General features: G+C 66.0%; 141 protein-coding genes and 3 pseudogenes (1 of these 144 only partly in view). 63 read left to right on the plus strand and 81 right to left on the minus strand.

Features of this window, described 5'->3' with window-relative positions:
* From prpC to prpF, 3 genes are all read left to right on the plus strand, one after another.
* Positions 1-758, plus strand: partial view of a bifunctional 2-methylcitrate synthase/citrate synthase gene (prpC, locus tag PXJ20_RS25600; protein ID WP_126877453.1) — the 3' portion only. It extends 409 nt beyond the left edge of the window; the window shows 758 of its 1,167 coding nt (coding positions 410-1,167); its start codon lies off the left edge, out of view; it ends in the stop codon at positions 756-758.
* A 159-nt stretch (positions 759-917) separates the two neighbouring features.
* Positions 918-3,515 carry a Fe/S-dependent 2-methylisocitrate dehydratase AcnD gene (gene acnD, locus PXJ20_RS25605; RefSeq protein WP_421032412.1) on the plus strand — a complete coding sequence of 866 codons (2,598 nt, stop codon included), beginning with the start codon at positions 918-920 and terminating at the stop codon, positions 3,513-3,515.
* Positions 3,516-3,546: 31 nt separating this feature from the next.
* Complete coding sequence (gene prpF, locus PXJ20_RS25610) at positions 3,547-4,737, plus strand: 2-methylaconitate cis-trans isomerase PrpF (RefSeq protein WP_421032413.1); 1,191 nt, start codon at positions 3,547-3,549, stop codon at positions 4,735-4,737.
* Positions 4,738-4,786: 49 nt separating this feature from the next.
* Here prpF and PXJ20_RS25615 read toward each other — a convergent pair whose 3' ends face one another.
* The gene (locus PXJ20_RS25615; RefSeq protein ID WP_421032414.1) at positions 4,787-5,608 is read right to left on the minus strand and encodes a peptidoglycan DD-metalloendopeptidase family protein; all 822 of its coding nucleotides are present in this window, start codon (positions 5,606-5,608) and stop codon (positions 4,787-4,789) included.
* A gap of 490 nt (positions 5,609-6,098) precedes the next feature.
* Positions 6,099-7,259, minus strand: coding sequence for a porin (locus PXJ20_RS25620; RefSeq protein WP_017776009.1), 1,161 nt, complete (start codon positions 7,257-7,259; stop codon positions 6,099-6,101).
* 538 nt (positions 7,260-7,797) lie between these two features.
* Between PXJ20_RS25620 and PXJ20_RS25625 the strand changes: the two genes are divergently transcribed.
* Both PXJ20_RS25625 and PXJ20_RS25630 read left to right on the plus strand, forming a co-directional pair.
* Positions 7,798-8,898 carry an OpgC domain-containing protein gene (locus tag PXJ20_RS25625; protein ID WP_421032415.1) on the plus strand — a complete coding sequence of 367 codons (1,101 nt, stop codon included), beginning with the start codon at positions 7,798-7,800 and terminating at the stop codon, positions 8,896-8,898.
* Positions 8,899-9,118: 220 nt separating this feature from the next.
* Positions 9,119-9,913 (plus strand): alpha/beta hydrolase, encoded by a 795-nt coding sequence (locus PXJ20_RS25630; protein ID WP_421032416.1) that lies wholly within the window; start codon positions 9,119-9,121, stop codon positions 9,911-9,913.
* A 182-nt stretch (positions 9,914-10,095) separates the two neighbouring features.
* Here PXJ20_RS25630 and PXJ20_RS25635 read toward each other — a convergent pair whose 3' ends face one another.
* Positions 10,096-11,196, minus strand: coding sequence for an AI-2E family transporter (locus tag PXJ20_RS25635; protein ID WP_421032417.1), 1,101 nt, complete (start codon positions 11,194-11,196; stop codon positions 10,096-10,098).
* Positions 11,197-11,558: 362 nt separating this feature from the next.
* Here PXJ20_RS25635 and PXJ20_RS25640 point away from each other — a divergent pair, with 362 nt between their 5' ends.
* The gene (locus PXJ20_RS25640) at positions 11,559-11,852 is read left to right on the plus strand and encodes a DUF3331 domain-containing protein (protein WP_114812497.1); all 294 of its coding nucleotides are present in this window, start codon (positions 11,559-11,561) and stop codon (positions 11,850-11,852) included.
* Between the two features lie 166 nt (positions 11,853-12,018).
* On the opposite strand, the gene flhC is transcribed toward PXJ20_RS25640, so the two are convergent.
* The 8 genes from flhC to PXJ20_RS25680 form a co-directional block, all read right to left on the minus strand.
* Complete coding sequence (gene flhC / locus PXJ20_RS25645; protein ID WP_199543590.1) at positions 12,019-12,612, minus strand: flagellar transcriptional regulator FlhC; 594 nt, start codon at positions 12,610-12,612, stop codon at positions 12,019-12,021.
* Between the two features lie 84 nt (positions 12,613-12,696).
* Positions 12,697-13,014, minus strand: a complete 318-nt coding sequence (flhD, locus tag PXJ20_RS25650; RefSeq protein ID WP_017776003.1) for a flagellar transcriptional regulator FlhD — start codon at positions 13,012-13,014, stop codon at positions 12,697-12,699.
* A gap of 222 nt (positions 13,015-13,236) precedes the next feature.
* Entirely contained in the window at positions 13,237-13,401 is a 165-nt protein-coding gene (locus PXJ20_RS25655; RefSeq protein ID WP_017776002.1) for a hypothetical protein, read from the minus strand.
* Positions 13,402-13,711: 310 nt separating this feature from the next.
* On the minus strand, positions 13,712-14,689 hold the full coding sequence (locus PXJ20_RS25660; RefSeq protein WP_421032418.1) for an alpha/beta hydrolase: 978 nt from the start codon (positions 14,687-14,689) through the stop codon (positions 13,712-13,714).
* Positions 14,690-14,732: 43 nt separating this feature from the next.
* Complete coding sequence (locus tag PXJ20_RS25665; protein WP_017776000.1) at positions 14,733-15,224, minus strand: thioesterase family protein; 492 nt, start codon at positions 15,222-15,224, stop codon at positions 14,733-14,735.
* A gap of 35 nt (positions 15,225-15,259) precedes the next feature.
* Positions 15,260-16,225 (minus strand): L-carnitine dehydrogenase, encoded by a 966-nt coding sequence (locus PXJ20_RS25670; protein WP_421032419.1) that lies wholly within the window; start codon positions 16,223-16,225, stop codon positions 15,260-15,262.
* A gap of 58 nt (positions 16,226-16,283) precedes the next feature.
* On the minus strand, positions 16,284-17,213 hold the full coding sequence (locus PXJ20_RS25675) for a 3-keto-5-aminohexanoate cleavage protein (RefSeq protein WP_421032420.1): 930 nt from the start codon (positions 17,211-17,213) through the stop codon (positions 16,284-16,286).
* Between the two features lie 89 nt (positions 17,214-17,302).
* Positions 17,303-18,262, minus strand: coding sequence for a choline ABC transporter substrate-binding protein (locus PXJ20_RS25680; protein WP_421032421.1), 960 nt, complete (start codon positions 18,260-18,262; stop codon positions 17,303-17,305).
* A 387-nt stretch (positions 18,263-18,649) separates the two neighbouring features.
* Here PXJ20_RS25680 and PXJ20_RS25685 point away from each other — a divergent pair, with 387 nt between their 5' ends.
* On the plus strand, positions 18,650-19,648 hold the full coding sequence (locus tag PXJ20_RS25685) for a GlxA family transcriptional regulator (RefSeq protein ID WP_421032422.1): 999 nt from the start codon (positions 18,650-18,652) through the stop codon (positions 19,646-19,648).
* Between the two features lie 129 nt (positions 19,649-19,777).
* Here the strand turns inward: PXJ20_RS25685 and PXJ20_RS25690 are convergent, their stop codons facing one another.
* Entirely contained in the window at positions 19,778-20,710 is a 933-nt protein-coding gene (locus PXJ20_RS25690) for a LysR family transcriptional regulator (protein ID WP_421032423.1), read from the minus strand.
* Between the two features lie 83 nt (positions 20,711-20,793).
* Between PXJ20_RS25690 and PXJ20_RS25695 the strand changes: the two genes are divergently transcribed.
* Positions 20,794-21,723 carry a carbon-nitrogen hydrolase family protein gene (locus PXJ20_RS25695; RefSeq protein ID WP_421032424.1) on the plus strand — a complete coding sequence of 310 codons (930 nt, stop codon included), beginning with the start codon at positions 20,794-20,796 and terminating at the stop codon, positions 21,721-21,723.
* 129 nt (positions 21,724-21,852) lie between these two features.
* Here PXJ20_RS25695 and PXJ20_RS25700 read toward each other — a convergent pair whose 3' ends face one another.
* From PXJ20_RS25700 to betC, 3 genes are all read right to left on the minus strand, one after another.
* A complete protein-coding gene (locus PXJ20_RS25700; RefSeq protein ID WP_017775993.1) occupies positions 21,853-22,992 on the minus strand; it encodes a porin in 1,140 nt (379 codons plus the stop codon).
* Between the two features lie 309 nt (positions 22,993-23,301).
* Positions 23,302-24,264 (minus strand): choline ABC transporter substrate-binding protein, encoded by a 963-nt coding sequence (locus PXJ20_RS25705; protein ID WP_421032425.1) that lies wholly within the window; start codon positions 24,262-24,264, stop codon positions 23,302-23,304.
* 75 nt (positions 24,265-24,339) lie between these two features.
* Positions 24,340-25,911 (minus strand): choline-sulfatase, encoded by a 1,572-nt coding sequence (gene betC / locus PXJ20_RS25710; RefSeq protein WP_421032426.1) that lies wholly within the window; start codon positions 25,909-25,911, stop codon positions 24,340-24,342.
* 185 nt (positions 25,912-26,096) lie between these two features.
* Here betC and PXJ20_RS25715 point away from each other — a divergent pair, with 185 nt between their 5' ends.
* Positions 26,097-27,011: a choline sulfate utilization transcriptional regulator gene (locus tag PXJ20_RS25715; protein ID WP_421032427.1), complete on the plus strand. Its 915-nt coding sequence runs from the start codon at positions 26,097-26,099 to the stop codon at positions 27,009-27,011.
* Between the two features lie 175 nt (positions 27,012-27,186).
* Positions 27,187-28,086: a formyltetrahydrofolate deformylase gene (locus PXJ20_RS25720; protein WP_421032428.1), complete on the plus strand. Its 900-nt coding sequence runs from the start codon at positions 27,187-27,189 to the stop codon at positions 28,084-28,086.
* Between the two features lie 103 nt (positions 28,087-28,189).
* Here the strand turns inward: PXJ20_RS25720 and PXJ20_RS25725 are convergent, their stop codons facing one another.
* The 10 genes from PXJ20_RS25725 to PXJ20_RS25770 all read right to left on the minus strand — a co-directional run bounded on the left by PXJ20_RS25725 (position 28,190) and on the right by PXJ20_RS25770 (position 40,974).
* Positions 28,190-29,071, minus strand: coding sequence for a glycine betaine ABC transporter substrate-binding protein (locus PXJ20_RS25725; RefSeq protein WP_199543611.1), 882 nt, complete (start codon positions 29,069-29,071; stop codon positions 28,190-28,192).
* A 154-nt stretch (positions 29,072-29,225) separates the two neighbouring features.
* Complete coding sequence (locus tag PXJ20_RS25730; protein WP_421032429.1) at positions 29,226-30,383, minus strand: FAD-binding oxidoreductase; 1,158 nt, start codon at positions 30,381-30,383, stop codon at positions 29,226-29,228.
* A gap of 72 nt (positions 30,384-30,455) precedes the next feature.
* A complete protein-coding gene (locus PXJ20_RS25735) occupies positions 30,456-31,697 on the minus strand; it encodes an aromatic ring-hydroxylating oxygenase subunit alpha (RefSeq protein ID WP_126877476.1) in 1,242 nt (413 codons plus the stop codon).
* 88 nt (positions 31,698-31,785) lie between these two features.
* The gene (locus tag PXJ20_RS25740; protein ID WP_421032430.1) at positions 31,786-32,784 is read right to left on the minus strand and encodes an electron transfer flavoprotein subunit beta/FixA family protein; all 999 of its coding nucleotides are present in this window, start codon (positions 32,782-32,784) and stop codon (positions 31,786-31,788) included.
* A complete protein-coding gene (locus PXJ20_RS25745; RefSeq protein ID WP_421032431.1) occupies positions 32,781-33,959 on the minus strand; it encodes an electron transfer flavoprotein subunit alpha/FixB family protein in 1,179 nt (392 codons plus the stop codon). Before PXJ20_RS25745 ends, PXJ20_RS25740 begins: the two co-directional genes overlap by 4 nt.
* A 13-nt stretch (positions 33,960-33,972) precedes the next feature.
* Positions 33,973-35,916 (minus strand): (Fe-S)-binding protein, encoded by a 1,944-nt coding sequence (locus PXJ20_RS25750; RefSeq protein WP_421032432.1) that lies wholly within the window; start codon positions 35,914-35,916, stop codon positions 33,973-33,975.
* 2 nt (positions 35,917-35,918) lie between these two features.
* Positions 35,919-37,982 carry an NADH:flavin oxidoreductase gene (locus PXJ20_RS25755; protein WP_126877479.1) on the minus strand — a complete coding sequence of 688 codons (2,064 nt, stop codon included), beginning with the start codon at positions 37,980-37,982 and terminating at the stop codon, positions 35,919-35,921.
* A gap of 73 nt (positions 37,983-38,055) precedes the next feature.
* Positions 38,056-38,607, minus strand: a complete 552-nt coding sequence (locus PXJ20_RS25760) for a DUF5943 domain-containing protein (RefSeq protein WP_421032433.1) — start codon at positions 38,605-38,607, stop codon at positions 38,056-38,058.
* Between the two features lie 98 nt (positions 38,608-38,705).
* Positions 38,706-39,677 carry a dipeptidase gene (locus PXJ20_RS25765; RefSeq protein ID WP_017773741.1) on the minus strand — a complete coding sequence of 324 codons (972 nt, stop codon included), beginning with the start codon at positions 39,675-39,677 and terminating at the stop codon, positions 38,706-38,708.
* Between the two features lie 22 nt (positions 39,678-39,699).
* Positions 39,700-40,974: a serine hydroxymethyltransferase gene (locus tag PXJ20_RS25770; protein WP_421032434.1), complete on the minus strand. Its 1,275-nt coding sequence runs from the start codon at positions 40,972-40,974 to the stop codon at positions 39,700-39,702.
* 483 nt (positions 40,975-41,457) lie between these two features.
* On the opposite strand from PXJ20_RS25770, the gene PXJ20_RS25775 reads away from it, so the two are divergent.
* Positions 41,458-42,513, plus strand: a complete 1,056-nt coding sequence (locus PXJ20_RS25775) for a GlxA family transcriptional regulator (protein WP_126877482.1) — start codon at positions 41,458-41,460, stop codon at positions 42,511-42,513.
* Positions 42,514-42,559: 46 nt separating this feature from the next.
* Here PXJ20_RS25775 and ubiT read toward each other — a convergent pair whose 3' ends face one another.
* From ubiT to ubiU, 3 genes are read right to left on the minus strand one after another with little or no spacing between them, the layout of a single operon-like run.
* A complete protein-coding gene (gene ubiT / locus PXJ20_RS25780) occupies positions 42,560-43,030 on the minus strand; it encodes a ubiquinone anaerobic biosynthesis accessory factor UbiT (RefSeq protein WP_199543622.1) in 471 nt (156 codons plus the stop codon).
* Positions 43,027-44,025: a U32 family peptidase gene (locus PXJ20_RS25785; protein WP_126877484.1), complete on the minus strand. Its 999-nt coding sequence runs from the start codon at positions 44,023-44,025 to the stop codon at positions 43,027-43,029. The genes ubiT and PXJ20_RS25785 overlap by 4 nt, the downstream gene beginning before the upstream one ends.
* Positions 44,026-44,030: 5 nt before the next feature.
* Positions 44,031-45,131, minus strand: coding sequence for a ubiquinone anaerobic biosynthesis protein UbiU (ubiU, locus tag PXJ20_RS25790; protein WP_421032435.1), 1,101 nt, complete (start codon positions 45,129-45,131; stop codon positions 44,031-44,033).
* Positions 45,132-45,431: 300 nt separating this feature from the next.
* Between ubiU and PXJ20_RS25795 the strand changes: the two genes are divergently transcribed.
* Positions 45,432-47,969: an adenosylcobalamin-dependent ribonucleoside-diphosphate reductase gene (locus PXJ20_RS25795; protein WP_126877485.1), complete on the plus strand. Its 2,538-nt coding sequence runs from the start codon at positions 45,432-45,434 to the stop codon at positions 47,967-47,969.
* Between the two features lie 68 nt (positions 47,970-48,037).
* Here PXJ20_RS25795 and PXJ20_RS25800 read toward each other — a convergent pair whose 3' ends face one another.
* The 4 genes from PXJ20_RS25800 to fdhA all read right to left on the minus strand — a co-directional run bounded on the left by PXJ20_RS25800 (position 48,038) and on the right by fdhA (position 54,473).
* Positions 48,038-48,817 carry a hypothetical protein gene (locus tag PXJ20_RS25800; RefSeq protein WP_421032436.1) on the minus strand — a complete coding sequence of 260 codons (780 nt, stop codon included), beginning with the start codon at positions 48,815-48,817 and terminating at the stop codon, positions 48,038-48,040.
* Positions 48,818-48,842: 25 nt separating this feature from the next.
* On the minus strand, positions 48,843-50,273 hold the full coding sequence (locus PXJ20_RS25805; RefSeq protein ID WP_126877486.1) for a hypothetical protein: 1,431 nt from the start codon (positions 50,271-50,273) through the stop codon (positions 48,843-48,845).
* Positions 50,274-50,275: 2 nt separating this feature from the next.
* Positions 50,276-52,936 (minus strand): type VI secretion system Vgr family protein, encoded by a 2,661-nt coding sequence (locus tag PXJ20_RS25810; RefSeq protein ID WP_421032437.1) that lies wholly within the window; start codon positions 52,934-52,936, stop codon positions 50,276-50,278.
* A 337-nt stretch (positions 52,937-53,273) separates the two neighbouring features.
* Positions 53,274-54,473 carry a formaldehyde dehydrogenase, glutathione-independent gene (gene fdhA, locus PXJ20_RS25815; protein ID WP_017773732.1) on the minus strand — a complete coding sequence of 400 codons (1,200 nt, stop codon included), beginning with the start codon at positions 54,471-54,473 and terminating at the stop codon, positions 53,274-53,276.
* A 233-nt stretch (positions 54,474-54,706) separates the two neighbouring features.
* Here fdhA and betI point away from each other — a divergent pair, with 233 nt between their 5' ends.
* The 4 genes from betI (at position 54,707) to PXJ20_RS25835 (ending at position 60,306) form a co-directional block, all read left to right on the plus strand.
* The gene (betI, locus tag PXJ20_RS25820) at positions 54,707-55,294 is read left to right on the plus strand and encodes a transcriptional regulator BetI (RefSeq protein ID WP_413214570.1); all 588 of its coding nucleotides are present in this window, start codon (positions 54,707-54,709) and stop codon (positions 55,292-55,294) included.
* 42 nt (positions 55,295-55,336) lie between these two features.
* Positions 55,337-56,806 carry a betaine-aldehyde dehydrogenase gene (gene betB / locus PXJ20_RS25825; protein ID WP_421032438.1) on the plus strand — a complete coding sequence of 490 codons (1,470 nt, stop codon included), beginning with the start codon at positions 55,337-55,339 and terminating at the stop codon, positions 56,804-56,806.
* A gap of 72 nt (positions 56,807-56,878) precedes the next feature.
* Complete coding sequence (betA, locus tag PXJ20_RS25830; RefSeq protein ID WP_421032439.1) at positions 56,879-58,642, plus strand: choline dehydrogenase; 1,764 nt, start codon at positions 56,879-56,881, stop codon at positions 58,640-58,642.
* A 206-nt stretch (positions 58,643-58,848) separates the two neighbouring features.
* Positions 58,849-60,306: an MFS transporter gene (locus PXJ20_RS25835; RefSeq protein ID WP_421032440.1), complete on the plus strand. Its 1,458-nt coding sequence runs from the start codon at positions 58,849-58,851 to the stop codon at positions 60,304-60,306.
* A gap of 93 nt (positions 60,307-60,399) precedes the next feature.
* On the opposite strand, the gene PXJ20_RS25840 is transcribed toward PXJ20_RS25835, so the two are convergent.
* From PXJ20_RS25840 to PXJ20_RS25850, 3 genes are all read right to left on the minus strand, one after another.
* Positions 60,400-61,635 carry a hypothetical protein gene (locus PXJ20_RS25840; RefSeq protein WP_421032441.1) on the minus strand — a complete coding sequence of 412 codons (1,236 nt, stop codon included), beginning with the start codon at positions 61,633-61,635 and terminating at the stop codon, positions 60,400-60,402.
* Positions 61,636-61,972: 337 nt separating this feature from the next.
* Positions 61,973-62,674, minus strand: coding sequence for a YceH family protein (locus tag PXJ20_RS25845; RefSeq protein ID WP_421032442.1), 702 nt, complete (start codon positions 62,672-62,674; stop codon positions 61,973-61,975).
* A gap of 79 nt (positions 62,675-62,753) precedes the next feature.
* Positions 62,754-64,214: a TIGR00366 family protein gene (locus PXJ20_RS25850; RefSeq protein ID WP_421032443.1), complete on the minus strand. Its 1,461-nt coding sequence runs from the start codon at positions 64,212-64,214 to the stop codon at positions 62,754-62,756.
* 495 nt (positions 64,215-64,709) lie between these two features.
* On the opposite strand from PXJ20_RS25850, the gene PXJ20_RS25855 reads away from it, so the two are divergent.
* The 3 genes from PXJ20_RS25855 (at position 64,710) to PXJ20_RS25865 (ending at position 66,743) form a co-directional block, all read left to right on the plus strand.
* Positions 64,710-65,165, plus strand: coding sequence for a CHRD domain-containing protein (locus tag PXJ20_RS25855; RefSeq protein WP_421032444.1), 456 nt, complete (start codon positions 64,710-64,712; stop codon positions 65,163-65,165).
* A gap of 500 nt (positions 65,166-65,665) precedes the next feature.
* The gene (locus tag PXJ20_RS25860) at positions 65,666-66,154 is read left to right on the plus strand and encodes a carboxypeptidase regulatory-like domain-containing protein (RefSeq protein WP_421032445.1); all 489 of its coding nucleotides are present in this window, start codon (positions 65,666-65,668) and stop codon (positions 66,152-66,154) included.
* Between the two features lie 130 nt (positions 66,155-66,284).
* Positions 66,285-66,743 (plus strand): RT0821/Lpp0805 family surface protein, encoded by a 459-nt coding sequence (locus PXJ20_RS25865; RefSeq protein WP_017773721.1) that lies wholly within the window; start codon positions 66,285-66,287, stop codon positions 66,741-66,743.
* An 8-nt stretch (positions 66,744-66,751) separates the two neighbouring features.
* Here the strand turns inward: PXJ20_RS25865 and PXJ20_RS25870 are convergent, their stop codons facing one another.
* Together PXJ20_RS25870 and PXJ20_RS25875 are read right to left on the minus strand one after the other, a co-directional pair.
* Entirely contained in the window at positions 66,752-67,456 is a 705-nt protein-coding gene (locus tag PXJ20_RS25870; protein ID WP_421032446.1) for a cytochrome b/b6 domain-containing protein, read from the minus strand.
* Between the two features lie 162 nt (positions 67,457-67,618).
* A complete protein-coding gene (locus PXJ20_RS25875; RefSeq protein ID WP_421032447.1) occupies positions 67,619-68,440 on the minus strand; it encodes a ProQ/FINO family protein in 822 nt (273 codons plus the stop codon).
* Between the two features lie 134 nt (positions 68,441-68,574).
* Here PXJ20_RS25875 and PXJ20_RS25880 point away from each other — a divergent pair, with 134 nt between their 5' ends.
* Positions 68,575-70,533: a beta-galactosidase gene (locus PXJ20_RS25880; protein ID WP_421032448.1), complete on the plus strand. Its 1,959-nt coding sequence runs from the start codon at positions 68,575-68,577 to the stop codon at positions 70,531-70,533.
* Positions 70,534-70,573: 40 nt separating this feature from the next.
* Here PXJ20_RS25880 and PXJ20_RS25885 read toward each other — a convergent pair whose 3' ends face one another.
* The 4 genes from PXJ20_RS25885 to PXJ20_RS25900 form a co-directional block, all read right to left on the minus strand.
* The gene (locus PXJ20_RS25885) at positions 70,574-72,550 is read right to left on the minus strand and encodes an enterotoxin (RefSeq protein WP_421032449.1); all 1,977 of its coding nucleotides are present in this window, start codon (positions 72,548-72,550) and stop codon (positions 70,574-70,576) included.
* A 131-nt stretch (positions 72,551-72,681) separates the two neighbouring features.
* Positions 72,682-73,308: a glycine-rich domain-containing protein gene (locus PXJ20_RS25890; protein WP_421032450.1), complete on the minus strand. Its 627-nt coding sequence runs from the start codon at positions 73,306-73,308 to the stop codon at positions 72,682-72,684.
* Between the two features lie 43 nt (positions 73,309-73,351).
* Positions 73,352-76,669: a bifunctional diguanylate cyclase/phosphodiesterase gene (locus tag PXJ20_RS25895; protein ID WP_421032451.1), complete on the minus strand. Its 3,318-nt coding sequence runs from the start codon at positions 76,667-76,669 to the stop codon at positions 73,352-73,354.
* 612 nt (positions 76,670-77,281) lie between these two features.
* A complete protein-coding gene (locus PXJ20_RS25900; protein ID WP_421032452.1) occupies positions 77,282-77,896 on the minus strand; it encodes an NUDIX domain-containing protein in 615 nt (204 codons plus the stop codon).
* Between the two features lie 122 nt (positions 77,897-78,018).
* Here PXJ20_RS25900 and PXJ20_RS25905 point away from each other — a divergent pair, with 122 nt between their 5' ends.
* The gene (locus PXJ20_RS25905; protein WP_421032453.1) at positions 78,019-78,774 is read left to right on the plus strand and encodes a DeoR/GlpR family DNA-binding transcription regulator; all 756 of its coding nucleotides are present in this window, start codon (positions 78,019-78,021) and stop codon (positions 78,772-78,774) included.
* 111 nt (positions 78,775-78,885) lie between these two features.
* Here PXJ20_RS25905 and PXJ20_RS25910 read toward each other — a convergent pair whose 3' ends face one another.
* The 4 genes from PXJ20_RS25910 to PXJ20_RS25925 are packed head-to-tail and all read right to left on the minus strand — an operon-like array spanning position 78,886 to position 81,491.
* Complete coding sequence (locus PXJ20_RS25910; protein WP_017773712.1) at positions 78,886-80,208, minus strand: ATP-binding protein; 1,323 nt, start codon at positions 80,206-80,208, stop codon at positions 78,886-78,888.
* Positions 80,209-80,219: 11 nt separating this feature from the next.
* Complete coding sequence (locus tag PXJ20_RS25915; protein WP_126877500.1) at positions 80,220-80,963, minus strand: response regulator; 744 nt, start codon at positions 80,961-80,963, stop codon at positions 80,220-80,222.
* A gap of 10 nt (positions 80,964-80,973) precedes the next feature.
* A complete protein-coding gene (locus tag PXJ20_RS25920) occupies positions 80,974-81,123 on the minus strand; it encodes a hypothetical protein (protein WP_017773710.1) in 150 nt (49 codons plus the stop codon).
* A complete protein-coding gene (locus PXJ20_RS25925; RefSeq protein WP_017773709.1) occupies positions 81,120-81,491 on the minus strand; it encodes a GFA family protein in 372 nt (123 codons plus the stop codon). Before PXJ20_RS25925 ends, PXJ20_RS25920 begins: the two co-directional genes overlap by 4 nt.
* Before the next feature lie 208 nt (positions 81,492-81,699).
* On the opposite strand from PXJ20_RS25925, the gene PXJ20_RS25930 reads away from it, so the two are divergent.
* The 7 genes and pseudogenes from PXJ20_RS25930 (at position 81,700) to PXJ20_RS25960 (ending at position 86,517) form a co-directional block, all read left to right on the plus strand.
* Complete coding sequence (locus tag PXJ20_RS25930; protein WP_421032454.1) at positions 81,700-82,413, plus strand: cytochrome c biogenesis CcdA family protein; 714 nt, start codon at positions 81,700-81,702, stop codon at positions 82,411-82,413.
* Position 82,414: 1 nt separating this feature from the next.
* Positions 82,415-82,825: a hypothetical protein gene (locus PXJ20_RS25935; protein ID WP_421032455.1), complete on the plus strand. Its 411-nt coding sequence runs from the start codon at positions 82,415-82,417 to the stop codon at positions 82,823-82,825.
* The gene (locus PXJ20_RS25940; RefSeq protein ID WP_421032456.1) at positions 82,723-83,829 is read left to right on the plus strand and encodes an IS5 family transposase; all 1,107 of its coding nucleotides are present in this window, start codon (positions 82,723-82,725) and stop codon (positions 83,827-83,829) included. The genes PXJ20_RS25935 and PXJ20_RS25940 overlap by 103 nt, the downstream gene beginning before the upstream one ends.
* A 122-nt stretch (positions 83,830-83,951) precedes the next feature.
* Positions 83,952-84,272 (plus strand): annotated as a pseudogene (locus PXJ20_RS25945) (redoxin family protein); the annotation flags it as partial.
* Between the two features lie 188 nt (positions 84,273-84,460).
* Complete coding sequence (locus tag PXJ20_RS25950) at positions 84,461-85,171, plus strand: SDR family NAD(P)-dependent oxidoreductase (RefSeq protein WP_421032457.1); 711 nt, start codon at positions 84,461-84,463, stop codon at positions 85,169-85,171.
* A 106-nt stretch (positions 85,172-85,277) separates the two neighbouring features.
* Entirely contained in the window at positions 85,278-85,514 is a 237-nt protein-coding gene (locus PXJ20_RS25955; RefSeq protein WP_017773705.1) for a tautomerase family protein, read from the plus strand.
* A gap of 85 nt (positions 85,515-85,599) precedes the next feature.
* Positions 85,600-86,517, plus strand: a complete 918-nt coding sequence (locus PXJ20_RS25960) for a LysR family transcriptional regulator (RefSeq protein WP_421032458.1) — start codon at positions 85,600-85,602, stop codon at positions 86,515-86,517.
* 28 nt (positions 86,518-86,545) lie between these two features.
* On the opposite strand, the gene garD is transcribed toward PXJ20_RS25960, so the two are convergent.
* Positions 86,546-88,135, minus strand: coding sequence for a galactarate dehydratase (garD, locus tag PXJ20_RS25965; protein WP_421032459.1), 1,590 nt, complete (start codon positions 88,133-88,135; stop codon positions 86,546-86,548).
* A 642-nt stretch (positions 88,136-88,777) separates the two neighbouring features.
* On the opposite strand from garD, the gene PXJ20_RS25970 reads away from it, so the two are divergent.
* A complete protein-coding gene (locus PXJ20_RS25970; protein WP_042302198.1) occupies positions 88,778-90,070 on the plus strand; it encodes an MFS transporter in 1,293 nt (430 codons plus the stop codon).
* A gap of 14 nt (positions 90,071-90,084) precedes the next feature.
* On the opposite strand, the gene PXJ20_RS25975 is transcribed toward PXJ20_RS25970, so the two are convergent.
* The 3 genes from PXJ20_RS25975 to PXJ20_RS25985 form a co-directional block, all read right to left on the minus strand.
* The gene (locus tag PXJ20_RS25975) at positions 90,085-90,570 is read right to left on the minus strand and encodes an OsmC family protein (protein ID WP_421032460.1); all 486 of its coding nucleotides are present in this window, start codon (positions 90,568-90,570) and stop codon (positions 90,085-90,087) included.
* A gap of 68 nt (positions 90,571-90,638) precedes the next feature.
* The gene (locus PXJ20_RS25980; protein ID WP_421032461.1) at positions 90,639-91,595 is read right to left on the minus strand and encodes a 2-hydroxyacid dehydrogenase; all 957 of its coding nucleotides are present in this window, start codon (positions 91,593-91,595) and stop codon (positions 90,639-90,641) included.
* Positions 91,596-91,919: 324 nt separating this feature from the next.
* Entirely contained in the window at positions 91,920-93,935 is a 2,016-nt protein-coding gene (locus PXJ20_RS25985) for an alkaline phosphatase family protein (protein WP_421032462.1), read from the minus strand.
* Between the two features lie 310 nt (positions 93,936-94,245).
* On the opposite strand from PXJ20_RS25985, the gene PXJ20_RS25990 reads away from it, so the two are divergent.
* On the plus strand, positions 94,246-94,644 hold the full coding sequence (locus tag PXJ20_RS25990; RefSeq protein ID WP_421032463.1) for a VOC family protein: 399 nt from the start codon (positions 94,246-94,248) through the stop codon (positions 94,642-94,644).
* A gap of 55 nt (positions 94,645-94,699) precedes the next feature.
* On the opposite strand, the gene PXJ20_RS25995 is transcribed toward PXJ20_RS25990, so the two are convergent.
* Positions 94,700-95,137 (minus strand): hypothetical protein, encoded by a 438-nt coding sequence (locus tag PXJ20_RS25995; protein WP_421032464.1) that lies wholly within the window; start codon positions 95,135-95,137, stop codon positions 94,700-94,702.
* A 116-nt stretch (positions 95,138-95,253) separates the two neighbouring features.
* On the minus strand, positions 95,254-96,171 hold the full coding sequence (locus tag PXJ20_RS26000) for an AraC family transcriptional regulator (protein WP_138721038.1): 918 nt from the start codon (positions 96,169-96,171) through the stop codon (positions 95,254-95,256).
* 313 nt (positions 96,172-96,484) lie between these two features.
* Here PXJ20_RS26000 and PXJ20_RS26005 point away from each other — a divergent pair, with 313 nt between their 5' ends.
* Both PXJ20_RS26005 and PXJ20_RS26010 read left to right on the plus strand, forming a co-directional pair.
* On the plus strand, positions 96,485-97,537 hold the full coding sequence (locus PXJ20_RS26005) for an NAD(P)-dependent alcohol dehydrogenase (protein ID WP_199543663.1): 1,053 nt from the start codon (positions 96,485-96,487) through the stop codon (positions 97,535-97,537).
* 342 nt (positions 97,538-97,879) lie between these two features.
* Entirely contained in the window at positions 97,880-98,848 is a 969-nt protein-coding gene (locus tag PXJ20_RS26010; RefSeq protein WP_017773693.1) for a LysR family transcriptional regulator, read from the plus strand.
* A gap of 53 nt (positions 98,849-98,901) precedes the next feature.
* On the opposite strand, the pseudogene PXJ20_RS26015 reads toward PXJ20_RS26010, so the two are convergent.
* The 7 genes and pseudogenes from PXJ20_RS26015 to PXJ20_RS26045 form a co-directional block, all read right to left on the minus strand.
* Positions 98,902-99,147: pseudogene (locus PXJ20_RS26015) on the minus strand (hypothetical protein); the annotation flags it as partial.
* A 24-nt stretch (positions 99,148-99,171) separates the two neighbouring features.
* Positions 99,172-99,720: a dihydroneopterin aldolase gene (locus PXJ20_RS26020; protein WP_421032465.1), complete on the minus strand. Its 549-nt coding sequence runs from the start codon at positions 99,718-99,720 to the stop codon at positions 99,172-99,174.
* Positions 99,717-100,376 (minus strand): sarcosine oxidase subunit gamma, encoded by a 660-nt coding sequence (locus PXJ20_RS26025; RefSeq protein ID WP_421032466.1) that lies wholly within the window; start codon positions 100,374-100,376, stop codon positions 99,717-99,719. The genes PXJ20_RS26020 and PXJ20_RS26025 overlap by 4 nt, the downstream gene beginning before the upstream one ends.
* A complete protein-coding gene (locus PXJ20_RS26030) occupies positions 100,366-103,389 on the minus strand; it encodes a sarcosine oxidase subunit alpha family protein (RefSeq protein WP_421032467.1) in 3,024 nt (1,007 codons plus the stop codon). The genes PXJ20_RS26025 and PXJ20_RS26030 overlap by 11 nt, the downstream gene beginning before the upstream one ends.
* A complete protein-coding gene (locus PXJ20_RS26035; protein ID WP_413214540.1) occupies positions 103,386-103,730 on the minus strand; it encodes a sarcosine oxidase subunit delta in 345 nt (114 codons plus the stop codon). Before PXJ20_RS26035 ends, PXJ20_RS26030 begins: the two co-directional genes overlap by 4 nt.
* 30 nt (positions 103,731-103,760) lie before the next feature.
* On the minus strand, positions 103,761-105,005 hold the full coding sequence (locus tag PXJ20_RS26040) for a sarcosine oxidase subunit beta family protein (protein ID WP_126877517.1): 1,245 nt from the start codon (positions 105,003-105,005) through the stop codon (positions 103,761-103,763).
* A 14-nt stretch (positions 105,006-105,019) separates the two neighbouring features.
* Entirely contained in the window at positions 105,020-106,432 is a 1,413-nt protein-coding gene (locus tag PXJ20_RS26045; RefSeq protein ID WP_413214539.1) for an L-serine ammonia-lyase, read from the minus strand.
* Positions 106,433-106,805: 373 nt separating this feature from the next.
* Between PXJ20_RS26045 and PXJ20_RS26050 the strand changes: the two genes are divergently transcribed.
* Positions 106,806-107,885 carry a GlxA family transcriptional regulator gene (locus PXJ20_RS26050; protein ID WP_421032468.1) on the plus strand — a complete coding sequence of 360 codons (1,080 nt, stop codon included), beginning with the start codon at positions 106,806-106,808 and terminating at the stop codon, positions 107,883-107,885.
* Between the two features lie 271 nt (positions 107,886-108,156).
* On the opposite strand, the gene lhpI is transcribed toward PXJ20_RS26050, so the two are convergent.
* The 7 genes from lhpI to PXJ20_RS26085 form a co-directional block, all read right to left on the minus strand.
* Positions 108,157-109,101 (minus strand): bifunctional Delta(1)-pyrroline-2-carboxylate/Delta(1)-piperideine-2-carboxylate reductase, encoded by a 945-nt coding sequence (gene lhpI / locus PXJ20_RS26055; RefSeq protein WP_233411772.1) that lies wholly within the window; start codon positions 109,099-109,101, stop codon positions 108,157-108,159.
* Between the two features lie 396 nt (positions 109,102-109,497).
* Positions 109,498-110,169, minus strand: a complete 672-nt coding sequence (locus tag PXJ20_RS26060) for a C39 family peptidase (RefSeq protein ID WP_421032469.1) — start codon at positions 110,167-110,169, stop codon at positions 109,498-109,500.
* Positions 110,170-110,252: 83 nt separating this feature from the next.
* Positions 110,253-110,876 carry a uracil-DNA glycosylase family protein gene (locus PXJ20_RS26065; protein ID WP_421032470.1) on the minus strand — a complete coding sequence of 208 codons (624 nt, stop codon included), beginning with the start codon at positions 110,874-110,876 and terminating at the stop codon, positions 110,253-110,255.
* A 72-nt stretch (positions 110,877-110,948) separates the two neighbouring features.
* A complete protein-coding gene (locus PXJ20_RS26070; RefSeq protein WP_421032471.1) occupies positions 110,949-112,289 on the minus strand; it encodes an NAD(P)/FAD-dependent oxidoreductase in 1,341 nt (446 codons plus the stop codon).
* 160 nt (positions 112,290-112,449) lie between these two features.
* A complete protein-coding gene (locus tag PXJ20_RS26075) occupies positions 112,450-112,788 on the minus strand; it encodes a DUF4148 domain-containing protein (protein WP_421032472.1) in 339 nt (112 codons plus the stop codon).
* 214 nt (positions 112,789-113,002) lie between these two features.
* Positions 113,003-114,364, minus strand: a complete 1,362-nt coding sequence (locus tag PXJ20_RS26080; protein ID WP_017773677.1) for an ATP-binding protein — start codon at positions 114,362-114,364, stop codon at positions 113,003-113,005.
* Positions 114,361-115,023 carry a response regulator gene (locus PXJ20_RS26085; protein ID WP_199543679.1) on the minus strand — a complete coding sequence of 221 codons (663 nt, stop codon included), beginning with the start codon at positions 115,021-115,023 and terminating at the stop codon, positions 114,361-114,363. Before PXJ20_RS26085 ends, PXJ20_RS26080 begins: the two co-directional genes overlap by 4 nt.
* A gap of 467 nt (positions 115,024-115,490) precedes the next feature.
* Here PXJ20_RS26085 and PXJ20_RS26090 point away from each other — a divergent pair, with 467 nt between their 5' ends.
* On the plus strand, positions 115,491-116,345 hold the full coding sequence (locus PXJ20_RS26090; protein WP_017773675.1) for a helix-turn-helix domain-containing protein: 855 nt from the start codon (positions 115,491-115,493) through the stop codon (positions 116,343-116,345).
* Between the two features lie 24 nt (positions 116,346-116,369).
* Here the strand turns inward: PXJ20_RS26090 and PXJ20_RS26095 are convergent, their stop codons facing one another.
* Complete coding sequence (locus PXJ20_RS26095) at positions 116,370-118,238, minus strand: ATP-binding protein (protein WP_421032674.1); 1,869 nt, start codon at positions 118,236-118,238, stop codon at positions 116,370-116,372.
* A complete protein-coding gene (locus PXJ20_RS26100; RefSeq protein WP_085970087.1) occupies positions 118,238-118,777 on the minus strand; it encodes a molybdopterin-dependent oxidoreductase in 540 nt (179 codons plus the stop codon). Before PXJ20_RS26100 ends, PXJ20_RS26095 begins: the two co-directional genes overlap by 1 nt.
* A 164-nt stretch (positions 118,778-118,941) precedes the next feature.
* Here PXJ20_RS26100 and PXJ20_RS26105 point away from each other — a divergent pair, with 164 nt between their 5' ends.
* Complete coding sequence (locus tag PXJ20_RS26105) at positions 118,942-119,886, plus strand: phosphoribosyltransferase (RefSeq protein ID WP_421032675.1); 945 nt, start codon at positions 118,942-118,944, stop codon at positions 119,884-119,886.
* Positions 119,887-119,991: 105 nt separating this feature from the next.
* Here PXJ20_RS26105 and PXJ20_RS26110 read toward each other — a convergent pair whose 3' ends face one another.
* Positions 119,992-121,656, minus strand: a complete 1,665-nt coding sequence (locus PXJ20_RS26110; RefSeq protein ID WP_421032473.1) for an ATP-binding domain-containing protein — start codon at positions 121,654-121,656, stop codon at positions 119,992-119,994.
* Positions 121,657-121,937: 281 nt separating this feature from the next.
* Here PXJ20_RS26110 and PXJ20_RS26115 point away from each other — a divergent pair, with 281 nt between their 5' ends.
* The 3 genes from PXJ20_RS26115 to PXJ20_RS26125 all read left to right on the plus strand — a co-directional run bounded on the left by PXJ20_RS26115 (position 121,938) and on the right by PXJ20_RS26125 (position 124,910).
* Complete coding sequence (locus PXJ20_RS26115) at positions 121,938-122,564, plus strand: glutathione S-transferase family protein (RefSeq protein WP_413214530.1); 627 nt, start codon at positions 121,938-121,940, stop codon at positions 122,562-122,564.
* A 31-nt stretch (positions 122,565-122,595) separates the two neighbouring features.
* Positions 122,596-124,188 (plus strand): tetratricopeptide repeat protein, encoded by a 1,593-nt coding sequence (locus tag PXJ20_RS26120; protein WP_421032474.1) that lies wholly within the window; start codon positions 122,596-122,598, stop codon positions 124,186-124,188.
* A gap of 86 nt (positions 124,189-124,274) precedes the next feature.
* Entirely contained in the window at positions 124,275-124,910 is a 636-nt protein-coding gene (locus PXJ20_RS26125; RefSeq protein WP_233411773.1) for a Fur family transcriptional regulator, read from the plus strand.
* Positions 124,911-124,976: 66 nt separating this feature from the next.
* Here the strand turns inward: PXJ20_RS26125 and PXJ20_RS26130 are convergent, their stop codons facing one another.
* A complete protein-coding gene (locus tag PXJ20_RS26130) occupies positions 124,977-125,462 on the minus strand; it encodes a DUF1801 domain-containing protein (RefSeq protein WP_421032475.1) in 486 nt (161 codons plus the stop codon).
* Positions 125,463-125,488: 26 nt separating this feature from the next.
* A complete protein-coding gene (locus PXJ20_RS26135; protein ID WP_017773666.1) occupies positions 125,489-125,893 on the minus strand; it encodes a response regulator in 405 nt (134 codons plus the stop codon).
* Positions 125,894-126,316: 423 nt separating this feature from the next.
* Here PXJ20_RS26135 and PXJ20_RS26140 point away from each other — a divergent pair, with 423 nt between their 5' ends.
* A complete protein-coding gene (locus PXJ20_RS26140; protein ID WP_233411774.1) occupies positions 126,317-127,066 on the plus strand; it encodes a ribonuclease activity regulator RraA in 750 nt (249 codons plus the stop codon).
* 27 nt (positions 127,067-127,093) lie between these two features.
* Here the strand turns inward: PXJ20_RS26140 and PXJ20_RS26145 are convergent, their stop codons facing one another.
* Entirely contained in the window at positions 127,094-127,747 is a 654-nt protein-coding gene (locus tag PXJ20_RS26145) for a TetR/AcrR family transcriptional regulator (protein WP_017773664.1), read from the minus strand.
* A 334-nt stretch (positions 127,748-128,081) separates the two neighbouring features.
* On the opposite strand from PXJ20_RS26145, the gene PXJ20_RS26150 reads away from it, so the two are divergent.
* From PXJ20_RS26150 to PXJ20_RS26185, 8 genes are all read left to right on the plus strand, one after another.
* Positions 128,082-129,638: an MDR family MFS transporter gene (locus tag PXJ20_RS26150; RefSeq protein ID WP_421032476.1), complete on the plus strand. Its 1,557-nt coding sequence runs from the start codon at positions 128,082-128,084 to the stop codon at positions 129,636-129,638.
* A gap of 193 nt (positions 129,639-129,831) precedes the next feature.
* Positions 129,832-130,926 carry a phosphoserine transaminase gene (locus tag PXJ20_RS26155; RefSeq protein WP_421032477.1) on the plus strand — a complete coding sequence of 365 codons (1,095 nt, stop codon included), beginning with the start codon at positions 129,832-129,834 and terminating at the stop codon, positions 130,924-130,926.
* Between the two features lie 86 nt (positions 130,927-131,012).
* Positions 131,013-132,395, plus strand: a complete 1,383-nt coding sequence (locus PXJ20_RS26160) for a hypothetical protein (protein ID WP_421057446.1) — start codon at positions 131,013-131,015, stop codon at positions 132,393-132,395.
* A 201-nt stretch (positions 132,396-132,596) separates the two neighbouring features.
* Positions 132,597-133,157, plus strand: coding sequence for a GNAT family N-acetyltransferase (locus PXJ20_RS26165; RefSeq protein WP_421032479.1), 561 nt, complete (start codon positions 132,597-132,599; stop codon positions 133,155-133,157).
* A gap of 238 nt (positions 133,158-133,395) precedes the next feature.
* A complete protein-coding gene (locus PXJ20_RS26170; RefSeq protein WP_421032480.1) occupies positions 133,396-134,343 on the plus strand; it encodes a MerR family transcriptional regulator in 948 nt (315 codons plus the stop codon).
* 263 nt (positions 134,344-134,606) lie between these two features.
* Complete coding sequence (locus tag PXJ20_RS26175; RefSeq protein WP_421032481.1) at positions 134,607-136,199, plus strand: flavin-containing monooxygenase; 1,593 nt, start codon at positions 134,607-134,609, stop codon at positions 136,197-136,199.
* A 93-nt stretch (positions 136,200-136,292) separates the two neighbouring features.
* Positions 136,293-137,195: an SDR family NAD(P)-dependent oxidoreductase gene (locus PXJ20_RS26180; protein WP_017773657.1), complete on the plus strand. Its 903-nt coding sequence runs from the start codon at positions 136,293-136,295 to the stop codon at positions 137,193-137,195.
* Between the two features lie 74 nt (positions 137,196-137,269).
* Positions 137,270-138,154 (plus strand): metal-dependent hydrolase, encoded by an 885-nt coding sequence (locus tag PXJ20_RS26185; RefSeq protein WP_421032482.1) that lies wholly within the window; start codon positions 137,270-137,272, stop codon positions 138,152-138,154.
* A gap of 98 nt (positions 138,155-138,252) precedes the next feature.
* Here the strand turns inward: PXJ20_RS26185 and PXJ20_RS26190 are convergent, their stop codons facing one another.
* Positions 138,253-138,819 (minus strand): putative glycolipid-binding domain-containing protein, encoded by a 567-nt coding sequence (locus PXJ20_RS26190; protein ID WP_277599652.1) that lies wholly within the window; start codon positions 138,817-138,819, stop codon positions 138,253-138,255.
* Between the two features lie 519 nt (positions 138,820-139,338).
* On the opposite strand from PXJ20_RS26190, the gene PXJ20_RS26195 reads away from it, so the two are divergent.
* The 4 genes from PXJ20_RS26195 to PXJ20_RS26210 all read left to right on the plus strand — a co-directional run bounded on the left by PXJ20_RS26195 (position 139,339) and on the right by PXJ20_RS26210 (position 143,496).
* A complete protein-coding gene (locus PXJ20_RS26195; RefSeq protein ID WP_026121216.1) occupies positions 139,339-140,748 on the plus strand; it encodes a cytochrome ubiquinol oxidase subunit I in 1,410 nt (469 codons plus the stop codon).
* Between the two features lie 61 nt (positions 140,749-140,809).
* Positions 140,810-141,814: a cytochrome d ubiquinol oxidase subunit II gene (gene cydB / locus PXJ20_RS26200; protein ID WP_126877535.1), complete on the plus strand. Its 1,005-nt coding sequence runs from the start codon at positions 140,810-140,812 to the stop codon at positions 141,812-141,814.
* The gene (locus PXJ20_RS26205; protein ID WP_277599939.1) at positions 141,789-142,115 is read left to right on the plus strand and encodes a hypothetical protein; all 327 of its coding nucleotides are present in this window, start codon (positions 141,789-141,791) and stop codon (positions 142,113-142,115) included. The genes cydB and PXJ20_RS26205 overlap by 26 nt, the downstream gene beginning before the upstream one ends.
* Positions 142,116-142,731: 616 nt before the next feature.
* Entirely contained in the window at positions 142,732-143,496 is a 765-nt protein-coding gene (locus PXJ20_RS26210; RefSeq protein ID WP_421032483.1) for a response regulator, read from the plus strand.
* On the opposite strand, the gene PXJ20_RS26215 is transcribed toward PXJ20_RS26210, so the two are convergent.
* Positions 143,462-145,462 (minus strand): hybrid sensor histidine kinase/response regulator, encoded by a 2,001-nt coding sequence (locus PXJ20_RS26215; RefSeq protein WP_421032484.1) that lies wholly within the window; start codon positions 145,460-145,462, stop codon positions 143,462-143,464. The genes PXJ20_RS26210 and PXJ20_RS26215 overlap by 35 nt on opposite strands.
* A gap of 379 nt (positions 145,463-145,841) precedes the next feature.
* Between PXJ20_RS26215 and PXJ20_RS26220 the strand changes: the two genes are divergently transcribed.
* The 3 genes from PXJ20_RS26220 (at position 145,842) to PXJ20_RS26230 (ending at position 151,358) form a co-directional block, all read left to right on the plus strand.
* A complete protein-coding gene (locus tag PXJ20_RS26220) occupies positions 145,842-146,768 on the plus strand; it encodes a hypothetical protein (RefSeq protein WP_421032485.1) in 927 nt (308 codons plus the stop codon).
* Between the two features lie 245 nt (positions 146,769-147,013).
* Positions 147,014-150,448: a GMC family oxidoreductase N-terminal domain-containing protein gene (locus PXJ20_RS26225; RefSeq protein WP_421032676.1), complete on the plus strand. Its 3,435-nt coding sequence runs from the start codon at positions 147,014-147,016 to the stop codon at positions 150,446-150,448.
* Positions 150,449-150,554: 106 nt separating this feature from the next.
* Positions 150,555-151,358, plus strand: coding sequence for a hypothetical protein (locus PXJ20_RS26230; protein ID WP_421032486.1), 804 nt, complete (start codon positions 150,555-150,557; stop codon positions 151,356-151,358).
* 42 nt (positions 151,359-151,400) lie between these two features.
* Here PXJ20_RS26230 and hutC read toward each other — a convergent pair whose 3' ends face one another.
* The 8 genes from hutC to PXJ20_RS26270 form a co-directional block, all read right to left on the minus strand.
* Entirely contained in the window at positions 151,401-152,285 is an 885-nt protein-coding gene (gene hutC, locus PXJ20_RS26235; protein ID WP_421032487.1) for a histidine utilization repressor, read from the minus strand.
* A complete protein-coding gene (locus PXJ20_RS26240; RefSeq protein WP_421032488.1) occupies positions 152,266-153,942 on the minus strand; it encodes an HAL/PAL/TAL family ammonia-lyase in 1,677 nt (558 codons plus the stop codon). Before PXJ20_RS26240 ends, hutC begins: the two co-directional genes overlap by 20 nt.
* A 17-nt stretch (positions 153,943-153,959) precedes the next feature.
* The gene (locus tag PXJ20_RS26245; RefSeq protein ID WP_421032489.1) at positions 153,960-154,751 is read right to left on the minus strand and encodes an ABC transporter ATP-binding protein; all 792 of its coding nucleotides are present in this window, start codon (positions 154,749-154,751) and stop codon (positions 153,960-153,962) included.
* A gap of 70 nt (positions 154,752-154,821) precedes the next feature.
* Positions 154,822-155,568, minus strand: a complete 747-nt coding sequence (locus PXJ20_RS26250) for an ABC transporter permease (RefSeq protein WP_199543716.1) — start codon at positions 155,566-155,568, stop codon at positions 154,822-154,824.
* Positions 155,569-155,582: 14 nt separating this feature from the next.
* Entirely contained in the window at positions 155,583-156,305 is a 723-nt protein-coding gene (locus PXJ20_RS26255; protein WP_277599645.1) for an ABC transporter permease, read from the minus strand.
* Positions 156,306-156,462: 157 nt separating this feature from the next.
* The gene (locus PXJ20_RS26260; RefSeq protein WP_017773640.1) at positions 156,463-157,317 is read right to left on the minus strand and encodes a transporter substrate-binding domain-containing protein; all 855 of its coding nucleotides are present in this window, start codon (positions 157,315-157,317) and stop codon (positions 156,463-156,465) included.
* 454 nt (positions 157,318-157,771) lie between these two features.
* The gene (locus PXJ20_RS26265) at positions 157,772-158,674 is read right to left on the minus strand and encodes an arylamine N-acetyltransferase family protein (RefSeq protein WP_421032490.1); all 903 of its coding nucleotides are present in this window, start codon (positions 158,672-158,674) and stop codon (positions 157,772-157,774) included.
* A 236-nt stretch (positions 158,675-158,910) separates the two neighbouring features.
* Entirely contained in the window at positions 158,911-160,218 is a 1,308-nt protein-coding gene (locus PXJ20_RS26270; protein ID WP_017773638.1) for an MFS transporter, read from the minus strand.
* A 117-nt stretch (positions 160,219-160,335) separates the two neighbouring features.
* Between PXJ20_RS26270 and PXJ20_RS26275 the strand changes: the two genes are divergently transcribed.
* The 9 genes and pseudogenes from PXJ20_RS26275 to PXJ20_RS26315 all read left to right on the plus strand — a co-directional run bounded on the left by PXJ20_RS26275 (position 160,336) and on the right by PXJ20_RS26315 (position 169,248).
* Positions 160,336-161,118 carry a GntR family transcriptional regulator gene (locus PXJ20_RS26275; protein WP_421032491.1) on the plus strand — a complete coding sequence of 261 codons (783 nt, stop codon included), beginning with the start codon at positions 160,336-160,338 and terminating at the stop codon, positions 161,116-161,118.
* Between the two features lie 26 nt (positions 161,119-161,144).
* Positions 161,145-162,833: a malonate decarboxylase subunit alpha gene (mdcA, locus tag PXJ20_RS26280; RefSeq protein WP_017773636.1), complete on the plus strand. Its 1,689-nt coding sequence runs from the start codon at positions 161,145-161,147 to the stop codon at positions 162,831-162,833.
* Positions 162,834-162,838: 5 nt separating this feature from the next.
* Entirely contained in the window at positions 162,839-163,984 is a 1,146-nt protein-coding gene (locus PXJ20_RS26285; RefSeq protein ID WP_421032492.1) for a triphosphoribosyl-dephospho-CoA synthase, read from the plus strand.
* Positions 163,972-164,304, plus strand: a complete 333-nt coding sequence (locus PXJ20_RS26290) for a malonate decarboxylase subunit delta (protein ID WP_421032493.1) — start codon at positions 163,972-163,974, stop codon at positions 164,302-164,304. The genes PXJ20_RS26285 and PXJ20_RS26290 overlap by 13 nt, the downstream gene beginning before the upstream one ends.
* Positions 164,301-165,170, plus strand: a pseudogene (locus PXJ20_RS26295) (biotin-independent malonate decarboxylase subunit beta); the annotation flags it as partial. The gene PXJ20_RS26290 and the pseudogene PXJ20_RS26295, both read left to right, overlap by 4 nt.
* Positions 165,171-165,212: 42 nt before the next feature.
* Positions 165,213-166,043: a biotin-independent malonate decarboxylase subunit gamma gene (gene mdcE / locus PXJ20_RS26300; protein WP_421032677.1), complete on the plus strand. Its 831-nt coding sequence runs from the start codon at positions 165,213-165,215 to the stop codon at positions 166,041-166,043.
* Positions 166,043-166,837 (plus strand): malonate decarboxylase holo-ACP synthase, encoded by a 795-nt coding sequence (locus PXJ20_RS26305; RefSeq protein ID WP_421032494.1) that lies wholly within the window; start codon positions 166,043-166,045, stop codon positions 166,835-166,837. The genes mdcE and PXJ20_RS26305 overlap by 1 nt, the downstream gene beginning before the upstream one ends.
* Positions 166,837-167,775, plus strand: a complete 939-nt coding sequence (gene mdcH, locus PXJ20_RS26310) for a malonate decarboxylase subunit epsilon (RefSeq protein WP_421032678.1) — start codon at positions 166,837-166,839, stop codon at positions 167,773-167,775. Before PXJ20_RS26305 ends, mdcH begins: the two co-directional genes overlap by 1 nt.
* A gap of 1,212 nt (positions 167,776-168,987) precedes the next feature.
* Positions 168,988-169,248 carry a hypothetical protein gene (locus PXJ20_RS26315; protein ID WP_421032495.1) on the plus strand — a complete coding sequence of 87 codons (261 nt, stop codon included), beginning with the start codon at positions 168,988-168,990 and terminating at the stop codon, positions 169,246-169,248.
* Positions 169,249-169,364: the final 116 nt, after the last annotated feature.

Here is a 169,364-nt window from a genome sequence, read left to right on the forward strand (position 1 = left end):
ACCGCCTGATGGCCTCGCTCGGCTCCATGCTGCTGTACTGGTACCACTATTCGCACAACGGCCGGCGCATCGAGGTGGAAACCGACGACGACTCCATCGGCGGCCACTTCCTGCACCTGCTGCACGGCACCGCGCCGCGCAAGTCGTGGGTCGACGCGATGCACGTCTCGCTCAACCTCTATGCCGAGCACGAGTTCAACGCCTCCACGTTCACGGGCCGCGTGATCGCGGGCACGGGCTCGGACCTGTACTCGGCCATCACGGGTGCCATCGGTGCGCTGCGCGGGCCGAAGCACGGCGGCGCCAACGAGGTCGCCTACGAAATCCAGTCGCGCTACCAGACGCCCGACGAGGCCGAAGCCGACATCCGCCAGCGCGTGGCGAACCGCGAAGTGGTGATCGGCTTCGGTCACCCGGTCTACACGATCTCGGACCCGCGCAACAAGGTCATCAAGGACGTCGCGAAAAAGCTCTCGAAGGAAGCCGGCGACATGAAGCTCTTTAACATCGCCGAGCGGCTCGAAAGCGTGATGTGGGACGCCAAGAAGATGTTCCCCAACCTCGACTGGTTCAGCGCGGTCTCGTATCACATGATGGGCGTGCCCACGGCCATGTTCACGCCGCTCTTCGTGATCTCGCGCACCTCGGGCTGGAGCGCCCACATCATCGAGCAGCGCATCGACAACAAGATCATCCGCCCGAGCGCGAATTACACGGGACCGGAGAACCTCAAGTTCGTGCCCATCGAGAAACGCTGAGACGCCTTGCGAGCGGCGGTCTAACGTACTCCGTTACCACGCCGCTCGCCTGGGCGATTGTGCGACGAGGTGGGTTCCGCCGCACCTCGTCCGATCAGCCGATTGACCCGCCGCGCCCCTGCCCCCGATCATGACGATCATTTCCGCCCCCGCAATGCCATGAATACCGCTTATCGCAAACCCCTGCCCGGCACCCGGCTGGACTACTTCGATGCGCGCGCCGCCGTCGAGGCGATCCAGCCCGGCGCGTGGGACACGCTGCCCTATACCTCGCGTGTGCTCGCCGAAAACCTCGTGCGCCGCTGCGACCCCGCCACGCTCACTGAATCGCTGAAACAGTTGATCGAGCGCCGCCGCGATCGCGACTTTCCGTGGTTCCCGGCGCGCGTGGTCTGTCACGACATTCTGGGTCAGACCGCACTCGTCGATCTGGCGGGCCTGCGCGATGCCATCGCCTCGCAGGGCGGCGACCCGGCTCAGGTGAATCCGGTCGTACCGGTGCAGTTGATCGTCGATCACTCGCTGGCCGTGGAATGCGCGGGCTTCGACCCTGACGCGTTCGCGAAAAACCGCGCAATCGAAGATCGCCGCAACGAAGACCGCTTCGACTTCATCAACTGGACGAAACGGGCCTTCCGCAACGTCGACGTGATTCCGCCGGGCAACGGGATCATGCATCAGATCAATCTGGAGAAGATGTCGCCGGTAGTCCAGGTGAGCGACGGCGTGGCCTACCCCGATACCTGCGTGGGCACCGACAGCCACACGCCGCACGTCGATGCGCTGGGTGTGATCGCCATCGGCGTGGGCGGGCTGGAGGCCGAGAACGTGATGCTGGGCCGCGCGTCGTGGATGCGGCTGCCCGACATCGTCGGCGTCGAGCTGACAGGCCGTCGGCAACCCGGCATCACGGCTACTGACATCGTGCTCGCGCTCACCGAATTCCTGCGCAAGGAAAAGGTGGTGGGCGCGTATCTAGAGTTCCGCGGCGAAGGCGCCTCGACGCTCACGCTCGGCGACCGCGCGACCATCTCCAACATGGCACCCGAATACGGCGCCACGGCGGCGATGTTCTTCATCGACAGCCAAACCATCGACTATCTGCGCTTGACGGGCCGCGACGACGCGCAGGTGCAGCTCGTCGAGACCTACGCGAAAGCTGCGGGTCTCTGGGCCGATTCGCTTGCCCACGCGCAATACGAGCGCGTGCTGAAGTTCGATCTTTCGAGCGTGGTGCGCAACATGGCGGGGCCGTCGAACCCGCACCGGCGCCTGCCCACGTCGGCGCTCGCCGAGCGCGGCATCGCGGGCAAATGGGAAGACGTGCCGGGCCAGATGCCCGATGGCGCCGTGATCATCGCCGCGATCACCAGCTGCACGAACACCAGCAATCCGCGCAACGTGATTGCCGCTGCGCTGCTCGCGCGTAACGCGAACGCTCGCGGGCTCACGCGCAAGCCGTGGGTCAAGAGTTCGCTCGCGCCGGGATCGAAGGCGGTCGAGCTTTATCTGGAAGACGCCGGGCTCCTGCCGGACCTCGAAAAACTGGGCTTCGGCATCGTGGCGTTCGCATGCACGACGTGCAACGGCATGTCGGGCGCGCTCGATCCCGTCATCCAGAAAGAGATCGTGGAGCGCGACCTCTACGCCACCGCGGTGCTCTCCGGCAACCGCAACTTCGACGGCCGCATTCATCCGTACGCGAAGCAGGCATTCCTCGCCTCGCCTCCGCTCGTGGTGGCCTACGCGATTGCGGGCACGATCCGCTTCGACATCGAGCGCGACGTGCTCGGCACCGGTCCGCAGGGCGAGCCGGTCTATCTCAAGGACATCTGGCCGTCCGACGAGGAGATCGATGCGATCGTCGCGCAGAGCGTGAAGCCCGAGCAGTTCCGCCGCGTCTACGAACCCATGTTCGCCGCTACCGCCGCAAGCGCCGAGCCGATCAGCCCGCTCTACGACTGGCGTCCGCAAAGCACGTACATCCGCCGGCCGCCGTACTGGGAAGGCGCGCTTGCCGGCGTGCGCACGCTGCAAGGGCTGCGGCCGCTCGCCGTGCTCGGCGACAACATCACGACAGACCACCTGTCGCCTTCGAACGCGATTCTCGCCAACAGCGCCGCGGGCGAATACCTCACGAAAATGGGCCTGCCCGAAGAGGACTTCAATTCGTACGCGACGCATCGCGGCGACCACCTCACAGCGCAGCGCGCGACGTTTGCGAACCCCACGCTCGTCAACGAAATGGCCGTGGTGGACGGCAGTGTGAAAAAGGGATCGCTCGCGCGCATCGAGCCGGAAGGCAAGGTCGTGCGGATGTGGGAAGCCATCGAGACCTACATGGAGCGCCGGCAGCCGCTCATCATCGTGGCGGGCGCGGACTACGGCCAGGGCTCGTCGCGCGACTGGGCGGCGAAAGGCGTGCGCCTCGCGGGCGTGGAAGCGATCGTGGCCGAGGGCTTCGAGCGTATTCACCGCACCAACCTGATCGGCATGGGCGTGCTGCCGCTCGAGTTCAAGGCCGGCGTGAACCGACAAACGCTCGGCATCGACGGCACCGAAACGTTCGACGTGATCGGCGAGCGCAAGCCGCGCGCGGATCTCACGCTCGTCATTCATCGCCGCAATGGCGAACGCGTCGAAGTGCCCGTTACCTGCCGGCTCGATACGGCCGAGGAAGTGTCGATCTACGATGCGGGCGGTGTACTGCAACGCTTTGCGCAAGACTTCCTCGCGCAGTCGAAAGCGGCGGTCTGAACGAGACGGAAAAAAGGGAAACGACATCACCATGGCTCACCTGCCCCAGATCCGCATTCCCGCCACGTACATGCGCGGCGGCACCAGCAAAGGCGTGTTCTTTCGCCTCGAAGACCTGCCCGAAGCCGCACGCGTGCCGGGCGCGGCACGCGACGCGCTGCTGTTGCGCGTGATCGGCAGCCCCGACCCGTACGGCAAGCAGATCGACGGCATGGGCGGCGCGACGTCGAGCACCAGCAAAACCGTGATCGTGGCGAAGAGCAGTCGGCCCGATCACGACGTGGATTACCTGTTCGGCCAGGTTGCCATCGACCGCGCGTTCGTCGACTGGAGCGGCAACTGCGGCAATCTTTCGGCCGCCGTGGGTCCGTTCGCGATTGCGAACGGACTCGTCGATTCGAGCCGCATTCCGCATGACGGCGTGGCGGTCGTGCGCATCTGGCAAGCCAACATCGGCAAGACCATCGTCGCGCACGTGCCCATCACGGCGCGCGCCGTGCAGGAGACCGGCGACTTCGAACTGGACGGCGTGACGTTCCCCGCGGCCGAGGTCCAGCTCGAATTCATGGACCCGGCTGCCGAGGAAGAAGGCGCAGGCGGCGCGATGTTCCCCACCGGCCACCTCGTGGACGACCTCGAGGTGCCGGGCGTCGGCACGCTCAAGGCGACCATGATCAATGCCGGCATTCCGACCATCTTCGTCAATGCCGAGGCGATCGGCTACACGGGCACCGAGTTGCAGGACGCCATCAACGGCGACCCGAAGGCCCTCGCAATGTTCGAGACGATCCGCGCGCACGGCGCGCTGCGCATGGGTCTCATCAAGCAACTGGACGAGATCGCCACGCGTCAGCACACGCCGAAAGTGGCGTTCGTGGCGAAGCCGGCGGACTACGTGGCGTCGAGCGGCAAACGCGTCGCGGCAGGCGACGTCGATCTGCTGGTGCGGGCGCTCTCGATGGGCAAACTGCACCACGCGATGATGGGTACGGCTGCCGTGGCTATCGGCACGGCAGCTGCGATTCCTGGCACGCTCGTGAATCTGGCGGCGGGCGGCGGCCCGCGCGAGGCGGTGCGCTTCGGTCACCCGTCCGGCACCTTGCGCGTTGGAGCGGAAGCAACGCAGATCGACGGCGAGTGGAAGGTCACCAAGGCGGTGATGAGCCGCAGCGCCCGCGTGCTGATGGAGGGTTGGGTGCGGGTGCCGGGAGATACGGTATAGGTGCGTAACCTTCGCGCCGGCGGCGAACTTCCGGCGCTCGCCACCACGCTCACCCGTTCTGACTGCGCAAATACGCCATCGGGTCCACCGGCTTGCCGTCTCGACGCACTTCGAACAGCACGGCGGCGCGTGAGCGGTTGTCGGCCCCCATCTCGGCGATCTGCTGGCCCTGGCGCACGATGTCGCCCGTCTTCACGAGCAGCCGGCGGCTATGGGAGTAAGCCGTCAGAAAGTCCTTATTGTGCTGGACGATGATGAGACTGCCGTATTCGTTGAGACCGGTGCCCGCGAACATCACCTTGCCGTCGGCGGCAGCACGCACGGGATCGCCTTCCTTGCCGCCGATCTCGATGCCCCGGTTCTCGCCGGGCTGGAACGACTCCACCACCTGCCCCTGTGCAGGCCACGCGAGCGACACGGCCGAGGCGTGACGCGAAATCGCTGAAGCAACACCGTGCGTATCCACGCCGCCCTTCGCCTGAACCGGCACGGTCTGGCGCGACACGATACGCAGCGTCTGGCCAGGCTTGATGCGGCTGGACGGCTTCAGCCGGTTCCACGCTGCGAGGTCTTTCACGGGACATCCATGGCTCTGCGCAACACGCTGCAAGGTGTCACCGCGACGCACCTTGTAGAAAACCGTCTTCGTCACAACGGTTGTCGCCCCCGCAGCGGCCGCCCCCTGGTCTGCGTCCGCGGCAGCATCCGACGTCGTCGCACCGGGTGTTGCACCCGTGCCCGATGCCACCGGATCCGGCACCACGGTGGGCTGCTCGGGATTCGCCGCGCACCCTGCCAGCACGACCGCTACCCATACGCCGGCCAGGCCCGCTCTCGTCCTGTAGAAACTGTTGAAACGACTTCTCGCCATCTCTCGCTTGACTCCTGCTCGAAATGTCCGCAGTTGCCACGCCTTCTGGACGCGGCGCCCGCACCCGCTGTCTCGCTATGCAAGAAATGCGGCGCTTCTGCTGTCAAAATTGCACAAAATGGCCTGATATGACCCCAAAGTTACGCAACATTGTAAAATGCACATGACAGTCGACGGGGCGTTTCAAACACTCTGATACAAATGTTTATCGACCCTGATCAAGCTGAATGCGCTTTCGGCACGGCTCGGCCTCGTGGGAAAAGGCGCGCCCTATAACGCGACATAACGGCAAAGGGTGGCGCAACTTGAGGCTGGAGCGTCGTTCGGGAGAGGCGTTTCAAACGACATATGCCGACGGCGGAATTGCTTCCCCCGCGGGAAACGAAAAAACCGCTGCCGCACGGCCTGCAAGGCAAGCCGGCGAACAACGGGCCAGGTACGAACAGGGGCGCGGCGCGCCTACCGCGCGCCGGAACAGCACCCTTTGGATTTAGAACTTGTGGCGGATCGCCGCGCGGAACGCGAACTGATGCTGCGACGACGACACGCCGGCCGAACCCGGAATATAGGCGTCGTCGAGGATCGTGCCGGTCCGGTCGCCAGCCACCTTCTGGTAGGCGCCCTGCAGATAGACGTCGGTGCGCTTCGACAGGTTGTAGTCCGCCATCAGGCCGAACGTGTGGTACTTGGGCTCGGGGTTGCCCGTCGAGGCATCGAACTTCGACAGCGTGTAGACGTACTGCGCGCCCACGAAGAACGACGGCGTCAGCTGGTACTTGCCGTTCACTTCGAAGTTCTGGTACTTGAGCGACGACGGGTTCTCGCCCGACGGCAACGCAATCGAGCCGACGTAGGCCGAACTGACCGGTTGCGTCACGTTGGTGTTCGTGTACGCGAAGCCGACCGTCGCGGGCCCGAACGTGTAGTTGACGCCACCGCCGAAGATGCGCAGGCGCTTCGAGTCGAAGTTCTCGTCGTCGCCGGGGCCGGCAATCGCGCCGCCCGACGTCGTGCCCGGATTGTTGGCCTGCAGGTAGGCGGCCGCAACGAGCAGGCCGCCGTTCGCGTACTGAGCCCCCAGGCTGTACTGGCGATTGTTCGCGAAGTTCGTCGAGTTGCTGAAGCTGTACGTGCCGCCGAACTGGAAGCCTGAGATGTCCGGGCTCGCGTACTTGACGGTGTTGTTGACGCGGAACGAGTTGTCCGTGTTGTCGTTGTCGTACGGGTGCGAGAGCAGGTAGCCGCCCCAGTTGCCGTTTGCCGTGGTCTGCGCAAGGTAATCGACCAGCGAGTCGTACTGGCGGCCCAGCGTGACCGTGCCGTACTGGCTGGAGGTCAGGCCGACGAAGGCCTGGCGCCCGAACATCCGGCCCCCCTGGCCGAGACGGCCCGAGTTCACGTCAAACCCGTTTTCCAGTGTGAAGATCGCCTTGAGGCCACCGCCCAGATCTTCCGCGCCCTTCAGGCCCCATCGGCTGCCCTGGGCATAGCCGCTCTCGAGCTGATATGCCGAGTGGCCGCCCGAGTTGCTCGTGTAATTGAAGCCTTCGTCGATCACCCCGTACAGCGTCACGCTGCTCTGGGCAAATGCGGGCGCCGCGAACGCGGCGAAGGCAGTGGATACGGCAAGCGCGATGACCTGTTTTTTCATGGATATCTCCGTTCCCTTTTGCTATTGGTTCTGACGTACTGCTTTCAGAAACTTGTTGTCTTTATGTCGCCCGCCGGGCCGTCTTGAAGCGGCCGTCAAACCGGGCGAGATAGCGGAAATGATCGTTGCACGCCGAATTGGGCTCGTCTATTAGGGGGCGCTGCCCGTGACGAAATCGTTGCTAAATGCCCACGCCCGGTGCATCAATCCGGCAGATTGACTGTCTGCCCTGTTTCGGCCGCGGTTCGGGCGCATTTCGACCGCGGTTCGGCCGCATGTCGGGCGCAGTTCGGCGGGATGCCGGGCAACCTCAACCATTCGTAACATCAAGACGGCCATTCCTCTCATCTTTTACGGAACTCTGCGCGCACACCAGGGTCATCCCTAATCTTCGGGGCCGTCCCATGCGGATGGCGCCGTCCGTCGCCGTGCCGTCGAACCGCGTTCTTGCATCCCCTTTCGCCGGCATCGCTTCCGCTTTCTCTCGCGTGACGTCCGGCTGTCTGCGTCGCGCACGTCGCTGTTGCCCTGAATGCCCATGCAAGCTTCCGCGTCTTCGCGCCTTGTCGAACTGGATTTTTTCCGCGGGCTCGTGCTGCTCGTGATCGTCGTCGACCATATCGGCGGCAGCATCCTTTCGCGGTTCACGCTGCACGCCTATGCCCTGTGCGATGCCGCCGAAGTGTTCGTGTTTCTCGGCGGCTACGCGACGGCCGTGGCCTATGGCGCGCTTGTGGCGCGCCACACCGAGTCCGCGGCGCGCCAGCGTTTCCTGCGCCGCGCGTTCGAGATCTATCGCGCGTTTCTCGTCACAGCCGCGCTCATGCTGGTGGTCTCGGCCGTGATGCTGATGCGCGGCATCGACGCGCCCAACGTAACCACCGCCGACATCGAGGAACTCGCCGCCACGCCGCTCTCCGCACTGGCCGACATCCTGCTGATGCGCCGTCAACCCTACCTCGCGGGCGTGCTGCCCATGTACGCGCTGTTCGCGCTCGCCGTTCCCGCGATGCTGCCGCTCGCCCGGCGCCGGCCGGTGGTGCTGCTCGTGGGCAGCATCGTGCTGTGGGCCGCAGCGCCTTACGCGGCGGACTGGCTGCCTCACGCCGAAGACGTCCAATGGGACTTCAATCCGCTCGCCTGGCAACTGCTCTTCGTGCTGGGCGTACTCGCGAAGTGCCAGCCCATCTATCAGCGCGTGAGCGCGCATCGTCTGGGCTGGCTCGTCACCGTGGCCGCAGGCGTGGCATTCGTGGTTGCCGCCTGGTACCGGCTCGGCGTGGAGACCGCCCCGCCCGACGGCAGCTTCAAGCAGAACCTGGCGTGGTTCCGCCTCGGCAACTTCATCGCGATTGCCTGGCTCGCGGCAGGGCTTGTCGAAGCCGGCTGGGTCAGGAAGGTGGCGCGGGCGTTACCGTGGATCGGCCTCGTGGGGCGCAAGGGCCTGCTGTGCTTCGTGTGCGGCACGGCGATTTCGCTCGTGGTCGACTCGCTGCTCTTCAAGCTCACGGAGGGCTACCTCAACTACCCGCTGGGCCTTGCCGCCGATGCCATCGCCATCGGCACGCTGCTTCTCGTCGCGAAGAGTTCGGAGCCGATCACGCGTGTGCTCACGGTGCGGGTGAAGACGACGGCATAGCGACGGCTGACGCGAATCATCCGGCGCCGTCGCCGGAATAGCGAACGCCGCAGGCTGGTTACGCGACGGCCTGCCCGCGGCCGCCTGCTAGCATGGAGGCCCACACAGCGCGAGCCCTGCGCGGCTTTTCTTGCCCTTGCCTTCGATGCACCGACTTCTCCGTCCTGTCTTTCGGTCCGTTCTGCTGTCTGTTGTGCTTTCACTGGGCGCCGCTGCGGCCATGCAGGCTACGTCCGCGCAGGCCAGCACAGTATCGACCGCGACCTTCTACTCGCCCGCGCTGGCACGCGACTGGTCGTACGTCGTCTATCTGCCGACGGGGTACCGCAACGACGCGGGCCACTATCCCGTGCTCTATCTGCTGCATGGGAACAACGGCAACGCGACGGACTGGGTCACCCAGGGCCGGCTGCAGGCCACGGCGGACGCGCTGATCGAGCGCCACGCCATTGTGCCGGTGGTGATCGTGATGCCGCAGGGCGGCACGGACTGGTACGTGGACCGCAAGGAAAAAATCGAAAGCGCGTTCTTCGACGACCTGCTGCCCGAGATCGAGCGGCGCTACGCGGTGTCGAACCAGCGCAACGGGCGCGCCATCGGCGGGGTGTCGATGGGCGGCTTCGGCGCGCTGCGCTATACCCTGGAGCAGCCTGAGCGCTTCTGCGGCGCGCTGCTGCTGTCTCCCGCGGTCTATTCGAACGAGCCGCCGCTCTCGTCGGCCGCGCGCTATGTCGGCGTGTTCGGCGACCGGCAGTTCGACCCGCACATCTGGCACGCGCTCAACTACCCGGCGCTGTGGCAGGCCTATATGGCGAAGCCGTGGCGCGTGCCGATGTTCATCGCCTCAGGCGACGGCGATCTCGTGATCCAGGCTGAGGCGTCGCAGTTGTACACGCGGCTGCGGCTCGCGAACAATCCGGCGGCCCTGAGGATCGTCGATGGCGGGCATACCTGGAACGTATGGCGCGATCTGCTGCCGGCGGCGCTCACCTATACGCTCGACTGCGTGCGCTGAAGACGCCGGCCATATCGCGGCGCAGCGGCGCAGCGGCACAGTGGCGCAGCGGCGCAGCGGGTACAGCGGCACAGCAGCCCGGCGAGGGTGAGGCGCGCAGGCGGCCAGTGCCGAAATCCCGGCCGCCCTGCCCGCCCTGCCCGCCCTACCGCTATACCAGCCCTACCCGCCCTACCCGAGCCTCACCGCCTCACCGCCGTCTCGCCGCTGCCCGGCTGCAGCCACTCGTCCCACAGCACCATGAGGATGGTCATGAGCGCCGGCCCGATGAAGATACCCAGCAGCCCGAACGTCCCCGCCCCGCCCAGAATGCCGAACAGCACCAGCAGGAACGGCAGGCGCGAGGAGTTGCCGATCAGGACGGGCCGCACGAAATGGTCGGCCACGAAGGTGATGACGAAACCGGCGGCGGCAAGCGCGAACGCGGCCACCGTCGCACCAGGCACGAGGGCGAGCCACAGCGCCACGCCGCAGAACACGATGGGCGCGCAGAACGGGAGCATCGCGGCGACCGCCGTTACGGCGCCGAGCAGCGCCGCGTGCGGCACCCCGGCCATCGCGTAGCCGGCGCCGAGCAGCACGCCTTCGCCCAGTCCGACGACCACGAGCCCGCTCACCGTCCCGCGCACCGCGGCGCCCATGCGTTGCGCGAGTTCGACGCCGCGCTGGCCGAAAGCGCGTTCGGCGCCGCGCAGGAGCGTGCCCGAGAGGCGCGGCCCCGCCTGGAAGATCACGAACACGGTCAGCAGCGTAAAGACGAAATGCAACAGCGCGTGGGCTGCACGCAGCCCGAAGCGCTGGCCGAACGCCACCACGGCGTTGCCGTGCAGGTCCTTCATGGCGGGCGACGCGCCGAGCGGCTGGGCGAGATTGACCTGCCACCAGTCGGTCAGCTGGCGGGCGCCGAACGGCAGGTGCGTCACGAAATCCGGTACCGGCACGCCCGTTTCCTGCACGCTGCGAACCCAGCCGATCAGGCTATGCGCCTCGCCGGCCGCCTGCGCAATGCCCAACGCCACCGGCAAAAGCACGAGCAGGCCGACGGCGAGCGTCAGCAGCGCCGCGATCAGCGTCGTGCGTCCCTTGAACCAGCGGCGGCTTTCAATGCCGCGAAAGGCCGGCCACAAAGCGATGGCGATGACACCCGCCCAGGCCACGGCGGGAATGAACTCGCGGACCATCCACAGCGCGAGGAGCACCAGCGCCGTATAGAGGACAGCGGCCGCGGCGCGCTGGGTCTGTTGCTGGGTGGTGAGTTTGGGAGCAGGCGAATGCGGGTTCATGTAACCTCGGGCACCGGGCGGCAGAGCGGCGCCTGCACACGCGCGGGCTGCCCGACCGGCAAAAGCCTCAATCTTAAGACAAGGCGCACCGTGCCCCGCCATGAGGCATCCGACGCGGGCGGACAGCCGCAACCGAGCGCAAGACACCGCAAAGATTGGGTCCAGGTCGTCGCGCGTAGGACAACACTGCGTTGCAAAAATGTTAGATATCGCAGCCGACGCCCGCGGAACCCCATTCGTTCGGCCTTCGCGCGATACCTCCGCGCATTGTTGCGTCTCGCGGAATGGTGTTTCAACCGCGACACAATGGCACTTGCTGCGCCGCAGGTCTACATTCGGCACACCTCTTCCTGGAGCCGACAATGAAGACCAGATTGTCCCTGCTTGCTCTTGACGGCGCGAACGGCGAACGGATCGAAATTCTCGAACAGTCCGACACGACGCTGGTGATCCGCTGGGTGGAACCCGGCCGATGTCACTACGGCGAACAGCGCTGGCGCCGCCGCTCGGCACACACCTCGGGGACATGCGCAGTCACGCGCCGCAAGATCCGCCGCGGCGACGCCGTTTTCAAGCCGGCCGAGCGGCCGGCTCCGCTGAATGCATCGGTGATGATCGCCGCCGAGGTATTCGGCAGCCTCGCCACGGCCGAGTAGTGGCGGCAAGAACAGTCGCAGCGAGGCACTCGAATAGTCGGCCGCGCCGGTAGCCCACCGGCCAGCCAACGCTCGAACACGGCGCAGGACGCGCGGTGCGGGCCACCGCCGAACCGGCCTTCCAAGGCGCCCAATGCGCTCAAGGCTGGCCCAAGCCCTCCGGCATCTACGCCGCCAGCGGCGCAGCCACCTCACGGGCCGCTGCGCCCATCGGCAGCGGCATGGCCTGCCCCTCGTCGCGAGCCGGCTTCGCGGGCTTGCCCGCCCGCGACGGCGGCTGGCAGATCGCACAGGCTTTGTTGCGCCGCAGCTCGTATTTGTGGCCGATGAATTTGCCGCTGCAGCGCGAACACTGCGTCATTTCCAGAAGGCCGCCATTGAAGAAGCGCACGAGCGTCCAGGCGCGTGTAAGGTCGAGCTGCGGTTCGAGCCCGGCATGCGTGCAGTGCTCGCGATAGAGCCGGTACCCCTTCGTGAGCGCATCCAGATGCGAGCACTTCGCCTCGTTCTTGAGAAACACGTAGGTGTTGTAGAAGAGCGAGGCGTGGATGTTCGCCATCCATGTCATGTACCAGTCCGCCGACGACGGCAGCATCCCTTTCGGCGGCGACTCGCCCTTCACTTCCCGATACAGCCTGACGAGGCGGTCGCGCGGCAGCGCGAGTTCGCTTTCGAGCACCTGCATGCGCGCGCCCAGCTCGATCAATGCAATGGCGCGCAGGACTTCCTGGGCGTCTTCCGTCAGGCTTCTCGTGGGCATGGTGCTTCCTGGGTTCGGTGAGTGGCGTGAAACGAGCAACGTGAAATGAACGACGTAAAACAGGCAACGCGAAGGGCGCGCCGATCAGGCGAACTGTTCGGCCGGCCGGCCCGACAACAGGACAGCCGTATGGGTTTGCGCAAAGCCGGCGGTCTTGTCCTGCGACATCAGTGCGCCAAGCATCGCGTGGTCGTTGAAACGGAAGAAGCACAACAGCTGGTCGCAGGCCGCGAGCTTCACCGTCTGCGCGAGCGACAGGCCCGAGAGCAGGTCGGCGAGCGGCTCCGAAAGGCCGAGGCGGAACATGCCCGCCGGCCGGTCTTCGCGCAGCAGGCGCTGGGCGAGCATCAGATAAGACAGATTGATTTCGCGGATCGATTCCAGCGCGTCGCAGCTCTTCATGGCCATTCCTGGTGAGGTGGGTCCGGATTGAAACGTGGGTTGAAACGTGGGTTGAAACTTCGGTCCTGACTTCGATTCGCACTGCCTATGCCGCTAAACCGGCGACTAAGCAGCGACTCAGGCAGCAACTAAGCAGCAACTAAGCGGCAACTAAGCGGCAACTCAGGCAGCGACTGCAACCAGCAGTTCAGCCGGCAGCTCAGCCTCAGCCGCCGTGTTGCTTCAAACAGTTGCCGGGAGAGCGATGCAGCGGTCCGCATGGACGCTCGCCACACCCGACGCAATGAGGCTTCGCGCCAGTTCGCGCAGCAGATGCTGCGTCAGGGCGCCTGCGCCACCTTCGGCGAGGCGAAGCAGTTCGATCAGGTCCTGGGCGGTGCGGCTCATGAGCGTCTCCTGGTAGCCTGGCCCCGTCGTAACACCTACCTTGGGGCCGGCTCGTATCCCCGGCAAACGTGAATTTCTTATGACGGAAGTATTGTTCAGCGCTAAGGCGAGCGAAATCAGCGGCGCCTGAAGATGGCGTAGTCACGTCCACCGTGCTGTCAGCGTTTTCCTACGCGTGCGAGGCGAGCGGGCTACAGGTAATGGGTTTCAAACGCAGGTATGGCAAGGGTTGCCGGATGGAGCGCTGCGCAGCGGGGTGAAAAGCAGGCGCTCTGCGTGGGGAAGTGGGGGTCGGGAAGCGGTTCGAAACTCATCCGCCGCGCGCCGAATGGCGAGCGGCAACCACGGATTCAACGAGGAAAGCGCACACCTCCCGGTGCAGACGCCGAACGCCAGGGCTCGTGGCCAGCGCGCGCCAGCAGCCGTGCACGAGACCGTCCAGCACGACGAGGCGGCTGCGTCCGCCCGCCGCCTCGATACGCTGCGCAAACACACCTGCATCGTCGCGCAGCGGATCGTGCTGCACGGCAATCGCGAGCAGGGGTGGCAAACCGTCGAAACACGCCGCGTCGAGCGGCACGGTCCACGCAGGCGCTGGCGCATCGGCCCAGTAATGGCGAGCGAACACGCGAACGTCGGCGAGACTCAGCAGCGGCGCGTGCGCTTCGGTGTCGCGCGCCGGCGGCTGCGGCTCACGGGCCAGCATCGGATAGACGAGCGCCACGCCGTGCAACCGCTCTCGAGTCCGCATGGTTCCGGCCAGCCGCTCGTCGCGCAGCTTCAGCGCGACGCCTGCGGCCAGCGTGCCGCCCGCGCTGTCGCCCGCGAGCAGCACGGGTCCGGCAAGATCGGGAAACGGCAGGCGTGCGGCGAGCGCCGCGCGCGTCACATCGAGGCAATCGTCATGTGCGGCCGGCGCGCGATGTTCCGGTGCGAGCCGGTAATCCACGGCGACGACGTCGAGCCCCGTGTCGGCAGCAAGCCGTGCCGTGATCGCCGCGTGGCTGTCCAGCGAGCCGAGCACGAAACCGCCGCCGTGAAAGAACAGCACGACGCTGCGCAGCCGCCGCGTATCGAGTGCCCGATACCGCCGCAGCGCGATCGCATGCCCCGCCTCGCCTCGCCAGACCGCGTGATCGACCGCCACGTTCGGCGGCAACGCAGGGGCGAACGCCGCCGCATAACGGTCGTAGAGCGCGCGCTGTTGCTGCACAGGAAGCCGTGCGGCGCCGTCGGGATAGAACGCCAGCGTGCGTTCAGCGAAAGCCGCAATCTCTGGCTCCAGCATCGTCTCACCCGCTGCGCGTCATCAAGCCGGGCTCGCGAGGCGCTCAGGCGCCCCGCTTCTCGGGTAGCCCGATTACGCGGCCCACATACGCGGGCCGCGGCACGCCCGCCTCCATCGCCGCGAGTTCCCGCACGCGGTCGAGCACGTCTGCATCGAACGGCGCCGAACGCGGCCCTGTCGTATCGACATGCAGCAGCATCTGCTCGCCCACCGCCACGGGCTCGTCGTGGCCATGAGCGAACAATTCCAGGTAGAGATGCAGCCGCTTCGCGTCGTGCGCGAGCACGCGCATCTCGACGCGCACCGGCGTGCCTTCCTTGATCTCGTGCAGGTAGTGGATATGCGCTTCGAGCGTGTACACCGAGCGATGCCGCGCCTTGCGCGCGGCGTCGTCAAGGCCAATCGCGTCGAGCAGCGCGTCGGTGGCGAAGCTGAAAATCAGCATGTAAAACGCGTCGCGCAGATGGCCGTTGTAGTCCACCCACTCCGCGCGCACGGTATCGCGATACGCCACGCGTTGCACAACCTTCTCCATCGCTCCTCCACTTGTCGTTGCAGCGTCGCTGCGCTTCACTCTTCGAAGCGCAGCCCGTGTTTCGCCTTCGCCTCGCCCACCGCCGCCAGCACGTTCGTGATGCACTCGTCGCGATAGCGTTCGAGCGCCTTGATCGACCGTGGCCCGACCTGTTCCGCGGTGCCTGCCACCACGCGGTCGATCAGTTCGTCGGTGAGCTTCGGGGCCACGAGCTTCGTCCACGGCAATTCGAGCGCGGGGCCGAACTGCTGCATGAAGTGTCGCATGCCGGCGTCGCCGCCCGCGAGCGTGTAGGTCAGAAACGTGCCCATGAACGACCAGCGGATGCCCGCGCCGAAGCGAATGGCGTCGTCGATCTCGCCCGTCGTCGCCACGCCCTCGTTGACGAGGTGCAGCGCCTCGCGCCAGAGCGCCTCGAGCAGCCGGTCCGCGATGAAGCCCGGCACCTCCTTGCGCACCCGCAGCGGCCGCATGCCGAGGCCACGATAGATGGCCATCGCGGCCTCCACGGCGTCGGGCGCGGTGCGCTCGCCGCCCAGCACCTCGACGAGCGGCAGCAGGTAGACCGGATTGAACGGATGTCCCACCACGCAGCGCTCGGGATGCAAGGCGCTCGCATAGAAGTCCGTGGGCAACAGACCCGAAGTCGACGACGCGATGATCGCCTCCGGTTTCGCGGCGCGGCTCACCTGGGCGTGCAGCGAGAGCTTGAGGTCCTCGCGCTCGGGCGCGCTTTCCTGAATGAAGTCCGCTTCGGCCACGCACGCTTGCACGGTGCTCACGAAGCGCAGCCGCTCGGGCGACGCGCCCGGCTTCAGCCCCACGCGTTCCAGCGCCGGCCATGCGTTCGCGACGTTGTCGCGCAACTGCTGTTCGGCGCCTGCACCCGGGTCCCAGGCTACGACGTCGAGCCCGTTCGCGAGCGCGCGCGCCACCCAGCCGCTGCCGATCACCCCGGCGCCGATCGCCGCAAAAGTCTTGATGTCCTCGATCACTGCCATTGCGCCTTGTCCTTTGATAGTCCTTCGAGAGTCCTTTGATTGCTGCTTTGCTGCGTGTTCAGACGAACGCCGCCACCGGCCGCCGTTCGAGCAGCCGCTCGCCGCGCGCGGGCAGGCCGAGCTTCGCGCGGCCTTCGGCCGGCGTGAGCACGCGGCCACCCAGCCGCTCGACGATCTCGCGCGCCCGCTGCACGAGCGAGCCGTTGCTCGCATGCACGCCGCGGTCGAGCCAGAGGTTGTCTTCGAGCCCCACGCGCACGTGGCCGCCCAGCAGCATGGCCTGCGCGACCATCGGCATCTGCATGCGGCCAATGCCGAAGCCCGCCCACTGCGCACCTTGCGGCAGGTTGTCCACCATCGCCTTCATGGTGGTGGTGTCCGCAGGCGCGCCCCACGGAATGCCGAGGCACAGCTGAAAGAGCGGCGGCGCATCGAGCAGCCCTTCCTTCAGCATTTGGTTGGCGAACCACAGGTGGCCCGTGTCGAAGATTTCGAGTTCGGGCTTCACGCCGAGCGCCTGGATGCGCTTCGCCCCCGCGCGCAGTTGCGCGGGCGTCGAAACGTAGATGGCGTCGCCGTCGCCGAAATTGAGCGTGCCGCAGTCGAGCGTGCAGATCTCGGGCAGCAGTTCCTCCACGTGCGCGAGCCGTGTGAGACCGCCCACGAGGTCCGTGCCGGGACCAAAGTGCATGGGCTCCTCGCCGGGCCCGATCTCGAGGTCGCCGCCCATGCCCGCGGTGAGGTTGATGATGACGTCCGTGTCCGCCGAGCGGATGCGGTCCACCACTTCGCGGTAGAGCGCCGGATCGCGGCTGCCGCGGCCGGTCTGCGGGTCGCGCACGTGGCAATGCGCGACCGTGGCGCCAGCCTTCGCGGCCTCAATGGCGGCCTCGGCAATCTGCTTCGGCGTGACGGGAATGGCGGGATGCCTGCCGACCGTGTCGCCGGCGCCCGTGACCGCGCAGGTCACGATCACTTCGTAGTTCATGCGTGCTGTCCTGTCGTTGCGAATGGAATGGTGCGTGCGCGTGGCGCGGGGTTGCGTGGGTTGCGTCGCTCTACCCCGCGCGACAACGCTCAGAGCCCGAGCCAGGCCTTCACCGCGGGCAGGCCGTCCTTGCCGTCGTAGGTCTTCACGCCGGCGAGCCACGCATCGAGCACCTGCGGGTTCTTGCGCAGATACGCCTTCGCGGCATCCGCGGGCTTTTCTTTCGCCATCACGGCCTGCATCACCTGGTTTTCCAGTTGCGTCGTGAAGCGCAGGTTCGAGACGAGCTTGCCCGCGTTCGGACAACGCGTAACGTAGTCCGGCGACGTGAGCGTGTAGACACGCGCCTCGCCATAGTTCGGCCCAAACACGTCATCGCCGCCCGCGAGATAGTTCATGCTCATTTCGATGTTCATGGGATGCGGCTCCCAGCCGAGGAACACCACCCACTTGTGGTCGCGAATGGCGCGCTGCACGGTGACGAGCATGCCGGCCTCGCTGGACTCCACGAGCTTGAAGCCCGCGAGCCCGAACTGGTTGGTGTCGATCATCTTCTGGATCTTCGCGTTCGCGCTGCTGCCGGGCTCGATGCCGTAGATCTTGCCGTCCAGCTGCTCGCGATGCTTCGCGATGTCCGCGAAGGTCTTGAGGCCCGCCTCGTACTCGTAGCCCGGCACCGCGAGCGTCGCCTTCGCGCCTGAGAGGTTGGGCGGTTCCAGCACCTGGATCGACTTCGCCGCCACGAACGGCGCAAGCGCCTTTTCCTGCACGGGCCACCAGTAGCCGAGCGAGACGTCGAGCTGCTTGCTCTTCAGGCCCGCGAACGAAATGGGCACGGAGGCAACCGTCGTGGTGGGCTGATACCCGAGCCCCTCGAACACGGCCGAGGCAAGCGCCGTGGTGGAGGTGATGTCGGTCCAGCCGATGTCGGCGAAATGCACGGCGCGGCAACTGGGCGGGTCTTGCGCCAGCGCGGGCTGCGCGGACGTGATGGCCAGCGCAGCGGCGGTGGCCACGGTCGCGGCAAGGGCGTGGAGGCTTGACTTCATGGCGGTCCCCTTCTTTGGTGTATCCGGTTTATGAGTCGAGGCTGAAACGGTGGGTACGTCCTGATTGCGTGACGCTCTTCGCGTGACGTAAAAGTACAAGTCCATATTGGTCCCAAAGCGACCGGCTGCGACCCGTTCTTGCCCCGCTGCGACCATGAGGGAAAACCAGCAGAGGCGGGCTCGGGGACCGCAGCGCGGAACTGGCTGCGGCAATGGCACCAGCAGCAGCGGCACCACGGCGCTTGCCGACGCGGGCGCTACGCGTTGTCCGCAGGCGCTCCCGGCCGCACCTGGCCGCCTGAATATTGGCGCCTTGTCGGTGTCCATGAGGCTTGCTACGCTCGCCGCAAGCCGGCGGCGCCGTCGTCCGTTTCGTCTGATCGAGCAATGCCTGAAGACATCTCGTTCCTGCTGCTGCCGGGCTTTTCGGCTATCGGCTTCATGTCCGCCGTGGAGCCGCTGCGCGTCGCCAACCGCTTTCGCGGCGAGCTGTACCGCTGGCACATCCTGAGCGTGGACGGCGCGCCCGTCGCGGCGAGCAACGGCATCACGCTGAATGCAGAGGTCGCATGCGGCGACGCCGACGTGGGCAACGTCGGCACGCTCTTCGTCGTGGCCGGCTTCGAGCCGCTTGCCTGCTACACGCGCGCGTTGGGCGACTGGCTCGCGCGGCTCGATCGGGCGGGCGCGACGCTGGGCGGCATCGATACGGGCGGCTTCGTGCTGGCCGAGGCCGGCCTCTTTCGCAAGACCGATCGCCTCACGGTGCATTGGGAGGCGCTGTCGGCATTCCGCGAGCGCTACCCGGCGCTCGACGCGAGCCAGGAACTCTTCGAGATCGGCGAGCGGCGCATCACGTGTGCGGGCGGCACGGCCTCCATCGACATGATGCTGGACCTGATCGGCCGCCGCCACGGTGCGGACCTTGCGGCGCAGGTGTCCGAGCAGTTCGTGCTCTCGCGCATTCGCCAGCGCTCGGACCATCAGCGGCTCGAAATCGCGGCGCGCTACGGCGTGCACAACCGCAAGCTGATTCAGGTGATCGGCGCGATGGAACAGCACATGGAAGACCCGCTCTCGCCCGACGACCTCGCGAGCGAAGTGGGCGTGACGCGCCGGCAGCTGGAGCGGCTGTTCTGCTCCGCGCTGCAGGACACGCCCACGCACTTCTACCTTCAGTTGAGGCTCAACCGCGCGCGCGAATTGCTGCAGCAGACCGATATGTCGATTACGTCCGTGTGCGTGGCGTGCGGCTTCGAATCGCCGTCGCACTTCTCACGCACCTACCGCGCGAGGTTCGGTGCGAGCCCGCGACGCGACCGGCGACCGCACGACGGGGCGCGTCGGAGCCCGAGAGAGGATGAGGAAGCGGTCGGGGCGGCGTGATGAGATGTGATGGAATTGATACGGGACGTGGTACGCGTGACAGCCGACGCGAAGCCGCGTGTTACTGACGCGTGTTACTGACGCATTACTGACGCATTACTGACGCATTACTGACGCATTACTGACGCATCACTGAGGCACGCGCGCTGTGAAGCACGCCGCAAAGCACGCCTCGATCGCGGCCTTCACCTTCACTACCGCCGCGTCGCGCAGCGCGCTGCTGCGCCAGCCCAGTTCGACGGGATAAGCCGGCAGATCCACGGGGCACGGCAGGCGCCGCAGGCCCGTCACGCGCGCAATCGCGTCGGCGGCGTGTGCGGGAATCGTCGCGACGGCGCGCGAGCCTTTGAGTAGCCACGGCAGCGCGGCGAAATGCGTGGTCGAAGCGAGCACCGTGCGCTTCAGCCCGAGCGCCGCGAGCGCTTCGTCCACGATGCCCACCACGCCGCCCGACGAAATCAGCAGGTGCCCCAGCGACACATACTGTTCCAGCGTGAGCGCGTAGCCGACATCGGGCACCGCATCGCCGTCCAGCAGACACGCATAGCCGCCCTGCCCGACCACCTCGTGGCCGAGGCGCGCGCCGAAACCGCCGGCAGCAATCGCGAGATCCACGTCTTGCCGCGCGAGCGCCTCGCTCACAATCTGGCTATGGGTCTGCCGGAAGATCACGCGCAGGCCCGGCGCCTCGCGTGCCACGCGTTCCATGATGGGCCGGCCAAGGGCGAGTTCGAAGTCGTCGGAAAGGCCGATCGATACCGCGCGGCCATGAAATGCGGCCGTATCCGGCGAGGCCATGGCGAGGCTCTGGCGGCAGCGGTCCAGCGCCTCGCTGATCACCGGCTTCAACTCGCGCGCCCGTGCCGTGGGTGACAGGCCGCGCCCCGTCGGCACGAAGAGCCGGTCCGCGTACAAGGTGCGCAGCCGCCCCAACGCCGCGCTCACGGCGGACTGCGTCATGTCGAGCCGGATCGCCGCGCGGCTTGCGCCGCCTTCCTCGAACAGCGCCTCGAAGATCGTGAGCAGATTCAGATCGACGCCGGAGATATCACCGCGGTTCATAGCTGAAAGTTGGAGTGCGCGTGTTGCGGATGCAGCGGCCGCGCCATGATGAGGGCCTTCATTGTTCCCGAGAGGAGTCCGTCATGCCCCGATCCGTTGTTGCCGCATTGCAGATAGGCGCGTCCCCGCGCGGAAAGGCCGACACGTTGCAGCACATTCTCTCGTTCGAAGAACGCATCCGCGCCGCGGGCGCGAAGCTGGTGATTATGCCGGAAGCCCTACTGGGCGGATATCCGAAGGGCGAGATCTTCGGCACGCGGCTCGGCTACCGCCTGCCCGAAGGCCGCGAGGCGTTCGCGCGCTACTACGACAACGCGATCGACGTGCCGGGACCGGAGACCGACGCGCTCGCCGAACTCGCCACGCGCTGCGAGGCCACCCTCGTGATCGGCGTGATCGAGCGCGCGGGTAGTTCGCTCTATTGCACGGCGCTCTTCTTCAATTCAGGCGCAGGGCTCGTGGCAAAGCATCGCAAGCTGATGCCCACGGGAACGGAGCGCCTGATCTGGGCGCAAGGCGACGGCTCCACGCTGCCCGTAGTCGAAACAGCCGCGGGCACGGCGGCCGCGGCAATTTGCTGGGAGAACCACATGCCGCTGCTGCGCACCGCGATGTACGCGAAGGGCGTGCAGGTATGGTGTGCGCCGACGGTGGACGAACGCGATGTCTGGCAGAGCTCGATGCGCCACATCGCGCACGAGGGCCGCTGCTTCGTGGTGAGCGCCTGCCAGGTGCAGCCTTCGCCCGCGGCGCTCGGCATCGAGGTGCCGGGCTGTGACCCGGACCGGCCGCTCATCAACGGCGGCAGCGTGATCGTCGGCCCGTTGGGCGATGTGCTCGCGGGACCGCTGCGCGGCGAGACGGGACTCGTCACCGCCGAAATCGACACTGACGAGCTGGTGCGCGCGCGTTACGACTTCGACGTGGTGGGCCACTACGCGCGGCCCGACGTGTTTTCGCTCGCGGTGGACGAACGCCCGAAGCGGACGGTCGCGTTCCAGCGCGAAGCGTGAATTGCGGTCCGGTCCGCGCGGTGCAGCGCTATGTAGAGCTACGTAGCGCTATGCGACATGAGGCTGCATGACGCCGCGGACCGGACCCGTTCGCTCAAAGGCGAATGCGCTTCAAGCCACGAAGCACGCTCAGAACGAATGCCGCATGCCGATGCGCACGTCCGCCTGCGTCGTGGTGGTGGAAGGCGTGAAGCTGTAGCCGATCACCGCATTCACGCCGCTCGATGCCTTGAGCCAGTCGCCGGAGATGTACACGTCCGTGCGCTTCGAAAGCAGATAGTGGAGCCCTGCGGACAGCTGGTTCCAGTGGTGCCCTTCGAAGTGCGTGTACTGGTAGCCGCCAATCGCACTGAACGCCGGCGTGACCTGCCAGCTCGCACCGCCTTCGGCCACCTGCATGTGCGAGGTGTTGCCGAATGCCTTGATCTGCGTGTACGTGAAATTGCCCATCAGCGTGACGTTGCCGATGGCATAGCTCGACCCGATGCCGAACGTGCCCTGGCGATCCACGGGGAAGGAGTTGCTCGAATAGAGGTCCGTGATCGCGCCCGTTGCCGGATCCACGCTGATGGTCGGACGGCCGAGGAAGGTGCTCGTGCCGATCATCGCGTACGGGTCGAACGCGTAGATGCCGTGCGGATTGTTGAGCTGCGTATACGCGGCGCCCAGCGTGAACGGCCCGTTCGCGTAGTGCGCGCCCACGCTCCATGCGCTGTCCTGATGGAAATTGCCCGCCACGTTGCCGAACGAATACATGCCGCCGAACATGAAGCCCGCGAACTCGTTCGAGAGGAACTTCACCGAATTCGGCAGACGGTCGCCGTTGAAGCGGTCGAAGTCGCCCTGGTGGATCGCGTAGCCGGAGGCCCACGCCGACACGTTGTTGAGGTAGACCATCTCCTCGGTCATGTCGAGCTGATTACCGAACGAGAGCGTGCCCCACTTGTTAGAGAGACCCACGTACGCCTGGCGCCCGAATTCCGCACCGCCGAAACCGGTCTGCCCGTTGCCCAGGTGGAAGCCGTTTTCCAGCACGAAGACGGCGGACAGGCCACCGCCCAGGTCCTCGGTGCCTTTCAAGCCCCAGCGGTTGCCGTACGAAATGCCGTCGTCGAACTTCACGACGTGCGAGCCGCCCGTGTTGTTCACCCACGTAATGCCGGCATCGAGGATGCCGTACAGCGTCACGCTGCTCTGTGCGTGGCTCACGGCCGGCATGCCTGCGAGCGCAAGCGCGACCCCTGAAAGTGCGGCGTTCAGTCTTTTCATCGTTGGCTTCTCTTGTCGGTCTGGACGGATGGAGGGCTTCGGCTACACGGACATCAATACGCGGGTCGTCTTCGCCCGGATCGCACGTGCCGCGTCAAAGCACGGTCGCCGCCGCGTATCCCCATTGCATGACGCGCGCGACGATGAAGGCACAGTACAAGCCCATATTTCGTGCAACGCGACCGAAGGCGACATCGATTGGTCTGATTGCGACACCAGGGGAAAACGAGAATGGGCCCGCATGCACGCTGGGCCCATTCCTGTTCAACTTCCGTTCAATTCCATTCAGGGATGCGATACGTCGGAGACCTAATGCAGTCCGAGCGAGGCATTCACGGCTTGCAGGCCGTCCGCGCCGTTGACGGTGGTGACGCCCTTGAGCCACGGCTGCAGCAGCGCAGGATTGCTCTGCAGCGCGCGGCGCGCCGCGGTGTTCACGTCCACCTTGTCCTGCAGCACGTTCGCGATGATGTGGTTCTCCAGATCGACGTTGAACGTGAGCTGCGTGAAGAGGCGCGCAAGGTTCGTGCACTCGCGGGCAAAGCCCGCACGCGTGACCGTATTGACCGTGGCGCCCCCGTAGTTCGGCCCGAAATACGCGTCGCCGCCGCCCAGATACGTCAGGTGGAACTTCGTGTTCATCAGATGCGGCTCCCACGCGAGGAACACGATCCACTTGTGGTCGCGCACCGCGCGCTCCACCTGCGTGAGCATGCCCGTTTCGCTCGATTCCACGATGGACCAGCTGCCCAGGTCGAATGCCTTGTCGGCAATCATCTTCTTGATGTTCTGGTTGGCGGGTGCGCCGGGCTCGATGCCGTAGATGTGCTTGTCGAACTGGTCCGCGTGCTTCGCGAGGTCGGCGAAGGTATGCACGCCTGCGTTCGCCACGTAGTCGGGCACCGCGAGCGTGAACTTCGCGTTGGTGAGATTGGCATGCAGTACGTCGATGGCGTGTTCGTCCACGAATGGTTTCACGAGCGGCCCCTGGGCCGGCATCCAGTTGCCGAGGAATACGTCGATCTGCCCTTTTTTCAGGCCCTGGTACGTGATGGGCACCGAAATGTTGGAGACGTTCTGCTGATAGCCGAGCGCCTTCAGGATCACGCCCGTTACGGCGTTGGTCGCGTCGATGTCGGTCCAGCCCGGGTCCGCCATACGCACCGTGGTGCAGGCCGGCGGTTCGGCGGCGTTCGCCGTGGACGTCGCCGCGGCGAACGGCATGGCAGTGGCAACGGTGCACAGCAGCACTGCAATCCAGCGGTGTTTCATTGAGGCCTCCATCTTGGATGTTGGTATGGAACGAGATACTGATAACGATTGCACTAACGTGAAACCAACGCGTGGCTAACGTGTGGATGACCCTGCCGGCACGCGCGGAAACCGCGCGAGCGCTTCGAGCGTATCGAGTTCGATGTGATTGCGCATGTAGCGCTGGCTCGCGTCGGTGAATGGCTGCCAGTCCCACGACTGGATACGCCCTTGCGTGGTCGCCTCGAAGTGAAAGCGCCGCCGCCGTTGGCTCGCGAGCACGTCTTCGTGCAGCGCCTTCAGGTTCCAGCGCTGCGCCAGCTCGGCGCGAAACGTTGCCATGAGCGAGGCGAAAGACGCATCCTGCGCAAGGTTGCGCAACTCCTGTGGATCGCGCGCAAGGTCATAGAGCTGGTCAGGATCCGCAGGCGAATGGATGAACTTGTAGTCGCCGCGCCGCATCATCACGATGGGCGCGATGGCGCCTTCGGCAAGGTATTCGCCGATCGCGAGGCCTTCGCTGCGTTCCCCACGTTCACCACGTTCCCCAAGCAGTTGCGGCACGAGGCTCGTGCCGTCGATGGCATCGGGCCATTCCGCGCGCGGCTCGCCTGTGGCGAGTTCAACCAGCGTGGGCAGCAGATCGAGGTGCGAAACCGGCGCCGCCACACGATGCGCCGCGAAACGGCCCGGCGCATGCACGATCAGCGGCACGCGCACGCCGCCTTCGAAGAAGGTCATCTTGTACCAGAGGCCGCGCTCGCCCAGCATGTCGCCGTGGTCGGAGGTGAGCACCACGACGGTGTCTTCGGCGAGGCCCGTCTGCTGGAGTGCATCGAGTATCGCGCCGAACTGTGCATCCACATACGAGAGCGCACCGTAGTAGGCATGGCGTGCACGGCGCACCTGGTCGTCCGTGGGCGGCGTGCGGTCCGTCTCGCAGACGTGGCGCAGGCGCTGCGAATGCGGGTCGCTCTCTTCGAAGGTGAGCGACGTGCGGGGCAGATCGATGTCCTCGTCGCGATAGAGGTCCCAGTACGTCTGTGAAATCGCGTAAGGGTCGTGCGGATGCGTAAGCGACGCCACGAGGCAGAACGGCCGATCGTCGCGGCCCGCAGCCCGCTCGCGCACGATGTCGAAGAGCTTCTGGCGCGAGGTGAACGTGACTTCGTCGTCGAAGTCGAGCTGGTTGGTGCGTACGCACGGCCCCGCGTCGAGGACGGAACTCATGTTGTGATACCAGCTGGGCCGCACTTCGGGATGCGTCCAGTCCGGCACCCAGCCGAAGTCGGCGGGATAGATGTCGGTGGTGAGGCGTTCCTCGAAGCCGTGCAACTGGTCCGCGCCGCAGAAATGCATCTTGCCCGCGAGTATCGTGCGGTAGCCTTCGGCGCGCAGATAGTGCGCGAAGGTCAGCGTTTGCGCGGGAAATTCTGCGGCGTTATCGTAGGCGCCAATCTGCGACGGCAGCTTGCCCGCCAGCATCGAAAAACGCGCGGGCGCACAGAGCGGGCTTGCGCAATAGGCGGCGTCGAACACCACGCCTTCACGTGCGAGCGCATCGATGCGCGGCGTGATGGATAAACGATGACCGTAGGCGCGCAGCGCGAACGGCGTCATCTGGTCCGCCATCAGAACGAGAATGTTAGGCTTCCTGCCAGAGGTCATGTTCAATGGAACCGGGTGGTTGAGAGTTGAAGTGCGGTGCCATCGCATCGATTACGCCAATGAAGCGGCGGATGAGGCGGCGGATGAAGCGGCCGGACGCAGCGCAATGCGGCACCTCTGCACTATTGCCGCTCAATTTCGCCGTGGGAAGCCGGCGCATGCTTATAAGGACATAAGGGGTTGTTATGACCGAGCAGGACCGCTTGCCGCCCATGCAGGCGCTCGCCGTATTCGAGTCGGCCGCGCGCCTCACGAGCTTTTCGGCCGCGGCGCGCGAACTGGGCGCCACGCAGCCCGCGGTGAGCCAGCGCATCGTGCAGCTCGAAAACGACCTGGGTGCGCCGCTCTTCGAGCGCACCCCGCGCGGCGTCACGCTCACGCCCGACGGCGAACGTCTTTACGAGGCCGTGCGCGTGAGTCTCGAATCCATTCGCGTGGCGGCGGCCGACATTCGCGCGCGACGCTCCAATGAAGCCCTCACCCTGCTCACCGACTTCGGTTTCGCCACCTACTGGCTCATGCCGCGCCTCATGCGTCTGAAGGAAAGCCTGCCGGGCTTGAGCGTGAAGATCGTCACCTCGCAGCACGGCTACGATCCGCACCGCGATCACGCCGACATCGCCATTGCGTTCGGCAACGGCGACTGGGCGCCCTGCACGTCTACGCGGCTCTTCCAGGAAGAAGTGACGCCCGTGTGCTCGCCGGCGTTTCTCGCCGCGCATCCCGAAGTCGCCACGCCCGCAGGCCTCGCGCATCTGCCGCTGCTGCACGTGCAACCGACGCAGCCCGAACGCTGGCTCTCGTGGCGCGGCTGGTTTGCGGCGCAGCAACTCGAAGCGCCCGACGAGCGGCACGGCATGATGTTCAACAGCTACGCGCTCGTTATCCACGCCGCGCTGATGAATCAGGGCATTGCGCTCGGCTGGCGGCCGCTCGTCGATGAACTGGTGGCAACAGGGCAACTGGTTCGCCTCTGTGGCGAGCCCGTGAAGACCGCGAGCGGCTACTTTCTGGTCTGCCCGCCCGCGCGGCCCGAAGCGGCAGCCACGCCGCTGTTCCGGCGCTGGCTGCTCGCGGAGGTTGCGCAGCCCGGTATGTAAGCGCCGCCCGCGTTGCGAAGCGCTGACGTGTGGATACCAGCAGCACGGCGCATCGGTTCTATTCGCGGCACACGTCGCGCTGGTTTACTTCGGCTACCTGCGTAATGGTTTGCCGCGCGTGCTGACGCATGCCAGGCACCGCGCGGGTATTTCACGCCAACCGGAGAGAACCCGCATGACCGCCACCGCTCGCTCGCATCAGTACGCCCTGACGCTCGACTGCCCCAGCGCCGCCGGCCAGGTGGCCGCCGTGGTGGGATGTCTGGACCGGCATCGCTGCTACATCGACGAACTCACCGTATTCGACGACGACATCAGCGCACGCTTCTTCGTGCGCTGCGTCTTTCATGGCACAGGCAACGGCACCGGCGACGGTGTGGCCGCTTCGGACACCTCGTTGCAGATCGACACACTCAAGCGCGAATTCGCACCCGTGGCTGCGGATTTCCAGATGCGCTGGGCCATCCACGACATGACCGTGCGGCCCAAGGTGCTCATCATGGTCTCGAAGCTCGAACACTGCCTTGCCGACCTGCTGTTCCGCTGGCGCATGGGCGAGCTTGCGGTGGATATCGTAGGCATCGGCTCGAATCATCCCGACTTCGAACCGCTTGCGGCGCAGCACGGTTTGCCGTTCTGGCATCTGCCTGTGACCGCGGAAACCCGCGCGACGCAGGAAGCTCAACTGCTCGATCTCTTCGAACGCACCGGCGCCGAGCTGATGATTCTCGCGCGCTACATGCAGATACTGTCCGACGCCACGAGCCGCAGCCTCGCGGGCCGCGCCATCAACATCCATCACTCGTTTCTGCCCGGCTTCAAGGGCGCGCGGCCCTATCACCAGGCGCATGCGCGCGGGGTGAAGCTGATCGGCGCAACGGCGCACTTCGTCACCGACGATCTGGACGAAGGCCCGATCATCGAACAGGTGGTGGAGCGCGTGGATCACGCCTACCGGCCCGAGCAGTTGCTCGCCGTGGGACGCGACGTGGAATGCATCACGCTCGCACGCGCCGTGAAGGCGTTCGTGGAGCGGCGCGTGTTCATCAATGGGGAGAGGACGGTGGTGCTTTGACGGCGTAGCGCCGTCAACGAAAAAGCGCGGACCGGAAGGGTCCGCGCTGGAACTTCACTGATACCGCTTCACTACGTTCAAGCCATTCGCGTCAGAAGACGCATTAATGCGCGCCCGCCACCCAGCTATCGACGCGATCGGTGTGTGCCGCGATCCAGGCATCGGCGGCGGCCTCCGGCTTGGTGCCGTTCTGCGCGGCCAGCATCACGCTGTCGATTTCGCCCGGCTTCCACTGGAATTTCTTGAGGAACGAGACCACCGGCGGCGCCTTCGTTTCAAGTGACGGGTTGATCACGTTGTCCACATGCTCGGCCTCGCCGAATACCTTCTTCGGGTCGTCGAGGAATTTGAGCTTCCACTTGGCGAACATCCAGTGCGGCGCCCAGCCCGTCACGATCACGGGCTTGTTGGCCTGGATCTCGCGCGCGAGTTCGGCCGTCATGGCCGCGCCGGAACTCGGCATGAGCTGATAGTCGAGGTTGTAGGCCTTGATGGCGTCCGCGGTCTTCTTCATCACGCCAGCGCCGGCGTCGATACCGACGATACGGCCGCCGAACGCCGCCTTCTGTGCTTCGAGGTCGGCCAGGCTGTTCGCGGGCGCGTTGGCCGGCACGATCAGCCCGATCTTGGCGTCAGGGAAATTCACGCCGAGGTCTTTCACTTGCGTCTTGAACTTGTCCCAGTACGCGCCCTGCGTGACGGGCAGCCATGCGGAGAGCGTCGCGTCCAGGTCGCCGCGCGCCACGCCCTGCCACATCATGCCTGCCGCTACCGGCACCAGTTCCACCTGGTAGCCGAGGCGTTTTTCGATCACGCGTTTGGCCACGTTCGAGGTGGCCACGCTGTCGTCCCAGCCTTCCACATAACCGATCTTGATGGTCGGTTTCGTGTCGGCCACGGCACCCGTGCTGAACGACGCACTCATCGCCACCACGAGCGCGGCGCCCAGCGCGCCGCACAGCATCTTTCTCTTCAAGGGTTTCATCGTCGATCTCCTGTTCGCCGCACGTCCGCGCGGTCCCGAGCCTTCAGAATCACCAGCCAGAAATCGACTCGCTAAAGACATTGCGACACGCGGTTGTCGAATTGCGACGCGTGTAACGACGTGCGCAAACACGCGCGCCATGACACGCCTTTCGCTACTTGTCGACGACGAGATCCGAAAGCGGCTTGCTACAACACAACAACACCATGCCCTGATCGATTTCGCGCTGCCGAATGCCGCCGTTGTGCTTCATGTCGACCTGGCCCGAGACGAGCTTGACCTTGCAGGTGCCGCACATGCCCTGCGTGCACGAGGCGGGCAACCTCACGCCGGCCTCGCGCGCGGCGGTGAGCACCGGTTGATCGGCACCACACGTGATCTCGCGATTGCTGCGCGCGAAGCTCACGGCAAAACGCGCGACACCATGGCCGGTCTGCGACTGCACATCCGCCTCGCTGCCTTCGGTCGCCGCCCCGCTTGCCGCATTTTCGGCAGCCAGCGTCTCGAACGAAAAGCTCTCTTCGTGGTAGTGGCTGCGATCGAAGCCCGCTTCATCCAGCAGATCGCGCACGGCCTTCATATACGGCGCCGGGCCGCACGTGAATACCTCGCGCTCCATGAAGTCCGGCGCAATCAGCTTCAACAGCGGCAGCGTGAGAAAGCCCGTGACGCCAGGCCAGTTCGTGCGCGCGCCCAGCCGCTCGCAAACGAACGAGGTGCGAAAGTTCGCCTGGTTCGACGCAATGAGATCGAGTTCGCGAGCAAAGATGATGTCGTCGGGCGTGCGGGCGCTGTGCACGAACACGATGTCCTGGTCGTCGCCCAGTTCGTGGTGCGCGCGGCTCATCGACATCAGCGGCGTGACGCCCGAACCCGCGGAGAGAAACAGAAACTTGCGCGCCGGGTGCCGCGCGCACGTGAATTCGCCGGCCGGGCCCAGCACGCGCACGCTCATGCCCGCCTGCAGGTTGTCGTGCAGCCAGTTCGACACCTTGCCGCCCGGCACGCGCTTCACGGTAATCGAAATGGTATGAGGCCGCGTAGGCGCCGACGAAATCGTGTAGCAGCGGTTGATGGTCTCGCCGTCTATCTCGAGTTCGAGCGTGATGAATTGCCCCGGCTCGAACACGAACGCGCGGCCCTGCGGCGAGCGGAAGAAAAAGCTCTTCACGTCGTGCGTTTCCTGCCGGACGTGGCAGCACACCAGCGCTTCCTCGTCTTCGCTCGTCCAGCGCGCGGGCAACGCGCGCCAGAATTCCGGCTTCGTCACACGGCTTTCCACGGGCTCAAAGGTGGCCGCATCCCGCATCATTGTCTGCTCCTGTTGCCATGAGGCGTGGGTCTACGCGCTTCATGAGTCCACGTCACGCGCACCCACGAACGCTCACTTTTCGATCTGCGCTTCGAGGCGGCCGATGTACCACTCGCAGAACTTCTCGACCAACCCTTCCGTGAACGGCGAATACGGGCCCGGCTCGTAGGCGCTGCTCGAAGCGCCGCGCTGCGAATACTCCACGAGCGCGCGGTCCTGGTCGTTGGTCGCGTTCCAGACGGCCGTGAGGTTCTTCACGTCGTAATCCACGCCCTCTTTCGCGTCTTTGTGCACGAGCCATTTCGTGCGCACCAGCGTTTCGCCGGCCGACAGCGGAATGACCGAGAACGTCACGATGTGGTCGCTCATGAAGTGGTGCCACGAATTCGGCTGCGTCCAGAACGAGAGGCCGCCCAGGTCCGCCTGCCGGAACTCGCCCAGCAGCTTCTTCGAGGCCACCTTGGCGTCGAGCGTCTGCGACTCGCCGCTGCGGTCGAGCGGCAGGCGCTGCGTGCGAAAGCCCGTGACGTCCGTCAGGCGGTCGATCTCCACCGACGGCAGATCCATCGACTCCCACTGTGCGGCACGTTCCACACAGGTGCGCTCGAACGCGGCCATGCCTTCGGCGTTCGCGGGCGACGGCTGGTAGCCGAAGCCGTATTCGTAGAGCGAGATGGTGAGTTCGGGATGGTTGGCCACGCAGTGATAGCACTCGCGGTTGTTCTCCATCGTGAGCTTCCAGTTGCCCTTTTCGATGATGTCGACTTGCGCCGCGATCTTGCAGTTCGGCAGGTCGTGCGGGAGCATGTACGGCTCCATGGCGGCGCGCATCAGCTCGAAGTCGACGGGCGGCTCGTCGGCAAGGCACACGAAAAGCAGGCCCGCCAGGCTCTGCAGGTGCACAGGCTTCAGGCTGTGCTTGCAGCGGTCGAACTGCTCGCCCATGTGCTCGGCGAACATCAGGTCGCCCGTGAGGTTGTAGGTCCAGCTGTGATACGGGCAGACGATGTTGCCCACCGACCCCTTGTCCTCGTTGCACAGCCGCGCGCCGCGATGGCGGCAGACGTTGTGGAATGCGCGCACCTGCATATCGTCGTCGCGCACGATCAGGATCGAGTCGTGGCCCAGTTCCACCGTGACGTAGTCGCCGGGTTCGGGAACGTCGGGCTCCACGCCGACCTGGATCCAGTGCTGGCGGAAAATGGCCTCCATGTCGAGCGCGAAAATCTCATCGCTCAGATAGAACGGTGCTTCGAGGCTGTAACCCTTTTTGCGCCGTTCGATCAGCGCGCGCACGTCTGCCGATACTTTCATCTTGTGCTCCGGAAAGCGTAATGGGGCGGCTTGAGCCTGTTTCTGGAATCCTGGCCGGGGGCGGGGTCGTTAACCGTTCGCCAGCGGGCTAGTAATCGATGAGTTGATGCTCCCGCAAATAGCCGAGGATCACTTGTGCTTTTTCGACCGAAGTCCCTTCAATTACGACGCTGCCGCCGCGGCTTTCGGTCGTGGTAGCGGAGAGCATGCGGGCATGGCCGGAGCGCTTCTCGGCGGCGGCAAGCCGCACCGGCTTGCGCTCGACAGGGCCGATGGTCCAGGGTTGCCCGTCGGTCGTGGCTGCGGGTTGCGGGTCGGCCGGGCTGGCCTGTTCGCGCCCCGAAAGCGACGCCTGCGGCGAGCCGGGTTGCAATCCTGGCTGCGAGGCTGACGTAGACCCTGGCTTAGACCCAGGCTGTGGCCCCGACTGAGCCGCCGCCTCGGGCCGCCCCGCCACGATTTCCCCGGCACGCAGCCGCGCATACGCATAGCGCGGCGCCACGGCCGCGAGCGGATGCACAGCCACCACAGCGGGCAGCGTCACGGCCACCGCGCGGCGCAGGCCCTTCGGTAGAAACTGCCGGACGCGCACGGCCGCCGTGCCCGAAGTGGCCGAAGTGGCCGAAGTGGCCGAAGTGGCCGACTCAGGCGCAACGTCCACGGCTGCGTTCACGAGCGGATAACCCAGCCGGTCCGCGAGCTGATACGGCAGCAGGCCGCTGTCGAAGGCGCCTTCGGCGCAGGTGCCCGTGAGCACGAGGTCGTAGCCCTGCACGCGGGCCGCCAGCGCGGCTACGGCGGCGCCCTCGTTGTCTTCGTCTGTATTGCCGCACGCCAACACCTCGACGCGCTCGGCACCCAGGGCCAGATACGCTTCCAGCACCGGGTTCCGGGCGTCGCCCGCATGCAGCACGTCGAGCTGCACGCCCCAGCGTCCCGCCAACGTGCGGCCGATTTCCAGCGCCGCCGCATCGTTGCGGCTATAGCGCGCCACCCCGCTCACGGGATGCCGTCCCACCGAAACGAGCACCGCGATGCGCTTCAGGCGCGCTGCCTCGCGCGCTTCCATATTGTCTCGTGCGTTCATGCCGCGACTCCCTCCACGACGGTTGGCGCGCCCGCAGCGCGGCTCGCTTCGCCATGCGCGGCACGGGCGCGCGCGATGGCCTCGGTCAGCGACGCAATGGTTTCCCGCGTGTCGCCCACGATGGTCAGGTCCGCACGTTTGGCAATGGGCGCGCTCGCGTCCAGATTCACGGCAATCACGTGGCGGCAGTCCTTGATGCCCTGCAAATGCTGAACCGCCCCCGAAATGCCGAACGCGATGTAGACGCTCGCCTGCACCGTCTTGCCCGTGGCGCCCACCTGCTTGTCGCGCGTGAAGTGACCGTTGTCCACGGCCACGCGGCTCGCGCCGATGGCTGCGCCCAGCACGCCCGCGAGCGCTTCGAACGCGGCGATGTCCGTCACGCCGTTGCCGGCCGACACGATGAAGTCGGCTTCTTCGAGCGCCACCTGCGAGGCATCCGTTTCCTCGATACCGAGATCGCGATAACGCGCGGCTGCTGAAGCCGCCGTGTCGAAGCTGCCCATCTGCATGGCGTCGCCTGCGCCCACGAACGGCAAGCGCGAATCGACGGCACCCGGCGCGAGCAACACGACCTCGGGCACCGTGCGCTTCGCCACGGCCTTCTTCGCGTGCACGTAGACGCTCACGTGTGCGGCGTCGATCTCCACCACGTGCGCGGCCACACTCGCGCCCGCCTGGGCTGCGTAGCGGCGGCCCAGATCGCCGTCGCCCGCAGCGTTGTCGGGCAGCAAGATATGCACGGGCGCGAACTGCGCTGCGCAGGCCGCAAGCGCCTGCACCTCGCTTTCAGGGGCAAACGCGCGACGGTCGAAGGCCGCGAGTTCGATCACCTTGTCGGCGCCCAGCGCGGCGGCGTCTTCTTTCAGTTCGCCGAATACCATCAGCGCGACCTGCGTCTTCGCGTCGGCCATCAGCGCGGCGGCCGCAACCGTTTCGCGTGCATGCTCGTCGAGCGCGCCGCGGTCGCTGTGCGCAGCCACGAGAATCGTGCGTTGCGCGGGCGCTACGGTGCGGCGCGGCTTCGCGGCTGCGCGCCCGTGCAGCGAGGCCGCGGCAGCACTCGTGTCGAACGAGCCGTCGGCGGTGCCCGCTTCGCCCAGCGTGATGCGTTTGAGACCGGCGGCCGTGATGACGAACGGCCGGCGCGGATCGATACGTTTGATCGTGTTCATGGCGCGGCTCCGTTCAATCCAGCGACGCGGCAACGAGTTCGGCCACGTCGAGCACTTCGGGCCTCGGCCCCACCACGCCCTCCAGCATCGCCGTGCAGTTCGGGCAACCCACCGCGACCACCTCGGCGCCCACGGCGCGTGCGTCGGCCATGCGGATGTCGGGAATGCGCTGCTTGCCCGGAATGTCGGTGAGCGGCGCGCCGCCTCCGCCGCCGCAGCAGCGGCCGCGCGTGCCGTGGCGCTCCATCTCCACCACCTGAATGCCGATGGTCTTCAGGAGCTTGCGCGGTGCGTCCGTTTCGCCGTTGTAGCGGCCGAGATAACAGGGGTCGTGATACGTGATGCGACGGCCGGCCAGCGCCTCGGCCGCCTTCGGCGCGAGCTTGCCCGCGTCCACCAGTTGCGCGAGCAGCGTGGTGTGATGCAGCACTTCGTAGCGGCCGCCGAACGCGCGGTACTCGTTGCGCAGGCTATGCATCACGTGCGGGTCCGCCGTGACGATGCGCCGGAACGTGAGCGTGGAAAGCGTCTGGATCATCGTGGCCGCGAGTTGCTGGAACGTCGCTTCGTCACCGAGGCGCCGAGCCACGTCGCCGGTATCGGTTTCGCCCGCGCCCAGTACAGCGTAGTCCACGCCGGCCTGGTTCAGCACCTTCACGAGCGCGCGCAGCGTGCGCTGGTAGCGCATGTCGAACGCGCCTTCGCCTGCTACGAGCAGCACGTCCACGGGCTTGCCCAGTTGCGCGAGCGGTGCGTTGAGATCCACGGACCAGTCGTAGCGCGCCGCGCGGTCATAGCCGCCCGCCGTGCCCGTCTCGCGCAGGTTCGCGAGCACCTCGGGGCCCTTGCCCGGCACTTCGCCGTGCACGAGCGTCTGGTTGCGGCGCATGTCGACGATGGCGTCCACGTGCTCGATCAGCATGGGGCACTCGTGAACGCAGGCACGGCACGTGGTGCACGACCAGAGGGTGTCCGCTTCGATCAGGCTCGACACGATGGGACGCTGCGGCTCGCCGCCATGACGGCCCACCGGAATGCCCGGCGTCGGGCTGCCCGCGTAGGCCGAATCCGTGCCGCCCACCATACCCGTCACGAGGTCCTGAATCAGCTTCTTCGGATTGAGCGGCTGGCCTGCCGCGAACGCCGGGCACGCGGCTTCGCACTTGCCGCACTGGACGCACGCATCGAAGCTCAGCAACTGGTTCCAGCGGAATTCGACGGGCTTGCCCACGCCGTACTCGTTGTGGTCCAGCGCGGGCGCCTTGAGCGCGGTGGGCGGCACGGCGTCGCGTTGCGTCGCTGTTTGTGCTGCTTTTTCCGCCGTCTTTTTCACGGAGAAACGTTCCTGGCGCGGATGAAACGCGAGATGCAGCAGCCCCGCGATGGCGTGTTTCATCGGACCGCCGCGTGCCGCGCCGAACGTCATCGCGAACGCACCGGCCGCGATGAGCAGCGCGAAGATCACGGCGAGCCCACCCGACATCGCCCCGGCCGGTACCGCCACGTAGAGCGCGAGCCCCAGCGCGAACGAACCGAGCAGCCACGGCAGCGTGTTCCACGGTCCGCGCGACAGCCGCGCGGGTACGCCTTTCGTGTCGTGACGGCGACGCCACACGAACACGGCGCCCACCAGCATCGCAAGCGCGCAGAGCAGGATCAGGCGGTCGAGCCACGGCGAATAAATGGCGAACCCGTAATTGATGAACACCAGCGCGAACGCCGCAATCGCGCCGCCCGCGGTGGCGACGTGGGTCTTCGCGATGTACGGGTCGCGCGCCACGACGTGATGCAGATCGACGAAATAGCGCTTCGGAATGGCGAGCAGGTTCGCGAAGCCGAACGCGCCCGCCGCCGTGGCGCGCCCGAGCTTCCAGTACGACGCGCGCTTCGCGACCGCGAACGCGAGGCCCGCCACCGAAACCCACAGCAGCGCGGTGATGAGGAACGCCGGGCTCATGGCTAGAAGTCCTTGCAAAGACGCAGTGCGTCGTAGATCGCACCGTGAATGTTGTGCATGGAGATGCAGTCGCCCACGCGGAACAGCAGGAAGCGGCCGTTGCCGAGTTCTTCGGCAAGCGACGGCTGCGGCTCCGCGGCGAAGAGCTTGTGCACGTCCACCTGGCCGCGGTTCACGGACTCGGGCTTGAGCTTCCAGTAGAGCGCGTCGTTGGGCGTGACGCCGTTTTCGATCACCACCTGATCGACGGCGCGCTCTTCCTGTTCCTCGGTGTACTCGTTGCGGATCACGGCGATCTTCTTGCCGTTCTCTTCATAGACGCGGTCGAGCCAGTAGTTCGGCGTGTGGATCACGCCCTGCGCGTAGAGCCGGCGATAGAAGATGGGGAACGTGGTGCCGCCCACGTCGTCGGCCACCTTCACGTCGGGCGTCACGATCTCCACCTTCGAGCCGCGGCTCGCGATGAAGTCGGCCACGCCGGCGCCTGCATGCGTGCTCACGCCGTCGTAGACGAGCACGTTCTGCATGGGCTGCACGTTGCCCGAGAGAATGTCCCACGCGCTCACGGCGAGGCCTTCGGCCACGCCCCACGCGGGCACCTGCTGCGTGAAGCTCGAGCCGCCCGTGGCCAGCACCACGATGTCGGGCTTCTCGGCCATGATGGTTTTCTCGTCGGCGGCCACACCGAGGCGCCTGTCTACACCAAGGCGCTTCGTTTCCATGTCGAACCAGCGCACGATGCCGGCCATCTGTTCGCGCTGTGGGGCCTTGGCCGCGAGCAGGATCTGGCCGCCCACCGCATCGCTCTTTTCGAACAGCACCACGTCGTGACCACGCGAACGCGCCACGCGCGCCGCTTCGAGTCCTGCCGGCCCCGCGCCCACCACAACCACCTTGCGTCGCGGCCCGCGCGTTTTTTCGATGACGTGCGGCATGGTGGCTTCGCGCGACGTCGCGGCGTTCTGCACGCAGAGCACGTCGAGGCCGTTGTACTGGCGGTCGATGCAGTAGTTCGCGCCCACGCACTGCTTGATCTCGTCTTCGCGGCCGTCGCGAATCTTGATGACCATGTGCGGATCCGCAATCTGCGCGCGCGTCATGCCCACGAGGTCGATCATGCCCGTGGCGAGCAGGCGTTCGGCCTGACCCGCGTCGCGAATGCTCTGCGCGTGCATGACGGGCAGCTTCACGACCGACTTGATGCCCGCGGCCAGATGCACGAACGGCTCGGGCGGCAACGCCATGGGCGGCATGCAGTTGGCGAGCGTGTTGTGCGTGTCCGCGCCGGAACCGATCACGCCGACGTAGTCGATCAAGCCCGTTTCCGCCATGGCTTGCGCGATCTCTTTCAACTGCTCGTGGTCGAGCCCGTCTTCGTGGAACTCGTCGCCGCACATGCGCAGGCCCACGCAGAAGTCACGGCCCACGGCCTCGCGCACGGCTTTCAGCACTTCGATGCCGAACCGCAGCCGATTCTGCAGGCTGCCGCCCCACTCGTCGGTGCGGAAGTTGGTGCGTGGGCTCCAGAACTGGTCGATAAGGTGCTGGTGGGCCGCAGAAATTTCGATGCCGTCCATGCCGGCCTGCTGCACGCGCTTCGCCGCGGTCGCGAAGTCGCCGATGATGCGGCGGATTTCCTCCACCTCGATGATCTTCGCGTTGCCGCGGTGCACGGGCTCGCGCACGCCCGAAGGCGACATCAGATGCGGCCAGTGCTCGCCGTGAAACGCCGAGCGGCGGCCCATGTGCGTGGCCTGGATCATGATCTTCGCGCCGTGCCGATGCATGGCTTCGGCCAGCCGCCCGAGCGGATCGATCACGCGGTCCGTCGCAAGGTTCACGGACTTCCACCATCCCTGCGGGCTATCGATCGAAACCGGGCTCGAGCCCCCGCACACGGCAAGGCCCACACCGCCCTTCGCCTTTTCCTCGTAGTAACGGATGTAGCGGTCGCCGGGCAGCCCGCCGGGCTCCGCATAGACTTCCGCGTGCGCCGTGCTGACGATGCGGTTGCGCAACGTGAGCTGGTTCAGCGCGAGCGGTTTGAACAGGTTGGGGTAACGCATCGCAGACAACCTCGGGCGTGGGTGTGGGGATTGAGTCGGTGTGGGGCGTGCCCGGCAGACCGGTACAAGTCGTTCAGTTCGCGAGCGGCGACACTTCGAAGATGCAGTGGTCGTGGCCTTCGGCCGCGCACTGCACTTCCTTCGACTGCGCACGCGGTGCGTGTCCGCTGGCGCCGCTCGTGTCGCTGGTGTCGCTGGTGTCATTGACCCAGTCCATCGCGCCGGCGAACCAGCCGGCGAACATGTAGCAGAGCTTGCCCTGTTTGCCCGGCTGCGCGAGCACGAACGACGAGTGGCGCAGTTCGATGCGTGCACGTGCACTGGCGGGGTCCGCCTCGACGATGCGGAACAGACCCCAGCCGCGTTGCGACAAACGCTTCAGGTAATGCTCGAACACGGCCATGCCGCTGATGCCGTGCTGCTTCGCTTCCTTGTCGCACCAGTGGTACGCCGACTTGTAGCCGGCCTGGTACAGAATGCCGGCGTAGGCTTCGCGGCCCAGCGCCTCTTCCACAGCGGTGTGGTTGTTCGTGAAGAAGTGACGCGGCACGTACAGCATGGGCAGCGCGTCAGTGGTCCAGACGCCGGTTTCGGCATCGACGTCGATGGGCAGTTGTGGTTGCATCGCGAAAGCTCCGTGGGGTGAGCGTGAGGTTTCTTCGGTGTGTGGCGTGTCGTTATGGACGAGCGTGGTCGTGTGTCGGGTCGTAAGAGGCTGAAGCCTCACGCGCCCCACACGTCGCGGAACACGCGCACCCAGTTCTCGCCCATGATCTTGCGGATGCGCGTCTCGCTCCAGCCGGCGCGCTCCATCGCCTGCGTCAGGTTCGGAAATTCGCCGATGGTGCGAATGCCTTCGGGGTTCACCACCTTGCCGAAGTTCGTGAGGCGGCGGTAGCGGCCCTTGTCGTGCGTGAGCCAGTCGAAGAAGTCCACGCTGTAGCCCTGCGTGAAGTCCGTGCCGATGCCTACGGCGTCTTCGCCGATCAGGTTCACCACGTAATCGATGGCTTCGATGTAGTCGTCGATAGTGGCGTCGATGCCGCGCTTCAGGAACGGCGCGAACATCGTCACGCCTACGAAACCGCCTGCGTCCGCAATCTCTTTCAACTGCGCGTCGGACTTGTTGCGCGGATGCTCTTTCAGGCCCGAAGGCAGGCAGTGCGAATAGCAGACCGGCTTCTTTGAAAATGCGATGGCTTCCGAAGACGTATTGCTGCCCACGTGCGACAGATCGACCATGATGCCCACGCGGTTCATCTCCGTAATGACTTCGCGGCCGAAGTCGGAGAGCCCGCCGTCGCGCTCGTAGCAGCCGGTGCCCACGAGGTTCTGCGTGTTGTAGCAAAGCTGCACCACGCGCACGCCCATGTCGGCGAATGCTTCGATGTAGCCGATGTTGTCTTCGAACGCATGCGCGTTCTGGAAGCCGAGAATCACGCCCGTGCGGTTCTCCTTCTTCGCACGCGCAATGTCTTCGGTGGTGCGCACGAGCGTGAGCAGTTCGCTGTTCGCGCGAATCTGCTGCTTCATGAGCGCGATGTTGTCCACGGTCTTCGCGAAGCTCTCCCACACCGACACCGTGCAGTTCGCCGCCGTGATGCCGCCTTTTCTCATGTCTTCGAACACCGAACGGTCGAACTTCGAGATGTTCAGACCGTCGATGATGATGCTGTTCTCGTGCAGGGTGCTCATGCCGTAGCTCCGTGGTTCGGGTTCAGTAGATCGGGAAGCGCTCGCACAGCGCGAAGATCTCGCGGCGCACGCGCTGCTCGGTAGGCGCATGGCCTTCGGGGTGCTCGCGCAGCGCATCGAACACATCGAGAATGAGGCGCCCGATCTCGCGGAACTCCGCAACGCCGAAACCGCGCGTGGTGCCGGCCGGCGAGCCGAGGCGAATGCCCGAGGTCACCGTGGGCTTCTCGGTATCGAAGGGAATGCCGTTCTTGTTGCAGGTGATGCCTGCGCGTTCCAGCGCCTGCTCCACCTGCGTACCCTTGAGGCCCTTCGGGCGCAGATCGACGAGCAGCAGATGGTTGTCCGTGCCGCCCGTGACGAGGTCCACGCCGCCTTCTTTCAGCACTTCGCCCAGTGCCTGCGCATTGGCGAGCACGCTGTCGATGTAGCTCTTGAAATCTGCATGCAGCGCTTCGCCGAAGGCCACGGCCTTGCCCGCGATCACGTGCATGAGCGGGCCGCCTTGCAGCCCCGGGAACACCGCGGAGTTGATCTTCTTCGCGATGTCTTCGTCGTTCGTGAGCACGAAGCCGCCGCGCGGGCCGCGCAGCGTCTTGTGCGTGGTCGAAGTCACAACATGCGCGTGGCCTACAGGGCTCGGGTGACGCCCCGCCGCGATGATGCCCGCGATGTGCGCCATATCCACCATCAGCTTCGCGCCCACGCTATCGGCAATCGCGCGAAAGCGTGCGAAGTCGAGCACACGCGGATACGCGGAGAAGCCTGCGATGATGAGCGTCGGCTTGTGCTCGTGCGCGAGCTTTTCCACCTGGTCGTAGTCGATGCGCAGCGTCTCGCGGTCCACGCCGTACTGCACGGCGTTGAACCACTTGCCCGAGAGCGCGGGCTTCGCGCCGTGCGTGAGGTGCCCGCCCGCATCCAGCGACATGCCCAGCACCGTGTCGCCGGGCTTCGCGAGCGCGAGCATCACGGCGCCGTTGGCCTGCGCGCCCGAATGCGGCTGCACGTTCGCATAGCCCGCGTTGAAAAGCGTCTTGATGCGATCGATGGCGAGCGCTTCGACCTCATCCACATATTCGCAACCGCCGTAGTAACGCTTGCCCGGATAACCTTCCGCGTACTTGTTGGTCAGCACCGAGCCCTGCGCTTCCAGCACAGCGCGCGAGACGATGTTTTCCGAGGCGATCAGTTCGACCTGCGACTGCTGCCGCTCGAGTTCCTTCAGCACCGCGCTGCGCACGGGCGCGTCGCGTTCGGCGAGGGTCTGGGTAAAGAAAGGGTTGGCGTTCGACATGGGGCGTCCGTTGGTCAGGAAAAGCAGCGTATTCAGGCATGCGAAGCGCAGCACATAAGGCTCAGGGCTGCCGACGGCTCTATTCTTGTCTTTCGCCTTTTGCGCCAATTGATGAATTCAGACGCGTTCTTTTCCATTTCCGCCATGCGAGTCCGTTTTGGACAAGTCGGCTTTCAAGCGTCGGAAAAAGCAGGCCGCACGGCCAATGCTGCTTTGCAGCGCAAACACCCTTCAGGAGCACCGCTTGCGTGCGGCGCGCGCCCGCCCACGGTGCTCGCGCCGCACAGTGCAGGTGCACAGCACGACCGTGCGAATGCTCGATAAGTGGGACGAATAAGGGTTTGGCCGGGGTTTCGCCAGGGTTTGGCCAGGGTTACAACGTATGGCACGCTTGTTGCCATCAACACGAGAATAAATGCGGCCGCGCCCCACCGGCCGTCAAGCTGTAGAGCCGAAGTCAGAGAGCCGAAGGAACACCGCACCATGTCGCCCGACCGTACCGCGTCGTTGTCCCACTTCGCTTTCATGCCGCTGCCCAACTTCACCATGATCGCGTTCACCAACGCGATCGAAGTGCTGCGCATGGCGAATTACCTGAGTGGGCAGCCGCTCTACCGTTGGTCCGTCATCAGCCCCGACGGCGGCCTCGTCAGCGCGAGCAACGGCCTCTCCGTAGACACGGGGCCGGCCGACTGCGTCGGCAAACCCGACATCGTGTTCGTCTGCGGCGGCATCAACGTGCAGCGCGAAACCACGGCCACGCATCTGGCCACGCTGCGTCGCTTCGCGCGCGAAGGCGTGGCGCTCGGCAGCCTGTGCACCGGCACCTATGCGCTCGCGAAAGCCGGCTTGCTTGCGGGCTACGCATGTGCGATTCACTGGGAAAACATGTCGGCGCTCAAGGAAGAGTTTCCGGACACGCGCTTTTTGAAAGAGCTGTTCGTGATCGACCGCGATCGCGTGACCTGCACGGGCGGCGTCGCGCCGCTCGACATGATGTTGAACCTCATCGCCTCGCGCATCGGCACGGCGCGCGTGACGCAGATTGCCGAACAGTTCATCGTGGAGCACGTGCGCGATACGAGCGCGCAGCAGCGCATGCCGCTCGTGGCGCGTCTTGGCTCAGCGAACAAGTCGCTGTTCGAAGTGATTTCGCTGATGGAGAACAACATCGAAGAGCCGCTCTCGCGCGAAGAACTCGCGCGGCTCGCGAACATGTCGCAACGGCAATTGCAGCGCCTTTTCCGCGAGCATCTGGGCATGACGCCGACGCACTACTACCTCACGCTGCGTCTGCGTCGTGCACGCGAGTTGCTGCTGCAGACCGACATGTCGATCATGCACATCACCATGGCCTGCGGCTTCCAGTCCGCGTGCCATTTCAGCAAGAGCTATCGCGATGCGTTCGGTACGGCGCCCACGCGCGAGCGCCGCAAGCAGGTGGCGCCGCTTGCCGAAGTGGTGGGCGCTCCGGGCGCTCCGGGCACTGTGCCGGCGCCAGCGGCAGCCTCAGCGCACCACGCGTTTCTGTCCGCCTGAAGTTCCCTGATACGTTCGCCGAGACGTTCGCTGATATCCCGCACGTTCACGCGAACCGCGCCGTCACCTGAACCGCGCGGCGCAGCGCGGTCTGCATGAGCGCGCCGCCCGGCATCTTCTCGAAGTCGATAGCTTCCACCGCGTTGCGCACGATCAGCCCGAGTTCCGTGCTGCCCTGCATGATGAGGCGCCGGCTGAAGAACAGCGTGTCGGCATCCACGTCGCGCGCCGCGAGCCGGATGAAGTCGGGGCCGCTCGCTGCGACGATCAGGTCCGGGGCTCGTGCCTCCCCACGCCAGAGTTCGAAACGATCCGCGCCCACGGTGAGGCGCACGGTGAGGCCGATGTCCGTCACGTTCAATTCGTAGAGATACCCGGCCAGCAACGCACGCGTATCGGTGTCGAGCACGGGCAGCACGTGGCGATTGAGCGCCACACAGAGTGCATACGCGAGCGGCGTAGCGGGCAGACGGGCCGCGCAGTAGCGCAGCAGGGGCACAGGGCTCGGTAGTTTCATGCGCGGACTCCGGTCGTGCCTGCTGCGGCGGATGGATCGCCGGTTGGCGTGACACTCGTGAGGTCTGCGATGCCTGCATTAGCGGCCGCCTTTTCAGCCAGGCCCGGCTCCCCGAACCAGAACCCGTTGCAGGACGGTGCGTCGTGCTGCGCGCAGGCCTCGCGATACGCATCCCGCGGCGTGAGTTCGCCGTCGCACACCGCCTTGAAGATATCGAGCACCGCCACCGTGCGATTCGCCTGCGGGCTGATGCGCAGTACCGATACGCCTTCGCTCGCCAGACCGTGTGTGTGGCCGGCCAGGTTCACCACCTGCGCCGTCTGCGTCTGAATGCCGTTGATCGTGACGAACGGTTTGCCATCCTGAGCGAAAGCGGTCATGCCTTCGGGGTCGTCGATACAGCGGCGTTCGCAATGATCCTTCTGCAAATGGTGATGACGCGCGGTGAAGCAGCGTGCCGAAAAGGCGAGCGGCGCACGGCCGTAAGCGAAGTACTCGATCTCGCAGGGCGGCTCGCTCGCGGCGCCGTTCGCCTCCGTAATGCCGCCGCGAATTTCCGCCAACGTGGCACGCGAGCAATCCACGGGCGTCACCCAGCGCCGTGCGCCCAGACTCACGAGCCATTCGAGCATCTGCGCGCTGTAGCAGTTGAGGTGCGGCCCCGCCACGAAAGGCATGCGTCGCGCGACGAGCGCGAGCGCCGACATGTCGTTCACTTCCGGCATGAACTCGCCGTTCTCGGCGAGCTTGCGCGCCTGGCGCAGGTCCGCTTCGGTTTCGGCGAGTGCCAGTGCGGAGAGCACGACCTCTTTGCCGGCCGACGCCAGTTCGCGCGCAATCGCGACCCAATCCGAAAAGCGCAGTTCGTGACGGCGCGAGCACACCACCTCGCCGACGTAGACGACATCTGCCGCGGAAGCCGCCACGTCGGCATAGAACGCCATGACGTGGTTGCGAGGCCAGTAATAAAGAATGGGACCGAGCGCGAGCTTCATGAGGCTTACTTCCATGGACGTGAATAGGCGCCGAGCGTGTCCTGCTGCCCCTCGGCAAGCGAGCCGAGCGCGGCGTGCCATGTCGCCGCGCGCCGCGCCGCGACACCTTCGCGCGTGAGCGCATCGAGCGCTTCGCGCCACACTCGTGTGACAGCTGCGGTGTAGGCAGAACCGCGCTGGCGGCCTTCGATCTTCACCGCCGCCACGCCCATGCGCGCAAGCTCGGGCAAGAGTTCGAGCGCATTGAGGCTCGCGGGCTCTTCCATCGCGTAGTAGCGCTTGCCGGCCACTTCGAAGCGCCCCTTGCAGATGGTCGGATAGCTGGCCTTGTCGTCCTCGCGATAGCTGTCCACGAGCACGCCGCCGAGGCGCGCATCGAGCCGCTTTTGCGTGCCCTCCTGGCGCTCGACCCACTGCACGTGGCGCGCCGGCGAGCACACGCCGTTGAGATTCGGCGATTCGCCCGTGGCGTGCCCCGAGAGCATGCAGCGCCCCTCCACCATCACGCACAGGCTGCCGAACGCGAACACCTCGATCTCCACCGACGTCTGCCGCACCGTCTGTTCGACCTGTTCGAGCGAAAGCACACGCGGCAGCACCGCGCGCTGAATGCCGAACTCGCGCTGCAAAAAGTTGATGCCTTCGTGGTTCGTCACCGACCCTTGCACCGAAAGATGCAGACGCAGCTCAGGATGCTGCCGCGCCGCATACGCCATCACCACCGGGTCGGCCACGATGGCCGCATCCACGCCCACGCGTGCGGCCAGATCGATGGCGGCAGTCCAGCGCGAGAGGTCGTGGCCATGTGCGTAGGTATTGATCGCGAGCAAGACTTTGCGATTCGCGCGATGCGCGTAGTCGACGCCTTGCGCGAGCGTCGCTTCGTCGAAGTTGAGACCGGGAAAAGCGCGTGCGTTGGTGTCGTTGCGCAGGCCGACGTAGACGCAATCGGCACCGCCATCCACGGCAGTGCGCAGTGCAGGCAGATTGCCTGCGGGACAGACCAGTTCGGGAATCCTGATGGGCGGGTGTAGCGCGGCAGACGTGGAAGCAGAAGCAGATAGCGATGCCTGCGCCTCAGCGGCAGGCGGGACGATCGTGCGCATGGGCAACGGCGATCCTCGAAAAATGGATGGGCAATCATGCCACGCCCCCTCTGGCACGCATTGCGGCGAACTGACGCGTGCGCTAAGGTTGGAATGTTGTTTTCCCGATTGCGGCAAATAACGTCGTAATCGGTTGCGTCGACGGATTGCAGCAACCCCGTGCCACCGCATCATGTGGCAACCCGTGCGGCAACTGATGTGCCGACTGATGTGGCAACGCACCGCTCCTGGTTGCCGCAGCGCCGTCGCTATAGTGTCCGGCTTTCCAACCACCTCACTGCGCACCGTTCAGGTCCCTCTATGGCAACTATCGAATCCGAGTTTCAGATCGCGCCGCAAAAGTTCTCGACCGACGTGCTGCTCGAAAAGTACGCCAAAGGCGACGAGCGCACCGCCGACGACATCTACCGCCGCGTCGCGCGCGGTGTCGCGGCGGCCGAGCCGCAGGAACTGCGCGCCGAGATAGAGGCCCGCTTCGTCGACAACCTGCGTCACGGCGCGCTGGGCGCCGGCCGCATCATGAGCGCCGCGGGCAGCGGCATTGCGGCCACGCTCATCAACTGCTTCGTACAGCCGGTGGGCGACTGCATTCAGGGCCTGGACGACCGCGGCCTTCCCGGCATTTATGTTGCACTGCTCCAGGCCGCTGAAACAATGCGGCGCGGCGGCGGGGTCGGCTACAACTTTTCGGCCATTCGCCCGCGCGGCGCCTACGTGCATTCCACGGGTTCGAGTGCATCAGGACCGTGCAGCTACATCGACGTGTTCGACGCCTCGTGCCGCACGGTGGAAAGCGCGGGCTCGCGCCGCGGCGCACAGATGGCCGTGCTCGACTGCGATCACCCCGACCTGCTCGAATTCATCGAAGCGAAACATTCGAAGGGCCGCTGGAACAACTTCAACATTTCCGTGGCCGTGACGGATGCGTTCATGCAGGCCGTTGAAGCCGATCTGCCCTGGCAACTCGTGCACCGCGCCGAACCGTCACCGGCACTGCGCGCCGCGGGCGACCTGCACCAACGCGAAGACGGCCTGTGGGTCTACGCGGAAAAGAGCGCGCGGGCGATCTGGGACATGATCATGCGCTCCACCTACGACGTGGCCGAGCCCGGCGTCGTGTTCATCTCGCGCATGAACGAGGACAACAACCTGCGCGCCATCGAAACGATCCGCGCCACCAACCCGTGCGGCGAGCAACCGCTGCCCGCCTACGGCTGCTGCAACCTCGGGCCGCTCAATCTCACGCGCTTCGTGCTGGACCCGTTCGCGAAGCTGCAAGGCGGCGAAAGCACGTTCGACTGGGACGGGCTCATTGCGCGCACGCGCACGCAGGTGCGCTTTCTCGACGACGTGCTCGACATCACGCTGTGGCCGCTGCCCGAGCAGCGCGCGGAAGCGGACGCGAAACGCCGCATCGGCATCGGCTTCACAGGGCTGGGCGACACGCTCGTGATGCTGGGTCTGCGCTACAACTCGCCCGAAGGCCGCGAGTTCGCCACGCGCGTGGCGCGCGTGATGCGCGACTCGGCGTATCGCGCCTCCGTGGAACTCGCCCGCGAACGCGGCGCGTTCCCGCTCTTCAACGCCGAGCAGTACCTGGCCGAAGGCACCTTTGCCTCGCGCCTGCCCGACGACATCAAGGACGCCATTCGCCGCGACGGCATCCGCAACAGCCACCTGCTTTCCATCGCGCCCACGGGCACGGTGAGCCTCGCGTTCGCGGACAACGCGTCCAACGGCATCGAGCCCGCGTTCTCGTGGACCTATCAGCGCACCAAGGTCATGGCCGACGGCAGCAAGCAGAGCTTCGCCGTGGAAGACTACGCGTACCGCGTGTACCGCGAGCTGGGCGGCGACATGGACGCCCTGCCCGACTACTTCGTGAGCGCGCTGGAAATGTCGGCGCACGACCACCTGCAAATGATGGCCGCGGTGCAACCCTACGTGGACACGTCCATTTCGAAGACGGTCAACGTGCCCGCCGATTACCCGTTCAACGACTTCGAAAGCCTCTACTTCGACGCGTGGCAAAGCGGCCTCAAGGGGCTCGCCACCTATCGCCCGAACGAAACGCTGGGCGCCGTGCTCCACACGACCGAGCCCGAAGACACGCTCGCCGAAGCCGACTTCGACCCGCTGCGTATCGCCATCGATCATCGCCCCAAGGGCGAACTGCCGGCCATCATCGAGAAAGTCGAATACCTCACGCAGTTGGGCAAGAAGTCGCTCTACGTGGCCGTCTCATTCATGGAAGTGACGGGTCGCGTGGGCGGCGAGGAAGTCACCATCGAACGGCCCATCGAGTTCTTCATTCCCGTGGGCCAGCGCGACGAGTCGCAGCAGTGGATTACCGCGACCATGCGTTCGCTCTCGCTCGCCGCGCGGGGCGGGTTCGTGGCGCGCAACCTGCAGGACATGCGCAAGGTTTCGTGGGATCGCGGCCAGGTGCGGCTGGGCGAAACGCAGCGGCTGGACGGTCGCCGCATTCCGCTCTGGCACGACTCCGAAGTGGCGGCGCTCGCTTACGCGATCCAGCAGATCCTGCACCGGCGCGGCTTTCTGGATGCCGAAGGCAACCAGGTGCCATCGCGTCTGCTCGCAAGGCTGCCGCGCGGCGCAATGGCGGGTCACGGCACGACGATGCATGCCGGGGACTTCGATACAGCAGCCCCTAGCGACGCCGGCGCCGCCGACGAAGCAACGGCAGCCAGCGTCAACACGCCCGAACCGCGCACGATGTTCGGCCGCAAGTGCGGATCGTGCGGCGCAAACGCCGTGATCCGCAAGGACGGTTGCGACTTCTGCACGGCGTGCGGGGAGATTGGGTCGTGTGGGTGAAGTAACGGAGCGGGTGCGTCGGTGGGCCTGGTTGGCCATGAGACGCACCCGCGCTCCATCACCTCACTTCAGCGCGCCACCACGACAGGCTTGTTGTGCTCTCGCCGGAGTCGCGCCGGCAGCGCAACCATGATGATGTAGATCCGCACCAGCAAGCCCGCAAACCAGAGCGAAACGGGCATGCCCATGACCGCGAGAAAAAACAGCACGCCAGGCGTTCCAAAGCTGGCTGTCAACACGCGCTGCACGATGAGATAAAGCGGCGCGATGCAGGCCACAACCAGCGCAAAAAGTCTCGGAAAAGGCGACTTTTCCGTACTCAGTCGCTCGAACTGCTGCATGCCGGCCTCCATGCCATACTGGAACTCGGCCGCCTGTTCCTCGAACGCTTTCCCGATAAATGCCGTGTGCTCAACGACGCGCAGCACATTCTTTCTCGACATGTATAGCCAGTAACCCGTTATCGCGATTCCTCCGAGCAAGCCCGGCCACCTGACCTGCGGGGGAAGCGGCGCAAAAAGGAACAGAAAAAAGTAGCCGAAAACGCCGAAGAAAAAGTAAAGAACAAAGAAGCCAATACATTGCGTGAGCCCGAACACCCACAACAGGTTCGATCCTCTTGCACGCGTGAGCAACACGCCCAGCGCGGCAAGCGATACGACCATAACGACTACCGCAATTCGCCAAGGCCATTCAGACACGGCCAGATCATCGGCGTAAGCCGCATACGACACACCGGCAGCCAGCAGCGGAAACAATACGCAAACCCATGCCGCCTTTTTCGCGGCGTCCCGGACCGGGTCGCTGAGGCCGGAAGAAGACTGCCTGATCGTGCGTGCTCTTGACATTGTTATGTGATTCCAGGTGGTGAACTCAGGGCATATACATCAGAGGGTATGAACCGTAGTCCTTAGGCATGGACTTTCCGAGATACTCGGCACCGTCTTTCAGAGATTGGCCAAGGGAGCGTAACCAGGATGTGACGCGCTCGGTGGTGTGCGTTTTCTTGTCGACCCAGTCCAGCCCATACCCAACAGCGGCTGCGACGAAAATAGTCCCGACCACGATGGCCGCGACGGGAACCGCGACAGTTCCCGCGACCAGCGCCACGACCGTACCGACGAGTACCGAAGCGATCGCGGCGCCGAGCCCGGCCTTGACGAGATCGATGCCAATCTTGCCTAACAGGTCGGCGAAATCCTTCTTGCGCTTTCCATCGGGGCCAGTCTGCTCATAGTCATGCAGCCACTCCGCGGTATCGAGCGCTATCGTAAATATCAAAGCGATCAGCCCTGCTTTTTTGAATGCGCCCTTGCTTCCTTCCCACGCTGCGGCGGCGCCCGACTCCACCGTACCGGCACCGCCGGCAATAGTGAACACCTTTTCGTTCTTCACTCCATAGCGCGCAGCAGTGATTAGCTTTCTCAACCGCGGGTTACCAGTAAAAACCACGTACAGTCTTTCACCGACATTTTTGTGAACTACCTTGGTAAGGCGAAATTTTTCTGACCAAAGCTCGCCGATCCATTCTTTGTTGTCGTTAAGAAAGGCCGTGGCACCGGCCAGCTGAGCGATCAACCAGTTACGAGTAGTAATTTTGTTGGTATCGAGCGCAGTCTCGTCGGAACCACCCGATGCTAGCGCGTCGAGGACATCTTGTGGGATTGATTCCTTGTTGACCTGAAGAACATGCGCTTCCTGCAGAGGCTCAACTGTCGTGCTCTGCGCCAGTTTGATCGGCAACGGACATGCCATGGCATCACGCGACAGCGTAGGCGAAAGCAGCGGATCGGACCTGACTCCCCAACGTAAGTAATCAGGAACAGCGGGCTCCGGAAACTGGATCATTGACCGATTACCCGTCGCAGCCACCGGCGCGGAAGAAGATGTTGGGGGAAGATGCGTTGCCGTATTTTCCCTGACCGCGATGATAATGGGCTCCGGCTTGGCCTTTGGATCGGAACCGACATTCGATACGCCGAACTGCTTCATCGAATAACGATACAGAATCTTGCCACCACGCTTGAGCAGCAGTTCTCCCTTGAAATCCCGGCTAATCCAGACGTGATAGCGCTGACCATCGGAAAACTGCCCTTGCTTGGCACGCTTCTTCTTTGCAACGTCGTAAATCCAATCGTCGGTTGCTTCGACAACGTAAGTGGCGCCGCTATTGATGTGTATATCGAAAATCACATCCCGATGTTTGCGAAGTAACACCGTCGTCTCCGTATCAGCCCAGCAATCCACCGGCTCACCGGGCAAGTCGATACAGACTGTGTGCTGCATCAAAGCGCTGTCGCCCATATTTATTCTCCGCTTCTTTTGACCTGGTTAGCTACCAACCTTCCAAAGCTGATACCGTTCAATTCGCCCTTGCCTTCGCCATCAAGCACGACATTGTGTGTTGTGCCATCTTCGGCCATCAGCTTGATCGGCTCGCCGGGCGGCACATTGCCTTCGGCATCGACATACTTGAGGCGCATATCGGCCTTTTTCCCCTGCAGATTGTTTGCCTCGTGCATGCTGGTCGGTCCCGCAAACAAGTGCTGGGCTCCCTTGATATCAACCTTGCCCGGCGCATGTATCTCGATATTGCCGTCCTTGACGCGAATATACGCGCCACCCGACGTCAGCAATATTTCCTGCTTCGCCGCCGCCTCGATACCTTCCGTCGCAGACAATACCTTTACGGTCTTCTGGGCGGTCACTTCGATGTTGTCGGAATGCGCTCGAATCTCCACTTTTCCTTTGGCCGTGAACAACTTCATGCCGGCGTTCTGGACAAATAGACTGAGCTTTTCTGCCACGCTGGCAACCAGCGATTTACCGGTAGCAATATGCGCACTTTGTCCACTAACAAAATTGACTTGCGCGTTAGCGGCAAGATGAACGGATTGCTGTGTGGATAACGCGATTCCCGCAGGACTACCGAAGAGCATGATCGGTTCCTTGAATGCATTCGCGTTGCCGGCCCCGCCACTGCCCGTCTTTGCGCCAGCCGACCCACCGGAGACGCTGCTCTGCACAGCGTCTGCGAATGACTTGAGCGAGTCGTATCCGCTCTTGAGACTTTCGGCTTGATGCGTGGTACTGGCGTCCGACATCGATTCCAGCACGCTCTCCGAATTCAGCAGTTGCGAGACGGAGTCCCGTGCATCCAGCTGTTGAGCGGTCACCGGATGTGTGGTGATATACACCCCCTGGCCGGCACGCACTGCGCCGTAGGCGTCAGACTTCAGGTCGAAACCGCTACCTAGATAGGCGCCCCTGTTGTTGTCAGTCTGGTCGATGAGATAACCCAAATGCAGCAGCGCATTGGTGCTCGACGAATAGAGCTGAACCCGGTTCTGCCCCGTCGAGTCGTCCATCACCATCTGGTTGTAGCCGCTTCCCTGATATTCCTTTGATTTGTAGCCGGACAACAGACCGTTGGTGTGCCAATGCGGTTGCGTCGCGCCGTTATAGACCCTTCCGGTCACCAGAGGCCTGTCGCAATCGCCGTCCACCCAGTCGATCAAGACCTCCTCACCGACTCTCGGCACATGCACGCCCCCGTATCCACCGCCCGTATCGGACATCGCGACGCGCACCCAGCATGACGCTTTCTCGTCACCCTCATTGAGTCGATCCCAGTGGAAGCGCACCTTGATACGATTCAACGAATCTGTGTAGACCTCTTCGTTGGGAGGGCCAGCAACGATCGCAGTCTGCATGTGCATATCCGGCTTGCGATGCTCGAATGGACTGCGATAGGGCACGGCCCTGCGTTGCGCTTCGATCTCGACGAGAAAGAATCCTTCGCTGCCGTCAGAGTGGCTGACCGTCTGGCCTGTCTGACGAGCTTTGGCTCCTGCCAGCACGCCTTTGAGGCCATGCGGAAAATCGGCGGCCTGGGTGGATACCGGTAGATTGTTCTCGATGAACCACGCCGCCTCGACTATAGCGAACTGCCTTTGCGGATCGTTATCTCGCTCGTGATCGGGATGGTTCAGCAATTCAAACCACCGTCCGGCATCTGCCGCTCGCACGCCACCGCAGCCATAGAACCGTTTCGCACGAGACTCCCATTCCTCCACGCGGATTCTTGAAAGCGATTCCCCACGGTCCTGCGGACCATAGGTATAGGCTCCCGTGTACTCGTACACCTCTGCTTGTGCGGGCAGATCGCCCTGATCTGGGACCGTGGGCACGCTTACGCCCTTCGGATGGGAAAACGAACCCGGAGCCTTGTAATCGAAAGTTCGCGTCGAAAGGGATGTGCTTTGCAGCGTACGCGTGCCGGACCACTGCACCAGGGCATTCGCCTCAACACTCGTACCGGCGCGATAGAACTCGACGGTCTGTGGCGAAAGTGGCTCGAGCCGGTAAATATCGTCGACGACGACGAGCGTGTGAGACTTCCCGTCGTCTGCCTGCTCGAAATACGAAAACAACCCTTCGCTTTCCATGAGCCGGTGGACGAAATTCCAGTCGTCGTCGTATTGGACGCAAAAAGAACGGGAAGGCAGCGATCTGCTCAGCTCGAACCGGAAGGCACCTCGTGCCTGCGGATGCATATTGAAGACATCGCTCAGAATGGCATCGACCGGTTTTTCCTGCCAGATACGCGCGTCCTTGCGAAAGCGCAGGAAGTGCATCCACGACGCGAAGCCGATCTGAAAGGTTGTCAATCCACTATCGGACCCCAGGCGCCGAACGGTGTGAACATAACCTTGATGAGGCAAATATGATTTATCGCCCTGCTGAATCCAGAGCGTCACCGACTGCGCAATCAATGTCTTCAGTTCGATGGCTTCGGATGTCGAAACGACATCCACGGTCCAATCGAAATGGCGACCAATTCGCGAATGCCCCGTAGCCCGTTGAGGTAACAGCAGGTTACTGCTGATCGGATTATCCAGTTTGAGCAGGCGGTCATGCTGCAAAAATCCGGCGTGCATCCCCCTTATTAAGTCTTGAGCACCCATACCGCCTCTTCTGGTCGTTACGCTCCCGCGCGTGCGAGCGATTTTACGAAACCTCCGAGGAATCAGCCAGTCAACCGAGGTAAAAAAAACGTTTTCGGTAATTAGTTCTGATGTGGTTATCTATTTAATCAGAAGTGGGAATTTTTTCTGAGTGCGGAATGTGCGTTCGCACAACGAAAGCGCTGGCTGTGACACATTGAGCGAAGAGCGCTCGGCATCGCGCCTCGAGCAACAACACAAGTACGCGAGCCGCTCCGGAAAGCGGCTCGCGTGAACATCCATACCGCGACACCCCGCTAGCGGAGCGACGGCAAAACCAGGCGGCCGTATGTCCCCCTCAAGCCGCCTTCAACAACCCATGCGGGTCGATCACGAACTTGCGTGGCGCCCCGCCATCGAACTGCCGGTAGCCTTCGGGCGCCTCGTCCAGCGACACCACGGTCACGTTGACGATATCCGCGATCGGCAGGCGGTCCCACAGAATGGCCTGCATGAGATTGCGGTTGTACTTCATCACGGGCGTCTGGCCGGTATGGAATGAATGCGACTTCGCCCAGCCAAGGCCAAAGCGGATGCTCAGGCTCCCGCGTTTCGCCGCCGGATCCACGGCGCCGGGGTCGTCCGTCACGTAAAGGCCCGGAATGCCGATGGACCCGGCCACGCGCGTAATGTCCATGAGCGAATTGAGCACCGTGGCGGGCGCCTCTTCGTGGTGGCCGTGCGAACCGTGCCCGCGGGCCTCGAAGCCCACACAGTCCACCGCGCAATCCACTTCGGGCGTGCCGAGTATCTGCGCGATCTGTTCGCCGAGCGACGCGTCACGCGAAAGGTCCACCGTTTCGAAGCCCATCTTGCGAGCGTGCTCGAGACGCTCCGCATTCATGTCGCCGACGATCGTGCATGCCGCGCCGAGGAGGCGCGCCGAGGCCGCCGCCGCCATGCCCACGGGCCCCGCGCCCGCGATGTAGGCCGTGGCGCCCGGCTTCACGCCGGCCATCACGGCGCCGTGGTAGCCGGTGGGCAGAATGTCTGAGAGGCAGGTGAGATCGCGGATCTTCGCCATCGCCTGATCACGGTCGGGGAACTTGAGCAGGTTGAAGTCGGCGTACGGCACGAGCACGTACTCAGCCTGGCCGCCAATCCAGCCGCCCATGTCGACGTAGCCATAAGCGCCGCCCGCGCGCGACGGATTCACGTTCAGGCACACACCCGTGTGCTGTTCCTTGCAGGTGGGGCAGCGCCCGCAGGCCACGTTGAACGGCACTGAAACGAGATCGCCCACGCGCAGCGTTTCCACGTCGCGGCCCACCTCGATCACTTCGCCCGTAATTTCGTGCCCGAGCACGAGGCCCGTGGGCGCGGTGGTGCGTCCGCGCACCATGTGCTGGTCCGAGCCGCAGATGTTGGTGGACACCACTTTCAGGATCACGCCGTGGCCAATGGCCCGGCCGCGGGGATCGACCATCTTCGGGTAGTCGATGGACTGCACTTCGACCTTGCCCGGCCCGGTATACACGACACCGCGATTGCTGCTCATCGTTCTGTCTCCATGTTCGTCTGATGACGTCGTCGTTCGCGGCGGCACGCGCGCGCCTGCCGCTCTCACTGCTATCAGCAGCGTAGTCGCGATGGGCCCGTGCCGATTGTGCAAAAACCGACACGGGTTTGGCCGCCGCCGACACGCGTGTTTCGGTGCGTTTTTTATTGATTGAACGTTCAATAAAAAATAGCTACGATGCGACTTCCTTTAGATGTACCTTCCCGTTCGCCATGCCCAAAGTCGGAATGCGCGAAGTGCGTCGCGCGCAGCTGATCGACGCCACCCTGCTCACCATCGACGAAGCCGGCCTTGCCGGCACCACGCTCGCGTCCGTGGCGCAGCGCGCCAACATCTCGACGGGCATCGTGAGCCACTATTTCGGCGACAAGGACGGTCTGCTCGAAGCCACGATGCGCCACATCCTGCGCGACCTGTGGGCGGCCACGCGGCGCCGTCGCATCGCGGCGAAGCCGCAGGCGCGTGCGCGTCTGCGTGCGGTCGTGGCCGCCAATTTCGACGTGAGCCAGGTGAGCGGCCCTGTCATGAAAACGTGGCTCGCCTTCTGGTCGCAGAGCATGCACGAGCCCGCGCTGCGCCGTTTGCAGCACGTCAACACACGCAGGCTCTATTCGAATCTCTGCGCGGAATTCGCCAAGGCGCTGCCGCGTAGCGCGGCACGGCGCGCGGCAAGCGGCCTCGCCGCGATGATCGACGGGCTCTGGCTGCGCGGCGCGCTCTCGGGCGACCCGTTCGACACGCGCGCGGCGCTGCGCCTCGCCAACGACTACATCGACATGCTGCTCGAAGCGAGCGCATAGCCCATAGCCCTGAGCACCTGGCTTCCTTCACGGAGAAACACGATGCCTTCCTACGGCCTGCAACGTCTCTACATCGGCGGCGAATATGTCGATGCCACCAGCGGCGAAACCTTCGATACGTTCGATCCCGCCACGGGCGAAAAACTCGCCACGGTCCAGCAGGCCAGTGCCGCGGACATCGACCGCGCCGTGGAATCTGCGCGCGAAGGCCAGCGCACGTGGGCCGCGCTCACCGCGATGCAGCGTTCGCGCATCCTGCGCCGTGCCGTCGAATTGCTGCGCGAGCGCAACGACGTGCTCGCGGAACTCGAAATGCACGACACGGGCAAGCCGATTGCCGAAACGCGCGCGGTGGACATCGTGACCGGCGCCGACGTGATCGAGTACTACGCCGGTCTCGCCCCCGCGATCGAAGGCGAGCAGATTCCGCTGCGCGCAGAGTCGTTCGTCTACACGCGGCGCGAGCCGCTCGGCGTGACGGCGGGCATTGGCGCATGGAACTATCCGATCCAGATTGCGTGCTGGAAGTCGGCGCCTGCGCTCGCCGCGGGCAACGCGATGATCTTCAAGCCGAGCGAGGTGACGCCGCTTTCGGCCTCGAAACTCGCGGAGATCTATATCGAAGCCGGCGTGCCGCCTGGCGTGTTCAACGTCGTGCAGGGCGACGGACGCGTGGGGGCATTGCTTACCGCGCATGAAGGCATCGCGAAGGTGTCGTTCACGGGCGGCGTCGAAACGGGCAAGAAAGTGATGTCGATGGCGGGCGCGTCGTCGCTCAAGGAAGTGACGATGGAACTGGGCGGCAAATCGCCGCTCATCGTGTTCGACGACGCCGATCTGGACCGCGCCGCGGACATCGCCGTCACCGCCAACTTCTTCAGCGCGGGCCAGGTCTGCACGAACGGCACGCGCGTATTCGTGCACGCCGCGGTGCAGTCCGCGTTCGAAGCGCGCGTGCTCGAACGCGTGAAACGCATTCGCGTCGGCAAGCCGTCGGATCCGCAGACCAACTTCGGTCCACTCGCGAGCGCGGCACAACTCGACAAGGTGCTCGGCTATATCGATAGCGGCAAGCGCGAAGGCGCACGGCTCGTGGCGGGCGGCACGCGCCTTGTTGACGGCCACTTCGCGTCGGGCCAGTACGTCGCCCCTACCGTGTTCGCCGACTGCCGCGACGACATGCGCATCGTGCGCGAAGAAATCTTCGGGCCCGTGATGAGCCTGCTCACGTTCAGGGACGAAGAAGAGACGATCACCCGCGCCAACGCCACGCACTACGGCCTTGCGGCCGGCGTGGTGACAGAGAGCCTGGCCCGCGCGCATCGCGTGATTCACCGGCTGGAAGCGGGCATCTGCTGGATCAACACGTGGGGCGAGTCGCCCGCTGAAATGCCGGTGGGCGGCTACAAGCAGTCGGGCGTGGGCCGCGAAAATGGCATCGCGACGCTTGGGCATTACACGCGCATCAAGTCGGTCCAGGTGGAACTGGGCCGCTATCAGCCGGTGTTCTGACGCACTGCACAGACAGGGCACAACGCGAACAACGGCACAGGCAGGCGCACGGCTCAAAACAGGGAGCACAGCATGGCAGCGAAGGAATACGACTACATCGTGATCGGCGCGGGCTCCGCGGGCAACGTGCTCGCCACGCGTCTCACCGAAGACGCGGACGTCACGGTACTGCTGCTTGAAGCCGGCGGCCCCGACTACCGCTTCGACTTCCGCACGCAGATGCCGGCCGCGCTCGCGTATCCGCTGCAAGGCCGCCGCTACAACTGGGCCTACGAGACCGACCCGGAGCCGCACATGAACAACCGCCGCATGGAGTGCGGGCGTGGCAAGGGCCTGGGCGGTTCGTCGCTGATCAACGGCATGTGCTATATCCGCGGCAACGCACTCGACTACGACGGCTGGGCCGAACGAAAAGGCCTTGAAAACTGGGCTTATCTGGACTGCCTGCCGTACTTTCGCAAGGCGGAAACACGCGACGTCGGCGCCAACGACTATCACGGCGGCGACGGTCCCGTGCACGTGACCACGAGCAAGCCCGGCGCGAATCCGCTCTTCGAGGCGATGGTGGAAGCCGGTGTGCAGGCAGGCTACCCGCGCACGGAAGACCTCAACGGTTATCGCCAGGAAGGCTTCGGCCCGATGGACCGCACGGTGACGCCGAAGGGCCGCCGCGCCAGCACGGCGCGCGGCTATCTGGACCGTGCCCGCGCGCGCCCCAACCTCACCATCGTCACGCACGCGCTCACGGACCGCATCCTGTTCTCGGGCAAGCGCGCCGTGGGTGTGGATTATCTGCAAGGCAACACGACGGTCACGGCGCACGCGCGTCGTGAAGTGCTGCTCTCGAGCGGCGCCATCGCCTCGCCGCAGATCCTGCAACGCTCGGGCGTGGGTCCCGGCGCGTGGCTAAGCGAAGCGGGTGTGCCCGTCGTGCTCGATTTGCCCGGCGTAGGCCAGAACCTGCAGGACCATCTCGAGATGTACATGCAGTACGCCTGCAAGGAACCTGTCTCGCTGTACCCTGCCCTGCTGCTGCACAACCAGCCGGCTATCGGCATCGAATGGCTGCTGCGCGGCACGGGCATCGGCGCGAGCAATCATTTCGAGGCAGGCGGCTTCATTCGCACCCGCGACGACGACCCGTGGCCGAATATTCAGTACCACTTCCTGCCCGTCGCGATCAACTACAACGGCACCAACGCGATCCGCATGCACGGCTTCCAGGCGCACGTGGGCTCCATGCGTTCGCCCAGCCGCGGCCGCGTGAAGCTGCGTTCGCGCGACCCGCGCGAGCATCCGTCCATCCTCTTCAACTACATGGCCGAGGCGCTGGACTGGCGCGAGTTTCGCGACGCCATCCGCATCACGCGCGAAATCATGCGGCAGCCCGCACTGGACCGCTATCGCGGCGAGGAACTGAATCCGGGCGCACAACTCACGACCGACGCCGAGCTCGATGCGTTCGTACGCGGCCGCGCAGAAACCGCCTACCACCCGTCGTGCTCGTGCGCGATGGGCTACGACGACATGGCGGTGGTGGACAGCGAGGGACGCGTGCATGGCATCGAAGGGCTGCGCGTCGTGGATGCCTCCATCATGCCGCGCATCACCACAGGCAACCTCAACGCGCCCACCATCATGCTCGCCGAGAAGATTGCCGACCGCATTCGCGGCCGCGCGCCGCTCGCGCGTGTGGAGACGCCCTATTACGTCGCCAACGGCGCACCCGCACGCGGCAAGCCGTTGCGTATCGATGGAGCCAGCGACGATGGAACCAGCGACGCCCCATCGCCGGGCACGGCGGGCGCGCACGACGCCGCGTTGCACACGCACTGAGCGCGAAACGCGACGCGCGCGGGGAACGCATCACGCGAAGTACATGGCGAACCCGTTCCATTGCCATGCCGCATCCGTTCTATGTGTGCGAATAATGGCCGCGTCTACTGAATGCCAGGTGGGCCGCAGCACACGTATCTGAACGGACGGCAGCGAAAGCGGTCCGCGCGTGGCGTGCCCTTCCATTCATTCGCTCAGGGGACGCCATGCCGACCGTCGCTGCATCTTCAGCCTCATCCGCCTCCCGTCGCGCCACTGCGGCGGCCCGTCTCGAGCGTCTGCCGTTTTCGGGCTACCACCGCACGCTCTTCATCATCATCGCGATTGCGTTCTTCTTCGATTCGGTCGATTTGGGCACGATGACCTTCGTGCTCGGCTCGATCAAGACGGAGTTCCATCTGTCGACGGCGGCGGCCGGGCTCGTGGCGAGCGCGAGCTTCTTCGGCATGGTGCTGGGCGCCGCGGTCGCGGGACTGCTCGCGGACCGCTTCGGGCGCCGCCCCGTGTTTCAGTGGAGCATGGTGCTGTGGGGCGCGGCATCGTACCTGTGCTCAACGGTGCAGTCGGTAGAGGCGCTGATCGTCTACCGCGTCTTGCTCGGCATCGGCATGGGCATGGAATTCCCCATCGCGCAGACGCTGCTCTCGGAGTTCGTGCCCGCCTCGTCGCGCGGCCGGCTGATCGCGCTGATGGACGGCTTCTGGCCGCTCGGTTTCATTGCGGCGGGATGCGTTTCGTACGTGGTGCTGCCGCATTTCGGCTGGCGCACGGTGTTCGCGCTGCTCGCCATTCCTGCGGTCTTCGTGCTGATCGTGCGCCGCGTGGTGCCGGAATCGCCACGCTGGCTCGAACATCGCGGCCGTCTGGGCGAAGCGGATGCGGTACTGGCTCGGGTCGAGACCAAGGTCATGCGGTCGAAGGGTCTGACGTCACTGCCGGCGCCCTTGCTGGTTGCATCGAGCGTGGATACGGATGCCGCAGTCAACCGCCGCGGCGCCTTCCGCGAAATCTGGAGCGCCGCGTACCGGCAGCGCACCGTCATGGTGTGGCTGCTCTGGTTCTTCGCATTGCTGGGCTTTTACGGCCTCACCTCGTGGCTCGGCGCACTGATGCAGCAAGCGGGGTTCGCGGTGACGAAGTCGGTGCTCTATACCGTGCTGATCTCGCTCGGCGGCATTCCCGGCTTTCTGTGTGCGGCCTGGCTCGTCGAACGCTGGGGACGCAAACCCACCACCATCGCCTCGCTCACGGGCGGCGCCGTGATGGCCTACGTCTATGGACAAACGGCCTTGCACGCGGGCAGCGAAACGCTGCTGATCTGCACGGGACTCGCCATGCAGTTTTTCCTCTTCGGCATGTGGGCCGCGCTCTACACCTACACGCCGGAGCTATACGGCACGGGCGCGCGGGCAACCGGCTCGGGTTTCGCGTCGGCCATTGGACGCATCGGCTCGCTGATCGGCCCGTATGTGGTGGGCGTCGTGTTACCCATGTTCGGCCAGGGCGGTGTGTTCACGCTGGGCGCACTGTCGTTCGCCGTGGCAGCGCTCGCCGTGTGGGTGATGGGCATTGAAACGAAGGGGCTCGTGCTCGAAACGCTGGCATCGCAAACCCAGCCCGGCGACACGGTGGCCTGGCAAGGCGCGGCGGACGAGGTTCGTTGAGCGGCGGCTAGCCGGTGTTGTTGGCGGTTAGTGCTGGCGTAGTGTGGGCATTCAGGCGCCGCCCGTTTGCCTTCACGGTGCCTTCACGGTGCTTCACGGCCCGATGGCAGGGTTCTCGCCTTCGCGAGGCCCTACGTCCGGCGTAAAGATGCCGTTGTTCGCCTGACGGCGCTCGGACTCGCGCATCAGCGCCTGCGAAAGCAGCCAGTGTGCTTCGCCGTTGCTCGAATCGATGGTCAACGCATTGCCGGCGTTATGCCACACGCAGGTCCAGCGCCCCTGCGCCTCGCACCCGCGCGCGCTGGCGAGCATCGAATCGCGCTGCTGCTCGCGGTCCATCAGGTCGCCGCGCATACGCAGCGCTTCCGCGTTGTTCGGGTCTTCGGCCAGCACGTTCATGAGCGCCGCGCGCGCCGAACCCAGATTGTTCTTGTCCAGATTGATGCGCGCGCTCTGCAGACTCGCGGCAACGCGCGAACGGACTTCGTCGCTGCGACGCTGGGCCACCGTCGCCTCGCGTATGCGTCGCGCGGTGTCGGCATCGACGCGGCTCGTCGTGCGCGATTTCTGCATCGCCATACGCGCAGGCTGCGGGGGCGTGCTGACGCTGGGTGCGCTTGCATACGCCGTCGTGGATGAGGGCGCATTGGCCATGCCCGTCTCGCTCGCCGTATTGGGCGTGTTCGCGATGCTGGGCGCCGGCGCTTGTGCCGTGTCTGGTTGCGTCGGCGCGGCCTGCACGTTCGTGTTCGGCTGCATCGGCGGGACAGGTTGCGCGGGCGTGCTGCCTTGATTCGCGACGCCCGCTTGATACCCCGGGTTTCCTTGATAGGTTTGATTCGCCTGATTCGCCTGGTAGGCCTGATCGACCTGTGCGCCGCCGTTGCCGGCGCCTTGCCCCGAATCGGCCACGGCACCGCTTGCCACTTGCGGCGGCAGATCGGGCGAATCGCTCTTACGCGTGAAAAACGCATGCGCGGTGAAGAGCAGCGCCGCGGCGACGAGCACAGGTATGGCGTAGTGGCTGACCTTTGCGTGCCAGCGCGTATCGACCCAGCGCCTTGGCTCCGTATCGCCGAAATAGTCCCGATGCTCGAGTCCGCCTGCACCGGATCCGCTGCCGTAGAGCGCAAAGCGCCCGCCGCTCTCGTCGAGTGGCGGGCGCCATGTCGGCTCTGCTGGACCGCGGGCGCCAGACGACGCAGGCGACGCCGGCCCGCGTGCGCCGGCCGCGGCACGCGCGTCGTGAGGCGCGCGCGTATCAGTATCGGACTGATGGTCGAGCTGATTCGCGCCGCAATGAGGGCAGAACGCAAACGGTGACGCCAATTTGGCATTGCAATGTGCGCACCGCAGCGGAACGTATTGATCCGAGCCGATTTCGCGAGGCATGGGCAGTCTTGCTGGTTCCAGAGAGACGTCGAAAAACTGATCCGACCCGTTGTCAGGTGGAGCGGCGTTGCGCCGGAACGGCCATGGCGAAAGGACGAGAACGAATATGAAAGACGCCTGGCCGGGCGCAATTGCCACATGCAATATGAGCCAGTTTGCGCTGAAGATCAATCGCGAACCTGGAACAAAACGTGACGGCGGGCCTTGTGTGCGAAGCCGCACAGACGCATGTTGCGGCACACGCGCGACATTGCGTGCGCCGCATGCACCGAACCTACGATTCGCGCGCGCCGTCGATCTGAATGCCGAGTTCGGCCGCCATCTGTGCGACCGCAGTCTGCAATCGCGCCAGTTCGCTCGCCATATGCCTGTGTTCCGCCTTCAGCGTTTCGAACTCGGTGCGTGAGACGCTATCCTCGCCACCGGTCGCCGCTTGCGGCATATCCTGGCTCACCTCTCCGCACAGCAGATGCGCCCAGCGGTTCTCGCGCTCGCCTGGCGTGCGTGCGAGCTTCACCACACGCGGCGGCTGGCCTGCTGCGAGTTCGTCGAGAAACGCTTCGACAGACGACGTATCCGCGAAACCATGCAGCCGTGCCGAGTTCAACCGCAACTCGGCTGCGGTCTGCGGCCCGCGCAATATCAACGTGGCGAGCAAAGCTACGCTCTGGCTCGATACGCCGAGCGCGCGATTCATGTTGTGCTCGAAGCGCGGCACGCGGCTGCCGCTGCTTTCGAACACGAGGCTCGGGTGCTTCAGGCTTTCGATCGCTTCCAGCACCTCGGCCTCGGTCGCGTTCATCACGGGCGAGCGCGCGGTCTTCTGGTTGCAGCCGGACGTGAGCGCGTTGAGCGAGAGCGGATAGGTGTCGGGCACCGTGTGCTGCTTTTCCACCAGCACGCCCAACACGCGTGCTTCGAGTGGCGTGAGTTGACGGCTGGACGGACGTTCGATGGATTCGTTGCTCGTGTTCATGGATGACGGTAAGGCTTGACGCCAAAAGCAGCAGCGCGCGGTGAAGACCCGACGACAGAGTTCGTCCGCGCGCGGTGCCTCACGGAATCAGCCACAACGCCGCGGCATAGATCACGAGCGAAACGGCAAACGTGACCGCCGTGTAGCCCATCACGCGCTGGATGCGAATGCCCGCAATCGCGACCACGGGCACCGCCCAGAACGGCTGCAGCATGTTCGAAACGTTCTCTGCCATCGCCACGCCCATCGCCGTGTGCGCGACGCTCGCATGCAGCGCCAGCGCCGCGGGCAGCACGAACGGACCTTGCACGGCCCAGTGTCCGCCTGCACTCGGGATGAGCAGCGTAATGATAAGCGAGCTGAGGTAGCTCCACAGCGCGAGCGTCGTGGGCGTCGCAACCGCGACGAAGGTTTTCGCGATCGCGGGTGCGAGCCCCGTGCCCGTCATGATGCCCATGATGCCGCCATAGACCGGATACTGAAGCAGCATGGAACCGGTCTGACGCGCGGCGCGGCGAATCGCGTCCGCATAGGCAATGGGCGTGCGTTGCAGCGCGAGACCCGCGAGCAGGAAGATCAGGATCGTCGTGTTGATGTCGAGTTCGAAGCCCTTCGCATGCCACGTCATCGCGAGGTAGCCGATGCCGAGTGCGAGCAGCAGCAGCGTGCCGAGCATCGAGCGCTCCATGCGCGCCGCCACCGACGATGTGCCCGCGGCACGCGCATGCGGGTCGCCATTATCGTCGGCGGCATTCGCGCCGGCCTCGCGCGACTCGCTAAACGCGACCACGTGCTCCGCCTTCGGATGCATGCGGATGAAGATCGCTGTCATCACGACGACCACGAGCACCGTCGGGACGAACACGAACGGCGCGAAGACGGTATCGGTGAGCGGCACGACATGTCCGGTCGCTTTCTCCACGAGGTTGAGCGCATTGCCGTGCGATGCCTGCGACAACGCAATGGAGCTCGACAGCCCGCTGTTGCACACGGACCATGCCGAGTAGCTGCCGGCCACGAGCCACGCGAAATCCACCTTCACGCGACGCGCGATTTCGCGCGACAGCAACGCGCCCACGATGAGCCCGAGTCCCCAGTTGAGCCACGCCGCCACGCCAACCACCGGAAACACGAGCAGCGCCGCCCGCGTGGGCGACGTGACCCGCGACGCGAGCGCACGCAAGCCACGCTGCACGATGGGCGCATCCGCGATGGCGTAGCCCGTCGCGAGAATCAGGATCATCTGCAGCGCGAAGCCGAGAATGTGGAACGTGCCGTCATACCAGGAGGTCAGGATGACGGGCAGCGTGCCGTGCGGCGCGAGCAACGCGGCAAGCACGATCACGACGAAGGTGAGGCCGAGCGAAAGGACGAACGGGTCGGGCATGACCTGCTCGAATACATAAACGAGGCCTGCCACAACGCCGCGGCCGCGCGGTTTTTCTGGCCGGTTCTCTGTTACGCCCGGGATTCCCGTTGTGCCGGCGGGATGAACGACGCCCGCCATGCCGGCGTGCGAGCCGGTATCTGTCTTCTCCATGACTTCGATCCGTGTGGTTATGTGGTGCTGAAGGGGTACTGAAAAGCTCGCTCGATGCATCGAAGCGACGACGTGCAAATGTTCTAATTGCGAACGATGCGTCCACTGAACGAACCCCGGAGCATACTCGTCTCATCGGAAATTTGCGCGCAGCCATGCAGGCGGCATGGCTTTCAATATGCCCACAGCCGCGTTGCGATTTGCTGGAACGAAGCGCAACGCGTGCGCGCGTGGCACCACGCGCAAGGCCGTCCACGCGCGCGAGCACGCGCCTGCGCCGCCGCAGACGCTGGGCTAGAATCGCCTCAGGCTTCGCCCCCTTCTTGTTTCGCGCTTGCATGCCGAGCGCACCCCTCGCCGATATCGCGCTGAAGCCCGCATTCGCTGCTGACTCACCGACACGGCGGTTTCAGTTCCCCCACACCGGCTCACAACGGCGCACGTCGTGGTTCGGCCGGCACTCACCGGAAAAGGAGATGGCAGATGAGACAATCAATGAGGCAATCAGTGTGGCAGCGCGCGGTCGCGACCGTGGCGGGCCTCGCCTGCGCGACCGCCATGGCGGCGGCTCACGCGGCTCCCGTGTCACTCACGGTGCCGCTCACAGGCGACCAGCAGGTGCCGCCTGTGCAGACCTCGGGCAACGGCAGCGCGGCGCTGACGTACGACGCGGATACACACGTCGTGACGTGGAAAGTGACGTACAGCGGTCTTTCAAGCGACGCCACGATGGCGCACTTCCACGCGCCCGCCGCGGCTGGCAAGAATGCGCCGCCCGTCATCTGGCTCACGAAAAAAGGCTCGACGACGATATCGAGTCCCATCAGCGGCGAGGCCACGTTGACACCTGAGCAGGCCAGGCAATTCCTCGCCGGCGACATGTACATCAACGTGCACACGAAGGACCATCCTTCGGGGGAAATTCGCGGCCAGGTGCAGCCACCGAAGTGAACCTCGCGCTCAATACCCCGCGATAGCACGCAAAGACGGCAGCCCGGCTTCGGCCGGGCATGATCGCGTGCCCTGTTCTCTCGTGCAGTTCGCCGCGGGCTACCCGGCGCTCCCCCTTCTCTTTGGCCGAATACCGCACCGTCAGGCGTTTCACATCCAGCGCGCGAATGACGTCCATGTTCCTGTTGAACACCGGATCGGCCGATTCGTCGAATACCCCCGCTTATAGCGCGTCATGACGCGCCATAAGGTGCCTTAGGGTGCCTTAAGGTGTCATAAGGCGCTGCCCATGCGCCGCCCCTCTGCCCGCGCCGCGCATTTCGCCTCTCCCGCTCACGCTTGATACACGTCAACACCGCGCCTTGGCCGGCACGTCATTCTGCATTGGCCAATGAGCGGTCCATGCGTTGGGCGGGATATCTGACGCGAGGCGCGACTCCGTCGCGTAACGGTGCCCCGCCTTTTCCTTCGCAGCCGCGAACGCATGTCTGGAGGTCTCTATGTCGAACATCTCTGCCCGCGTACTCGCCGCGCTGCTTCTGTCATGCGCGTTCGCGAACACCTACGCCCTGGCGCAAACGACACAAGCGGTGCCAGCGGCACCCACGCCGGTCGAGCGTAACGGCGTGACGTACATCACGGGAGGCATCGGCGAGGACGAAGTCCGCGCGTTCCGCGAAGTCGCGCCGAAGTACAACCTGCGCGTCACGCTCGCGTCGAAGGCTGGCCACTATCTTTCCGACATCAACGTGAGCATTGCTTCCGGCAAACGGGTGGTACTCGCCGTACACACGGAAGGCCCCTTTCTGTTTGCCCGCGTGCCGCCGGGAAGCTATCGGATCACGGCGCGTGACCGGCACGTAACGATCACGAAACAGGTGGTGGTGCCACGCCAGGGCGGCATCGACGTGCACTTTTACTGGGACGACCCCGACCGCCACGACGTCATGCTGATTTGCCAGCGCTGCCCGACACCGGCACCGAAGTGATCGTCGCACCGTTGCGGATTCGTCCTGTGGATGTTGCAGATTAGATAGTCATGCCAACCATTTTGGCCGTGCCGTCGTGCTCACGCGAGTGCACCGGCGCGCGGTCGTGAACTACCGAAGGAGGCTGGTGATGGAAATGAAGCTTCGTTATGCGTCAGTTGCGTTGATCGCACTTTCGGTGGCGGCCTGCACGCAGCCGCCCACCAAAGAGCAAGGCGGCATGCTGATCGGTGGAGCATTGGGCGGCGTGCTCGGCTCGCAGGTTGGCGGAGGAACCGGCAAGACCGTCGCGACCATCGTCGGCGTGCTGGCGGGCGCCGCGGTTGGCGGTGCCGTGGGACGGTCGATGGACGAAACCGACCGGCTCAAAACGGCGCAGACACTCGAAGGTGTTCGGACCGGTGTCCCCTCTACCTGGCGCAATCCGGACACCGGCAATCAATACACGGTCGTGCCCACGCGCACGTTCGATGCATCGACCGGGCCATGCCGGGAATTCACGGTTGATTCGGTCGTAGGCGGCAAACGCGACAAAGTTTATGGAACAGCGTGCCGTCAATCCGATGGCAGCTGGCGGGTGACCCAATAGGCGACGCGCTAGAGCACGCTCGCGAGTAGCGTCACCCCGCCCGCGGCGACAGCCAGCAGAACGATGGCGAGCCAGAGCGGTGCGCGCCGCGGCTCGCGAACATGCGCGGGCAATGACTTGCGCCCGTCGAGCATGGGGCGCAAGAGATTCTGTCCCCACACGAAGGCATAGAGCGCGACGGCGCAGACGTGCAGCGCAATGGCCACAGCAAGCGCGTCCCACAGTATCGAATGCAGGGCCGCGATGGTGTTGGAGACAACGGCCGGCACGACTTCGGAGAGCGGGCCTTCGTCGGCGACATCGTTGTAGACGTAGAGCCCCGTCAACGTCTCGGCGGCCAGCAGCGCGAGCAGCAGCAACACCATCCAGCCGCCCGCGGGGTTGTGGCCCGCCTGCACATCGGGCTCGCGGCGCGCCACTGAACGCAGATGCCGGAGCGCCGCGGCGGGCGCCGCCACGAAGCTGGTGAACCGCGCGGTCTGGCTTCCCAGAAGGCCCCACAGCAGGCGAAACACCACCAGCACGAGCAGCGCCTCGCCGATGCGCACGTGCCAGTCGATCCAGTTGAGGCGGACGGTCACATAGGCCGCCGCCACGAGCGCCACTGTCAGCCAGTGAAAGAGACGGACGGGCCAGTCCCAGATCAATACGGTGCGGGACGAAGACGCCGCAGCAGGCGAGGCAGCCGACGCATCACGGTGGTCAGGCGCCATGCGGGGCTCCGTGCGGAATACGCTGCGTCGCGAAACCGCTTCGCGCCCCGGGGTTCGCCGCACAGTTCGCCACGCCGTTCGCCACCCGCGACGGCACGCGGCACCCGTATGGGACATGGCGCCCCAACGCCGGCACGCACGCGCTTCGTCGCGCGCCGGAGGTCATTGCGCCGCGGTGCTCGGAGCCGCGGCCGGCTGCTCCGCTTCAGAAGGCGGCTGTTGCGCGGCCGGTTGTTCCGCCGTTGCCGGCTCCTCCGGCTCCTCTTTGGCAGCCGCTTGCTGTGCCGGGCCGTGATTCTGCCCCTGCCTTTGCTTCTGCCGCTCGAGCGCCCGCGTGGCGCGCGTGACGTGCGAGGCTTCCACGCCCGGCCCCGGCGAGGCCGTACCGTCCAGCTCGTAGCGCGGCCCGCCCACGGCCACGTGCTCGTGATAGCGCGGATGATTCACGTGCAGCTTCAGCACGAGCGAAATGAGGGCCTTGTCGAGTTCGGGATGTTGGGCGCAGAGATCGTCGAGCACGCCGATCTTGAGCGGGAGCCAGTCGCGAAACGCAGGATGCTGCTCCCCGAAGCGCTTGCGCACGGCCCGCAATTGCTGATCCCGCTCGATACGCGCAGCCAGCACCGGGTCTGCGGGACGCCGGGGCGCGCCGCGATCCTTCGGTTTCTGTCCCCGCGAGCCCGGCCCCGGGTTCGGATTCGGACCGCGCGGCCCTTTGGCGGCGCTGTCGGGCTTCGGGCCGCCCCGACGCGGATGCGGCGGCTTGCCGGGCTGGCCCGCCCGCCCCTGCGGCCCGCCCGGTCGCGCGTTCTGCACGCTGGGCTTTTTCGTATCGGCTGGCCTCGGCTGGCGAGGCGCTTCGGCCGCAGCGTGTGTGGCCTGCCCCTCGTCCTGCCGTTCGGGGTTCGACGCGAGCGCCTTCTTGATTTCCTGCAGGCCTTCGCGAAAGCTCAGTGCGCGGCGCGGTTGGGTTGCGGTTTTCACGAAATCTCTCTGATCCAATAATCGCCGATATGATAACCAATCGCGTGCGTTGCTCGCTGACGCGCGTATTGCCCGTTTCGGCAAGCCGCGCCGCGTTCGCGAATACCCGAGCCCCATGGAGGCAAACGGAACGTATGGCAACCGGCACGGCAGACGATACTCCGCCCCTCGGCGAACGCCGCGTCCCATGGGTTCCGCGTTCGGATGAACCCGACGGCAGGCCTCACCGCACCTTCGCCTTCAGCGCCGACGGCGCGCATTTCCTGCTCGATGGCGAGCCATTCCAGATTCGCAGCGGCGAATTGCACCCGGCACGCATTCCCGTCGAATATTGGCAGCACCGCATTCGCATGGTCCGCGCGATGGGAATGAACTGTATCGCGCTTTACGTGATGTGGAATTATCACGAGACACAGCCCGGCGTGTTCGATTTCGAAACCGGTAATCGCGACATCGAAGCGTTCATTCGACTGTGTCAGCGCGAGCGCATGTGGGTGCTGCTGCGCCCCGGCCCATATGTCTGCGCCGAGTGGGACCTGGGCGGCCTGCCGTGGTGGCTCCTGCGCTACCCCGACATCGTGCTGAGAACCGGGTCGGCTGGCGACGCACGCTACATGGCTGCCGTGGCACGCTACGTCGCCGAACTGGCCGCGCGCGTGAAGCCGCTCATGATTGCGGCGGGCGGGCCCATCCTCATGGTCCAGATCGAGAACGAGTTCGGCTCTTACGCGCACAACCCGCCGTACCTCGAAGAAATCCGCGCGCTCTGGCTGCAAGGCGGAATCACGGGTCCGTTCTATACCGAAGACGGCCTGATGCAGCTCCAGCAAAATCGCAGCCACGTAGAGGGCGGCGCCATCGCGCTCAGCAACGGCGACGCGGCGCAGATCGCGGCGGCACGCGCGGCGTTTCCCGGCGTGCCTGTCATGGCCGGCGAGGTGTATCCCGGCTGGCTCACGCACTGGGGCGACGCGGCATTCCAGGGCACGGCTGTCGATATCGGCGAGAAGCTCGACGCATTCATGCGCGAGCGGCTCTCGTTCAACCTCTACGTGATCCACGGCGGCACCAGCTTCGCCTTCTACGCCGGCGCCAATATCGACGACCGCACGGGCGCCTACCAGCCCGACATCACCAGCTACGACTACGCGGCACCTATCAACGAGCAAGGCGCGGCCACGCCGAAGTACGCGCAGTATCGCGAGATCATCGCGCGCTACCTGCCCTCGCCGTTACCCGAGGTGCCGCCGCCGCTTCCCACGATCGAGCGGCTGGGCCGCGCCGCGCTGATGCCCGCGGCCTGCGCGTCGATCTGGGACAACCTGCCCGATGCATTGCCTGCAGGCGACACCATCGATCCGCAGCCGTTCGAGATGGATGGCCAGGCGTTCGGCTTCGCGCTCTATCGCACGACGTTGCCCGCCGAAGCGATGCAGGCGGATAGCCGGCTGGAAACAGGCGGCGTCCACGATTACGCCACCGTATTCGTGGACGGCGAGTATGTGGGCGGCATCTCGCGAGCCCGCATGCCCGCGCACTCCGCGAAGCGATACGGCGTGGTGAACGAGACAGACGCCCCGCTTATGCTGCTGGCGACCGCGGGTACGCAAAACGCCACGCGGCAGGCGCAGCGCTCATCGACGCAGCTCGACATCCTCGTTGAAGGCATGGGCCGCGTGAACTACGGTCACGCGATGGTGGATCGCAAGGGGATGCCCGGGCCCGTCACGCTTCGGTATGCCAACGGTAAGGGCGAAACCCTGAGAGGCTGGGAGGTCTTTCTATTGCCCATGGACGATGCGTTCATCGCGGCCTTGCGTCCCGTCTGCACCCATCCCCACCGGCCCGGTGTGTTCTTTAAGGCGACGTTGATGCTCGACGAGATCGGCGACACGTATCTCGACATGCGCCACTGGACCAAGGGCGTGGTGTGGGTCAACGGACACAACCTGGGCCGCTATTGGCATATCGGACCGCAAACGCGGCTCTATTGTCCGGCCCCGTGGCTCGTGCGCGGCGCAAACAACGTGCTGATCTTCGATCTTCATCAGACAGAGGCGAGGCCGGTCGAGCTCGTGCGCACGCTTTCTTAGCGCGCTTTCGTAGCGCAACTTGCCGCGCCTTACAGCGCGCCTACCGGACGACGAACTCGACTGTCAGCACCTCGAAAGGCTCGAGCTCGAACGAGAGCGGGCGGTCGGCATCCACGATGGCCGCCATCGATCGTGTGTGGGAACAGCCCCATGGTGGCTCGTGCAGTTCGAAACGCGTTGCGGCGTCGTCGGGCAAGGCCAACGCTTCGCGCAGATCCAGCACGAAGCGCTGCATACGGCGATCAGGATTGCGTAGCGTCACGACAGCGCGCTGCGGGGACCACGCCGCCCAGCCATAGACTTCGAGCGCGTCGGGCACGCCGCCAATCCAGTGCGAATCGCGCAAGACCTCTGCATTGCCGCGCGCCCATCGGGCGGCTTGCGCGAGCACGTCCCAGTCGCGCCCGGCAAGCAGCGACGGCGTGAGGTAAAGCTCCTGCAATTGCGTGCCGCTCGCGAAAAACGAGCGCACCTCGTGCACGAATGCCTCGCCCTGCGGGGCATCGAGCCCTCTGCAATGCTGCGCGCAGATGATCCCGTGCAACATCAGCGAGTTGAGCGGAAAGAGCGGACTGCGCACAACGACGTGCTGATAGGTCTGCGCGTCCCGATACGTGATCCAGCGCTCCCGGTCGCAGCCTTCGCCCGCGAAGCCGTGGTCCGCGCCGCCGCGCCAGATGGTGTCGGCGAAGCGCAACCAGAACGGCGAGGGATGCGTGCCGGTGGTCAGATTGATGAAGGTCTCGGGCTTCGCCGCGCGAATGTCTTCGATCAAATGAATCGCCGCGTCCCAGTCGCTGTCGAAGCGGCTGCCCGGCACGACGCGATCCGCATTGCCCGTGCCGTCGAACTTGAAGTGATTGACGCCATGCTCGCCGAGCAGCGCCATCGCTACCGCGTAGAAACGCGCGTAGTAATTCGACCCCGATAGCGCAAAGCCGTGATCGACCACCTCGTACCCGCTCGCGGCGCCCCGCTCCACGCGAGCATCGCGCGGCGCGCAGTAGCCGCCCCAGGGCGAGAGCCACACGCCAGGCGCCGCACCGAAGCGCGCGGCGGCATCGCGTAGCGGCACGAAACCTTGCGGAAAATCGCGGCTGAAATGCCAGCTACCGCTCAGGTCATCCCAACCGTCGTCGAACATGAAGGAATCGATGTGGACGCCGCGCTTCGCATGCAGTTCGCGCCCCACCGTTTCAATCCGCTCTACCGCCTGCCCTGCCGTGTACGGCGTCAGGTAGCCGATGTCGTACCAGCTGTTGTAGTGGAGAAACGGACGGGACGGATGCGCCCGCTCGCGTTCGACGTACGTCGCGAAATCACGTCGCATCTGCCCGCGGCGCGCCACGCCGGCAACGGCGCTGTACTCGACGGTCTTGCTCTTGCCGAGCGGCAGCGCACGCGAAACCGTGAGCATCACCGCGCCGTTGCGCACGCGATTTTGCGCGCGCGGCAGTTCGATGCCGAGATAGACGTCACCGGCAATGACGGGCACGCCGTCGAGCCCCTCGCCGGCTTCAGCAGCATCGACCCCATCGATGGCATCGACGCAAAGCATGGCGACGTCCACCACGTGCTCGTCCTGCTTCTCCGCCGTCAGCCACACGCGTTCGCGCAGATACGGTGAACCCTCGCGTTGCTCGATACACCAGCGAATGAGAAAGCGTGCCGCGTCATCGGTGAAAGAAGCCACGACGCGTTTGCCGGCGATTCGCGTGGCGAGGCACGAGGCCGATGCATCCGCTTCAAGCGCCTCTTCGTGCGGCGGCGCGAGCAGCATGAGGTCTCGCATGTGGAGCACGCGACCATCGGCGAGCGTGAGCGCGAACGGCATGCTCACGGACAGCGTGCGTGCATGCAAGCGGTCGGTGAGCACGAAGTCGCACAAGCGCCTACCCGTCACACGCCAACCCATCGCAATCGCGGCGTTGCCGAACGTCTGCCGCTCGCTCTCGGCTTGAAACGCCGGCGTGCCAGCCCATGAAGACGACGGGGACGAGGTGGCGTTCGGTGGCATGGCGTAAGCATCCTCCAGGGCATTGAGGCGTGGCGTAAGACCGCCTGCCGATGATATCGCCCAAGGCCGCCTGAAGTGAGGCTTGCAGCGGATCGCCGGGGTAAATCGTGCGATCCGTGTGCCTCATGCCATCAATGCCGCGTCCGACTCACCTCGCCGCCTTGCCCCTGCGACGGCGTCACGGCGCAGTAAGCCGGTTGCGCAGCCTGTGCTCCGGGCGCGATCGCGCAGTAAGCGGGTTTCGCTTCCACGCTCGGTGTCACCGCGCAATACGCTGCCTGCGCCTCGGCGCCCGGCGCAATCGCACAGTACGCCGGTTGTGCCTGGGCACCCGGTGTCACCGCGCAATACGCGGCAGCCTGCGCCTGTGCCCCAGCGCCAAACGTGCGCTCCATCAGCGCGCCGGTAGCGGACGCGAGTTCGAACAGGCGCGCCTCATCGTCCGCGCCATCGATTCCCACATACGGGTTGTGATGCAGCACGAACCCGAAGATGCGCTCGCAGTCGTCGGCATAGCGCCTCGTGTCCAGAATGTGCGCGTGCCAGAACTGATCCACTTCCTCGTTCGGCACGATCGCCGTGTCCGGGTGCTGCGCCGCGAGCTTCAGGAACTGTCGGTAGCCCGCCTCGGCACGCGCCACTGTTTCGGGCGTCCACTGCCCGTCGCGCCGGTGCAGCAGCTTGGCCTTCATCCGCGCGAAGTCGAGTGCGTCGATCGCGAGCCACATCCGTGCTACGTCTGTCTCTTGCTCATGCATGGTCCCACTCCTTTCGTCAGTAAGACGCGCCTCGGTTTTCGCTTCAGGCGCGCCGGGATTGCAGCGGCCGCACCTCGGCGCGGTCGCGATCCTGCCAGCGTTTGAGGAACAACGTCATTTCGCTCGCGGGAATGGGGCGGCTGTAGAAGTAGCCCTGCACTTCATCGCAGCCTTCCTTGCGCAGGAATTCGACGTGCGCCTCGGTCTCCACGCCTTCGGCCACCACCTCGAGGCCAAGGCCGTGACCAAGCGCGATTACCGCGCTCGTGATCTGCGCGTCGCTCCTGCTTGCGGGTATGTCGTGAATGAACGAGCGGTCGATCTTGACCGTATCGATCGGAAAGCGGTTCAGGTAGGCCAGAGACGAGTAGCCGGTGCCGAAGTCGTCGATAGAGAGGCGCACGCCGGTGCGCTTGAGGTTGGAGAGCCACGCCGCGGCCTGCTCCGCGTGGCGCATCACCATGCTTTCGGTGAGTTCGAGTTCGAGCATTTCGCCCGGCAATTGCGCGTCTGAAAGCGCCGCCATGATCTCGCGATGCAGCTCCTTGTCCGCGAACTGGCGCGCCGAGAGGTTGACCGCGACGCGTACCGGCGCGAGGCCGCTGGCGAGCCACGTGGCGTTCTGCCGGCATGCTTCGCGCAGCACCCACGCGCCGATCTGCACGATCGCGCCCGTCTGCTCGGCGAGCGGAATGAAGGCCATCGGCGCCACGAGTCCGAGCGTGGGATGACGCCAGCGCACGAGCGCTTCAACGCCCGTGCAGCGGTTGGTGCCCAACGAAATGCGCGGCTGGTAATAAAGCACCAGTTCGCCGTTTTCCACCGCGCGGCGCAGGTGCGATTCCATTTCGATGCGCTGCTGCAAAGACGTGCTCATCTGTCGCGCGTACAGCTGCCAGGTGTTGCGGCCCTGCTCTTTCGCGCCGTACATGGCGATGTCGGCGTGCTTGAGCAGCGTTTGCACATCGTCGCCGTCGCCCGGATACGAAGCGATGCCGATACTTGCTGTCACCGCGAGTTGCCGCCCGCTCACGGCGAAGGGCCGTTCGAGCGTGGCGTGAATGGCATCGACCGTGCACCGGATGTCGAACGGTGTGCCGGGCGGCTCTTCCACCAGCATGACGAACTCGTCGCCGCCCAGGCGCGCGATGTCGCCAGGTGCGGCGACCTGCCCGCGCAGACGCTCGGCCACCGCACGCAACAGCAGGTCGCCGGCGTTGTGGCCGAGCAGATCGTTGACGTCCTTGAACTCGTCGAGGTCGATGAACAGCACGTGAAAAGCGGTCCCGTCGTGACGGGCACGCGCGAGCACTTCTTCCAGGCGCTCGCGGAACATCAGGCGGTTCGGCAGTCCGGTGAGGACATCATGCGTGGCGAGAAAACGCAGCGTGTCTTCGGCCTGGCGGCGCTGCAGGAAATGGCTCGTCTGGATCACCACGGAAGCCGCCATGGTCAGCGCATTCGACTCGGCGGGCCGCCGTTCGCGCGCATAGAATTCCGCCACGCCAAGCATGGTGGTGCCCGCGCGGATGCCGAAGGCGAACACCGTCGTCATGCCGCCAGCGGCGAGCCACGCCGCATGCGGCAGCCGCGAAAGCGCCTTCCTGCCGGAGCGCCAGCACGGCTGTCCGCCCTCCCAGGCGCTCTGCCACCGCAAGCCCGCGGGACGCGACAACAGCCACTGCCCGGCTTGCGCCTCGCGTACATGCAAAGCGACTGAAAGCGCGTGCGCTTGCCCCGAGGTGTCCGGCCAGAACGCAGCAGCGTCCCACTCCATGCCCTCGGCCAGGGTATCGACGATCTGCTGGATGATCACGGCTTCACTCGCGGCGGTGGCGAGCATCAACGAAATCGCGTGCTCCAGTTGCCGCGCGCGCTCGGCGAGCTTGCGCGGCGTGATTTCGAGCGCGGTGCCGCGCAGCGCGCGCCGTTCCTGCACCCCGCAAGGCCGGCCGATCAGTTGCAGCCAGCCACGCCGGCCGCGCACGGACCGGTAGCGGCATTCGAGTTCGAAGGGCTCGCCCGTGCGCAGCGTTTTTCTCGCATGCACGACGAGTGCGGCGCGATCGTGCGGGTCGATTGCCGCAAGCAGATCGTCGACGCCCGCGCTGCCGCCGCGCCAACCGATGAGCCGCGCCATTTCGGTGGACAGATGAACGGCCGCGCCGTCAGTATCGACCCGCCAGTCGCCAAGATGGGCGATGCGCTGCGCCTCGGCGCGCGCCATTTCGCTCTCGCGCAGCGTGCCCGTGATGCGTTCGGCGAGCCTCACGGCACGCACGCGCGACGTAGCGAGCGAATACGCGAGGCCAGCCAGCAGCAGACTGATGACGACGCCCGCCAGCGCAGCAAACCGCGGCAGCATCCACTGCGTACCGGCGAGCGCGACGGGATCGGCCGTGACGACGAGCAGCCAGCGGCGGCCGCCAAAAGGTTGCACGACGCTCGTGGACCATTCGTGGTCGATTGCCTCCGGGTTCACACCCGGAATCGGGTTCGTTGCTGAAACCGTCGCGGCGGAAGCCCCAACACTCGTCTCGCCGCGCGCACCTGCATTGGCGCTGTCGAACAGCAGCGTGGCGCTGGACGGCAGCACGGCGGGTTCGTCGAGCCGGCCCGCTTCATAGATGCGCAGACGTATGGCCGCCGACGTGTTGGCCGCCAGCAACCCCGCCATCAGATCGTTGAGCCGGATGCCCGCGCCCACGGAGCCGATGTAGGCGCGCCGCCGCTCAGGCACGGTGTCGTGCGGCATGCCGCGGCGGTACACGGGCAAACGCAATGCAATGCCGATGTGCGGATGCGTACTCTGCGCGAAGATCAGACGCCCACTGCTGACGGGCTCCCCGGTATCACGCCCCCGCGCCAACGCCGCGAGTCGCCCCGGTTCGACGCCGAGATCGAGCCCCACCGACGGCAGATTGGCCTGCAGCGGCTCGACATAGGTCAGCACGAAATACGCGGGACGCCGCCCTGGCGGACGAATCGCAAAATCCATATGAGCTGCGCGCAGCATGGGGTCGATCCGCTGCCCGGCGATGAACTCCGCTGCATCTTCGTCGGGAATGTAGGCGGCGTAATTGAGCGTCTGAAAACCGGGGTAGCGGTCCGGCAAATTCAGGCCATTGACGAAATCACGAAATTCAGTGCGTGAAATATCGTCGCTTGCGCTAAATAGGGCCTGCATCGTAACAAGCACGTCGGAATACAAGCGAACACGCGTACTGATTTTCTGCTGGATATCCGCGGTGTCGGCACTGAAACGCAAATGCGCCTCCCGCTGAATCAGATCGACGCTGATCAGATAAACCACTGCTGTAATGCCAAGGCCGGCGAGCAGCATCCCGATAGAAAGACCCACCGCACCGGCTCGTTGAAGCGGACTAAAGTAACGACCCCATAATTCGCGCACGTCGGCTCCCGCTCTTTCAGCACGAACGGTCGCTTCGCGGCGCGAAGCTGCTTTTCCGCAAGGCGCTTGCGCGGCCATGCGGGAATAGCGCTGAAACAACCGTATGAAATTCCGGCGGAAATGCCTGGATGGGGGTGTGTGCGTATCAGAAGCTGACCGCGGTCCGTCTATCTACTTTCTATTCAGCATGACGGCGACGCGGGCGGATAAAACTCCTGGAGTTCATGAAGCCGCGATCACGAAGCGTAACGGAAAATCATCGATTTACCACTTATCGAGAACCCGTATCAAGAAACGCTTAAAGCGGCCGTAAGGCGAGCGCCCTTTCGTTGGAGGGAGTTTATAACGCGCAGAAGACCCAGCATCATTTGATGTAAATCATAAAACACGGGTTGTATGCGTTATGCCCTGCAATGTCGATTATCCCCTGCGCCGCGTATGGTTTATTCGCATCATTCTTTTTAAGCGGTCGTTAAACGCGGCGGGTTTTGCAGCAACATTTTCCGATTGATTCAAGCCCCGATTATGGACCGCCGCCCTCTGCAGTATTCAACGCATGGCTCATAGGGTCCGGCCTTGCTTCAGCTGCTCCAATGCAAGATGTTGCAGCAACATGATGGTCTTGCCGTCTACGATGCGGCCCCGCTCCACGTGCTCCAGTGCCGTGCGCAGCGGCATTTCCAGCACCTCCACGTCCTCGCCTTCCTGTTCAAGGCCGCCGCCTTCGCTCACGCGCATCGAGGCGTCGTACTCGCCCACGTAGAAGTGCAGCTTTTCCGTCACGGAGCCCGGGCTCATGAACGCTTCAAAAACTTTGCGGATATTGCGGACGCGGTAGCCGGTCTCTTCCTCCGCCTCGGCGCGAATGCGCTCTTCCGGCGTGGCGCTATCGAGCAGACCGGCCGCCGCCTCGATCAGCATGCCGTCATGGCCGCTCACGAATGCGGGCATCCTGAACTGGCGCGTCAGCACGATATTGCCGGTGGCAGGGTTGTGCAGCAGGATCGTCGCGCCGTTGCCGCGATCGTATGTTTCGCGGCTCTGGCGCTGCCATCTACCGTCGCGGCGAAGGAAGTCGAACGTGATTTTCTTCAGCACGTACCAGTCATTCGACAACACGGTGGTCTCGACAATGCGAACCCGGTCATTGCCTGCTCTATCGTTCATCGACGTCATGAGTGCCCCCATTCGACAGCGGATGAGTCTCATGGTAACGTGCAGTTTCGTGCAATATCAAGAAATTTCGTGCATTGCATTATTGTGCCGGCACTTCGCTGCACATCCTTCCGGTTCATCTCATGCTGACGAGTCAACGCAAGAAAGCCATTCTCGACGCGCTCAAACGCGACGGCCAGGTTGTGGCAGGCGAGTTGAGCGCCGCCTTTGGCGTGTCGGAAGACACGGTGCGCCGCGACCTGCGTGAACTGGCCGCTGAAGGGCTGCTCCAGCGTGTGCACGGTGGCGCGCTGCCCGCCTCGCCGGCAACGGCACCGTTTGCCCAGCGCGAGGAAATGGAGTCCGCCGCCAAGCGCCGTATTGCAAAACGCGCCGTGCAGATGATCGCGCCGCGCCAGGTCGTGATCGTGGACGGCGGCACCACGTCCGCGCTGCTGGTCCGTAGTCTTCCCGCAGACCTGGAAGCGACGGTGGTCACGCACAGCCCGAGCGTGGCCGTGGCGTTGGTGGAGCATCCGTCAGTGGAGGTGATCCTGATCGGCGGGCGGCTCTACAAGCATTCGATCGTGAGCGTAGGCGCCGCCGCGGCCGAAGCGATATCGCAGATACAGGCGGACATTTACTTCATGGGCGTGACCGGCGTTCATCCCACCGCCGGACTCACCACCGGAGACTTCGAAGAGGCGGCGATCAAGCGCGCGCTCGCCGCGCGGGCGGCGGAAACGGTCGTACTCGCGTCCGCGGCGAAGCTCAATGCGGCTTCGCCCTACCGGATTGGCGAAATCGGTCTTGCGCAATCGGTCATTGTCGAGGCCGCTACCGACGCGAAGCTCACCGAGCCGATCGAACAGGCCGGCGTGACGGTGATACGCGCCTGACGTCGTCCGGCAGCAGGGGTCGTGCCGCGCGTCGCGGTTAGAAGAAGCGGCTGAAAAGAACCGCGAGGCGGCAAATACCCGTGCACGGCGGCGTCGACCCCCAGCAGGCGCTCAACCCGACGTCTTCAACGTAAGCGTGGCAGCCAGCCCGCCCCCGTCGGAACGATTGCGCAGCGCAAGCGTGGCATCCAGCGCCAACGTGAGCTGCCGCGCAATGGCGAGCCCGAGGCCCGTGCCGCCCGTATGGCGATTGCGCGAGCTTTCCACGCGATAGAACGGCTCGAACACCTGCTCGAGCAGCGCCTCCGGAATACCCGGACCGCGGTCGAGCACCGTGATGCTCACGGCACCCTCCGCGCTTCGCGCCACATCGATCGATGCCGAGCCGCCGAATTTCAGCGCGTTATCGACGAGGTTGCCGATAATGCGCCGCAGCGCCTCCGGACGCGCCACGACCGCTACCGGCAAACGTCGTTCGAGCACGACCGCTTGTCCGGCATCCACGTAGTCGCAGACCAGACTGTCGAGCAACGCATCCAGATCGATACGCCGCGCCGTCTCCGTCGCGCCATGCAGCGTGCGCGCGTAGACCACGCCCTCTTTCACGAGGCTCTCCATTTCGAGCAGGTCCTGGCGCATCTTCGCGGCCTGCTCGCTCTCGTCCATCACGTCCACGCGCAGACGCAGGCGCGTAATCGGCGTCTGCAAATCGTGCGAGATGGCGGCAAGAATCTGCATGCGCTCCGCGGTGTACGTGGCGATGCGTTTTTGCATCGCGTTGAACGCGCGCGCCGCGCGCGCCACTTCCGAGGGACCGTCCTCGGGCACGGGCACGGCCTTGAGGTCGGGGCCGAGCGCGTCGGCCGCCTCCGCCAGCTGCGCGAGCGGACGCGCCGCGTGCCGCACGGCAAACCAGCAACCCGCGCCCAGCACCGCGAACTCCAGCACGAGCACCGCCGGCAGCCACTGCGACAGCGGCGTGCCGTACATGGGATGAAGGTCGATGGTCAACGGGCTGCCGTCGCTCAACCGGAGATGGACCTGCAGGTGTTCGGACTCGCCCGGCAACGCATTGGCCGTGACGTGATACGACTTGCCGATGCCCGCGGTAATGGTCTGCTCGACGCGCGCCGAAAGACGCGCATTCACGGGCGCACCGCTCACGCCCGGGCCCAGCACGAACTGGTAGCTGCGGCGCGCGAGGCGAGGCAGCCATTGCTCGCGTTCTTCGGGCGAAAGATGGTCGAGCAGCGCGACGGAGCTGGCCACCTCGCGCTCGATGTAACCCATCATCATGTTCGTGGTGGACTCGTCGCGCTCGGTCATGGTGAGCCAGAACGAGAGCCCCTGCGCCAGTGCGAGACCCACGCAGAGAATCAGCGCGACGCGCGCGAACAGCGTGCGAGGCCAGTGCAACAAGCGGTCGAACATCATGGCGCCCGATCTCATGAGCGCACTTCGACCACGGTCACCGCCGCGGAGAACACGTAGCCTTCGCTGCGCAGTGTCTTGATGTAGCGCGGCTCGCGCGCCTCGTCGCGCAGACGCTGGCGCAGCCGGCTCACGAGCAGGTCGATGGAACGGTCGAACGCATTGGCCTCGCGGCCCTGCGTGAGATTGAGCAACTGGTCGCGCGTCAGCACGCGCTGCGCATGGTCCAGAAACACGCGCAGCAGACGGTACTCGCCGCCGCTCAGCGCCACCATCGTGCCTTCCGCGTCGAGCAGATGGCGCGCCGTGGTGTCGAGCCGCCAGTCGCCGAACGCGAGCATTTCGGCGGCCTCGGTCACCTGCATGCCTGGCGGCAGCATGCGCGTGCGGCGCAGCACGGAGCGGATGCGCGCGAGCAGTTCGCGCACCGCAAACGGCTTGGGCAGATAGTCGTCGGCGCCCATTTCGAGGCCGATAATCCGGTCCGTTTCCTCGTTGCGCGCGGTCAGCATCAGCACCGGCACCGTACGGAATTTGCCCGCCCGCAGTTCGCGGCACAGCGTAAGCCCGTCCTCGCCCGGCATCATGAGATCGAGCACGATCAGATCCGGCACGCCGTATTCGAGCGCGGCGCGCATTTCGCGTCCGTTCGCGGCGAGCGACACGCGCATGGCGTTCTTCTCGAGGTAGGTGCCAACGAGTTCGCGAATACCGCGGTCGTCGTCCACGATCAGGATGTGGTCGGGCTTTTCGGTCATGGCGTTGTCCTCATGTCCGGCTGTCTGTGTTTTGTTCGCGCTTGCGTTCGCGCGCGGCGCTCTGCATGCTCGGCGCCAGCAGCGAACAGTACACCGGATGCGCAACTTCCGTCGCAAAGCCCCCGGCCACAAAGAGGATCATCGCCATGACGCGTTTCATGCGTCCTCCACCACCGAAAGGCTCGAACCATCGGCGACCGAATATTCGAACGCATACGGATCCACGCCTTCCAGGCACCCCAGATTGACGCGCCAGCGCCGCGGATCGAGCCGCGTCTGATGGAACGGATAAATGCCGCAATGCCGGCAGAAGTAATGCTTCGCGACGCCCGTGTTGAATTCGTAGCGCGTGAGCGCGTCTTCGCCTTGCAGAATCGTCAGCCGATCGGCGTCGAACGGCGGGCTCATCAGCGCGCCCCTGCGGCGGCACAGGCTGCAATTGCAGCGTACCGCCGGCGTAATGGCGGCCCGCACCTCGAATTTCACGGCGCCGCAGTGGCAGGCGCCCTTGTAGAGACGGTCGTTCATGTCGTGCTCCGCGTGGGTGGATAGGTCAATGAGTCAGGCAACGCGTGCTTTATAACGCAACCGCCACGCAAGCACCGGGGCGTTTTGTATCGCACTGTATCTGCGCCCTACACGGACACAAGACATTGCATTCAAGGCCGCCGCGCGACACAAGCGCGATACGCGCAAGCGGTCCAATGGCGCCATGTCATCAACCTGAACGCCGACCATGCACGCCCCACTCGAACCGCTGTTCGCCCTGCTCGCCGGGCTCTTCACCATCGCGTCGCCCTGCGTACTGCCCGTGATGCCCATTCTGCTCGGCACCGCTGTCGAGCGGCCGGCGGGCGCACGGCCGCTCTTCGTAATCGCAGGCTTCGTGCTTAGCTTCGCGTCGTTCGCGCTGCTGCTGGGTGCCGTTTCCAGCACGGTCCACATCGCGCAGCAGGCGCTGCGCGATACCGCCATCGCCTTGCTCGCACTGTTCGGATTCCTGCGGTTGTGGCCTCGCCCGTTCGAATGGCTGATGGCTCGCATGACGTGGCTGCAGAACGTGGGCAACCCCCACCACGCGGCGAGCGAAGCCGGCAGCAGCAACGCCAGCGGCTTCGTGCTCGGCATGTCGCTCGGTGCGGTATGGACGCCCTGCGCCGGCCCCGTGCTCGCCTCCATTCTGGTGCTGGTCGTGAAAGCTCAGAACCTTCAGTGGTCGGCATTACTGCTCACGCTCTACGCCGCAGGCGCCGCCATTCCGATGCTCGGCATTCTCTATGGCGGGCAGTACGCGCTGCGCCAGTCGCGAGCGATCGCGCGTCACGCGCAGCGTCTGCAGCAAGTATTCGGCGTGCTCGTGATCCTCACCGCCGCCGCCATCTATTTCCAGTACGACACCCTCGTCGTGGCTTATCTCTCCAGCTTCTTCCCTTCGTTGAAAGGACTCTGACATGCTCAACCGGATCAAAACTCTCACCGCCGCGGCCGTGCTCGCGACCCTTCCCCTGCTCGGCCATGCCGCCGCGGCCGCACCCACCGCGCCCGAATTCACAGGCCTCGACAAATGGCTCAACAGCCCGCCGCTCACGTTGCAGCAGTTGCGCGGCAAGGTCGTGCTGGTGGACTTCTGGACCTACACCTGCATCAACTGCATTCACACGCTGCCCTATCAGGCTGTTGAAATAGCTTCCGCCATGGTCATCGGACCGGGAGCGGTAAACGTTGAAACAAGGAAGCGGACAACACTGAGACCGAAGCGATGCGCGGAGCGGACGGCTACACCGAGACGATGTTTACGATGGCAAGGCTGGATGACTTCGTGCCGGCCAATCACCCGCTGCGCCCGGTTCGCATTTGGCTGAACGACGCACTCAAGCGCATGGACCCGGTGTTCGCTCGGATGTACGAGAGCGACGCGAAGGGTGGCCGCCCGAGCATTGCCCCGGAGAAATTGATTCGCGCGTTGCTGTTGCAGGTGCTGTATTCGATTCGAAGCGAACGCATGCTGATGGAGCAAATCTCCTACAACATGCTGTTTCGCTGGTTCGTCGGCCTTTCGATGGACGATGCGGTGTGGGACCACTCGACCTTTAGCAAGAACCGTGACCGGCTGCTCGAGCACGACGTCATCGTTGAACTGTTCAACGAGACGGTTGAGGCGGCGCACGCGCGCGGTTATCTGTCGGGCGAGCATTTCAGCGTGGACGGCACGCTGATTCAGGCGTGGGCCGGGCACAAGAGCTTCGTGCGCAAGAACAAATCGGATGACGATACGCCGCCTGATGGCGGTGCGCGTGAGCGCGAGAACTGGCACGGTGAGAAGCGTAGCAACGAGACGCACCAATCGAGCACGGACAGCCAGGCGAAGCTGTTTCGCAAGAGCCAGCGCACTGGTGCGCTGCTTTGCTACATCGGGCATCTGCTTACGGATAACCGGCATGGCCTGGTGGTGAACGCGCAAGTGACACAGGCCAGCGGTACGGCCGAACGCGACGCTGCGGCTCAAATGCTCGCGGATGCAGCGCAGGTAGCCGGCGTCCCCGTTACGGTTGGCGCCGACAAAAATTACGACACGGCAGGCTTCGTGGCGAGTTGCCGTGCCAACCGTGTGACGCCGCACGTGGCGCAAAACGACGGCCGCGTGGGTGGCTCGGCGATTGACGGTCGAACGACACGCTGGGCTGGCTATGCCATCAGCCAGCGCAAACGCAAATGCATCGAACAGGTCTTCGGGTGGGGCAAAACGGTCGGCCGGATTCGTCAGGCGATGTATCGTGGCCGCGAACGGGTTGAGCAGTTGTTCCTCCTGACTCAGGCGGCCTACAACCTCACGCGCATGCGTACGCTCGCAGACAGAGCGGTTTAGAAGCGCAAACCGGCGAGGAGATGACATTGGCTCCGCCTGAATTGAGGAAGCCCTGTATCAAATCGACACGAACCAAACCGATGCGCCGGCTAATTGGAAAGGAATGCTGCGCATCGGTGAGGTGTATTTCAACAGCCTGCTATGTGAAGCAGTGGAACGAGAAGTACCGCAATCAGGGCCTCGCCGTGATCGGTGTGCACACGCCCGAGTATCCGTTCGAGCGCGACACGGGCAACGTGAAGACCGCGATTGCGCGCTTCGGCATTTCGTATCCGGTCGCCCAGGACAACGAGTACGCCACCTGGAACGCCTGGGGCAACCAGTACTGGCCGGCGTTCTATCTGCTCGATCGCAAAGGGCGCATCGTCTATTCGCATTTCGGTGAAGGGAACTACGCGCAGACCGAAGCCGCGATCCAGCACGCGCTGGCGGAAAAGGATTGAGCAGGCGTCCGGGGCACGCAGCCCGGGGCACGCAAGCCCGGGGGGGCATGGCGCCACTTATGACTGCGACGCAAGACTGTTTGTCCATGGCGGGTGTTCGAACTTCGCGGCCATGCGCCTAGATTGAGCACCCATCGGAGCCGCACTCCGATCAGCTTTTCCGAATCCTCATCATTGGAGAACTCATCATGGCAACGCAGCAAAAAGTGGTCGTCGTGACCGGCGCATCGCAAGGCATCGGCTCGGAAATCGTCAAGGCGTTCCGCCAGCTCGACTATCGCGTGGTCGCAACCGCCCGCTCGATCCAACCGACGGACGATCCCAACCTCGCCGCCGTGCAAGGCGACATCGCCGACCCGCAAACGGCGCGCCGCGTGGTGGCCGAAGCGCTGGCCCGGTTCGGCCGCATCGATACGCTCGTGAACAACGCAGGCGTGTTCGTCGCGAAGCCCTTCACGCAATACACGGCGGAAGATTACGCGTCGGTGATGGGTGTGAACGTGGCCGGCTTCTTTCACATCACGCAGCTCGCCGTGGCGGAAATGGAAAAGCAGGGCAGCGGTCACGTGGTGAGCATCACGACGAGCCTCGTGGACCATGCCGTTCAAGGCGTGCCCTCGGTGCTGGCGTCGCTCACGAAGGGCGGCATCAACGCCGCCACGAAGTCGCTCGCCATCGAGTACGCGAAGAAAGGCATTCGCGCCAACGCGGTGTCGCCGGGCATCATCAAGTCGCCGATGCATGCGCCCGAAACGCACGAAGCGTTCGGTGCGCTGCACCCGATGGGCCACATGGGCGAGATGCGCGACATCGTCGACGCGGTGCTGTTCCTCGACGCCGCGCCGTTCGTGACGGGCGAGATCCTGCACGTGGACGGCGGCCAGAGCGCAGGCCACTGAGCCCTTTTCAGCGCCTTTGCAGCATCCCAGCGCGCCGCCGTGCGCGGCGCCTGTGGTTACCTCACCTGTGGTTGCCACATTTGTTCCTACACTTCAGGAGCCCGACATGCCCATCGTCACCATCCAGGTTACGCGCGAAGGCACGAAGCCCGGCCGCGAATCCGTCACCGCGGAAGAAAAAGCCCGCCTGATCCACGGCGTGAGTCACCTGCTGCTCGACGTGCTGAACAAGCCGCTCGAATCCACCTTCGTCGTGATCGAGGAAGTCGATACCGCGAACTGGGGCTGGGGCGGTTTGCCCGTGCAAGCGTATCGCAGGCAGCGTGCCGCGCAGCAGCCGTGACGCGTGCCGGTCCGCATCGTGCGCACCGTCGCCCTCTCGCGTTCGGCCTGATATTCTTGCCCGCACGCACGCCGTGGGAGAGTCGATGCAACGTCAATTCGAAGACCTGCTGCTCGGCAGCATCGAGCTGTTCTGTCTTGCAGCGGAACTGGAGAGCTTCACGTTAGCGGCGACGGCGGCAAGCGTCACGCCTGCCGCCGTGAGCCGGTCGGTGGCGCGGCTGGAGTCGCGCCTCGGCGTGCGGCTCTTCGTGCGCACGACGCGACAGATCCGCCTCACGGACGCGGGACGCCGCTACTTCGAACAATGCCGCGAAGCGCTGGCCCGTCTCGCCGAAGCCGAACGCGAAGTGACGGGCGAGCAGAGCTCGCCTGCCGGCGTGCTGCGCATCAGCATGCCGACGCCTTACGGCCACTACCGCGTGCTGCCGCTGCTCGCCGAATTCCGCGCGCGCTTTCCGGGCGTGACCGTGGAAACGCATCTGAGCAACCGCAACATCGATTTCGCCGACGAAGGTTTCGACCTCGCCATTCGCGGCCGCGCGCCCGACGACTCCGGCCTGATCGCCCGCAAGCTCGAAGACGCGGAACTCGTGGTGGTGGCGTCGCCCGCCTATCTGAAACGCGCAGGCCAACCCGCTACGCCCGACGATCTCGTCCATCACGAATGCATCCAGTACGCGCTGCCCAGCACGGGCCGCAACCTTCCGTGGCTCTTCAGGCGTCAAGACGAAAGCGAAGCCGCGGAGACAATGACGCGCGGCGGCTACAGCACAGCCGGCGACGTGCTCGCGGGCGTCACGCTGGCGCGCCACGGCGCCGGGCTTTTCCAGACTTATCGATTCGTGGCGGCAGAGGGCCTGGCAGACGGCACGCTGCGCGAGGTGCTCAAGGACTACGGCGGCTGCTCGCGGCCGTTCGTGCTGCTCTACCCGCACGCGCGGCATCTCTCGTCGCGCGTGCGGTGTTTCGTGGACTTTCTGATGGAAAAGCTGCGCGCGTAGCGAAGCATGGCAGCTCACAGTCGATGGATCAGGTCACCGGCGCGGGGTTGAACAGCACCAGTGCATTGGCGAGCTTCCACTGCTCGGCCCACGTCTTCTTCCGGCCGCTCGCCACGTCGAGCATGAAGTGGAACAGTTCCCAGCCGAGGTCTTCGATGCTCGCCGCGCCCGTGGCGATGCGGCCCGCGTCGATGTCCATCAGATCGTGCCAGCGTCGCGCCAGGTCGCTGCGCGTGGCCACCTTGACCACCGGCACGGCGGCAAGGCCGTAAGGCGTGCCGCGGCCGGTCGTGAATACGTGCAGGTTCATGCCCGCGGCCAGTTGCAGCGTGCCGCAGACGAAGTCGCTCGCGGGCGTGGCCGCGTAGATCAAGCCCTTCTGGCGAACCTTTTCGCCGGGCGACAGCACGCCGGCAATCGGCGCGCTGCCCGACTTCGCGATGGAGCCCATCGCCTTTTCGACAATGTTCGACAAGCCGCCCTTCTTGTTGCCCGGCGTGGTGTTGGCGCTGCGGTCCACCTGCCCGCGTTGCAGGTAGCTGTCGTACCAGGCCATTTCGCGGACGATGGCCTGCGCCACGTCGGCATTCGCGGCCCGCGCCGTGAGTTGCGCGATGCCGTCGCGCACTTCGGTCACCTCGGAGAACATCACCGTAGCGCCCGCGCGCACCAGCAGGTCGGCTGCGAAGCCCAGTGCCGGATTCGCCGTGAGGCCGGAAAACGCGTCGCTGCCGCCGCATTGCATGCCGACCACGAGTTCCGATGCCGGCACCGTTTCGCGCCGCCGCGCATTGAGCCGTTCCAGATGCGCGACGGCCGTCCGCATGATGGAGTCGATCATCGACTGGAAGCCCACGTGCGCGGGCTCCTGCAGACAGACCACCGAACCGTTCGCGTCCTGCGCCGCACCGTCGCCTTCGCCGTTCGCAGATGAGGCCGCGATGGGAATCGTGCCCCGCGGCATCAGGCGCTCGGGCTGAAGCTTCTCGCAGCCAAGGCTCACCATCATCACTTCGCCGCCGAAGTTCGGGTTCAGGCTGATGTTGCGCAGCGTGCGGATGGGCACCACGGCGTCGGGCGCGTCGATGGCCACGCCGCAGCCATAGGTGTGTTCGAGCCCCACGACGTCGTCCACGTTCGGGTAGCGCGGCAGCAGTTCGGCCTTGATCCGCTGCACCGCGTGTTCGACCACACCGGAAACGCACTGCACCGTGGTCGTGATCGCGAGCACGTTGCGCGTGCCCACCGAGCCATCGGCGTTGCGATAGCCCTCGAAGGTGTAGCCCTCGAGCGGCGGCAGCGCCTCGACTCGGGTAGCGATGGGAAGGTCCGTGAGACCGGGCGGCTCAGGCATGCGCATGGTGCGTTCGTTGACCCAGCTGCCGGCCGCGAGGTCGGTGAGCGCGTAGCCGATCACCGTGTTGTAGCGCAGCACCGGGTCGCCCGCCGCCAGGTCCACGAGCGCCACCTTGTGCCCTTGCGGCACGGCTTCGCGCAACGCGAGGCCGTCGGGGAAGACCGCGCCTTGCGGCAGACCGCCGTCGTCCACCACGACGCCCACGTTGTCGTTCGGATGCACACGGATGTAGCGCCCCGCGAGGTTCAACCGCTGATTCATTGCTGCAAGCTCCCGGCTCAAGTTGTTTGTCATCTTACAACATCGCCGGCAAGATTTGGGACGTTCGTGACGCTTGTGCGACCGCGCTACCACGTCCCGTCGCCCCCCGGCCTGCCGACGGAAAACGGGGACACGAGCGGCTCTACGGCGTCATAAGGCCAAAGCGGACCCGGGCAATGGATCAGGGTAAGCACCAGGTGTCCCGCCCCCATGCCGCGCGGCTAGACTTGCCAACGTTGTTTTACAACATGGGCTGGCTTTCGAAGTCGTCCGATAACCGCTTCACGACCTGCCACTGATTCATGGCAGACGGCCGCGACGGACCGAGACGCCGAGACCCCATGAGCACCAGGCGGCCCCACCGCCTTTCCGGAGACAGACGTGACCCACCCAGACCGTCATGCAGCAGGCGGCCGGCACGACAGCATGTGCCGGCAGGCCGGCAGGCCGACACGCCGGTCGCGGCGGGCCCGGTCACGGCGAGCACGCCAGGCCCCGTCTACGCGTTCAACGTCAACGCATGCTCGCCAACGTGCTGATCGCGGGCACGACGTGGAACACGTCGATCGTCGATACACGCTGACGCCCCTTTTTTTCAAGCCGCATCAATCAAGCCGCAACCACTCAGGAAAGAGTCATCTCATGAAAGCAGTCAAGGGCATGCGCTGGTGGATGATCAGCCTCGTTACCGTGGGGCTCATCGTCAACTATCTCGCGCGCAATACGTTGTCGGTCTCCGCAGCGACCATCATGGAACAGCTGCACGTGACCACCCAGCAGTACTCGTATGTCGTGGTGGCCTGGCAGGTGTGCTACGCGCTTGTGCAGCCGGTGGCGGGCTACGTGCTCGATGCGCTCGGCACCAAGATCGGCTTCGCGATTTTCGCGGCGGCGTGGTCACTCGCCTGTGCGGCCACGGCGCTCGCCACGGGCTGGCAGAGCCTCGCGCTCTTTCGCGGCATTCTCGGCGTGGCCGAAGCGGCCGGCATTCCGGGCGGCGTGAAGGCGTCGTCGGAATGGTTTCCGGCGAAGGAACGGTCGGTCGCGATCGGCTGGTTCAACATCGGCTCGTCGGTGGGCGCGCTGCTCGCGCCGCCGCTTGTCGTATGGGCGATTTTGCGCGGCAGCTGGGAATGGGCGTTCGTGATCGTCGGCGTGCTGGGACTCGTGTGGACGGTGCTCTGGCTCGCGTTCTACAAGCATCCGAAGCAGCAGAAGCGCCTCTCAGCAGCCGAACGAGATTACATCGTCTCCGGCCAGGAAGATCAGGGCACGTCGAACGGCACCGCGAAAAAAGCGAGCTGGAAAGAGATCGTGGTCTCGCGCAATTTCTGGTCCATTGCGATTCCGCGCTTTCTTTCCGAGCCGGCATGGCAGACCTTCAACGCCTGGATTCCGCTCTACATGGCCACCGAGCGGCACATGAACCTCAAGGAGATCGCGCTGTTCGCGTGGCTGCCGTTCCTCGCCGCCGACGTGGGCTGCGTGCTGGGCGGCTACCTGAGTCCGCTCTTCCACAAGTACTGCAACGTGTCGCTCTTCGCCTCGCGCAAGATGGTGATGGTGTTCGGCTCGCTGTGCATGATCGGACCGGCCTGCATCGGGCTGGCAGTGAGCCCGTACACGGCGATTGCGCTCTTCTGCGTGGGCGGGTTCGCGCACCAGACGCTCTCCGGCGCGCTCTACTCGATTACGTCCGACATGTTCGACCGCAACGAAGTGGCCACGGCAACGGGTCTGGGCGGCATGAGCGGTTACCTGGGCGCGACGCTCTTCACGCTGCTGTTCGGCTTCCTCGTGACGCGCATCGGCTACAACCCGCTCTTCGTGCTGCTGGCACTGTTCGACATCGTGGGCGCGCTCGTGCTGTGCTTCGTGGCGAAGGAACGCCGCGAAACGGCGATGCCCGTCGGCCAGCTTCAGACCTCGGTCTGAACGGTCTAAAAGATCTAGGCCGCCTGCCAGGCCCAGCTTCCCTCCACATCGATCACCGTCTTCACCGAGTTCGCGAGGAAGCATTCCTCGTGAGCCCGGTGGTGCAGATGGGCAAGCGCTTCGTCCGTGGGAGCTTTGGCACCGTGAAAAACGACGTGCGGCTTGAGCACCACGCGTGTTACCACTTCCTTGCCCGCCTCGTTCTTCGCCATCGTGCCTTCGGCTTCGTCACGGTACGAGGTGACTGCGTAGCCCTCGCCCGCGGCAATCGAAAGGAACCAGAGCATGTGGCAGCTCGAGAGCGCGGCCACGTAGGCTTCTTCCGGATCGACGCCCGCCGGGTCGGAGAACGGCACGCGCACCACGTGCGGCGAACTCGATGCGCTCACCACAGCGCCGCCGTCGAACGTCCAGTGATGCGCGCGGCTGTAGCGGTTGTCTGTGAATACGCTACCGTTGCCGTTCCATTCGATTGTGGCCGTGTGCGTGTGCGTTGCCATGCATGCTCCTTTTCTTCTGGTCGACGAAAAAGTTTGCGGGCCGGCTGCTGCGAGCAGCGGCCCACGATTCAGATCGGCGTCAGCAGCGCCTCGCCTGCGAAGTGCCGCGCCGCGTTGGCGATGAAATTGCGCACTGATGCCGCGATGGCCTCCGGCGAGCGGCCGCCCACGTGCGGCGTCAGCACCACGTTCTTCAGATGCAGCAGCGCGGCAGGCGGCTGCGGTTCGCCTTCGTAGACGTCGAGCCCCGCGCCTGCGAGGCTGCCCTGCTCCAGCGCTTCGGCCAGCGCCGCCGTATTCACGACGCTGCCGCGCGACACGTTGACGAGATAGCCTTGCGGCCCGAGCGCCTGCATCACGGCGGCGTCGATCATGTGCTTCGTCGCGGCGCCGCCCGGCGTGGCCACCACGAGAAAATCGCTCCATTGCGCAAGCGCGAGCACGCTGTCGAAGTAGCGATACGGCACGCCCTCGCGCGGCTGGCGGTTGTGATAGCCGACTTCGATAGCGAAGCCCTCGGCGCGGCGCGCCACCTTGCGCCCGATATTGCCGAGCCCCACGATGCCGAGCCGTTTGCCCGAGACCGAAGGCGTGAGCGGCAGCGCATCGCGCCATACGCCGGCGCGACACGCGGCGTCGAGTTGAACGACGTCGCGCACGGTAACCAGCAGCAGCGCGAACGCGTGATCGGCCACGCAGTCGTCGTTGGTGCCTGCGCCGTTGACGAGCGTGATGCCGCGCGCGCGGGCATGGTCCAGCGCGATGTTCTCGTAGCCCGCGCCCAGCGCGCTCACGAATTCGAGCGCGGGCATGCGGTCGATCTCAGCGGCGGTGAGGCCCGTGGTGCCATTGGTCAGCACCGCGCGCACGTGGGCCCCGTGCGATTCGATGGCCTGATTGCGCTGTGCATCGTCGGGTGCGTAGAGAACGTCGAGTGGAACGGGAGCGTGTGTGTCGAACGCGGCGGTGATTTCCGCGAGACTGGCTTCGGGGAGGGTAATGAGAACCAGCAGGGAAGGTTTCATGACCTGTTTGCGGGTTGGCCTGGGGTTAGTGCAGGGTGGGCACGGAGTTGGCACCGGGTTGGCGCAAGGTTGGTACGCAATGAACCCGGCGGCACGGGATTGAACGGCAACGAAACAACAGGGAAGCGACAGAGCAACACCAGAGAAGCGGCGAAAGAACGGCAAACAGGCGCCAGTTTAACAAGCCTTTGCCCGCCCCAAACGCAACAGGCTTTCGCGCCTCACGACGCGAAAGCCTGCATGCGGTAATGCGCTTCAATCAAACCGGTGGAGGCCGCGAACGGCTCAACCGGCCCGGGTCACACAAAGCTCAAGACCCGGAACTCAGAACGGCCACCAGCCCTTGCCGCCGCCCGAGCCTTCGTGGCTATCGTCACCGTCGCCATGCTGGCGCGGGAACTGGAACGAATCGAACAGGTCGCCCAGCGCCGGCGCGTTGACCGGCACGTACGGATGCGCGGCCATCTGGACCGGGTTCGGCAGGTTGTCGCGGCTGCGGTCCGTGATCGGCTTCAGGTGCCAGTTACGCTCGATAAACTTCACGATGGACACGTGATCCGAGTACTGGTGCACCACACGGCCGCCGCGCGAGTACGGCGACACGACGATGAGCGGAATGCGCGGACCGTCGCCGAAGAAGTCGACCGGCTGGATGTAGCCCGAATCGTAGTAGCCGCCGCCTTCGTCCGTGGTGATGAAGATCGCCGTGGAGGCCCACAGCGCCGGGTTGCGCTGCACCGCGTCCACGAGCTTGTGCACGAAGGCTTCATACAGGCCGAACTTCGACGACTCCGGGTGCCCGTCCAGCAGACCGCCCGGCTTCACGAACGAGACCGCCGGCAGCGTGCCGTTGGTGATGTCCGAGTAGAGGTCGCTCGTGTCCTGCAGGTGCGCCTTGACGACCGCGGGGTTCGTCATGATCGCCTTCTCGTACAGGAACGGGTTGCAGATATTGCAGTACACGCTCGTCGACGGCGAACTCACGAACGTATTCCACCCTTCGCCGTAGTACTTCCACGAGATGCTCTTCTCGAGCAGCGTGTCGCCGATGGTGCGCACGGGCGACGGCGGAATCGTGAAGGTGCTCGTATTGACCGTGCCGTCCCCGTTGTAGCCCGGGTTGTAGTTGTTCAGCAGGTAATACGTGTTCGGCGCGCACTTCGCATCCGGCTTGTACGAGAGGCTGCTCAGGTAGTGACGCAGCGTGCCCACGCCCGGTTGATGCAGGTCCGAACAGTTGCTGTAGCTGCCGCCCGAGTAGCCGTCCTGCGTGTACCAGTTGTTGGTGCCCGCCATCGGCAGCGGGTTCTCGATCTCGTTGACGGGCGGTTTGGCCGGGTTGCCGTTGCTGTCCGTGTAGTAGATCGCGTCGGCCGTGCCGATCATGATGCTGTTCGCGCCCGTGCCGCCCATCACCGGCTGGTGATAGTTGTCGCTGATCGTGAACTCGCGTGCGAGATGCGTGAAGTACGGCATGTCGCCCGTCGTCGTGTTGTAGTAGCCGAGCGCCGTGGAGCCTTCATGCGTGGTCTGGTCCGTGAACGGCGTGGGCTGGGCCTTGCCGTTCGCGCCCGCGCCCACCGACGTCTCCACCCAGGCGAACAGGTCCATCTTGCAGCCGCTCGGATTGTCGGGCGTGGCGTACGCCGTGCTGCAGTCCGCCTGCTGCCAGTTTTGGTAGAAGCGGTGCACCGGGCTGTTGATGTACTGATCGTAGTCGGGGCCCACGCGCGAGATCTGGTACGGGCCGTTCGGCAGGTTGAACGTGTTGGCGCCGAAGCGCGTGTCGGGCACGTCCTTGGGCAGGCCGCTCGCGCCCGTGGTGAGCTTCACGACGTCTTGCGGCTCGAGCACGCTGCCTTCCGCGGCCTGCGCGGCGGCGAGCGTCGCGAACGGCGGCGGGTTGGTGTCGCTCGGCGCGCTCGTGGTGCCGCCCGTGTTCGGTGCGGGCAGCACGGAATACGGCTGCTTGCCGCCGGGCGCCATCTCGAACAGGTTCGGGTTGGTGGCGCTCGCCGTGTATTGCGCGGCGGCGCTGAAATTCGGACCCGGCTGACCGTCGGCCGTGATGATGCCCTTCGTGAGCAGGTTCGAAACGGTCTGGCCGGCGCGCGGCTGATACGCGCCGAACACGTGATCGAACGTGCGGTTTTCACCGACGATCACGATGACGTGCTTGATGGGCGAAGCCGTCTTCAGCGACGGATCCTGGGCCGCGGCGTTCTGCTGGCTTTCCGCAACGGCGGGCCATACGGCAGACGCCACTGCGAGCGAAACAGCGGCGCATAACAGCGAACCTCGTAACAACGGGCTGCCGACTACCTGGGCAAATCGACTCATTAACGCCTCCATGACGTGATGCGTAAAAGCACGGGTGATGTGGCGTGTGGAATGGGGATGGCCGCGTCTTCGCGTGGAGGCGCAACCTTGTTATCAAGTCTTACGGCGGTAAGAAAGATAAAGATGCGCGGTGAAGATCTCGGGACGGCCGTGTGTCGGATGCGTGTACCGCTGCTGACGGAAGGCTTGCCGTGCGCTTACGTTTCGCGCTGTTGCGTCAGGTGGGCAGATGCATGAGCATGCACAGGTCCGCCCGCACGGCGGCCCGGTCTGAGAATCTCTGCGAATCGTTCAAGGGAGAGACGAAGCGATGTTTTCACACGTGTTCATCGGCATCACGGACTTCGGACGCGCGTTCGCGTTCTACACCGCGCTCATGGACGAGCTGGGCCACGTGCTCAAGTTCAGGGAAGACGACGTGCCATGGGCGGGATGGATGGCAACGGACGCACCACGCCCGCTGCTATTGATCGGCCAGCCCTGGAACGGACTCGCGGCGAGCCCGGGCAACGGGCCGATGACGGCGTTTCTCGCGCCCACGCGTTCGATGGTGGACCGCGTGCATGCCGCGGCGCTCGCGCACGGCGGCACCTGCGAAGGACCGCCTGGGCTCAGGCCGCAATACCACGCGCACTATTACGGCGCGTACTTTCGCGACCCGGACGGCAACAAGCTCTGTGTGTGCTGTCATGAAGACGAGCGGCCCTGAGCGGGAGCGACCCGAAGCGGAGCCACGCTGAGCACCGCCCGGCACGCTCACAAGGTCACTGCTCGCACTGCACGTCCTGCTTGCGCACCACGATGATCGCGGGATACGTGCCGTGCTCCAGTTCCACGCGCGCCACCACGGACATCGTCGTGTTGTCGATGTCGTCGTAGACGCTCACGCGTTCGCGCCGCAGGTTCGTAACGCCGGTGCAGCCCGACGTGCGGCCTTCGTCCGAGACGCGGCACTGAAGCGGGTTGTCCGCGAGGTAGCGGTATTTGTCGCGGTCCGGCGTGGCGAGGTACTCGCGCATGCTGGCCGCCGCCCCGCCGATACCGCTCACCACGCCAATGGCGCAAGGCGGCTGCGACGCGTCGCTGCTGCTGGCGGTCTGGGCTTGGGTTTGAGCTTGCCCCGGCGCACTGGCGGCGATGGCGATAACGGTGGCGGCCGCGCAGACGATGGCCCGGGAAGCGGATGCAGCGAAAACGTTCATGGTGCGAGAGCGATGGCGGTGGCCGGGTCGAAGTGCTGGATTGTAATGGCATCGTCGCGCTTCAGAACACGAGCCGGGCAGCGCACGCGGCGAGCGCCCCATCGCGACTTCAACCCTCAAACCACCGTCACATACTGCGGCCCCGGCGGCGCCACGCGCTGCGGCGGCGCCGCGAAGGCGTCGCGCATGCGCCGCACTTCGTCGATCGGGCTCAAGCCGAAAAGACGCTTGAATTCGCGGCTGAACTGCGACGCGCTCTCGTAACCCACGCGCGCCGCAGCGGCGCTCACATTGAGCCCGTCCTGCGCCATCAGCAAACGCGCGTGATGCAGCCGCGTGGTCTTCACGTACTGCATCGGCGAAGTCGACGTGACCTGCTTGAACTGCGCGTGAAACACGGCGAGGCTCATGCCCGCTTCGCGCGCGAGCGTCTCTACGTCGAGGTCGCCCCGATAGTCGGTGTGAATGCGCCGCAGCGCCTTCGCGATGCGCCCGAAGTGATGCTGATGCGTGAGCGCGGCGCGAATCGCGTCGCCCTGCTCGCCCGTGAGCACGCGATAGCAGATCTCGCGCACGATGGACGGCCCGAGAATGCGCGCGTCGAACGGCGACACGAGCGACTCCAGCAGACGCAGCACCGCGTCGCTGAGCGGCCGGTCGAGCGGCGTGGCGTAGATGCCGCGCGGCTCGCTGTGCACGGCGCCGCGCGTGTCGTTAAGCGCCATCAGCAACTCGGCCACGAGCGTCAGGTCCACGCGAATCGAAATGGCGAGCAACGGCTCGGCCGCGCTCGCCTCGGTCTCGCACTCGAAGGGCAGCGGCACGGAAAGCACGAGGTACTGCTGCGCGTCGTAGACGAACGACTGCTCGGCGAGAAAGCCGCGCTTGCGGCCCTGGCAGACGATCACGATGCACGGCTCGTACATCACGGGCTGACGCGGATGCGGTCGGTTCGCGCGCATGAACTTCACGCCTTCGAGCGTGGACTGGGTCATGCCCTCGGCGGGTGCGAGCGTGGCGAGCAGTTCGACCATGCGCCGCTGGGCCGGGCCGGCGCCCGCGGCAACCTGTGCGACGGCGGTGCCCGGCGCGGCGGGTCGAAGCGAGGTCTCACGCGAGGCCTCAAGCGCGGCGTCAGGCTGCGCCTCAAGCGGATATAAGGGAACGGTAGTCATGACGGATGTATGACGGTTCGAGAGAATCAGGCTCGAAATCTAGCACCAAACCTGGCGTCCCGCTTGCCGCCAGGAGAATCAGGCAAATGTTCCGTAGCTTCAGGTATTCCCTGGGTGGGGCCCGATGCCTAGCATGTGAACCCTGACGTCATACCTTTTTGCAGGAGCGAACATGCCGACTACCTATGCATACGCAGCACGCAGCGCCGACACCCCTCTCACACCGTTCGAATTCCAGCGCCGCGCGCTGCGCGAACTCGACGTGCAGATCGAGGTGATGTACTGCGGCGTGTGCCATTCGGACCTGCACCAGGCGCGCAACGAATGGAAGAACTCGATCTATCCGGTGGTGCCGGGCCACGAAATCGTGGGCCGCGTCACCCACGTGGGGCGCGGCGTCACGCGTTTCAAGGCAGGCGACCTCGTGGGCGTGGGCTGTCTCGTCGATTCGTGCCGCACCTGCCCGAGCTGTGCCGAAGGGCTCGAACAGTATTGCGAGAACGGTTTCGTCGGCACCTATAACGGCGTGGACCGCGTGAGCGGCGAGATCACCTACGGCGGCTACTCGACCAACCTCGTGGTGGACGAAGCCTTCGTGCTGCGCGTGCCCGACAACCTCGACCCCGCCGCCACCGCGCCGCTGCTGTGCGCGGGCATCACCACCTACTCGCCGCTGCGCCAGTGGGGCGCGGGGCCCGGCAAGAAAGTGGGCATCGTGGGCCTTGGCGGTCTGGGCCACATGGGCGTGAAGCTCGCCCGCGCAATGGGCGCGCACGTGGTGCTCTTCACCACCTCGCGTTCCAAGGTGGAGGACGCGAAGCGTCTGGGCGCACACGAAGTGGTGATCTCGAAGAGCCTCGATGAAATGCAGGCGCACGCGAACAGCTTCGATTTCATCCTCAACACCGTGGCCGCGCAGCACGACCTCAATCCGTTCATCGAGTTGCTCAAGCGCGACGGCACGATGACGCTGGTGGGCGCGCCCGAGCACGATCATCCGTCGCCGCAGGTCTTCGGGCTCATCATGAAGCGGCGGCGCCTCGCGGGTTCGCTGATCGGCGGCATCGCCGAAACGCAGGAAATGCTCGATTTCTGCGGCCAGCACGGCATCACGTCGGACATCGAACTGATTCCGATGCAGAAAATCAACGATGCCTATGAACGGATGTTGAAGAGCGACGTGAAGTATCGCTTCGTGGTGGATATCGACTCGCTGCGGCAGTAACGCGGTCAGGACCTTCAGGACTTACCCGCCCTTCGCTGCGCTGAAGGGCATCACGCTCCCCCTGACCCGCCGGGTCGCGCCGGGTTACATCTTCCCGGCCGGCCCCTGCCTCGCAACGCAGCCGGTACCGCTCGCATTCATCGCCCTCGGGTGAGTAGAAGAAGGCTTCCGGCTGCGAGTCCCCCTCGCCCGCCACACGTGCGCCGCCATGCGTCCGACCGCATGACCGGCGCGCCGAAGCCCCGCTGAAGTCCGTATGTCGCGGCGGTTCGCGCTGTTTTTCGCTGTTTTGCTTACACCCGGCTTCGTCCGGATGACTCTCTTTCGCACAGGAGATTGCCCGTGTTCGACCGAATTCAGGCGATGCGCACCTTCATTCGCATCGTCGATACCAACAGCTTCACCAAGGCCGCCGAATCGCTCGAGATTCCCCGCGCGAGCGCGACGACCATCGTGCAGAACCTCGAAGCGCTGCTCGGCACGCAACTGCTCGTGCGCACCACGCGACGCCTGAGCCTCACTGCCGAAGGCGCGGCTTACTACGAGCGCTGCGCGCAGATTCTCGCCGACATCGACGAAATGGAAGCGAGCCTGCGCAACAGCACCGACGCGCTGAGCGGCCGCCTGCGCGTCGAGATGCCGGGCGTGGTGGCCAATGCGATCGTGCTGCCCGCGCTCGCCGACTTCCACGCACGGTATCCGAATCTCGACGTGGCCGTGGGTGTGACGTTGCGCAACGTAGACCTCGTGGGCGAGGCCGTGGACTGCAGCATCCAGTTCGGCGAATTGCCGGACTCGGGGCTTGCGGCACGCCGTCTCGGCGCGCTCGAACACGTGACGTGCGCGAGTCCGGCCTACGTCGAGCGCTACGGCATGCCGGCCAGCCTCGACGACCTCGCACAGCACGTTGCCGTGAATTGCCTCGCGCCCGTTGCGTCGCGTCCGGATGCGCTCGACTTCGAAGTGGACGGCGCCGCCGCCACCGTGAAGATGAACGGCTTCGTGCGCGTGGGCGACGAGCAGGCGTACCTCACGTGCGGGCTGCAAGGCTACGGGCTGATCCAGCCTGCGCGGCTCACGGCGCAGCCTTACCTCGATACGGGACAGCTAGTGGAAGTGCTGCCGCAATGGAAGCCGCTGCCCATGCCGGTTTCGGCGGTGTTCGTGAAGAGCCGGCGCGTGTCGCCGCGCGTGCGCGCCTTCGTGGACTGGCTTGCCGAACTGTTCGAGGGTCACAGCCTGATGGACAGCCTGATGGACAGCGACCTCTCGCACGTGCATCAACTGCTGCGGGGGTTGCAGCCGGCTTGATTGTCGGGCGCGGGGGCATTCGCATCGACAACAGCCAGGCGCGTGCGCTGGGCGCGGGCGCGTGCCTCGCCCGCCACGCGCGCGAGCGCCTTCGCGCTCATGCGCGCGGCCACGTCGCGTACGTAATCGTGGTGGCGCGCTTCGAGCGGCGCCCGAAGGCGCTCCGCCAACAGATAGCGGATCAACGCGATGCGCCGATGACCGAGCGCGATGCTCTGCTCGAGCAGCGCGAGTGCTGCGTCGGGGTCGCCCGCTTCGCAGGCGAGTCTGACAAGACGCGACGTTTCCGGGCGCGGCATGACGGGGGTCCGCTCGCGTGGGGTTCAGACGGCGGCCGCGGCAGGTTCGATGCACGAGGCGTGCGCAGACGCGCCCGCTGGCACGCCTACCGCGTCGGTCACGCCGCGCGCCTGCGGTTGCCCCGCTCGCGTCGCCGTCCGCGCACACCGCGCCTCGTAATCGGCGCGCGTCCAGTCGAGTTCCACGCCGATGCGCCGCGTGCCCTCGCGAATCCTGGGCTTGTGCAACGCGAGCGTGAGCGCGGCCAGCGCGGGCCACTCGCGAAACGACAACTCCGCGAGGTCCAGCGCGAGCGTTTCGAGCAGGCGCGTATGCGGCCGCGTGTCGAGGAACTGCACGACGCGCGCGCAGTAACGCTCGTAGTCGATCATCGCTCCTGCCGCTGCTTCGCTCTCGCACGGTTCGCCCGCGTAGACGAGGCTCGCGTCGATCACCACGGGCTGCGGCTTGCCATGCTCGTGCGCGTGAATGCCAACGTGTGCCGCGACCACGAGTTCGTCGATGAACACGCGCCAGCCGCGGCCCGTCTCGCGCGGTAGGTCGGATGGCAGGTCGGACGACAGGCGCTTCACAGCAAGAGCGGCGCCGCGGCGTCGAGCATGATGCGGCAGAAGTAATCGGCGAAGCTGCGTCGCACGATCACCTCGAACGTATCGGCCGCCGTGGGCACGAGCACGATGGACGCCTTGAAGTAGTGGCTCTGCGCGCACTGCCCCGGCGCGAAGAGGCGCGGATGCAGGTCGAGCGGACAGCCCCGCGCGATCACGTCGCGCACCTTCTCGCCCGCCAGTTCGATCACGGTGTAGCCGCTGCCCACGTCCACGGCGGACGCGAACTGGCCCGCAAGCGCCGCGGCGAGCCGCTTTTCCAGCACCGCGGCCTGCGCTTCGCGCGAACGCACGAGCCATTCGTCGGGCCCGAGCCAGAGCACTTCGGCGCCCTCGCCCTGCGCCACCGTGTTGGGCGTTGTGGGCAGACGGCAGCCCAGCACGCTGGCCACGGCGCTTGCGAATGCAGGGTCGTCGGCGTCGCCGCGCAGGTTCACGAGGTCGATGAACGGCCGCTCCGTGAAGCGGAATTTCTTCTGCACGTTGGCGTGCTGCGCGCGCAGAACATCGGCCGCGCCGACGAGCGGCGATTCCTGCCACGGCCCGCGTGCGGCACCCGATGCACCGCCTGCGTCGCTCGCACTTTTAGCCGCGGTATTGCTTCGTGCCTCATTCCACATTTTGACGGGCTCCTTCGGTGTCGTAGAAAACCGGGCTCGCAATCTTCGCCCCGATCTGCCGGCCGTCCGCCAGCGGAATGTTGACCTTCTCGCCCATGCGCGACAGGCCGCCCCTGATCACGGCAAGCGCAATGGAGCGCTTCAGGATAGGGCTGTAGTAGCTCGACGTGACGTGCCCCAGCATCGGCGCCGTATCGCCCTGCACCGGTCCCGCCGTGATCTGGCTGCCCTCGGGAATCACGAACTGCGCGTCGTCGGAAAGCAGGCCGACGAACTGCTTGCGGCCATCCTTGGCGGTGTCAGAACGCGTGAGCGAACGCTTGCCGAGGAAGTCTTTCGACTTCGCCACGAGCCCGCCCATGCCCAGGTCGTACGGCGTGACGGAGCCGTCCGTGTCCTGGCCCACGATGATGTAGCCCTTCTCCGCCCGCAGCACGTGCATGGTTTCCGTGCCGTACGGCGTGATGTCGAACTCGGCGCCCGCGGCCATCAGTGCTTCCCACACCGAGCGGCCCAGGTTCGCGGGCACGTTGACCTCGTACGCGAGTTCGCCCGAGAAGCTGATGCGCATCACGCGCGCCGCCACGCCCGCCACCGTGCCTTCGCGGTACGTCATGAACGGGAACGCGGCGTTCGCGAAGTCGATGTCGCCGCACACCTTCTGCAACACCTGGCGGCTCTTCGGGCCCACCACGGCGAAGGTCGCCCAGTGGTCCGTGACGGAGGCGAGCCGCACCTTCATGTCGGGCCACTCGGTTTGCAGCCAGCGTTCGAGCCACGTGAGCACGCGTGCGGCGCCGCCCGTCGTCGTGGTCATGACGTAGTGCTGGTCCGCAAGGCGCACGGTCACGCCGTCGTCGAACACCATGCCGTTCTCGTCGAGCATCAGGCCATAGCGGCATTTGCCCACTTCGAGCTTGCTCCACGGGTTCGTGTAGACCCAATTGAGAAGCTTCGCGGCATCGGGACCCTGAATGTCGATCTTGCCGAGCGTGGAGGCGTCGAGAATCCCCACGCTCTGGCGCACCGCGAGGCTCTCGCGCGCCACGGCCGCATGCAGGTCTTCGCCGGGCTTCGGGTAGTACCACGGGCGCTTCCAATTGCCCACGTCCTCGAACGCAGCGCCATGCTCCACGTGCCACTCGTGAATGCAGGTCTTGCGGATGGGGTCGAGCAGATCGCCCAGCTCGCGGCCCGCCACGAGGCCGAAGGTGACCGGCGTGTAGTTGGGCCGGAACGTGGTGGTGCCCGTTTCGGGAATCGACTTGCCGAGCGCGCCGGCCAGAATCGCCATGCCGTTGATGTTGCCGAGCTTGCCCTGGTCCGTGCCGAAGCCCATCGACGTATAGCGCTTCACGTGCTCCACGGACTCGAAGCCTTCGCGCGCAGCGAGCAGGATGTCGGCCGCGGTCACGTCGTTCTGGAAATCGACGAACTGCTTGGCGCCGCGCGAAGCCTGCTCGCGGCTACCCACGAGCCAGAGCGGTTCGAGCGGCTGGCTTGCGACGTCGGCCGCAACCGGCGCCTGCGGACGCGGCGCATCGAAGCCGGCCGCCTTCGCGGCTTCCACGCCAGCATCCACGGCAAGACGCAGCGCGCTCGCAAGGCGAAACTCGCCCGCGGCTGCGCCCACGCTGCATTCCGGCTGCACGGCCTTGCCCGGCACGAAGCACGCCTTCTCGTCGCTCCAGTGCGCCTTGCCGCCCGACTGCGCGAAGAGGTGCAGCACCGGGCTGAAGCCGCCCGACATCGCGACGAGGTCGCAGGGCATGTCGGTCTGTTGCGTGCTCACCTGGCCACTCACCTGGCCCCCCCCCTGGCCGTTGGCATACGACGCCACCTGCACCGAACTCACCTTGAACTTGCCGTGCGCCGCCGTGACCACCGCCTGGTTGAGCACCTTCACGCCCTGACGGCGCGCCGCCGCCGCCAATGCGCCATTGCCCTGCGCACGCGAATCCACCACCGTCACCTTCGCGCCGCACGCCTTGAGGTCGAGCGCGCACTGGTAGCCGTCGTCGTTGTTGGTGAACACCACGGCCTCGCGGCCCGGCAGCACGCCATAGCGATGGATGTAGCCCGATACCGCCGAAGCCATCATCACCCCCGGCAGGTCGTTGTTGCCGAACACGATGGGCCGCTCGTGCGCGCCTGTCGCGAGAATCACGCGCTTCGCGCGGATCTTCCAGAGCAGTTCGCGCGAACCCTTGCGCATCGAGACCGGCAGATGGTCGGTCAGGCGCTGCGCCACCGTCACGAGGTTGTGGTCCTGATAACCAAACGCGGTGCTGCGCGTGAGAATCTTCACGTCGGGCATGTGGGCGAGTTCGGCTTCCACTTTCTCGACCCACTGCATGGCGGGCCGTCCGTCGATTTCCGCGCGGCCCGCCAGCAGGCTGCCGCCCAGTTCGCGCTGGTCGTCCACGAGGATCACGCGCGCCCCGGCCTTCCCGGCCGCATGAGCAGCCGCCAGGCCCGTGGGGCCGCCGCCCACCACGAGCACGTCGCAGTGCGCGAAGCACTTGTCGTAGCGGTCGGCGTCGGGCGTGTCGGGCGCCTTGCCCAGACCCGCGGCTTCGCGAATCTTCTCCTCGTACTTCGGCCACCATTTGCGCGGCCACATGAAGGTCTTGTAGTAGAAGCCCGCGGGCAGGAAGCGCGAGAACTTCTGGTTCACGGCGAGGCGGTCGTGCTCGAGGCTAGGCTCCGCGTTCACGCTCGTGGCCACGAGCCCCTGATACAACTCCACTTCCGTGGCACGCGCGTTGGGCACCGTGTAGGCACCGCGCTCCAGCTGCACGACGGCATTCGGTTCCTCGACGCCCGCCGTGACGATGCCGCGCGGCCGGTGGTACTTGAAGCTGCGCGCGACGAAATGCACGCCGTTGGCGAGCAGCGCCGAGGCGAGCGTGTCGCCCTGGTAGCCCTGATACGTGCGGCCGTTGAAGGTGAAGGTGAGCGGAATGGCGCGATTGATGCGCCCGCCCGTGCCGAGGCGATCTTTCTGGCTCATTGGCTGTTGCCCCCGTTTGCGGTGTTGCCCGTCGTGTTTGCCTCGCTCTGCGCGGCGCTCGCGCCCGACGCCGAGGCCGCCGGCTTGCCGAACTTCTCGAAGCCGAGGAACTGGTACGTCACGGTGTCGCGCGTCGCGATGAACCAGCGCCGGCAGCCCTGCGTATGCACCCATTGCTCGCGGTGCACGCCGCGCGGGTTCTTGCGCATGAACACGTAGTCGCCCCATTCGCGGTCGGACAGTTTTTCAGGTTCGGCTGGGCGCGCGATATCGGCTTCGCCGCCGCAGTTGAATTCGCTTTCGGCGCGCGGTCCGCACCACGGGCATTCGATCAGCAGCATGGGTTTCTCCCGTCAGAAGCGGTGGCTTGTTTAGTGAGCGACGGCGGCAGCGCCGTGCTCGTCGATCAGATGGCCCGTGTAGAAGCGGTCCAGCGCGAACGGCGCGTTGAGCGGATGCGGCTCGTCGCGTGCAATGGTGTGGGCAAACACCCAGCCCGAGCCCGGCGTGGCCTTGAAGCCGCCCGTGCCCCAGCCGCAGTTGAAGTAGAGGCCCTTCACGTCGGTCTTGCTGATGATGGGGCAGGCGTCCGGCGACACGTCCACGATGCCGCCCCACTGCCGGTTCATGCGCACGCGCGAGAACACCGGGAACATCTCCACGATGGCCTCCAGCGTGCCTTCGATCACCTGATAGCTGCCGCGCTGGCCGAAGCCCGAGTACTGGTCGATGCCGGCGCCGATCACGAGGTCGCCCTTGTCGGACTGGCTGATGTACGCGTGCACCGCGTTCGACATCACCACCGTGTTGACCACGGGCTTGATGGGCTCGGACACGAGCGCCTGCAACGGATGGCTTTCCAGCGGCAGCCGCACGCCGGCCATGTCCGCAAGCGTCGTCGTATTGCCCGCCGCCACCACCGCGACCTTCTTCGCCTTGATGAAGCCCTTCACCGTGTCCACGCCGACGACGGCGCCGCCCTCGCGGCGAATGCCCGTGACCTGGCAGTTCTGGATGATGTCCACGCCGGCCTGGTCCGCGCCGCGCGCGAAGCCCCAGGCCACCGCGTCGTGCCGCGCCACGCCGCCGCGCCGCTGGATGGATGCGCCCAGCACGGGATAGCGCGCGTTGAGGTTGATGGTGGGCTCGATTTCCTTGATCTGCGCAGGCGTGAGGAACTCGGCGTCCACACCGTTGAGGCGGTTCGCGTTCACGCGGCGCTGCGTGTCGCGCACGTCCTGCAACGTGTGCGCGAGGTTCATCACGCCGCGCTGGCTGAACATCACGTTGTAGTTGAGGTCCTGCGCGAGCCCTTCCCAGAGCTGCATCGCTTTTTCGTAGAGCGCCGCGGACTCGTCCCACAGATAGTTGGAACGCACGATCGTGGTGTTGCGCGCCGTGTTGCCGCCGCCTATCCAGCCCTTTTCGAGCACGGCCACGTTGCGCACGCCGTGCTCCTTCGCGAGGTAGTACGCGGTGGCGAGGCCGTGGCCCCCGCCGCCCACGATCACGACGTCGTATTCGCGCTTAGGCTCGGGGCTGCGCCACTGGCGCTCCCAGTTCTCGTGATACGACAGGCCGTTGCGGAACAGGCTGAATATCGAATAGCGGCTCATCTCTGCCTCTCGGGTTAGCACTCGATGACGTTCACGGCCAAACCGCCGCGCGACGTCTCCTTGTATTTCGTCTTCATGTCGGCGCCGGTTTCGCGCATGGTCTTGATCACGCTGTCGAGCGACACGTAATGCTGGCCATCGCCCTTGAGCGCCATGCGCGAAGCGTTGAGCGCCTTGATGGCGCCCATCGCGTTGCGTTCGATGCAGGGAATCTGCACGAGCCCGCCCACCGGGTCGCAGGTCATGCCCAGGTTGTGTTCCATGCCGATTTCGGCGGCGTTTTCCACCTGGGTCGCCGTGCCGCCCATCACCGCGGCGAGCGCGGCGGCGGCCATCGAGCAGGCCACGCCCACCTCGCCCTGGCAGCCCACTTCGGCGCCGGAGATGGAGGCGGTTTCCTTGTAGATGATGCCGATGGCCGCAGCCGTCAGAAGGAAGTCGACGATGCCGGCTTCGTTCGAACCGGGCACGAACTTCACGTAGTAATGGAGCACGGCGGGAATCACGCCGGCCGCGCCGTTGGTGGGCGCCGTGACGACGCGCCCGCCCGCGGCGTTCTCTTCGTTGACGGCCATCGCGTAGAGATTGACCCAGTCGAGCATGGAAAGCGGATCGCGCAGCGACTCTTCGGAGCGCGCGCGCAGCTGCGCCGAGAGTTCGGCGGCGCGCCGCTTCACCTTCATGGGGCCGGGCAGTTCGCCGTTCACCTTGCAGCCGCGCTCCACGCAGGCCGCCATCGTGCGCCAGATGGCCGCGAGGCCCTCGCGCACTTCGCGGGCCACGTCGGCGTCGTCCTTGCCCGACGCCGCGCGCAGCGCGCATTCGTTGCGAAACGCGACCTGCGCGACGGAAAGACCGCTTTCGCGGCACACGCGCATCAGGTCTTCGCCCGTGCGAAACGGGTACGGCACCTCGCCGGCCGCACGCACGCCGTTCACGCGGTCGCCGTCGCGGTTCACCACGAAGCCGCCGCCCACGGAGTAATACTCTTTCTCCACGAGCAGCTGGCCGTTCTCGTCGAAGGCCTGAAAGCGCATGCCGTTGGGGTGGACGACACTCGTGCCGCCCATCAGGCGCCGGTAGAACGCGATGTGCTCCTTCTCGTCGAAGCGCACGGTCTGCTTGCCGAGCAGCGCGAGCGCGCGGTCGCCGCGGATCTGCGCGAGACGCGGCTCGATCATGTCGGGATCGATCGAGTCGGGCAGATGCCCTTCGAGGCCGAGCAGCACGGCCTTGTCGGTGCCGTGCCCTTTGCCGGTGGCGCCGAGCGAACCGTAGAGCTCCACCTTCACGCGGCGCACGAAGGCGAGCAGGTTCGCGTCCTCGATGTGCGAGGCAAAGCGGCACGCGGCGATCATCGGGCCGACCGTGTGCGAGCTGGACGGGCCGATGCCGATCTTGAACAGATCGAAGACGCTGACGTTCATGGTGCGCGGGCTTCCGTTCGGGTGGGTGGGATGCCGGTGCCGCAGCGTTTTATACGGACTTCGCGTGCGGTTCACCAGCGTGCCGCCAGTACACCAAAGCGTAAAATCCGGCGATAGAACAAAAACGGCATGGAAATGGGACGCCACCGCCAGCGGCCCCGCAAGACGGGGGATCCGTTCGCTTCTGCGAAGATTGGCGACGGAAAAACGCAAGCCGGGCGCGTGGGGATGGGCGACGCTAGGGTCGGTTCAGTCGCGAACCCCGCCTCGCTCGTGCGCCGCACCATGCCGTCTGCCGAGACAACGCCTGCAAGCGTTCGTGCCCACGCAAACCTGGGTGCCGAACCGCCTGCCCCTACCTGCGCAGCCGACCATGAACACCGCTGAACCGCTTCCGCTCTACTCCGTCGACAGCGCACCGAAGGAACGCATCCGCTTTGCCATCGTGCTGCTGCCGAACTTCACGCTGACGGCGTTCTCCGGTTTCGTGGACATGCTGCGGCTTTCCGCCGACGAAGGCGACTACAGCAAGCCGGTGCGCTGCTCGTGGAGCGTGGTGGGCGACACGCTCGCGCCCGTGCGTGCAAGCTGCGGCATCCAGATCACGCCATGGCAGACCTTCGCCGAGGCCGAACCGTTCGACTACCTCGTGGTGGTGGGCGGCCTGCTCCATTCGGGACCGCAGGCCAACGAGGAAACGCTGCAGTTCATCCGCAGCGCGGCACGCACGAACGCGACGCTCGTGGGCATCTGCACGGGCGTGTTCGCGCTGATGCGCGCGGGCGTGCTGGAGGACCATCGCATCTGCGTGAGCTGGTTTCACTACTGGGACTTCGTGGAGCGCTTTCCGGCGGTGAACGCGGATAGCCTCGTCGCGGACCGCCTGTTCGTGATCGACCGGCGACGCATCACCTGCTCGGGCGGCCGAGCCTCCATCGACGTGGCCGCCGCCATTCTGCTGCGCCACTTCGAGCACGCCACGGTGCAAAAGGCGCTGCGCATCCTGCTGGTGGGCGAGATGCAGAAGGGCAACGCGCCGCAGCCGCATCCACCGGGACTCGCGCCCGCCACGCACCCGAAGGTGAAGCGCGCCATCCTCGTGATGGAACAGCACGTGGGCCGCACGCTGCCGCTCGAAGAGCTGGCGTGCAAGCTCGACCTCTCGCCGCGCCAGCTGGAGCGGCTCTTCAAGGCGGAAACGGGACGCAGCCCGCAGGCGTTCGCCAAGCAGGTGCGCCTGCGCACCGCGGCCTGGCTGCTCACGAGTTCGGACCGTACCGTGGCCGACATCGCATCGAGCTGCGGCTTTTCCGATGCCTCGCACCTGGGGCGCGAGTTTCGCAAGCAGTTCGGCGTGCCGCCCGTCGCGTTTCGCGAGCAGCGCGCGGGCACGCCGGACGCGGGCGCCGCGGCGCTCGACGAGACGTTTCCCGGGCGGGTCGACGTTTATTGATCGTTGTTGACCGAGCGGGCGGTGGGCTGCGTTTCTCGCCACGTTTCTCGCCACGTTTCCCGCCACGTTTTCGGACTGCGCTTCGGACTGCGCTTCTCGCCACGACTGCGCTTCTCGCCACGACCGCGCTTCGGACCGCGCTTTGGACCGCGCTTCGGACCACGCTTCTAGTCACGTCAGACCACATTCGGACTGCGGCGTACCGCAACCAGCCCGCCTGGCTTCAAGACGAGCGCACGATTTGTCGCCTACTCGCCGCCTACCTGCCGCCTCAGATCATGGATCGCGCCACGCGGCACGCCGCCAGGTCCCACGCGGCGCAGCCGACGCTCTTGAGCATGACCGGCTGCCCGCCCTGCACGACGGCGCATGCGCCTGACGCACCGGCCGACTGGATCGCGTCGGCGAGACTCGACACGCTTGTCCAGTCCACGCCCGCCTGGATATAGTCGCCCGCCTCGTGCGCGGCGCCGGCGAGGTCGTCCACGTAACGCACGCTGCCCAGCACGGTACGCGCGCCGATCTCGACGGCGTCGGCGGTGAAGGCCCCCACGCCGATCACAAGCCGCGCGGCGCGCGGTGCTTCGTCGTAGACGGCCGTCTTGCTCGTGGTCGCCGTTATCACGAGGTCCACCGACTCGGGCACACCTGCCTCCAGGAGCGGCACGAGGCCGCCCGGCACGTGGGCCGCATGGGCCTCGCAGAACGCCGCGGCGCGTGCCGGCGAACTGCCCTGCACGCGCACCTTCGCCGCCGGAAAGAGTTCGCCGATCGCCTCGACGTGATTGAGCGCCTGCGTGCCCGTGCCGATCACGAGCACGTCGCGCGGCGCGGCGCGGGCAAAGAGCCGGATGCCCAGCATCGAGACCGCCGCCGTGCGGCGCCCCGTCACCGTGGGACCGTCGAGCATGAAGAGCGGCACGCCGCTGTCCGCATCGCACGCCGTCACCTGGCCGTGAATGGTCGGCCAGCCGCGCGCGCGGTTGCCGGGGCACACGTTGACGAGCTTGTGAATCGCGATGTCCGGCGCCGTGGCCGGCATGGAGAGCATCACGCCGCCGCTGTTGAGCGGCACGACGAGACGCTCGGGGCTCGCGATGCGCCCGTGCGCGTAGTCGACGGCGGCAATCTGGATCGCCTCGACGAGAGCCGCGTAAGGCAGGCGCCGGGCGGTCTCGGCCGCATCGAAAGCCGGTGGCGTGTGACTGGCGGTCATGGTGGTTTCCTGGTTCATGTGGTCGTCTATGTGACAGTAAGGCAGCGGCGCCAGGCGGCACTTCGCCTGCCCTTGTTCTGTACTGGCCCGGAATGTAGACCAGCTTGGAGCCTGCATCAACCTGTCAGGGCGACGGCCGGCAGTTTCGACCGCAGCGTGCGGCGATGAGGGAAACCAACGTGCGTGGTGATGCGGATGCTGCCTGTGTTGATGTCGGGCATGTCGGGCAGCGCATTTTGCGGGTGGGATGAGAGATGGGGCGAGCGTCAGAGGAGCCGCTGAAGGCGGCATTGAAGTCGGTGTCAGGCGACACGCCGGAATGCGCGCCGGTTTCGGATTGCCGATCCCCGGGATATCGGGCGATCGAAACCGGCGTTTCGAATAACACGGCTTGATTCAGCCGGGGGGCCTCAGCCAATCAAATCTCAGCCGGCCACACCTCGCCGGCCGCGCAACCGTCATCCCTCGCCCGGCAAAGAAACGCGTCATCTGGTCGAACCGCAAATACGCGTCGGCCTGATGCGGCGCCACGCCCGACGGGTTGTGGAACCACACGCCCTGCGCATCGCGCCCGTGCAGCAGCACGAGATGCCCGCCCTGCCTTGCGTTGGGCCGCTCCGGGTAGCGAATCTCCGGGCTGACCGAGGCGATGGCAAGCGTGTTCTCGTCGATGCGCGCCGCCAGATCCGCCAGCTGCACGGTGCCCAGCACCTCCACGCGCAGGCCGAATGCGCGCTCCACCCACGTGCCGAAGGGTCGATAGATCAGCCCGTCGACGCCACCGTCGTCGCGCAGACGGTAGACGTCGTGACGCAGTGCTTCGTCGAGCAGATGCGCACGCGAACCATGCGCGATGGCCCAATAGTCGAGCAGCGATTCCAGGCACGTGAGCCCGCACAGGCGTTTGGCCCAGAAGCGGTAGCGCTCGGGGTCGGTAAAGCCGCTGCGCGTCCAGGCGGGATCGGCGCAAGGGTCGGCGCCGTCTTCGACGATCGCCCGCACCCACTCGGGGCTGCCCCACTGCGCGTAGTACGGCACGCGCACATGGCGATAGACGTTCTTGTTCATGTCGTTTGTCTCGAATCTCGAGGAGGGCAAGGCAGGCGCTCGCAGCAACGCCCTCCACTCCCATCAAAGTCCTTCAAAGCCCCTCAACGCCCATCCACACGCCCAAGCGCCGCGGCCACGCGCTCGCGCAACGTGGGCAGCACCTCGGCGTCGAACCACGGATTGCGCTTGAACCACGCGACGTTGCGCGGCGACGGATGCGGCAACGGCATCACCTTCGGGCCGAACTCGCGCCAGCGTAGCAGCGTGTCCGTGAGCGTGGGGCCGAAGGCGTCGCCCAGACCGAAACGCTGCGCGTACTGACCGACGAGCAAGGTCAGCTTCACGTCGCGCAATTGGGCGAGCAGCGCGTCGTGCCAGCGCGCGGCGCATTCGGGACGCGGCGGCAGATCGCCGCTCGCGCCCCGCCCCGGAAAGCAGAAACCCATGGGCACGATCGCGAACTTCGTGGCGTCGTAGAACGTGGCGTCGTCCACACCGAGCCAGGCGCGCAGCCGCGTGCCGCTTGCGTCGCTCCAGGGCACGCCGGACGCATGCACGCGCGCGCCGGGCGCCTGGCCGATCAACAGGATGCGCGCCTCGGCCGCCGCAGCCAGCACCGGACGCGGCGCGTGCGGCAGCACAGGCGCGCAGATCGTGCACGCGCGGATCTCGCGCAGCAACGTATCGAGCGAGCGGGACGGCGGGGACTTCTTCTTGGCGGTCATGGCGTCATGGGGTCAGGCGGGACGGACGCAACGGTGAACGCCACGCCGGCGGATGGCAAGGCGCCCCCGGCATTACAGCATGCTCCGCGGCCGTTGCATCGTGCCGTCGAAGAAGCGTTGCAGCCGGAACGCCGAGAGATCGAGGGAAGGCTGACCGTCGCTAATCCACTCGGCCACCAGCCGCCCCACGATGGGCCCCATCGCGAAACCGTGTCCACAGAAGCCCGTGGCGATGACGAGGCCGGGCGTTTGCGGTGGCGCGTCGATGACGGGAATGCCGTCGGGCAGCACATCGATCAAACCGGCCCATGCCTCAACCACCTGCGCGCCGGCCAGCGCAGGGAACAACGCGCGCAGCTTCGCGAGCGCACGCGGCGCGTGCCGCGCATTCGGCTGCGGCTGCGGATCGCGCGGATGGATCACGCGTTCGCCCGCCTTCACCACGCCGGGCAAACGCTCGTAGAGATCGCGTGCGAACGCGCCGTTCAGGTGAAAACGAAATGCCTCGTGCCGCGCCCAAAGCTCCGGCAAAAACCATTTGAGCGCACGCAGATGGCCGAGCGTGATGTCGACGTCCACCTGCATGTCGTCGGCCAGATTGATGGCGCCGTTGGCGCGCTGACGGATGCCGAGGCCGTGACCCCAGAACGTGGACGCCGACACGGCGGGCAGTGCGTTGGTTCGCATGCAGGTACCGCGCACGGCTTGCTGCGGGAGTTCCAGGCCGAGCGTGGCAAGCAGGCGCCAGCTCGTCGCGCCGGCCGCGCAGACGAAGTGGCGCGTGCGGATCGTGCCGCGCTCCGTCACCACGCCAGCGACGGCGCCCGCCTCGCGCTCCACGGCCACCACGCCGCAGCCTTCGATGAACCGCGCGCCCGCTTCCACCGCGCGTGCGGCGAACGCGGGCGCCGCGCGACGCGGCTCGGCCTGACCGTCGGTCGGCGTGTAGAGGCCGCCGTGTGCGGGGCCGTGCATCCCGCTCACATAGCGGTCGATCTCTTTGCGCGAGAGCACGCGCGTGTCGAGTCCGTACTGGCGGGCGACCTCCGTCCATTGCTGGAACGAGGCCCAGTCTTCGTCATTGCCCGCGACATAGAGGCAGCCGCCCTGGCGCCATTCGAGGTCGAAGCCGAGTTCCGCTTCCAGCTGTTCCCAGAGGCGGATGCCCGCCATCATGAGCGGCACCTCGGCTGCCTCGCGGCCCTGTTGACGCACGAAGCCCCACGCGCGCGTGGACTGCTGGCCCGCGATACGCGACTTGTCGAGCACCACGGCCTTGAGCCCGCGCCGCGCGAGATAGTACGCAGCGGCGCAGCCCATGATGCCCGCACCGGCGATGACGACGTCGGCGTGAGTGGGAAACGGTTCGTTGGAAGGCGAGAGGTTGGCGTGCAGCGGATAGGTGGTCGTCATGGGCGAAGGGGGACGAATAAGCGCAACGTCTTGCGGTCGGACCGTGCATCTTCGCAGGCCCGTCGCCGCATGGCAAATGCGCAGAGTCCCTCTCGCGGCACTACGTCGAGCCTTCTATGCCGCCGTGCATGTCACCTTCGCCGCCCTCGCGGCCCGCCGATCAATGATGCTCGAAGAGCGAATGCGGAACGACGTAGTGCGGCAGTACGCCAGGCTGCCCAGACTGGGACACGCTCGACACGCCCGGGCCATAGCCCGTTGTTTCATTCGACGTCTGAGCCGACGCCATGTTGGCCGCGGGGCCGTTCGCCGCGTTGTACGCGGGGTACTTCGTCTTGTCCTGATGCAGCGTGCCGTTCTGTTCGGCCTGGGCAATCTGTGCCTTCACGTCGCTGCGCATGAGCGGGCCGGTAGTGCCGGTAGTGCCGGTCTGAGCGAAGGACGCGACCGGAGCAATAAGCGCGACGGCGACCGCCAGCGTTGAAATAAAGGTCTTCATGGTGCTCTCCTTGTACCTGCTTCGTGTTTCCGCCCGGCCGATCCGGGCGAAGATGCCTCACGATGCACAAGGTCAGAATAGCCAGTACACCTTAACGGAGCCTTAGCCCTGGCACACCAAAAAGAACGCCAAAAAAACGAAGAGCAATGTGTTGCCCGATGTGGACACTGAGGTGGACACTCAGGTGCCCCCCCAGCGCCACACAGGCACAGGGTCAGGTCGTCGTGACCGGTTCGACCGCCCGCAGGCCGCTCAATTTGACCGACAGTCCGCCTTGCGGCGAAACGTTGCCAAGCGAGAGCGTTGCGTGATGGCGGCCCGCAATGCGCGACACGATGGCAAGGCCCAGTCCGCTGCCCTGCCCCATGGCATGCTCGCCGCGATAGAAGCGGTCCAGCACGCGGCCGCGCTCGCTCTCGGGAATGCCGGGACCGGTATCGGCCACTTCCAGCGTCAGCTTGCCGCCGTCGCGCGTCAACATCACGTCGACTCGCCCGCCTGGGGGCGTATAGCGGATTGCGTTATCCACGAGATTGGAGAGCAGCACCCCGAGCGAATTCGGCTCGGCGAGCGCCATGCAGGCATCGTCGTCTGCGGCGGCGCCGTTGCGCGACACGACGAGCCCCAGATCGATCGATTTCACTTCGGCAAGCAGCGAGAAGTCACCCACCGTCTGCTCGCAGAGCCGCCTCAAGCTCACGGCCTTCATCGGCGCCGGCTGTTGGGCATCTTCGCGCGCGAGCGTGAGCAGTTGATGCACGAGGTGGATGATGCGATTGAGCCGCCCTTCCACGCGTTCGATGGTGGCCGCGTCGCCCTTCAGCGTGCCGTCGCGCACGGCGCCCTGAAGCTGCAGCTTGAGCGCCGTGAGCGGCGAGCGAAGTTCGTGGGCGGCGTCTGCGACGAAGGTGCGCTGCGCCTGCAAAGCAACGTTGAGCCGGTGCAGCAGGTCGTTGACCGCTTCCACGAGCGGCCGGATCTCGACCGGCACGTCGCGCCCGTCGAGTTGCAGCGGTTGAAGCGAATCGATGGAACGCGTGGCGAGCGCGCGCGAGAGCCGGCCGATGGGCGCGAGTCCGCGTGCTACTGCAAACAGCACGAGCGCAATGGTGGGCGGGATCAGCACGCCGAGCGGCCAGAGCGTGCGCAACGCGAGCCGCAAGGCGAGGTCTTCGCGCACGTCGATGGGCTGCGCGACCTGCACGAAGCGCCCCGGCTGCTGCACGCCGAACACACGCCAGTGGTGCTCGGCGTGCTCGACGGTTCGCAGCCCTTCGGGATAGCGCGCGAGCGCCGGCGCGGACGACGAGCGGTAGACGAGTTGGCCCGCAGCGTCCCAGATGCCGATCACGATGCGTTCGTCGCCGATATTGCCGAACGCGGGGCCGCCGCTACGGTTTGTGCTACCGGCAGCGAGATTCGACGGCAGCGAGATCGCCACCACGCGAAGTTCGTAGTCGAAAAGCTCGCTGGCCTCGTGCTTCGCGCTATGGAAGATGCCGGCGCCCGCGGCGAGCGCCGCGACGGCAAGACCGAAGATGAGCCAGCCCAGCAGCCAGCGACGGATGGACCTCATTCGCAGCGCTTCAGCCGGTAGCCCACGCCGCGCACGGTCACGATCTGATCGGCGCCGATCTTGCGGCGCAAGCTGTGCACGTGCACTTCGATCGTATTGCTGCCCACTTCCTCACCCCATCCATAAAGTTTCTCTTCCAGTTCGGCGCGCGTGAACACGCGCGAAGGCTCTTCGATCAGCACCTGCAGCAGCGCAAATTCACGCGGCACGAGGGCCACGGGTTCGCCGTTCCTCGTCGCCTCGTGCGAGGCGGGATCGAGCGCGAGTTCGCCATGCGTGTACACGGGCTGCTTCTGCCCCGTGCGGCGCCTCAGCAGCGCGCGCACGCGGGCGGCCAGTTCGTCGAGATCGAACGGCTTGATGAGATAGTCGTCGGCACCGGCGTCGAGGCCGCGAATGCGGTCGTCCACGGCGTCGCGCGCGGTGAGGATGATGACGGGCGCCGCGCCCCCGTGATTGCGGTAGCCGCGCAGCACGTCGATGCCGTCCTTCTTCGGCAGCCCCAGATCGAGCAGCACCAGATCATAGACGCCGTTGCCGAGCGACAGCTCGGCCGCGCGGCCGTCCTGCGCCCAGTCGATGGCGTAGCCCGCCCGGCGCATCGCTTCCAGCACCGGCTCGGCAATCATGTCGTCGTCTTCGACCAGCAAAAGCCGCATTCCCTTCCCCCTCCCTTTGCGCTGCGGACCAGCAAACACCCATTGTGGCGAGCCGCAGCTTAACGCTTCCTGATGAATTGCTTAAATGCCCGAACTCCGGGCACGCTATTTCATCAGAGGATTAAATGCCTGTTCAGTTAATCGGTTACTTCGTAAAAATGCACGCTTCGTGCAGCATGCGATTCCATCAGCGAAAAATTCCATGCCTCGAAACACTTCATTACACGTTTTTTGCAATTTATGCGTTTAGAATAACGCCCGATCCGGCGCCGTTTAACACGGGGGTACGCGCGCCGGCACGTGAAGACGGCACGCCGCCTGCTGGGCGCACCGCACCTTCGCGTAATCGCTGCTTCGTACTGCGTAGCCGGTCGGCTCGCGGGGCGGGCGCTGCCGAGACAGGCGCCCTTGAGCCGCATGACGTCCATCACCCCGATATAACCTCAATCGACGGACATCCACGCAGTATGGCCAACGTTTCACAATCACCCGACTCGCTTGCGGTCGCGGAACGTGTGCGCGAACTGATGAGCCGCCATGGCATCGGCAAGCGCCATCAAACCACCGAGTTGTGCCGCATTCTCGATCTGAGTTTTTCGCAGGGGCACCGCAAGCTGCGCGGCAATAGTCCCTGGACGCTTTCGCAAATCAAGAAAGTCGCCGAGGCATTCGGCGAGCCGGCGGCGCAGTTGTTCGGCGCGCAGTCGCTCGACCCCGGCATGGTGGGCGCGGTCGCCCACGAGGCCGTGTTCGCCGTGGCCGCCATCGAAATGCCTTGCACGGCGTGGGTGGGCGCGCCCATCGAGCCCGGCAGCCGGCCCGAATTCATCGCGTACTCGAAGCAGGGCCAGTGGCGCGTGGTGCGCCACGACGGCGCGCTCTACCAGAACGCGCACGAGGTTCACAAGATCGAGATCTACCCGCGCCGGCCCGAGAACGACCGGCCGCTCATCGCCGTGGTGGACGACGACCGCACCTCCGCGGACAACCTGCGCGATTACCTCGAACACAACGGCTTTGCGGCGCTCGCGCTGTACGGCCTCACGGCGTTTTCCGAGGCGCTGCAAAGCCAGGTCTTCGACGGCGTGGTGATCGACTGGCTGTTCGGCACGCAGACGTCCGCCGAGGCGATTCGTGCGGTGCGCGCCTCCGAAAACCCCGACGCGCCGATCCTGGTGCTCACGGGCGAACTGCTGACGGGCAAGGCGAGCGAATCGGAGATCGGCGAAATCATTCGCGCCTACGACGTGGCCTGCCACGAGAAGCCCGCGCGCATGGCGATCATCGCGGCGGACCTCTCGAAGCGGCTCAATCGCGGCTGAGGCTGGGCCTTCTGCGCGTCTGGTTCAGCGCTGCGCTTCGGTCAGACCGGAGCGCGGCCGCGAGCGGCCGGCGGCCAGCGCCCGCTGAAGCGCGGCCCGCAGTACGTCGTAATGGACGGGCTTGGTGAGGCTGTCGAAGAACGCTGCCGGGAACGTCTGCCCACCGCCGTCAGGGCCGCTCGCATCGAGGTCGGACATGTACGCGCTCACAGCAATCACGCGCGGCAGGCCGCCCGGGTAACCGCCCGTGCCGACGCGCATGTCGAGATCGGCCATCAGCGAATAGCCGTCCCGGCCAGGCATGTGCAGATCGAGCAGCATCACGTCGCAACGCTCGCTGTCGAGCCAGGCCAGGGCTTCTTCGACATCGGCCGCCGCGTGCACGCTGTAACCCATGTGCGCCACCATCTCGCAGAGCGATTCGCGTACGAGCGGGTTGTCGTCCACTACCAGCACCTGCGGCGGCGCGGCGCTGCGCGCATCCGTCGCGGCATGCGCGGCGGGGTTGCCCGGCACGGACCGCACCGGCACGGTCACCGTGAAGGTCGTGCCCTCGCCCAGGCGGCTGTCGGTCTCGATCGTGCCGCCGAACAAATCCACCAGCCCCTTCACGATGGCGAGCCCCATGCCCGCGCCTTCGAAGCGCCGCGAGCGCGAGGCGTCGAGCTGCGTGAACTCCCTGAAAATCTGCGGAATCTGCGCGTGCGGCACGCCAGGCCCCGTATCACGGACCACGATGGAGAGCAGGTCCGGCAACATCACGAACTCGAGATGAACCGAGCCACGCTCCGTGTAGCGGATCGCGTTGGTGACAAGGTTGTTCGCAATCTGCCGGATGCGATGCGGGTCCGACACCACACGCCCGCCGCCGCGTTCGGCACGCGCCGCGCGCTCGAACACGAGGCCCTTCGCACGGGCGGCGGCTTCATGCTGATCGGCAATGGAAGCGAGCAGTTCGCGCGGATCGAACTCTTCGTCGCGCAACTCCAGCTTGCCGGCGCCGAGCCGCGCGTAGTCGGTCAGGTCCTTCATCTGCGTTTCGAGCTGCCGCGCCGCGATTTCGAGCCGGCGGATCACCTTGCCATCCGCCTCCGAATGTGGCGTGAGCCCAAGCAGTTCGATCGACGACACGATGGCGTGCAGCGGCGTACGCAATTCGTGGCTGATCATGCCGAGAAACGCGTCTTTCGCGAGGCTCGCCTCGCGCGCCGCACGGCTTGCGTCGTGCTCGGCGGCGAGCAACGCCTTTTGCTGGTTGATGAGCCGCGTGCGCCGGAACCCGTTGAACACGAGCAACGCGGTGGCCGCCGCCGAAAGCAGCAGCAAACCGACACCTGCGGCAAACAGCATGCGGCGCTTCGCAAGAAAGTCGCGGCTCATTGCCTCGCGGTCTTCCACGTCGGCAAAGCGCCGGCTGAGCGCGAGTTCGTTGACGGTGTTCCAATGGCTGTGCAGCGCCGCGAAAACCTTGCCGGCGAGGTCGGGATTGGCTTCGAGCGCCGCGATTTGCGGATCGATTTCGGCCACGAGCGCATCGAGCGCCGCAAGCTCCGCTTGCTGGCGCCGCTGCAAGTCCGGCTGCGACGCGAGGTTGCGCGTGGACCCGGCCAGCACATGCAGCTTCGACTGCAGCACCGCGTAACGCAGTTGCAGCTTCGCGTAATCGCGATTGGCGCCGAAGCGGTACTGCAGCAGCTGGTTCTCCAGCCGGGCGTAGGCGATCTGCAACTGCGCGGCGTCCCAGTAATAGCCGTCGTAAGCGCCCGTGATGCGCTGCGTGGCGCGCGAATCGATCAGGTTCGCGTACAGCAGATAGCCCACCGCCGCGACCGGTGGCGCAATCGCCACGAGCCACACGAGGACGAGAACGAAGCGGCGTAACGGACGGCGCATCACTTGACGACGATCGACTTGATCTGCCACGCGAACTTCGAATCGCCGCCGGGGCCGCCCAGTTCGGACGGGAACGTGTCGCGCGGATAGATCAGAAAGAGCGGCCCGAAGTCGCTCATCTTCAGGCGCTGGCCGTTCATGCTGTAGGCGAGCACGACGCCGTAGCGACCGGCATCGGCCATGGGCACGACGCAGGTGTAGTCGTCGAAGGTATGGATTTCGAGTTGCGTGCCATTCGCGCCCACCGTCTTCAGCACGTCGGAGAGCAACGGGCCCGTGAACGTGGAGCGCGGCGTCCAGGTGGTGGACGTCGTGATGGCATGCACGGGCAGCGCGAGCAGTTGCGCTTCGCTGAAGTGATAGACGGTATGCGTTGCGTCGTTCGTGTTGGCGATCTTGCCTTTCACGTCGAGCGACAGCGTGGCCGCAAGCGCGTGCGAAGCGATCAACGATGCCGCGCACACGAGCGCGGCCCCCACTCCCCCTAGCCTGCGCGACCGCCCCGCCCTACGCGAGGCCGAAGCCTGGTCTTCGTGCATTTCTTTCATGCCCCGTTATTCGTCCGCTTTGATCTGGCGCTGCGTTTGCCGCGCCGCCCTTGAGCCGGGGAGCGTGTTCACGCAGGCCCATGCATAATATCGTCAAATTCCAACCTGGCACGACGCCGTGCCCGCAGCCGCCGGGTCTCGCGCTCCGTCACGACATGAACAAGCCGATTCTTCCGCTCACGTACGAACAGCTCGGTCAGTGGATCGAGTCGCTGCAACCGGCGCTGCGCGCAGAAAACTTCGCGGTGATCGTGGGCATTCTGCGGGGCGGCGCGCCGCTCGCACTGATGGCCTCGCATGTGACCGGCGCGCCGGTGGCGTTCCTGCGCTACGACCGCTCCACGCGCGCAGTCACGTGGGACTCCACACTGCCGCTGCCCGAACCGGGTTCGCGCGTGCTGCTGTGCGAAGACATCGCGGGTTTGGGTTTCACGCTGACCGACTGCATCGCGTTCCTGCGCGAGCACGGCCTCACGGTGCGCACCTTGACAGGCGCCTACGACGACCTGAGCCGCCTGCGCCCCGACTATTCGATCGACGCCGACAGCTTCTTCACGCTCTTTCCGCAGGAACGCCAGAGCTACACCCAGCGCTACCGTTCCAGCTGGTCGCGCGAAGGCGCACAAACAGACGCACTGATCGCGACCGACCGCGAATACGCCACCTACGCCATCGACCTGGACGGCATCGTGCCGCCCGACACGCCGCTTGCCGCCGAAGATGATTTCGACGCCACGCTGGAGGAGCGCGAGGCGCTGCAGCCGTTCCGCAAGTTTTCGGGCGTAGAGATCGGACGCGTGCGGGCGGTCGTGACCGACCGTGCTGAAGCCGAGCGGGCGCGCGTGCAGAAGTGGCTCGAACGCCAGGGCTTCAACGGCGTGGAACTCATCATGCGCGAGGCCGGCCCGCACGACGCATCGCCGTCGGCGCAGGCCGCGCGCAAGGCCGAAGCCGCGCAGCGCTGCGGCGTGACGTACTTCGTGGAAGACGACCCGCTCGAAGCCATCCTGATCGCCCAGCAGGCCCCGCTGCTCCACGTGGTCTGGTGGAACGCGCACACGCAGAGCGGCACGCTGATCGGGGCGTCGGCCTGGCGCTAGGCGCTAGGCGCTTAGCGCCGGCCAGGCGGCTGGCGGCTAGCGCAAGCGAGCGCCGCTTCAACCGCTTCATTCAACCGCTTCATTCAACCGCTTCATTCCGCCGCTTCATTCAGGCACGCGCAATTGCCGCGCAGCGCGCTGCGATGCCACGAGAATCAGCTTCATGGTGGCCCGCGTCGCACCGACAAAGAGCTTGCGGGCAACACGCTCGTCGAGCGTTTCAAAATCGATTTCCGTGAAGATCACGCAAGGCGCGGCCTGCCCCTTGAAGCGATAGATCGACTCCAGCAGCACGTCGCCCTCGCGGTATTCGGGGTTGCCGAACAGGTCGTACTTGCCCGTGAAACTGCGCAGCCGGTGCGGGCCGAGATGGTCGAGCGCCGTGAGCGCCGAGCCCTCGCGGCCGCGAAACGACAGCACCACGATGTCCTGCCGGCGAAAGCCGAGCCCGAGCGCCTGCGTGATGGCGCGCTTGGTGGCGTCGCCGATGCCTTCGGTCGCTTGCGGGCCGTCGTGATGTTCGTAGGTGGAGACCGCGACGTCGGACCCGTCGAACGGGCTGCCGGCCACAAGGCGCGCGGCGTCGTGCGACACCGGCCCCGCCACCTCGCGCACGTAGTCGAGGATGTCGCGCGGACTGCGGTAATTCGTCGATTCCCGCAGCACGGTCCAGCCATCGAGCGTCACGCTCTCGCGCATATAGAGGTTCTGCAGCGGGTCTTCGAGCCACCACCACGCGGCACCCGGCCGCAACAGCCGTTCGAGCGCCGCCACCCAGGGCTGCATGAAGTCCTGGCCTTCGTCGACGATCAACACGTCGAACTGCCAGCGCGCGTCGATGGGCGTCTGGGCGAAGGTCTGTTCGAGCTGGTCGAAGACGTCGGAGCGGCCGAAATCCGGCGCGCGTCCCGCGTCGCGTGCAATCCAGTCGCACAGCTGGTGATAGTTGGCCACCTTCACGCCGGGAGGCGCCACGCGCGCGATATGGTCGGCGAGCGGCCGGTTGAAGCACACGTAAAGCACGCGTTGATCGCGCGCCACCGCGTCTTTCATCACCTGCACCGCAAGCTGCGTCTTGCCCGAGCCCGCCGTGCCGATCACGCGCAGCCGGAACGGCGAGAATTCGAGCCGCCGCGCCCAGGTGGCAAGGCCGCCCGCGAGGCGCGTGACGAGCGTGCCGGCCGCGCCCACGAGCGCGCTCGCGTCGGGCGTGAGCGCAAGTTCGTCGGCGAGAAAATGGTGAATCTTCGCGGCGCATGGCAGACGCGGCTCGTCGGCAGGCAGCGCTTCGCGCACGATGGCGGCGAGCCGGTCCTTGCGCGTGGCATCGACGATACGCGCCGGGTTCACGCCGGCAATGGCCGCGTTCCTCACGACGTGATCCGGGCAGTACAGCAGCTCTTCGATGAAATACGTGCCGGCCCCGAACGCCGCGGTAAAGCGCCGATGCAGCCCTTCGATGGTGCGCGCGAGCGCGATGGCCACATTGCGCTCAGTCTGCAGATGGACCTTCACGAGGCCCTTCGGCGTCTCGCGCAGGAAGCCCGTTTTCTGCTCGACGATCATCACGCGGCCCGCCGGACTCACGATCACGAAGTCCGCCTCGCCGAATACCGAGAAGTTCTGGTTGAGCCGCGTCCAGTGCACGCCGTGGTAGACGGTGTAGTCGGCCGGCAGCGCTTCTTCTAGCAGCGTAAGCGTTTCGCGCTCGCGCGCGGCCGCGCCGGTGGCGGCCAGATGCTTCCAGTCGTCGGGGACAATGCGGGCCATGCGGCGCCTCGTCGTGGTCGGTTGGGTGGGTTGCGGGCAGTGGGGTGACTGGCGGAATTGCGGCTGCCGGTATTTTACGCACGCGGCCCCGCACCGCATCCCGCGGCCGTTTGCCGAAGCGCGCGAACCACGCGACGAACGACGGCGGACGATGGCAAACAGCGGCAAGCAGCGGCAAGCCTGCCGGAAGCCGCCTTGCGGATCGTGTATCGTTACTGGTTCATCGCGCGCGCCGTGCGTGCGCAATCTGTCTGCAAGCCTATTGAAGGAGAACCGGCCGGATGATCACGATCTGGGGACGCGCCAACTCGGCGAACGTGCAGAAACTTTTGTGGTGCTGCGACGAACTCGTGCTGCCGTACGACCGCATCGATGCGGGCATGCAGTTCGGCCGCACCCACGACGCCGACTATCTCGCGCTGAATCCGAACGCCCGCGTGCCGACGCTCGTGGACGGCGAGTTCGTGCTGTGGGAATCGAACTCGATCCTGCGCTACCTCGTGATGCAATACGGCGCCTCCAGCCAGCTCTATCCGGCCGATCCGAAGGTGCGCGCGAGCATCGACCGCTGGCTCGACTGGTCGCTTTCCACGCTCGCGCCCACGGAGCGCCCGCTTTTCATGGCGCTCGTGCGCACGCCGCCGGAAAAGCGTGACGCCGCCGCGATCGAGGCCGACCGGCAGGCGGCCGCGGCGCTCTGGACGATCGTCGATCGCCATCTGCAAGGCCGCTTCTTTCTGGAGAACGACAAGTTCACGCTGGCCGACATCGTGATCGGCACGTTCGCGAAGCGCTGGTTCGATCTGGAAGGCATCGAGCGGCCGTCGCTGCCGAATCTCGAACGCTGGTATTCGCGGCTTGCCACCCGCCAGGGCTTCAAGAAGTACATCGATCTGCCGCTGACCTGACGCCGCACGGGCTCACACCGATCTCCACGACATGACGTTGAACATCGCCGCGATGCTCGACGCGGCCCACCGGCACTTCGCCGCCGGTCGCCTCGACGAGGCGCGCCGCCTGCTGGAAGAAGCCGTCGATCAGGCGCCCGACCACGGCGAGGCACTGGAAGGTCTTGCTCACGTTGCCGCCCGGCAAGGCGACTACGCGCGCGCCGCGGACTGCGCCACGCGCTTGCTGCAAAGCCGCGCCGAAGGAGCGGTTTCGCACGAGCAGTATTTTTGGGCCGCGCAGCTCTGCCAGCTCGCGCAGCGGCACGGCGAGGCGATCGGCCTCTTCGAGCGCTGTCTTGCGCGGGCTCCCGATCATCCGGCGCTGCTGCATGGACTCGCGATGTCGCTCGTACAGAACGGCGAGCACGAACGTGCGCTGGCAACCCTCGACCGCCTGAGCGCGCGCCATCCGCAGCTCCACGAAGCGCATTACAACCGGGGCAAGCTCCTCGGCACGCTGGGCCGCTACGACGACGAAATGGCAGCCTACCGGCGCGCCATCGCCATCAAGCCGAACTTCACGCCGGCCTACGTGAACCTGGGCGTCGCGCTGCGCGATCTGCACCGCTTCGACGAAGCCCTCGCCCAGTTTCGCCAGGCGCTCGCTATCGACCCCAACGACGTGGGCGCCCGTACGAATCGCGCGCAGACCAACCTGCTGCTCGGCGAGTTCGAGCACGGCTGGCGCGAATACGAATGGCGCTGGCGCGACGGCACCGACACGCACGGCTTTCCCGACGCCACCTTGTGGAAAGGCCCGAAAGCGCAGCCCCCGGCGGGCCAAACGCTGTTCGTGCATCACGAACAGGGCCTCGGCGACACGCTGCAATTCGTCCGCTACGTCGACCTGCTGGCCGACGCCGGCGCGCGTGTCGTGCTGCGCGCTCAGGACACGTTGCTGCCGCTCCTGCGCGACTACCCGGGAACCGTGGCGGTCATCGGCGAACACGATCCGGTGCCGGCGTTCGACTGGCACTGTCCGTTGCTGAGCCTGCCCTTCGCGTTCGGCACGCGTGCCACCGGCATTCCGGCGAAGACGCCGTACCTTGCGGCCGACGCCGCCCGGCTCGCGCAATGGCACGACGTCATGGCCGCAGCAGGCGAGCGGCCGCGCGTGGGCATTGCATGGTCGGGCAGCCGCACGCACGTGAACGACGCGAACCGTTCGATGCGCTTAGCCCAGCTCGCGCCGCTCTTCGATGCGCCGATGTGCTTCGTCTCGCTGCAGAAAGACGTGCGCGACGAAGATCGGGCGTGCCTTGCCGAAACGCCGGCACTGCTCGACGTTTCGCACCGGCTCGACACGTACGCCGACACGGCAGCGCTTGTGGCCCAGCTCGACCTCGTCATCAGCGTGGATACGTCGGTTGCCCATCTCGCCGGGGCGCTCGGCAAACCCGTATGGATCGCGCTGCCGTTCACGCCCGACTGGCGCTGGCAACTCGGGCGCACGGACAGCCCGTGGTATGGCGAAGCCCGATTGTTCCGCCAGCCCGCGCGAGGCGACTGGGCTTCGGTGGTAGCGAACCTGCGGGCCGCGCTCGACGGTTTCACGCCCGCGAGCGCAGCCCGCGCAGCCTGAGCGGACGCGGCGCCGACAAGCCGCGCCGCCCGGCGCGCCTACAACGCCAGCCAATGCCAGCCGACGCCCGCCCGTATAATCGCCGCATGAAGATCGCAAAATCCTCGCCCGTCGACCGGAAACCGGCTGCTCGCCCAGCCGGTCATGCGCATGACCACGACGGCGGCCAGCACGACTCGCACACAGCAGGCGGTTCCCCAGGCGCTTCGCATGCCGGGACGCCCGCCTCGCAGGAAGAAGCGCTCGCCCTCGCCGATGCCTACTGCCGCGAGCGCGGCGAGAAGCTCACGCCGATTCGCCGCAAGGTGCTCGAACTGCTGCTCGCATCGGGCCGCGCCACCAAGGCGTATTCGCTGCTCGACGAAATGCGCGCGATCCATCCCGGCTCCGCGCCGCCCACGGTTTATCGCGCACTCGACTTCCTGCTCTCCGCGGGGCTCGTGCACCGGATCGAATCGATCAATGCGTTCACGGTCTGCCACGATCTCACGCAGTGCCGGCATGGCGTGCTCGTGGTGTGCCAGCAATGCGGCAACGTAACCGAACTGCATCAGCCCACGCTGCGCGCAGCGCTCGTGGCGCAGATCGAAGAAGCGGGCTACCGGCTCGCGAGCGACGACATCGAACTCAAGGGTGTCTGCGCCAACTGCCAGGCGGCCGAACGCGCGGCCAAAGACGCGCCGGGCGCAAAAACGGTGAAGGCGGCGAAAGCGGAAGCGTAGGCCTACGCGCTGGAATGTTCCGCTGCGGTTGCCTGTCTTTGAATGAGGCGCAGTGGTGGGGCGCGATTAGTCAGTGGGCAGATCTGCGGCGGACGCCGGCGCCTTCGCGGCTTTCACAACCTTCACAGCCTTCACGCGCTGGATCCCCTTCGACGTATTCAGCAGCACGGCAGCACGAATCAGTGCCTTCAGCGCTTCCGCGTCGATTGCGTCGCCCTCGTGAAAATCGATGGCGCGCCGCGTATTTCCTTCGAGACTCGCGTTGAAGAGACCCGCCGGGTCGTCCAGCGATGCGCCTTTTGCGAACGTCATCTTCACGGCGCTCTTGTAGGTCTCGCCCGTACAGATCAGCCCGCCGTGCGACCAAACCGGCACGCCGCGCCACTTCCACTCTTCGACCACGTCCGGGTCGGCTTCCCTGACAAGCGCTCGTAGCCGCGCCAGCATCTCGCCGCGCCAGTCGCCCAGTTGCTGGATTTTTTCGTCGATGAGTGTGGAGGCAGAGGGGCCTTCCGGCGGTTCGCTCTTTTTCACGTTCTGCGTGTTGGGCATGTTCCCGACCCGGCTAAACCTGCCGGCTAAACCCGCGCGTCGATCGATTCGCGCAGCAGCGCGATGAGCTTGTCGGGCTGGGCCGGCTTGGTCATGAAGTGCTGGAACCCTTCGCCGATGCTGCGCAGCCGCCAGCTTTCGCCGGTGTGGCCGGTCAGCGCGATCGCGACGGAAGGCGTGTGATCGCAGCGTATTTCATGGTCGCGCAGGCGTTGAATGAGGTAAAACCCGTCCATGGCGGGAAGGTCGAGGTCGCATACCACGGCGTCGGGCAGCAGCCGAAGCGCCGCCTCCACGCCTTCTTCCGCGTCGGCTACCGCGACAACGCGCGCGCCCTCCGACTCCAGCAACGTTGTCAGCGACTCCCGGCTTTGCGGGTCGTCTTCGACAAGTACGATCGTTGCCTGATCGAGTCCTTGTAGTTCCTTCATGTACCTTGATGCAAAAAGACAGATTCAGGGGCCGCACACAAGGACGATTCCCCTGCACGGCATGCCGTCGCATCGTGCCGGCCGTTGGCGTTGGCTGACGGGCGCACGCGGATACGACGCCTTTGGATACCCGGCTTTGGATACCCGCATTGCAGCGATGTTCCAGGGGACGGATGCAAAATACGTTCCAGTTTTCGGCACCGACTGGCGCCAGGCTCACGCTACGTCGCGGTGCGGACGATAGCGCCGCAAAAAGACAGCCTTGTGAAAGGCGTTGCGGCCCCATCGACGATGCTTCGAGCGCTGTCTGAAATCATGGCCGAAGGTCTGTTCGCCGTCGTGGCCTGGCCCGGCGCCCGGGGATTGGCCGGCGATCGCACTGGCTTTTCGGCCGATGTCAGCCGCGCGCCGTGCGGCGCTATCATGGCGGACCCTTCCCTCCTTTTTCCGGACACGACGATGCAGGAACTCGACGCCGCCACTCTCGAAGCGCTCCGCCACGTCACCACGGCAACGCTCACCACGCAGTTGTTCAAGCGCGGACTGCGCAACACCTTCATGCAGGGCGTGAGTCCGCTCGCCGCGCATACGGGGCCGAACCTCGTCGGTCCGGCCTTCACGCTGCGCAACATTCCGTCGCGCGAAGACATCGACGTGCTCGAACTGTTCGCCGACCCGGAGTACGCGCAGCGCAAGTGCGTGGAGACGGCGCCCGCAGGCCACGTGCTGGTGCAGGATTGCCGCGGCGAGCGCGCCAGCGCTTCGTTCGGCTCCATCCTCACGCTGCGGCTCAAAGTGCGCGGCGTGGCAGGCATGGTGTCGGACGGTCCCGTGCGCGACAGCGCCACGATCGCCGAGCTTGGCCTGCCCGTGTTCTGCGCCGGCGCCAGCGCGCCGCCGAACCTGATCCGTCATCACGCGGTGGACTTCAACGTGCCGATCGGCTGCGGCGGCGTCGCGGTGTTTCCGGGCGACGTGATCGTAGGCGACGCGGACGGCGTCGTCGTGATTCCGCGTGGCATCGCCGCCGAGGTCGCCGCGGCCGCGGCGGAACAGGAACGGCTCGAAACGTTCCTCACCGAACGCATTCGCGAGGGCGCCACGCTGCCCGGCACGTATCCACCCAACGACGTGACGAAGGCCGCCTACGAGGCGTGGAAAAAGACGCACTGAAAGGGCGGGAACCCTCGGCCCTGCGCTTCAGTCCTGCGGCCCGACGCCATGCAGGAGCAGTGCTACGGCATGCCGGGCGATGGCCTGCGCACTAACCTGGCGACGCGCGGGCAGATCGCGCCATTGCTTCGACGTGGCAAACGGCAGCACCGTCAGCCCGAGCAGCGTCAGGAATACGAGCGAGGGTTCGAGTGCGCGGTTGAGCCGCCCTTCCCGTTGCCAGCGCCGGATCGCGACGAGCGCCGCCTTGCGGTTTGCGTTGCCGAAGCGTTCGTGCATGCGCTGGCGCAGCACGCCGCCTTCGCTGATCACCTCGCGCACCCAGAGTGGCGGGAACCAAGGGTTCTCATCGGCGACTTTGACGAACAGCAGCGCGAGGTCGGTGAGCGCCGCGACCGGATCGTCGGGATGGTTGCGGAACGGCTCGCCGAACTGCGCGCGAAGCGGCACGAAGCACTCGTCGATCAGCACGTCGATCAGCTGGTCGCGCGTGTTGAAGTAGTAATGGACCATCGCCGGCGTCACGCCGGCCTCGCGGGCAATGGCGCCCAGCGTGGTTTCGAGGATGCCCTGCCGCGCGAACAGCCCAAGCGCCACTTCGAGCAGTTTCTCGCGCTGCTGCGGCCCCCGGGCGCTGCCCGACGGCCGGCCCGGGCGGCGCGGCGGGTCGTTGTCTCCCAACTTCTCGCCTCGCGCGGCCAGGGCCTGGGCGCCATCGCCCCCATCGCCCCCATCGCGGGCATTGGCCCCCACGGTCGCACGCGGCGCGCGGTTTCTGACGTGCAGCGCGGCTCGCGCGCTTCCTGCTCGATCCTGTTTCGGTTCTGACATGCTGAATCTGGAATGGCGGCGCATGGTGCTGCGGGCGCCGGTTCGGTTCATCGCGCCCGGCACGTCGACACGGACACGGCGCGCCCGGCGAATTTACGCAGGGTAACAGAGTCCCGTTTGACGTAGGCGCTCATCCGCAATATATTAATTTTCGTGTTAATTAATTCAACGTCAGGCACTTCCCATGGAACTACAAACCTCCGCGCAAGGCGAAGGGCACCGTGAAGGGGCTGGCGGCATCGGTTCGCAGCCGCAGACACCAACGCAAGCACAGGGGCATCCGCCCATCCGTTTGCTGTTTCCCGCGCTCCTGCTCGTCATGCTGCTCGCCGCACTCGACCAGACCATCGTCTCCACGGCGCTGCCCACCATCGTCGGGGAACTGGGCGGGCTCGACCAGCTTTCGTGGGTCGTCACCGCCTACCTGCTCACGTCCACCATCGTCGTGCCGCTCTACGGCAAGCTGGGCGATCTGTTCGGCCGCAAGGTCGTGTTGCAGGCGGCCATCGCGCTGTTCCTCGCCGGCTCGGTGCTCTGCGGCATCGCGCAGAACATGCCGCAGCTGATCGTGCTGCGCGCGCTGCAAGGTCTCGGCGGCGGCGGGCTGCTCGTCATCACCATGGCCGCGATTGGGGACGTGGTGCCGCCCGCCGAACGCGGCCGCTACCAGGGCCTCTTCGGCGGCGTGTTCGGCCTCGCGACGGTGGTCGGTCCGCTGCTGGGCGGCTTTCTCGTCGAGCATCTGTCGTGGCGGTGGATCTTCTACATCAACGTGCCGCTCGGTGCGGTCGCACTCGTCGTGATCGGCGCCGTGTTCAAGCCGCGCACCGCGCACGTGAAGCACCAGATCGACTACATGGGCGCCGCGTTTCTGGCCGGCGCGCTCACCTGCATTATTCTCTTCACGAGCGAAGGCGGTTCGGTGCTGCCATGGTCGTCGGCGCAACTGTGGCTCACGCTCGTGCTGGGCCTCGTGTGCGTGGCGGGCTTCATCCACGAGCAAAAGCACGCGGCCGAACCCATCATGCCGCTCGAACTCTTTCGCGAACGCACGTTCTTGCTGGCGAGCCTGATCGGCTTTGTCGTGGGTGTATCGATGTTCGGCTGCGTCACGTTCCTGCCGCTCTACCTGCAGGTCGTGAAGGGCTCCACGCCATCCGAGGCCGGCGTGCAAATGCTGCCCATGATGGGCGGCCTGCTCGTCATGTCGATCGTGGTGGGACGGCTGATCAGCCGTATCGGACGCTACCGGATCTTTCCGATTGTGGGGTCACTGCTCGTGGGCGTCGCGATGGTGCTGCTCTCCACGTTGAAAATCGAAACGCCGATCCGCGTGATGTACCTCTACATGGGCCTGCTCGGCTGCGGCCTCGGCATGATCATGCAGGTGCTCATTCTCGCCGTGCAGAACACGGTGGCGTTCCGGCACCTCGGCGTGGCCACGTCGGGCGCCACGCTGTTCCGCTCGATTGGCGGCTCCGTTGGCGTGGCGGCATTCGGCGCGGTGTTCTCGCACGGCCTCGAAGCGCGGCTCGACAAGATTCTGCCGCCCGACACGGGCCTGCCGCAGGGGCTCACGCCCACCGCGATCCAGCATCTGCCCGCGGCGCTCCACGACGACTATCTCCAGGCGTTCGCGGGCGCCCTGCACACGGTCTATGTCGTGGCCGCCGTGGTCGTGGTGCTGGCGTTCGCGCTCTCCTGGCTGCTTCAGGACGTACCGCTGCGCGAACATCACTGACGTGTATGCGGGGCCGGGTGGCACGCGCTGTCCGGCCTGTCGACAATCCTGCGGAATAAGCGGTACTTCGGCCCTCTGCTCTCTTCTTTGATCCACCGCCCGCGCTGCTAGTCTGGTTGCCTACCCGATCCTCGATTCCCGCTGCCGGCGCACAACGCGCCAACAGCGAACTGACGGCAAGCTTTCGGCCACCATGACGTCCAACGCACTCAACTTTTCCGGCGGTCCCGGCGCCCTGCCCGAGTCCGTTCTCGAACAGACGCGCGAGGCCATCGTCGCGCTACCCGAGACGGGGCTCTCGGTGCTCGGCATGAGCCATCGTTCGGCCTGGTTCAAGGCGCTCGTGGACGAAGCCGAACAGAACCTGCGCGCCCTGCTCGGACTCACCGACGACTACGCCGTGACGTTCCAGCAAGGCGGCAGCAGCCTGCAGTTCGCCATGATCCCGATGAACTTCGCGCGCGGCGCAGGCTCGCCGCCCGAGTACGTGACCTCCGGATACTGGAGCGGCCGCGCGACGCAGGAAGCCGCCAAGGTGACGGCCCGCCGCGTGGCCTGGGACGGTCGCGCAACGGGCTACCGGCAACTGCCGGCGCTCGATGCGCTCGACGTCGCGCAAGACGCCGCGTACCTGCACTACGTTTCCAACGAAACCGTGGAAGGCCTGCAGTTCCCTGTCTTCGACAACACGCCGCCCGCCCCGCTGATCGCGGACATGTCGTCGGACTTTCTGTCGCAGCCCATGGCCTGCAACCGCTACGCGATGATCTACGCACACGCGCAGAAGAATCTGGGGCCCGCGGGCGTGACGGTCGCCGTCATCCACCGGTCGCTGCTCGAGCGCATTCCCGACGGGCTGCCCGCCATTCTTGACTTTCGCACGCACGTCGCCCACGGCTCCAACTACAACACGCCGCCCGTGTTCGCCATTTACGTGCTCACGCTCGTCACGCGCTGGCTGCGCGACGAGATCGGCGGACTGGCCGCCATGCAGCGCATCAACGAACGCAAGGCGGCGCGTCTGTACGGCACGCTCGACGCGCTCGGCGACGCCGTGAGCATCCACGCGCACACACCGTGGCGCTCGCAGATGAACGTGGCCTTCACGTTCGGCGACCGCCGGCTCGACGAGGCATTCGCAGCGGCGGCGCGCGAACAGGGCATCGTGGGACTGGAAGGACATCGCTCGCTGGGCGGGCTGCGCGCCTCGCTCTACAACGCGGTGACGGAACAGGCTGTCGATACCCTCTGCGAGGCGCTGACCGAGTTCGCGCTGCAACGCGCATGAGCATGAACGCCACGCCGAACGAAGAACGAAGCGCCATGAGCCATGCCGCACCCGCCTCGTCATGCACTCACGCTGCATCCGCGACTGTGCCGACAACGAACGCCGACGACAACGCCCTCACCGACCTCGCCCGCGCCCTCGACGCCGCGCCGCTCGACATGGACCTGCATCGCGCCATCCTTGCCGCCATGCGCGAAGCCGGCGACGAAAGCGGCTTCCTCGCGCACCGCATCGCCGTGGTGACGGCCGAAACCATCGCGGCGGGCGCACCCGATCTTGCGGCGATTCCGCTCTACAACCTCGCAACAACGTTCTACCTGCGCGGCGAGCCCGCGCGCGCGAAGCACTGGTACGCGCACGCGCTCGCCGTGAATCCGAACCTGGCGATCGCACACCAGAACCTCGCAGCGATCTACGACGAAGAAGGCCGCGCTGCGGACGCGCAACGACACCGCTCGCGCGCCTACAGCCTGCAACGCGTGTTCGTGGAGCCCGTGGAGCGCCCGCAACGCCAGTTGCTGATCCTGTGCTCGGGCCATGCGTCGGGGAACGTGCCCTTCGATACGCTGCTCGACCCGCAAACCGCCTCGCGCATCAAGTACGCCATCGACTATGCCGACGACGCCGAAGACACGCAGTTGCCCCCGTTCGATCTCGTCTTCAACGCAATCGGCGAGGCCGATATCGCCACGCCGCTCACGGCGCGCATCGAACGCTTCGCGGCGCGCTGCGGCAAGCCGCTCCTGAACCGTCCCGGCGCGGTCGCGAACACACAGCGCCACCGCATGCCGGCGCTGTTCGAAGCACTCGACGACGTCGTGACGGCGGCCTGCATCCGGCTCGACAGCGTGCCGCCGTCGCCCAACGTGCTCGAATGCTGCCTTGCCGTCGGCACGCTCGCGTTCCCGCTGCTGATGCGCCCGCTCGCCACGCACGGCGGCGACGGCCTGACCTTGCACGCGTCGATGGAGACGCTCTGGCCCGCGCTCGAAGCGCTCGCCGCGCCCTGCTATCTCACCGCGTTCCACGACGTACGCAGCGCCGACGGCTACTTCCGTAAGTACCGCATGGTGTTCGTCGACGGCGAGCCGTTCCCCTACCACCTCGCCATCGCGCCGCACTGGATGGTCCACTACTACACGGCCGAAATGGATGCGGCGTGGAAGATCGCCGAAGAGCGGCGCTTCCTCGAAGACCCGGCCGCGACGCTCGGCGAACGCGCGATGCGGGCAATTGCCGCCATCGCGCAACGGCTCGACCTCGACTATGGCGGCATCGACTTCACGCTGCTGCCCGACGGCCGCGTCTTCGTGTTCGAAGCGAATGCCACGATGCTCGTGCACCGCGAACCGATGGACGGGCCGCTCGCGCACAAGAACGCGTTCGTGCAACGCATTGTCGATGCGTTCGAGCGGATGCAGATGGCGCGGCTTTCGGGTGACGCGCCGGGCTCGCCTCGGCCGACGTAGCGCAAAGTAGCGCAAAGCGCCGACAAGAGCCTGTCTTGCCACCGTGCCAAACGGTACCAAAGCGCACCAGGGAACCCATTTTGTCCGCTTCAACGCGCCGCCGAATGCAGGTAAGGTGACGGCAGAACGCGCGGCGCGGCGCCGTGCCTTGCCTTGCCACATCGCCCGCCGCATACACGGCGGCCACACAGCGAAGCAGCCATGAGCGAACTCTCCCCTTCCGTTTCTCCTCACGGCGACGCCACCTTGCGCGACGCCACCGAGCAGGATCTGCCCACCATCGCGGCCATCTATGCGCATCACGTGCAGCACAGCGTGGCATCGTTCGAGGAAACGCCGCCCTCCGTCGATGAATTTCGCGCCCGCCTCGCCAACGTGCGCGCCCTGGGCCTGCCGTGGATGGTGGCCGAGATCGACGGCAAGGTGGCCGGCTACTGCTACGCGACGCCCTACCGCCCGCGCCCCGCATACCGGCACACGGTGGAAGACTCGATCTACATCGACGACACCTTTCGCGGACGCGGCCTGGGCCGCGTGCTGCTGGCCGCGCTGATTGAGCGCTGCGAACAGGGGCCGTGGCGCCAGATGGTCGCGGTGATCGCCGACGGCGGACGCGGCGGATCGCTCTCGCTGCATCGCAGCCTTGGGTTCGAGTTGATCGGCACACTGAAGTCGGTGGGCTTCAAACAGGGCCGATGGCTCGATACGACCTTGATGCAGCGCGTGCTCGGCAAAGGCGATGCGGTGCCGCCCGGCGCGTGATGTGGCGTTAAGCGTGGTCGAGCGTGGTCGAGCGCGGTTGAGCGTGGTTGAGTGCGGCGGCTCGCCAGCGATGTCCGCTGTACTCAAACGACACTCATGCGGCACTCATGCGGCACTCATGCGGCACTCATGCGGCACTCGAGCAGCGCTCAGCCCGCGTTCGAACGCTGCCCTTGGGAAGCCCATGCGCCACGCAGCCCCGGCGTCTCGCCAGACGCCGCCGCGTTAGAATTCCGGCATGCCGAACACGCCCTCTCCCGCCGCGCCGTCCAACGCGCCGTCCGATCCGCCGCGCAACGAGTACACCGTCGACGAACTCGCACGCGTGGCCGACACCACCGTGCGCAACGTGCGCGCCTATCAGGACCGCGGCCTGCTCTCGCCGCCGGAAAAACGCGGGCGCGTGGGCGTCTACGACGACACGCACGTCTCGCGGCTCAAGCTCATCAATCACCTGCTCGCGCGCGGCTACACGCTCGCCAACATTCAAGACCTCATCAAGGCCATCGACGAAGGCCACGACCTGCGCTCCATCCTCGGCCTCGAAAGCGCCATTGGCAGCCGCTGGTCGCATGAAAGGCCCTGGAAGTATTCGCTCGTCGAACTCGGCAGGATGTTCGGCAGCAAAGCCTCACCCACCGTACTCGCGAAGGCGCTCGAACTCGGGCTGCTGGAACGCGACGGCCTCTCGTTCGTGGCGAAGAGCCCTGCGGCGCTCAACGCCGGCGCCGCCATGGCGCACGAAGGCATTCCTGCAGCGGACCTGCTCGACGCCGTGCGCGCCGCCCGCCCGCATTTCGGCGCGGTGGCAAAGGCGATGGTCGATCTCGTCGTGCGACAGCTGGACCGTTACGAGAGCGGCGACCTGCCGCCGCCCGCGGACGTCCCCGCGCTCGTGGAGGCGATCTGGCGCATCCGGCCGCTCGGCATGGTGCTCGTGGAAACCGAAATGAACCGCGCGCTCGAAGAGGCGTCTGGCGATTACCTCGGCGCGCGCGTGGCCGCGATCATGGAAAAGCTGGGGCACGGCGAGGCGGGCACGGCAGACGACAAGGCCGCCGCGACGAAACGGCCAACGGCGAAAAAAGCCGCATCTCACGCAGCGGCCTCCGGAACCACGGGCCGCGGCTCCGCTGACAAGCCGGCGAGGAGCAGCACGACCAAGGTCGGACGTGGCCGCACGTAGCGATTCGAGCGATCGGGTCGCCTGAGGCCGAGCGTTTCGTTCGCAGGCGCCGCGGTCCCCTCGCTTACCCCCATCCACGGGCGCTCTATACGCGCCCAAGGCGTCCCGCCATCTACGGCCCCGCGCGGCCGCACACCGCCCTCAGCGCAGGCACCCCCATAGAGTCCCCTTTCTAACCCGCTCCTTGCGCCTTCCGTTTTCAGCCTCTATCGTTACATCCACTGATGTAACAGTTGACACTGAATAAAAAGGAGACGGATCGGATGAACGCGCGCACCCTGCCCGCCGAAAGCGCCGCGCCCGCGGAGATCGACGTCGCGATCATCGGCTCGGGCTTTGCCGGGCTCGGCATGGCCATCCGCCTGCGCGAAGCGGGATTCACCGACTTCGCTATCGCCGAAAAAGCCGCCTCCGTAGGCGGCACCTGGCGCGACAACCACTACCCGGGCTGCGCCTGCGACGTGCAATCGCACGTCTACTCGTTCTCGTTCGCGCCGAATCCGCGCTGGACGCGCATGTTCGCGCCGCAGCCCGAAATCCGCGCGTACCTCGAAGACTGCGCGCAGCGTTTCGGCGTGACGCGCCATATCCGCTTCGGCCACGAGCTTGCGAACGCCACTTACGACGAAGCCACCCACCGCTGGCACCTGCGCTTCGTCAACGGCCAGCAATGGTCCGCGCGTGTGCTGATCTCGGGCATGGGCGGTCTCTCGCGCGCGGCGCTGCCCGACCTGCCAGGCCTCGAACGCTTCGCCGGCAAGACATTTCACTCGCAGCAGTGGGACCACACGTACGACCTCGCGGGCAAGCGCATTGCCGTGATCGGCACCGGCGCGAGCGCCATTCAGTTCGTGCCGCAGATCGCGCCGCGCGTCGCGCATCTCGATCTCTTTCAACGCACGCCGCCGTGGATCATGCCGAAGCCCGATCGCGCCGTGCGCCCGTTCGAGCAGTGGCTGTTCCGCCGTCTGCCCTTCACGCAGAAGCTCATGCGCGCGGGGCTCTACTGCATGCTCGAATCGCGCGCGCTCGGCTTCGCGATTCATCCGAAGCTCATGAAAACCGTGCAGAAGATCGCGCTGCGCCATCTGCGCCACCAGGTGCCGGACCCACAGCTGCGTGCGGTCTTGACACCCAACTACACGATTGGCTGCAAGCGCGTGCTGATTTCGAACGACTACTACCCCGCGCTTTCGCGCGAGAACGTGAAGGTGGTGACGAGCGGCATCCAGCGTATCGAGGCCGACGCGGTGGTCACGCTCGACGGCGTGCGGCACCCCGCCGACTGCCTCATTTTCGGCACGGGCTTCCAGGTGGCGGACCCGTTTCCGCGCGGCGCGATCATCGGACGCAACGGCATCGACATCGTGGACACCTGGCGCGACGGCGCGCACGCGTACCTCGGCACGACACTGCCTGGTTATCCGAATTTCTTCATGATCGTCGGACCGAACACGGGGCTGGGCCACAACTCGATGGTGTTCATGATCGAGTCGCAGGTCGAATACATCGTGCAGGCGCTGCGCACGATGAAGCGCGAGTTCGCCGACGCCATCGAGGTGCGCCCGCACGTGGAGCGCGCCTACAACGAGCGCATCCAGCAGAAACTGGGCCGCACCATCTGGTCGACGGGCGGCTGCAAGAGCTGGTATCTCGATCCGCGCACGGGCAAGAACACGACGCTGTGGCCCGGCTTCGCCTACCGGTTCCGCCAGGCCACGGCGACCTTCGACATGGCCGACTACTTCGCCTGGACCCAGCCGCCGGCCGTGCGTCCAGCCACACCGGCCGCAGTCACCGCACGCGCTGAAAACGGCAGCGGCAGCAGCACGCGCAACGTCGCAACTACGCCATGAGGCAATCAAAGGCCGCGAAGCACCTCTCATAACGACAAGGCAATGCAAAGCAAAGCAACACCAGGCAACACCAGGGAGAACAGGAGAACCACGATGAAGCATTTCACCGACCGGGTTGCCGCCATCACGGGCGCGGGTTCGGGCATGGGCCGCTCGCTCGCGCTGGCGCTCGCCCGCGAAGGCTGCCACCTCGCACTCGCCGATCGCAATGCCGCCACGCTCACCGAAACGGCCAGGCTCGCGCGCGCCGCGGCACCCGACAGGATCGGCGCGCCGCTCACCGTCACGACCTGCGTGCTCGACGTCGCGGACCGCGCCGCCATGTACGCCTGGGCTGACGCAACCGTCGCCGCTCACGGCCGCGTGAACCTCGTGTTCAACAACGCGGGCGTGGCGCTCTCCAGCACCATCGAAGGCATGGAATACGCCGACCTCGAATGGATCGTCGGCATCAACTTCTGGGGCGTGGTGCATGGCACGAAGGCGTTTCTCCCGCATCTGAAAGCGGCGGGAGAAGGTCATATCGTCAATACGTCGAGCGTGTTCGGCCTCTTTGCGCAGCCCGGCATGAGCGGCTACAACGCGACGAAATACGCAGTGCGCGGCTTCACCGAAGCGTTGCGCGAAGAACTCGATCTGATGGGCTGCGGCGTGTCCGCCACCTGCGTGCACCCCGGTGGCATTCGTACCAACATCGCGCAGGCCAGCCGCATCGCGAAGAACATGGTCGGCTTCATGATCGAGGACGAACAACAAGGCAAAGACGACTTCGAGAAGTTCTTCATCACGAGCGCCGACGATGCGGCCCGCACGATTCTCGCCGGCGTACGCCGCAACCGTCGGCGCATCTTGATCGGGCGCGATGCGCGCGCCGCCGACTGGCTCGCGCGCAGTCTGCCCGCCGCGTACCAGGCGCTCGTCGTGTGGCAGACGCGCCGCATGCGGCGCATCGCGCAACGCCGTGCGCGCGCTCATGCCGTGGAGCACGAAGCATGAACGACGCACGCGCCCCCATGCAAACATCCACGCAATCTTCCGCGAAACCGACGCAACCCCGAGGAGAGATGGCCATGATGCCCGTGCGCCGCGACCTGCGTTTCGCCCTACCGCCCGAGCGCGCCTGCACGTGGCACGCGAAGGGGCCGTACGTGACGCACTTTTTCAACGCGCTCTCGCTGCTCTTTCCAGCGGGCGAGCGCTTTTTCATGGACTCGGTGCGCCACTATCGCGACCGTATCGACGACCCGGTGCTCAAGCAGCAGGTGCTCGGCTTCATCGGTCAGGAAGCCATGCATACGCGCGAACACATCGAATACAACGATCTGCTCGACGCCGCAGGCCTGCCCGCGCACAAGCTCGACCGTCGCCTCTGGTGGATGCTGGACCTGTTCCGCAAGACGCTGCCGCAGTCGTTCCAGCTTGCCATCACGGTGGCGCTCGAACACTACACGGCGATGCTCGCCAATATGCTGTTGTCCGACGCCACGCGCATCGAGGGCTCCGAGCCCGGCTACACGCGCATGTGGACGTGGCATGCGCTCGAAGAAACGGAGCACAAGGCCGTTTCGTTCGACGTCTGGAATACGGTGATGAAGCCCGGCGTGGGCCGCTATCTGCTACGCACGGGCACCATGCTCGCGACCACGGTGCTGTTCTGGCTCATCGTGTTCGACTACCACGTGCGGTTGCTGATCGCCGACCGCAAGCGCGGCGGACATCTGCGCGGCCTGTGGCAGACCGTGAAGTTCCTGTATGGCCCGCGCCACGGCGTGTTTCCGGGCATTGCAGGCGAGTGGCTCAGCTTCTTCCGGCCGGGCTTTCACCCCTGGGACCACGACAATCGCGAGCATCTTGCCCGCATCGATTCGCTCGTCGCCGCGGTGGACGCTGCGAATGCGACTAACCCCGAAGCCGTGCGCAAGGCGACACGTCGGCGCGTGCAGGCTGCGGCCTGAGCGTGATGACGGCCTGCGCGGCTGCCGTTCTCAATGCAACGGCAACGCGCGCCGTGCCGCCTATCGTTCGGCCGGGCGGCCCATCGTGCTGCCTGCTTTCAGCGCGGCGGCAAAGGCAACGGCGCAAGCCGCCGGAATAACGTCGGGTAGTCGATGACGATCCCGTCCTCGTCCACGGTGAGGTTCGCCGTGAAGTCGCGAAAGATGCCTTCGTAGCGATACTCGCGGTTCAGTTCGACGCACGAGTAGGCCTGCCCGGCGCGCGTCACCTGCAGGTCGGGCGTGGAAATGTAGGCCACTGAAATGGGCTGACGCTCGCCCTGCGCGAGTTGCAGGCGGCGGATGGGCAGCGTGTTCGTGAACGGCGTGGCGGCAATGTCGATATCGATGCAGCCTTCGATGCCGCCCAGCCACTGACCGTGCCCGTCGTGCCAGTTGCCGGCGCCGTCGCCGAGCAGTTCCAGTTCGCCGCCACCCGCGATCTTGAGGTACGCGCGCAGGGTGCGCCACTGCAGATCGCAGCGCACCTGGTAGAAGAGCCCATACGGCTTGCTGTAGCGCTGCCCCACCACCACGCTCTCCACGTAGAAGCCGTCGTCGCGCGCGTCGAACGTCAGATGCTCGATGCCGTCGCCTTCCGCCGATGCCCATCGCACTTCGCGCATGTTCCTCTCCTGTTCGTGCTGTTCGTGCCGTCTGTGCTGTTCGTGATGCCGGAGACACAACGTCGCCGTCCGTCAACGCGTTGCCTCCTGCCTCCGGCAGCCGCGCTCCATCGTAACGCCATTGCCGCATTCGGCGCGCTGCGCTTCCGAAGCGCCGTTCGACGCGCCGGCCCCGCACTTCCCGTACCTGTTCCCGCCGTCGCCGCATGGTGCGGCGCGGTGTATTGACGCACTTTGCCGCACACCCGCGCGCAGGCTTCGTCGTGACGTGAAACAAAAAATTGATGCACCTCAACGATTTAGCCGCGTTTTCAGGATCTGCGTCATTGACGCCTGCGACGTGTTGGCACACCCCGCGTCGCAGCAAAGCCAGACGCATTGGCCTACGCTTACGCCGTCTGCCGAGGGGTCGTTCGACAACAGTCCGGCAGCACTTCAGTAGCAATTGAGCAGCATGAACTGACCAGCAACAAGCGCACCGGCATGAGCCGGCGCATCAAGTCAATCTGGCATCGGCATATGAACACCGCACTCTCGGCTTTCGATCTGGCCCGCATCCAGTTCGCCTTCACTGTCTCGTTTCACATCGTCTTCCCCGCGCTCAGCATCGGGCTCGCGAGCTTCATCGCCGTGCTCGAAGGCATGTGGCTCAAAACCGGCAAGGCGTACTACAAGGACCTTTGCCTCTTCTGGTCGAAGATCTTTGCAGTCGCCTTCGGCATGGGCGTCGTCTCCGGCGTCGTGATGAGCTACCAGTTCGGCACCAACTGGTCCGGCTTCTCGTCGTTCGCCGGTCCCGTCACGGGGCCGCTCCTCATGTACGAGGTCATGACCGCGTTCTTTCTGGAAGCCGGCTTCCTCGGCATCATGCTGTTCGGCTGGAACCGCGTGAGCCCGCGCGCGCACTATGGCGCCACGCTGATGGTCGCCATCGGCACGCTGATCTCCACGTTCTGGATTCTCGCCTCCAACAGCTGGATGCAGACGCCGCAGGGCTTCGAGATCGTGGACGGCCACGTCGTGCCCACCGACTGGTTCAAGATCATCTTCAATCCGTCGTTCCCGTACCGGCTCGCGCACATGGCGATTGCGGCGTTCATCGTCGCGGCGCTCGTCGTGGCGGCAACGGGTGCATGGCATCTGCTCAAGGGTCGCCGCGACAAGGCGGTGACGAAGATGTTCTCGATGGCGCTCGGCCTGCTGCTCGTACTCGCCCCGCTGCAAGCCGTGGTGGGCGACCAGCACGGGCTCAATACGCGCGAGTATCAGCCGGCCAAGATCGCGGCCATCGAAGGTCTGTGGGATACCGAACAAGGCGGCACTGCGCTCAACCTGTTCGGCATTCCCGACATGAAGGCCGAAACCACGCGCTACGCCGTGTCGATTCCGCATCTGGGCAGCCTGATCCTCACGCACAGCTGGGACGGCGAGATTCGCGGCCTCAAGAGCTTCCCGCCGCAAGACCGCCCCGATTCGACGGTGGTGTTCTGGAGTTTCCGCGTGATGGTGGGCTTAGGCATCGCGATGATCGCGCTGGCCGTGGCGGCGTGGGTGCTGCAACGGCGCGGCCGGCTGCATGAGGCGCGCTGGTTCCACAAGCTCTGCATCGCGATGGGACCGAGCGGCTTTGTCACGCTGCTCGCGGGTTGGGTCACCACTGAAGCAGGCCGCCAGCCGTGGGTGGTATACGGCGTGATGCGCACCTCGCAGGCAGTGTCGCCGCTCACGGCGCAGCAGGTGAGCGTCTCGCTGATGGCCTTCGTGGTGGTCTACTTCCTCGTGTTCGGCACGGGCATCTACTACCTGCTCAAGCTGATGCGCTCCGGCCCCGCGCTGCCCGGCACCACGCCCAACGGCGTACCCGACCACGAACCGGCTCACACGGCACGCCGCCCGCTTTCGGCCGCGGACGGGCTGATCGACGCCTGAGGGCCACTGCGCACGCCTGAGCGCCGCAACGAAAACTATCGGATCACCCCACGAGGACACAATGGACGTCACGACAATCTGGGCCGCCATCATCGCGCTCGGCCTTTTCATGTACGTGGTGCTGGACGGCTTCGATCTCGGCATCGGCATCATCTTTCCGTTCTTCCCGGACGAAGGCGAACGCGACCTCATGATGAACACGGTCGCGCCCGTCTGGGACGGCAACGAGACCTGGCTCGTGCTGGGCGGCGCGGGCCTCTTCGCGGTGTTCCCGGTGGTCTACTCGACCGTGCTCTCCGCGCTGTATCTGCCGCTCATCTTCATGCTGGCGTGCCTGATTTTCCGCGGCGTGTCGTTCGAGATTCGCGCGAAGGCCAACCGGACGAAGCATCTCTGGGACCTCGCGTTCATCGGCGGTTCGGCGGGCGCGGCATTCTTCCAGGGCATTGCGCTGGGTGCGTTTCTGCAAGGCATTCCCATGGACGACGGCCGCTTCGCCGGCGACCCGTTCGGCTGGCTCTCGCCGTTCAGCCTGCTCACGGGGCTCGGCCTTGTCGTGACCTACGCGCTGCTCGGCTGCTGCTGGCTCGTGGCGAAAACCGAAGGCGACCTGCAACGGCGGCTGCATCGCGTGGTGTGGCCGCTCACGGTGGTGCTGCTTGCGTTCATCGGGCTCGTGAGCCTGTGCACGCCGCTCCAGGACCCGAACATTGCCGCCCGCTGGTTCGACTCCGGCCTCTTCTGGCGGCTGCTGCCGGTGCCGTTCCTCGTGGCCGCGTGCGCGTTCTTCATGCGCCGCGCCGTGAAGCGGCGCGAGCACGTCACGCCGTTCGTGCTCGCGCTCGGGCTCGTGCTGCTCGGCTACGTGGGGCTGCTCGTGAGCCTCTGGCCGTACGCCATTCCGCAGAGCCTGACCGTATGGCAGGCGGCGGCGCCGCGCTCGAGCCAGATGTTCACGCTGGCGGGCACGGTGGTCATTCTGCCGATCATCATCGGCTACACGACGATGGGCTACTGGGTCTTTCGCGGCAAGGTGCGCCATGGCGACCAACATCACTATCACTGAGCAGGCGGCGGGAACGGGCGGCGGGTCGGGTGTGCGGAGTGTGTCGGACATGTCGGGCATCCCGGCCGTCGCGGGCACGAGAGGCATCGCCAGCGTCGCCACCGACACGACGCGCAATGCCGCAGTCTCCGGCGCGGCTGCCCATGCGGCTGCCGCACGGACACCTTCCGTCGGGTCGCCGAGCCACCTGCCCGGCTGGTTCTGGTTCGTCGCGCTGTGGTGCGGTGGCGTGGGCGCCGCCATGGGGCTCGGGTTCGCCTTCAAGGTGCTGATGAACCTCACGCTCTTCGCCGTGAAGTGAGCGCCTGACCTGCCACTCGCTGACCACTTGCCGGCCACGTGCCTGCCACTCGCTGACCACTTGCCGGCCACTCGCCGCCTCTCTGGCTGGCGCTTCAAAAATTCCTCCCGCTTTCCGTCTTCGAAACAGGCTCCGGCGTAAGCGCCGCCGGGGCCTCGCTGCAGTGCGGACGCGAAGGCCCGTGGCCACGCCACGAACCACGCGCTGCGTCGCAGACAGGCCATAGAGCGCCGGTGCAGGGAACACGGCGCGCGGGGGGACCAATCTTTCATTCGCCGAAACCGTTGCAATCGTTCGCGAGCCGTGCGAACAATCACGCATCGCGCGAGAGGCAAGCGCGAGACGAAGCCGGCAAGGCACGGCGGGACATTGCAGCGTTCGCTGCAACATTCGCCGCCGCCATCGACGGAGAGCCGGCAGACGCCGCCGCACGGGGAGCGGCGCGCCTGCCGGCTGACGATGGACCGGCCGCGAGGCGCGACGAATGCAACGGATGCGGGGAACGGATGTCGAGAGGGATGGACAAGCGCGATGCAAACGAAGCGGCGCAGCGGGCACAACGTACCGGCAGCGGCAGCGGCGCAATCAACCGGCAGGGCCGGCACGCGGAGACACCATGAAGTTTCTTGTGGCCGACGACCATGAACTCATCCGCCAGGGCGTGAAGGGCCTGCTGCGCGGGCTCGACGCGGACGCACAATTCGACGAGGCCGACAGCTGGGAGACCCTCGTGGCCGCCGCGCGGCCCGATGCCGACCACGATCTGGCCATCGTCGATCTGCACATGCCGGGCATGAGCGGCGCGGCGTCGCTGGCGACGCTGCTCGCGGGCAATCCGGCGCTGCCGGTGGTGGTGCTCTCGGCGGAAGAGTCGCCCGACGAAATGCGCGCCGTGCTCGCCGCGGGCGCGCTCGGCTTCGTGCCGAAGCGGCAGCCGGCCAGCGTGATGCTGAAGGCGATCGAACTGGTGCTGTCGGGCGGCGCCTATGTGCCGATGGAGGCGCTGAGCCTGCTCGGCGCACGCGACGGCGCTCAACGCGAAGCAGCGCCGTCCGCACCCTTCTACGAAGACTCCGGCGCAACGCGATCCGCCGGCAGCGCCGCGTCTACCGCCGCTTCTACTACCGATACACCCGCCCCGACCTCGCTCCTGCAACCCCACCAGCGCCATCTGCTCGAAAACCTGTCGCCTCGGCAGCAGGACATCATGCGGCTCGTCCATCGCGGCTGGACCAACAAGATGATTGCGCGCGAGCTAGGCGTAGCCGAGGGAACCGTGAAGGTGCACCTCTCCGTGATTTTTCGCGCGCTCGGCGTGCACAACCGCTCCACGGCGATCGCCGTGATCAATGGATGGCTGGAGGCGGGCAAGACACTGTGAGCGTCGCGCTTGCCGTGTCCGTCTCCTGGTGCTGCTGGTGCTGCTGGTGCTGCCGCTCCTCGCGCTCCTGCCATAGCGTCTGCAGCGTGCGGCGCAGCCGCGCCGGCGTCACCGGCTTGTGCAGCACGGGAATGCCTTGCGCCGCGAGCGCATGCAGGTCCGACGACGCCATGTCCCCCGTAATCAGCAGCGTCACCGGGTCCACCACGCCCGCGCGATGCAGCGCGTCGCGCACCGCCGCGAGCGCCTGCGCGCCGGTGCGATGGTCGGCCAACTGGTAGTCGCAGAGCACCGCGTCCGGCGCGAAGCCGGCTTCGATCTGTCGCGCGGCCTCATGTTCGTTGCGCACGCCGCGCACCTCGCAGCCCCAGCGCGCAAGCAGGCTTTCCAGCCCGGCCAGAATGGCGGGCTCGTCGTCGATGCACAGCACGCGCCGGCCTTCGGGCGCCGCGCCCGCAGTCACCGTATCGTCGAGGCTCGTCACGATGCGGCTTGCGTCGCCATTGGGCACCGCGAAGCGGAACACCGTTCCCCGCTGCGGCGCCGAGCGCAATTGCAGTTCGCTGCCCAGCAGGTCGATCAACCGCTTCACCGTGGGTAGCCCAAGGCCATGCCCCTGGCGCGCGTCGCGTGCCGGATTCGCCACCTGGTAGAACTCGTCGAAGATGCGCTGCTGCTCTTCTGCCGCGATGCCGATGCCCGAGTCCCGCACCTCGATATAGCCGCCGTCCGGCCGTCCCCCGCGGCGAAAACCCATCCAGATGGCGCCCTCCTCCGTGTAGCGGATCGCGTTCGAGAGCAGGTTGCCGAGCACGCGCTCCAGCAGCACCGGGTCGTCGTAGAGCACGGCCTGCGTCGGCGCGATGCGCAGCGCGAGCCCCTTCGCCGCCGCCTGCGGCCAATACTGATTGCCCACGCGCTCGAACAGCTCCGCGAGCCGGAAGTGCAGCCGGATTACCTGCGTCACGCCGCTTTCGAGGCGCGCGAGGTCGAGCACCTGGTTGAACAGCTGGTTCAACGCCTCGACGTTGTGGACGATGTGGCGCGCGGTCCGCTCGCGCTGCGCCGCGGCATCGGGAATCGCGTCGGGGTTAGGGTTGGCGCTGGTGTCGGCCTGGGCGGCATCGCCCGTGCCAGAGCCCGCTTCGGTACCCGCATCGATACCCGCTTCACCGCCCTTGCCCCCACCCGCGCCGGGGCCCGCGGCGGCGCCGGGATCGTTCAATGACGCCGCCAGCAACCCGATGGCATGCAGCGGTTGGCGCAGGTCGTGGCTTGCCGCCGCGAAGAAGCGCGTCTTGGCGAGGCTCGCCTCTTCGACCAGCAGCTTTTGCTGCGCGAGCGTCTCGGCGAGCTGCTGCTGATCGACGCGCGCTTCCACCACGCGACGGAACAGCCGTCGGTAGCTCGCCGCGTAGACGTTGATCGCGCAGAAGAAAAACGCCAACACGATGGCGAGAATCGTGCGATCGAACGTGTGCGCGCTGAAGTGAAGCGCGATGGAAGGCAGCAGCAGGAACGGAATCGATGTCGAGAAGTTGAGGAAGTCGAAGCCGTTCGACATGAACACACCCGCCGCCAGCGTGACCAGCATGACGGTGTGCAGCACCGGCAGATCGGCCTGAGTACTATGAAACGCGAACCAGATGGACAGCCCCGGGGCGCTGTAGATGAACACGCCGCGCAGCGCGTGCAGCACGATCCAGCTGCGCGCGCTCAGCGCCCCTGCCGCGTACCGGTGCCACAGCCACAGCGCGAGCCCGGCCACGTTCGCGACGCTGTAGAACGCCATCCATGCCGTGAAGAGATGCGAGTACGACGCCGACCAGTGCGGACGCTCGGACCAGTAGATCGCCACGAGCGTGCCGAGCGAAAACCAGTGGGTGAAAAAGGCGATGGGGTCCTGCGCGTAGAGCACGCGGACCTGATCTTCGTCGATGGCCTGCTGGACGGGGTTGGCCCGCATCGCGCGGTCTCCTTGCCGGATAGAGGGTGCGGCTGCTTTGGCTTTGCTGGGCTTTGGCTTTGCTGGGCTGTGGCCCGCTGGCGCCCGGCTGCATTCGATTGCGTTCGGCTGCATTCACGTGCGCCGTTGGGCTGCGTCGGCAACGGTTGGCGCCGCCCTTTCAGCGGGCGCCGTTCCTGCGCCTGACGGTTTACCCGCGCAGTTTACCCACCAGCTATCACTTAATCCATATAGGCGAACGGGGGGCCAAAAACCATACTGCGTGCAACTTTCCGCGCGCCCCGCTTTCCCCGCGAACCTCGCGGACGCCCGCAGCACGGGCCTCCCCGCCGGCTTCCCACGTTTGTCGCGCGCAAGCCATTCCCCGATGGAGACCGCCATGAACGCCCTGACCACCGCGGCAAGCAGCCGGCCGACGCCAACGCCCACCCCCACTGCGTCCCGCCTTCCCGACGACGCCATCCTGCCCGACCTCTGGCGCCGCCGCACCGCGCTTTCCGACGACGAAATGGTCTCGATGTACGACCTCGTGCGCCGCACGCTGCGCAGCTACCACCCGCACGAGCTCTACGCGCTGGGCGAAGACAAGGACGAACTCGTGTCCCAGTTCATCTACGCGCGGGTGCTGCGTCTCGCGCCCGGCCGCGAAGACACCGAAGCCTGCGCGGGCAGCGCGCCCTCCAACGGCTACGCGCTGTGCGCCTACTTTCGCCGCTACCTGATCGACTGCCTGCGCAGCGCGAGCCACCAGCGCAACGTTTCGATGGAGGAAGACGGCATCCTGCTCGACGTGGAGCGCCGCACTCACAGCATCGACGACCCGGTGCGCAGCGTGCTGCTCGACTACGGGCTCGACGAGTGCAGCGTGCGCGCCGCGGCCCGCACGTTCATTGCGAGCCTCGACGAACCGGAGCGCATCGTGCTGGCCGGCAGTCTCGGCTGGTGCTCCGAATACAAGGGTGGCCTCGCCGCGGTGGCCGCGGCGCACGGCGTGCCCTCGTATCACTACCGCGCCGTGAAACTCGGCGTCACCACGAAGAAGACGGGCAACGCCGCCGATTTTTCCACGACGAAAATCGGCCAGTGGCTCACGCAGGTGCTTCACATCGAGATCGAGCCGGACAATCGCGCGGCGATTCTGGTCGTGCTCAACCTGCTCGCGGCCGAATCGCGGGAATCACGGGATACGCAGGAGCCGCGCAATTCGCTCAATTCACGCGATGAACGTGGTGGACGCGATGAACGCGATGAATTCGCCAATCGCGAAGAAAGTGCCGAGCCCGAACTCAACGAAGCCGCCGCATGATCGGACGCGCAGGCGTGCGCGGGTGCCGGGATCGCGACGGCACCGCACCCGCGAAAGACCGCCTGCGCCGCGGCCCGGCTTTTCTTTCCGCCCACACCGTCTACGATGAATACGCGCAATACGCGTCCCGCCGTTTTCGCCGTCCGCTTGATTCCCGCCATTCCCGCAACGCACAACACGTTCCGGGCGCGTCATGGGCTTCGTCCGTGGCCGCCCGGTCAACAACACGAGGTGACCGCATGGCCATGAATCGTCTGTCGAGTGCAATCGACGCGCTCAAGCCGCACTACGAAGTCGTCGTGATCGGGTCGGGCTACGGCGGCGCCATCGCCGCAAGCCGCATGGCGCGCGCGAAGCGCAGCGTCTGCGTGCTTGAGCGGGGACGCGAGTTCATGGCCGGCGAGTTCCCGGCCACGCCGCTCGAAGGGCTCACGCAGGTGCAGTACAACACGGCGGCTGGGCAGATCGGTTCGCCGCTCGCGCTCATCGAAGTGCACGTGAATCCCGAGGTCAACGTGGTGGTGGGCTGCGGGCTGGGCGGCACATCGCTCATCAACGCGAATGTCGCGCTGCATCCCGAGCCGAGGCTCTGGGACGACCCGCGCTGGCCCGCCGCGCTGCGCGAAGACCGCCTCGGCGTGGCCGCGGGCTACGAGCGCGCCACGGCCATGCTGCAACCTTCGCCCGTGCCCGCCGACTTCGCCCGCCTGCCCAAGCTCGACGCGCTGCAGCAGTCGGCGACCGTGCTCGGCATGGAACAGTCGTTCTACCGGCCGCCCGTCACCGTGACGTTCACCACGGGCAAGAACGCAGCGGGTGTGGAACAGACGCGCTGCATCGGCTGCGGCGACTGCAACTCGGGTTGCAACCACGGCGCGAAGAACTCAACGCACATGAACTACCTGCCCGACGCCGTCGCGCACGGCGCGCAGATCTTCACGGGCGTCTGCGTGCATTCGGTGGCACGCGACGACGAGACGCAGCCCTGGCAGGTGCGCTATCAGCTCGTGGACCTGGGACGCGAAAGCTACGGCGCGCCCGACCTCTTCCTGACCGCCGACGTGGTGATCCTCGCCGCCGGCACGCTCGGCTCCACGGCGATCCTGCTGCGCTCGCAGGCCGCGGGCCTGCCGCTCTCGCCGCTGGTGGGCCGGCACTTCACGGGCAACGGCGACGTGCTCGCCTTCGCCTTCAATACGGACCACGAAATCAACGGCGTGGGCTGGGGCGCGCAGGCGCCCGGCGTGGTGCCACCCGTGGGGCCGACCATCGCCGGCATCATCGACCAACGCAACACGCCGGACGTGCGGGACGGCTACGTGATCGAGGAAGGGTCGCTCGCTGCGCCCATCGGCGAGGCGATGATGGGCGTGCTCGGCATCGCGTCCGCGGCCGAGGGCGTGCCGGTGGCGGACACGCTCGATGCAACCAACGCAACCGCCGACACTGCGCCCGAACTGCGCGCCGCCGCCCGCCTCGCGCAAAGCGTGCTGCGCGGGCCGTACCACGGTGCCATGCGCAACACGCAGACCTACCTCGTGATGGCTCACGACGACGAGAGCGGCGAAATCCGCGTGGAAGAGGGCCGCGCGCGCGTTGCCTGGCCCAACGCGGGCAAGCAGCCCGTCTACGCGGCCATCGAAAAAACGCTCGAAGCGGCCACGGCGGCGCTGGGCGGCGACTACGTGCGCAATCCGATCTCCACGGGCCTCTTCAACGACCGCACGGTCACCGTGCATCCGCTCGGCGGCTGCGCGATGGCCGACGACGCCGCGCACGGCGTGGTGGACGACGCGGGCTGCGTGTTCAGCGGCGCGAGCGGCGATGCGGTGCACGCAGGCCTCTACGTGATGGACGGCGCCACGATGCCGATGTCGCTCGGCGTGAATCCGCTGCTCACCATCTCCGCGCTCGCGGAGCGCAACTGCGCGAAGCTGGCCGCTGCGCACGGCTGGTCCATCGACTACGCCGCGGCGGGCGATGCCGCGCCGCCGCCTGCACCGCGCATCGGCCTGCGCTTCACGGAAACCATGGTGGGCACCTACACGCCCGCGGACGGCAGCGCGCCGTCGCCCATGAGCTTCACGCTCACGGTGATGTCCGACGATCTGGAGGCGATGCTCGCGAGCCCGCAGCACGAAGCGCGCATGGCCGGCACGCTCACCTGCCCGGCGCTTTCCGCACAGCCGCTCACCATCGCCGATGGCCGTTTCAACCTCTTCGTCACCGATGAAGAGAACGTGGACCGGCGCAACATGAACTACCACATGACGTTGGAGTCGGCGGAGGGCAGACGCTACGCATTCTTCGGGCAAAAGATCGTCACGCATTCGTCGCTGCTGGAGCTGTGGCCGCAGACCAATACGCTTTACGTGGAAGTGCGCGACTGGCCGGCTGCGTCCGCCGAACCCACGCCCGAGATCATCGGGAAGGCCACGCTCATCATCACGCCCGAAAACTTCCTCAAGCAGATGCGCACCATCGAAGTGACGAACGCGCCCGATCTCGAAACGCGGCTCGCCTGGACCCTGCGCTTCGGCCGCTTCTTCGCGGGCGTGCTGTTCACCGAATACGGCGGCGTGGCGGCGCCGTTGCAGTACGCGAGCAGTCTCGCGGGCGACCCCGCGCCGCAAACGCCGCGCGTGCGCCGCGTGCTGCGCGCGCCCGCGCCGCAACTCACGTTCTTTCCCACCGCAGACGGCAAGACGCTGCGCCTCACGCGCTATCAAGGCGACGCAAAGGAACAGAAGGGCCCGGTGCTGCTGATCCACGGCTCGGGCGTATCGAGCCGCATTTTCTCGACGGATCTGATCGCGACCAACCTCGTGGAGTATCTGTGCGCGGCGGGCTACGACGTGTGGCTCGTCGACCTGCGCGTGAGCATCGAATTGCCGGGCGCAGGCGACGCGACCACCGCCGACGCCATCGCCCGCGAGGACATTCCCGCCGCCGTTGCCAAGGTGCGCGAACTGACGGGCGCCGCGTCCATCCAGGTGGTCGCCCATTGCCTCGGCGCCCTGGCGTTCACCATGTCGATGCTCGCGGGGCTCGAAGGCGTGCGCTCGGCCGTGCTCTCGCAGGTGTCGGCGCATCCCGTGCCGGGGCTGCTGCAAAAGATCAAGGCGGGCCTGCACACGCCGCAGATCCTCCAGCACCTCGGCGTGGAAGACCTGAGCGCCTACACGCGCGAAGCGTCGTGGCCGGGCAACCTGCTCGACGAAGCGCTGCGCTTTTTCCCCGTGGGCCACGACGAGGGCTGCAACAACGCCGTCTGTCATCGCGCGACGTTTCTCTACGGCCTGCTCTACGAACACATGCAGCTCGACGAGCCATTGCACGCGCATCTCGACGAGCTGTTCGGCATTCACGACGTCACGCTCTTCAACCAGCTTGCCGCGATGGTGCGTGCGGGCCATCTCGTGGATGCCGATGGCGAGGACGTCTATCTGCCGCACCTCGATCGCCTGCAACTGCCGCTCACGTTCCTGCACGGCGCGGAAAACCGCTGCTACGTGCCGGCGAGCACCGAAACCACCTTCGGCATGCTCGTGGACCGCTTCGGGCCCGCGCAGTACGAGAGGCACGTGATTCCGGGCTACGGTCATATCGACTGCATGTTCGGCAAACATGCGGCCACGGACGTGTACCCGCTGATCCGCGGCCATCTCGACGCGCATTGAGGATGCAAGATGCACTGACGAAGCGCGGTACGGGCCATGTTGTCATCGTCGTGCAGGCGGCCGCGCGCTACACTGCGGCCACCTGCAACGACGACGAACAACAACCATGGAACAGATGACCTTTCGGGACTGCGTGACGGGCAGCTGGGCGAGCGCGCGCCAGGCCATTGCGCAGATGTCCACGCTTTTCGCCGCGTGTGCGGCGGTGCTCGCCGTCGCGGCGTTCGTCTCCCTGCCGCACATGCCCATGGACGCACCTGAGGCCGACCGCGCGATGCATATGGCAGGCCGCGCGTTGGCGTCGGTCGCCATGCTTGTCGTGCAGCTCGTGCTCTACGCCGTGCTGTCCATCAAGGTGCATCGCTTCGTGCTGCTCCGGGAAGGCGCCCAGCCGATGATTCCGCTCAACGGCAAGCCGCTCCTGCGGTATGTCGCGGTGGCCGTCGGCATGGGATTGGCCATCATCCTCGCGGCATTGCTGCTCACCCTGGTGCTGCGCCCGCAGCACGTGGGCGGCGCGGTCTTCCTCCTGATCGTGCTTTATCTGGCGTGGATCTACCTGATGGTGCGCCTGAGCCTCGTGTTTCCCGCCATCGCGCTGGGCGGCCCCATTGCGCTGCGCGCCACGTGGCATGACACCCGCGGGCATTTCTGGAGCCTGACCGGCGTGACGGGCGTCGCTGTCCTGCCCGTCATCGTGATCGGCAGCGTGCTGCTCGTGCTGATGTCGGCGGCCTTCTCGATGCCCGACGCGACGTGGCTGCGGCCCGTCGTCGCCATCGTGGAAGGCGTGATCAACGCGCTCTTCGTGGTGCTGACCGCGTCGTCGCTGTCGTGGCTTTATCGGCGGTATGCGGACGAGCTGCCGACGCCGGGCGCAGGAGAGGCCAGGCAAGAGCCCCATCCGTAAGAGCAGGCAAGCCCAGGGGCCTGGTCGCACTGAAAACAGGCCCTAAACGTGTCCCGCCAGATGAAACCGTGACGCGGGGTGCCACAACTGCACCGACGTCGCAATGTCCTGGCCCACCCAGGTGCGACGCCACAGCAAGAGGCACGGCTCGCCGATCTCCATCAGCAAATGCCGGCGCACGTGAGCATCGGGCTTTTGCGCGTAGATGCGAAATTCCGCGTGCTGGATGGGCGCAAGCCGCACCATATAGTGATTCGGCGTTTCCGCCGTGAAGTCCTGCTCGAGGTACTGCGGAAAGACGCACGGATTGACGTAGCGGTCCTCGTACTGAATCGGCTCGCCCTCCTCGCTATGTACGATGCGCGAGTGGAACACCGGTCCCGACGCAAGCCCCAGGGCGTCGCGGGCCAGGGCGTCGTCGCTGGCTTCCAGCGTCAGTACGCGAGCCGTATGCCGGTGCCCGCGTGCGGCGATTTCGTCGGCGATGTTGCGGATTTCGAGCACCGTGGATTCGTAGTGCCGCGGCGCGACGAAGGTGCCCGAGCCCTGCACGCGCGTCAGCACCCGCTCGGTCGTGAGTTCGCGCAGCGCGCGCGACACGGTCATGCGCGCTACGCCGAATTCCTTCACGAGTTCGGCTTCGGAAGGAATCAGGCCACCCGGCTTCCACACGCCTTCGGCGATGTTCTTCACGACATAGCGCTTGATCTGCTCGTAGGCCGGCACAGCTTGCCGCGACACCGCGGCGCGCGGGGACGGCGTACTGACGGAGCTTTCCTCGTTCGTATTCACATGGGCCTCATGGATGGCGGGCGGAGCGTCACGCAACGGGTCTTCGCATGCGGGCGCGGGCAGCGGCAGAACCGGACCGCTGCCGCTGCCCGCGAGTACGCGGCCCGGGCTCTGTTCAGCCGGCATGGGCAGCATGCGGGTCGTTGGCGGCCGGGTCTGACGGAGCGACGCCCGACGTAGCGACGCCCGACGTAGCCACACCATGCGCAGCAGCCTGGCCGGTCGCCGCCGCTTCAAGCGCCACCGTTTCCGAACCGCCCTCGACCTTGCCCGGCTGCGGCCAGGTGGGCGGCGCTTCGTCGGCGATCAGGTGGAACGCCACGGCGATGTCGTCGGCGAGCGGCCGGTCGTCGCAGTACGCCGGCACCTTCGCCCGCACGCGCTGCCACAGCGTTTCCGTGAGCGCGGCACGCGGCGCGTCGGTGGGCTGAAGGTCGCAGGCCTGCGCAGTTGCCAGCAGTTCGATTGCCACGATCCGGCCGGCATTTTCCACGACTTCGAGCGCCTTGAGCGCAGCCGGCGTCGCGTGGCAGAGGTGATCTTCCTGGAGCCCCGAGGTGATGCCGCCGTCCAGACTCGCAGGCGCGGCGAGCCGCCGGTTCTGGGCCACGAGCGACGCCGCCGTGTACTGCGCGATCATGAAGCCCGAACAGGTGCCGCCCGGCTGCGCGAGAAACGCGGGCAGACCGCTCACGAGCGGATTCACGAGCCGGTCCAGACGCCGCTCGGCCATGGCGGCCACCTGGGCAATGGCGGGCGCGAGGCTGTCCATGGCGAGCGCAATCGATGCGCCTACCGCATGCGCCTGCGAGTAGACCTTCGGCGCGTCGGGCGTGCCGGCCACGATGGGGTTGTCCGTGATCGACGCCAGTTCGCGGTCCACCACGTGCGCCGTTTCCGCCAGCACGTCGCGCGCGGCGCCATGCACGTGCGGAATGGTCCGCATGCTGAGCGGATCCTGCGTGCGTCGGCCCACGGCTGAGGCCAGCACACCGCTATCCGCAAGCGCCGTGCGCAGCCGCTCGCCCACGGCGTTGAGCCCGGGCGACAGCCGTAGCGCGAGCGATTCGGCGTCGAACGCCGCGAGTTGTCCGCGCAGGTTCTCGAAGCTCATCGCGGCGACGGCGTCCACCCAGTCGAGCAGCCGTTCCGCGCGCGCCACTGCAACGGCCGCAAGCCCCGTCACGCAGGGCGTGCCGTTCACGAGGCTCAGGCCTTCCTTCGCCTGCAGCACGAGCGGTTCGAGCGCGAGGCGCCGGTGCGCCTCTTTCGCGCTGATACGCTCGCCTTCCGGCGCGCAGCCTTCGCCATACATGCGCACATAGCCTTCGCCGATGCACGCGAGCGCAATGTGCGCCATATGGCTCAGATACCCGACCGACCCGAACGCGGGCACTTCGGGCAGGCAGTTCGCATCGAGCAGCGCGACGAGCCGTTCCACCACTTCGAGCCGCACGCCCGAATGGCCGTGCGCGAAGTTGTTGACGGCGGCGGCCATGATGGCGCGCGTCTGCACGGCGGAGAGCGGCGCACCTACGCCCACCGCGTGGCTCATGAGAATGTTGTGCGACAGCGCACGCTGCTCGCCGGGCGACACCACGACGTCGCAGAGCGCGCCCACGCCGGTGTTCACACCGTACGCGCGAATGTTGCGCTCGACGATGCGCTCCACGAGCAGGCGCGCCGCCGCGATGCGCTCGCGCGTGCTCGCCGAGAGTTGCAGCGCTTCGCCCGCGGCAACGGCAGCAATGTCGCGCCAGTCGAGCGGACGGTCGGAACGGATCACGGTCATGGCAAGCCTCGCGAAACTCAGTGGGCGGTACGGTGCTGGTGGCTCGACACGAACTGGCGGAAGCGCTCCGAGCGCAGTTCGCCGAACACCTGGTCGGGCGTGCCGTCGTCTTCCACGCAGCCCTGATGGAGAAACACCACGCGGTTCGAGACGTGCCGCGCAAAGCCCATTTCATGCGTGACGACGAGCATGGTGCGGCCTTCCTGCGCGAGCGCGCGCATCACGCGCAGCACTTCACCCACGAGTTCGGGGTCGAGCGCGGACGTGGGTTCGTCGAACAGCATGACCTTCGGATGCATGGCGAGCGCGCGGGCAATCGCCACGCGCTGCTGCTGCCCGCCCGAAAGATGCGCCGGATAGTGGCTACGTTTTTCCGCGAGCCCGACCTTCGCGAGCAGGGCTTCGGCTTCCTCGATCGCCTCGGCGCGCGGGCGCTTCAACACGCGCATCGGTCCTTCGATGCAGTTCTCGAGCACGGTCATGTGCGACCACAGGTTGAAGTTCTGGAACACCATGCCGAGCTGCGAGCGGATGCGATCCACCTGGCGCCGGTCGCCCGGCTGCAGCTTGCCGTCGCCGCGGCGCTTGAGCACGAGTTCTTCGCCGGCCACGGCGACGGAACCGTCGTCGGGCGTTTCGAGCAGATTGAGGCAGCGCAGGAACGTGCTCTTGCCCGAGCCGCTCGCGCCGAGAATCGAAATCACGTCGCCCTCGCGGGCGTCGAGCGAAATGCCTTTCAGCACGTGATGCTCGCCGAACGACTTGTGGATGTTTTTCGCCGACAGCGCGACGGGCGCGGGTGCGTTCATGACTGTCTCCGCAGCGGTGAAGCTGGATAAAGAGGAATGAGGGTATGTAAAGGTGTGTCCGGGTCAGGCCTCACTGCGCGCCGCTTTGCGCGCTCGCCGTGGGCGGCAGCGCCTGGGACTGAAGGGGCGCCGCGCGCAGATGACGCGACAGCCGCCATTCGAGCCACCCGAGCAGCCTCACGACGATGAAATTGAGCAGCAGATAGATGAGCGCCGCGCAAATGAACACCTCGGTCGTGCGATAGGTCTGCTGGATGATCTGCTGCGCGACGCCCGTCACTTCCCAAACCGTGACGAGGCTCGCCAGCGCCGTCGATTTCACGAGCAGCACGGCTTCCGTCGAATACGCGGGCAGGCACTGCCGCAGCGCAATCGGACCGATCACGCGAAAGAGCAGCGTGAAGCCCGACATGCCGCAGGCGTAGCCCGCTTCGATCTGGCCCACCGGCACGGCCATCAGGCCGCCGCGAATGATCTCGGCCGTGTAGCCCGCCGTGCAGAGCGCAAGCGAGAGCACCGCACAGGTGTACGGGTCGCGCAGCACGGGCCACACGAAGCTCTCGCGGATCACGCCGAACTGGCCGAGCCCGTAGTAGACGAGAAACATCTGGATCAAAAGCGGCGAGCCGCGAAACACGAGAATGTAGGCACGCGCGAAGCGGTTCGGCAGCCAGTGCGGCGACACGCGCATCGCCACGATCACGAACGAAAGCAGCCCGCCCAGCACGAGCGAGCACGCGAAGAGACTCAGCGTGGTGGGCACGGCCGCGAGCAGCTGGCGCGTGGTGTCGAAGAGAAAGTCGAAGTCGATGGGCATGGCGGCGGTTCCCGTCAGTTGCGTGCGAAGTTGCGGCGAAAACTCTTGCCCACCTGCGCTTCGGCCTTGTTGAAAATACGATTCGAAATGCCCGTCATGACGAGATAGAGCGCACCGCCCGCCACGAAGAACGTGAAGTACTGGTGCGTAGAGCCGGCCGCGACCTGGCTCGTGCGCAACAGCTCGGCGAGACCGGTGACGGAGATCAGCGCCGAGTCCTTGAGGCTCAGCTGCCACACGTTGCCGATGCCCGGCAGCGCGAAGCGCAGCACCTGCGGAATCAGGATGCGGCGAAACACGGTGAGCGGCGCCATGCCCATGGCGCGCGCCGCCTCCAGCTCGCCGCGCGAGACGGCGAGCACCGCGGCGCGATAGACCTCGGCCTGGTACGCGCCGGAGATCATGCCCACCGCGAGCGCGCCGATCACGAACGGCGGCACGCCGATGAAGCCCTCCGCGCCGAACCATTGCCCCACCGTGGTCACGAGCGTGGAACCGCCGAAGTAGAAGAGATAGATGACGAGCAGTTCGGGCACGCCGCGAAACACGGTGGTGTACACGTCGCCCAGCACGCGCGCCACGCGAAAGCGCGACAGCTTCGCGGCCGCGATGGCCGCGCCCGTCACGGCGCCCACGGCGAGCGCCGCGAGCGTCAACACCACGGTCATCAGCGCCGCCAGCAGCAGCACGCCGCCCCACCCTTGCGGGCCGAAGCCGAGCATCTCGATCAATTCCATTCGCCTGCTCCTCGCTCGATGCGAGTCATGAAGATGCGCGCATCGCACGAGGCGATGCGCGTGCCGCCAAAGACGGCGGGGTGCTGCTCAGGTCGTTACGCTTAGGTCGTTACGCTTAGGTCGCCACGCTTAGGTCGCCACGCTCAGGTCGCCAGGTTCAAGGCGTGACGTCCGTCTTGAACCACTTGGCGGCGAGTTTCTTCACCGTGCCGTCCGCGAGCGCCGCCGCGATGGCCGTGTCGAACTTCGCGCGCAGATCGGCGTCCTGCTTGCGGAACGCCAGACCCTCGCCCGGGCCCCAGATCGAGCCGCCAATCTTCGGCCCGGCCAGCACGATCGACGCGTTCTCCTTCTTGTCCATCAGCGCCGCGTAGTACGTGACGTCGTCGAACGAGGCGTCGATGCGGCCCGCCACGAGGTCGAGATCGCGCTCGGGCGACGTCTTGTAGACGCGGATGGTGGCGACGTCCTTGAAGCTGTCGTTGATGAACTTCGTGTAGACCGTACCCGACTGGATGCCGATGGTCTTGCCCTTCAGCTGCTTGCGCAGCGCGTCGACGGTGGGCTGGTCGGTCTTCGCTTCGCCGGTGAGCTTCACGACCGGCGCGCCGGCGGCGGCCTTCGGCAACACCTTCGTGTCCGTGACGGCGAACGTGGCGGGCGTGGCCGCATACGGACGCGAGAACGCGATGATCTTCTCGCGCTCGGGGGTAATGGAGATCGCGTCCATCAGCACGTCGAACTTGCCCGCCTGCAGGCCCGGGATCATGCCGTCCCAGTCCTGCGCGACCATGTTGCACTGGATCTTGATGCGCGTGCAGAGATTGGCCAGCAGTTCGGGCTCGAAGCCGCCCAGCTTGCCGCCGGGCAACGTCAGGTTCCAAGGGGCATAGCCGCCTTCCAGCGCGACCGTGACCGACTTCCATTCCTTCGCCTGCACGGGCGCGGCGAGCACCGCCGCTACGCCGAGCACGGCGCCCATCCTTGCCACCCACGTCATGCGCTTGACCATCACGTCGAATCTCCTTTTCTCTGAGGGAACATCATTCAGCGGCCGGGCGCCCACTTGATCAGGTTGAGTGCCGAGGTTTGAAAATTTGTATAGACAAGCTTGCACAGTCAAAAACAGTTGCGCAAGTGCATCGGCGTGGAAATGTGGCCGACCTCGGGTATGCCCTTATACTGGCGTGCCTTTCCGCGCCACACGGGGCGGGAACGACCGGCCAGCCGGACGCGTCGTGCTTCGAAAACGGCCGTTTACGTCCCTTGGGCGGTGCAAAAGCACGCCAGCACGGTGCGTTTTGTCTAGACAGGTTGACGTGAAAACGATGCTCGCTGGGTGGGCTTAGGCGGTGTGCGAGCGGCCCATGCGGGCACGCGAGCGCGTCGGCGCGGTGACGCGCTCGTGCGGGCCGGCACGGTGCCGTCGTGCCGAAGAAAAGGAAGGAGACCGGGCCGGCGCCCGATCAAACGTTCATGCCGCGCCCTTGCACGCGCGCGTAGAGGGCGTCCAGATCCATGCCGGCGATGTCCAGCCCGAAGCGCTCGTGCAGACATTCGCCAAGTTCGGCCGCGCTGCCGATGGCGTGGTCGGTGCCGCGTCCGTCGCTGGCGCGCTCGGTGAGCCGGTCGTTGAAGAGCGTGGCGCGGCCGTGCGGCATCACGCGACACACCATCAGGTTGTGGGTGAAGATGGATTCGGGCCAGGTGGAGGTGTACCAGTTCGCCACTTCGTAATCGATCCACTCGGCAGGCCGCAGATCGAAACGGTAGACCTTGATCCAGCTGCTATCGGCGGCGGATTGCCCGGTGTCTTGCGAAGTTTCCTGGGAGATTTCCCGCGAAGTTTCCTGGGAAATTTCCTGGCGAGGCGCCTGGATTTCGAAGTCGAATGCGCCGTCTGCGGCTTCGATGAGACGGCAGGCTTCCAGCGGCGTCTGCTGCACGCCGCCCGCCGCGAGACGCAGCGGCGCGGTCAAGGTGACGCCGCCGAAGCCGACGTCCGCGATCCAGGGTCCGTCGTCCAGATCGACGCGCAGCAGCATGTGCGAGCGCGCCGTTACAGCGTCCGGTCCGCGGCCCCAGAGCACGCGCGCGATCAGCGGCGTCACGCGAAAGCCTAGTTGCATGAGCACGTGCGCAAACAGCGTGTTGTGCTCGAAGCAGTACCCGCCGCGACGGCTCTCCACGAGCTTCTCCGCGATGGCGGGCAGCGTCAGCACGACACGGCGGCCCGCGAGCGGGTCGAGGTTCTCGAACGGAATGGCATGCGGATGCAGCCGATGCAGTTCCGTCAGCACGTCGAGCGTCGGCACGCGGGCGCCGCGGTAGCCGATGCGGGCGAAATATCGGTCGGGATCGAAGGGCATGGGCAGTGATCGCTCCGGGAGCGAAGGGTGACGGGCGGTGTTTCGTGGGGCGGCGAACCGTCGGGTCGGGTCCCGCTTGGGTCGGGTCCCGCTTGGGTCGTGCCCCGCTTGGGTCATATCTCGCTGGGTCGTGCCCAATCAACCGCCGCACGCGTCATGATAGGCCGGCCCGCCCGCTTGGGGCGCTTCGGGCTGAAACCCAAAACCCGCCCCTCACCACTCACTTCCCTCGCCGCTCACTGCGGCAGCACCTCACCCTTCGTTTCCGGCGCGAACGGAATGATGAAGAGACCCGCGACGAACACAATGGCCGTCAATGCAACCGGCACGCCGAGCGTGTGCATGTTGAGCACCGCGGCGCCCAGCAGAAAGTTCACGCCCGCCCCGACGAAGCGCCCAAACGACGTGCAGAACGCAAACGCCGTGGCACGCACGCGCGTCTCGAACTGCTCGGGCAGCCACAGGCTGAAGAGCGCGAAGTTGCCGCCGAAGAAGCCGAGCACGAAGAGCCAGGCGATGAACGGCGCGAGCCCGTTGGGCAGATAGAACGCCCAGCCGAAGCTGCCCGCAATCGCCACGGCCATGCCCGAGAAGTACACCGCGAGTGTGCGTTTGCGGCCGATACGCTCGGCCATGGGCGGCAGCGCAAGGCAACCGAGGATGGTGCCGATCGAAAGCAGCCCCGTGGCGAGCGACGCCGTCTTGATGGCATCGGCCTTCGCCATGCCCGACTTCAGCGCGAGCTGGATGACGGCGGAGGGCTCGTACACGGCGCCGGCCCACAGCCCGATGATCGCGATGGTCAGGAGCGCACAGGCCACCCACGTGCGGCGGCGGTAAGCCGGTCCAAGAATCTCGTGCAGCGGACGCGTGCGCACCACCTTGGCCTCGGCCTTCTGCCACTTCTCCGATTCCTTCACGCGCGTGAGGATGAGGATGGCGACCAGGACCGGCACCGCGCCCGTCAGGAACATCGCGCGCCAGCCGAAGTGCACGCCCACCGTGTAGTTCAGCGCGGCGGCAAGGAAGAAGCCCGCGTAGTAGCCGGTCTGCAGGTAGCCCGCGCCCATCTTGCGGCGGTCCTCCGGCCACGATTCCGCCACGTAGGTCCCGGCCAGCGCCCATTCGCCGCCAATACCCACGCCCGCGAGAAAGCGGTACACGCCCAGTTCCCAGACGCTATGGGACGTTGCCGCAAGCCCCGTGAAAATGGCGAACATGAAAATGGTGCCAGCCAGCACCTTGGTGCGGCCAAAGCGATCGGCGAGCGGCCCCCAGATGAACGAGAGCCCCCAGCCGACGAGGAAGAGCGCAAAGAGAATCGAGCCCGCCAGGCCGACGTTGCCCGGCGTGGCGGCATAGCCCGAGCGCGGCAGCAGTTCGGTGAGCGCGGGCGTGAGCACGAGCGCGTAGATGAACGAGTCCATCCCGTCGAGCGTCCAGCCCGCCCAGGCGCCCCAGAATCCCGCAATCTGCGAGCGGTTGAGCGGCGTGCGCGCCGCGCGTGGCGCGCCCTGCGCGCGGTCCGTGATTGAATTCGACATGCTCCTGTCTCCGGGGGATACGGTTGGAATGCAGTAGAAAAAAGGCCTCGGGGCAGTGCAACCCTGGGGCCGATCCTGACTGGAATTTGGTTGTTTTTATATATAATATGCAATCCCATGAATGACGCAACGAATGGTTTTCCCCTGGATCGCACCGCCACGCCTCGCCTTGGGGTCGCGGTCGCGCCTCGTGCCAGCACCTCGCGGGTGATTGCCGACGCGCTGCGCACGGCGATCGTCGACGGCACGCTCGCGCCCGGCGCCCCGCTGCGTCAGGACACGATCGCGCGCCACTTTTCGGTAAGCGCGATTCCCGTGCGCGAAGCGCTGCGCCAGTTGGAAAGCGAAGGCTGGGTCAACGTCGAGATGAACAAGGGCGCCACGGTCGCGCCGCTCTCGGCGGACGAGGCGCGCGAGATCTACGAGATCCGCTCGGCGCTCGAAAGCCTCGCGCTCGGGCTCGCCATTCCGCATCACACGCCCGAAACGCTGGCCCGCGCCCGCGCGCTGTGCGATGCCGCTGAAGGAGAGCCGGACCCGTCGCTCTACGTCACGCGCAACGAGGCGTTTCATATGAGCCTCTACGAACCGTCGGGCCGGCCGCGCCTCATCGAGATGATCGCCGCGCTGCACCGGCGCGGCGAACGCTATCTGCGGCTCAAGTTCGGGCTGCCCGAGTACAAGGGCGAATCCGACGCCGAGCACCGCGCCATAGTCGATGCCGTCGTGCGCAGCGACACGGCGGCGGCACAGTCGCTCGTGGCCGCGCATCTGCTCGGCACGGGCGAACTGATCCATCGTTTTCTTACCGACCGCGCGCGTGCCGATGCCGCCGCAGGAGTAGGAACACGGACACCCCGCGCGCGTGGCCGTCGCCCGCGCGCTCAAAACGGGAGTTGAACCTGCCGATGAAGCCCCCAGCCGAGATGCTCTCCCCGTTGCCGAGCCACGCCGCAGGCTCCGCTTCTCCGACCGCGGGCGCCGCGCGTTCGTGGACCACGCTGCGCGACGAAAAGGCCCGGCGCCTTGCCGCTGTCGCACCGTGGCTCGAAGACGGCGTGCTGCCGCGCGAACGTATCGTCGATGCGCTCGAACAGCTCGTGCGCCCAGGCGACCGCGTGGCGCTCGAAGGCGACAACCAGAAGCAGGCCGACTTCCTCTCGCGCTCGCTCGCGAAGGTGGACCCGGAACGCGTGCACGACGTGCACCTGCTCATTTCGAGCATCAGCCGCCCCGAGCATCTCGCGCTGTTCGAACGCGGCATTGCGCATCGCGTGGACTTCTCGTTCGCGGGGCCGCAGAGCCTGCGCGTGGCGCAACTGCTCGAAGACGGCCAGCTCGAAGTGGGCGCGATCCACACCTACGTGGAGCTGTACGCGCGCATGTTCGTGGACCTCACGCCGCAGGTGGCCCTGCTGTGTGCGGAAAAAGCCGACCGCCACGGCAACCTCTACACCGGCCCGAATACCGAAGACACGCCCACCATCGCCGAGGCCGCGGCGTTCCGGCATGGCATCGTGATCGTGCAGGTCAACGAGATCGTCGATACGCTGCCGCGCGTGGACATTCCGGGCTCGTGGGTGGACCTCGTCGTGCAAGCGGACCGCCCCTTCGCCGTGGAGCCGCTCTTCACGCGCGACCCGCGCCACATCGGCGACCTGCAGGTGCTCACGGCGATGATGGTGATCAAGGGCATCTACGCGCCCTACGGCATCAGTTCGCTCAATCACGGCATCGGCTTCGACACGGCCGCCATCGAACTCTTGCTGCCCACCTACGGCGAAAGCCTCGGGCTCAAGGGCAAGATCTGCCGCAATTGGACGCTCAACCCGCACCCCACGCTGATTCCCGCCATCGAATCGGGCTGGGTGGAGAGCGTGCATTGTTTCGGCAGCGAAGTGGGCATGGAGGCGTACATCGCCGCGCGTCCCGACGTCTTCTTCACGGGCAGCGACGGCAGCCTGCGGTCGAACCGCGTGCTGTGCCAGCTGGCGGGCCAGTACGGCGTGGATCTCTTCATCGGCTCCACACTGCAGATCGATGCCGACGCCAACTCGTCCACCGTGACGCGCGGGCGCCTGGCGGGCTTCGGCGGCGCGCCGAACATGGGCCACGACCCGCGCGGCCGGCGCCACGCGAGCGAAGCGTGGCTCAAGCTGCTGAAGGACCAGGGGCCGGTCTCGCGCGGACACAAGCTCGTCGTGCAACTGGCCGAGACGTGGAAGAAAGGCGGCGAGCCCACCTTCGTCGAAGAACTCGACGCGGTGGCCGTGGGCGAGAAAAGCGGTATGCCCGTGGCGCCCGTGATGATCTACGGCGACGACGTGAGCCACGTGGTGACCGAGGAAGGCATCGCGCATCTGCACAAGGCCGAAGGCGTCGAGGAACGGCGCGCCGCGCTCGCCGCGGTGGCGGGCGTCACGCCCATTGGCCTCACGGCAAAACGCGAGAAGACCGACGAGCTGCGCCGGCGCGGCGTCGTCGCTTTCCCCGAGGATCTCGGCATTCGCCGTGGCGATGCGAAGCGCTCGCTGCTGGCGGCGCGCAGCATCGACGACCTCGTGACCTGGTCGGGCGGGCTCTACGCGCCGCCGGCCCGCTTTCGCAGCTGGTGAGCGCGATGCCTCCTCAGTGCGCGACGCGGGATTCAGCGGCCCTTGGCTACGGCTGCGCGGAAACGTCCGGGACGGCAGTCGATGCCACGGCCGGCAACGAACTCGCCCGCGCGCAAGCGCTCGCCGCTGTGTCCCTGCCACGCGAAACCGACGCCCTGCTCGCGCGCCTTGCCGTCGAAGCGCTCGTGGACGAAGCACTGCTTACACCGAAGCCCGCGCTCGTGGACGCACGCGGCAGCGGCGCACATCGCGATCTGAATCTCGCCACGATGCTGCGTTCCGCGCACACGCTCGCGCCGACGTTCGCCGCGCTCGCACGCGCGGCGCTCGCGCACGGCGAGCCCTCGGCAGCGATGCGCACGGAACTCGCACGCATCGGACGCCACGGCGAAGCCGAGATGCTGCGCGCCACGGGCGGCAGCAACGCGCATCGCGGGGCGATCTGGATTGTGGGTCTGCTCGTGGCGGGCGCGGCAATCGACTCGCCTGGTGCTGCTGTTGCAAACGCAGCCGCCGTTGCCTCGCATGCGTGGCCGAACGCGGCGCCGGAAAGCTGTGCGTTCGCGGCAAGCGGCACCCCCCGCGATTTCAGCGACGTCGCGCGCTGTCTGGGCAGCGCCCCGGAGCATAAGCACGACGACCACCACGCCCACGCCGCCCGCATCGGCTCGCTCGCCGCGCAGATCGCCGCCTTCCCCGACCTTCACGCCGCCCCCACCCACAGCAACGGCGAGCGCGTGCGCGCCCGCTTCCAGGTAGGCGGCGCGCGGCGCGAGGCGCAAGACGGCTTTCCGCATGTGATCAAGATCGGCCTGCCCGCGCTCGGCACGGCACGCGCGCGCGGCATCGGCGAAACCGCGGCGCGGCTCGATACGCTGCTTGCCATCATGGCCTCGCTCGACGACACCTGCCTGCTGCATCGCGCGGGTCTGGCGGGACTCGAAGCCGGCCGCGGCGGCGCGCAGCGCGTGCTCGATCAGGGCGGCAGCGCCACGCCCGCGGGCCGCGCGGCGCTCGCCGTACTGGAGCGGCGCCTGCTCGACCTGAACGCCTCGCCGGGCGGCGCCGCGGACCTGCTCGCCGCCACCCTTTTCATCGACAGACTGGTTCGACACCGCGCTCGCGGAAGGACAAGCTCATGGAACAACTGACTTTCGACTACCCGGCGCACCGCTCATTGACGGCGCGTGCGCACGTGGGCGTGGTGGGCTCGGGCGACCTCGAAGTGCTGCTCTCGCCCGCCGGCGCGATGAGCGCGCACGTCGTGGTGCGCACGAGCGTGGACGGTTACGGCCACATCTGGAAAAGCGTGCTGGACCGCTTCTTCTCGCGCTACGACGGCGCCGCGAGCATCGAAATCAACGACTTTGGCGCCACGCCCGGCGTCGTCGCGCTGCGTCTCGCGGAAGCGGTGGAAGCCGCCGAGGCCACCGGGTCCGCAGAAAGCCACGACGAGGGAGGCCGCCCATGAGCGAAGCCGGCGTACAAACCGCAGCGGCTCAGGCACCGCTCCTGCGCGACAGCTTCATCGAGCTTTCGGCGCGCGAACGCGCGCGCGCCCTGCTCGACGCGGGCTCGTTCCGCGAACTGCTGGGTCCGTTCGACCACATCGAATCGCCGTGGCTACCGCTGCAAGGCGTCGTCTGCCAAGCGGACGACGGCGTCGTGATCGCGCGCGGCAGCATCGACGGCGAACCGGCCGTGGTCGCCGCCATCGAGTCCGCGTTTCAGGGCGGCAGCATCGGCGAAGTCTCGGGCAGCAAGATAGCCGCGGCGCTCGAACTCGCGCTGGCGGACTGCGAGCGCGGCCGCATCGTGCGTCCCGTCGTGCTGTTCGAGACGGGTGGCGTGCGGCTGCAGGAAGCGAACCTCGGGCTCGCCGTGATCTCGGAGATCCAGTCGGCCATCGTCGCGTTGCGCCGCTACGTGCCCGTGGTGGGCGTGATCGCGGGCATGGTGGGCTGTTTCGGCGGTATGTCGCTTGCGGCGGCGCTGTGCTCGTCGCTCGTCATCACGAAACAGGGGCGGCTCGGCATGAACGGCCCTGAAGTGATCGAACAGGAAGCCGGCATCGAAGAACTCGATTCGAGCGACCGCCGCCACGTGTGGCAATTGATCGGCGGCGCGCAGCGCGCGGCCACGGGTCTCGCGGATGTGCTCGTGGACGACGACGCCCACGCCATGCGCGACGCCGTGCGCGCGGCCTTCGCGCGCGGCCTCGATGGCACGCCGCGCAGCGCGCAGGTGGAAGCTTATCTGGCTCGCCTCGCGCAGATCGACCCCGCCACGGTGACGCCCGAATCCATGCGTGCGGTGTTTCGCGGTGGGGAATCTGCACGCGCTGGCGACCCTCCGGCTCAAACGCCCCAGGCGGCTCAGATAATCGAACCCGACACGCGCGGCGCGCACTGGTTTCGCGCGCTCGCGGGTGAGAGCGCGACGTCTGCGCCCGTCTGGAGCGCCGACGCGCCGCTCGGCGACGAACGCGCGCGCTTCATCGCCGTCGTCCCCGACGCCGGCAACCGCTTCCCGCGCGCCACGACCAACGTGGTCGGCCTCGAACAGGGCTGGCGCCTTGCCCAGGCCGTTCGCGAAGCGATTGCCGAAGACGCCGCGCGCGACGTGCGCCGGCCCATCGTCGCCGTGGTGGACGTGAAGAGCCAGGCGTACGGCTATCGCGAGGAAATGCTCGGCATTCACCTCGCGTGCGCCGCCGCCGTGGACGCCTACGCGTCGGCGCGCCAGGCCGGGCATCCCGTGGTCGCACTGATCGTCGGGCCGGCGATGTCGGGCGCGTTCCTCGCGCACGGCTACCAGGGCAACCGTATCGTCGCGCTCGACGCACCGGGCACCATGGTCCACGCCATGGGCAAGGAGGCCGCGGCGCGCGTCACGCGCCGCACCGTGGAAGCGCTCGATGCGCTCGGCGAGACCATCGTGCCGATGTCGTATTCGATGGCGTCGTTCGCGAAGCTCGGTCTGCTGGACCGGCTCATCGACGGCGTGGACGCCGACGCCCCCAACGACACGCAGATCGAACGCGTGCGCAGCGTGCTGGTGGAGATGGTGCGCGAGGTCCGCGGGGTCCGCGAGAGGGGCGCCGGTTCGCGCGATCTCTCGCATCGCTTGCAGTCGGAGACGGCGAAGAAGACGCGCGCCGCGTCCATCGAAGTGCGCCGGCGGCTGGCCGAACAGTGGAACGAGGCGTAATGCGCGCGTGCGCGCCACCGCCGTTTGCAGTCGCACAGGCGGGCGCGAAGGCCGGCGTCAGGCCTGCTGACGAATTCGCTGATGGAGTCGGCCATGCAAACGCCGACACTGCTCACGCGAAGGCAGCCGCTGACCTCACAACCGACCTCGCAACCGACGCACGCTGGCGCGCGCACGATCTGCTGCGCCTCGCGCGCCTGTCTGCCTATGAAAACGAGCCGCCTTGGGTGCGCGAGGCCTGGGCGCGCGCGCCGTTCGTCGTGGTGCGGCGAGCGCTTGCGGCAACGGGCTTCGTCGCTGTCGGCGTGCGCGGCAGCGCGCGTGCGCAGCGCTATGGCACGTGGGCCGAAACGGCGGACATCGAAGCGTCGATTGCCCCCGAAGACCTTCTCCACGTAGCGCCCGTGCCCACCCGCCGCGCGTTGCCCGCCATGCGCGCGCTCGTAGCGCTGCGCAGCGCAGCGTCGCCGCTCGCATCGTTCGTTTGGGGTCCTACCGGAAGCAGCGGTTTCGAACTCGCGACAGGCATGCCCTGCGTAACCGAAGCGAGCGACCTCGATCTGCTGGTCCGCACGCCCCAGCGGCTTGCGTGCGCCACCGCGCGCGACCTGCAAGCCGCCCTCGCGGAGTACGCCGCGCACGCGGGCCTGCGCATCGACGTGCAGCTCGAAACGCCCATGGGCGGCGTCGCGCTGGCCGAACTCGCCATGAGCAAACCACGCGTGCTCGTGCGCGATCCCGCGGGGGCACGGCTCGTGGCGGACCCGTGGGCGTTGCCAGCGGAGACAGCGTGATGCTCGCGCTGCTCTTTCCCGGCCAGGGCGCGCAAAGCGCAGGGTTTCTGCATCGTTTGCCGGAGCATGCGGCGGTGCGCGAAACGCTCGCCGAAGCATCCGATGTGCTGAACCAGGACGTGCTCGCCCTCGACACCGCCGACGCGCTGCACTCCACCGTAGCCGTGCAGATCGCGCTCATGGTGGGCGGCGTGGCCGTGTGGCGGGCGCTGGAACGCGAAGGGCTGCATGCGCAGATCTGCGCGGGGCTCTCGGTGGGCGCCTATCCTGCCGCGGTGAGCTGCGGCGCCGTCGCGTTCGCTGACGCATTGAAGATGGTGCGCCGTCGCGCCGAGCTGATGGAAGGCGCGTACCCGTCGGGCTACGGCCTCGCCGCCATTTCGGGTCTCAACGAAGCACAATGCGAGCGGCTTGCCGAAGCGCACGCGCGCGACGGTTATCCGCGCGTCTACGTCGGCAACGTCAATGCGCCGCGCCAGATCGTGATGGCGGGCGCGAACGCGGCGCTCGACACGTTCATCGAACGCGCACTCGCAGCGGGCGCGCGCAAGGCGACGCGCCTCGACGTGAGCGTGCCGTCGCATTGCGCGCTGCTGGCCCACGCCGCCGATGCACTCGACGCCTGGTCGCGCGACCTTCCCTTCCGCGCGCCGCAGCGCACCTACGTCGGCAATCGCGGCGGCAGGCCACTCTACACCGGCGAGGCGATTCGCACCGACCTCGCGAGCAACATGCGCTATACCGTGCGCTGGTTCGACGCGCTCACGGTCATGGTGGAAATGGGCGCGACGGTGCTCGCCGAAGCGCGCCCGGGCCAGGTGCTGACCGACATCGCGCGCGAGGCGTACCCCGACGTCACGGCGCTCGCGGCCTCCACGTTGCCGTTCGATCGCTTCGCCGCCACGTTGCGGCGGCGGCTCGGCACGGGCGGAGAATAGAGCTCCCCCGCCCGTAGTGCTGCGGACAGTTAGAGTGGCCAACATGACGGACATGAGGCGATAGACGTCATATCCCCGCGGCGCCTCGAGGCGCAAGATCAGTAACGCGTTATGGGGCATTGGAACCGCTGTTTCCGTGTTTGTGCCATCGCCCAACGGCACGCAACGCCGAACGGAGAATGATGGTGCAGCATTTAATGGCATCCTGTATGGCCTGCGACAAGCATTTCTAAGGAAGGCCTGTCGAAGAAACTGGGTTTCAGTAGAGCGACATGACGTGCTGGCGGCTGTTCCCAGTGTGGCAGGTTCGCGGCGTGTTGAAGCCGTTGCATCCGGCGATGCCTGGCCGTTGCGTGCGCATTACCAGATTGATTGGAAGTGGGCGCGCCTTGGTGTGATCAATGTTTCCGGACCCGGCGGGCCAGGAAAGCGGCACCATCCCGACAGCCCCTCGGAAGCGCGGGTCAAAACGGCGCATTGCCGCGGACGGACGCGGTATTCCGATTACCATCGCTGTGACGGGTATCAACCGGCACGACTCGATAGCGCTCCAGTCCACGCCCGCCGCCATTCCAGTGGTGCCAGCCCCAATGGCCAAACGCACACACGCCCCGGCAGGTTGCAGGCGGACTCGCGCTATGACTTCGCACGCTGTCGGCATTACCCGAAGCCACGCCACACCGGTATCGCCCATCGCCAGGAGGACGGCAGGGAACGCCTCGGACGGTATCGCTAGATGGTCGAGCCGATTCCGCCAGTTTGCTAGCCTCGACAAACTGCGCGTTCGCTTTAAGTGGGATCTCAATATTCATGTCGCGTTGCCGTCTCTTTCTGATGCCATTAGCCCTTCGCGCTTCGCGGACGAATTGTTAGCGACTCTTAACAGCATGCGCGGAGCATGGCATTTATCAGAAGTTACTGTCCTCTGAAAAAACGGCCAAGTCTATTGACCATTAGTGACAATATCCACGTGGCGTTTCTGCTACGTTTATCCGATTTGATAACGTGCGAATTGACCAGCTTCGCATCGTTCCTTTAAACCGGATAGGAATGCACGGAATGAATACTCCCGCAAAGCGTTTTACCGATGCGTGGCTCCGCCCGAGAGCACGTCTGACCCGGCATCTCACGTTGTGGACCGGCAGTGAGGACCACGACCTGATGTGCTCGACTTCAGGGCGCACGGCGGTTTCTGCAAGAACTACGTGGTCAATGTCACAGTCACTTCCGTGGACCACACGGCGACCACCCCTCAATGGGGCCGCGACGCGCTGGAAGCGCATCCACACGAGCCGCGACGAAGCGGCGTACGAACAGAGCATCGAGCCGTGCTTCGCTGGGGACTATCCCGGCGCGTTCACGATCAAGGCGGCGGCGTTCACGTTTGTTGGGCCCGATAACGTGCCCGCGCAGTTGCCTGTCCTGCCGAAAAGCAACCTCAAGGTCAACGACCGTCCTCCCCATACGAACTGACACGTCATGATCATCAGCCCACCCTTTCTGCCCGCATCGGGCCTGACGTCCACCGACGGCTCGAAGCCGGACCCGATGATGGATGCCGTCGACAAATTCGAACTGGCGCACGGCAT

Source organism: Paraburkholderia sp. A1RI_3L (genome assembly GCF_048957895.1).
Taxonomy (GTDB): domain Bacteria; phylum Pseudomonadota; class Gammaproteobacteria; order Burkholderiales; family Burkholderiaceae; genus Paraburkholderia; species Paraburkholderia kururiensis.

Bases quoted from the DNA above. Each gene is read 5' to 3' on its own strand.
- acnD (WP_421032412.1), top strand. From the start codon at position 918: ATGAATACCGCTTATCGCAAACCCCTGCCCGGCACCCGGCTGGACTAC.
- prpF (WP_421032413.1), top strand. From the start codon at position 3,547: ATGGCTCACCTGCCCCAGATCCGCATTCCCGCCACGTACATGCGCGGC.
- PXJ20_RS25615 (WP_421032414.1), bottom strand. From the start codon at position 5,608: ATGGCGAGAAGTCGTTTCAACAGTTTCTACAGGACGAGAGCGGGCCTG.
- PXJ20_RS25620 (WP_017776009.1), bottom strand. From the start codon at position 7,259: ATGAAAAAACAGGTCATCGCGCTTGCCGTATCCACTGCCTTCGCCGCG.
- PXJ20_RS25625 (WP_421032415.1), top strand. From the start codon at position 7,798: ATGCAAGCTTCCGCGTCTTCGCGCCTTGTCGAACTGGATTTTTTCCGC.
- PXJ20_RS25630 (WP_421032416.1), top strand. From the start codon at position 9,119: ATGCAGGCTACGTCCGCGCAGGCCAGCACAGTATCGACCGCGACCTTC.
- PXJ20_RS25635 (WP_421032417.1), bottom strand. From the start codon at position 11,196: ATGAACCCGCATTCGCCTGCTCCCAAACTCACCACCCAGCAACAGACC.
- PXJ20_RS25640 (WP_114812497.1), top strand. From the start codon at position 11,559: ATGAAGACCAGATTGTCCCTGCTTGCTCTTGACGGCGCGAACGGCGAA.
- flhC (WP_199543590.1), bottom strand. From the start codon at position 12,612: ATGCCCACGAGAAGCCTGACGGAAGACGCCCAGGAAGTCCTGCGCGCC.
- flhD (WP_017776003.1), bottom strand. From the start codon at position 13,014: ATGAAGAGCTGCGACGCGCTGGAATCGATCCGCGAAATCAATCTGTCT.
- PXJ20_RS25655 (WP_017776002.1), bottom strand. From the start codon at position 13,401: ATGAGCCGCACCGCCCAGGACCTGATCGAACTGCTTCGCCTCGCCGAA.
- PXJ20_RS25660 (WP_421032418.1), bottom strand. From the start codon at position 14,689: ATGCTGGAGCCAGAGATTGCGGCTTTCGCTGAACGCACGCTGGCGTTC.
- PXJ20_RS25665 (WP_017776000.1), bottom strand. From the start codon at position 15,224: ATGGAGAAGGTTGTGCAACGCGTGGCGTATCGCGATACCGTGCGCGCG.
- PXJ20_RS25670 (WP_421032419.1), bottom strand. From the start codon at position 16,225: ATGGCAGTGATCGAGGACATCAAGACTTTTGCGGCGATCGGCGCCGGG.
- PXJ20_RS25675 (WP_421032420.1), bottom strand. From the start codon at position 17,213: ATGAACTACGAAGTGATCGTGACCTGCGCGGTCACGGGCGCCGGCGAC.
- PXJ20_RS25680 (WP_421032421.1), bottom strand. From the start codon at position 18,262: ATGAAGTCAAGCCTCCACGCCCTTGCCGCGACCGTGGCCACCGCCGCT.
- PXJ20_RS25685 (WP_421032422.1), top strand. From the start codon at position 18,650: ATGCCTGAAGACATCTCGTTCCTGCTGCTGCCGGGCTTTTCGGCTATC.
- PXJ20_RS25690 (WP_421032423.1), bottom strand. From the start codon at position 20,710: ATGAACCGCGGTGATATCTCCGGCGTCGATCTGAATCTGCTCACGATC.
- PXJ20_RS25695 (WP_421032424.1), top strand. From the start codon at position 20,794: ATGCCCCGATCCGTTGTTGCCGCATTGCAGATAGGCGCGTCCCCGCGC.
- PXJ20_RS25700 (WP_017775993.1), bottom strand. From the start codon at position 22,992: ATGAAAAGACTGAACGCCGCACTTTCAGGGGTCGCGCTTGCGCTCGCA.
- PXJ20_RS25705 (WP_421032425.1), bottom strand. From the start codon at position 24,264: ATGAAACACCGCTGGATTGCAGTGCTGCTGTGCACCGTTGCCACTGCC.
- betC (WP_421032426.1), bottom strand. From the start codon at position 25,911: ATGACCTCTGGCAGGAAGCCTAACATTCTCGTTCTGATGGCGGACCAG.
- PXJ20_RS25715 (WP_421032427.1), top strand. From the start codon at position 26,097: ATGACCGAGCAGGACCGCTTGCCGCCCATGCAGGCGCTCGCCGTATTC.
- PXJ20_RS25720 (WP_421032428.1), top strand. From the start codon at position 27,187: ATGACCGCCACCGCTCGCTCGCATCAGTACGCCCTGACGCTCGACTGC.
- PXJ20_RS25725 (WP_199543611.1), bottom strand. From the start codon at position 29,071: ATGAAACCCTTGAAGAGAAAGATGCTGTGCGGCGCGCTGGGCGCCGCG.
- PXJ20_RS25730 (WP_421032429.1), bottom strand. From the start codon at position 30,383: ATGATGCGGGATGCGGCCACCTTTGAGCCCGTGGAAAGCCGTGTGACG.
- PXJ20_RS25735 (WP_126877476.1), bottom strand. From the start codon at position 31,697: ATGAAAGTATCGGCAGACGTGCGCGCGCTGATCGAACGGCGCAAAAAG.
- PXJ20_RS25740 (WP_421032430.1), bottom strand. From the start codon at position 32,784: ATGAACGCACGAGACAATATGGAAGCGCGCGAGGCAGCGCGCCTGAAG.
- PXJ20_RS25745 (WP_421032431.1), bottom strand. From the start codon at position 33,959: ATGAACACGATCAAACGTATCGATCCGCGCCGGCCGTTCGTCATCACG.
- PXJ20_RS25750 (WP_421032432.1), bottom strand. From the start codon at position 35,916: ATGAGCCCGGCGTTCCTCATCACCGCGCTGCTGTGGGTTTCGGTGGCG.
- PXJ20_RS25755 (WP_126877479.1), bottom strand. From the start codon at position 37,982: ATGCGTTACCCCAACCTGTTCAAACCGCTCGCGCTGAACCAGCTCACG.
- PXJ20_RS25760 (WP_421032433.1), bottom strand. From the start codon at position 38,607: ATGCAACCACAACTGCCCATCGACGTCGATGCCGAAACCGGCGTCTGG.
- PXJ20_RS25765 (WP_017773741.1), bottom strand. From the start codon at position 39,677: ATGAGCACCCTGCACGAGAACAGCATCATCATCGACGGTCTGAACATC.
- PXJ20_RS25770 (WP_421032434.1), bottom strand. From the start codon at position 40,974: ATGTCGAACGCCAACCCTTTCTTTACCCAGACCCTCGCCGAACGCGAC.
- PXJ20_RS25775 (WP_126877482.1), top strand. From the start codon at position 41,458: ATGTCGCCCGACCGTACCGCGTCGTTGTCCCACTTCGCTTTCATGCCG.
- ubiT (WP_199543622.1), bottom strand. From the start codon at position 43,030: ATGAAACTACCGAGCCCTGTGCCCCTGCTGCGCTACTGCGCGGCCCGT.
- PXJ20_RS25785 (WP_126877484.1), bottom strand. From the start codon at position 44,025: ATGAAGCTCGCGCTCGGTCCCATTCTTTATTACTGGCCTCGCAACCAC.
- ubiU (WP_421032435.1), bottom strand. From the start codon at position 45,131: ATGCGCACGATCGTCCCGCCTGCCGCTGAGGCGCAGGCATCGCTATCT.
- PXJ20_RS25795 (WP_126877485.1), top strand. From the start codon at position 45,432: ATGGCAACTATCGAATCCGAGTTTCAGATCGCGCCGCAAAAGTTCTCG.
- PXJ20_RS25800 (WP_421032436.1), bottom strand. From the start codon at position 48,817: ATGTCAAGAGCACGCACGATCAGGCAGTCTTCTTCCGGCCTCAGCGAC.
- PXJ20_RS25805 (WP_126877486.1), bottom strand. From the start codon at position 50,273: ATGGGCGACAGCGCTTTGATGCAGCACACAGTCTGTATCGACTTGCCC.
- PXJ20_RS25810 (WP_421032437.1), bottom strand. From the start codon at position 52,936: ATGGGTGCTCAAGACTTAATAAGGGGGATGCACGCCGGATTTTTGCAG.
- fdhA (WP_017773732.1), bottom strand. From the start codon at position 54,473: ATGAGCAGCAATCGCGGTGTCGTGTATACCGGGCCGGGCAAGGTCGAA.
- betI (WP_413214570.1), top strand. From the start codon at position 54,707: ATGCCCAAAGTCGGAATGCGCGAAGTGCGTCGCGCGCAGCTGATCGAC.
- betB (WP_421032438.1), top strand. From the start codon at position 55,337: ATGCCTTCCTACGGCCTGCAACGTCTCTACATCGGCGGCGAATATGTC.
- betA (WP_421032439.1), top strand. From the start codon at position 56,879: ATGGCAGCGAAGGAATACGACTACATCGTGATCGGCGCGGGCTCCGCG.
- PXJ20_RS25835 (WP_421032440.1), top strand. From the start codon at position 58,849: ATGCCGACCGTCGCTGCATCTTCAGCCTCATCCGCCTCCCGTCGCGCC.
- PXJ20_RS25845 (WP_421032442.1), bottom strand. From the start codon at position 62,674: ATGAACACGAGCAACGAATCCATCGAACGTCCGTCCAGCCGTCAACTC.
- PXJ20_RS25850 (WP_421032443.1), bottom strand. From the start codon at position 64,214: ATGGAGAAGACAGATACCGGCTCGCACGCCGGCATGGCGGGCGTCGTT.
- PXJ20_RS25855 (WP_421032444.1), top strand. From the start codon at position 64,710: ATGAGGCAATCAGTGTGGCAGCGCGCGGTCGCGACCGTGGCGGGCCTC.
- PXJ20_RS25860 (WP_421032445.1), top strand. From the start codon at position 65,666: ATGTCGAACATCTCTGCCCGCGTACTCGCCGCGCTGCTTCTGTCATGC.
- PXJ20_RS25865 (WP_017773721.1), top strand. From the start codon at position 66,285: ATGGAAATGAAGCTTCGTTATGCGTCAGTTGCGTTGATCGCACTTTCG.
- PXJ20_RS25870 (WP_421032446.1), bottom strand. From the start codon at position 67,456: ATGGCGCCTGACCACCGTGATGCGTCGGCTGCCTCGCCTGCTGCGGCG.
- PXJ20_RS25880 (WP_421032448.1), top strand. From the start codon at position 68,575: ATGGCAACCGGCACGGCAGACGATACTCCGCCCCTCGGCGAACGCCGC.
- PXJ20_RS25885 (WP_421032449.1), bottom strand. From the start codon at position 72,550: ATGCCACCGAACGCCACCTCGTCCCCGTCGTCTTCATGGGCTGGCACG.
- PXJ20_RS25890 (WP_421032450.1), bottom strand. From the start codon at position 73,308: ATGCATGAGCAAGAGACAGACGTAGCACGGATGTGGCTCGCGATCGAC.
- PXJ20_RS25900 (WP_421032452.1), bottom strand. From the start codon at position 77,896: ATGACGTCGATGAACGATAGAGCAGGCAATGACCGGGTTCGCATTGTC.
- PXJ20_RS25905 (WP_421032453.1), top strand. From the start codon at position 78,019: ATGCTGACGAGTCAACGCAAGAAAGCCATTCTCGACGCGCTCAAACGC.
- PXJ20_RS25910 (WP_017773712.1), bottom strand. From the start codon at position 80,208: ATGATGTTCGACCGCTTGTTGCACTGGCCTCGCACGCTGTTCGCGCGC.
- PXJ20_RS25915 (WP_126877500.1), bottom strand. From the start codon at position 80,963: ATGACCGAAAAGCCCGACCACATCCTGATCGTGGACGACGACCGCGGT.
- PXJ20_RS25920 (WP_017773710.1), bottom strand. From the start codon at position 81,123: ATGAAACGCGTCATGGCGATGATCCTCTTTGTGGCCGGGGGCTTTGCG.
- PXJ20_RS25925 (WP_017773709.1), bottom strand. From the start codon at position 81,491: ATGAACGACCGTCTCTACAAGGGCGCCTGCCACTGCGGCGCCGTGAAA.
- PXJ20_RS25930 (WP_421032454.1), top strand. From the start codon at position 81,700: ATGCACGCCCCACTCGAACCGCTGTTCGCCCTGCTCGCCGGGCTCTTC.
- PXJ20_RS25935 (WP_421032455.1), top strand. From the start codon at position 82,415: ATGCTCAACCGGATCAAAACTCTCACCGCCGCGGCCGTGCTCGCGACC.
- PXJ20_RS25940 (WP_421032456.1), top strand. From the start codon at position 82,723: ATGCGCGGAGCGGACGGCTACACCGAGACGATGTTTACGATGGCAAGG.
- PXJ20_RS25950 (WP_421032457.1), top strand. From the start codon at position 84,461: ATGGCAACGCAGCAAAAAGTGGTCGTCGTGACCGGCGCATCGCAAGGC.
- PXJ20_RS25955 (WP_017773705.1), top strand. From the start codon at position 85,278: ATGCCCATCGTCACCATCCAGGTTACGCGCGAAGGCACGAAGCCCGGC.
- PXJ20_RS25960 (WP_421032458.1), top strand. From the start codon at position 85,600: ATGCAACGTCAATTCGAAGACCTGCTGCTCGGCAGCATCGAGCTGTTC.
- garD (WP_421032459.1), bottom strand. From the start codon at position 88,135: ATGAATCAGCGGTTGAACCTCGCGGGGCGCTACATCCGTGTGCATCCG.
- PXJ20_RS25970 (WP_042302198.1), top strand. From the start codon at position 88,778: ATGAAAGCAGTCAAGGGCATGCGCTGGTGGATGATCAGCCTCGTTACC.
- PXJ20_RS25975 (WP_421032460.1), bottom strand. From the start codon at position 90,570: ATGGCAACGCACACGCACACGGCCACAATCGAATGGAACGGCAACGGT.
- PXJ20_RS25980 (WP_421032461.1), bottom strand. From the start codon at position 91,595: ATGAAACCTTCCCTGCTGGTTCTCATTACCCTCCCCGAAGCCAGTCTC.
- PXJ20_RS25985 (WP_421032462.1), bottom strand. From the start codon at position 93,935: ATGAGTCGATTTGCCCAGGTAGTCGGCAGCCCGTTGTTACGAGGTTCG.
- PXJ20_RS25990 (WP_421032463.1), top strand. From the start codon at position 94,246: ATGTTTTCACACGTGTTCATCGGCATCACGGACTTCGGACGCGCGTTC.
- PXJ20_RS25995 (WP_421032464.1), bottom strand. From the start codon at position 95,137: ATGAACGTTTTCGCTGCATCCGCTTCCCGGGCCATCGTCTGCGCGGCC.
- PXJ20_RS26000 (WP_138721038.1), bottom strand. From the start codon at position 96,171: ATGGTCGAACTGCTCGCCACGCTCGCACCCGCCGAGGGCATGACCCAG.
- PXJ20_RS26005 (WP_199543663.1), top strand. From the start codon at position 96,485: ATGCCGACTACCTATGCATACGCAGCACGCAGCGCCGACACCCCTCTC.
- PXJ20_RS26025 (WP_421032466.1), bottom strand. From the start codon at position 100,376: ATGTGGAATGAGGCACGAAGCAATACCGCGGCTAAAAGTGCGAGCGAC.
- PXJ20_RS26030 (WP_421032467.1), bottom strand. From the start codon at position 103,389: ATGAGCCAGAAAGATCGCCTCGGCACGGGCGGGCGCATCAATCGCGCC.
- PXJ20_RS26035 (WP_413214540.1), bottom strand. From the start codon at position 103,730: ATGCTGCTGATCGAATGCCCGTGGTGCGGACCGCGCGCCGAAAGCGAA.
- PXJ20_RS26040 (WP_126877517.1), bottom strand. From the start codon at position 105,005: ATGAGCCGCTATTCGATATTCAGCCTGTTCCGCAACGGCCTGTCGTAT.
- PXJ20_RS26045 (WP_413214539.1), bottom strand. From the start codon at position 106,432: ATGAACGTCAGCGTCTTCGATCTGTTCAAGATCGGCATCGGCCCGTCC.
- PXJ20_RS26050 (WP_421032468.1), top strand. From the start codon at position 106,806: ATGAACACCGCTGAACCGCTTCCGCTCTACTCCGTCGACAGCGCACCG.
- lhpI (WP_233411772.1), bottom strand. From the start codon at position 109,101: ATGACCGCCAGTCACACGCCACCGGCTTTCGATGCGGCCGAGACCGCC.
- PXJ20_RS26060 (WP_421032469.1), bottom strand. From the start codon at position 110,169: ATGAACAAGAACGTCTATCGCCATGTGCGCGTGCCGTACTACGCGCAG.
- PXJ20_RS26065 (WP_421032470.1), bottom strand. From the start codon at position 110,876: ATGACCGCCAAGAAGAAGTCCCCGCCGTCCCGCTCGCTCGATACGTTG.
- PXJ20_RS26070 (WP_421032471.1), bottom strand. From the start codon at position 112,289: ATGACGACCACCTATCCGCTGCACGCCAACCTCTCGCCTTCCAACGAA.
- PXJ20_RS26075 (WP_421032472.1), bottom strand. From the start codon at position 112,788: ATGAAGACCTTTATTTCAACGCTGGCGGTCGCCGTCGCGCTTATTGCT.
- PXJ20_RS26080 (WP_017773677.1), bottom strand. From the start codon at position 114,364: ATGAGGTCCATCCGTCGCTGGCTGCTGGGCTGGCTCATCTTCGGTCTT.
- PXJ20_RS26085 (WP_199543679.1), bottom strand. From the start codon at position 115,023: ATGCGGCTTTTGCTGGTCGAAGACGACGACATGATTGCCGAGCCGGTG.
- PXJ20_RS26090 (WP_017773675.1), top strand. From the start codon at position 115,491: ATGGCCAACGTTTCACAATCACCCGACTCGCTTGCGGTCGCGGAACGT.
- PXJ20_RS26095 (WP_421032674.1), bottom strand. From the start codon at position 118,238: ATGCGCCGTCCGTTACGCCGCTTCGTTCTCGTCCTCGTGTGGCTCGTG.
- PXJ20_RS26100 (WP_085970087.1), bottom strand. From the start codon at position 118,777: ATGCACGAAGACCAGGCTTCGGCCTCGCGTAGGGCGGGGCGGTCGCGC.
- PXJ20_RS26105 (WP_421032675.1), top strand. From the start codon at position 118,942: ATGAACAAGCCGATTCTTCCGCTCACGTACGAACAGCTCGGTCAGTGG.
- PXJ20_RS26110 (WP_421032473.1), bottom strand. From the start codon at position 121,656: ATGGCCCGCATTGTCCCCGACGACTGGAAGCATCTGGCCGCCACCGGC.
- PXJ20_RS26115 (WP_413214530.1), top strand. From the start codon at position 121,938: ATGATCACGATCTGGGGACGCGCCAACTCGGCGAACGTGCAGAAACTT.
- PXJ20_RS26120 (WP_421032474.1), top strand. From the start codon at position 122,596: ATGACGTTGAACATCGCCGCGATGCTCGACGCGGCCCACCGGCACTTC.
- PXJ20_RS26125 (WP_233411773.1), top strand. From the start codon at position 124,275: ATGAAGATCGCAAAATCCTCGCCCGTCGACCGGAAACCGGCTGCTCGC.
- PXJ20_RS26130 (WP_421032475.1), bottom strand. From the start codon at position 125,462: ATGCCCAACACGCAGAACGTGAAAAAGAGCGAACCGCCGGAAGGCCCC.
- PXJ20_RS26135 (WP_017773666.1), bottom strand. From the start codon at position 125,893: ATGAAGGAACTACAAGGACTCGATCAGGCAACGATCGTACTTGTCGAA.
- PXJ20_RS26140 (WP_233411774.1), top strand. From the start codon at position 126,317: ATGGCGGACCCTTCCCTCCTTTTTCCGGACACGACGATGCAGGAACTC.
- PXJ20_RS26150 (WP_421032476.1), top strand. From the start codon at position 128,082: ATGGAACTACAAACCTCCGCGCAAGGCGAAGGGCACCGTGAAGGGGCT.
- PXJ20_RS26155 (WP_421032477.1), top strand. From the start codon at position 129,832: ATGACGTCCAACGCACTCAACTTTTCCGGCGGTCCCGGCGCCCTGCCC.
- PXJ20_RS26165 (WP_421032479.1), top strand. From the start codon at position 132,597: ATGAGCGAACTCTCCCCTTCCGTTTCTCCTCACGGCGACGCCACCTTG.
- PXJ20_RS26170 (WP_421032480.1), top strand. From the start codon at position 133,396: ATGCCGAACACGCCCTCTCCCGCCGCGCCGTCCAACGCGCCGTCCGAT.
- PXJ20_RS26175 (WP_421032481.1), top strand. From the start codon at position 134,607: ATGAACGCGCGCACCCTGCCCGCCGAAAGCGCCGCGCCCGCGGAGATC.
- PXJ20_RS26180 (WP_017773657.1), top strand. From the start codon at position 136,293: ATGAAGCATTTCACCGACCGGGTTGCCGCCATCACGGGCGCGGGTTCG.
- PXJ20_RS26185 (WP_421032482.1), top strand. From the start codon at position 137,270: ATGATGCCCGTGCGCCGCGACCTGCGTTTCGCCCTACCGCCCGAGCGC.
- PXJ20_RS26190 (WP_277599652.1), bottom strand. From the start codon at position 138,819: ATGCGCGAAGTGCGATGGGCATCGGCGGAAGGCGACGGCATCGAGCAT.
- PXJ20_RS26195 (WP_026121216.1), top strand. From the start codon at position 139,339: ATGAACACCGCACTCTCGGCTTTCGATCTGGCCCGCATCCAGTTCGCC.
- cydB (WP_126877535.1), top strand. From the start codon at position 140,810: ATGGACGTCACGACAATCTGGGCCGCCATCATCGCGCTCGGCCTTTTC.
- PXJ20_RS26205 (WP_277599939.1), top strand. From the start codon at position 141,789: ATGGCGACCAACATCACTATCACTGAGCAGGCGGCGGGAACGGGCGGC.
- PXJ20_RS26210 (WP_421032483.1), top strand. From the start codon at position 142,732: ATGAAGTTTCTTGTGGCCGACGACCATGAACTCATCCGCCAGGGCGTG.
- PXJ20_RS26215 (WP_421032484.1), bottom strand. From the start codon at position 145,462: ATGCGGGCCAACCCCGTCCAGCAGGCCATCGACGAAGATCAGGTCCGC.
- PXJ20_RS26220 (WP_421032485.1), top strand. From the start codon at position 145,842: ATGAACGCCCTGACCACCGCGGCAAGCAGCCGGCCGACGCCAACGCCC.
- PXJ20_RS26225 (WP_421032676.1), top strand. From the start codon at position 147,014: ATGAATCGTCTGTCGAGTGCAATCGACGCGCTCAAGCCGCACTACGAA.
- PXJ20_RS26230 (WP_421032486.1), top strand. From the start codon at position 150,555: ATGGAACAGATGACCTTTCGGGACTGCGTGACGGGCAGCTGGGCGAGC.
- hutC (WP_421032487.1), bottom strand. From the start codon at position 152,285: ATGCTGCCCATGCCGGCTGAACAGAGCCCGGGCCGCGTACTCGCGGGC.
- PXJ20_RS26240 (WP_421032488.1), bottom strand. From the start codon at position 153,942: ATGACCGTGATCCGTTCCGACCGTCCGCTCGACTGGCGCGACATTGCT.
- PXJ20_RS26245 (WP_421032489.1), bottom strand. From the start codon at position 154,751: ATGAACGCACCCGCGCCCGTCGCGCTGTCGGCGAAAAACATCCACAAG.
- PXJ20_RS26250 (WP_199543716.1), bottom strand. From the start codon at position 155,568: ATGCCCATCGACTTCGACTTTCTCTTCGACACCACGCGCCAGCTGCTC.
- PXJ20_RS26255 (WP_277599645.1), bottom strand. From the start codon at position 156,305: ATGGAATTGATCGAGATGCTCGGCTTCGGCCCGCAAGGGTGGGGCGGC.
- PXJ20_RS26260 (WP_017773640.1), bottom strand. From the start codon at position 157,317: ATGGTCAAGCGCATGACGTGGGTGGCAAGGATGGGCGCCGTGCTCGGC.
- PXJ20_RS26265 (WP_421032490.1), bottom strand. From the start codon at position 158,674: ATGCCCTTCGATCCCGACCGATATTTCGCCCGCATCGGCTACCGCGGC.
- PXJ20_RS26270 (WP_017773638.1), bottom strand. From the start codon at position 160,218: ATGTCGAATTCAATCACGGACCGCGCGCAGGGCGCGCCACGCGCGGCG.
- PXJ20_RS26275 (WP_421032491.1), top strand. From the start codon at position 160,336: ATGAATGACGCAACGAATGGTTTTCCCCTGGATCGCACCGCCACGCCT.
- mdcA (WP_017773636.1), top strand. From the start codon at position 161,145: ATGCTCTCCCCGTTGCCGAGCCACGCCGCAGGCTCCGCTTCTCCGACC.
- PXJ20_RS26285 (WP_421032492.1), top strand. From the start codon at position 162,839: ATGCCTCCTCAGTGCGCGACGCGGGATTCAGCGGCCCTTGGCTACGGC.
- PXJ20_RS26290 (WP_421032493.1), top strand. From the start codon at position 163,972: ATGGAACAACTGACTTTCGACTACCCGGCGCACCGCTCATTGACGGCG.
- PXJ20_RS26305 (WP_421032494.1), top strand. From the start codon at position 166,043: ATGCGCGCGTGCGCGCCACCGCCGTTTGCAGTCGCACAGGCGGGCGCG.
- mdcH (WP_421032678.1), top strand. From the start codon at position 166,837: ATGCTCGCGCTGCTCTTTCCCGGCCAGGGCGCGCAAAGCGCAGGGTTT.
- PXJ20_RS26315 (WP_421032495.1), top strand. From the start codon at position 168,988: ATGTCACAGTCACTTCCGTGGACCACACGGCGACCACCCCTCAATGGG.